General features: G+C 35.9%; 159 protein-coding genes, 6 tRNA genes and 1 pseudogene (1 of these 166 only partly in view). 88 read left to right on the top strand and 78 right to left on the bottom strand.

Going from position 1 to position 185,075, the window contains the following annotated elements:
* The 8 genes from BD809_RS10875 to BD809_RS10840 form a co-directional block, all read left to right on the top strand.
* Window positions 1-567 (top strand): PorP/SprF family type IX secretion system membrane protein (locus tag BD809_RS10875; RefSeq protein WP_148782994.1); only part of this gene is annotated, 567 nt, incomplete at its 5' end.
* 816 nt (window positions 568-1,383) lie between these two features.
* Window positions 1,384-2,619 carry a porin family protein gene (locus tag BD809_RS10870; protein ID WP_211356713.1) on the top strand — a complete coding sequence of 412 codons (1,236 nt, stop codon included), beginning with the start codon at window positions 1,384-1,386 and terminating at the stop codon, window positions 2,617-2,619.
* A 273-nt stretch (window positions 2,620-2,892) separates the two neighbouring features.
* The gene (idi, locus tag BD809_RS10865; RefSeq protein WP_148782993.1) at window positions 2,893-3,411 is read left to right on the top strand and encodes an isopentenyl-diphosphate Delta-isomerase; all 519 of its coding nucleotides are present in this window, start codon (window positions 2,893-2,895) and stop codon (window positions 3,409-3,411) included.
* Entirely contained in the window at window positions 3,408-3,818 is a 411-nt protein-coding gene (locus BD809_RS10860) for a 6-pyruvoyl trahydropterin synthase family protein (RefSeq protein ID WP_148782992.1), read from the top strand. The genes idi and BD809_RS10860 overlap by 4 nt, the downstream gene beginning before the upstream one ends.
* Window positions 3,818-4,279: a peroxiredoxin gene (locus BD809_RS10855; RefSeq protein WP_148782991.1), complete on the top strand. Its 462-nt coding sequence runs from the start codon at window positions 3,818-3,820 to the stop codon at window positions 4,277-4,279. The genes BD809_RS10860 and BD809_RS10855 overlap by 1 nt, the downstream gene beginning before the upstream one ends.
* Complete coding sequence (locus BD809_RS10850; RefSeq protein ID WP_148782990.1) at window positions 4,272-5,249, top strand: type I phosphomannose isomerase catalytic subunit; 978 nt, start codon at window positions 4,272-4,274, stop codon at window positions 5,247-5,249. The genes BD809_RS10855 and BD809_RS10850 overlap by 8 nt, the downstream gene beginning before the upstream one ends.
* A 34-nt stretch (window positions 5,250-5,283) precedes the next feature.
* Window positions 5,284-5,550, top strand: coding sequence for a hypothetical protein (locus BD809_RS10845; RefSeq protein ID WP_148782989.1), 267 nt, complete (start codon window positions 5,284-5,286; stop codon window positions 5,548-5,550).
* A gap of 57 nt (window positions 5,551-5,607) precedes the next feature.
* Window positions 5,608-5,681, top strand: a tRNA-Thr gene (locus BD809_RS10840).
* 56 nt (window positions 5,682-5,737) lie between these two features.
* On the opposite strand, the gene BD809_RS10835 is transcribed toward BD809_RS10840, so the two are convergent.
* The 5 genes from BD809_RS10835 to BD809_RS10815 are packed head-to-tail and all read right to left on the bottom strand — an operon-like array spanning window position 5,738 to window position 11,487.
* Window positions 5,738-6,466, bottom strand: coding sequence for a DUF4369 domain-containing protein (locus BD809_RS10835; protein WP_148782988.1), 729 nt, complete (start codon window positions 6,464-6,466; stop codon window positions 5,738-5,740).
* A 59-nt stretch (window positions 6,467-6,525) separates the two neighbouring features.
* Window positions 6,526-7,830, bottom strand: coding sequence for a DUF819 family protein (locus BD809_RS10830; RefSeq protein ID WP_148782987.1), 1,305 nt, complete (start codon window positions 7,828-7,830; stop codon window positions 6,526-6,528).
* 19 nt (window positions 7,831-7,849) lie between these two features.
* The gene (locus BD809_RS10825) at window positions 7,850-9,712 is read right to left on the bottom strand and encodes a M61 family metallopeptidase (RefSeq protein ID WP_170251863.1); all 1,863 of its coding nucleotides are present in this window, start codon (window positions 9,710-9,712) and stop codon (window positions 7,850-7,852) included.
* A gap of 4 nt (window positions 9,713-9,716) precedes the next feature.
* On the bottom strand, window positions 9,717-10,526 hold the full coding sequence (locus BD809_RS10820) for an HAD family hydrolase (protein WP_148782985.1): 810 nt from the start codon (window positions 10,524-10,526) through the stop codon (window positions 9,717-9,719).
* 22 nt (window positions 10,527-10,548) lie between these two features.
* Window positions 10,549-11,487 carry an alpha/beta hydrolase gene (locus BD809_RS10815; RefSeq protein WP_148782984.1) on the bottom strand — a complete coding sequence of 313 codons (939 nt, stop codon included), beginning with the start codon at window positions 11,485-11,487 and terminating at the stop codon, window positions 10,549-10,551.
* A 195-nt stretch (window positions 11,488-11,682) separates the two neighbouring features.
* Here BD809_RS10815 and BD809_RS10810 point away from each other — a divergent pair, with 195 nt between their 5' ends.
* On the top strand, window positions 11,683-12,465 hold the full coding sequence (locus BD809_RS10810) for a S1/P1 nuclease (RefSeq protein WP_148782983.1): 783 nt from the start codon (window positions 11,683-11,685) through the stop codon (window positions 12,463-12,465).
* A gap of 17 nt (window positions 12,466-12,482) precedes the next feature.
* On the opposite strand, the gene BD809_RS10805 is transcribed toward BD809_RS10810, so the two are convergent.
* Window positions 12,483-13,352: an AraC family transcriptional regulator gene (locus BD809_RS10805; RefSeq protein ID WP_148782982.1), complete on the bottom strand. Its 870-nt coding sequence runs from the start codon at window positions 13,350-13,352 to the stop codon at window positions 12,483-12,485.
* 205 nt (window positions 13,353-13,557) lie between these two features.
* Between BD809_RS10805 and BD809_RS10800 the strand changes: the two genes are divergently transcribed.
* Window positions 13,558-13,971 carry a DoxX family membrane protein gene (locus tag BD809_RS10800; RefSeq protein WP_148782981.1) on the top strand — a complete coding sequence of 138 codons (414 nt, stop codon included), beginning with the start codon at window positions 13,558-13,560 and terminating at the stop codon, window positions 13,969-13,971.
* Window positions 13,972-14,035: 64 nt separating this feature from the next.
* Here the strand turns inward: BD809_RS10800 and BD809_RS10795 are convergent, their stop codons facing one another.
* The 3 genes from BD809_RS10795 to BD809_RS10780 all read right to left on the bottom strand — a co-directional run bounded on the left by BD809_RS10795 (window position 14,036) and on the right by BD809_RS10780 (window position 16,414).
* Window positions 14,036-14,647, bottom strand: a complete 612-nt coding sequence (locus tag BD809_RS10795) for an alpha-ketoglutarate-dependent dioxygenase AlkB family protein (RefSeq protein ID WP_148782980.1) — start codon at window positions 14,645-14,647, stop codon at window positions 14,036-14,038.
* 354 nt (window positions 14,648-15,001) lie between these two features.
* The gene (locus BD809_RS10785) at window positions 15,002-15,472 is read right to left on the bottom strand and encodes a hypothetical protein (protein ID WP_211356712.1); all 471 of its coding nucleotides are present in this window, start codon (window positions 15,470-15,472) and stop codon (window positions 15,002-15,004) included.
* 96 nt (window positions 15,473-15,568) lie between these two features.
* The gene (locus BD809_RS10780) at window positions 15,569-16,414 is read right to left on the bottom strand and encodes a DUF6503 family protein (protein WP_246131506.1); all 846 of its coding nucleotides are present in this window, start codon (window positions 16,412-16,414) and stop codon (window positions 15,569-15,571) included.
* 265 nt (window positions 16,415-16,679) lie between these two features.
* Between BD809_RS10780 and BD809_RS10775 the strand changes: the two genes are divergently transcribed.
* Window positions 16,680-18,635, top strand: a complete 1,956-nt coding sequence (locus tag BD809_RS10775; protein WP_148782978.1) for a S9 family peptidase — start codon at window positions 16,680-16,682, stop codon at window positions 18,633-18,635.
* A 72-nt stretch (window positions 18,636-18,707) separates the two neighbouring features.
* Here the strand turns inward: BD809_RS10775 and htpG are convergent, their stop codons facing one another.
* Window positions 18,708-20,597 (bottom strand): molecular chaperone HtpG, encoded by a 1,890-nt coding sequence (gene htpG, locus BD809_RS10770; protein WP_148782977.1) that lies wholly within the window; start codon window positions 20,595-20,597, stop codon window positions 18,708-18,710.
* A gap of 255 nt (window positions 20,598-20,852) precedes the next feature.
* Here htpG and BD809_RS10765 point away from each other — a divergent pair, with 255 nt between their 5' ends.
* From BD809_RS10765 to BD809_RS10755, 3 genes are all read left to right on the top strand, one after another.
* A complete protein-coding gene (locus BD809_RS10765) occupies window positions 20,853-21,524 on the top strand; it encodes a TetR family transcriptional regulator C-terminal domain-containing protein (RefSeq protein WP_148782976.1) in 672 nt (223 codons plus the stop codon).
* Between the two features lie 32 nt (window positions 21,525-21,556).
* Window positions 21,557-22,864, top strand: coding sequence for an ABC1 kinase family protein (locus BD809_RS10760; RefSeq protein WP_148782975.1), 1,308 nt, complete (start codon window positions 21,557-21,559; stop codon window positions 22,862-22,864).
* Window positions 22,865-23,154: 290 nt separating this feature from the next.
* The gene (locus BD809_RS10755) at window positions 23,155-24,162 is read left to right on the top strand and encodes a 3-oxoacyl-ACP synthase III family protein (RefSeq protein WP_148782974.1); all 1,008 of its coding nucleotides are present in this window, start codon (window positions 23,155-23,157) and stop codon (window positions 24,160-24,162) included.
* Between the two features lie 176 nt (window positions 24,163-24,338).
* Here the strand turns inward: BD809_RS10755 and BD809_RS10750 are convergent, their stop codons facing one another.
* Window positions 24,339-26,708: an outer membrane beta-barrel family protein gene (locus tag BD809_RS10750; RefSeq protein ID WP_148782973.1), complete on the bottom strand. Its 2,370-nt coding sequence runs from the start codon at window positions 26,706-26,708 to the stop codon at window positions 24,339-24,341.
* A gap of 416 nt (window positions 26,709-27,124) precedes the next feature.
* On the opposite strand from BD809_RS10750, the gene BD809_RS10745 reads away from it, so the two are divergent.
* Complete coding sequence (locus tag BD809_RS10745) at window positions 27,125-27,484, top strand: CoA-binding protein (RefSeq protein WP_148782972.1); 360 nt, start codon at window positions 27,125-27,127, stop codon at window positions 27,482-27,484.
* Here the strand turns inward: BD809_RS10745 and BD809_RS10740 are convergent.
* Both BD809_RS10740 and BD809_RS10735 read right to left on the bottom strand, forming a co-directional pair.
* On the bottom strand, window positions 27,461-28,900 hold the full coding sequence (locus BD809_RS10740; protein ID WP_148782971.1) for a sodium:solute symporter: 1,440 nt from the start codon (window positions 28,898-28,900) through the stop codon (window positions 27,461-27,463). The two genes, BD809_RS10745 and BD809_RS10740, sit on opposite strands and share 24 nt — an antisense overlap.
* A 179-nt stretch (window positions 28,901-29,079) precedes the next feature.
* Window positions 29,080-29,769, bottom strand: a complete 690-nt coding sequence (locus BD809_RS10735) for an ABC transporter ATP-binding protein (protein ID WP_148782970.1) — start codon at window positions 29,767-29,769, stop codon at window positions 29,080-29,082.
* Between the two features lie 435 nt (window positions 29,770-30,204).
* On the opposite strand from BD809_RS10735, the gene BD809_RS10730 reads away from it, so the two are divergent.
* A complete protein-coding gene (locus BD809_RS10730; protein ID WP_246131505.1) occupies window positions 30,205-30,615 on the top strand; it encodes a hypothetical protein in 411 nt (136 codons plus the stop codon).
* 83 nt (window positions 30,616-30,698) lie between these two features.
* On the opposite strand, the gene BD809_RS10725 is transcribed toward BD809_RS10730, so the two are convergent.
* The 3 genes from BD809_RS10725 to lnt all read right to left on the bottom strand — a co-directional run bounded on the left by BD809_RS10725 (window position 30,699) and on the right by lnt (window position 34,969).
* Window positions 30,699-31,265 (bottom strand): hypothetical protein, encoded by a 567-nt coding sequence (locus tag BD809_RS10725; protein ID WP_148782969.1) that lies wholly within the window; start codon window positions 31,263-31,265, stop codon window positions 30,699-30,701.
* 42 nt (window positions 31,266-31,307) lie between these two features.
* A complete protein-coding gene (locus BD809_RS10720) occupies window positions 31,308-33,179 on the bottom strand; it encodes an ABC-F family ATP-binding cassette domain-containing protein (RefSeq protein ID WP_148782968.1) in 1,872 nt (623 codons plus the stop codon).
* 209 nt (window positions 33,180-33,388) lie between these two features.
* Window positions 33,389-34,969: an apolipoprotein N-acyltransferase gene (lnt, locus tag BD809_RS10715; RefSeq protein ID WP_148782967.1), complete on the bottom strand. Its 1,581-nt coding sequence runs from the start codon at window positions 34,967-34,969 to the stop codon at window positions 33,389-33,391.
* Between the two features lie 211 nt (window positions 34,970-35,180).
* Between lnt and BD809_RS10710 the strand changes: the two genes are divergently transcribed.
* On the top strand, window positions 35,181-35,954 hold the full coding sequence (locus BD809_RS10710; RefSeq protein ID WP_148782966.1) for a CDP-alcohol phosphatidyltransferase family protein: 774 nt from the start codon (window positions 35,181-35,183) through the stop codon (window positions 35,952-35,954).
* A gap of 169 nt (window positions 35,955-36,123) precedes the next feature.
* On the opposite strand, the gene lptB is transcribed toward BD809_RS10710, so the two are convergent.
* The 4 genes from lptB to BD809_RS10690 all read right to left on the bottom strand — a co-directional run bounded on the left by lptB (window position 36,124) and on the right by BD809_RS10690 (window position 39,088).
* The gene (gene lptB / locus BD809_RS10705) at window positions 36,124-36,864 is read right to left on the bottom strand and encodes an LPS export ABC transporter ATP-binding protein (RefSeq protein WP_148782965.1); all 741 of its coding nucleotides are present in this window, start codon (window positions 36,862-36,864) and stop codon (window positions 36,124-36,126) included.
* Between the two features lie 72 nt (window positions 36,865-36,936).
* Window positions 36,937-37,290 (bottom strand): carboxymuconolactone decarboxylase family protein, encoded by a 354-nt coding sequence (locus BD809_RS10700; protein ID WP_148782964.1) that lies wholly within the window; start codon window positions 37,288-37,290, stop codon window positions 36,937-36,939.
* Window positions 37,290-38,123, bottom strand: a complete 834-nt coding sequence (gene tatC, locus BD809_RS10695; RefSeq protein WP_148782963.1) for a twin-arginine translocase subunit TatC — start codon at window positions 38,121-38,123, stop codon at window positions 37,290-37,292. Before tatC ends, BD809_RS10700 begins: the two co-directional genes overlap by 1 nt.
* Entirely contained in the window at window positions 38,123-39,088 is a 966-nt protein-coding gene (locus tag BD809_RS10690; RefSeq protein ID WP_148782962.1) for a KpsF/GutQ family sugar-phosphate isomerase, read from the bottom strand. Before BD809_RS10690 ends, tatC begins: the two co-directional genes overlap by 1 nt.
* A 229-nt stretch (window positions 39,089-39,317) precedes the next feature.
* On the opposite strand from BD809_RS10690, the gene BD809_RS10685 reads away from it, so the two are divergent.
* From BD809_RS10685 to BD809_RS10675, 3 genes are all read left to right on the top strand, one after another.
* Window positions 39,318-41,525: an ATP-dependent DNA helicase RecQ gene (locus tag BD809_RS10685; protein ID WP_211356711.1), complete on the top strand. Its 2,208-nt coding sequence runs from the start codon at window positions 39,318-39,320 to the stop codon at window positions 41,523-41,525.
* A gap of 166 nt (window positions 41,526-41,691) precedes the next feature.
* Window positions 41,692-42,624, top strand: a complete 933-nt coding sequence (locus BD809_RS10680; RefSeq protein WP_148782961.1) for a peptidylprolyl isomerase — start codon at window positions 41,692-41,694, stop codon at window positions 42,622-42,624.
* Between the two features lie 277 nt (window positions 42,625-42,901).
* Window positions 42,902-43,687 carry a hypothetical protein gene (locus BD809_RS10675; RefSeq protein WP_148782960.1) on the top strand — a complete coding sequence of 262 codons (786 nt, stop codon included), beginning with the start codon at window positions 42,902-42,904 and terminating at the stop codon, window positions 43,685-43,687.
* 39 nt (window positions 43,688-43,726) lie between these two features.
* Here the strand turns inward: BD809_RS10675 and BD809_RS10670 are convergent, their stop codons facing one another.
* Window positions 43,727-44,281: a thioredoxin family protein gene (locus BD809_RS10670; protein ID WP_148782959.1), complete on the bottom strand. Its 555-nt coding sequence runs from the start codon at window positions 44,279-44,281 to the stop codon at window positions 43,727-43,729.
* Window positions 44,282-44,367: 86 nt separating this feature from the next.
* Between BD809_RS10670 and BD809_RS10665 the strand changes: the two genes are divergently transcribed.
* Window positions 44,368-44,832, top strand: a complete 465-nt coding sequence (locus tag BD809_RS10665; RefSeq protein WP_148782958.1) for an Mpo1 family 2-hydroxy fatty acid dioxygenase — start codon at window positions 44,368-44,370, stop codon at window positions 44,830-44,832.
* Window positions 44,833-44,864: 32 nt separating this feature from the next.
* Here BD809_RS10665 and BD809_RS10660 read toward each other — a convergent pair whose 3' ends face one another.
* From BD809_RS10660 to BD809_RS10650, 3 genes are all read right to left on the bottom strand, one after another.
* Window positions 44,865-47,381: a M14 family metallopeptidase gene (locus tag BD809_RS10660; RefSeq protein ID WP_148782957.1), complete on the bottom strand. Its 2,517-nt coding sequence runs from the start codon at window positions 47,379-47,381 to the stop codon at window positions 44,865-44,867.
* A gap of 106 nt (window positions 47,382-47,487) precedes the next feature.
* Window positions 47,488-47,886 carry a PUR family DNA/RNA-binding protein gene (locus tag BD809_RS10655; RefSeq protein ID WP_148782956.1) on the bottom strand — a complete coding sequence of 133 codons (399 nt, stop codon included), beginning with the start codon at window positions 47,884-47,886 and terminating at the stop codon, window positions 47,488-47,490.
* Between the two features lie 77 nt (window positions 47,887-47,963).
* Window positions 47,964-49,721: an ABC transporter ATP-binding protein gene (locus BD809_RS10650; RefSeq protein WP_148782955.1), complete on the bottom strand. Its 1,758-nt coding sequence runs from the start codon at window positions 49,719-49,721 to the stop codon at window positions 47,964-47,966.
* Window positions 49,722-49,861: 140 nt separating this feature from the next.
* Between BD809_RS10650 and BD809_RS10645 the strand changes: the two genes are divergently transcribed.
* The 4 genes from BD809_RS10645 (at window position 49,862) to yajC (ending at window position 52,831) form a co-directional block, all read left to right on the top strand.
* Window positions 49,862-50,965 (top strand): Glu/Leu/Phe/Val family dehydrogenase, encoded by a 1,104-nt coding sequence (locus BD809_RS10645; RefSeq protein ID WP_148782954.1) that lies wholly within the window; start codon window positions 49,862-49,864, stop codon window positions 50,963-50,965.
* Between the two features lie 116 nt (window positions 50,966-51,081).
* Entirely contained in the window at window positions 51,082-51,993 is a 912-nt protein-coding gene (gene nusB / locus BD809_RS10640; RefSeq protein WP_246131502.1) for a transcription antitermination factor NusB, read from the top strand.
* Window positions 51,994-52,042: 49 nt separating this feature from the next.
* Window positions 52,043-52,522, top strand: a complete 480-nt coding sequence (locus BD809_RS10635) for a DUF1573 domain-containing protein (RefSeq protein WP_148782952.1) — start codon at window positions 52,043-52,045, stop codon at window positions 52,520-52,522.
* Between the two features lie 9 nt (window positions 52,523-52,531).
* Window positions 52,532-52,831: a preprotein translocase subunit YajC gene (gene yajC, locus BD809_RS10630; RefSeq protein ID WP_148782951.1), complete on the top strand. Its 300-nt coding sequence runs from the start codon at window positions 52,532-52,534 to the stop codon at window positions 52,829-52,831.
* A gap of 78 nt (window positions 52,832-52,909) precedes the next feature.
* On the opposite strand, the gene pepT is transcribed toward yajC, so the two are convergent.
* Window positions 52,910-54,184 carry a peptidase T gene (gene pepT, locus BD809_RS10625; protein WP_148782950.1) on the bottom strand — a complete coding sequence of 425 codons (1,275 nt, stop codon included), beginning with the start codon at window positions 54,182-54,184 and terminating at the stop codon, window positions 52,910-52,912.
* 118 nt (window positions 54,185-54,302) lie between these two features.
* Between pepT and BD809_RS10620 the strand changes: the two genes are divergently transcribed.
* The 17 genes from BD809_RS10620 to guaB all read left to right on the top strand — a co-directional run bounded on the left by BD809_RS10620 (window position 54,303) and on the right by guaB (window position 77,626).
* Window positions 54,303-57,182: a TonB-dependent receptor gene (locus tag BD809_RS10620; RefSeq protein WP_148782949.1), complete on the top strand. Its 2,880-nt coding sequence runs from the start codon at window positions 54,303-54,305 to the stop codon at window positions 57,180-57,182.
* A gap of 116 nt (window positions 57,183-57,298) precedes the next feature.
* Window positions 57,299-58,330: a quinone-dependent dihydroorotate dehydrogenase gene (locus BD809_RS10615; RefSeq protein WP_148782948.1), complete on the top strand. Its 1,032-nt coding sequence runs from the start codon at window positions 57,299-57,301 to the stop codon at window positions 58,328-58,330.
* 23 nt (window positions 58,331-58,353) lie between these two features.
* Window positions 58,354-58,980, top strand: coding sequence for a LysE family translocator (locus BD809_RS10610; RefSeq protein WP_148782947.1), 627 nt, complete (start codon window positions 58,354-58,356; stop codon window positions 58,978-58,980).
* A gap of 48 nt (window positions 58,981-59,028) precedes the next feature.
* Window positions 59,029-59,895: a hydroxymethylglutaryl-CoA lyase gene (locus BD809_RS10605; RefSeq protein ID WP_148782946.1), complete on the top strand. Its 867-nt coding sequence runs from the start codon at window positions 59,029-59,031 to the stop codon at window positions 59,893-59,895.
* 14 nt (window positions 59,896-59,909) lie between these two features.
* Complete coding sequence (locus BD809_RS10600; protein WP_148782945.1) at window positions 59,910-60,371, top strand: heme-binding domain-containing protein; 462 nt, start codon at window positions 59,910-59,912, stop codon at window positions 60,369-60,371.
* 158 nt (window positions 60,372-60,529) lie between these two features.
* On the top strand, window positions 60,530-61,771 hold the full coding sequence (locus tag BD809_RS10595; protein ID WP_148782944.1) for a DUF4856 domain-containing protein: 1,242 nt from the start codon (window positions 60,530-60,532) through the stop codon (window positions 61,769-61,771).
* Between the two features lie 106 nt (window positions 61,772-61,877).
* Window positions 61,878-62,999, top strand: a complete 1,122-nt coding sequence (locus BD809_RS10590) for an imelysin family protein (protein WP_148782943.1) — start codon at window positions 61,878-61,880, stop codon at window positions 62,997-62,999.
* A gap of 15 nt (window positions 63,000-63,014) precedes the next feature.
* Window positions 63,015-64,376 carry an HTTM domain-containing protein gene (locus BD809_RS10585; protein ID WP_148782942.1) on the top strand — a complete coding sequence of 454 codons (1,362 nt, stop codon included), beginning with the start codon at window positions 63,015-63,017 and terminating at the stop codon, window positions 64,374-64,376.
* Window positions 64,357-66,825, top strand: a complete 2,469-nt coding sequence (locus BD809_RS10580) for a TonB-dependent receptor domain-containing protein (protein ID WP_148782941.1) — start codon at window positions 64,357-64,359, stop codon at window positions 66,823-66,825. The genes BD809_RS10585 and BD809_RS10580 overlap by 20 nt, the downstream gene beginning before the upstream one ends.
* 127 nt (window positions 66,826-66,952) lie before the next feature.
* On the top strand, window positions 66,953-67,465 hold the full coding sequence (locus BD809_RS10575; protein WP_148782940.1) for a PAS domain-containing protein: 513 nt from the start codon (window positions 66,953-66,955) through the stop codon (window positions 67,463-67,465).
* A gap of 28 nt (window positions 67,466-67,493) precedes the next feature.
* The gene (locus tag BD809_RS10570) at window positions 67,494-68,102 is read left to right on the top strand and encodes a GNAT family N-acetyltransferase (protein ID WP_148782939.1); all 609 of its coding nucleotides are present in this window, start codon (window positions 67,494-67,496) and stop codon (window positions 68,100-68,102) included.
* A 62-nt stretch (window positions 68,103-68,164) separates the two neighbouring features.
* On the top strand, window positions 68,165-68,608 hold the full coding sequence (locus BD809_RS10565; RefSeq protein ID WP_148782938.1) for a thioredoxin family protein: 444 nt from the start codon (window positions 68,165-68,167) through the stop codon (window positions 68,606-68,608).
* Window positions 68,593-69,591 (top strand): FAD:protein FMN transferase, encoded by a 999-nt coding sequence (locus BD809_RS10560; protein ID WP_148782937.1) that lies wholly within the window; start codon window positions 68,593-68,595, stop codon window positions 69,589-69,591. Before BD809_RS10565 ends, BD809_RS10560 begins: the two co-directional genes overlap by 16 nt.
* 2 nt (window positions 69,592-69,593) lie before the next feature.
* A complete protein-coding gene (locus BD809_RS10555; protein ID WP_148782936.1) occupies window positions 69,594-69,809 on the top strand; it encodes a DUF4266 domain-containing protein in 216 nt (71 codons plus the stop codon).
* Window positions 69,810-69,822: 13 nt separating this feature from the next.
* Window positions 69,823-71,112, top strand: a complete 1,290-nt coding sequence (locus BD809_RS10550) for a DUF3570 domain-containing protein (protein ID WP_246131501.1) — start codon at window positions 69,823-69,825, stop codon at window positions 71,110-71,112.
* A gap of 1,211 nt (window positions 71,113-72,323) precedes the next feature.
* Window positions 72,324-76,040 (top strand): ShlB/FhaC/HecB family hemolysin secretion/activation protein, encoded by a 3,717-nt coding sequence (locus BD809_RS10545; RefSeq protein WP_148782935.1) that lies wholly within the window; start codon window positions 72,324-72,326, stop codon window positions 76,038-76,040.
* 113 nt (window positions 76,041-76,153) lie between these two features.
* Window positions 76,154-77,626 (top strand): IMP dehydrogenase, encoded by a 1,473-nt coding sequence (guaB, locus tag BD809_RS10540; protein WP_148782934.1) that lies wholly within the window; start codon window positions 76,154-76,156, stop codon window positions 77,624-77,626.
* A gap of 83 nt (window positions 77,627-77,709) precedes the next feature.
* On the opposite strand, the gene BD809_RS10535 is transcribed toward guaB, so the two are convergent.
* Window positions 77,710-78,219 carry an OmpH family outer membrane protein gene (locus tag BD809_RS10535; protein WP_148782933.1) on the bottom strand — a complete coding sequence of 170 codons (510 nt, stop codon included), beginning with the start codon at window positions 78,217-78,219 and terminating at the stop codon, window positions 77,710-77,712.
* Between the two features lie 72 nt (window positions 78,220-78,291).
* The gene (locus BD809_RS10530; protein WP_148782932.1) at window positions 78,292-78,531 is read right to left on the bottom strand and encodes a hypothetical protein; all 240 of its coding nucleotides are present in this window, start codon (window positions 78,529-78,531) and stop codon (window positions 78,292-78,294) included.
* 249 nt (window positions 78,532-78,780) lie between these two features.
* Between BD809_RS10530 and BD809_RS10525 the strand changes: the two genes are divergently transcribed.
* From BD809_RS10525 to BD809_RS10480, 10 genes are all read left to right on the top strand, one after another.
* On the top strand, window positions 78,781-80,688 hold the full coding sequence (locus BD809_RS10525; RefSeq protein ID WP_170251861.1) for a peptidylprolyl isomerase: 1,908 nt from the start codon (window positions 78,781-78,783) through the stop codon (window positions 80,686-80,688).
* Complete coding sequence (locus BD809_RS10520; RefSeq protein WP_148782930.1) at window positions 80,688-81,536, top strand: peptidyl-prolyl cis-trans isomerase; 849 nt, start codon at window positions 80,688-80,690, stop codon at window positions 81,534-81,536. Before BD809_RS10525 ends, BD809_RS10520 begins: the two co-directional genes overlap by 1 nt.
* Window positions 81,499-82,974: a peptidylprolyl isomerase gene (locus BD809_RS10515; RefSeq protein ID WP_148782929.1), complete on the top strand. Its 1,476-nt coding sequence runs from the start codon at window positions 81,499-81,501 to the stop codon at window positions 82,972-82,974. The genes BD809_RS10520 and BD809_RS10515 overlap by 38 nt, the downstream gene beginning before the upstream one ends.
* 3 nt (window positions 82,975-82,977) lie before the next feature.
* Window positions 82,978-83,931 (top strand): AAA family ATPase, encoded by a 954-nt coding sequence (locus BD809_RS10510; RefSeq protein WP_148782928.1) that lies wholly within the window; start codon window positions 82,978-82,980, stop codon window positions 83,929-83,931.
* A 72-nt stretch (window positions 83,932-84,003) separates the two neighbouring features.
* On the top strand, window positions 84,004-84,435 hold the full coding sequence (locus BD809_RS10505; protein WP_148782927.1) for a hypothetical protein: 432 nt from the start codon (window positions 84,004-84,006) through the stop codon (window positions 84,433-84,435).
* A 299-nt stretch (window positions 84,436-84,734) separates the two neighbouring features.
* Window positions 84,735-87,005, top strand: coding sequence for an aconitate hydratase (locus BD809_RS10500; protein ID WP_148782926.1), 2,271 nt, complete (start codon window positions 84,735-84,737; stop codon window positions 87,003-87,005).
* Between the two features lie 124 nt (window positions 87,006-87,129).
* Complete coding sequence (locus BD809_RS10495) at window positions 87,130-87,807, top strand: Crp/Fnr family transcriptional regulator (protein ID WP_148782925.1); 678 nt, start codon at window positions 87,130-87,132, stop codon at window positions 87,805-87,807.
* Between the two features lie 61 nt (window positions 87,808-87,868).
* Complete coding sequence (locus BD809_RS10490) at window positions 87,869-88,840, top strand: hypothetical protein (RefSeq protein ID WP_148782924.1); 972 nt, start codon at window positions 87,869-87,871, stop codon at window positions 88,838-88,840.
* A gap of 336 nt (window positions 88,841-89,176) precedes the next feature.
* Complete coding sequence (locus BD809_RS10485; RefSeq protein WP_148782923.1) at window positions 89,177-89,737, top strand: TlpA family protein disulfide reductase; 561 nt, start codon at window positions 89,177-89,179, stop codon at window positions 89,735-89,737.
* On the top strand, window positions 89,738-90,430 hold the full coding sequence (locus BD809_RS10480) for a DUF3291 domain-containing protein (RefSeq protein WP_148782922.1): 693 nt from the start codon (window positions 89,738-89,740) through the stop codon (window positions 90,428-90,430). It begins immediately after the preceding gene.
* Window positions 90,431-90,444: 14 nt separating this feature from the next.
* Here the strand turns inward: BD809_RS10480 and BD809_RS10475 are convergent, their stop codons facing one another.
* The 7 genes from BD809_RS10475 to BD809_RS10445 form a co-directional block, all read right to left on the bottom strand.
* Entirely contained in the window at window positions 90,445-90,897 is a 453-nt protein-coding gene (locus BD809_RS10475; RefSeq protein ID WP_148782921.1) for a sterol desaturase family protein, read from the bottom strand.
* A gap of 8 nt (window positions 90,898-90,905) precedes the next feature.
* Window positions 90,906-91,745 (bottom strand): phytoene/squalene synthase family protein, encoded by an 840-nt coding sequence (locus BD809_RS10470; RefSeq protein WP_148782920.1) that lies wholly within the window; start codon window positions 91,743-91,745, stop codon window positions 90,906-90,908.
* 40 nt (window positions 91,746-91,785) lie between these two features.
* Window positions 91,786-93,276, bottom strand: coding sequence for a phytoene desaturase family protein (locus BD809_RS10465; protein WP_148782919.1), 1,491 nt, complete (start codon window positions 93,274-93,276; stop codon window positions 91,786-91,788).
* A gap of 9 nt (window positions 93,277-93,285) precedes the next feature.
* Window positions 93,286-94,182 carry a MerR family transcriptional regulator gene (locus tag BD809_RS10460; protein ID WP_148782918.1) on the bottom strand — a complete coding sequence of 299 codons (897 nt, stop codon included), beginning with the start codon at window positions 94,180-94,182 and terminating at the stop codon, window positions 93,286-93,288.
* 157 nt (window positions 94,183-94,339) lie between these two features.
* A tRNA-Leu gene (locus BD809_RS10455) sits at window positions 94,340-94,423 on the bottom strand.
* A gap of 105 nt (window positions 94,424-94,528) precedes the next feature.
* Window positions 94,529-94,601: transfer RNA gene (locus BD809_RS10450), tRNA-Lys, on the bottom strand.
* 60 nt (window positions 94,602-94,661) lie between these two features.
* A tRNA-Lys gene (locus BD809_RS10445) sits at window positions 94,662-94,734 on the bottom strand.
* 134 nt (window positions 94,735-94,868) lie between these two features.
* Between BD809_RS10445 and BD809_RS10440 the strand changes: the two genes are divergently transcribed.
* Window positions 94,869-95,390: a shikimate kinase gene (locus BD809_RS10440; protein WP_148782917.1), complete on the top strand. Its 522-nt coding sequence runs from the start codon at window positions 94,869-94,871 to the stop codon at window positions 95,388-95,390.
* Here the strand turns inward: BD809_RS10440 and BD809_RS10435 are convergent.
* From BD809_RS10435 to BD809_RS10425, 3 genes are read right to left on the bottom strand one after another with little or no spacing between them, the layout of a single operon-like run.
* Window positions 95,382-95,882, bottom strand: a complete 501-nt coding sequence (locus tag BD809_RS10435) for a phosphoribosyltransferase domain-containing protein (RefSeq protein WP_148782916.1) — start codon at window positions 95,880-95,882, stop codon at window positions 95,382-95,384. The genes BD809_RS10440 and BD809_RS10435 overlap by 9 nt on opposite strands.
* 40 nt (window positions 95,883-95,922) lie before the next feature.
* The gene (locus BD809_RS10430) at window positions 95,923-96,501 is read right to left on the bottom strand and encodes a methyltransferase (RefSeq protein ID WP_148782915.1); all 579 of its coding nucleotides are present in this window, start codon (window positions 96,499-96,501) and stop codon (window positions 95,923-95,925) included.
* Entirely contained in the window at window positions 96,498-96,899 is a 402-nt protein-coding gene (locus tag BD809_RS10425; RefSeq protein ID WP_148782914.1) for an RNA-binding S4 domain-containing protein, read from the bottom strand. The genes BD809_RS10430 and BD809_RS10425 overlap by 4 nt, the downstream gene beginning before the upstream one ends.
* A gap of 90 nt (window positions 96,900-96,989) precedes the next feature.
* Here BD809_RS10425 and BD809_RS10420 point away from each other — a divergent pair, with 90 nt between their 5' ends.
* On the top strand, window positions 96,990-97,979 hold the full coding sequence (locus tag BD809_RS10420; protein WP_148782913.1) for an FKBP-type peptidyl-prolyl cis-trans isomerase: 990 nt from the start codon (window positions 96,990-96,992) through the stop codon (window positions 97,977-97,979).
* Window positions 97,980-98,046: 67 nt separating this feature from the next.
* On the opposite strand, the gene BD809_RS10415 is transcribed toward BD809_RS10420, so the two are convergent.
* The 3 genes from BD809_RS10415 to BD809_RS10405 all read right to left on the bottom strand — a co-directional run bounded on the left by BD809_RS10415 (window position 98,047) and on the right by BD809_RS10405 (window position 100,665).
* The gene (locus BD809_RS10415) at window positions 98,047-98,664 is read right to left on the bottom strand and encodes a porin family protein (protein ID WP_148782912.1); all 618 of its coding nucleotides are present in this window, start codon (window positions 98,662-98,664) and stop codon (window positions 98,047-98,049) included.
* Window positions 98,665-98,814: 150 nt separating this feature from the next.
* Window positions 98,815-99,768 (bottom strand): transketolase family protein, encoded by a 954-nt coding sequence (locus BD809_RS10410; protein ID WP_148782911.1) that lies wholly within the window; start codon window positions 99,766-99,768, stop codon window positions 98,815-98,817.
* 51 nt (window positions 99,769-99,819) lie between these two features.
* A complete protein-coding gene (locus tag BD809_RS10405; protein WP_148782910.1) occupies window positions 99,820-100,665 on the bottom strand; it encodes a transketolase in 846 nt (281 codons plus the stop codon).
* 221 nt (window positions 100,666-100,886) lie between these two features.
* Between BD809_RS10405 and tgt the strand changes: the two genes are divergently transcribed.
* The 7 genes from tgt to BD809_RS10370 all read left to right on the top strand — a co-directional run bounded on the left by tgt (window position 100,887) and on the right by BD809_RS10370 (window position 109,392).
* A complete protein-coding gene (tgt, locus tag BD809_RS10400) occupies window positions 100,887-102,017 on the top strand; it encodes a tRNA guanosine(34) transglycosylase Tgt (protein WP_148783002.1) in 1,131 nt (376 codons plus the stop codon).
* Window positions 102,018-103,094 carry an LptF/LptG family permease gene (locus tag BD809_RS10395; RefSeq protein WP_148782909.1) on the top strand — a complete coding sequence of 359 codons (1,077 nt, stop codon included), beginning with the start codon at window positions 102,018-102,020 and terminating at the stop codon, window positions 103,092-103,094.
* Complete coding sequence (locus BD809_RS10390; RefSeq protein WP_148782908.1) at window positions 103,081-104,001, top strand: DMT family transporter; 921 nt, start codon at window positions 103,081-103,083, stop codon at window positions 103,999-104,001. The genes BD809_RS10395 and BD809_RS10390 overlap by 14 nt, the downstream gene beginning before the upstream one ends.
* Window positions 104,002-104,063: 62 nt before the next feature.
* Window positions 104,064-105,017 carry an acetyl-CoA carboxylase carboxyltransferase subunit alpha gene (locus BD809_RS10385; RefSeq protein ID WP_148782907.1) on the top strand — a complete coding sequence of 318 codons (954 nt, stop codon included), beginning with the start codon at window positions 104,064-104,066 and terminating at the stop codon, window positions 105,015-105,017.
* A 167-nt stretch (window positions 105,018-105,184) separates the two neighbouring features.
* Window positions 105,185-106,732: a replicative DNA helicase gene (gene dnaB / locus BD809_RS10380; RefSeq protein WP_148782906.1), complete on the top strand. Its 1,548-nt coding sequence runs from the start codon at window positions 105,185-105,187 to the stop codon at window positions 106,730-106,732.
* Window positions 106,707-108,038, top strand: coding sequence for an asparagine synthetase B (locus BD809_RS10375; protein WP_246131500.1), 1,332 nt, complete (start codon window positions 106,707-106,709; stop codon window positions 108,036-108,038). The genes dnaB and BD809_RS10375 overlap by 26 nt, the downstream gene beginning before the upstream one ends.
* 232 nt (window positions 108,039-108,270) lie before the next feature.
* Window positions 108,271-109,392 carry a pyridoxal-phosphate-dependent aminotransferase family protein gene (locus tag BD809_RS10370; RefSeq protein WP_148782905.1) on the top strand — a complete coding sequence of 374 codons (1,122 nt, stop codon included), beginning with the start codon at window positions 108,271-108,273 and terminating at the stop codon, window positions 109,390-109,392.
* Window positions 109,393-109,469: 77 nt separating this feature from the next.
* Here BD809_RS10370 and BD809_RS10365 read toward each other — a convergent pair whose 3' ends face one another.
* From BD809_RS10365 to BD809_RS10355, 3 genes are all read right to left on the bottom strand, one after another.
* A complete protein-coding gene (locus BD809_RS10365) occupies window positions 109,470-110,759 on the bottom strand; it encodes an amidohydrolase family protein (protein ID WP_148782904.1) in 1,290 nt (429 codons plus the stop codon).
* Window positions 110,760-110,900: 141 nt separating this feature from the next.
* Window positions 110,901-113,888 (bottom strand): amidohydrolase family protein, encoded by a 2,988-nt coding sequence (locus BD809_RS10360; RefSeq protein ID WP_148782903.1) that lies wholly within the window; start codon window positions 113,886-113,888, stop codon window positions 110,901-110,903.
* Window positions 113,889-114,009: 121 nt separating this feature from the next.
* On the bottom strand, window positions 114,010-115,065 hold the full coding sequence (locus BD809_RS10355; RefSeq protein ID WP_148782902.1) for a DUF3810 domain-containing protein: 1,056 nt from the start codon (window positions 115,063-115,065) through the stop codon (window positions 114,010-114,012).
* Window positions 115,066-115,147: 82 nt separating this feature from the next.
* On the opposite strand from BD809_RS10355, the gene BD809_RS10350 reads away from it, so the two are divergent.
* A complete protein-coding gene (locus BD809_RS10350) occupies window positions 115,148-116,608 on the top strand; it encodes an aminoacyl-histidine dipeptidase (protein WP_148782901.1) in 1,461 nt (486 codons plus the stop codon).
* Between the two features lie 74 nt (window positions 116,609-116,682).
* Here the strand turns inward: BD809_RS10350 and BD809_RS10345 are convergent, their stop codons facing one another.
* Genes BD809_RS10345 through BD809_RS10335 form a run of 3 tightly spaced genes read right to left on the bottom strand, consistent with a single transcriptional unit; the run spans window position 116,683 to window position 119,398 of the window.
* Complete coding sequence (locus tag BD809_RS10345) at window positions 116,683-117,813, bottom strand: peptidylprolyl isomerase (protein ID WP_148782900.1); 1,131 nt, start codon at window positions 117,811-117,813, stop codon at window positions 116,683-116,685.
* 14 nt (window positions 117,814-117,827) lie between these two features.
* Window positions 117,828-118,385, bottom strand: coding sequence for a gliding motility-associated peptidyl-prolyl isomerase GldI (gene gldI / locus BD809_RS10340; RefSeq protein WP_148782899.1), 558 nt, complete (start codon window positions 118,383-118,385; stop codon window positions 117,828-117,830).
* Window positions 118,382-119,398: a DHH family phosphoesterase gene (locus BD809_RS10335; protein ID WP_148782898.1), complete on the bottom strand. Its 1,017-nt coding sequence runs from the start codon at window positions 119,396-119,398 to the stop codon at window positions 118,382-118,384. The genes gldI and BD809_RS10335 overlap by 4 nt, the downstream gene beginning before the upstream one ends.
* 248 nt (window positions 119,399-119,646) lie before the next feature.
* On the opposite strand from BD809_RS10335, the gene BD809_RS10330 reads away from it, so the two are divergent.
* Window positions 119,647-120,066, top strand: coding sequence for a nucleoside-diphosphate kinase (locus BD809_RS10330; protein WP_148782897.1), 420 nt, complete (start codon window positions 119,647-119,649; stop codon window positions 120,064-120,066).
* 58 nt (window positions 120,067-120,124) lie between these two features.
* On the opposite strand, the gene BD809_RS10325 is transcribed toward BD809_RS10330, so the two are convergent.
* The 3 genes from BD809_RS10325 to BD809_RS10315 are packed head-to-tail and all read right to left on the bottom strand — an operon-like array spanning window position 120,125 to window position 124,166.
* Window positions 120,125-122,674: a FecR domain-containing protein gene (locus BD809_RS10325; protein WP_148782896.1), complete on the bottom strand. Its 2,550-nt coding sequence runs from the start codon at window positions 122,672-122,674 to the stop codon at window positions 120,125-120,127.
* A 4-nt stretch (window positions 122,675-122,678) separates the two neighbouring features.
* Window positions 122,679-123,593, bottom strand: a complete 915-nt coding sequence (locus BD809_RS10320) for a FecR family protein (protein ID WP_148782895.1) — start codon at window positions 123,591-123,593, stop codon at window positions 122,679-122,681.
* A 51-nt stretch (window positions 123,594-123,644) separates the two neighbouring features.
* A complete protein-coding gene (locus BD809_RS10315; RefSeq protein WP_148782894.1) occupies window positions 123,645-124,166 on the bottom strand; it encodes an RNA polymerase sigma factor in 522 nt (173 codons plus the stop codon).
* Between the two features lie 162 nt (window positions 124,167-124,328).
* Here BD809_RS10315 and BD809_RS10310 point away from each other — a divergent pair, with 162 nt between their 5' ends.
* Entirely contained in the window at window positions 124,329-124,946 is a 618-nt protein-coding gene (locus BD809_RS10310) for a hypothetical protein (protein WP_148782893.1), read from the top strand.
* Window positions 124,947-125,485: 539 nt separating this feature from the next.
* On the opposite strand, the gene BD809_RS10305 is transcribed toward BD809_RS10310, so the two are convergent.
* Together BD809_RS10305 and BD809_RS10300 are read right to left on the bottom strand one after the other, a co-directional pair.
* Entirely contained in the window at window positions 125,486-127,036 is a 1,551-nt protein-coding gene (locus BD809_RS10305) for a SusD/RagB family nutrient-binding outer membrane lipoprotein (RefSeq protein WP_148782892.1), read from the bottom strand.
* A gap of 11 nt (window positions 127,037-127,047) precedes the next feature.
* On the bottom strand, window positions 127,048-130,329 hold the full coding sequence (locus BD809_RS10300; RefSeq protein WP_148782891.1) for a SusC/RagA family TonB-linked outer membrane protein: 3,282 nt from the start codon (window positions 130,327-130,329) through the stop codon (window positions 127,048-127,050).
* A 274-nt stretch (window positions 130,330-130,603) separates the two neighbouring features.
* Here BD809_RS10300 and BD809_RS10295 point away from each other — a divergent pair, with 274 nt between their 5' ends.
* Window positions 130,604-132,340: a hypothetical protein gene (locus BD809_RS10295; protein WP_148782890.1), complete on the top strand. Its 1,737-nt coding sequence runs from the start codon at window positions 130,604-130,606 to the stop codon at window positions 132,338-132,340.
* Between the two features lie 160 nt (window positions 132,341-132,500).
* Window positions 132,501-132,902 carry an acyl-CoA thioesterase gene (locus BD809_RS10290; protein ID WP_148782889.1) on the top strand — a complete coding sequence of 134 codons (402 nt, stop codon included), beginning with the start codon at window positions 132,501-132,503 and terminating at the stop codon, window positions 132,900-132,902.
* Here BD809_RS10290 and BD809_RS10285 read toward each other — a convergent pair.
* The 3 genes from BD809_RS10285 to recF are packed head-to-tail and all read right to left on the bottom strand — an operon-like array spanning window position 132,888 to window position 134,693.
* A complete protein-coding gene (locus BD809_RS10285) occupies window positions 132,888-133,184 on the bottom strand; it encodes a DUF721 domain-containing protein (protein ID WP_148782888.1) in 297 nt (98 codons plus the stop codon). The two genes, BD809_RS10290 and BD809_RS10285, sit on opposite strands and share 15 nt — an antisense overlap.
* The gene (locus BD809_RS10280) at window positions 133,181-133,609 is read right to left on the bottom strand and encodes a lipocalin family protein (protein ID WP_148782887.1); all 429 of its coding nucleotides are present in this window, start codon (window positions 133,607-133,609) and stop codon (window positions 133,181-133,183) included. Before BD809_RS10280 ends, BD809_RS10285 begins: the two co-directional genes overlap by 4 nt.
* A 4-nt stretch (window positions 133,610-133,613) precedes the next feature.
* Window positions 133,614-134,693 (bottom strand): DNA replication/repair protein RecF, encoded by a 1,080-nt coding sequence (gene recF, locus BD809_RS10275; protein WP_148782886.1) that lies wholly within the window; start codon window positions 134,691-134,693, stop codon window positions 133,614-133,616.
* Between the two features lie 136 nt (window positions 134,694-134,829).
* Between recF and BD809_RS10270 the strand changes: the two genes are divergently transcribed.
* The 7 genes from BD809_RS10270 (at window position 134,830) to BD809_RS10240 (ending at window position 141,153) form a co-directional block, all read left to right on the top strand.
* Window positions 134,830-135,603, top strand: coding sequence for a tetratricopeptide repeat protein (locus BD809_RS10270; protein WP_148782885.1), 774 nt, complete (start codon window positions 134,830-134,832; stop codon window positions 135,601-135,603).
* Between the two features lie 76 nt (window positions 135,604-135,679).
* Window positions 135,680-136,177, top strand: coding sequence for a 6,7-dimethyl-8-ribityllumazine synthase (ribH, locus tag BD809_RS10265; protein ID WP_148782884.1), 498 nt, complete (start codon window positions 135,680-135,682; stop codon window positions 136,175-136,177).
* 133 nt (window positions 136,178-136,310) lie between these two features.
* The gene (locus BD809_RS10260; protein ID WP_211356710.1) at window positions 136,311-136,604 is read left to right on the top strand and encodes a hypothetical protein; all 294 of its coding nucleotides are present in this window, start codon (window positions 136,311-136,313) and stop codon (window positions 136,602-136,604) included.
* Complete coding sequence (gene mutL / locus BD809_RS10255; RefSeq protein ID WP_148782883.1) at window positions 136,605-138,485, top strand: DNA mismatch repair endonuclease MutL; 1,881 nt, start codon at window positions 136,605-136,607, stop codon at window positions 138,483-138,485. It begins immediately after the preceding gene.
* A gap of 7 nt (window positions 138,486-138,492) precedes the next feature.
* On the top strand, window positions 138,493-139,245 hold the full coding sequence (locus tag BD809_RS10250; RefSeq protein ID WP_148782882.1) for a rhomboid family intramembrane serine protease: 753 nt from the start codon (window positions 138,493-138,495) through the stop codon (window positions 139,243-139,245).
* Between the two features lies 1 nt (window position 139,246).
* Entirely contained in the window at window positions 139,247-140,131 is an 885-nt protein-coding gene (locus tag BD809_RS10245) for a rhomboid family protein (protein WP_148782881.1), read from the top strand.
* 164 nt (window positions 140,132-140,295) lie between these two features.
* Window positions 140,296-141,153 (top strand): endonuclease/exonuclease/phosphatase family protein, encoded by an 858-nt coding sequence (locus BD809_RS10240; protein ID WP_170251859.1) that lies wholly within the window; start codon window positions 140,296-140,298, stop codon window positions 141,151-141,153.
* On the opposite strand, the gene BD809_RS10235 is transcribed toward BD809_RS10240, so the two are convergent.
* The 17 genes from BD809_RS10235 to BD809_RS10155 all read right to left on the bottom strand — a co-directional run bounded on the left by BD809_RS10235 (window position 141,144) and on the right by BD809_RS10155 (window position 158,109).
* Window positions 141,144-141,464 (bottom strand): DUF6122 family protein, encoded by a 321-nt coding sequence (locus BD809_RS10235; protein WP_148782879.1) that lies wholly within the window; start codon window positions 141,462-141,464, stop codon window positions 141,144-141,146. The two genes, BD809_RS10240 and BD809_RS10235, sit on opposite strands and share 10 nt — an antisense overlap.
* A 35-nt stretch (window positions 141,465-141,499) precedes the next feature.
* A complete protein-coding gene (locus BD809_RS10230) occupies window positions 141,500-142,135 on the bottom strand; it encodes a WbqC family protein (protein ID WP_148782878.1) in 636 nt (211 codons plus the stop codon).
* A gap of 59 nt (window positions 142,136-142,194) precedes the next feature.
* On the bottom strand, window positions 142,195-143,766 hold the full coding sequence (lepB, locus tag BD809_RS10225) for a signal peptidase I (RefSeq protein ID WP_148782877.1): 1,572 nt from the start codon (window positions 143,764-143,766) through the stop codon (window positions 142,195-142,197).
* A 69-nt stretch (window positions 143,767-143,835) separates the two neighbouring features.
* Window positions 143,836-144,546, bottom strand: a complete 711-nt coding sequence (gene dapB / locus BD809_RS10220) for a 4-hydroxy-tetrahydrodipicolinate reductase (protein ID WP_148782876.1) — start codon at window positions 144,544-144,546, stop codon at window positions 143,836-143,838.
* 9 nt (window positions 144,547-144,555) lie between these two features.
* Window positions 144,556-145,098, bottom strand: coding sequence for a DUF5683 domain-containing protein (locus tag BD809_RS10215; RefSeq protein WP_246131499.1), 543 nt, complete (start codon window positions 145,096-145,098; stop codon window positions 144,556-144,558).
* 31 nt (window positions 145,099-145,129) lie between these two features.
* Window positions 145,130-146,035, bottom strand: coding sequence for a ParB/RepB/Spo0J family partition protein (locus BD809_RS10210; protein ID WP_148782875.1), 906 nt, complete (start codon window positions 146,033-146,035; stop codon window positions 145,130-145,132).
* A 6-nt stretch (window positions 146,036-146,041) separates the two neighbouring features.
* Window positions 146,042-146,806, bottom strand: coding sequence for a ParA family protein (locus BD809_RS10205; protein WP_148782874.1), 765 nt, complete (start codon window positions 146,804-146,806; stop codon window positions 146,042-146,044).
* Window positions 146,807-146,980: 174 nt separating this feature from the next.
* Entirely contained in the window at window positions 146,981-147,862 is an 882-nt protein-coding gene (locus tag BD809_RS10200) for an SDR family oxidoreductase (RefSeq protein ID WP_148782873.1), read from the bottom strand.
* 69 nt (window positions 147,863-147,931) lie between these two features.
* A complete protein-coding gene (gene scpA / locus BD809_RS10195) occupies window positions 147,932-150,064 on the bottom strand; it encodes a methylmalonyl-CoA mutase (protein ID WP_148782872.1) in 2,133 nt (710 codons plus the stop codon).
* 54 nt (window positions 150,065-150,118) lie between these two features.
* On the bottom strand, window positions 150,119-150,742 hold the full coding sequence (locus BD809_RS10190; RefSeq protein WP_148782871.1) for a hypothetical protein: 624 nt from the start codon (window positions 150,740-150,742) through the stop codon (window positions 150,119-150,121).
* A gap of 90 nt (window positions 150,743-150,832) precedes the next feature.
* Entirely contained in the window at window positions 150,833-152,200 is a 1,368-nt protein-coding gene (locus BD809_RS10185) for a methylmalonyl-CoA mutase subunit beta (RefSeq protein WP_148782870.1), read from the bottom strand.
* Window positions 152,193-152,552, bottom strand: coding sequence for an FtsB family cell division protein (locus BD809_RS10180; RefSeq protein ID WP_394348849.1), 360 nt, complete (start codon window positions 152,550-152,552; stop codon window positions 152,193-152,195). The genes BD809_RS10185 and BD809_RS10180 overlap by 8 nt, the downstream gene beginning before the upstream one ends.
* Window positions 152,553-152,591: 39 nt before the next feature.
* Window positions 152,592-153,200 (bottom strand): uridine kinase, encoded by a 609-nt coding sequence (gene udk / locus BD809_RS10175; protein ID WP_148782869.1) that lies wholly within the window; start codon window positions 153,198-153,200, stop codon window positions 152,592-152,594.
* Between the two features lie 54 nt (window positions 153,201-153,254).
* Complete coding sequence (locus tag BD809_RS10170) at window positions 153,255-154,337, bottom strand: anhydro-N-acetylmuramic acid kinase (RefSeq protein ID WP_317130867.1); 1,083 nt, start codon at window positions 154,335-154,337, stop codon at window positions 153,255-153,257.
* Between the two features lie 13 nt (window positions 154,338-154,350).
* A complete protein-coding gene (locus BD809_RS10165; protein ID WP_317130866.1) occupies window positions 154,351-154,812 on the bottom strand; it encodes a c-type cytochrome in 462 nt (153 codons plus the stop codon).
* A gap of 1 nt (window position 154,813) precedes the next feature.
* Window positions 154,814-155,932: a PQQ-dependent sugar dehydrogenase gene (locus BD809_RS10160; protein WP_148782868.1), complete on the bottom strand. Its 1,119-nt coding sequence runs from the start codon at window positions 155,930-155,932 to the stop codon at window positions 154,814-154,816.
* Window positions 155,933-155,976: 44 nt separating this feature from the next.
* Window positions 155,977-158,109: a TonB-dependent receptor family protein gene (locus BD809_RS10155; protein WP_148782867.1), complete on the bottom strand. Its 2,133-nt coding sequence runs from the start codon at window positions 158,107-158,109 to the stop codon at window positions 155,977-155,979.
* A gap of 155 nt (window positions 158,110-158,264) precedes the next feature.
* Here BD809_RS10155 and BD809_RS10150 point away from each other — a divergent pair.
* Window positions 158,265-158,339: transfer RNA gene (locus tag BD809_RS10150), tRNA-Pro, on the top strand.
* A gap of 80 nt (window positions 158,340-158,419) precedes the next feature.
* Here BD809_RS10150 and BD809_RS10145 read toward each other — a convergent pair.
* A complete protein-coding gene (locus BD809_RS10145) occupies window positions 158,420-158,887 on the bottom strand; it encodes a hypothetical protein (RefSeq protein ID WP_148782866.1) in 468 nt (155 codons plus the stop codon).
* A gap of 260 nt (window positions 158,888-159,147) precedes the next feature.
* Between BD809_RS10145 and BD809_RS10140 the strand changes: the two genes are divergently transcribed.
* Both BD809_RS10140 and BD809_RS16050 read left to right on the top strand, forming a co-directional pair.
* Window positions 159,148-159,222 (top strand) — tRNA-Pro (locus BD809_RS10140).
* 330 nt (window positions 159,223-159,552) lie between these two features.
* A pseudogene (locus tag BD809_RS16050) lies at window positions 159,553-159,714 on the top strand (site-specific integrase); the annotation flags it as partial.
* A 393-nt stretch (window positions 159,715-160,107) separates the two neighbouring features.
* Here the strand turns inward: BD809_RS16050 and BD809_RS16045 are convergent.
* Both BD809_RS16045 and BD809_RS10130 read right to left on the bottom strand, forming a co-directional pair.
* Complete coding sequence (locus BD809_RS16045) at window positions 160,108-160,356, bottom strand: transposase (protein ID WP_170251857.1); 249 nt, start codon at window positions 160,354-160,356, stop codon at window positions 160,108-160,110.
* 489 nt (window positions 160,357-160,845) lie between these two features.
* Window positions 160,846-161,685: a M57 family metalloprotease gene (locus BD809_RS10130; protein ID WP_148782865.1), complete on the bottom strand. Its 840-nt coding sequence runs from the start codon at window positions 161,683-161,685 to the stop codon at window positions 160,846-160,848.
* Window positions 161,686-162,702: 1,017 nt separating this feature from the next.
* Here BD809_RS10130 and BD809_RS10125 point away from each other — a divergent pair.
* A complete protein-coding gene (locus BD809_RS10125; protein WP_148782864.1) occupies window positions 162,703-163,104 on the top strand; it encodes a hypothetical protein in 402 nt (133 codons plus the stop codon).
* A gap of 217 nt (window positions 163,105-163,321) precedes the next feature.
* Here the strand turns inward: BD809_RS10125 and BD809_RS10120 are convergent, their stop codons facing one another.
* On the bottom strand, window positions 163,322-163,711 hold the full coding sequence (locus tag BD809_RS10120; RefSeq protein WP_148782863.1) for an RNA-binding protein: 390 nt from the start codon (window positions 163,709-163,711) through the stop codon (window positions 163,322-163,324).
* 152 nt (window positions 163,712-163,863) lie between these two features.
* Window positions 163,864-164,034, bottom strand: a complete 171-nt coding sequence (locus BD809_RS10115; protein WP_246131498.1) for a zinc-binding dehydrogenase — start codon at window positions 164,032-164,034, stop codon at window positions 163,864-163,866.
* Between the two features lie 236 nt (window positions 164,035-164,270).
* On the opposite strand from BD809_RS10115, the gene BD809_RS16005 reads away from it, so the two are divergent.
* The 10 genes from BD809_RS16005 to BD809_RS10065 all read left to right on the top strand — a co-directional run bounded on the left by BD809_RS16005 (window position 164,271) and on the right by BD809_RS10065 (window position 178,372).
* Window positions 164,271-166,343 (top strand): polysaccharide lyase family 7 protein, encoded by a 2,073-nt coding sequence (locus BD809_RS16005; RefSeq protein ID WP_148782861.1) that lies wholly within the window; start codon window positions 164,271-164,273, stop codon window positions 166,341-166,343.
* Between the two features lie 39 nt (window positions 166,344-166,382).
* Entirely contained in the window at window positions 166,383-166,730 is a 348-nt protein-coding gene (locus tag BD809_RS10105; protein WP_148782860.1) for a cupin domain-containing protein, read from the top strand.
* 280 nt (window positions 166,731-167,010) lie between these two features.
* Window positions 167,011-170,193, top strand: coding sequence for a SusC/RagA family TonB-linked outer membrane protein (locus BD809_RS10100; protein WP_148782859.1), 3,183 nt, complete (start codon window positions 167,011-167,013; stop codon window positions 170,191-170,193).
* 11 nt (window positions 170,194-170,204) lie between these two features.
* Complete coding sequence (locus tag BD809_RS10095) at window positions 170,205-171,524, top strand: RagB/SusD family nutrient uptake outer membrane protein (RefSeq protein WP_148782858.1); 1,320 nt, start codon at window positions 170,205-170,207, stop codon at window positions 171,522-171,524.
* A gap of 231 nt (window positions 171,525-171,755) precedes the next feature.
* On the top strand, window positions 171,756-172,463 hold the full coding sequence (locus BD809_RS10090) for a FadR/GntR family transcriptional regulator (RefSeq protein ID WP_148782857.1): 708 nt from the start codon (window positions 171,756-171,758) through the stop codon (window positions 172,461-172,463).
* A gap of 208 nt (window positions 172,464-172,671) precedes the next feature.
* Window positions 172,672-173,946, top strand: a complete 1,275-nt coding sequence (locus BD809_RS10085) for an MFS transporter (protein WP_148782856.1) — start codon at window positions 172,672-172,674, stop codon at window positions 173,944-173,946.
* Window positions 173,947-173,971: 25 nt separating this feature from the next.
* Window positions 173,972-174,736, top strand: coding sequence for an SDR family NAD(P)-dependent oxidoreductase (locus BD809_RS10080; protein ID WP_148782855.1), 765 nt, complete (start codon window positions 173,972-173,974; stop codon window positions 174,734-174,736).
* 129 nt (window positions 174,737-174,865) lie between these two features.
* A complete protein-coding gene (locus BD809_RS10075; protein ID WP_148782854.1) occupies window positions 174,866-175,888 on the top strand; it encodes a sugar kinase in 1,023 nt (340 codons plus the stop codon).
* Window positions 175,889-175,899: 11 nt separating this feature from the next.
* Window positions 175,900-176,568 (top strand): bifunctional 4-hydroxy-2-oxoglutarate aldolase/2-dehydro-3-deoxy-phosphogluconate aldolase, encoded by a 669-nt coding sequence (locus BD809_RS10070; protein WP_148782853.1) that lies wholly within the window; start codon window positions 175,900-175,902, stop codon window positions 176,566-176,568.
* Window positions 176,569-176,773: 205 nt separating this feature from the next.
* Entirely contained in the window at window positions 176,774-178,372 is a 1,599-nt protein-coding gene (locus tag BD809_RS10065; protein ID WP_148782852.1) for an NADP-dependent glyceraldehyde-3-phosphate dehydrogenase, read from the top strand.
* A gap of 117 nt (window positions 178,373-178,489) precedes the next feature.
* Here BD809_RS10065 and BD809_RS10060 read toward each other — a convergent pair whose 3' ends face one another.
* The gene (locus tag BD809_RS10060) at window positions 178,490-179,503 is read right to left on the bottom strand and encodes a zinc-binding alcohol dehydrogenase family protein (RefSeq protein WP_148782851.1); all 1,014 of its coding nucleotides are present in this window, start codon (window positions 179,501-179,503) and stop codon (window positions 178,490-178,492) included.
* 610 nt (window positions 179,504-180,113) lie between these two features.
* On the opposite strand from BD809_RS10060, the gene BD809_RS10055 reads away from it, so the two are divergent.
* Window positions 180,114-183,908, top strand: coding sequence for a M4 family metallopeptidase (locus BD809_RS10055; protein ID WP_148782850.1), 3,795 nt, complete (start codon window positions 180,114-180,116; stop codon window positions 183,906-183,908).
* A gap of 111 nt (window positions 183,909-184,019) precedes the next feature.
* Here BD809_RS10055 and BD809_RS10050 read toward each other — a convergent pair whose 3' ends face one another.
* Window positions 184,020-185,075 carry the 3' portion of an MBL fold metallo-hydrolase gene (locus tag BD809_RS10050; RefSeq protein ID WP_148782849.1) on the bottom strand. The gene runs 294 nt beyond the window's last position, so the window shows 1,056 of its 1,350 coding nt (coding positions 295-1,350); its start codon lies beyond the right edge, outside the window; its stop codon occupies window positions 184,020-184,022.

Raw genomic sequence — 185,075 nt, 5'->3', positions numbered from 1 at the left:
ATTAATTTACAGGAGCTTAATAAATATAATACGGGAGATCCATTATTTGGTACTGATATAGATAATAAGTTTAGTCCTAATGTTGGATTGGGAGTGTATTACCATACGGATCGCTTCTATTTAGGTGTAAGTACGCCAAATTTATTAGAGACCGAACATTTTGACGAGAGTAATATTTCCAGTGATAGCGAAGGCATAAGTTTTTTGGCTAAGGAACGTATTAATTATTATATCATTGCCGGTCATACGTTTGATTTAAGTGATGATCTTAAGTTTAAACCAGCGGTATTATCCAAAATAGTCTTTGGAGCACCCTTACAGGTTGATGTATCGGCTAGCTTTTTATTATATGAGCGTGTAACCTTGGGAGCTGCATATCGTTGGAGTGCTGCGGTAAGCGGACTGGTAGGCTTTCAGATCTCGGATGCAATGATGTTAGGTTTCGCCTATGATAAAGAGACTACCGAGTTGGGTAATACACAATTCAGTGATGGGAGTTATGAAGTGTTTTTACGCTTTGAACTCTTTAGAAAATATAACAGAATGTTAACCCCTCGTTTCTTTTAAGAGATATTAAATTCTAGATTTATAGTTTAACTAGTCTCTACTGGATCTGCATAATTGATTCTTTTTCTTCCTTCATACAACAATAAAAATTAATCGTTAGAAATTTTAAGTTCTAGGCTCACCGCTATTTTTATAAGGTTTTTGTTATTCATTTTTATTAAGTGAAGCGGTTTGCCAGATAGTAACACCATCTATCTTTTGAAAACTTTCTATATCATCCTTTCTTACTTAATGATTTTAATACGATCAACTAAACCAGTCATCAGTGCATGTTTAAGCTATAAAGGGAAATCGTTTGTGTGCAGAGTACAATCAAAAAAAAATGATATAGAAAGTTTTTAGAAGATTATGGTAATAGAATAACTATTGTAAAATTACAACCGCGAATTTGCAGTATTTCTTATCAAAATCTAAATGAATATGCAGCACGAATGTATCGTCAGGATTTGATTTGGTTATCAATGGTTTAAAAGTCCGAATACTAGCCAAAGTAACTATCTGAGAATCAAAGCAGAGTTAGCCTAACTGTATGATAATTTTTTGTTAGAATTTATTGATTAGCAAGCTGTCACAAAATGATATGCAGGAATTTTTATGTTCTCTTTTACTTATACAGTCTAGCTTTATTAGTTTGTCAATTTCGCTTTTTTTTTGGAAGTTTAAGTGAATTGTTTACATTTGACAGATGTTAAATAATTCTTAATAAATCTGTGTTGCTAATTAGAAATTTTTCCAGATTTTAATAAAACAATACATTCTCAGATTAAAACAACATTTATAATTTTTCTCAACCAATACAACAAATCTTATAACCTTATGAAAAATCACTTACTCTTTTTATTTGTGTCAATTTTAAGTATCAATTGTTATTCTCAAATCTCTTTTGAAAAAGGATATTATATCAACAATTCCGGACAAAAGTTTGATTGCCTTATTAAGAATTCTGATTGGAAAAATAATCCTGATACTTTTGACTACAAAATTTCCGAAGAAAGTAAAATAGAAACGGGACGTCTTGGATTAGTTAAAGAATTTGGAATTTACGGTGTCTCTAAGTATTCTAGAGAGGTGGTACAAATAGACAGATCAAGTGATAAACTTATTAATCTTAGTTATGATAAAAATCCAAGTTTCAATGAAGAGCAACTTTTTTTGAAAATACTGGTTGAAGGTAAAGCTAATTTGTATTTATATGAAAATGGAAGTTTTAGAAAGTATTTTTATAACATAGACAATAGTAAAGTTGAGCAATTGATTTATAAAAAGTATAAAGTTTCTCGTGATCAAGTAGGAAGTAACAATAGATTTAGACAGCAATTATGGAATAATTTAAAATGCTCGACAATTACAATTAACAAGGTTGAAAACTTAAAGTATAATAAAAAGGAATTAATTAAATTTTTTGTTCAGTATAATGAATGTATTAATCCGGATTTTAGAAATTATATAGAGAAACACAAGAAGAACCATTTTAACTTAACGCTTAGGCCTAGATTGAGCAATTCCTCGTTAACGATACAAAATTCTAGCACAAACTCTAGTGCTAGAAATACAGATACGGATTTTGGAAACAAATTGGGTTTCGGTTTTGGAATAGAAGCTGAATTTATCTTACCCTTTAACAAGAACAAATGGGCTATTTCCATTGAACCTACTTATCGAAGTTTTAAAGCCGAAAAAACGACCGATGTAAATAATCTATCCGGAGGAAAACTTATTTCAGAAGTTGATTATAAGTTTATTGAAATTCCTATAAGCTTACGACACTATTTTTTTATTAGTAACAATTCTAAAGTTTTTGTCAATGCCTCTTATATTTTTGATATAGATTCAAATTCGTCACTCGAATATAAAAGATCCGATGGGTCCAAATTGAATTCTTTAGATGTGAAAGGTCGTGACAACTTAGCTTTGGGAATTGGTTATAATCTTAATAACAAATATGTTTTAGAGATTAGGTATCAGACAAGCAGAGAGATTTTAGATAATTATGTTTTTTGGACCTCGGATTATAAAACTTTATCGATAATTTTTGGATATTCTATATTCTAAAAATAGGTCGAAACCAAACGTAAACTATTTTTTAACAGCTACATATTTTATGCGCTGAGTTTTAAGCTAACTATTATTTCTAAGACTACCGCCTCAAATCTTATGGGAGGATAAAATATGTTAAAAAGGTGAATTTAGAGTGAAGCTTCCTTCTTATTATGTATTCTATATTTATTATGATGTTTTTTGGTATGGGAATATTATAACAGGTCTTGTGGCTATTGGATTATGATTTGGTAATGCGATTTTGTAATTTTGACACAATACAATCGCATGGAAGAAGAAAAGGTTATTTTAGTTAATGAACAAGATGAGCAAATCGGTTTGATGCCAAAAATGGAGGCTCACCAAAAAGCAAAACTGCATCGTGCTTTTTCTGTATTTATTTTGAATAAAAAGAACGAACTGATGCTTCAGCAACGAGCTTTGCGTAAATATCATTCTCCCGGACTTTGGACCAACACCTGTTGTAGCCATCAGCGAGAAGGTGAAACAAATATAGCCGCGGGTAGACGTAGACTACAGGAAGAAATGGGATTTACTACAGATTTAAAAGAAACTATTTCTTTTATTTATAAAGCCCCTTTTGATAATGGATTGACAGAACATGAGTTTGATCATATTCTTGTAGGAACTTTTGAAGATCAACCTACCATTAATCCTGATGAAGTGGCTGCATGGAAATGGATGTCTATAGAGGATGTTCGTAATGATATCGAACAGCGCCCGGATCATTATACTGCTTGGTTTAAAATTATTTTTGACAAGTTTTATTCGCATATTGCCTTATGAAAATAACAGCATGTAGAACCGCACATTTTAATGCAGCGCACCGGCTGTACAGAAAAGACTGGAGTGACCAAAAAAATAAAGAAATTTTTGGCAAGTGCAGTAATCCGCATTATCATGGACATAACTATGAGCTAATTGTTGCGGTAAGTGGGGAAATTGATACAGAGACAGGGTATCTGATTGATCTGAAAATTTTGAAAGATTACATTCGTACAGAAGTGGAAGATCCTTTAGATCACAAAAATCTCAACGAAGAGGTACCAGAGTTTAAAGAATTAAACCCTACCGTAGAGAATATTGCAGTGGTTATTTGGAGAAAATTAAGAAATAAATTACCGGCAAAGTTTGACATTGAAATTACATTATATGAGACGCCACGTAATTTTGTTATTTACAAAGGAGAATAATGGGTTTGAATATTGGAGATAAGATTCCTGAGTTTACGGGAAAAGATGATAGCGAAAAAGCGTTAAATAGTAAGGACTTAATAGGTGTCAAGCCCTTTGTTATCTATTTTTATCCAAAGAATTTTACACCCGGTTGCACTAAGGAGGCTTGTGATTTTAGAGATAACTACGAGGAATTTGAGGAGTATGGAGTAGAAGTGATAGGGGTAAGTGGAGATTCAGTCAGTTCTCATCAAAGATTTAAAGCAAAATACAAATTACCTTTTCAGTTTATTTCTGATTCAAACGGTGAGCTACGTGAACTTTTTGGTGTTGAATCGCGTATGCTGGGTTTATTACCGGGTCGTGAAACCTTTGTCGTAAATCGAGATGGTATTCTTGTATTCAAATTTAATAGTATCAAAGCTACGCATCATTTTAAAATGGCGATTACCAAAGTAAAGGAACTGGTTAATGAATAAAACACCGTTATATATACTTCAATTTGAACCAATTTTAAAAGAAAAAATTTGGGGAGGTAGTAAGCTCAGAACAGTGCTAGGCAAAAAATCTATTTCAAATAGATTAGGAGAAAGTTGGGAGATCAGTGATGTAGAAGGAGAGAGTTCGATTATTAGTAACGGACCGCTAGCGGGGAAATCATTGTCTGAAGCTATACAATTCTTTGCATCAGACTTATTAGGCGAGAAGAACCTTGAGCGTTTTGGTGAGAAGTTTCCTTTGCTCATTAAGTTTATAGACGCTAAAGAAGATTTATCAGTACAATTGCATCCCGGGGATGAAGTGGCTAAGGTCAAGCATAACTCTTTAGGTAAGACAGAAATGTGGTACGTGGTTCAGGCTGATGAAGGATCTAACATCATAGTGGGCTTCAATCAGATAGTGGATAGTAATTCATATCAACGACATGTGAGTCAAAAAACTATCAAAGATATTTTACATTATGAATCGGCTAAGAAAGGGGATGTCTTTTTTGTATATGCAGGTCTTATCCATGCCATTGGTGCTGGAGTCTTACTAGCTGAAATTCAGCAAACCTCAGATATTACTTATCGTATATATGATTGGGATCGTGTGGATGATTCGGGTAACAGTCGGGAGCTACATCAGCAGGAGGCATTAGAGGCTATTGATTTTGCTGGCACCGACAAATTTAAAGTTGAGTATACTGCTCAACCAAATACAAATGTCCCATTAGTTCATTGCCCTCATTTCAAAACAGAATTGATTGAGGTTACAAACACAAAACAGCTTTCTCACTTAACTTTGGATTCATTTGTTATTTATATGTGTGTAGAAGGAGAAGTTAAAATTAAAGCAACAAGCAACACTATAAAACTAAAAGCCGGTCAAACAGCATTAGTTCCGGCAATGATAAAAGAATTAACGCTATCTGCGCAATTTTCGAAAGTTTTACAAGTGTACATTTAATTGAAAAGAGTAGTTTTGCATAAAATTTTATATAATGGCAAATAAAAGAGATCTTAAGAAAGATATTAATTACGTTTTGGGTGATATAATTGAGGCTGTATATTTATGGCAAGTGCATAACCCGGAAGCTGATAAGAAGGCATCAGAAGAAATAATTACTGATGCTATCAATACGTTTGATAATTTAATGGTTCGTGTGAACGAAAGAAAAGTTGAGAATTATTCAGCTCATTTCAAAGCAGTGCGCGAAGATTTAGAAAAGAATGCGATTGAATTGATCGAAAAAGTAAATTCTTTGTAATTTTTTTTAAAAAGTATTTGCAAATATAAAATCAAAAATTATATTTGCAGCCGCTTTGCCGATGTAGCTCAGCTGGCTAGAGCAGCTGATTTGTAATCAGCAGGTCGTGGGTTCGAGTCCCTCCATCGGCTCTAAAAGCAAAACTCCAGATGATTCATCTGGAGTTTTTTATTTAATTTTTTCTCACTTATTCCTTAATCTCACTATACGCTTCCTGGGCTTTGCGATCTTCGATATATTGAATAAGTTGCTTCCCATACATCGACTTTTTTACTCTCGGACTCATTGCTTTGGCAATAGTATCAAGGAAGTTTAAATTAGCGTCAAAAATTTCATTGAGGGTAACATAAGGAGATACTTCAAGCTTTCGGTTGGTCACAGCAAAATTGATGGTGTACAAGTATTTTTGTCTGAGTAGTTTCTTATAAGCAGCATCGTTTTCCATGAGCTTTTCCTGATCATTTTGTTTCCCCGCTTCAAAATTTTCCTTTATTAGCCTTAGGTTACGATCATTGAAACGTTGGTTCATTTTTTTGAATTCCTGAAGTTTCATTTCGTTCTTCCCACCCTTTATTTTAACATCTTTTTCAAACGCCATTAAAGTGGTGTTAATCGTTATTTCACCTGGTTCTGCAAAGAAATTCAACCGGTCATTATAAGGTACCCCATCCTCCTTGTCAAGAAAGAGATACATTACTTCTGGTTCTTTAATATCCGTAGACATAACAAAGGTTGGATCTCCCTCTACCACTACAGAGTCAACATTCACAAGAATAGTATCTTGAACTTTCTGTAAATAGACGGTTCCTTTTTTGAGTCCTTTAATAGTACCATTAATTATAACATTTCCTTTTTTAGGAGATGAACAGCTTATAAGTAAGCAACACATGGTAAGAATAGTAATATAGTATTTCATTGATGGTATTTGGTTTAATTTGAACTTGTGACAAAGATGCTATAATTTGAAATAGTATACTAACCGACTGCAGCAATTTCCATTAATATTGTGCATAAAATTGCGCCATAGGTTCCAACTACATAACCAAAAACTGCTAGTAGTACACCAACTGTTGCTAGTGAAGGATGAAATGCAGCCGCCACTACCGGTGCCGATGCTGCTCCGCCAACATTTGCCTGGCTTCCAACGGCCAGAAAGAAATAAGGGGCTTTTATTAACTTTGCAATTCCAATTAAGAGCCCAGCATGAATAGTCATCCAAACAAGCCCTATGGCTAAAAGACCAGGGTTTTCAAAAATCATCCCCAGATCCATTTTCATACCAATTGTTGCTACCAAAATATAGATAAAAATACTTCCTAACTTACTTGCTCCCGCACCTTCATATTGTTTTACTTTTGTATAAGATAATAGAATGCCAATCGCGGTAGCGATAGTAATCATCCAAAAGAATGTGGAAGTAAAAGAGGATAGAGCCGAACTCTTATCGTTAAATACTGAGAAGTTTTCTGATAAGAAGGAAGAAATTCCTCCTGCTCCCCAATGTGCAAGTCCCACTGCTACAAAGGCTATTGATAGCATAATAATGTAGTCTGTAAGACTAGGTGTTCTAGAAATACTTGCCGTATAATTAGCTACTTTATTTTTTAAAGCTTCAATGGCCGTGGTATCAGCTTTAAGCCACTTATCTATGGCCTTACTGCGATCAATGCCGATGAGTATAATTGCCATCCAAATATTCGCTATAACGATATCCACCAATACCATTCCTCCGTACTTATCGGGATTGTATTGGTAAATTTCAAGCATGGCAGCTTGGTTAGCTCCCCCACCAATCCAACTACCGGCCAGTGTTGAGAGCCCTCGCCATACTGCATCGAATCCAATGCCTCCCAATGTATCAGGAGATACGAGCGATATGAGTAAAATTGCGATAGGACCACCAATTATAATACCCACTGTCCCAGTAAAAAACATAATTAAGGCTTTCGGACCCAAATTGAAGACGCTTTTGAGGTCAATGCTCAAGGTCATCAGAACTAGGGAAGCAGGTAATAAATACCGGCTTGCAACATAATACACATTTGAGGATTTTTCTATCAGGTTTCCGTTATCGTCTAGCGCACTCCACTCTGGCGATATTAATCCAACGGAATTAAATATAGCTGGTAGAAGGTAGCATAGTAATAGTGCAGGGACATATCTATAAAATGATCTCCAAAAAGTACTGGTGAGTGACGTTGTATAAAATACCAGACCTAAACAAAGCATCAGGATTCCAAAAACTACAGTATCATTGGTAAAATAAGGTGTGTTCTCCATGAGTAAGCGTCTTAATTATTTATTCATTAATCCAATTCTTAAAAACAGTTTCTTGTTGTTCAGAAGAATTTTCCATTTCTTTGATTATAGAAACCGTTCTTGTAGGTGCACTGAGGGTTGCTCTAAGTATTAGGGTTTCTAATCCACGTTTAATTTTGAATTCTTTTATAGTTCCTACCTTCCATTGATTAGCGTCCGCAAATATTTCATAAAAATTAGCAGGGGTATATTTTTTAGTATCTATTGCCAAAAGTACATCTTGATTTTTTATACCCAAACTCTGTAGAAAAGAATTATTTATTATGTGATCGTTGAAACGTATTTCGTTTTTTACTTGATCGGATTCGAGTAGGGGTTGTGTCTCGTGAATAAAGTATGAGGTAGGAACCTGTTTTTTAGTTAATTCTAATCCAGCTTTATTAAGATATTCATTATACTCAATTGCTATATCATTATCGACATGATTTTCAAGAAACGTTACTACCGAAGGATATGATAATGTTCTGATCGTAGAAAAAAGTGCGTCATCCTTAAAGGGTGTAGTACTTCCATATGAGCTAATAAGACTTTTAAGCAGGTCTAGAATTCCATAGGCACCTTTGCTTTCTTCACGCATGATCAGATCTATACACATTGCAATTAAAGCACCTTTTTGATAAACATTAGGATAGTGACTCTTATAAGGTTCTTTCAGAATATTCTCACTTAATTTTGTAAATGCTATAGCATCGAATTGTGCTGCAGTATTTATTTTAGTAATAATTCTGTTATAAAATTCTTCTTTTGATAGCAAACCTTGATCAATTTGAAAAAGTATCGAAAAATATTCTGTCACACCTTCGTATAACCATAAATGCTGTGACATTGTAGGATTTTGATAGTTGTAGTTCTGTACCTCTTCTGAATGCAGATGAAGCGGAGTCAAAATATGAAAAAATTCATGAGAGATAATATCTGTCAATGAGGCCTCTAAATTATCAGCGGATAGAGATTCTGGTAACACAGCGAGCGTGGCGTTGTGGTGTTCTAAAGCTCCATATCCTCGAGCATCGTTGTTGGCTGAACTAGAAAGGTACAATAGAATTGAATATTGGGTAGGGCTTATAAAGTTTCCTAAAAAATTCTTCTGTGCCTTTAAAATTCTTTGCAAAGATGGTTGGATGGTTTTAGACCTATGCCTTTTTTTGGGGGAATAGGTGCTCAGATGAAAAGCCGTTTCATCTATTGTAAATTGTTCTGGTGCCGCAGTTTGATACATGATAGGACTATCAATTAAAGAAGCGTAATCTTTAAATAAAAGTTTATCTATTCCATATGGTAACGTGTTTTCTTGGTTGGCTTGTTCAGTCTGAGAACCATATAAATGAGAAGGGTATTTAATCAACACTGTATGCTCTTGCCATTGAGACGATTCAAAATAGCCTATTATACCATGGAGATTGAGCAGGAAAAGTTGATTTTCTTCATAACTTGATCCTGTTGGTGAAAATATACTATGTTGTTCTTCACTATCATACGTGTCGTGAACCCAATAGCTAATTTTATCTATTCTTGTAGCTTCATAGAGTATCCACTGATTTTGATTGATCTTTTCTGTCTTTAATTGTACGCCTTCTTTAGTGAATGCTGTAAATTCTTCTACGAATTGACCATAGTTTGCCAAAGTATAGGTTCCTGGTATAATTGCAGGAAAACTAAAGAGCAAGGTGTCTTGTGATACGTTATTTGGATGATAGATTACTTGAATTTTGTCATCTTTTACCGTAGTTAAATCAATGGATGCCAGAATCGGAGAAGCATACACATAAGGTGCTGGTTTGCTGGTTTTACATGCAATAGCTAAAAGTATTATACTCAGAAATAACCCTAATCTTCTCAACACAGTTTTATAGTAAGATATGATCTTTAATAAATTGGGCAACCCCATCCTCTTTTGCAGGGAGTGTGATATGTTGTGCCGCTTGTAATGTTTCTTTTTTTGCATTTGCAACCGCAACTCCCGTACCTACAGCTTCGATCATTTCTATATCATTATAATTATCACCAAAAGCTAGTGCATCACTGATATCTATTTTGTAGTGAGATGATAGTATATTTTGAATTGCTGTCTTTTTAGAAATTGATTTTGATGCTATCTCAATATAGGTGGTTTTAGAGCGATAGAGATGAAGTTTGTTTTCAAAATTTTGCTGTAAGTATTCAAACATTGTATCAACACTCTCCTCATCACCCATGCACATAATCTTATGTGCTCCTTTGTGCTCTCTTTTCCATGTATCAACAGTAGTTCTTAAATTTTGTACCACTGGAGTGACCTTTGTATTTGCGGCTTCTCGTTGTGCCCAAAAATCATTATTCGGGACATACCATTCATTAGCATGATACAAACTTAGATGCAAATTTATACTAGTTGCTTGTTGCGTTATTTTATGCACATCTTCAATCGGTATAGTGGTTGAATGCAGTATGTTATTGTTGTGGAGAACAAGTCCGCCGTTGTAACAAATTAAAGGTTGATTCTCAATTCCTAATTGTTTTTGTAAATGCAACATACCACTTGGCATTCTTGAGGAAATTAAAACGACAGGAATCTGCGATTTGATTCGAAGGATCTCACGAATAGTAAAATCGGATAATTCTCGATCAACATTTAAAAGGGTTCCGTCAATATCAGTAAATACAATGCGATACGGCATCTAGTAAAAATTTAAGTCGAATTTATTGAATACTAATGTCTTTGATAAAAGTAGCCAACGTACTAATAACCTCTGGCATAATCGGTCGCCATGATTCATTATAAGATTTTTGATTTTCCAAACGATTACCTTTAATTTCTCTTAGTATATGATTCATATTATCGATAGCTACAAATTGTGCATCAGGCGCAACCTCTTTTAATTTTTCTCCTTCGCTCGTGTTTACTTGAATATCTTTTTTACCATAAAGCAAAAGAATAGGTATTTCAAGTTGAGCTATTTCCTCTCTGGGATTATATTGCAGCCATGTACGCATAAAGGGTTGAAGATCATATCTAAATATAGACTCTAATGCGGGTTCATACACTGTGGCTCTGCCATTCTCTCTGAGTTGTTTAAAAGCTAATGCAGCACTTTTATCCAGTCCAGGGGCTTGTTCTGCAAGTTGATCGATGATGACATTGTCTATACTGCTAGCATTTCCTGCAATACCGATAAAAGCATTAGCTCTGTCTCTTGCAGCTATCATACCAACAAGACTACCTTGACCATGACCGGCAAGAATTATTTTAGAATAATCATTATTCTTTTCAAAATAATCAATGACCTCTATAGCGTCGTTAATAAAATTTTTGAAAGAAATTTCATTTTCCCTCACGCCCATGCGATCCATCGCAAAAATTCTTTTGTCATACCGAAAAGAAGCTATTCCATGTTTAGCAAGTTCTCTTGATAATTTTTTAAAGGTTTCATTTTTGGACATACGATCATTCCCATCCCGATTAATAGCACCTGCATCCATAATAAAAATCAACAATGGAACTTTATCATCGGCATAAGGGGTAACTAAATTGCCTTCGACATACGGGTTAATCTTTATAATTGCACTGTTGTACTCTTTTTCCTGAGCGAAACTAATGGTCACCAGTAGAAAAAATAACATGCTTACATAAATTCTCATAGTTTGGGGTAATTTATTCACTCAATTTCATTTTCTTTCATAGTAACTTGAAACAATGGTGACTATTCAAGTTAATATGCAATAATTTAATTAAACGTAATTTTATGGAAAAATATATACTTTTAGCTAAACGAAAACTTATATTTTAATAGTGCACTAACATACCCTTTTTTATCTTTGTCTCAAAATTTAAGAATGAAATATCACAGGATACTTTTGGTTGTTTTTGCAAGTTTGATGGTTAATCTATGTATGGCCGAGGAGGACTGGGGAAAAACCGGACATAGAACTACGGCTAAAATTGCTGAAAAATATTTGACCAAGCGTGCAACTCGTAAGATTCGCTTATTACTTGATGGTAATTCGATTGCAGAAGTTTCTACTTATGCAGATGATATTAAGAGCGATAAGGAGTTTAGGAAGTTCGGACCGTGGCATTATGTCAATTTCAAATTTGGAGAGCGGTATAGTAAGGAGACAGCTTATCAGGGTGGAGATATTATTCAAGGAATACAAACGTGTATTGACGTATTAAATGCCGAGACAAGCACGCAAGAGGATAAAGCTTTTTATCTGAAAATGCTTGTGCATTTTATTGGAGATTTGCATCAGCCTTTACACGTAGGTAGAGGCGAAGATAAAGGTGGTAATGATGTTCAGGTACAATGGTTTAAGAAGGGATCAAATTTACATCGTGTATGGGATAGTGAAATGATCAATCATTACGGAATGAGCTATACAGAGCTGGCTGATAACGCAACTCATTTTTCTAAGAAGGAATTCAAAGAAATTACTAAGGGATCAGTGATAGATTGGAGCTATGAGTCTCAAAACATGGCTAAAAAGGTGTATGCCTCTGCTCAAATTGGAGAGAATTTAGGGTATAGATATATGTACGATAACTTTGAGTTGGTACAAGAGCAGTTAGAAAAAGGAGGCGCAAGGTTAGCAGCGGTACTAAATAGAATTTTTAAGTAATCCAGTGCTGACAAGCCCTAATCATTTACCGACGATGTGCTCACTTCGTCGCGATATTGCTTGGGAGACATGTTAAAATATTTTTTAAATGTTTTGGTTAGGTGACTTTCATCGGTATAACCAAGCTGATAGGCAATTTCTGCAATAGTAAATTCGGTATGCTGTAGGCGATATTCTACTAATTTCATTCTGTATTTGGTAACATACTGATGAATAGATTCTCCTGTTTTTTTCCTGAAATAGGTGCTTATCGAACTTTGAGACATATTGAATTTATTGGATAAGAAGTTTATTTTAGTACGCTCGTTATCATATACATTTTGTCTAATATGGCTTAAAATCTGATCTATTTTAGAGGGAGAAGCCACCTTAGAATCACCTTCATAATTATGTTTTTCAGATATATTACGTACAATCAGGCTTAAAATTGTACTGATCGCATTTGAGATAATTTCTTGATAATAAATTTTTTCATTCTTAAATTCCTTCAATACCAAATCGTGTATATCCCAAACAATAGCACGGTCATCTTCTTTACATATTACATCACCCGGAATAATGTTAGGATGATGCAATAGTTGTTCAATACGTTGCAACCAATATTTGCGATCCGGTAAATTAACTTTGCTGGAAAAAAGTAATTCGGTAAACTTGAAATAGGTAAAAGTAGAGGGTTGGAGCACCTCAAAATGATGAGTGTCTTCGGGAGCTAGAAGAAAGATATTCTTGGGATGGTAAGGTGTTTTAATTCCATTAATTGTGTGGTATCCTCTTCCATTCTCGATAAAAATGATTTCAAAATAGTTGTGGTTATGAGGTTCTTTTTCCCAATTATCTGAAGAGTATTGGTCAACGACAAAAATTTCATGCAAAGAATAACGCGTCATAACTTTTGTTTCTTTTAAAGTTACAAAAAAATGATGAGATTACAATCGTTCAAATACACAAGTAAAATTTTACGCAAACGTTTGCGTATGTTTATAACATCATTTATCAATGAGATTATACAAGTTTTCTGGCGAATTGTACAAGCTGTAATATTTTAAGCGGGCGTTATATTTGTAAGTCCAAAATAAAACCTTGTTCTGTTCTATGAGATTTAGAGTTTTTTTCTACGCTTGTTCCCGCATCCTTTTTGGATCATACTTAGTAGTTCACGCAGCCTATAATGTTTTTGATTATTCTAGCTTTTTAGTACAGCTAGATATGTTTTTTAGCAATGCATCTTTTTTTAGTTTTGAGGTCTTAGAAGCTTTAGCGCCCTTAGTCCCCTTTGTCGAGTTTATCATTGGTTCATTTTTATTGTTAGGTTTTTTTACAAAACCTGTTTTGCTAACCGCTATGGTTTTGTTTTCTGGAACCGTACTATTTTTATTAGATGTCAAAGAAGAAAGCTTGGTTACAACCCATATCACCTTATTTATTGTGTCCTTAATTTTGTTTATCAAGGATGATTATAATCCCAAACCTATTGGTCAATCCAAAGATTGGTTGATGAGAACATAAGGCCATAATGAGGTCAGATCTCATTTATTTGACATCATAATATTTTAAATAACCACCTATTTTTTTAGAGAATCTTTCGGAAAGTGAGATTAATACGCGGCTCAGTGAATCTTTTAGATTTGGGTAGTTGATGTAGCCAATTTTTTTGAGAACCTTCTTTCATCAGCAGTAAGCTCCCGGAAGTGAGCTTCAATTTATATTTTAGTGATGGATTTGTTTTATGTTTTAAATGAAACCAGCGTGCTTCTCCCAAACTTAAGGAAGCTATGATTGGATCAGGCCCCAATTCTTTTTCATCATCAGCATGCCATCCATTACTATCTTGTCCGTCTCGATACAAATTTACTAAACAGGTCGTAAATTGTTCCTTACTAATCTTATTTACAGAATCAAGAACATCCATTAATATCGCAGGAAATTCATGTGGATACATACGTATGTTAGAATACTTGTATGGGTTTTTATTAATTGCATATAGTGCGGTTAATCTCGGTTGCATATATGTTTTGCCATATACCGTAATTTGATCTTGTTGCCAAGGAACAGTTTTATGCAAATAGGTAAAGAGATCATTAGCCTTATCAGTATTCAAGAAAGTCGGATGATATTCAACTATAGCATCCTGCATAGGTAATTGTATTGATTCTTGAGCATTATCAAAAAAGGAATATGCCATTTTGAGAATATTATAAATATTGATAGACCCAGTAAATCAGTATAAACTGAAGAAAAAAACGAAAAATCAACACAGATTTGGGTAGGTTCAAACCTGCTTTTTTATTGATTATCATATGCACATGAACGGGAAAAAACAGAATTAATAAAAGGATGATACACCATAAGACGTAAATCTTAAACTCCATAGTGATGAGAAGTATCCCAAGCGTTATTTCTAAAAGACCACTTAGATAAACCAAAGTTTTTCTATACGGTAGATAGAGTGGCATAATTCGCATAAATGCTTTTGGTTTTATTAAGTGAAAAATTCCTGCAATAATTAGGATAAAGGACAGTAGATATAAATGCCAACTCATGTAGTTTTTGGAGTTTTAGTGATAGAAGATTTTCTTTTATTTAAGAATTTTTGTTTCAGTCTCATATAGGGATTAGTATACGTTGCTTTTCGAAAACGTATACCTTCCCAGTCCTTATTGATCGCTAGCTTTTTAACAGCTATTAGATCATAGTCATCAAGAATGCCCCAACCATATGAGGAGGAAATATTTGAAATGAAACGTTTCGAATTCTGATTAGGGTGTGCAAACCAAAGTATTGCATCTCCTATGAGTTTTGGATACAAGGTCTCAATTCTGTTTTCAATTTCTTTGATGTCTGTTACAAATACAATGGCAAAGTCAACTTCTGAGACCTGTACCAAGGATTCCTTAATACTAATATTCTGCAATTTATCCAGCTCTGAAGCAAAGCCTTCCGGCTCATTTAAAATAAGAATTTCATCTAGGCTGGATGGTAATTTTAGCTTTTTAAATAAGGTGGTCATGACAGAATTAGTAAAGACATTGAATCATATACTTAAATATACAAAAAAATACCGCTGTGTGGCGGTATTTTTTTTGATATCTAAAGCTAGGGTTTGCTACATCGTAATTTTTTTAGCATTCTCTGGTGTAGCGAATAAATCACTTTCCTCCTCCATAAAAGTTACATCGCTTATTGTTGCTTCTCCCAGTTTTTCTGCCATTCCATTCGCTGCTGACCAGTTATTAAATTCCCATTGCATTGCTACAGGAATTCCATCCACCATTTGGTAATCTTTATATTGAATCGCATGGGGTTCCGGTTTTTTTTCTTCTCCCTCTTTATTTCCAAAGGTTACTATATATGCAGCAGCTTTCAATAAATTAGATTCATTATCCTTGTATAGCACATACCAGTCATCAGGAGCGTCACCTGTACCAGGCTCAAAAGTCATTTTTGCTGTACTATGAATTTTATCATCAAGACTCTTATCATCAGCCATCACGATATTAGCCCCTTCATCGCTTAACTTATAGGGTAAACCAAAAAAGTAAGTCCAGGTAAACATGTCAAATCTCGCTCCTTTATCATTTGCATCCATTGGACATAAATAAACATCAGAGCCATCAAAAATTAATTTGCTCCCATCTTTTTTGTCAATTCTTATTTTTGATGAATTGGTTAGCATAGTTACTTTAGCATCTAGTCGCTGCTGTCCTCCAAATAGAAGGTTAACATTAAAACTTACCATCTTGTTATCGATGAATTCATTTTTTTTATGTGCAATTTCTATAGCACTCACGTAGTTATCAGAGATGGATACAGCGCCATCACCGATACCTCCATCAGGCTCAACCGGCATAATTTCTTGAGTAGCAGATTCATCTTTAGTTTCCTCTTTTTTTGATGTATTACAGCTTGTGATGGCTACAGCTATAAGAATCAAGGTTATTTTTTTGATCATTTTCAGGTTGTTTTTGAATTAGAAACTTTAGTCCTTAAAAGTACAAAAAGCTTACACCACCTTTTGAATATTATGATAATTGTAACATATAATCAATTTCAGTAAGCCAATAGGATATCGTTGTAAATTTGAATGATTTGGTATCATAGTGTTTTAATCCAAGAGCTTGCTCCGATTTTAAAAATATATAACCATTATGTATTCTTAATTCATAGTGGTATTTTTGATTTAGTTTGAAGCAAAAAAATCAAAATTATCATAGTTTATGACGGATCAAGATACTAAGAGTGAAAAAAAAGTACCCGGAGATGTTTCTCTGGTAAGTTCTCCAGAAGATTTGTTGACATTGAGTTCTCAGGAACATGGAACTTACGCCTATACAATAGAAGATTATTTTGCTAAACCAAAAGCTAAAAGTTTTCAATTATCTCCCGATGGTAAATATCTCTCATATCAAGAGAAAGATGCGCTTAAGAAGAATCATGTGTACGTTAAGAATTTAGAAGATGGGAAGATCACGCAGGCGATTCAAGAGCAAGAGGAGTTAATACGTGGATATGGTTGGGCTAATGAAAATCGTTTGATTTTTGTAATGGATACCGGTGGAGATGAGAATTACCACATATTTGCTACCAATGTTGACGGATCAGATACAAAGGAACTTACCCCATTCGATGGCGTTCAGGTTCAAATCTTGCAAATGCTCAAAGAGGATAAAGAACATATTATTATTGGAATGAATAAGACCAATAAGGAAGTGTTTGAGCCCTATCGTATTAACGTTAATACAGGAGCACTGCAACAATTATACGTTAATGATGATATCGAACATCCTATTATGGATTATATTTTCGATAAAAATGGAGAGTTAAGAGGTTTTACCCGATTGCGCAATGGGGTGGACATAGATCTTTATTATGCTAAGGAAACAGATAACTATGAGTGTTTAAAAGAACTTAATTGGAAAGATACATTTTCGATTAAAAGCTTCTCATATAGGCCAGAAAAGAAACACGAAGCCTACGTGGTTTCTAATTTGACGAGTGATCGGTCAGAAATATACCTGTATGATCTTAAAGCAGATAAAATAATCAAAAAATTATTTTCTGATCCTCTTTATGATGTGTCGGGGTTGGGCTTGTCAAGAAAGCGTAATTTTGAACTTGATTATTTTTCATTTCAGGGAGAGAAAAAAGTAATCGTACCGATTAGTACTTACTATAAAAAATTACATACTGTCATTTCCAACCGCTTTCCAGATCAGCAGTATGCTATCGCTGATAAAACCGATAATGAAGATAGATACTTAATTTTTATACAAAGTGATGTATTATACGGAGTGTATTATGTGTATGATGTAGAAGAGGATTCATTTGAACTGCTCTACAACTTAATGCCACAATTACAGGAAGAAGATATGGCCACCATGCAACCGATCTCATTTAAAAGTCGTGATGGGATAACAATATATGGCTATCTAACCCTACCCAAAAATATAAAACCTTCACAAAAAGTTCCATTGATTGTGAATCCGCACGGTGGACCTCAAGGTATACGAGATACTTGGGGCTTTAATCCGGAGAATCAATTATTCGCCAGTAGAGGATATGCTACACTCCAAATAAATTTTAGAATCTCTGGAGGCTATGGAAGAAAATTTTTAGAATCCGGTTTTAAACAAATTGGTAGAAAAGCGATGGATGATGTCGAAGACGGTATCCAATATGTTATAAGCAAGGGTTGGATTGATGAGGAGAAAATAGCAATCTACGGGGGTAGCCATGGTGGTTATGCTGTTTTACGAGGATTGACCAAGACACCGGACTTGTATTGTTGCGGAGTGGACTATGTAGGGGTATCGAATTTATTTTCTTTTATGAAGACCATCCCTCCTTATTGGAAACCTTATCTGAAAATCATAAAAGAGATCTGGTATGATGAAGATGTCGCTGAGGAAAATAAAATAATGAAAGAAGTATCGCCCGTTTTTCAGATTGATAAAATTAAAAAACCACTTTTTGTAGTTCAAGGTGCAAATGACCCCAGAGTTAATATAGACGAATCCGATCAAATCGTACGCGCCTTACGTGCAAAAGGATTTGAAACTCCGTATATGGTCAAATATGATGAAGGCCATGGCTTTGCCAAAGAAGAAAATAGTATTGAGATGTACAAAGCCATGATGGGGTTTTTAGCAAAGCATCTTAAAAAAGATTTCTAGGTAAGAATCAAAATAAAACCCCGTCCGGATCTAGTCTGGACGGGGTTTCTCTTTGACACTAATAAGTGTTATTTACTTAATCATTTCAAAACTTCGTTTGATGAAATTGGTGAGTTCTTCACCTTTTAGTAAGTTCTGTGATAATCTAGCCAAGTCTAATGATTGTTTAATCAGACGCTCTTTTTTCTTATCCGTTTTGGCTTCGCGGATCTGACTGATTAATTCATGATTTGTATTGACAATCAGATTATACATTTCCGGGAGACCACCCATACCAAACATACCACCGCCGCCGCCGGTTTGCTGCATCTCTTTCATACGACGCATAAACTCGGGTTGTGTGATTATAAACGGTGAGGCATTACTGTCCATTGCTTCCAGCTGAACGGTATACTTTTCTTTAGGCACCACCTGCTCTAAATCTGTTTTTAACGCTTCTTTTTCCTCATCAGACAGCTTCGAGATTTTTTCTTCGTCTTTTTTGATCAAATTATCGATATGATCTGCATCAACCCGTACAAAAGAAATGTTTTCCTTACTGGTTTCTAATTTCTGAATTAAATGAGAAACGATAGGGGAGTCAAGTAAAAGAACTTCGTAGCCTTTATCCTTTGCCGCTCCAATGTAAGCATGTTGCTCATCTTTGTTTGATGCATAAAGAATAACTGTTTTACCATCTTTATCGGTTTGCGTATCCTTTATTTTCTCTTGTAACTCTTCAAAAGTAAGGTAGGTGTTGTCTACAGTCGGATACAGCGCAAATTTGTCAGCTTTTTCAAAGAATTTATCTTCAGAAAGCATTCCGTATTCGATAACAATTTTAATATCGTTCCACTTTTGTTCAAAATCTTCACGGTTATTTTTGAATAAAGAAGAAAGCTTATCCGCCACTTTACGCGTTATGTAACTCGATATTTTTTTAACAGCTCCGTCAGCTTGTAAATATGAACGTGATACGTTTAATGGGATATCAGGAGAATCGATAACACCACGTAACATGGTCAAAAATTCTGGAACAATTCCTTCAACATTATCAGTAACGAAAACTTGGTTTTGATACAGCTGGATACGATCTTTTTGCATGTTCATATCCTGTCCTAACTTAGGAAAGTATAAAATTCCGGTCAAGTTAAAAGGATAATCCACGTTTAGATGAATGTTAAAAAGTGGTTCTTCAAACTGCATAGGATACAGTTCTCTATAGAAACTTTTGTAATCGGGATCTTCTAGTTCTGTTGGTTGCTTTGTCCACGCCGGATTAGGATTATTAATTATATTATCTACTTCTTGGGTAGGCGCAGGATCTTCTTCCTTAGCATCTTCTGGCTTAGGCAAGGTCTCCGTTTTTGTTCCAAACTTAATTGGAACCGGCATAAACTTGTTGTACTTGGTTAGTAATTCTGATATTTTAGAATCTTCCAAAAATTCAGATTCATCTTCGCTAATATGAAGAATGATCTCGGTTCCACGATCTTGTTTGTCTGCGGATTCAATCGTGTAAGAGGGAGATCCGTCACATGTCCAATGCGCAGCAGGTTCGTCCTTAAATGATTTGGTAATAATTTCAACCTTATCAGCAACCATAAAGGCAGAATAGAAACCAAGTCCAAAATGCCCAATGATTCCAGAATCCTTGGCGCTGTCTTTATATTTTTCTAAAAACTCCTCTGCTCCGGAGAAAGCAACTTGATTAATGTATTTCTCGACCTCTTCTTTGGTCATCCCGATACCTTGATCAATAATATGTAATTGTCTTTTCTCTTTATCAACTTTAACTTCGATCATTGGATTACCATAGTCAACCTTAGCTTCTCCAATGTTAGAAAGGTGCTTTAGTTTTAACGTAGCATCTGTTGCATTTGAAATTAATTCTCGTAAAAAGATCTCGTGATCAGAATAAAGAAATTTTTTAATCAAAGGAAAGATATTCTCCACTGATACATTAATACTTCCTGTAGCCATATAGAATTATATTTTTTGTTATTCACTTATTTATTGTCAATAGAGTAGGTCAAAAAAAATACCAAGATCAACATGCTGACAAACTGACATTTTACAATGATTGTGTAAGCTCTTCGTAATTGTAACGACTTCATATATAGCTTATCAGTACTGAGATAGTTTCAAAATTTCTGAAAGAACTTTAACAAACAATTTGTTTAACTTTTTTATTTAAAAGATAAACAATCAGTAATTTTACATCAAACTTTAAAAATCATGGCAACCACAAAAAAGAAAACAACCGCAAAAAAAGCACCTTCAAAGTTTGATATTATTACAATGTATATGGAGTATGTGCTGGAACATGAGATGTATCCTAAATCAATCTATAAGTTTTGTAAAGCAAATAAAATTACGGAAACTGATTTTTACGCTCATTTTGGAAATATTGACGGTTTAAAAAAAGAAATTTGGATAATTCTTTTTGATAAAACGATGGAAGTTGCACATGCTAATGAAGCATATGATCAATTTACTAGCAGGGAGAAAATGTTGACTTTCTTTTACAGTTTTTTTGAGATGTTGACCTTAAACAGAAGTTATATTCTTTTCGCTTTAAGTGAGCATGACAGGGCATTAAAAAATATGGAACAACTCAAAGGATTGCGTAAGCAGATTAAGAGTTTTGCAAGTGAATTGATAGCAGAGGATAATGAAGATAAACAATTCAAAATTACTAAAAACCCTACAAGTCTATTTTCTGAGGGTGCATGGATTCAATTTTTATTCTTACTGAAGTTTTGGATGGATGATGCCTCAGCAGGTTTTGAAAAAACAGATGTTGCAATAGAAAAATCTGTAAATACGATTTTTGATGTTTTTGATAACACGCCCCTTACTAATATTTTAGATCTCGGCAAGTTTCTTTGGAAAGAAAGAACCATGTAAAACTTGAGACTTTTTTTACTAATAAATTACTTATGAAGACAATTGATAAAATACCTGTTTCTAAATTAGGAAGAACCACAGAACTTGTAAAAACAGGTGTGAAGGTTGGAGGTAATTATTTAAAATATTACGGTAAGAAAGCCATCAATCCAGACATGTCTCGAGATCAGTTGAACGAGAACAATGCTTCTGATATATATGATGGTTTAAAAAACTTAAAGGGGAGTGCACTTAAGGTTGCTCAAATGTTATCGATGGAGAAAAGCTTGTTGCCTAGTGCTTATGTAGAAAAATTTTCACTCTCACAGTTCAGTGTTCCTCCATTATCCGCTCCCTTGGTGAGAAAAACTTTTAGACGATATTTAGATAAATATCCTGAAGAATTATATGATACGTTTGCAACTCAATCGGTTAATGCTGCGAGTATCGGTCAGGTACATAAGGCAACCAAATTTGGGAAAGAACTTGCTGTGAAAATTCAATATCCTGGAGTTGCAGACAGTATCAGTAGTGATTTAGCAATGGTTAAACCTATTGCAATCAGAATGTTTAATTTAAAGGGTAACGATTCTGAGAAGTTTTTCAAAGAAGTAGAAGGCAAGTTGCTCGAGGAGACAGATTATATTTTAGAAGTTGAACAAAGCAAACAAATCTCCGAAGCATGTGAGGTTATTCCAAACTTAAAGTTTCCCAAGTACTATGAGGAACTCTCAAGTGAGCGAACGATTACCATGGATTGGATGGATGGAATGCATTTGAGTGAATTTGCCAAAGTTAATACGAATCAGGAAAAAGCCAATAAAGTTGGTCAGGCGTTATGGGATTTCTATATGTATCAAATGCATATTTTGAAAGCCGTGCACGCAGATCCACATCCAGGAAATTTCTTAGTGGATAGTGAAACAAATTTAATTGCTATTGATTTTGGATGTGTGAAACAAGTGCCTATGGAATTTTACACGCCATATTTTGAATTGGCAGAAAGAAAAAATATTGATAATCCTGAATTCTTTGCAGAGAAACTATATGAATTAGAAATTCTTCGGAAAGATGATTCCGAAAAAGAGACTGCTTATTTCTCTAAATTGTTCTATGAAATGTTAAGTCTTTTTACGACACCTTTTAACAAGGAAACGTTTGATTTTGCAGATGAAACATTTTGGAATGGTATTACTGAATTAAGTGAAAAATATTCTAATGATACGGAGTTGAGAAAAATGAATGGAAATAGAGGGAGTAAGCACTTTCTCTATATCAACAGAACATTTTTTGGACTTTACAACTTATTACATGATCTAAAAGCCACGGTTGAGGTTAAAAATTTTGAAAGGTACCTGTAGCTAGTCGCCCGACTAGCCTGGTTTGTTTATTTATTGGTTAGGTTGTTAGAAAGGCATGCTGTGGTTGGCGTGCCTTTCGCTTTTTGTAATAAGAAGTACAGGATTTTATAGTGGAGGAATAGTAAAAAAATTTCTCTATTAGTTATTGAAGATCAAAAATTTAGTATGCGTGCATACAATATTAGGCAAGATTCTTTTATCAAAACCATTAATATACATATCTTGCTCTGCAGTTTTTTAAATTTAAGATGTAATTATTGATAATTACGTACAATACACACTTAAAATATATGTATACTTCAAAAATATCAGGATTAGGGAGCTATGTTCCAGAGAATGTGGTTACTAATGATGACTTGTCTAAAGTGATGGAAACCAATGATACTTGGATCCAAGAACGTACGGGAATTAAAGAAAGACGCCATATCAAAAAGGGAGATGGTAATAGTACGGCCAAGATGGGTGTGAAAGCCGCTAAAATTGCCATCGAAAGAGCAAAGCTTACCAATGAGGATATTGATCTTATAATTTTTGCCACCTTAAGCCCCGATATGTATTTTCCTGGAGGAGGGGTACAGGTACAGGATTTGATGAATATGAGAACAATCCCGGCCTTGGATGTTCGTAATCAATGTAGCGGATTTATTTATGCTTTATCGGTTGGAGATCAATTTATCAAAACAGGAATGTATAAAAACGTGTTGGTAATCGGTAGTGAGAACCATAGTGGAGGATTGGACATGACCACACGCGGTCGTGGGGTGTCAGTGATATTTGGGGATGGTGCAGGAGCAGCAGTCCTTACACGTAGTGAGGACAAAAACCGTGGAATTCTCTCTACACATTTGCATAGTGAAGGTGCTCATGCAAAAGAGCTATCACTTATGGGGCCAAGTACAGAACATTGGGTGCCTGAAATAATAGAAGAGAACCCTCAGGAGGATATACCTTATTATCCATATATGAACGGACAATTTGTATTTAAAAATGCAGTAGTTCGTTTTTCAGAGGTGATTAATGAAGGGCTACAAGCTAATAGTTTTACAGCGGCAGATATAGATATGTTGATTCCGCATCAAGCTAATTTGAGAATTTCACAGTTTGTTCAAAAGCAATTTAAATTATCAGATGATCAGGTGTATAACAATATTCAAAAATACGGAAATACAACCGCCGCATCTATTCCTATTGCTTTGACAGAAGCTTGGGAAAATGGTAAGATAAAAGAAGGGGACCTCGTAGTATTAGCTGCATTTGGAAGTGGATTTACGTGGGGGAGCGCTATCATTAAGTGGTAATACTACCCGGCTAGAATACAAAAAAACGCGAGACCTTGAAGTCTCGCGTTTTTTCTGGTTAAATTTCTTAAAGGCTAATTCAAATAAATCATAACCATATTATCTTCTATACTAAAAACGATAGAATATTATAGGTGTTACAAAATGGATGCCATTTTATTGCATTTTAACATATATTATAAAATACCGCCTCCAGACTTTTCATTTTTATCTCTATTTTTTCTAGACACCTTTCTGTTTTTACCGCTCCCAAAACGATATGATAAACCTAAGAACACTGATTGTGTTTCTCCTTGAAACTGACCGAACTGCGTATAGGGTACATCGCTGTTAAATCTAAATTTTTGCGTATTAAAAATATCATTGAAGTTGATGCTAAAGGTTGCTTTGTCATCAAGAAAACTATAGCGTGCTCCAGTATTTACAAAATAGAATTCTTCAGTTTCAAATTGAATACCTTCTTGTGGACCTCTATAAAATCCAAAAAGTTGAAAACTTAAATTCTTAGTCGCTTTGAAGGTGTTGCTTAATCTAAAATTATATACAAACGCATCAACCTCTCTCGTAGTTGTTCCAACAACTCCTTTCTGTGTTTGTCCGTAGAGGTCAACACTAGCATTTAAACTCCACCATGTAGCTACTTTATAATTTGATGATAGTTCAAATCCGTAAGCTGTATTATTGTCAAAATTATCAAAAGTTAGAATTTGTCCGTCCTCGACGTCTGGATTCTCTAAAAGCGTTTGGTTAATCTCATCATTGATGAGTCTGTAAAATACACCCGCCGTAAGCGATCCTTTTTCTAGCTTACGAGTATAATTAAATTCAATCGAATTTGTGAATTGTGGATCCAAAGCTGGGTTACCGATCGATATAATTCTTGGCGTACTCCATTCTCGTATTGGGTTCACTTGGTTTAATCCTGGTCGATCGACACGACGACTATAACTTAATTGATAACTGTTTTTTTCTTCCGGAGTATAATTTATATATGCAGAAGGATATACGGTAACATAATCATCTTCAAAAATTCGTTCATTATCCAGCGTAGCAGTAACCTTATAGCTTTCTACACGGGCACCAATCTGGTAAGACCATTTTTTTAATGTTTTTCCATAGGTAACATATCCTGAATGGATGTCACGATCATACGCATAATCAGAATTTGCAAAAAGCGATGAAATGTATCCGTTTTCAGTTCTTCTTAATCGCGCTTCGTAACCAATCTCAAGTTTATCAGTTTCTGAAATTGGATTGATATAATCCAAGTTTATAGTCGTATTTTCTCTTTTGTTATCGATTAGGTCGGTGTAGTTTTGAAGAAAGGCTGTATTGCCGGTAAAGAGAAATTGATCGGTTTTATCCTCATCAAAGACATTGTAATCTACCTCAAGTTCGATGCTGTGCTCTTCTTCCTTGAACGTATGTTTGTAATCAAAGTTATAGGTCGAACCAATATTTTCTCCTTGATTGAATAAAAGTTGCGATAAATTATTTTGTGGATTTTCAACAAACCTAATATCGGTTGTACCCGTGGTACCCCCATCATAAATATTCTGATTCGTATAGAAAGAAAGGGTATTGTGATCATCTAGGTAGTAATCAATTCCTACCTTAAACAAATGAGAATTTGTATTATCGAGAAATGAGAAAAATTGTTGAGAGTCTTCATCCTCTCTAAACACGTAACCTGCACCTAAACTTTTACGAGAGCTGTTACCATAGTTACCATAAATGTTGAATTTACCACTGCGATAATTTAAGTCAATTGAACTATTAAATCGTGCATTTTTATCAAAGTTCAGCCCGAAATTGATATTTCCATTAAGTCCGATATTACTGTTTTTGTGGAGTACAATATTAATTATTCCGCTCATCCCTTCCGGATTATATTTTGCAGACGGATTTGTAATTAATTCGATGGTTTTAATTGATGTTGACGGAATTTGCTTTAATAGCTGTGCAGCGCTAATATTAGTGGGCTTACCATCTACAAGAATTCTTACGTTTTGATTGCCACGCAAGGTAATATTACCGTCCTGATCAACATTCACCGATGAGATGTTGTTCATAATCTCAGCTGCGCTACCTCCTGTAGTTGTAAGATCTTTACCAACGTTAATTACTTTACGATCTATTTTTTGTTCGATGGTCGTGCGCTCGGCAACAATGGTAACATCATCAAGTGACTCCGCCTCTTCCAGCAATTCTATGGTACCAATGTCAAAATTTCTATTTTTTCGGTTGATGGAAATAGGTGTAGCATAACTTGCATAGCCTATAAATTGGATTTTCAAGGTATAGTTCCCATTTGGAATGTCATTTACAAGGAACTCCCCCGATTCAGTAGTAATGCCACCACTAATAATCTCTTCTTTAAGATCCTGTATAACGATTGTTGCATAAGGGATTGGCTCTTTCCGAAGTTTGTCAATGACTCTCCCTTTAACAGAGCCTAGAAGATCAGGGTTTTGTGGTTGAGCAGATAGCAGACTGGTAAGTATCAGGGTGCAGATAGCTGTTAGATAAAGTGTTAGCTTTTTCATTTGTTCATTTTTTGATTGATTAATGTTTTGCATTGTACTTTGTTATACCAAGTACATATGCGTGTTGTTTATTTTGTTGCGGTGATTAAGCGCAATTATAGGTAAGACGATCATCATTAAAATTTGTTACAACCGTTAGAGTACTTTTTTAAAAAAATAAAAGCCGCCTCAAATTAAAGGGGCGGCTTTCTATAATAATCAAATAGTAACACTAACCATCAACTATGAATAAAATTTGATTATTAAGTAATTAACTAACTAAATTTATGAAAAATCATATCTTACTAATAAGACGAGTGGTAATTTGTAATGTTACAGCGCAACTCTTACTTTAACATATTCTAAATAGATTTTAACGTTTGCTTGCTGTAACGCAGCAAATAGTACTCTTACTTTGTACTCAAAATAAAAGATTTATGAAAAAAACATTAGTACTCGGGGCTTCCTTAAAACCGAATCGTTATTCTTTCTTAGCCATTAATCGCTTGCGCAATCACAATATAGATACCGTAGCATTAGGTCTTCGCAAAGGTGAAGTAGCAGGAATTACGATAGATACCCAAAAACTACCTTACACAGATATTGATACAATTACGTTATATCTCAACCCCAAACGACAAGAGGAGTTTTATGATTATATAGTTTCCCTTCATCCAAACCGGGTAATTTTTAATCCGGGAACAGAAAACCCTGAGTTGTACAAAATACTTAAAGATAACACTATAGAGATAGAAGTTGCATGTACTTTGGTATTATTGTCTTCGAATCAGTATTAGACCTAAAAACGTAAGAAGTCCGTTTAGTATGAGGATAAAAAATCCAAACTCAAAACCAAACCAGGCTTCACTATTTACACTAATAATATAAGATAGGATAGGAGAGAGTATCGCAACCATGGGTACGAAATTATCATAGACTTTCCACTTGGTAAATAATCCATAGGCGTATAATCCAAGTAGTGGTCCATACGTATAGCCTGCAAAAACGAATAGTTTTGCGATGACACTCTCGTCCTTAATAATATATTTGAACGCTACAATTACAAGTATTAAAACTACCGAAAAGAGAATATGAATTCGCTTGCGTATTGCAACTTGTTTATCAACATCATATTTTTTCTCAATATCCAGTATGTCTATACTAAAAGAAGTAGTCAAAGAAGTAAGCGCGCTATCAGCGCTGCTATACGCAGCGGCAATAAGACCTAAAATAAAGAAAAGTGCGATCCCAATACCCAAGGTACCTTGCGTAGCGATTTCGGGGAATAATTGATCTTTATCAGCATCAATTCCGTTTTGTGCTGCGTATTGTGTAAGTAATAGTCCTAAACCAAGAAATATAAAATTTACAACTGTCAGGACGATGGTAAACCAAAACATATTCTTCTGAGCATCTTTTAGACTACGACACGTTAGGTTCTTTTGCATCATATCTTGATCCAATCCGGTCATCACAATGGCAATAAATGCTCCGGAAATGAATTGTTTCCAAAAATAATTAGCGCTTTTGAAATCATCAAAGAAAAACGTCTTTGATAAATCGCTATCTAAGATGTAACCTAATAAATCTGTGCTTTTAACACCTAAGTCTGTTGATACATAATAAATGGCCACGCCCACTGCTATCAACATAAAAAGAGTCTGGAGCGTATCGGTCCAAACAATGGTTTTTATTCCTGATTTAAAGGTATACAACCAGATTAAGAGTATGGTTATGATAACCGTCATCCAAAAAGGAACACCCATGGCATCAAACAAAATGCTCTGTAAAACATTTGCTACCAAAAATAATCTGAAACTCGCACCGACAACTCTGGAAAGCAAAAAGAAACTAGCTCCTGATTTATATGCTTTCGGACCAAACCTACCTTCTAGATACGTATAGATCGAGGTGAGATTAAGTTTATAATATAAAGGTAATAAAACTGTTCCGATCACTGCATAACCCAAAATATAGCCCAGCACTACTTGCATATAGCTGAATTGAGAAGCCTCAACCCAACCTGGTACCGAGATAAACGTCACTCCACTTAACGAAGCTCCTATCATCCCAAATGCTACAATATACCAGGGAGATTGCCGATTCGCTTTAAAAAAAGCATCATTATTTGACTGTTTACCGGTAACGTATGAAATCAATATGAGTACGCCAAAGTATCCCCCAATTAAGAGTAGTATTTGTAGAGGTTGCATGCAACAAGATTTAAAATTTGTCGCAAAATACAAATAATCTCAATGCATGATACATAAGGAGTTTAGGCTACCAAGTATTTTAAAAGTATGGCGTTCGGGCGGGCTATTCGTTACAATCCTTGTCGCATTAGTACGACTTCGGGATTTACACTGCTATCCCTAACGCAAAATTACTGCTGTCATATCGAATTACGGGTATCACTTTCAATCATCCCATCTCGCAATCTAATGACACGGTGTGCATGTGCAGCCACTTCCTCTTCATGCGTCACCAGAATTACAGTATTTCCCGCTTTATGAATAGCATCAAATAACTGCATAATCTCCAAACTAGTTTTAGAATCTAAGTTCCCTGTAGGCTCATCTGCTAAAATGATTGATGGTTTATTGACTAATGCACGACCTACGGCCACCCTTTGGCGTTGTCCTCCGGATAACTGATTTGGTTTGTGATCCATACGATCTGCTAATCCAACATCGCTTAATACCTCTTCGGCACGCAGAGTACGCTCTTTTTTAGAAGCTCCGGCATAGACCATCGGTAAGGCTACATTTTCTAAGGCAGTCGTACGGGGCAAAAGATTAAAAGTCTGAAAAACGAATCCAATCTCACGGTTTCTTATTTCGGCCAGTTCATCATCTGTCATCTTACTTACATCATTACCGTTCAGAATATAGCTACCTGAGGTTGGCGTGTCCAGGCATCCCAGCAAATTCATTAAGGTTGACTTTCCTGAACCAGAAGGCCCCATAATTGCCATGTATTCTCCACGTTCGATATCGAGATCAATATTTTTTAAAACATGTACAGTTTCCTGTCCCAGTTGAAAGTTTCTAACAATTTCGCGAATTTCGATAACATTTCCCATAAAACTAATTTAGTGCGCCAGCAGTAAGTTGTAGGCTTCAAAATATAACAATTGATTGAAATATAAGATAGCTACTTCACATAATTGGATTACTAAGCTATTTATAGTTCTTAAAATAAGACGCAATCCTGATTGATTAGTTACATAACAGACCGACTAAAACCTTAAAATTCATATACACTGATAAATATCATATCTCGACAGAAAAGGTGCTCTTATCTTTGAGGCTGATAATTTTATATATACAACTATGGCAATAATTAGCAAACCCACGCCTGTTATGGAAGAAATTGTCTTGGATCCTAGCTAGACGATTATAAGTAAAACTAATCCAAATGGAACAATCGAATATGCAAATGACTATTTTATGGAGATCAGCGGTTATGCGAGCATGAGCTTATAGGTCAGCCGCATAATGCAATTCGCCATCCGGATATGCCCAAGGTTCTTTTTAAGTGGTTATGGGAACGCCTTCAAAAAAAAGAAAATATTCATGCGTTAGTTAAGAACTTGGCTAAAGACGGACGGTATTATTGGGTGATTACTGATTTTGAAGTTAAAACAGATGATAAAGAAGTTATTCATTCATTTTTCGCAAGAAGAAAATATCCGCCTCGTTCTGCAATTAAAACAATAAGTGATATGTATAATAAGCTTTTGGCGATCGAAAAGGCACAAGGTGTTGAGGTATCAGAAAAATATTTTATTGGATTTCTGGAAGAGCGTAATCAAACGTATGATGAATTTATCGAAGAGATTTGTCTTTTTGAAAAGCAACGTTCTTTGGATCTCAAAGATTTACAATATCACAAGCGTAAAGGTCTATTTGTCCGCATGTTTAAATAGATTGTATCAGATAAGTAATTTTTAGTTAGAGGAGATACCCTCAATTATATCGGTTTTGCGACGATATTTTTGAGGGTATTGTGTTACCACCGAATGGTAAATTGTTCTTGTAGCTGCTCTCTTCGTATAAATAAAAGTCCCACCCTATATAAATCAATAGAGGCAGTAACGCTTTCGTTTTTACATAATGTCTGCCATAAAGTTTCACTATCAGGATCTGAATGAATACCACGCAGTACTAGAATGCTATCATTATGCATTGCACTTAGAAGCATTGTGATAGCGTTGTTTGCTTCAGCTACCTCGTTGCTTTCAGCGATTATTAAATCATACGGTGCGCTTGATAAAGCGGTGTCAATAGTTAAATTACCGGTATATAATTCCATCACTTGCGCTAAGCTTCGTTGATCCTTACCCAGAACCAAAACGGTTTGTATGTCCAGATAGGAGATAAGTCTAAGTAACAGCCTTGATTCTTTGACGGAAAGATTTTTAGAATTTTTGCAGATTTTTTTTACTTGATGATCTGTTGCCTTTCTTTTTCGGACATACAAACAACGAGTAATGAGCAAATATACAAAAGGTGAATGTACGCCGTGCTGATTAGTCGATCGTAACAAAAATTTAGCATACGAAACTATTTTAAACATATCCGGATTCTGTTTTTTAGACCAAAAATCATTAGGGAAGGGTTACTCCATCTTTTCAGAAAGCTCTAACCAGCGAATCTCACCTTCTTCTATGTTTTTAATAACTTCCTGAAGTTCTAAAGAAGCCTCATTAATTTGTTCTTGAGATAGCGAAGTGTCGAGAAAAACTTTTTCTAATTCAGTTTTCTTCAGTTCCCATTTTTTTAAATCACGTTCAATGCGACTGAACTCTTTTTGTTCTTTATACGACAAACTAGGTGTCGCTTCTTTTTTCCAGTTGCTTTTTGTGTTACCGACTGTCGCTTCTTTTTGGACCACAGTAGCTTCGGGAATTTTGCTGCTTTCATAAATACGATAATCGGTGTAATTACCGGGGAAATCCTCAATGACACCATTACCTTTAAAGACAAACAAGTGATCTACGATTTTATCCATAAAGTACCGGTCGTGGGATACAACCAATAAACATCCGGGAAAATCAAGTAAGAAATTTTCAAGAACATTGAGGGTTACGATGTCAAGATCGTTTGTCGGTTCATCGAGAATAAGAAAATTTGGATTTTGAATTAAAACGGTGCATAGATACAATCGCTTACGTTCACCACCACTTAACTTCTCTACAAAGTCATATTGTTTTTTACGATCAAACAGGAAGCGCTCTAATAATTGTTGCGCAGAGATTTGTCTTCCTTTTTTTAAAGGTATATACTCTCCGAACTCTTTAATAACATCAATTACTTTTTGACCTTCTTTGATAGTTATTCCTTTTTGAGTGTAGTATCCAAATTTTATGGTTTCACCAAGAATAATCTTACCTTGATCCGGAACTATCGCACCTGTCAGCATATTTAAAAAGGTAGATTTACCGGTTCCATTTTTACCAATAATACCAATGCGTTCCCCTTTTTTGAAAACATACTCATATTTATCCAGAATAACCAGATCCTCAAAGCTATGAGAAACTTTATGCAATTCTAAGATTTTGCTTCCCATACGTTCCATATTGATCTCTAATTCGATCGCATGGTCGTTACGCCGCTTATGAGCTCGTTCTTTGATTTCATAAAAATCATCAATACGAGATTTGGATTTTGTAGTTCGAGCTTTGGGTTGCTTACGCATCCAGGCCAATTCATTTTTATAGAGCTGCTTAGCCTTATTGGTGTTGATTTGCTCATTTGTAACTCGAGCTTCTTTGTTATCAAGATAGTAGGCGTAATTACCTTTGTAGGTGTATAACTGACCATCTTCGAGCTCTACAATTTCATTACACACATTTTCCAAAAAGTACCGATCATGCGTTACCATGAACAACGTGAAATTCTCTTTTGCAAAATATTCTTCGAGCCACTCTATCATTTCAAGATCCAAGTGGTTGGTAGGCTCATCGAGATATAACAAATCTGGTTTGCTAAGAAGTATATTGGCGAGTGCAAGACGCTTCTTTTGGCCTCCAGAAAGCATCGCTACTTTTTGATCCAGATTTTCTAATTTTAATTTAAATAAGATTTGTTTGTACTGTGTTTCAAAATCCCAGGCATTTAAAACTTCCATACGCTCAAAGGCTTTCTGGTATGCATCTGCATCATCGGGATTTTTTAATGCTTTATCGTATGCACTGAGCGCTCTTAGAATTTCATTATCAGCGGCAAAAATTGTTTGTTCTATAGTAAGTGTCGGATCCAGATCCGGTTCTTGCGGCAAGAAAGCAACTTTTAGATCTTTACGATACACCACTTGTCCTTCATCGGGATGCTCACCACCGGCAACGATATTAAGTAACGACGTTTTACCGGTTCCGTTCTTAGCAACAAATCCAATTTTTTGTCCTTCATTTATTCCGAAAGAGATATTCTTAAAAAGTACTCGTTCCCCAAAAGATTTGGCTATATTTTCTATCGATACGTAATTCACAATGAACTTACTTTATATTATTGTTTATGAGTTCTTAAAAGACTAAAAAATGAGTAGTTATGATACAGTAATAATAATATAACACATTCATTTATCATGCCCTTCAAAAGTGATGCAAAATAACCACAAATTAAAGAATAACGTAGGGAATACCTGAAATACTTTTTAATTATACGGTATGTTGGTGTGGTCTGTATACTATAGAATTGTTATAGTTTCTTTTTTCTGATTGTAAAAGTTATCAGAAAAATAAATATTGCTATAAAAATGGCTATCCTAGCGATATAATCCCCTGCACGAACATAAAATGTGATTGCATCGTTTGTGAAAAGGTGTCCTTTTATCACGCCTTGGGTGTTATATGACAAGTGTTGGGTTATCGTACCTGTTTGATCGATAAGTGCAGATATTCCGGTATTAGCGCTACGCGCGATACTGCGACGAGTTTCTATTGCTCGTAATCGTGCATAGGCTAAATGTTGTTGATGTCCTTGTGTAGCTCCCCACCAGGCATCATTTGTAATTATGGCTAAAAAACCTGCTTTATTTCTTACATATCCGGTCACAAATTCTCCGTAGACACTTTCATAACAAATTATTGGGCCAACGCCAACACTATCTCTGGTAAAAAATACCTCTCTGTTTTCTTGCGTAGTTTTTTTTGCTACGGTACCCCCCAAATCAATCATAGCATCTCCCAAAATCGGTTTTAATACACTTTGATATGGAAAGTTCTCTACGCCGACAACCAATTTTGTTTTGTGATACAATTCAGAGGAACCGTCGGGTCTTACAAAAAATGCTGAATTGTAATCATCATAGAAATCATTGGGTCCAAATTGATTCGTTTGTTCATGAACTCTTTCGGGATCGGTAAATCTGTCATACATTGAGATTCCTGCAATAATGTGTGTGGTTGGGTAATTACTTATCAGACGACGCGAAGTACGTTTTGCTATCGAATATTCAAAATTAGAGAGTTTGTTATTATCTGCGTACACAGTTTCTGGCGCAATAATAAAATCAACCGATGACGACAATGTGTCCTGCACTAAGGTAGTAATAAGCTCGCCTATACGGGCATCTGTAGTATTATATTTTTCAGTATATGGATTGATATTAGGTTGTAGAATTAATACTTCTTGCTTTTTGCCGGTTTCAGTATAAGTGTTTAGGAGTATGAGGGAGATCAGAATAGGGATTATAATATAGGCGATATTGAAGATCGCAATACGTTTTAATACCTTAGTTTCCTGATAGCGTTTATATCGTAATATACCTTTGAAAAGGCTGATATTTACTATCCATACCCAAAGAGAACCACCAAACGTACCCGTGTATTCATACCATTGTATCCAGGAGGTATAGGTTGCAAATCCATTACCCAGGGTTAACCAAGGCCATGAAAATTCCCACTGTAAGTGCATGTATTCAAACCCTAGCCATAAACAGATTAAAAATAAGGAGGCATTGGTAAAAGTAGTTCGTTTGGCAACCATGTGGTATATGACAAAAACCAGTGACATGAGCAGTGTGTTCGCAATTTCTGCAAACCACATCCCAAAGGCGGTAGAATTATATATCCACCAAGTAGTAATCATATTCCAAATAAAAAATGCGAAAAAACTATAGGCAAAAACCATAAGACCACTACGTTTTTCCTCTCGGATGCTATGTTCTACAAGAAGTAGCGGACTAAAACCAAAGAATAGAAATAATGGGAATCCGTAAGTCGGCCAGCCAATGGCTAGCACGAGACCTGAGAGTATAGCAAAAAATAGGTTTTTCATAAAATGTAGCACTGATCAGCACGAAAATAAACCTATTTGTTTAGAAATTTTAAACTTCTTGAAACAAATATGGATTGTACTTAATATATAAATAACAAAATACGTAAAATACAAGTACTGAAAAGAAGCTGTATGTGTTGTTGAGAAGAATGTTTGACAGGTTTTGTGTGGTAGCTAAATAGTTTGCTATTTTTACGTAAATTTTAAATGTATGTGGATTAAGAAGCAAGTACCTAATATAATCACGCTGGCAAATTTATTTTGCGGTTGTATAGCAACATTATTTGCCGTACAAGGTAATTTGGAAATAGCTGCGTTATTTGTAATGTTAGGTATATTTTTTGATTTTTTTGATGGGCTAGCAGCAAGAGTTCTTGACGCACAAAGTGAACTTGGGCTCCAATTGGATTCTTTGGCAGACATGGTAACGAGCGGTGTCGTACCGGGAATTATTATGTTTCAACTCTTGACTCAGGTGGTGGGCAAACCATTTTATGTCACTCCGCCTGCATGGGCATCTGACCAAATATGGACTAGCTTGGATTATTCTTATATTTCGCTGTTAGGTCTGCTGGTAACACTAGCTTCAGCGTACCGTTTAGCCAAGTTTAATATTGATACCAGGCAAACAACCTCTTTCATTGGATTGCCAACTCCCGCCAATACGCTATTGATTTTGAGTTTACCTTTAATTTTAAAATTTCAGGCAGAAACCTGGATAGTCAAAATTATTTTAAATGAGTATTTCCTGATTGGATTAACTTTGATAAGTTGTTACCTTCTAAATGCAGAAATAAAACTGTTCGCCCTGAAATTTAAGACCTGGGGATTTGGAGAAAACAAGATTCGCTACGTGTTTTTAGTTGGAACAGTATTATTAATCATATTTTTTAAGTTTATCGCTATCCCATTAATCATTCTATTATTCATCATATTGTCTTTATTGTTTGGGAATCAAACTGAGGATGAAGGTGCCGAAATATAGAACTGATTGCGAGTGAACCGTTGTATAGTAACGGATCGAATAGTTGGTGGTCAAGTAAGTAAGGTGTTAGGTAATATTGAAACGCGCTGTATCAAAACAGTTTAATGCGCTGATGTGTTTTGCAGTTTTTAAGAACTTTTGAGTTCAAGCTGAGTGTTTTGATCAATTTTTAAAAATCAAGTTTCTTTTTTCTGAGCTCAAAATTTTGTCCGAGATATACTTTTCTCACCATTTCGTCTTCGGCTAGTTCTTCGGGTTTACCAGCTTTTAAAATACTTCCTTCAAACATCAAATAGGTGCGATCCGTGATGGCCAGTGTTTCCTGCACATTGTGATCGGTAATTAGGATACCAATATTTTTATTCTTTAATTGTGCTACGATACGTTGAATATCTTCTACTGCTACCGGGTCTACTCCGGCGAAGGGTTCGTCAAGAAGGATGAAATTTGGATCTGTAGCTAAAGCGCGGGCAATTTCTGTACGACGTCGCTCCCCACCACTCAATAAATCACCTCGGTTTTTGCGAATATGTCCTAACCCAAATTCTTCAATAAGAGACTCCATTTTATGTAGTTGTTCCTTTTTAGAGAGTTTGGTAAGCTGTAGCACACTCAAAATATTATCTTCGATACTCAGTTTTCTGAAAACAGAAGCTTCCTGCGCCAGATAACCAATCCCGTTTTGAGCTCGCTTATACATGGGGAATTTGGTAATGTCCATGCTATCTAATGATATTTTACCGCTGTTTGGTTTCACCAGACCTACAATCATATAAAAAGAGGTGGTTTTACCCGCCCCGTTAGGACCTAATAATCCAACGATTTCTCCTTGATTTACTTCCAAAGAAATTCCTTTTACAACCTTACGGCCCTTATATGATTTTATTAAATTATCTGCTTTTAATTTCATAATCGAATACCTGATGAATTATTAAAACTGATTAGGATACGTGAACGGTAGAAAAAACACTACGTAAAGCTTCTACGCGTTTGTTCTAGCCTCAAGAGCATCCCAAAATTCGTACGCGCGTCGTAAGTGCGGAATAACAATAGTACCTCCTACAAGAGTAGCGATACCTAATGCCTCAGCCACTTCATCTTTTGTAAGCCCTTCTTTATGGCACGTTTCTAAATGGTAGCGAACACAGTCATCACAACGCAATACTGCAGAAGCTACCAACCCTAAAAGTTCTTTAGTCTTCACGTTCAGCGCACCCCCCATAAAGGCATTTGTATCCAGATTGAAAATCCGTTTGATAATTTTGTTATTATCTTCAAGAATTCGCGAATTCATTTTTTCGCGATATGCGTTAAAATCATCAACAATATTGCTCATTACTTTTTTGTATTTAATTTTTCTTTTTCCTTTTTAATGACATATTTTGAGATAAAGATACTAATCTCATATAAGATTAAGATGGGGATTGCAACAATGATTTGACTGGCAATATCCGGCGGAGTAATAATGGCGGATAAAATTAGTACTATGACTAATGCAAATTTCCTGTATTTTCTAAGCGATTCTGGTGTTACTAATCCAATTTTAGTTAAGAAAAACATGATCACAGGCAACTCAAAGATAAGGCCACAGGCAATCACTGAAGCTCTAACTAGCGAGATATAACTATCAATATCAAATTCGTTTATGACTTCTTCACTCACTTGATAACCACCTAAGAAATTTATGGAAAGCGGAGTGATTATGTAATATCCAAATAACACACCCGCAAAAAATAGTAAAGAACAAACGATAATAAATCCTTTAGAGTGCTTTTTTTCTGTATCATACAAGGCCGGAGCTATAAATTTCCAGAATTGATAGAGCACATAGGGAAAAGCAATGATAAAACCTGCTGTAATTGAAGTCCATATATGAACAGAAAATTGTCCTGCTACTTTCCTGCTTTGTACACTAAAAGGCAGCTCCTTAAAACAAAGGCTCTGATCAAGGCCCAAAAATTGGGAAAGATCACATAGGCCCTTATAAGTGGGGAAATCAGCTTTTTTTGGTCCAAAAATAATCACATCGAATATTAATTCTTTTGAAAAAAAAGCGATAACTCCCGCAACTAGGACAGCAATGGTTGCTCTGATAAGGTGCCATCTTAACTCCTCCAGATGGTCTAAAAAGGACATGGCTTGTGGATTTTTATTATTATTTTTTGCCATTATAGAATCCCTTCTCTCATTAGGTCATGAATGTGAATTAAACCGGCATATTCTCCATTTTCTTCGGCTAGCAGTTGTGAGATACCATTTGATTCCAATATCTCCAGTGCATCGATAGCCATTGCATCATTATCAATTCTCTTTGGATTGGCAGACATAATATCTTTTGCCGTTAAGCCATCAAACGATTTTCCTGTGGATAACATTCTACGCAAATCTCCGTCTGTGATGATCCCTACAATTTTATTGTTAGAAGTAACAGCAGTTGTTCCAAGCCTTTTTTCGGTCATCTCAACAATGACCTCTGTGATACTTGCATTCTCGGTAACCTGTGGTTTTTCATTTTTTGAAGTTATACCACTTACTCTGAGATATAACTTTTTGCCCAACGCGCCTCCAGGGTGATATTTTGCGAAATCCTTGCTGGAAAATCCTTTAAGGTTAAGTAAACATACTGCAAGAGCATCACCGATAACTAATTGTGCCGTCGTACTGGTAGTAGGAGCCAAGTTGTTTGGACATACTTCCTTTTCAACAAATGCGTTTAACACATAGTCCGCTTCAGTTCCTAAGAAAGAATCTTTATTAGCTGTAATTCCGATTAGTGTATTTTTAAAGCTTTTGATTAAAGGAACTAATACTTTGATTTCAGGCGTATTTCCACTTTTAGAAATACATACCACCACATCATCAGTTAAAATATTACCTAAATCTCCGTGAATAGCATCTGCAGCATGCATAAAAACTGCTGGAGTGCCTGTTGAGTTCATTGTGGCTACAATTTTTGTAGCTATTATGGCACTTTTACCAATACCGGTAAAAATAACGCGACCGTTTGAATTGTGTATCGTTTGTACCGCTTCTGCAAAATCCTCATCTACAAGATTTTCCAGGTTTGCAATAGCCTTAGCTTGTTCTGCGATTGTATTTCTTGCGTGGGATATTATCGTATTTGATGTATTCAAAATTTACTAATTTTGCGTGTTATCATTAAAAGATTTTATTATCTTTAAATATGCAAAGGTATGTAATACCTTATAATATTTAAATACTCATCAAAAAAAGCTTAATAAATTAAGCTTTGTTTATATTTGGGGGTAGTATAGAAAAAGATAGGTACGCTATAACTGTGTTTGGGGAAACAGGCTGTAGTGATGGATTTAATTTAATTGGATATAAAAGGTACATAATTTAATGAGTTTGAACGAGAATGACTTACAGGATGCATTAAAGAAGCATTTTGGCTTTAGTCAATTTAGAGGATTGCAGGAAAAGGTTATACAGAGTCTTTTAAAAAAAGAAAATACTTTTGTGATTATGCCTACAGGTGGAGGGAAGTCCCTATGTTACCAACTACCTGCTTTAATGTGTGAAGGTACGGCTATCGTTGTTTCTCCTTTGATAGCATTAATGAAAAATCAAGTAGATGCGATACGCAGTATATCTTCAGAAGAGGGGATAGCGCACGTATTGAATTCTTCCCTTAATAAATCGGAAATCAAGAAGGTTAAGGATGATATTACTAGTGGAGTTACTAAACTTTTGTATGTAGCACCAGAATCACTAACTAAAGAAGAGTATGTTGATTTTCTAAAACAACAAACGATTTCTTTTTTAGCTATTGACGAAGCGCATTGTATCAGTGAATGGGGACATGATTTTAGACCCGAATATCGTAATTTGAGGAGTATTATAAAGCGAATTGGTGAAAATATTCCTATAATAGGATTAACAGCCACAGCAACTCCAAAGGTGCAAGAAGATATTTTGAAAAATTTAGGTATGACTGACGCTAATACTTTTAAAGCGTCGTTTAATAGACCTAATTTATTTTACGAAATACGTCCGAAAACGAAACATGTAGATTCGGATATTATCCGTTTTGTTAAACAGAATAGTGGTAAAAGTGGGATTATTTACTGTCTAAGCAGAAAACGAGTTGAAGAGCTAGCGCAAACACTCGAAGTAAACGGTGTCAAAGCGGTACCATACCATGCCGGGTTAGATGCTAAAACACGTGCCCGTCATCAAGATATGTTTCTGATGGAAGACGTAGATGTGGTAGTAGCTACAATTGCATTTGGTATGGGAATAGATAAACCAGACGTACGCTTTGTTATCCATCACGATATCCCTAAAAGTATAGAGAGCTATTATCAAGAAACCGGTAGAGCTGGTCGTGATGGGGGCGAAGGCCATTGTTTAGCCTACTACTCTTATAAAGATATTGAGAAACTTGAAAAATTCATGAGCGGTAAACCTGTGGCTGAGCAAGAGATTGGGCACGCTTTATTGCAAGAAGTAGTGGCATTTGCCGAAACCTCTATATCAAGAAGAAAATTTATTCTTCACTATTTTGGAGAGGAATTTGACGAGGTAACCGGAGAAGGTGCTGATATGGATGACAATGTACGTAATCCAAAGAAAAAGCATGAAGCACAGGATGACGTCAAGATGCTTCTTGAGGTTGTAAATAAAACGGGAGAGATCTATAAATCAAAAGATCTGGTTAACACACTTATAGGTAAAAGTAACGCATTGATTATTTCTCACAAAACGCATAATCAAGAGTTTTTTGGTGCTGGTAATCATCGAGATACCGGATACTGGATGGCATTGATTCGTCAGGTTTTGGTCGCTGGGTTTCTCAAAAAAGATATTGAGACTTATGGTGTAATCCGTATTACTAAACAAGGTAAAAACTTTTTAAAAGCTCCGGAAAGTTTTATGATGACTGAAGATCACACCTACGAGGAAACGGGTGATGATAATATAGTTGCTGCCAGTAAATCCAGTGCAAAATCAGGAAGCACCGATATAAAGCTGGTTACTATGTTAAAGGACCTTAGAAAGTCCGTTGGTAAAAAACTAGGAGTACCACCGTTTGTCGTTTTTCAAGATCCATCACTAGAGGATATGGCGCTTAAGTATCCAATCACAATAGAAGAATTAGCGAACGTTCATGGTGTTGGAGAAGGTAAAGCAAAGAAGTATGGAAAATCATTTGTAGATTTAATCTCAAAATACGTTGAGGATAATGAAATAATGCGACCGGATGATTTTGTAGTTAAAAGTACCGGTGCCAATAGTGGATTGAAGTTGTATATTATTCAAAATGTTGATCGCAAACTCCCATTAGATGATATAGCATCAGCCAAAGGGATGAGTATGAACGATTTTATTAAGGAAATGGAAGCTATTGTGTATAGCGGAACAAAACTTAATATAAGCTATTGGATAGATGATATTTTGGATGAAGATCAGCAAGAAGAAATACATGAGTATTTTATAGATGCTGATACCGATAAGATAAATGAGGCTCTCGAGGAGTTTGACGGAGATTATGATGATGAAGAGCTTAGATTGTATAGAATTAAGTTTATCAGCGAAGTAGCAAACTAATTTTTCTGAAAATAGTAGATTTAAAGGCTTTATACCATCTAGGTATAAAGCCTTTCTTTTCATAGATCAATATATCGTACTTATGTGAATGGCGGTATTGGGTGTTACACTACGTATTGTTATCTTTGCATTTCGATAAAAGTTTAAAAAGATAAAAAACGCTAGTATGCAAGACGGATTATACGCAAAATTTACTACTACTCAAGGAGAAATTCTTGTCAATTTAGAATACAAAAAAACTCCGGGAACGGTAGGGAATTTTGTTGGTTTAGCTGAAGGTAATATTGATAATGAAGCAATCCCTCAAGGAAAGCCTTATTATGATGGATTAAAATTTCATAGAGTTATAGAAGATTTTATGATACAAGGTGGAGATCCTCAAGGAACCGGAGCTGGTGGGCCAGGATACCAATTTGATGATGAGATTCATCCGGATCTTAAGCATGATGGTCCAGGAGTGCTTTCTATGGCAAATGCTGGAGCGGGCACTAACGGTAGTCAATTTTTTATTACTCATGTTGAGACAGCATGGCTTGATGGTAAGCATACTGTTTTTGGCAAGGTTGTAGAAGGTCAAGACGTTGTTAACAAAGTGAAGCAAGGTGATGAAATTAAGTCATTAGAAATTGTAAGAGTAGGTGAGGATGCAGAAAAATTCAATGCGGTAGAATCTTTTAGACAATTTAATGGTGCAAAGGCAGAGCGAGAAGCAGCAGCCAAAAAGAAGGCCGAAGGATTATTGGATGAGATCGCTGCCGGTTTTAATCAAACAGAGAGTGGTCTGCGTTATAACATTATTCAAAAAGGTGATGGAGCACAGGCAGAAAAAGGAAAAACGGTTTCTGTACATTACAAAGGAAGCTTAACTGACGGTACCGTATTTGATTCTTCTTACAAACGTAATGAACCTATTGATTTTCCACTCGGTATGGGGCATGTAATTTCAGGATGGGATGAAGGGATTGCTTTACTTCAAATAGGAGATAAAGCCAGATTTGTAATTCCACCACATTTAGGCTACGGAGCTCAAGGAGCCGGAGGTGTGATACCAGCGAATGCAACGCTTATTTTTGACGTTGAACTGGTAGCTGTCAAATAAATAAAATATAAAATACTATTGAAGCGTCTTAGACTATAAGTTTAAGACGCTTTTTTGTTATAGATAGAATATGATTTTATGAATAGCCTCTAAGTATTACTAGTAAAATCAAATAAAATCTTTATTTTTAACTATCGAATGGCTTATTTTAAGACTAAATATACTATTTTGTCGTTTAATTGTAGCTAGAGAACTGTTAATATGATACTCTTAATAGTAATCATCTTACTTCTTTTTTGTTAAATTTGTGTATAAATCAAAGTTGAACCCCTAAATTATGAGACAGTTTATAATAATGCTTTTAGTCTGCCTCTACGCCAGTACAGGTCTTGGGCAAACGAAAGAGCAACTTTTAAAAGATATAAAAAATCAAATTGAGATAATAAATAGTTATACTGAGTTTGATATTTTGAGCTTGGAACCTGAAGAATTTCTGACAGAAATGGTGGATCACGGACCCTCTTTTAATGGGTATTACGAGCATAATCGTTTAAAAAAAATGGTTAAGGTGATAGGAACACCTAATGCTGACATTGTTACGGATTTTTATTTCTGGAATGATCAACTGATTTTTACAAGCTACAAACAGCGTCCTTATATGAAAAGTGCCGCCGGCGGGCAAGCGTTGGATTACTCATCTGCTTATACCAAATATGAAGAACAGCATTTTTATAATGATGGTAAAGAGATTGAAAAAAAAACTATCGGGAATGCGTTGCCTGATTTGCCTAAACAATCCAACTATTTATCTTATACCAAAAAGATGAAGAAGTTATTGGACACCAAGTTTATTAACAAAAATGCATACGATGCCGTGCAAGGTAAATGGGTCTTTATTCAGGATCGGGCAAAAACGGTGGTATTTGACGGCGTTTTAAAAATTAATTATAAAGACGATAAATATGTAGATCGTTATAAAATGAAAATTGATGGCGATGTAATTACCTGCTGGACAACTTCAGCAAATAAGCATCAATTCAAAATTGAAGAAATAACAGATACTACCCTTACATTGGTTCAACTACCTTCGAACGAACTGTTGTTTTATGATCGTGTAGAATAAACATTATTTCACAGTTGTTCTTATGAGAATACGTTAGGTTTATTTCCACTTAATGTTACATCCAATACTTGGTTTCTGATTGGAGCTTACTTTTGTGTTTCTTAGAACTGCATCCATTGCTGACCTTAAATCCTTCCCGTTAACCGGGATTCCGTTACCCGGCCTGGAATCATCTAACTGTCCTCGATAGATTAGTTTTAGCTCTGTATCAAATAAATAGAAATCCGGTGTACAAGCTGCTTGGTAAGCTTTGGCTACTTCTTGAGTTTCATCGTATAAATAGGGGAAAGTATAATTGTTTTCTCGAGCTATCTTACGCATGAGTATTGGACTATCTTGTGGATAGTTCTCTACATCATTACTGCTAATGGCAATAAAAGAAAATCCCTGTGTTCTATAATCATTTGCGATTCGAACTATTTCTTCATTTATGTGTATGACAAAAGGACAATGATTGCATATAAACATGATAACAACACCTTTCTCTATCTTTTCTTTTTCTAAAGAAAAAAGAGAGCCGGTTACAGTGTCAATAAGTGTAAAATTTGGAGCTTTAGTTCCCAAAGGAAGCATTGTCGAAGGTGTTCTGGCCATAACGTTGTTTTGATTATACCTATAAAATAATGCATTATTATTAAAACAGCCAATTTTATATTACCTTAGTTTATAAATATATTTTTATGAAATCTTTGCATAGTTGGTTCGAGGAGTACGCCGTAAGTCATAAAAACGAAAAAAATATCTTGATACATTATATTTGTGTGCCTTTAATATTTTTTTCAATTGTTGGTTTACTAATGAGTATTCCTCCGGGACCTTTGGATAAAATACTGCCCGAATCTTTTTGGTTGTTAGAAAACTGGGCTGTAGTTGCACTTTTGGTAGCGTTAATCTTTTATATTCGATTATCTATCAAAATGGCAATAGCCATCGGGATATTTTCTTTTTTGTGTATTCTAGGTAATTATTTCCTATCCCAGATAGGAACGCTCTGGATCTTATCATTGGGTATTTTTGTGCTAGCTTGGATAGGGCAGTTTTACGGCCATAAAATTGAAGGTAAAAAACCATCATTCGCCAAGGATTTACAATTTTTACTAATTGGGCCTGCCTGGATACTCCAAAAGTGGTTTAAGATCGTTTAAAAGGGGTGAAGGCTAATTATAAACTATACTGATTACATAGCTTTATCAAAGAAAATAGCGTTCATCATCAGCTTATTTGTACCATACCAAAAGCCTCTGAAGTTTACATTATCGGTAAACAAAATTACACGACCATTATCAACCTTTTTATGCACGAAGGGAACAGTACCCGCAAGGCTATCAAGATTTTTTTTACTTATATAACCACTAAGCAATGGCTTTTCTGTATACTGAATTGGATTGTTAAAGCTTTCTCTATCAGGTTTGATAAATTTTGTTGTGTTACGAAATAGCGCTAGCTTTTTTGTATGATATCCAAAATTAATGGGATGCGAACGGTCTAATTGAGCTTCAAAAATAGCACCACCTATATTTTGGGCTCCAGAGAAATCATCTTTCTGTTCAAATGAAATGTTTTTTGCAATATTGTCAGGCTTAAGAAAGTTCAAATCTAAAAGTTTCCAATCATTGAAAACTTCAGCGGTGTTTCTAAAACCAATTAGAGTTCCTCCGCTTTTTAACCAATTTGTCAATTTTTCCTCTTGTGATTTAGTAAAGGACTCTGTTTTACTATTTGGGATTATAAGATGTGAATAGTTTGTAAGCGTGCTATTTTCTATACTTGAAAGTTCAATCTTATTTAAAGGTATATCGAAACGTTGATCTAACAGGTGCCATATCTCACCGGCATCATACGGAGTAATACCTTCGCCCACTAACATTGCAACAGTAGGTTTTTTGAGAGGTTTAAATTTAGAACTTCCCAGATCTATCCCTGTTGTTAGTCCGGTGGTAACAGGATCAATTTGTATATGATTTTTTGCTGATAATGTGTTTAGAAACTCAAAGAGCTCTGACTGTGTTAGCTTTTGATTTTGTACAGGAATGAATACTGTTCCGTAATCGTACGTTTTGTTTTTGATAGTAAAGGGTTTCATACCAACTTTTGCACGCAAGCCTTTATTCAAAATTTGGTAAAGTGCTTTTGGGGTGTAATATTCATGCCATTCCATAACGTAACCATAAGCGCTGGCTGAGGAAATTTTGGTAGTTTTATTTTCAACTGAATCTACTTTGGTTCCGCGCTTAATATCTTTGAATACTTCCGTATACTGCTGATTAAATGCCAGAGGCAGTGTCCATGCGGAAACATCGTAAAAAAGACTGTCCTTGAAACTAGTTCTTTTTTCAAAAATCGCCTCAATCAGTTTATGTTGTCTTTGATTTTTAGGCACTATATAGCTATTCCCTTTTTTAAAGGAGATGTCGTTATAAAATTCACTTTTTGTTAAGTTGTAAAACTCAATTTTATGGGCGTCTAATATATCAGCTAATGCATTGGTAGACGCAGCGTCCTTCTCATTACCAAAAACATAATATCCCCTGAGGTTATTTTTATTTAAACCGGTATAAAAATCATTTTGGTATTTCAGTAAGGATACCCGCATACTATTTGCTGCTTTTAGAGTTGATAGTGCAGCAGTCAGTTGATTTCTGATTGTAAAAGGAAAGGTGATAGTCCCATTATCACTATTCTGCGCATGTCCTCTCGAGCTTGCTTGCTCGAATAAAATACCGACACTTCCATGAATATCAGGAAAGGTTGAGCCTTTACCATAGTAAAAATCATCAAAATTCTCTTCGGTATAATATAGAGAGCCAATCTTATCCAAAGCAGCGGCGTGATAATTTCCAATTTCTCTGGTTAGTTCTTGATTTTTAGCAGGTGTAAGCGGATGTGTACGGGAAGGGATACCTGGTTGAAAGAAAAACGTGCTATTAGTACCCATCTCATGGTGATCGGTAAGTATATTGGGATACCAATTGTGAAAAGTTGTTATTCTGGCGCGGGATTCGGGTAGTTGTACGGGTAGCCAATCACGATTCATGTCAAACCAATAGTGGTTTGTACGACCCCCTGGCCAGGTTTCATTATATTCTCTGTCTTGAGAATCAGGGGTTATGTTTTTGTTTTTGTTAGCATTTACCCAGCTGGCAAAACGTTGCAGGCCATCCGGATTGAATGAGGGATCTAATAGAATTACTACGTTGGATAAGAGTTCGTTGATAGCCTTTCCTTCAGCTGCAGCCAGATGGTAAGCTAATAACAAAGCAGCATTTGATCCACTAGGTTCATTGCCGTGTATGGAGAAGCCCTGATAAACAACCACAGGCATATCGTCAATGATTGCATCCGTTAGTTTTTGGTGAACTCCCTCTACATGCTTTTGTTGAATTGATGAAAGATTACTATGATTTTGTTCAGAAGTGATAGTTAATAATAGCAACGGACGGTTTTCATACGTTGTCCCTCTGTTCTCTAGCGTGATTCGTGGAGAAACATTCGCCAGCACACGCATGTATTCGACTAGCTTATCATGTGTAACATGCCATTCTCCGGGGATATATCCCAATATGTCTTGTGGCTTAGGGATCTCAGGATTGTAACTAATGTCAGTATCAGATAAATAATAATCCAGAGACAATTGCTTTTGCGCAGTTAAAAGATTTGCAATAAAAAACACGAGAAGCAAACTGTTTCTTAACATGGGAGTAGTTTTATAAAGTTACGAGGGCAAGATACTTATTTTAGGTCCTAAAAAAAACCGTTTCTTTCAGGAAACGGTTTTTGAATTTTTTTAAGACAATCTGAGTTTATATATCGTCAAAACTCACATCGGTAAAGCTTTCAGCAGATGCTGCAGTGGCTATTTTACCATTTTCTTTTGAAGTATAGACTTCTTGGTCTTGTGATTTTTGATAATCTTTTTGATGTCTTTCACTAATTACTTCTTCGCCTTTTTCATTGATAACAAAGTCGGTCATTTCATTTAGAATCTCAGTGAAACCGGCAAAATCTTCTTTGTATAAATAGATCTTATGCTTTTTATAGTGAAAAGATCCATCGTCGTTGGTGAACTTTTTACTTTCTGTTATAGTTAGATAATAATCTCCTGCTTTTGTGGCTCTTACGTCAAAGAAATATGTTCTTCGTCCTGCTCTTAAGACTTTTGAGAAAATTTCTTCTTTCTCCATCATTTCATGGTCACTCATAATCCTATTTCTTAATTAATTAGTATAGTATGATGAATTCAAAAATCCAAAAAAAATGTTAATCGCGCAACAAAAACTCAAATTTCTTTTTCGCTTAATTGTTTTAAATACAATTTTTTATAGTAACCATCAGTGTTTAAAAGCTGGTTATGAGATCCTTGCTGTATTATTTTTCCTTCGTCCAAAACAATTATTTGATCTGCATTCTTAACAGTTGAGATACGATGACTTACAATAAATGTGGTTTTGTTTTTTGTTATTTTGTTGAGATTGGATAAAATCTGTTCTTCGGTTTCGGTATCTACCGCAGATAGACAATCATCAAATAACAAGATAGCCGGATCTTTTATGATCGCTCTGGCTATTGATACACGTTGTTTTTGACCGCCAGACAGTGTAATTCCTCGTTCACCAAGTACGGTTTCATATCCTTTACTAAAATTAGTAATATTTGAATGTACTACTGCTTTTCTTGCAGCGGCTTCAATTTCTTCTTGGCTGGCATCTTCTTTTCCAAAACTTATATTATTCTTAATCGAATCACTAAACAGAAAAGCATCCTGCGGTACATACCCTATATTTTCTCTTAGATCAGTAAGGTTTAACTGGTCGATTTTTTTATTATCAATACGTATCTCACCGGTGGAAACATCGTAGAGTCTACCTATTAAATCCAAGATAGTCGATTTTCCGGATCCTGTTTTACCAATAATTGCCAAAGTCTCACCGCGTTTGACGTTAAGATTAATTCCTTTTAGTGCAGTAATATTGGTGTCATCATATGTAAAAGTCACATTGTCGAAAACAATGTTTCCGTGTATGGGTGTAGTGTGCTTTACATGATTTACGATTTCTGGTTCCTGACTCAAAAATTCGTTGATACGTACTTGAGAAGCTTCAGCTTGTTGTACAATGGAGGTAACCCATCCTACGGTTGCTACAGGCCACGTGAGCATATTGACAAAAATAATGAATTCTACAATTACGCCAAGTTCAGTTATAGTCCCATCGATGTATTGTCTTCCGCCAATATATATTACGATCAAATTACTAAACCCAATTAATAATACCATCAATGGAAAAAATAGTGCTTGCACTTTAGCCAGGTCAATATTTTTATCCTTATTCTGATCTGATAATTCAGTAAAGTTATCTTGAGTTTGCGCTTCAATACCATACGCTTTGATGACAGTTATACCACTAAATGATTCCTGTGTAAAGGTGGTTAATTTGGATAGGTACTGTTGTACAATTGTACTTCGTTTATGGATAGCAACACTCAACTTATAAATGGAAAGTGATAATATTGGTAACGGGGCAACTGTATAGAGTGTAAGTTCTGGAGCGATACTGGCCATATAGCCGATAACCACTACAAACAGGGTAACGGTATTGACGCTGTACATTATTGCCGGTCCAACGTACATTCTAACTTTACCAACATCTTCACTAATACGATTCATTAAATCTCCGGTACGATTTTTTTTATAAAAATTTAAAGAAAGACGTTCATAGTGTCGATATACTTCGTTTTTCAGGTCATATTCGATATGTCTTGATACTACGATAAATGTTTGTCGCATTAAAAAAGTAAAAAACGCAGCGATGAGAACGGATCCAAGAATTAAAAGAATATTCATGATTAATTCGTCCTTCACCAGTTCTAAATTCTGTACTTCATTTTTTAGATACAAATCAACTACATCAACTGAATCTCCTATGAATTTAGGAACTGCTATAGCAAAGATTCTGGCTATTATTGTAATAATCAAGCCAATAATTAAGCGTGATTTATATTTGCGGAAATATTTATTTAAATGCCTTAATGCACGCATATAATGTAGGTGTTATTGAAAATATTTATTGACATATTCTTAAAATTGTGCTATGATAAAACATACATTCGTAAAAATAAGTTATTTTAGCAGCCTAATTTTGATTATAATTTAATTGTAACCATTTAAAATTTCCAAAAATGACGACTGAAGTGCTTACTGCAAATCAATTAAAAAAAGAAGCTCCTGTGTTTGGTCAGCTATCTTTTAATGATCACGAACAAATTGTTTTTTGTCAGGACAAAGATACAGGTTTAAAGGCAATAATTGGTGTGCATAACACAGTTTTAGGGCCTGCTTTGGGTGGGACTAGAATGTATGATTATCAAACTGAGTGGGATGCCCTAAATGATGTGCTACGATTATCGAGAGGGATGACCTATAAATCTGCGATTACCGGCTTAAATCTCGGAGGAGGAAAAGCAGTAATCATAGGAGACCCAAAATTAATTAAGACGCCTGAACTCATGAGACGTTTTGGGAAATTTGTAGATACTTTAGGAGGAAAATACTATACTGCCGAGGATATTGGGATGGAAACATCTGATATGGATACTGTACGTGAAGTAACACCGTATGTTACCGGTATTTCTGAATCCAAAGGAGGTGCGGGAAACCCTTCTCCTGTTACAGCTTATGGAGTATATATGGGGATGAAAGCTGCTACAAAATATGCCTACGGAAATGATGCCTTATCCGGAAAACGTATTTTGGTTCAAGGTATTGGTCATGTAGGCGAAGAATTGGTACGCTTAGCAAAAGAAGAAGGTGCTAATGTTATTATTACCGATATTAATGAAGAACGTTTACAAGAAGTAAGTAAAAAGTACGGAGCTGATATTTACAGAGGATCAGATTTGTATGCTGAAACAGCGGATATTTATGCACCTTGTGCTTTGGGAGCTACTATAAATGACGATACAATTAATAAGCTAAATGTTAAAGTTATCGCCGGGGCAGCAAATAATCAGTTAGCTGTAGAGGGTGTACATGGGGCCTTATTGCAAGAAAAGGGAATAGTGTATGCTCCGGATTTCTTGATTAATGCAGGAGGTATTATAAATGTATATGCTGAAATTGAAGGCTATGGTAGAGATCAGATTATGGCTAAAACAGAAAATATTTATAATACAACCTTAGAGATTCTTTCTAAAGCTCAAGAAGCCAACATTACAACAAATGCTGCTGCAATGCGAATTGCTGAGGAAAGAATAGAGAATAGAAAAAAAGAGAATTTAAGATAAGTAGATAAAAAATAATACTATTTTTGCAAGGCGAAAGCAACGACGCTTTCGCCTTATTAATGTTAAGTTCTTTGTAATTTTCTATGTTGACCAGAAGACATATTCGAGTTAAGGTAATGCAGTCACTCTATTCTATGGAGCAGACGCAAAGCGATGACCTAATTAAAGAAGAGAAATTTCTTCTTTTCAGTATTGATCAGATGTATGATCTATTCCTAATTAATCTTCAACTTCTGGTAGAGATCAGAAAACACGCCGAGGATTTTCTTTCTAAAAGTAAAAAGAAATATCTGGCTACCTCTGAAGATAAAAATCCAAATACCAAATTTGTAAATAATGAAGTTTTACTGCTTTTAAATAAAAATGAAGAGCTTAAAACTATCATGGAGAAAAAGAAGCTCAATTGTTGGGAGTTAGACAGTGAGTATGTTGTGATTCTTTGGGAAGCTATTAAGGAGAGTGACATTTACAAAGAATATATGCGTACTACGCTGAGTTCTTTTAAAGAAGATAAGGACTTTCTACTAGCAATTTTTAAAGAAGTCATAGCTCCAAATGAAAAGTTGTTTGATTATTACGAAGACAAACGACTAACCTGGGTGGACGACTTACCTCTGGTAAACACAGCTATTCTTAAAACATTGCGAAAAATAAAGCCTACGCACACCGAGAGTTTATCGCTGCCTGATTTATATAAAGATCACGATGACAGGAGGTTTGCGATAGATATTTTTAGAAAAACTTGTTTGAATGGTGGGGAATTTGGCAAAGAAATTGATGGTAGAACACCAAACTGGGATAAGGACAGAATTGCAGAGCTCGATAAGGCAATTATCAATATGGCTATCTGCGAGTTTGTGAAATTTCCTTCGATTCCGGTAAAGGTAACCATTAACGAATATCTTGAAATAGCCAAGGAGTATAGTACTCCAAAAAGTAGTATATTTATCAACGGTATTTTGGACAAAATTTCAAAAGAATACCAAGAGAACGGCAAGCTGCAGAAAGTTGGAAGAGGACTTATGTAGTTTAGTAAAAAATAGTATTTTTAACCCAAATTAATTAAAAACCCAAGTAATGAAAAAAGGAATCTTAATTTTAGCTGGTATTTTTGCTATGACGATAGTGTCTTGTAAAGATAATGCAACGAAAAAAGTTAACGAAGAAAATGTAGAGATCGCAGCAGAGCGTGATGCAAAAAACACAGAATTTCCAGTGATGACATTTGCAGAAATTGAGCATGATTTTGGAACTATAAATGAAGGTGATGTTGTTGAGCATACATTTTCTTTTACAAACACTGGTAAGACGCCATTAGTAATTGTAAACGCTAAAGGTAGTTGTGGATGTACTGTGCCAAGTTACCCAACAGAGCCTATCGCTCCTGGTGCAACTGGTGAAATGTTAGTTAAGTTCAACTCTAGTGGTAAACCAAACCAACAAAACAAAACAGTTACAATTACTGCAAATACTGAGACAGGTAAAGAAGTTATTAAGATTAAAGCTCTAGTTACACCTAAAGCTCAACCAGTAAGCGGAACTCCTGTAAGCGAGTAATTTAAATTTATGGAACAACTACAATCATTTGCTCCTTTTATATTGATTTTTGTAGTGATGTATTTCTTTATGATACGTCCGCAAATGCAAAAAGCAAAAAAGGAAAGAAAATTTTCTGAAAGTCTTAAAAAAGGCGATCGTATAGTAACCAAAAGTGGGTTGCACGGTAAAGTTTTTGATTTCAGTGAAAAAAATAATGCAGTTATTATAGAAACCGGATCAGGTAAATTAACATATGACAAATCAGCGATTTCGTTAGATATGAGTCAAAAGTTAAATGCTCCTCCAAAGGAAGAGAAAAAGAAATAATAACTTAGAGTAGGAATTAAAAAGCGGAATAGTAGCATTACTATTCCGCTTTTGTTTTTATGACTAGTCACTTGTTGCTTAGTTGTTACCTGCAGCAAGTTCGGCAATTCTAATAATAACTTCGGTCGCTTTTACCATGCTCTCTGCGGGTACATACTCATAACGACCGTGAAAATTATGCCCACCTGCAAATATATTTGGACAGGGAAGTCCCATATAACTTAATTGGGATCCGTCTGTTCCTCCTCGTATAGGTTTTATGATCGGAGTAACATCCAAAGATTTCATCGCTTCTTCTGCAAGGTCTACGATATGCATGACGGGAGCAACTTTTTCACGCATATTGTAGTACTGATCTTTTATAGTTACGGTTATGACTTCTTGTCCATGTTGTTCATTTAATGCACCAGCTAGCTTACTAAGCATTTCTTTTCTAGCTTCAAAATGTTCCTTATCGTGATCTCTTATAATGTACTGCAATGTCGTTTCTTCTACATCACCCTCCATTTGGTGCAGATGAAAAAATCCTTGTCTGTCTGAGGTATGTTCAGGAGTTTCTAGTCGTGGTAAAGAGTTGATAAAGTCTTGGGCAATATACATGCTATTAATCATCTTTCCCTTTGCATATCCCGGATGAACAATTTTACCCTTAATTTTAACTACAGCACCGGCTGCATTAAAGTTTTCATATTCTAACTCTCCGATTTGACTTCCATCCATAGTGTAGGCCCAATCAGCATTAAATTTTTTGACGTCAAACTTATGAGCACCTCTTCCTATTTCTTCATCTGGTGTAAAACCAATTCGAATATCACCATGCTTAATTTCCGGGTGATTAACCAAATATTCTATGGCAGAGATGATTTCTGTAATTCCTGCTTTGTCATCAGCACCTAACAGCGTAGTTCCATCTGTAGTAATTAGTGTTTGACCAATGTAAAGTTTTAAATCTTCAAAATAATCTGGAGAAAGGATGATTTGCTCTTTTTTATTTAAGATAATATCTTTTCCATCATATGCATCTATTCGTTGAGGTTTTACATTGGCTCCGGTAAAATCCGGTGTAGTATCAAAATGCGAAATAAAACCGATAGTAGGGACTTTATGATCAACATTGCTGGGCAGCGTAGCCATGATATAAGCATTTTTATCAATAGTTACATCAGTTAATCCAATGTGTTTTAATTCTTCAACCAACATATTAGCAAGATCCCATTGTTTTTTTGTACTGGGCGTGGTATCGCTATTAGGGTCACTCTCTGTATCGATCACTACATAGCGCATAAATCTGTTGATCAAATTCTCTTTATCTATGCGTATCGTTGTTAAATCTTCAATTTTATCCTGTTTCATAGCGAACTATTTAAAGTATTCTTATTTTTTTAGATAATTACAGCATTGATAATCAATATACTAAGTATTTTGTCTTATTTTTAGGTATCACAAATTATCAATAATCAAAATTAAAACTATGTTTAGAATTTACGCAATGTTCTTGCTGTTTTCTTTTGGGTTGTCTATTAATGGTAACGCACAGGAAATAACGGGAACGGTTTTGGATGATCAATCTCAGCCATTACCCGGAGTATCTGTTATCTTGAAGAATACCGAAACAGGAGTGATTACAGATTTTAACGGACAGTACACAATCGCGGCAGCACAAGGGCAAACTTTAGTTTTCTCATATGTAGGATTTGAAACACAAGAAAAACTTATCACAGGCACGGTTATAAATGTAACCATGCAATCGGGAGTTGCTTTGGATGAAATTGTTCTTGTAGGAACCAGAAACCCCAATCGTACCGTTGTGGAGACTGCAGTGCCGATCGATGTTTTAGATATTAAAGAACTCGCCAGTGCTACACCTCAAGTCAATTTAAATCAAATCTTAAATTATGTGGCACCGTCATTCTCTTCTAATACGCAAACCATATCAGATGGTACCGACCATATTGATCCGGCTTCTTTAAGAGGTCTTGGACCGGATCAGGTGCTGGTGTTGGTCAATGGGAAGCGGCGACATACCACTTCATTGGTCAATGTAAATGGTACTTTTGGTCGGGGTAATGTAGGGACCGATCTTAATGCAATTCCAGCTGTTGCGATCAAAAGAATTGAAGTTTTGCGTGATGGTGCAGCAGCGCAATACGGATCTGATGCTATTGCCGGGGTTATTAATATAGTACTTAGAAGCGATGTAAACGAACTTGATTTTACAGTAACCACAGGTGCAAACGTTTCTCGCAATGCCGAAAAGCAAACCGGAGGTGTCGATGGTGAATCTGTCAACGTAGCGGCAAGTTATGGATTGCCAATAGGGGAGAAAGGTGGGTTTATCAATTTTAGCGGCGATTTTGACTACCGCGAACCCTATAATAGAATGAAGGCTTGGGAGGGAAGTATTTTTAATGGCTATAATGCCATCGAGTACGAAGCGTCAAAGGATAATGCAAGTCTAAAAGAGTTGCAAACAGATTTAACTGAAATAAAGAGCTATGCAGAACGGGTAAATTATTTTTCTCCTCAGCTTCAATCGGATATACAATCCGCTGCTACATTAGAAGATTTACAACCAATTCTAGATATCGATGTTACAGAACAGGAATTACAAGCTCGTGGACAAGAACGTAGTGATTATAATATGCGTGTTGGACAGTCTGGACTTCGTGGTGGACGTTTTTTTGCAAATATATCCTTACCACTGGATGACAATGAGACAGAATTATATGCTTTTGCAGGCTTAAGTTCACGAAAAGGGAATTCTGCTGGTTTCTATAGGTTGCCTAATCAAAGTAGAACTTACACTCCTGTGTATATCAATGGCTTTTTGCCTGAAATTAATTCGAAAATTAGTGATCAGTCTATTTCTATCGGATTGAGAGGTAAAATTAATAATTGGGAAGTAGATTTTAGTAATACCTATGGTAAAAATAGTTTTCTATACACCATCACAAACACGTCTAATGCCTCGTTGCTCAATGCTACGCCAACTACTTTTGATGCTGGTGGATTTTCATTTTTGCAAAATACAACCAATCTGGATATCACTCAATTTTATGAAGATATCTTTGCGGGGCTCAATGTAGCTTTTGGCGCAGAGCATCGTCTGGAGGTTTATGAAATTACTGAAGGTGAAGAAGAGTCCTATGCTCAGTATGATAATAACGGCGATGTAATTACAAATTCATCGCAATCCCCACCAACAGATTTCTTTGGCCGTAACCGTCCGGGAGCTTCTCAGGTATTTCCGGGATTTTCACCAGCCAATGAGCTCTCCAGAGACAGAACAAGTATTGCGGGATATTTGGATATTGAAGCGGACTTTACCGAAAAATGGTTGCTCAGTTTTGCCACCCGCTATGAAAACTACAGTGATTTTGGATCGACTATAAATTTTAAAGTGGCAACACGTTATAAATTGACAGAAGATATTAATTTGAGGGCTGCTGCGAATACAGGGTTTAGAGCACCCTCCCTGCATCAGCTTAATTTTAATTCCACATCTACAATATTTGATAATTCGGGTAACCCTCAAGAAGTAGGAACGTTTACTAATGATAGCCGGGCTGCCGAACTGCTCGGAATTCCAGAATTGAAAGAAGAAACCTCCCAAAGTATAAGTATTGGTCTCACAGCTAAAATACCAAGCTTAAATTTATCAGTAACAGTAGATGGATATTTCGTAACTATCGACGATCGTATTGTGTATACCGGACAGTTTGAGGGTCCCGGGACGGATAGTGAATTGGACCGGCTATTGGCACAGGCAAATGCGACAGCTGCATCATTTTTTGCAAATGCGATTGATACAGAGTCCAAGGGATTAGATATCGTCTTAACACATAAAGCGAGTTTGGGAGCAACGATGGAGTTAAAATCTGATTTGGCTGCTACTTTATCGCAAACCAGACAAGTAGGAGATATTAATGCTTCAGATGTATTGCGAAGAGCAAATAAAGTGGAGACCTACTTCCCAGAAGATAGTCGTGTTTATCTGGAAGAAGCGGTGCCAAGAACTAAAATTAATCTATCTAATAGCCTGACTACAGATACATTTAATGTCTTTCTTAGGAATGTGTACTTTGGCGAAGTAACCGAAGCGTCTACATTTGTGGAGCGTCAACAGGATTTCGGAAGTAAAATAGTGACCGACCTTTCTTTGGGGTATAAAGCCTCTGAATCGCTCACGGTGACAATAGGTGCTAATAATTTATTTGACATTTATCCGGATAGAGCGGATCCGGCGTTTGATAATAGAAGCGGTGGTAGGTTTGATTGGTCCAGACGTGCGCAACAATTTGGTATTGGAGGAAGATTTGTATTTGCGCGATTAAACTTTATTTTAAAATAAAGCAAACAAAATACTACGGTATAAATGCCTGCTACCTATTTGGGTAGTGGGCTTTTTTAATGATAAGTTTCGGTTTTCGCACTAAAGCACTACTTTTGTTTGATCAAAATAACTTTATGTATAAAACTATTCTTCGTCCGATACTTTTCAACTACGATCCTGAAAAGGTACATCACTTTACCTTCAGAATGATCAAAAGTTTATTTCGAATACCTTTAGTTTCAAAAATAATTAAAAAGATATATAGAGTTAAAGATAAGCGGCTTCAAAAGGAAATTTTTGGACTGACGTTTGATAACCCGGTGGGCTTAGCAGCGGGTTTTGATAAAGATGCCAAATTATTTAATGAGTTATCAGATTTTGGTTTCGGCTTTGTTGAGATAGGTACATTAACTCCAAAACCACAAGGAGGGAATCCAAAAAAGAGATTGTTTCGTCTTAAAAAAGATCAGGCTATCATAAATCGTATGGGTTTCAACAATGGGGGTGTCCAAGATGCTGTAAAACGTCTTAGAAAAAATAAAGGAGTTCTGATTGGTGGGAATATTGGGAAAAATAAAATAACTCCCAATGAAGACGCCGTAAATGATTATGTAATTTGCTTTGAGGCTTTGTTTGATGTTGTTGACTATTTTGTGGTTAATGTAAGTTCACCAAACACACCTAATCTAAGAGCTTTACAAGATAAAGAGCCGTTGATGGAATTGCTCAATACGCTGCAGGCTAAAAATAATGCAAAATCCAAGCAAAAACCTATCCTACTAAAGATAGCACCGGATCTTACTGACGATCAGTTAATGGATATTATTGAGATTGTAACGACAACCAAGATTGCCGGAGTAATTGCAACCAATACTACAATTTCAAGAGATGGGTTGCATGCTGATAAAGCTTTGACAGAAGAGATGGGAGGGCTTAGTGGTAAACCTTTAAAAAATCGATCCACCGAGGTAATTCGCTTTTTGTCCACAAAGAGTGAAAAAGCATTTCCAATTATTGGTGTAGGAGGTATTCACTCAGCTCAGGATGCCTTAGAAAAATTGGATGCGGGTGCATGTTTAGTTCAGTTATATACAGGTTTTATTTATGAGGGCCCAAAGCTGATTAAAGATATAAATAAAAGTTTGTTAGCTCGAATTAAGGAATAGTAAGTAGCTCAAAGATAGCTGATATGAACTATGAACTTCTATACACCTTTGTGGTTGCAACATCAATACTTGCCATAACCCCGGGACCCGATAATATATTTGTATTGCTACAGAGTGTAGTTAATGGTAAAAAATATGGGTTGGCTACCGTAGCTGGTTTGATGACAGGCTGCATTGTGCATACTACCTTGGTGGCTTTTGGGATGTCAACTCTTATCAAGCAAAGCGATGCACTTTTTTTGATCATTAAAATTTTTGGGGCATGTTATTTGTTTTTCCTGGCATTTCAAGTTTATAAGGCAGATAGTAGCATCGAACTACAATCAAATACGGTTGCCAAAAAAAATCCGTTGCAACTATTTAGGCAAGGATTTATAATGAATGTATTGAATCCAAAGGTTTCTATATTTTTTCTTGCTTTTTTTCCAGCATTTTTATTCAGTGATCACTTAAATACTGTACTACAGTTTTATGTGTTGGGTGGAATTTTTGTTTGCGTTTCATTTGTAGTATTTGCGCTCATTGCTATTTTAGCAGATTATATTGCGGGCTATCTAAAACAGTCAAAAAAAATTGGATTAATACTCAAGTGGGTTCAAATTATTGTTTTTGTAGCTATTGGAATTTTTATTCTCCTATCAGAAAAATAACCTTACTTTTATAGTGCTTAATAAAAACTTAAACGACGTAGTGTTTATATGATCGAAAAAGTCAAAATTATTGAATGTCCCCGGGATGCAATGCAAGGAATCAGAGATTTCATACCCACCGATCTAAAGGTACAGTATATTCAATCCTTACTACGCTGCGGTTTTGATACTATAGATTTTGGTAGTTTTGTTTCGCCTAAGGCAATTCCGCAAATGGTGGATACGGCAGAAGTGCTTTCTAAGTTGGATTTATCGAAGACAGAAAGTAAGTTATTGGCCATTGTGGCAAATGTTAGAGGAGCAAAGGATGCGGCAGAGCATCCGGAGATTAAGTATTTAGGTTATCCTTTTTCAATTTCAGAAAATTTTCAAATGCGTAATACGCATAAAACAATAGCACAATCTATTGAAATATTACAAGAAATTCTCAACATAGCGGATCGAGCAAATAAAAAAGTGGTGGCGTATCTCTCTATGGGATTTGGAAATCCGTATGGGGATCCCTGGGATGTCGACATCGTAGGAGAATGGACAGAAAAATTAAGTAAGATGGGGGTTGAGATTCTTTCTTTATCAGATACTGTAGGGACCTCTTCACCCGAAATTATCGAATATTTGTTCTCTAATTTGATTCCGAGATACCCATCGATAGAGTTTGGCGCTCATTTGCATACTACACCGGATAAATGGTTTGAAAAAGTTAATGCAGCTTATCAATCAGGGTGTCGAAGATTTGATGGAGCAATTCAAGGATTTGGAGGCTGTCCGATGGCAAAGGATGATCTGACCGGTAATATGCCGACAGAGCGTATGTTGTCTTACTTTACCAGTGTAAAGGCTGATACAAATGTAAAAATGCTGAGTTTTGAATCAAGTCACAATGAGGCAACAAAAATTTTTAGTAAATACCATTAATTAGATATAATAAAATGAAGAAAATTTTAAAAAGTATAGGATTACTTCTTGTGGGGGTTCTGATTATTATGCAATTCATACGAGTCGATAAAAATGAATCTGGATATGAATCGGTTGCTTTTTTTGAAAAAGACACACAGCCTTCGAATAAAATAAAAACTATTCTCAAAAATAATTGTTACGATTGCCATAGTAATCAAACTACCTATCCATGGTATGCTGAGATTGCACCAATTTCTTACTGGTTAGCTGATCATGTAGAAGAAGGAAAAGAACACTTTAACGTTTCAGCATGGGAAAGCTATTCTATTAAAAAGAGAGATCACAAGTTAGATGAATTAATAGAAGAAGTAGAAGAGGGTGAGATGCCTTTAGACTCATATACTTGGCTACATGGAAATTTAAATGAAGAAGATAAAGAGCTGTTAATTGAATGGACTAAAAGTTTGAGAGCTAAGTACGCTGCAGAGCTTTAAGAGTTTACAATTCATCTTCTTTGAAAGTCTCCATACGTATGGAGACTTAGCATTAATTTTATTTAGATTTATTACAAATAAAGTTTGACAAATCCATTTTGATCAATATATTTGCAGCTGAGTAATTAGCTATTTAAATTAAGTCTAAATAAAAAACAATGAAAATCAACCGTATTTTTAATGTAATCTGTGTATCGGGAGTACTCGCTTTAAGCTCATGTTCAAACGATGATGACGCTACTCCAATGAATCAAATTGAAGAACCTGCCACCTACGTTTTTGAGCGCAACGGAGAAAGTACAGTAAGTTTTAGTGGACAAACTACTAGGATAGCAATGTCCGAAGAACTTGTAAGTGCTTTCAAGAATACTACGCTTACAGAAGAACAATTAGATGCAATGTTTGCTCATATAGAAGGGGCTAATGATTTTTCTGAAGCATCGCTAAATGCTTCTGATAAAAGTGTTCGTAGTAAAACCGCCGCATCTAGAGACTACTTTTCTGCAAATACGACCGAAGCGACTGCTATCAAAGCTGAGTTTGATGGATGGATAAAAGGTCAGGTAGCTGAGGTTTTTCCAAATTGGAATACTACTGCGACCGCTGGTGCTGCCGGTGTTTTGCAAGAAGCAGGAGGTGGGTCCAATCGTTACGTAAATGCTAAAGGATTAGAGTTGAATCAGATTTTTGCCAAAAGTTTGATCGGAGCGTTAATGACTGATCAAGCCCTAAATAATTATTTGGGTACTGCTGTTTTAGATGAGGCAGATAATATAACCAATAATAATGACGAAGTTGTAGTAGAAGGAAAGAGCTATACTACGATGGAACATAAGTGGGATGAAGCGTATGGTTATGTATATGGTGCTTCTGATACTCCAGCAACTCCAAATGCAAATATTATCGGAGAGGGAAAAGCTGGCGATGATAATTTTTTAAGCAAATATTTGAGCAGAGTTGAAAGTGATTCGGATTTTACCGGAATTGCTACCGAGATTTATAATGCATTCAAATTAGGAAGAGCGGCTATAGTTGCCAAGGAATATACCGTTAGAGATCAACAAGCTGATATTATCAGAGAAAAACTATCCGAAGTAATCGCGATAAGAGCAGTCTATTATTTACAACAAGGAAAAAACCTTCTTACGAATCCTACAGTAGATTATGCTGCGGTGTTTCATGATTTGTCAGAGGGATATGGTTTTATCTATAGCTTGCAGTTCACAAGAAACCCGGAGACTAACGCTCCATACTTTACCAGATCAGAAGTCCAAGGATTACTTACTCAAATGGCAGGAGGTACAGATGGGTTATGGACGGTAACTCCAGAGGTATTAGAAACTATTTCTGTAGCTATCGCTGCACGGTTTAATTTTACAGTGCAAGAAGCAGGTAGTTAAAAGATTAAACAAAGTATAAAATGTAAAAAAAGAGGTTTGAATTCATTATTATTTAAACCTCTTTTTTTACATTTGCACAGCTTTATTAAGAATAAATAAAAATAACATGAAGAAGTTTTTGCTTTCCATCCTTACAGCTGTTTTGTTTTTATCGGCTTGTTCCAGTGGAGATGATAATGAAGAGCAGGTAACAGGAAAGGATGCCTTTGATAGAAAGGGAATGCTAATAAATATAGCGGATAACATTGTTATGCCAGCTTATCACAATTTTGCATCTGATATGGCTGTGTTAAAGACTACTACAGCTGATTTTGTTGCAAGTGCTAATGTAAATACACTTCTTAACCTTAGATCGGCATGGTCAGAGGCCTATATAACTTGGCAAACAGTTAGTATGTACGAAATTGGTAAAGCAGAAGAACTTTCGTATAGAAATTTCATGAATGTTTATCCAACCAATACAACGGGTATCGAAGCAAACATCAGTGCGGGTTCTTATGATCTTACCACAGTCTCTCAACAAGATGAGCAAGGGTTTGCAGCGCTGGATTATCTTATTAATGGTTTATCTGACACAAACACTGGTACGATTGAGTTTTATGTAGACTCATCAGATGGTGCCAAATACAAAAAGTACCTTACCGACTTAGTAGAAAGAATGGATATACTTACAACTACTGTAGTTGCTGACTGGACTAATGGGTATCGTGATACTTTTGTAGCAAACAATGGGTCATCGGCAACTAGTTCTTTGGATAAATTAGTTAACGATTTTATTTTTCATTATGAGAAACATTTAAGAGCAGGTAAAATCGGTATTCCTGCAGGAGTGTTTACTACTGAAACTTTTGATAATAAAGTAGAGGCATTTTATAAAGGGGATCTTTCTAAGACTTTGTTCAATGCGAACTTGTCTGCTATGCAAGATCTTTTTAATGGTAAGCATTATGCAAGTACTACCACAGGGGCAAGTTTTAGTTCTTACCTTGATTTTCTCAATACAATTAAAAATGGAGAGGACTTAAGTCAAATAATAAATGATCAGTTTGATTTGTCCAGGTCCAAAGCTTCTAGCTTAAATGAAGATTTTTCTGATCAGGTAAAGACTAACAATACACCTATGCTCGAAACTTTTGATGAGCTACAAAAGAATGTAGTTTTTCTTAAGGTCGATATGTTACAAGCATTTTCTGTACGAGTTGATTTTGTAGATGCTGATGGGGATTAAGTTGTAATTTAGTTTATGAAACTTCATCTAAAGAAATATTTCAAAAATAACACAGAGGCTGCACCACTTGCAGTCTTTCGTGTTTTTTTTGGAATTATGATGTTTTTGAGTGTTGTACGTTTTTGGAGTTATGGGTGGATTGAAAAGCTGTATGTGCAACCTAAATTTTTCTTTTCCTATTATGGTTTTGAATTTGTTCAACCAATTGGCCATTTAACGTACGTAATTTTTGCGCTCTGCGGACTTTCAGCAATTTTTGTAGCATTAGGTTACAAATATAGATTAGCCATTCTTCTATTCTTTTTGAGCTTTACGTATATCGAATTGATGGATAAAACCACGTATTTGAATCATTACTACTTTATAAGTGTTTTGAGTTTTTTAATGATATTTCTACCGGCAAATGCGTACTATTCGTTTGATGCCAAAAGAAAAGGAATTTCCTTTCAGAAGATTCCTCAATGGACTATTGATAGTATAAAGCTATTACTCATCATTGTTTATCTATATGCCGGACTGGCAAAACTTAACTCTGATTGGTTAGTCAATGCAATGCCTCTTAAAATTTGGTTACCTTCAAAGTATGACATTCCTGTTTTAGGCTATCTAATGCATCAGGAATGGATTCATTACTTTTTCAGTTACTCAGGAGCTATTTATGATCTTTCCATTCCTTTTTTACTGATGTACAAAAGAACGAGGGTTTTTGCTTTTATGTTAGTTGTCATATTTCATATTCTTACCCGTGTGCTTTTTCCTATTGGGATGTTTCCTTATGTCATGATTGTCAGTACGCTTGTATTCTTTGATTCGAATTTTCATCATAGAGTATTGAAAGTCTTATCGCGAATTTTTAGAATAAGAAAGCACTTTTTTGATTCGGGAAAGACTTTAAAATTTAAGCCAAGACAAAAAGAAATTGTATTATCATTTTTGTCTTTGTTTTTTGTAATTCAGTTATTTTTGCCGTTTCGCTATTTGTTATACCCGGGAGAATTGTTTTGGACCGAAGAAGGCTATCGTTTTTCTTGGCGTGTGATGTTGATGGAAAAAGCAGGATATGCTAATTTCAAAATTGTAGATGGTAAAACGGGTAAAAGATTTTATGTGGACAATGATGATTTTTTAACATCATTTCAACAAAAACAAATGGCTACTCAGCCTGATTTTATTTTACAATATGCGCATTTTCTAAAAGAACATTTTGAGAATGACGGACATCAAAATGTAGAAGTGTATGTAGAAAGCTATGTAGCACTTAATGGAAGATTAAGTAGTCAATATATCGATCCGACCGTGGATTTAGGGAAACAAAAAGAATCATTTAAACACAAAAATTGGATTATTCCATTTAAAGATGAAATTAAGGGATTATAAAATAGTAGCACTTGTATTATTTATTACGGGTTCTATGACTGCACAGTTTAAGTTAGTTGGAACTGTATCTGATGAGAATAACCAACCGATTGACAAAGCAGAACTATACAATCAAACTACAGGTGAACAAGTTGTGACCCAAGCTGATGGTCGCTTCGAGTTTGTAAATATTGATACGGGGGACTACGTTATTACGGTTTTTAACTATGACTTTGATATTCTCGAAAAAAAAGTAAGTGTAAGTGGAGATACAACCGTAGATTTTGTATTAAGTCCCTTAGGCGAAGAACTTTCTGAAGTGCTAATTACACAAAGAAGAGAACGTATTTTTGGGCTTAAACAGTTAAAACCTGTGGAAGGTACTGCAATTTATGCCGGCAAAAAAAGCGAGGTAGTGTTGCTCGAAAATACCTTAGGGAATCTTGCCTCAAACAATCCACGACAAATCTATGCTCAGGTGGTAGGATTGAATATTTATGAGAACAGTATAGGAGGATTACAGCTTAATATTGGAGGGAGAGGTCTCGATCCAAACAGGACAGCCAACTTTAATACACGTCAGAACGGATATGATATAAGTGCAGATGTATTAGGTTATCCTGAAAGCTATTACACTCCGCCGGCAGAGGCATTAAGTGAAATACAAGTAGTTCGAGGAGCCGCCTCTCTACAGTATGGTACTCAGTTTGGAGGACTCATAAATTTCAAGATGAAACGGCCCCATACTAATAAAAAAATTGAATTAGTTTCTCGTCAGTCGTTGGGTTCATTTAATTTGTTTACTAGTTTCAATAGTTTGAGTGGAACGGTAGGTAAGTTTAGCTACTACACCTATTATAATTATAAGCAAGGAGATGGGTTTAGACCCAATTCTGAGTTTGAATCCAAAAATTTATATGCGCATTTAGGGTATCAGCTATCTCAAAAAACTAAACTCATCGGAGAATTTACATATCTCAATTATTTGGCCAAACAGCCGGGTGGGTTAACTGATACACAATTTGATAAGGATCCTGATTTTAGTAATCGAACAAGAAACTGGTTTCAAGTTGACTGGAAGTTATTTTCATTGAAACTTGAGCATCAGTTTTCAGAAAAAACGGATTTTAGTTTCAATTTATTTGGGTTAGATGCTTCCAGGAGTGCTTTAGGTTTCAGGGGAATTACAACCGATCTTAATTCAAATCCGATAACTGCACCCGATGAGACTGATGCTGCAGGTAATTTTGTAAATCCAAGGGATTTAATTGTTGGTGATTTTCAAAACTGGGGAGCAGAAGCGAGACTATTGAGTCGTTATAAATTCTTAGGAGAAGAATCTGTTTTCTTAATCGGTTCCAAATATTATCAGGCAAATAATGAAGCCAGACAAGGACCAGGTAGCTTGGAAACTGATGCCGATTTCGAATTTAAAACTGACAGATTCCCTGATTATGCAAATCAATCAAAATTTGAATTTCCAAATTTAAACATTGCGGTGTTTGGAGAGAACATATTCAATCTTTCAGATAAATTTTCAATTACTCCCGGTTTTCGTTACGAGTATATCAAGACAGGGTCTGATGGTATTTATAATAATGTGATCTTTGATAATGCGGGTAACCCATTGAACAATATATCCGAAAGAGATGATGAAACTCTGGAGCGCTCATTTTTATTGCTAGGTATTGGATCTAGTTATAAATTTAAGCCGGGACTAGAGTTGTACGCTAATATATCTCAGAATTATAGATCAGTAACTTTTAGTGATATTAGAATTGTAAACCCGTCGTTTAAAATTAGACCGGATATTAGGGACGAAAAAGGATATACGGCAGATATAGGGATGCGAGGGAGAATCAATAATAGTTTTACATTTGATGCGGGAGTCTTTGCTATCTATTATGATGATCGAATTGGTGAGGTCTTTAATGATAGAGCGCAACGAGTACGTGGAAATATCGGAGATGCTATGATTTACGGACTAGAAAGTTATGCGAATTGGAATATTGCTAACTCTTTATTTGCAGATGCTGACAATTACGTGCTAAACACTTTTGTTAATCTGGCTATCACTGATTCTGAGTATTTAAATTCAGAAGATATCATTGAGGGTAATAAAGTAGAGTTTATTCCCTTAATTAATCTGAAAGCGGGTGTCGGTTTTGGATATAAAAACTTTTTAGGAAATATTCAGTTTACCCATCTTTCAGAACAGTTCACGGAGGTAACAAATGCTGACAGAGGCCAGATAGGCTCCAAGGAAGAAGGAACTTTAGGTAAAATCCCAGCATATTCGATTGTAGACCTATCATTTTCTTATACCTACAAGCAATTCAAACTGGAAACAGGGATTAATAATCTTTTGGATAAAAACTACTTTACGCAACGTGCAACTGGTTATCCAGGACCAGGAATAATTCCCGCAGCTCCGATCTCTTGGTATACAACCCTTCAAATAAAGCTATAAGCTATTGTTCTTATTTGGGAATTAACTTTTGTTCAATCTGTTATATAACTATTATTCAATACATTTGAAACTATAGATAAATTTTATTGAGATTATAAAAAAAAATCTAAGCTTAATTTCAGAGGTAATGAATGATTTATTGACTTATGAGACGCACGTATCCACACAGTATAGCAACCTGACTAATGCTATATTACCCTTATCATGTTGGGAGTTTTATGGAGAGCATTTTGACGCCAAAGCTGAGTTTAAACAAGATATCGAGAATCTTAACCAATTGAGTGCGTCTTGGGAGTATCAGCTGGACTTTTATAAAGAATTGGTTGTTAATAAAAGCGTAATAGTAGTTACCAATTCTATACTTAAAATTGTATATGCTAGTCATAACCTCGAACGCATGAATGGTTATCAACCTGAAGAGGTTATAGGCAGAACACCAAAAATGTTTCAGGGAGCAGAAACGTGCGCTAAAACATCAAAAAAAATTCGAAGCGCCATACATTCCAGACAGATGTTTGAAGAATCTGTAATTAATTATCGCAAGGATCAGTCAACATACGTATGTGCTATAAAGGGATTCCCTATTCTCAACGCCAAAGGGGAACTAGTTAATTATGTGGCTTTTGAAAAAGCAGCATAATTAGGCATACTAATTTCCGAGGCCCTTAATGGAAAATAAAAATTCTCAAAATCTTATAGACAAAAAGTATATTCTCGAAAATGAGTATGTACAATTACGACCTCTAGCAATGGAGGATATTAAGTATATCAGACCCTTTGTAAAAAACGAACCTGAATTGTGGAAATATTCATTAGCGTCAATGCGAAGCGAGATGGATGCTGTTGCCTATATACAATCCGCTATCAATTTACGGACTAAAGGATCTTCCTATCCGTTCATGGTATATGATAAATTAAAGCATGAATACGCTGGAATGACTAGGTTTTATGAAATTAATCATATTCATAAAAGCTGCGCCATAGGATATACCTGGTATGGTAAAAATTTTCAGGGAACAGGCGTGAACAAAAGCTGTAAATTTTTAATGCTCTCCCATGCTTTTGATCAGATGAATATGGAGCGAGTCGAATTTACAGCTGATGTGAATAATGTGCATAGTATCGCTGCAATGAAGAGTAATGGCTGCGTAGAAGAAGGAATACTTCGCAATCACTTTACTACACCTACCGGTAGAAGAGATACTATTATTTTAAGTATACTGCAATCCGAATGGACGTCGGTCAGCACATATTTACAAAAGAGAATAGGTAAATAATTTATATTATAAACCTAGTTTTGACATCTATTGAGTATCTTGTTTTTTATAAAAACGTACTTATGAGGAATAAGGTTTTAGTTGTAGCCATTATTTTACTTGTATGCTCTTCACTTACTGCACAAGACTGGACAAACAAGTTTAAAGAAGCACAGCGAGTAGCTCAACAGGAGGATAAAAAAGTACTGCTACTTTTTGCCGGTTCTGACTGGTGTGCTCCTTGTATGAAATTAGAACGTTTTGTATTAGATACCGAGACGTTTGTTACGTATGCTTCAAAAAATTATGTCTTAGTCAAAGCAGATTTTCCGCGTAAAAAGAAAAATCAGCCACCTGCTTATATTAGTGAACAAAATGCTGCGTTGGCTGAGAAATATAATCCCAACGGCTATTTCCCTTTGCTGGTTATGCTTACTTCAGAAGGTGTAAAATTGGGAGAGATTGGTTATAAAAAAATAGCAACAGACGCATATATTAATATTTTGAAATCATGGGAAACGCGTTAAAACTATTTTTTTACACATTTCAATTTTTATTTCTTAGCATTTCTCCTGTTAAAGCACAAGTCGTTGTCAAAGAAACGTTTACTAAGATGGGGAGTGATTTTGAAGTCACCGTGGTAGCTGAAACAGAAAACGAAGGTACTTACTTTATAAATTTGGCTATAGAGGAGATTGAAAGGATTGAACAGCTTATTTCTTCGTGGAACGTCAATTCTCAAACTTCATTAATTAATAGAAATGCCGGAATTCAAGCTGTTGCTGTAAAAAAGGAATTATACGATTTAATTGAGCGCACAATTGGTATATCAAAGATTACAGATGGTGCATTTGATATTACCTATGCGTCGATGGATAGAATTTGGAGGTTTGATGGGAGCATGCATACCATGCCATCACATGAAGAGATAAAAGCTTCTGTGGCTAAAGTTGGCTATAAAAATGTGATCCTATATCCCCAAAATACTGCTGTATTTTTAACAATGACGGGAATGAAGGTAGGATTTGGAGCTATCGGTAAAGGCTATGCCGCTGATAAAGCTAAGCAGGTACTACAGAGCAAAGGAGTAAAAGCAGGCATAATCAATGCATCTGGAGATATGAATGCATGGGGTAAGCAGCCTAATGGGACCGATTGGAAAGTAGCGATAACAAATCCATTAAATAAATCCGAAGCGTATGCGTTATTACCATTGTACAATAAAGCAGTGGTGACTTCTGGCAATTATGAAAAGTTTGTTACCTTTAATAATAAAAGATATTCCCATATAATCGATCCCAGAAGCGGTTATCCGGCTTCAGGAATTTTAAGTGCTACTGTTTTCGCTCCCAGTGCAGAACTGGCAGATGCACTGGCAACTTCAATTTTTGTGATGGGTGTTTCTCAAGGAATTAACAGAGTCAATCAGTTACCTGATGTTGATTGTATTATTGTCGAAGATAATGGAGCAATTAGCACCTCAAAACATATTCAAATTAATAATGACTAACTATGCGCTTAAAAGGAATATCTTTCTTACTAGTATTTGTGACGATCATACAGTCTTGTGCTACAGTAAAAGAATATGAAAAAGTTGCAATCAATGACCCGGATATGGAACTGAATACAAAAAAAATAGATCGATTTCAAATAAATTTTCAAGCGTACAGAGAAGCTGCGGCAGGTGCCAACGGAGGTAAAACTGGAGGCGGTTGTGGCTGTAATTAAAAGAGTATTCCGCATGACCGATTCTGATAATGGTAAACTGGATACCTCGATGAATTTACGAGTTTTTACGTTTCTCGGGTGTTTATTGATATGTATAGGTAGTTTTGCTCAAACAGATTCTTTATCAACTAAGACGAGTTATAAAAAAAGAGTATTAGATGCTACAGAATTGGATTTTTTAATGAGTTATTATACGCAAGAGGGTGAGAATGCAGCAGTAACAGGCGGAATAGGAAACGAAGAGTTAACAGATGTCACACCCACTATAGTGGTGACCATTCCATTAAGCGACGACGAAGTGTTGTCGATAGATGCAGGGATCTCGGCATATACTTCAGCTTCGTCAAGTAATGTAAACCCGTTTGACGGAGATCAAGAGGCTGATCCATATGTTGCATCTTCGGGAGCTTCTAAGAGTGATATCTTGAGCACCTTACAATTAGCCTACAGCCATAGTAGTAATGATCGCAACACGATTTGGTCAATAAACACAGCTGTTGCTACAGAGTATGATTACTTTTCAATTGGATTTGGAGGAAGTTTTACAAGACTGTTTAATCAAAAAAATACTGAGTTCAGTGCTAATATAAATATATATTTAGATACTTGGAAAGCAATCTATCCTTCTGAATTAAGAGATCAACCTTCTTTTGTTCCTTTTGAGGACGAAGCGCGTAACTCCTATTCATTAGGGCTAGGTTTGTCTCAAATTCTATCTAAAAAACTTCAAGGATCCTTGTCCGTTGATGTGATTTATCAAGAAGGCTTATTGTCAACTCCTTTTCAACGTGTCCAGTTTTCTGATATACCTGATTTGATTATTCAAAATTTCACATATGCCGATGATGTAGAAAGATTGCCAGACTCACGATTCAAAATAGCCGGCGGTGGTCGCTTGCATTATTATCTAAATGAAAAAATCATTTTTCGCTCTTTCTATAGGTATTACGCCGATGATTGGAATATACAATCACATACGGCTTCTATAGAAATTCCGTATAAGATTACAGATAGTTTTACAGTCTATCCTAGTTATCGTTTCTATAATCAGCGTGCAGCAGATTATTTTGCACCATTCAACCAACATTTGTCTACCCAGGAGTTTTACACATCAGATTATGATCTCTCAAAATTCAATGCTAATCAGTTTGGCTTAGGTATTAGCTATACGGATATATTTACAAAGATTCATGTCTTTTCATTTGGTTTGAAAAAAGTTGACATTTCTGTACAATACTATGAGCGCGATAGCGGTCTCAATGCAATGATAGTTTCAGGCAGCGTTAGTTTTGTATTGGAATGATCGTTCATGTAAGTATATAAAACTTCAGTGTCCAACTTTTTTTAAAGTTGGACGCTGATCAAATATGCAACCCCAAATGCATGACTAAAATTGTGTTCGGCGTACTTTATCAATGTAAAGTATTCGCTATATAAATAAAACGCTTAATGATGATTCTACCCTACCTATAGCTAAAAAAAATGTTAGCTATAAAAGAAAAGACTCATCTTAAAATTAGATGAGTCTCTGTCAAGTATGCAACCCCAAATGCATGACTAAAATTGTGTTCGGCGTACTTTATCAATGTAAAGTTTTCGCTATATAAATAAAACGCTTAATGATGATTCCACCCTACCTGTAAGTGAAAAAAAATGACTTTAAAAGAAAAGACTCATCTTAAAAATTAGATGAGTCTCTGTCAAGTATGCAACCCCAAATGCATGACTAAAATTGTATTCGGCGTACTTTGTCAGTGTAAAGTATTCGCTATACAAATAAAACGCTTAATGATGCTTCCACCCTACCTGTAAGTAAAAAAAATGTTAGCTATAAAAGAAAAGACTCATCTTAAAAATTAGATGAGTCTCTGTCAAGTATGCAACCCCAAATGCATGACTAAAATTGTATTCGGCGTACTTTATCAATTTAAAGTATTCGCTATATAAGTAAAACGTTTGAAAGTGTCTGCACCCTACCGAGGATATAAAAAAAATAAACCTCAAGATGCGTATGTGATGATTTTTGAAAGCTTCCACTGTGCCGGTCATCCCCTACGTTTATTGAGTTGATGATCATTATTGCTCCGTCCGGCTGGCCCACTTTCAAAAGAAGAGCGTAGTTACGATATCTTGACGTTTATTTTTTTTTTAGATGATATAGCATATTTAAATAACTATATAGTCAAAGATACTATTAGTCGTTTATTTTTCTTCAGGTGAATCCCTCACTTTATAAAGGAAAAAGCCTGCATTTTTGGCAAAAAATTTATAGCAAAGAAAAAAGAAAAGCTGCGATAACTCTTAAAAATTTATTAACGGAACTGGCGTATAATGGTAAGAAAATGCTAAAACCACTCTTTTAATCATAAAGTTACCTAAATGCTCATTGCAGTCATGGTATCCGGTAATAATTTAGTCAATTATATCAGGCACCAGATTTACTAAGTTATACAGCGTTTCTTTCTTTTATACGTGAGACTTTTTAAAAGGTGTTTATAACCTAACATCAGACAAATGAAATATTATTCCGCCGTAAGTGCTAGAATAGCCCTATCAGTCTTTTCAATTTTTTGTATCATATCTTGTGCGACCTACGAGCCCCAATGGTTGTCAGAGCCTACTGCTAAGGTTACTGACAAGCGCCCGACTCACACTATTTACTTGGCAAGTGGATTGGGGAATGCTAAAAGCCCTGCCGATAGTAAAATAGTAGATAAACTGGCAAAAACGCTTCAGAAGGCAGATAAGAATAGTACGATGATTTTTTTAGGAGACAACGTTACTCCTAAACGAAAAAACAAAGACAAAGATTTCAAACTACTCGAACAGCAATTACAACTTGTTGCCAGTTATAAAGGAAGAACACTTTTTATACCCGGAAACAATGAGTGGAAATCCGGTGATATTGATGATCTTGAAGAGTATGAAGATTATATTAAAGAAAAAGAACAAAAGAAAGTAGAATATCAAGAAAAAAATGGTTGTCCGTTAGAATATATTGAAGTAAATGATCAACTAGCAATCATCGTAGTAAATTCTCCTTGGTTTATTGCAAATTGGGGTAAAGTAGAAGAGATCAACAAAAAATGTACAGATATTTTTACGAGGAGACGATTTGCTGAAGAGTTAGAAGGGTATATAAATGATGCTCAGGATAAAAACGTGATCATCGCAATGCATCATCCTATTTACAGTAATGGAGAATATGCGGGAAAAGACACCTTCTCGAGTCAATTACTTCCTTTGCCCTTAGTTGGAAATATCTACGATGGTTTTAAAGATATTGCTGGTTTTTCTCCAGAGCAACTCAATGCCAGACGATACCGTTATTTACGTATTCTGGTAAGTTCTATCGCCAAAAATTCTGACCGTGTTACTATTGTTTCGGGCCACGAAGAAAATTTACAATATTTAAAAGGTGGAGATCTTCATCAGATCATAAGCGGGTCATTAGGTTCAAAATCAGCAACCAAAAGATCTAAAGGAGTATTAACTACAGTGGGAGGCTCTTTGGATTTTGAAGGGATATTTACACACGGAAAAAAAGGTTTTGCTAAAGTTGATTACTACGAAGATGGATCTTCCCAAGTTACTTTTATAACTAATGATGAAAAAGAAAGCGGTTATAGCTTTGCTGTAATGCCACCTTTTAAAAAGGATCTAACTGTCGAATATCAGAGAAAACAATATGGTAAAACTGAGAAAGCCTCTGTTCTAACCGACGAAGATAAGCTAGAGAAATCAGGATTTTACAAGCTTTTATGGGGAGATCGTTACCGAGATTATTTTGGAACTCCGGTAACAGCAAAAGTCGCGTATCTGGATACTTTGCATGGTGGACTCACCGTGAAGAAAGAAGGAGGCGGACATCAGTCATTCTCTTTAAGACTTATTGATAAAGACGGTAAGCAATATGCTATGCGTTCCTTGCGTAAAAATGCTTTGAAATTTTTGAAGTTTAAGGTGAGAGGAATTGCTTATACGGCAGAAGATTATAAAAATACTATGGCAGAGGATCTGATTTCAGATTTCTTTACTACTACCCATCCTTTCATGCAGTTGGTCATTGATCCTCTCGCAAAATCGGTGGACGTGAACCATTCAAAGGCTGAACTTTATTATATACCTAAACAAGAACGATTAGGAGAATTCAATGTTGATTTTGGAGATGAACTATATTTTGTGGAAGAAAGACCTTCTGAAGAGCAGAAGAACTTTGAGGGTTATAATAGAGCCAATCCGAATGAGCCGGGAGAGATTTCTGATTTCGAGAGCACTACAGATATGCTTGAAAAAATAAAAGAAGATGAATCGTATACCATCGATCAAAGAGCCTATGTTCGGGCAAGAATATTTGACATGTTGATAGGAGACTGGGATCGTCATCAGGATCAATGGAGATGGATGGAATACAAGACTGGCGAGGATGATAAGATGTTTATACCAATTCCAAGAGATCGTGATAATACTTTTTCAAAATTTGATGGAATAGGAATTCCTGTAGTGCAAATGTTTATGCCCAATACTCGATTCTGGCAAACGTACGATTCCAAAATAGATAATGTAAAATGGTATAACGCACAAGCAAATGATCTTGATAGAGCGTTAATAACCAAATATGGCGCAGAGGTATGGAAAGAAGAAGCGCAAAAAATTCAAAAGCAGCTGAACGCAGAGACAATCGATGCGGCTTTTAAGAGGATTCCGGCTGAGGTTCAGGATAGCACCGCTTCTAAGATTAAGCAACACCTCAAAACGAGATTATCTAAATTAGACGAATATGCTCAGGCATACGGGGAGTATCTTGATAATACCGTGTCGATAAGAGGAACTCATAAAGATGATCATTTCTTGATAGAACGTCTTACAGAAGGTAAGACTAAGGTGACCATTAAACGAAAATTATCTGACGAAAAGAATAAGGAAATATTCAGTAGAACCTTTGATCGTGATCAAACAAAAGAATTATGGATTTATGGGTTAAATGATGACGATACTTTTGAAATTGTAGGGGAAGGTGACCATGAAATTTTTATTCGTATCATAGGAGGTTATGGTAAAGATAAGTACATAACTAAGAATAAAAAACGACTAAAGGTATACGACTGGAAATTTGAAGATTCAGATTTTGATGAAAAATCACCGGCAAAATATTTATCTAATCTATATGAAACCAATACTTTTCATTGGAGATATTTTCAAGAAAACCACAATGTATTATTGCCTACGCTAGGGTATAATCCTGATGATGGATTTTTTTTAGGTGCTGTAAATACGTACACAAATAATGGTTTTAATGGGAATCCGTTTAGATATCAACATAAAATAGGTGCAAATTATTACTTTCTATTGAAAGGAATAGAGTTGTCGTATAAAGGTGAGTTTGCAAATATTTTCCCGCAATGGAACTTTGAGGTTGAGGGTTATTTTACAAATGAACTATTTGCTAATAACTTCTTTGGTTTTGGTAATGAGTCTGTAAATACAGATGATGAAAATGGCTTATCGTATAACCGAGCAAGAATGCAACAGATCAAATTTTCTGCGGGGATCAGACACAGATCTATTTCAGTAAAAGCATTGTATGAATCATTTAATGTCAAAGAAGAGCAGGATCGCTTTTTTACTGAGCAAAATATTAATCCTTTGGCCTTCGAGCAACAACAGTATGTTGGAGGGGAAGCCGGGCTCTATTATTATAATCAGGATGCCAAAGATTTTCCAACCGAGGCCATCTATTTTGGAATCAAGGGAGGGTACAAAACTAATATTGCCGAAAGCAATAATCAATTTGGTTATGTGTCGTTAAAATTAGGCGCAAGTCATAAACTAATACGCTCAGGTCATTTGGTATTAGGGACCACCTTAGAAGGGAAAACAAATATCGGAGATGATTATTTATTTTATCACGCTCCGTCGATCGGTGGTAATAACGGATTGAGAGGATTTAGAAACGAGCGTTTTAGTGGAAAAGCATATTTCTATCAAAGCACAGATTTAAAACTTAGAGTCAAACGCTTTATCACGGCAGTGGCACCGATTACCTTTGGAGTATATGGTGGATTTGATTACGGACGCGTGTGGGTTGATAATGATGACTCCAACACCTTGCATACTTCTCAAGGAGGTGGTTTGTGGATTAGTGGACTCAACGCTTTGGCATTCAATATTGGGGTCTTCAATTCTGATGAAAGGAATATGGTTCAGGTAGGTTTTGGTTTTGGATTCTAAACGGAAAGTCTATAGAAATTAATTTTATGATATCCTCTTGTTTTTAACAAGGGGATATCGATTTTTAAGAAATAAAAAAACGTATATTTGCTCGCAATTAAATCTTAATTGCCATGACAGCACACGAATCCAAAATCGTTGGTGAAGGTCTCACCTATGATGACGTCCTTTTAGTTCCCGCCTTTTCAGAAGTATTGCCTAGGGATGTAAATATTCAATCTAAATTTACCCGTAACATTTCGATCAATGTACCAATTGTCTCTGCGGCGATGGACACTGTGACTGAAAGTAGTATGGCTATTGCTATGGCACAAGAAGGAGGTATTGGCGTGCTTCATAAAAACATGACGATCGAAGAGCAAGCGATAAAGGTTCGTAAAGTAAAGCGTGCAGAAAGTGGAATGATCATCGATCCTGTAACTTTACCGCTTAATGCGAAGGTGGTAGACGCTAAAAACAATATGCGAGAGCATAGTATCGGCGGAATTCCAATTGTAGATGACCAGAAAAAATTATTGGGTATCGTAACGAATAGAGATTTGCGTTTTGAAAAAAATGATCAACGACCTATCTCTGAGGTAATGACAAGCAATAACCTTGTGACCGTAGGAGAAGGAACTTCACTGCAAGAGGCTGAGGTTATTTTGCAAAAGAATAAGATAGAAAAACTACCTGTCGTTAGTAATCAAAATACTTTAATTGGTCTTATCACCTTTAGAGATATAACAAAACTTACTTTGAAGCCTAGCGCAAATAAGGACGCCTTAGGGAGACTTCGGGTGGCGGCAGCTATTGGTGTAACAGGGGATGCAGTTGATAGGGCAGAAGCACTGGTCAATGCAGGAGTAGATGCTGTAGTAATTGATACAGCGCATGGACATACAAAAGGTGTGGTTAGTGTGCTTAAAGAGATAAAACAAAAATTTCCTGAGCTTGATGTTATCGTAGGAAATATTGCAACGGCAGAGGCAGCAAAGTATTTGGTTGATGCGGGAGCCGATGCTGTAAAAGTAGGGATTGGACCTGGTTCTATCTGTACCACAAGAGTAGTGGCGGGAGTAGGATTTCCTCAATTCTCGGCAGTATTAGAAGTAGCAGCGGCAATTAAAGGATCAGGAGTTCCGGTTATTGCGGATGGAGGTATTCGCTATACAGGTGATATTCCAAAAGCTATAGCAGCTGGTGCTGACTGTGTAATGTTAGGATCGCTTTTGGCCGGAACAAAAGAATCCCCCGGAGAAACTATTATTTACGAAGGAAGAAAATATAAAACATATCGCGGAATGGGTTCTGTAGAGGCTATGAAAAAAGGCTCAAAAGATCGTTATTTCCAAGATGTAGAGGACGACATTAAAAAACTGGTGCCAGAAGGTATTGTAGGTCGTGTTGCTTATAAAGGAGATTTATACGAAAGTATCCATCAATTTGTAGGGGGCTTACGTGCAGGAATGGGGTACTGTGGTGCTGCAGATGTAGCTACCTTAAAGGATACAGGAAGATTCGTGAAGATTACAGCTAGTGGAATTAATGAGAGTCATCCACATGATGTGACAATCACCAAAGAGTCGCCAAATTACAGTAGGTAAGTCGTAAGTATAACAGGATACTAAAAAATGCATGATGGGTTCACCGATCATGCATTTTTTTATTTTGGAAAGAAGTAATGTAATTACTCTTCTGTTTTTATACCCAATTTTGTCATTACTGACTTGGTTAAATCAAATTTAGGATCAATGTAAGCAAGTCCGCTACTGGTGATGGTAAGTACTTGTGAATACCCTTCTGCCTTCGCGATATCTTCAAGTGTTTTACCTATTTTTTGATATAAGGGTTGTAGTAATTGATTCTGCTTAATCTGAAACAATTTAGAACCGTTTTGACGAAACTTGGCTATATCATTCTCAAGGGTAATGATCTCTTCTTGTTTCGTTTTCTTCATTGGATCACTAAAAGTTTCAGCTTGTGTTTTATAGGCTTCGATTTTTGCTTGATACTCGTCGACTTTTACTTTTAGATCCCCCTCTAGTTTTTTGTTATAAGCGTTTAAGTCTTCTTGAACCTTTGTAAGTTCAGGCATTTTGGATAAGATAAATTCACTGTCAATGGTTCCAACCTTACTTTGTGCGTTGATTTGAAAACCAGTTAAGAAGATCAAAACTAATAAAGTTATTTTTTTCATTATGGTATGTAAGTTAAAGTAATAAAGTGCAAATATAGAAGTACTTTGCTAAAGATTAGAGTTGTAACTCAATTATTCACTATAAAGTTGACCACGATGTGGTTTCAGGGCATCTCGTACCTTTTTCATATCTTGATTATTTACAACCATAAAAGCGATACTATGCATATCAGAGATATCAATTTGTCCGGTTAAAAAATAGGTGAGTTTCTCAATAGTAGCATATTCTTTCAAATGGATTTCATGATGTTTCGCTGTTAACTCAGCCGAAGGTCCTCTAAAATCCCAAATTAGTTTTATTTTCTTTTCCATTGCAATTTTTATACGAAAGAAGCAAAGTATTACAAAATATTTAAATATATAAACTGTTTTAGAAATATATTGAAAATAGGGGTAAAGAGAATTGTTTAATAAGATCAAAAGAAAATAAGGTAGATACGATTCTATTGAAGGATTCGTTAGTAAGGTAGTTGTAGAATATGGTAATATTGTTATTTTTGTCCGATCCCGGGAAATTTTCTGTACATTATGAACAAAAACATCTTTTTTATACTACTGACAATGTTAGTTGTTACAGTGCTTTCGGGACAAGATCAGCGCACTGTTTTGCTTACTATTGATGACGAACCTGTGTTTGTTGACGAGTTCAAAAAAGTATATTTCAAAAACAAGGATGTGACCATAACGTCAGATCCACTTGAATTTGATCAATATTTAGATTTATTTATACACTATAAGCTTAAAATTAAAGAAGCTAAGCGTTTAGGGCTGGATAAAAAAGAATCGTATTTGACTGAATTATCGGGATATCAGAATCAGTTAAAATCGAACTATGTTAGCGACACCACCGTTTCTAAGACTCTGTTGCAGGAAGCTTATGATCGCTATATGTATCGCGTACGTGCAAAACATATTATTCGCACGGTGGGTGACCACGCGCTGCCAAAAGATACATTACAAGCCTATCAAACTCTGGTAAAACTTAGAACTTCAATTTTAAATGGAGCATCATTTGAGGACGTAGCTCTTAAAAACAGTCAGGACCCTTCAGTCAGCAATAATAAGGGGGATTTAGGATGGTTTACAGTGTTTTCAATGGTGTATCCGTTTGAAACAGCGGCATATAAAACAGCTGTAGGACAACTCTCTATGCCTTTTCGTACACCATTCGGGTATCATATTGTAATGCCCATTGCTAAAGAAAAAGTTGCTGGATATGCGACTATTGCCAGCTTACTTATTAGAGAGAATACGGATCGCACAGGGATGCAGGCAAAAAAAAAGATTACGCTTCTTTATAATCAACTCCAACAAGGAGTCTCTTTTGAATCTCTTGTCGCGGCACATAGTGAGGATAAAGTGACAAAAAAAGTAAGTGGTAAGATGAAACCTTTTAAGAAAGGGGGAACTAATTCCGAAATATTAGAAAATACAGCCTTTGCACTTGATACTATAGGAGCTATATCAGAACCATTCAAAACTAAAAAAGGCTGGCAAATTATAAAACTAATAAATAAACAGCCCTTAGAATCTTTTAAGGAGATTGAAGATAAATTGAGAGATCAAATTAAAAGAGACGATCGATCTAAAGGAATTACAGATTCTTTCAGTACAAAATTAATAGAAAAATACAAGCTTTTCTTGAGTGAAGAGAGCAAGACATTTTTTAGAACACTTCTGTCAACTACTCCTGTATCAGAGGTAGCACTTAGTAAAGAAGATGAAAAAAAAGAGTTGTTTTCTATAGGTGCAAAAAGTATTAGTTATTTAGATTTTTTAACTTTTATAAAAGCATCTCCTTCAAAGATGGAATGGGATACAACCTCTATTGACAAACTTTTTTTTACCTTTCAAAGTAAAATTGCAAGAGATTATTATTTAAAAAATTTAGAATCAGAAAACTCAAATTATGCGGATGTTTTAAACGAATATCGTAATGGACTTTTACTTTTTGATTTAATGGAATCAAATGTTTGGAATAGAGCACAAACTGATTCTCTTGGATTGAAAGCGTTTTATCTTCAAAATATTGATCAGTATCAACAGGAAAAACGTTATAAAATAATAAAAGCCTCTTCAGTAAATAAGAAGACTTTAGAAAAGGTGAAAGCTTTACTTCAAAAAGGAATATCTTTGGAACAAATTAAAAGTACAGTTAATACAGGCGATCTGGTACTGGTAATTTTTGATGAAGTGATAGTACCGAACAGTGAATTAAATTTTAGAAAAGAGCAATCTTTAAAGGTTGGAGATCATATGCTACAAGACAATAAAGATTATTCAACGTTAATATGGATTAAAGAATTACTGCCGGCTGCAACTTTGACCTTAGAAGAGCATAGAGGGCTAGTGATAGGAGATTATCAAAATTTTATAGAGCAAGAATGGTTGCGAAGTCTCAAAAACAGGTATCAGATTTCAATTGATACTACTACAGTAAAGAATCTTAAAAAAGAACTGAAGAATTAATGCGTTATATATATTTTATACCTGTATTGGTAGCTTTGATCTCATGTGAGAATTTTAAAAAGCAATTACGTCAGAATGCGGTTGCCAGAGTTAATGAGTCTTACTTATATGAAGAGGATGTGGCAAATTTGGTTCCTGTTGGAGCGAGCAAAGAGGATAGTATAAGCATCATCAATAACTTCATCAATCAATGGGCAAAAAAACAACTATTTATTGATCAGGCGAAACTCAATTTGACTGAAGAGGAGCAAGCTTCATTTGAAGAATTGATAGAAGATTATCGTAGCTCATTATACATTAACGCTTATAAAAATGCAGTGGTGAATGAAGCTATAGATCTTGAAATTTCAGATTTTGAAGTAAAAGAGTATTATACTTCAAATATCGAGAATTTTAATCTCAATACTGACATAGTACAATTACGTTACTTACATTTACCATCGAACTATGATGAAATTGTTGCAACGCAGCGAAAAATTGAGCGTTATAATGATGAAGATAAGCAAGATCTTTTAGATAATAAAATGGAATATGTTACATATTCTTTCAATGACTCTGTTTGGGTGACAAAGGATAGAGTTTTGAATTTATTACCAATACTTAAAGAAAATAATAGGGAGAAGCTAATAAAAGATGGTAAATTTGTGCAGATTAGAGATTCTTCAGGAATTTATATGATTAAAATTTTAGAAGTTTTGGAAGCGGGTAAGCAAGCACCATTGAAGTATATGGTTCCCACGATAAAACAGCTAATCTTAAACCGTCGAAAACTTAATTTGACAAAAAATTTAGAAAAGGATATTACTAAAGATGCGATTAAAGACAAACAATTTGAAATATATAATTAAAACAGCGCTTTGCGGTGCATTATGCACCTTATTCAGCGGGATGACAATTACTGCACAAGAAATTATTGAGGATGAGGTAACGAATGAAGCTAAGCTTGATTCCTTAGCAGTAGTAGAAGCAACAGAGAACGATTCAATTAAGCCTTTTCAACGTGTTAAAATTGACGGAGTGGCAGCTGTAATTGGTCAACATGTTATTTTGGATAGTGATGTAAATATAGCCTATCAACAACTTATCAGTGAGGGTGTATCTGCAGCAAATGTAAGTCAATGTCAGTTGGCAGGAAGCCTTTTTGAAAGTAAATTATACGCACATCACGCGGTGCAGGACAGTATTTTGGTGCCAGAGGCTGAAGTAAACAGCATGGTAGATCAACAGTTGGATTATATGACCAGAGAATTAGGTTCTGTTGAAAAAGTGCTTAAATTTTACAAGAAAGATGATGTTGATGAGTTTAGAAAAGAGCTATTCGAAATCAACAGATCTAACAAACTGGCAGAAAAGATGCGAGCAAAAATTATTGCGGATATCGATGTAACGCCAGAGGAGGTAAGAGAGTTTTTTGATGAGATCCCTGAAGACGAACGACCTTTGTTTGGAACAGAAGTTGAATTGGCTCAAATCATCATAGAACCTAAAGTTCCGGAAACGGAAGAACAAAAAGTTATTGATCGTCTTAATCAGTTTAGAGAAGATATCGTGGAGAATGGAAGTAGTTTTGCAACCAAAGCGGTATTGTATTCTCAAGATCCGGGTTCTAAGTCTACAGGAGGAAAATATACATTAAACCGTCAAACACCATTTGCCAAAGAGTTTAAAGATGTTGCCTTTAGTGCGCAAGAAGGAGAAGTTAGCGAACCTTTTAAAACAGATTTTGGCTGGCATTTATTAAAGGTAGATAAAATTAGAGGTGAAGAGATTGATGTTCGTCATATTTTATTAATTCCTGATGTGACAAGAGAAACGGTAGAAACAGCTAAGAAACTTGTGGACTCGATCCGTCAGGAGTTGGTGGCAGGAACCATAAAATTTAAAGATGCTGCCCGACAGTTTAGCGATGAGAAAGAAACCCGTGAGGATGGAGGTCAGTTAATCAATCCAACGACAGGTGATACCCGTTTTGAATTAACAAAAGTAGATCCTATTTTATATGATCAGGTTTCAAAATTGAAGACCAACGAGATTTCGCTTGTAATACCGGATCAAGATCGTCAAGGAAGAAAAAAGTTTAAACTGATTACTGTTCTCAATCGATACGATGAACATATAGCAGACTACGCTAATGATTATCTTAAAATCCAAGAACTAGCCCTAAAGAAAAAGCAGATTGATGCGATTCGCGAGTGGCAGGATGAGAAAATCATGGACACGTACATCAAAGTAAATGGTGAATATAGAAATTGTGAGTATAGTGGTAATTGGTTAAAGAACGAATAATATATGTCAGATGTTGCTGCTGTAGAAAAATTGGTTATAAAGCATAAAGCGCTTAAACAAGAAATAAGCAAAGTTATCATTGGTCAAGATGCAGTTATCGACCAGATATTGATTGCTGTCTTTTCAGGCGGGCATGCCTTACTGGTAGGAGTACCGGGTTTGGCAAAAACTTTAATGGTAAATACCATAGCCAAAGCGTTAGGATTGGATTTTAAAAGAATTCAATTTACTCCCGATTTGATGCCAAGTGATATCTTGGGGAGTGAAATTCTGGATGAAACCAGACATTTCAAATTTCTTAAAGGTCCTATCTTTTCTAATATTATCCTGGCAGATGAAATAAACAGAACTCCACCTAAAACACAGGCAGCACTCTTAGAAGCGATGCAAGAGCGTGCGGTTACTGTAGCAGGACATCACTATCAGCTATCTTTGCCATACTTTGTGCTTGCAACCCAAAACCCTATAGAGCAAGAAGGAACATATCCTTTGCCAGAAGCTCAGCTGGATCGATTCATGTTTGCCATAGAACTGCAATATCCAACTTTTGAAGAAGAAGTGGAAGTTGTAAAAAGTACTACGGGAACTACGAATAATCATATCAATGCTTTATTTACTGCCGAGGAGATTGTGGAGTTTCAGGAATTAGTGAGACGTATTCCGGTAGCAGATAATGTAGTGGAGTATGCGGTTCGGATTGTAGGCGCTTCACGTCCTAAAAGTGAATTAGCATCCGATTTAGTAAAGCAGTATATCGATTGGGGAGCCGGACCCAGAGCTTCACAAAACTTAATCTTAGCAGCAAAGACCCATGCTGCTGTTCGAGGTAAATTTTCTCCTGATAACGAAGATGTTAAAGCAGTGGCTTTTGGAATATTGCGTCATCGTATGATTAAAAACTACAAAGCCGAGGCAGAAGGTGTATCTATTGAATCAATAATAAAAAGTCTCTTTTAGTATATTTCTCTTTACTAATAAACCTTTTCCATTTCAAACTGTCTAATTATTAAAATTTAAAATTTTAATGATATGAAGAAAGAAATGAAACAGTGGTTGTTGATAGGTGTACTAAGTATTTTTTCAATTGGAGGTGTTATGGCGCAACATACGCAACATCGTGAGCAGCGCAAAGAAAACAGGAAAGAATTTGTAGCCTCTCTTGATGAGAACCAGAAAGCAGCGTGGGAAGCGTTGCGCGAGTCAAGACAGACGCACAGATCAGCGCTAGAAAAAACTTTGAATGATGAACAACGAGCTATCTTAAAAGACGGTAGCGGTGTACGTAAACGTAAAAGAAAAGAATTGAAAAATCTTTACACCGAAGATCAAAAGGCAATGATAAAAACTCATAAAGAGCAACAGCGTCTAGAAAAAGAGGAGTTTAAAGAATCACTAAATGAACAGCAATTAGAGCTTTATGACAAGCTTCGTAGTAAGAATAGAAAGAAGAACAAGTCTTAGGTACTTAATTTTTGAGTTATAGAAAAAGGAGTAGTGTGATGCTTCTCCTTTTTTCAATTTTGAACCGTTTTAGGGTTTTTAACGATAACGTTTTCGTGAATAATTGATAAAAACGAATGCTCAACTTTGACTTTTTTTGGTAATTTACCAAATTTTTTATTTCAATTTTGTGGATATGAGTAATTCGTAAGCGATATTTTTTCAATTATGCAAAAAGAAAGGAATGTAGCTAATCATTTAATAAAATGCTTTAAAATTCGTATTTTCGCAAGACTTTTCAATACTAAAAATTGTAATATATGGCATTTGATATCGATATGATTAAAAAGGTGTATGACCAAGTGGCAGAGCGTGTGAATGCAGCTCGTGAGCTTACTGGTACACCCTTAACGTTAGCAGAGAAAATTTTATATTCTCATTTATGGGATGGTAATGCAACATCTGTATTTACCAGAGGTAAGGATTATGTAGACTTTGCTCCAGATCGTATTGCGTGTCAAGATGCTACAGCTCAAATGGCTCTGCTTCAGTTTATGCAAGCAGGTAAAGATAAAGTTGCAGTACCTACAACAGTGCATTGTGATCACTTGATACAGGCTAAAGTTGGAGCAGAGAAAGATTTAAAATCTGCGATGAGTAGCAGTAGTGAGGTATTTGATTTTCTTGAATCGGTATCTAATAAATATGGTATAGGATTCTGGAAACCTGGTGCAGGAATTATTCACCAAGTAGTTTTAGAAAATTATGCGTTTCCTGGAGGAATGATGATTGGTACAGATTCTCATACAGTTAATGCCGGAGGACTAGGAATGGTCGCTATCGGTGTTGGTGGTGCTGATGCAGTAGATGTAATGGCAGGAATGCCTTGGGAATTAAAATTCCCTAAACTTATTGGGGTTAAATTAACGGGTAAACTTAGCGGATGGACGGCGCCTAAGGACGTTATTCTAAAGGTAGCCGAAATTCTTACTGTAAAAGGAGGGACCGGTGCAATTGTAGAATATTTTGGTCCGGGAGCTACAGCAATGTCGTGTACAGGTAAAGGAACTATCTGTAACATGGGTGCAGAAATTGGAGCTACTACCTCTACATTTGGTTATGATGAATCTATGGAGCGTTATTTACGTGCAACAGACCGTGCTGACGTGGCTGATGCTGCTAATGCGGTAAAAGAACACCTTACGGGAGATGATGAAGTTTACGCCAATCCAGAGCAATATTTTGATCAGGTAATAGAAATTAATTTATCTGAATTAGGACCGTTATTAAACGGGCCGTTTACTCCGGATTTATCAACGACTGTTGGGAGTGCAATGACCGAAAAAGCAAAAGCAAATGATTGGCCTTTAAAAGTTGAATGGGGCTTGATTGGTTCTTGTACGAATTCATCTTATGAGGATTTGTCAAGAGCATCTTCGATTGCTCAGCAAGCGATTGACAAAGGGTTGAAAATGAAATCTGAGCTTGGTATTAATCCGGGATCAGAACAAGTGAGATATACAGCAGAAAGAGATGGTTTGCTTCAAATTTTTGAAAAATTAGATGCAAAAATCTTTACAAACGCTTGTGGTCCATGTATTGGTCAGTGGGCTAGATATAGTGACCCTAAAAATGCACCAAAAAACAGTATCGTCCATTCTTTTAATAGGAATTTTGCGAAGCGTGCAGATGGTAATCCTAATACACATGCCTTTGTTGCATCTCCAGAATTAACTGCTGCAATAGCAATTTCAGGACGTTTAGATTTTAATCCGTTGAAAGATGCGTTGATTAATGAAGATGGACAAGAAGTTATGTTTGATGAACCCACTGGATGGGAATTACCTCCAAAAGGTTTTGAGGTAGAAGATGCAGGATATTTGGCACCGTTGGCAGATGGTTCTGGAGTGGATATAAAAGTAGCTCCTGATTCTGAACGATTAGAGTTATTAACTCCTTTTGAGCCGTGGGATGGTAAAAATATAACAGGAGCCAAATTGCTTATCAAAGCTTTTGGTAAATGTACTACCGATCATATTTCTATGGCGGGTCCATGGTTGCGATACAGAGGTCACCTTGATAACATTTCTAACAACTGTCTTATTGGTGCAGTAAATGCTTATAATAAGAAGACAAACTTTGTTAAGAATCAATTGAACTCAGAATATGGAGGAGTACCGGATACGCAACGTGAGTACAAAGCTGCCGGAATACCCACAATTGTAGTTGGAGATCATAATTACGGTGAAGGGTCTTCTAGAGAACATGCTGCTATGGAACCTAGACATTTGGGTGTACGAGCTGTTATTGTGAAGTCATTTGCGCGTATTCATGAAACAAACTTGAAAAAACAAGGAATGCTAGGTCTTACCTTTGCTAATGAGGATGATTACGATTTAATACAGGAAGATGATACATTTAACTTCTTGGATCTGGATCAATTTGCTCCAGAAAAGCAATTGACATTAGAAATTGTTCATGCAGATGGTTCAAAACATGAAATAAAACTGAATCACACGTATAATGCTCCACAAATTGAGTGGTTCAAAGAGGGATCTGCGTTAAACTTGATTAAAAAGCAAAACGCTTAAGAATTTCAGTAGTTGGATATAAGTAAACTCTCAAGATTTCGGTCTTGGGAGTTTTTTTTGTTTTCAATGGAAGTGTAATCAGTAGGTTACGACTTAAGGGTTACGGTACATTATTTAACTAACCATGAAGGCAATTTGGTTTTTTGAGAATACTAATTTATTAAATCTTCTGTGCCCTCATAAATTTAAAAAACATAAAGAGAACCACCGTTTCCTAAACTTTCGCAAGTATGACTATATCTATTTTGAGTCTGACGCTGCCACCAAAATTTATTTGATAGTACATGGAAAGATTAAAATAGGAGCCTATACCCAAGACGGCAGCGAGATTATCAGTGCAATTCTTTCAAAAGGAGAAGTTTTTGGCGAAAAAGCAATTTTAGGAGAAGTGCAGAGGACAGACTTCGCACAGGCAATGGATAACACTACCTCAATTTGTCCTATTGGAGTAGACACAATGCATGAGATGATGAGGGCAAATAAATCATTCAGTCTTAAAATCTATAAATTTATTGGATTGCGTTTTCAACGCATGGAGCGCAGGTTACATCTTTTACTTTTTAAAGATACCAAAACGAGATTGCTAGAGTTTTTAAATGATCTCAAAGAGGATTATGGACATTATTGCCCTAAAACGGGTGATATGGTCATATCGCATCCTTATACACAAAAGGAGATAGCAAATCTTATAGGAACTTCAAGACCCACCTTAAACATACTTTTAAATGAACTAAAAAAATCTAAATATATAGATTTTTACAGATCAAAAATCAGGATAAAAATTACTAATAGTGTTAGCTAGCTAACGTTTTAAGAACATCGTTGTTCTTAACTTTATAGATACACTTATAAAACACACAGACATGATGAAAAAATTAATTTTTTGGGCTTTAGTAATCGTTTTTTTTGCAGTTTACTGTAGTAATGACGATGACAACACAGCAACTGTAAACGCAGGTACCATCGCAGGAGGACCTTTTGAATTTGATATTGACGGGAAAGCGGATTTTGTAACAGGAATTACGCTAGATGACACAAACGCTTCAGGGACGAATAGTTCGTGGGTAATTACTGATGAATCCGGTATCATTTTGGGGTTGCCGCCCACGTTAGAAGCGGTAGAAAGTGTTGACTTTGATGGAGCAGGACCGGGGACATGTTTGATTTGGTATTTGAGATTTGAAGATGGCTTACAAGGTGCCGAGGTTGGCTCAAATGCAAATGATCTTACAGGTAATTTTGATTTGTCAAATTCTATCAGTGTGCTACGTAATCAAGTTACCAATGCAGGTACCATCTCAGGAGGACCTTTTAACTTCACCATTGACGGACAAGCAGACTACGCTTTAGGGATCGTGTTGGATGATACGAATGTATTTGGAACCAATAGATCATGGGTAATTACCGATGATCAAGGAAATATTCTTGGATTACCGCCTACACTTAGCGATGTCGAAGGAGTGAATTTTGATGAGGCCGGAGCTGGTGTTTGCTTGATTTGGTATATAAGATTTGAGGATGATTTACAAGGCGCAGAAATAGGATTGAATGCCAACGATCTGGTAGGAACATATGATTTATCCAATGCGTTAGAAGTTGTTAGAACTTGCGGAGCAAGTGCCGGCACAATTTCAGGCGGACCTTTTAATTTTGAAGTGGATGGCAATGCTGATTTTGTGAGTAATATAGTTTTGGATACTTCTTCTGCATCAGGAACTAATAGTACATTGGTAATTACGGATACTTCTGGCACAATCTTAGGAGTACCTCCTACTTTGGCAGATGTAAAAATGATCAATTTTGATGATGCGGGTCCTGGAACCTGCCTTATTTAGTATCTTAGATTTGAAAATGGTTTGGAAGGTTGTTTAGTTGGAAGCAATGCTAATGATTTGGAAGGTTGCTAAGCGCTTTCGAATGCGATTGAAGTGATAAGGAACTGATCGTTAAATAGTATATAATCTAGTTCATTTTTTTTGGTTGAAAAATTCTGTTTTAAGGAAATAACTGGATTGATAATTGTAATCATTAATTTTAAAGCGCGATCTTTGGTTGCGCCTTTTTACGTTCTATCAAATATGGTCGTATTCATGCAATCTTGATGATTTCAGAATATATCGATTGATTCGCTACATTGTTCATAGTCGACTTTTTTTTCAGATCGAAATTATATGAGATTTAATAATAAAAATATATCGAATTTAATATTTGTTTTCATTCTTGTCTTATTTTTGATTCCTTATACCCGAGGTGTTATACAAGTGTACATAACAAGAATTCTTGCTTTTAGCCCTTCTGTGGTCGAGCAGAAGGATCGGCAATACATTGCTTCTTATGATTGGAAACTAGAAGGTGTCAATACTAGTGGAGTAGATCTCAAGAATCTCGAAGGAGAGGTGATCCTCATCAATTTCTGGGCTACGTGGTGCCCGCCTTGTATCGCAGAGATGCCATCTCTACAAGAATTACATACAGATTATAAGGATACAGTAGCTTTCCTCTTTGTGTCGAATGAAGAGAATGTAGTTTTAAATAAATTCATAAAATCTAAGGGCTATAATTTTCCAATATATAGAAGCCGTTCAGAGTTTCCTGAGCCGTTAGATGGATCCTCGTTGCCTACCACTTACGTGATCGATAAAGGAGGTGCTATTATTATGCAAAAGGTCGGAGCCGCAGATTGGAATAGTAAGAGTGTAAGACGTTTACTTGATTCATTAATAGTGAAATAAATGGAAAATCAGATTACAACACTCACATTTTTCAAGTACAAAGGGATTTATAATAAGGTATGGGCGTTTTGTATGATGTTGTATATGCATCTTCCTTTACGAAAGACCTCCGGTCAGTCTTTCTATAAACTTTTAGGTACGGGAAAAGAAAACTTCAATCCTATGCCTGATTGGAGTGAATATGCGGTGCTACAAGTGTGGGAGAACGAGCATTGTGCAGAAGCGTATTTTGAACAATCAAAAACTTTCAAGACGTACCAGCGTCATACTATATATCAATACACTGTTTTTTTAAAAAACGTCAAATCTAAAGGATTGTGGTCAGGGAAATCTCCGTTTGTTCCTGCATTAAATATTGATCCAACTATCGATGAATTAGCGGTAATAACGAGAGCGACTATAAAATTAAGTAAGCTATTTGTTTTTTGGAAATTTGTACCCAAATCTCAAAAGGGAATACAGAACAATACCTCGCTTTTATTTACTCGAGGTATAGGAGAAGTACCGGCTTTACAAATGTCAACTTTTAGTATCTGGAAAAGCGAAAAGGCTTTACATGAATTTGCGTATAAAAGCAGGGGGCATGTAAAGGCTATACAGAAGACCAAAGCCATCGATTGGTATAAAGAAGAGTTATTTGCTAGATTTCAACCCTATAAAACGATTGGAGACTGGCAAGACAAGCCACTTTAATTAAAGATATAGTTTTATTTAGTTTTAAAATATTTAAAAGGCACTACCAACATCCCAAAACATTCGCCTTTATTTTTTCCAATGTTTTTATGATGCGTTTTATGTGCACGTCTCACACCCTTAGCATACCAGTGATTTACATTTCTGAATATTTTAAATCGTTGATGAATAAAAATGTCATGAACCGTGAAATAAGCTATGCCATAGGCTAAAATACCGAAGCCAATTGGTTGTCCTACCCAGAAGGTAGTATCGTCGTGTAACATAATGAATGACATACTTACAACTGCATAAAAGACAAAAAACAGGTCGTTTCTTTCCCACCAACTTTTATGTTTCTTATGATGATGATCTTTATGTAATATCCATAGGAATCCATGCATCACGTACTTATGCGTAAACCACGCCATAAACTCCATAATCAAAAAGGTACCGATGAAAACAAGAAGCCAAAGTAAAACTTGCATAAAAAATATTAAATAATTCTTAATCTATAATCTAAATAAGACTTGGCTAATAAACCAATTTTTTGATAATTAGAAACCCGTATTCTTTTGTTTTTAAGTTCTAAGGACGGTGTTGTTTTTAATTTTTGTAATAACTTTTTGTAATATATAAATGCTGTGTATACTCCAAATTTAGCTTCGATGGGAAGTCTTAAAATACCTTTAAGGCCAAGCTTAAAATCGTTTTCGATGTCTTCTATTATCATAAGTTTGGAGTGTTCATCTAATTGATTTAAATCAGTGTGAGGAAAATAACTTCTGTTTAAACCTTCATAATCAGCTCTAAGATCTCTTAAAAAGTTTACCTTTTGAAAAGCTGAGCCTAGATGCATGGCACTCCCCTTCAATTCATCATATATCAATATATCGCCTTTAACAAACACTTTTAGACACATGAGACCTACTACGTCAGCTGAACCATAGATATATGCCTTGAACTCTTCTCTTGTCAAATAATCACTCTTGTGCAGATCCAATCGCATGCTCTTCATAAATGCTTCGTAAAGCTCGGCCGGAATCGAATATTTATGAACTGTCTCCTGAAATGCATTTAAAATAGGATTGAGACTTATTTTTTTATCAATTGCATCATACATCTGTCTTTCAAAATCATTAAAGAGCTCATTCTTATCATAAGCGTGGAAGGTGTCTACAATCTCATCAGCAAACCTCACAAAACCATAAATGTTATAAATATCTTGACGAATTGTATCCGAAAGCATTTTTGACGCTAGTGAAAAAGAGGTACTGTAGGAATTGGTAACTAATTTGCTACAGCCATGAGATACGTTGTCAAATATTGTTTTCATTTATCTTAATTAAAATCTTATACTCTTAATCTATATTGGCTTAAATCATTTCGGGTTCTTTTGTTTCTATAGGTAGAAACTTTTGTATGAGCCCCGAAACTAACTTGCCAGATATAAGCGCTGGCGGAACCCCTGGTCCGGGGACGGTTAGCTGTCCGGTAAAAAATAAACCCTCCACTTTTTTACTTTTCAACTTAGGTCTTAGGAATGCAGTTTGAAGCAAGGTGTTGGCCATACCATAAGCATTACCCTTATAGGAGTTATATTGCTGTTTAAAATCGTTAACACAAAAGCTTTCTTTAAATATAATATTATTTTTTACGACTTGGTTGGTGATCTTTTCAAATCGCTCGATTATTCGGTTAAAATAGTCTTCTCGTATAGTAGCGTTATCCTCAATTCCAGGAGCAATCGGAATCAAGAAAAATCCATTCTCACAATTCTTAGGTGCTGTTTCGGGATCGGTTACTGAAGTGAAATTGGCATAGAACAAAGGTTTGTCCGGCCATTTTGGATGATCATAAATTTCACGAGCATGGGTATCAAAATCTGTGTCAAAAAACAGGTTATGATGATCTATATTTTTTAGCTTTTTATCGAATCCAACATAAAATAGTAAAGAGGAAGGGGCGAAAGTTTTTTTCGCCCAGTAATGCTCAGAATATTGACGATATTTTTTATCTAAAAGTGTCTCAGTATGATGGTAGTCGGCACCGGATAACACAATATCTGAAGCAATGAATTCACCTTGAGATAGTAAGCCTTTACAAACTCCATTTTCTACAACTATCTTATCAACATCGGTATTTGTTCTAATTTTTACTCCCAGAGATTCGGCAAGTACAGACATTCCCTTTATAACAGAGAACATTCCGCCTTTGGGCTGCCAGGTTCCCAAACCAAAATCTGCATAATTCATGAAATTGTAAAAAGAGGGGGTGTCACTAGGTTTGGCTCCCAGAAAAAGCACTGGGAATTCTAAAATTTTTATTAAACGCTCATTCTTAAATTCTTTTTTTACATCCTTTGCGATTGTGCTAAAAAACTGTCCGATACGTATGATAGTTTCTGGGGTAATAAGTTCTAAAGGAGATACCCCTGGGCGGTACACTAAATTTTTTATTGCGATATTATAATTTTCTTTGGCAGATGCAATAAATTTCGTCAGTTTTTTTGAACTTCCGGGTTCTTCTTTTTCAAAGGCATTATATATTTTTTCTAAGGTGTCACCAATGGAGATGCTATTTTCTTTTCCGAAGTACACACGATAGGCGGGATCAAGTTTTGATACATGGTAAAAATCAGCAACCTGCTTATTGAAGTCGTTAAAAAAGCTCTCAAAAACATCCGGCATCCAATACCAGGAAGGCCCCATATCAAATGTAAAACCCTCTTTTTTGAATTGTCTAGCTCTCCCCCCAATACCGTTATTTTTTTCAAAAATCGTAACATCATACCCTGCTTTTGCAAGGTAACAAGCGGCAGATAAAGAAGAAAAGCCTGAACCTATGATATGAACTTTTTTGGACATAAATAGTTGTTATAATTGTTTTACGAGTGCTTCAATAGATTCAAAGTAGCGATGTGTTTTAGACTCACGATTAGTTATATGCTGTATCTGCTTTCCGAGCATCCAGAATTCTCGTTGTTTTTCAGAATTAATCATGGTATCAAATTGCTCTATATAACTCTGTACTGCATTCTTCTCTGGCTGAACAGTGAAATACGATAGAAATGTAACATCCGGATGTATGGTAATTAAGTGTTTTAAATCTTCCAAAGGGATACTAGCACCTAGATAGATAGTTTTGTATCCATGAGAAAGTAGCTCATAATTAACATACAGAATTCCCAAGTCATGAATTTCATTTTGTGGTAAGAATAAAACAAAGGTGCGCTTTTTTGTTGTAGCAACTGAGTGCTGTAATTGTTCAATAGATAAAGTTAACTTCTGTTTGATTAAATGGGTTATAAAATGTTCATGAGAAGGAGTTATAGTACCAGTTTGCCATAAAAATCCAATTTCGGTGAGAAATGGTATAAATACTTCGTTGAAAATAGATTTGAAAGTTCTTTTCTCTTTCAGTTCGTTAAAAGTGGTATGAAAAAGAGCTACATCAAAATTAAGCATGGCAATTTTAAAAGCATTTATGGCTTGACTTTTCGTGCTGTTTTCTGTAACGATACGTCTGGCATATTCATCAATCTCATTTTTTTGAAGTTTTGAGATACGGGATATTTTATAACCACTGTTAACAAGATATGAAACGTTTAGTAGTTTCTGTAAATTGGTTAAACTGTATGTTCGTATATTAGTTTCAGTTCGCTCCGGGGTAAGAAGATTGTATCTTTTTTCCCAAATTCTAATGGTGTGTGCTTTTACCCCGCAAAGATTCTCGAGATCTTTAATGCTGAAATTTTGTTTTATGTTGTTCACTTTTTTAGAATAATCGTTAAACAAACTTAAGTAAAAGAATGGAAGGTTTTACGCGGGAGTTGTTAAATAAAAAATAAAATTCGAGTTTTAAGTACTTTTTGAACTGTGAAACTACTGTAAAGGAAAGATATTCATCTAAGAAGAATAAATAATATAGTGCCCAGGATGGGAGTCGAACCCACACGCCCTAATGGACACATGGCCCTCAACCATGCCTGTCTACCAATTCCAGCACCTGGGCAAAATAGATGCTTCACAAAGCTACGTAAAAAAAAAGTATCGCAATTGCGATACTTAATTATACGGCTTGTATAAACCTAAAAAGTATCAATATACTTTTTAAAAGTGACCGGGCTGGGGCTCGAACCCAGGACCCTCTCCTTAAAAGGGAGATGCTCTACCAACTGAGCTACCAGGTCATTAAAATTATCATTCGATTCTTAAGAACATTTAAACAAATTTTACGTTGTTTAAAAAAGTGACCGAGCTGGGGCTCGAACCCAGGACCCTCTCCTTAAAAGGGAGATGCTCTACCAACTGAGCTACTCGGTCATACACTCTTAATCCTCGAATGCGGGTGCAAATATACTATCATTAATTTATTTTTCAAGAAGAAATTCATTTAAATTTGTAAATAATTAAAATTCCCTGTTTTTACAGGGAGTAAGCATACTTAAAAATACAATATGAACATAGTATTACTCGGTTATATGGGGAGCGGTAAGTCTCTGATAGGTAAAAAATTATCGCAACGAACAGAGCGTCCATTATTGGATTTGGATGTTTATATTGAAGAAAACGAAAAAAAATCAATTTCTTCTATTTTTTCTGAAAAAGGGGAGATTTATTTTAGAAAAAAGGAAACTTTCTATTTAAATGAACTTTTGAAAACGTCAAAAAATGCTATTATTTCTTTAGGCGGTGGTACGCCATGTTTTGGTGAAAACATGAAATATATTCAAGAAGATCTTACGAATAAAAGCTTCTACTTACAAACTTCTTTGGAAGTGTTAACCAATCGCCTTTTTAAAGCGCGAGAAAAAAGGCCGGTCATTGCTCATATAGAAGATAGAACGTTGTTACACGATTTTATAAGAAAGCATTTATTTGAGCGTTCCTTTTATTACAATCAGGCGGATTATAAAATCCATACCGATGAAAAAACAGCCGATGAAATCTCGTTAGAGATAGAAAGTTTACTATTCTAGAGTCACTACGTCCTGTGATCCAAATGTAACTGCTACGTGCTCATGCAGAGAGGTGGATAAAGAAATACCCTTAAAGTCTGCTTTAACCGGATACTTTTTATGATTTCTATTCACAAGAACGGCAGTTTTAAAACGCTTTAGGGGTACTTCAAGAAAATGCTTTATACCGTAAATCAAGGTTGTTCCCGAATTGAGTACGTCATCAACAAGCACCAGAGATTTATTTTGGTATGTCGATGCTGCTATGGAGGTTTGTATTGGTTGTTGCGGATCTTTTTTATCCACAACTACCTTGCAAAGTGTTATTTGTAGCGGCGAAATGGTTTTTAAGACGATTGCGAGGCGTTCTGCAAGTACATATCCATTATCTGCAATCCCTGCAATTATAATCTCTTTTTCATCCACATTCGATTCATAAATTTGATACGCAATGCGTTTAACTTTATGCTGAATTTGAGTATGGCTTAAAATAGTGTTGTTGACTGTGCTCATCAATGTTGAGATTTAATTTAAAATTATAAGTAAGCTGCTACTAGTTAGTAAAGATAAAGAACAGTTCGTTACCTGCTCTTTCTGGAATCGAATTATAGCAGGGCTCTAACGTTTTTATTTTCATTGTCTTTGCGAATATATTTTTATATTCCTCTAGGGTGCCTCCAAAGGGAGGGCCTGGTTTATCAAAAATTCTATTGAATAGAACTCCGGCAATTTTACCTCCCGGAGCAATTAGTTCCTTCATTTTTGAAACATACAAATCACGAAGGGATGGGTCTAAGGCGCAAAAAAATGTTTGTTCCAAAATTAAATCAAACTGATCGATAAGTTTAAAAAAGTCCAAGGTGAGAAGTTGATCCTCGGGAAACTTCGGAACTCTTTTTTTAAACTGGGCGATGGCTGCGGTTGAATAGTCCAAAACAAACACATTGGTAAAATCATTTTCTATCAAATATTCTGCTTCATAGGAATTACCACATCCCGGAATTAAGATTTTTATTTTCTTATCAACAAGTTGATCAATGTAAGAAACCAGAGGAGTTGATGGATACCCGATGTCCCATCCTGTTTGGCTCTTTTTGTAACGTTCATTCCAATATGCAGGCGTTAACTTCATTCTTCTTCCTTATTAGCGTCTATATCCTTATCAGGCTCCTCGAACCAGTCATCAATATCTCTTCTATCTTTTTTAGTGGGTCTACCACTTCCTTTTTTACGATAATAATCTTTTGTGTATTTTAAAAGATCCATTTTTTGCAACGTTTCTGCCGGAGTTATGTCTTTACGATACATATCAACAAGCTTAGCACCAAGTCGACTTTTTGGCGTGTCTAAAACTTGAAGTTCGTAGGTAATTTGATTTTTTCTAACAGTAATTTTGTCGTTAGGATAGACATCGCGAGAGGGTTTTATGGAATCTCCATTAACCTTAACCTTTCCGTCTTTACAAGCCTTGGTAGCAATACTTCTGGTTTTGAAATATCGAATACACCATAAATATTTGTCAACTCGCATAAAATTGAATTATAATGCGTTTTTAATATAAAAAATCTTTAAACAAAAGTACGAGAAAATTGTATCTTGCGCCATCAAAACAAAGAACATATGAGGATTACAAAATATACGATACTAGTGGGTACTTTATTGATCGCTCTACAGGCATGTAATAAAGATGATGATGGGGGACAAGAAATTGTTCCGCCAAGAGACCGAGCAGAGCAGCAAATTGCAGAAGCAGCTATACTGAAATCGTATTTGGAAACGCACTTCTTTGATACCATTCCAAATCCTGCGAATCCGGATTACAATATTGTAACTTTTGATACCATTGCCGGGGATAATAAAGATCGACAGCCCATCAGTAAATCAACTCTCTTACAAAGTAAAATCGTAAAATTCGAAGAGGTGGATTATACACTTTATTTTTTAAATTTTAAAAAAGGAGCAGAAAGTAAAAGGAACCCAACGTTCGCTGATTCTACTTTGATTACTTATAGAGGTGAATTATTGTATGATTTAACTCCGGATGACAATAACATAAATACAGGCAAGGTGTTTGATAATAAAGTAACTCCGGTTTGGTTAGATTTATTTAGTCCTACCGCCCCTGCTATAATTGGTTTTAGGGAATCTATGGTTGATTATAGTGGCGCTTCAAGTGCTGTTGAAAATTCTGATGGCACCGTTGATTTTTCTCAGGATTTTGGAAATTTCACTGTCTTTATGCCTTCTGGCGTAGGTTACTACGATCGTGGAAGTCTTAATATACCGCCATATTCTCCGCTGATATTTACAATACAGCTATACCAGATTAATGAAGCAGATCATGATGGAGACGGAATCCCCTCATATCTTGAAGATTTGGATAATGATAGGAATGTTTTGGATAATGATGATAATACAGATGGTGATTCTCTTGCTAATTATTCGGATAGGGATGATGATGGAGATGGAATATTGACTAAGGATGAAATTACAAGTATCGATGCCAATAATGATGGTTTTATCAGTAGCGACGAAATTACCTATTATGATGATGATGGTGACGGAATCCAAAACCATCTAGATAAGGATGATCGAAGCATAAAGAATTAAGTGCAAACAATAAACCCGATATTTTTAATTATATCGGGTTTTTTGTTTCTACTATTTACTAAGGATGTTAAAAGTCCAAACCAAGACTTAAAATGAATTGATTAGGTCTTGAGTCAACACGTATGGTAGCTCCTGTATTTTCTTGAATTCCTTCTGCTTGATTTTCATTTAAACCGCGCTCATAACGAATGTCAGCATTCAAGCGCCCTAACTGAATTCCAGTACCAAACTGCAAGCCCACTGTAAATTCGTTCTCTACATCTTCAAGCTCAATATCTTCCAGCTCTGTATCGATAATATATTGTAATGAAGGTCCCGCGAATACGTGTAGGGGACCAAGAACTCTAATTCCAGCTAGAATTGGTACATCAATTCTCTTTACTTTGTAGTTTGATTTACCAAACGATGTCTCGTAGGAGCTGTTGTTTTGTGTGTATAAGAATTCTGGTTTTAAATAGATGTTATCGGTAATGTTTGCTCTGATGTAGGCGCCTATATGATACCCAACTCGGTCATCGGCATCTTCTGTGGCTATGTTTTCCCCAGCATTTGTAACATCTGAGAATTCAATCTCGCCATTATCCCCATAGTTTAACCCGGCTTTAATACCTAAATTAATTTTCTTGTCCTGCGCAAATGCTATCGTTGTGAGCGATAGCATTGCTAAAATGATTGCTTTTTTCATAAGATAAAACGTTTTAGAATAAATAAGTAAAATGAAAATGTGTTCAAAATTATAAACGTCCAGCTAAGAATTTTATTCTAAAAAAAGATATTAAAAAAGCCTTCGGAAAAACTTTCCGAAGGCTCTGAATTTATAGGTGAACGCTAAAATTTACTTACGCTTAACTACTTTTTTGACAGCTGAAACAATAGCGGTAGCATTTAGTCCGTACTTTTCCATAAGTTGTTCCGGAGTACCGCTTTCACCAAATGTATCCTTGGTTGCTACAAATTCCTGCGGAGTAGGATGTTTTTCTGCCAATACACGAGCAACACTTTCTCCAAGTCCTCCTAAAACATTGTGTTCTTCTGCAGTTACCACACAACCGGTTTTTGCAACAGAATCGATAATTGCTTCGGCATCCAAAGGTTTGATTGTATGAATGTTTATAACCTCTGCACTTACTCCTTCTTGAGCAAGCGTTTCAGCTGCTAGTAAGGCTTCCCACACCAAATGTCCTGTGGCAACTATGGTCACATCACTTCCTTCCTGTAGGTGTATTGCTTTTCCTATTTCAAAGGTTTGGTCCTCTGGCGTGAAGTTAGCAACCTTTGGCCTTCCAAATCTTAAATACACAGGGCCATCATGGTCTGCAATAGCCAAGGTAGCAGCCTTGGTTTGATTATAGTCACAAGTATTAATTACCGTCATGCCCGGGAGCATTTTCATCAAACCGATATCCTCTAATATTTGATGGGTTGCTCCATCTTCACCTAAGGTAAGTCCGGCATGTGATGCACAAATCTTTACATTCTTGTTGCTGTAAGCAATCGATTGACGAATCTGATCATACACTCTACCTGTAGAGAAGTTCGCAAAAGTTCCGGTAAATGGGATTTTGCCACCTATGGTTAAGCCTGCAGCTATTCCCATCATGTTAGCTTCTGCAATTCCTATCTGAAAAAAACGATCAGGATTGTCTGCTATAAAAGCATCCATTTTGAGGGATCCAATCAAATCTGCACATAGTGCGACTACATTTTCATTAGTTTTTCCAAGTGCTTCTAAACCAGCACCAAAACCAGAACGTGTGTCTTTTTTGCCGGTATCTATATATTTTTTCATGTTGTGTCTATTCAAAATACCAACAGTTTATGTTGGTATATAAAATTTGTTTTAATAATCTCCTAAGGTTTCAGGGTTTTGTGCGAGACCTAAAGCTAACTGCTCGTCATTAGGTGCTTTACCGTGCCAAGCATGGGTGTGCATCATAAAGTCTACTCCATTCCCCATTACAGTATGTAGTAAAATACAAACGGGTTTCCCTTTACCGGTACGATTTTTAGCTTCTTTAAGGCCTTCGAGAACATCAGCAATAGAATTTCCTTTTTTAATTTTCATCACGTCCCATCCAAAAGCTTCAAACTTAGCTTTTAAATCACCCATGGGTAAAACATTGTCAGTAGCACCATCAATTTGCTGCCCGTTCAAATCAACTGTCGAAATTAGATTATCTACTTTGTTACCTGCAGCATACATGGCAGCTTCCCAAATTTGACCTTCTTGTAGTTCCCCATCGCCATGAAGGCTATACACAAGTTTATCGTCATCATTAAGTTTTTTAGCTAGCGCTGCGCCAATGGCAACAGACATTCCCTGGCCTAGGGATCCCGAAGCAATTCTAATACCTGGCAATCCTTCATGAGTAGTAGGATGTCCCTGCAGTCTGCTATTAATTAATCTAAAGGTGTTAAGTTCGTCTACAGGAAAATAACCGCTGCGTGCGAGCACGCTATAAAATACCGGTGAAATATGACCATTTGAAAGAAAAAATAAATCTTCTCCAATACCGTCCATGTCAAAACCGTCTTTACGATCAAGAATTTCCTGATAGAGTGCTACAAAAAATTCAGCGCAACCCAAGGATCCTCCCGGATGTCCTGAGTTTACCTTGTGAACTTGGCGCAAGATATCCCTGCGTACTTGAGTTACAAAATCTTCTAATTGTTGTGTTTTTGGCATTATGCTGCTTATTATCTTAATAATGAAAGGTCAAAAATAGTTGATTTGTAGAGGGTGGCAAAATGTCTAAGCAGCTTTTAATTAAGATATTCTTGTTAATAACAATCTGGGTGTAATGATGCTATCCAATACGTACTAAGTTTTGCTTTAGTCTTAAACTTGATATATTGTACAGGTATTTAATGGTAATACTTATCTTTGCCGACGACGAAAAAGAAATTATGCAATTTGAACTTTTATCAAAGGACGCTCAAAGTAGCGCCAGAGCAGGAAAAGTAACCACAGATCACGGAGTAATTGAGACTCCTATATTTATGCCTGTAGGAACTGTAGGAACAGTCAAAGGTGTACATCAAAGAGAATTAAAAAATGATATAAATCCGGATATAATCTTAGGGAACACCTATCATCTGTATTTGAGACCTCAAACCAAGATCCTTGAACAGGCGGGAGGGTTGCATAAGTTTATGAATTGGGACCGAAGTATCTTAACAGATAGCGGAGGGTATCAGGTATATTCGCTTTCAGCAAACAGAAAAATTAAAGAAGAAGGGGTTAAGTTTAAATCCCATATCGATGGCTCCTTTCATTTTTTTAGCCCGGAAAGCGTTATGGAAATACAGCGTACAATAGGTGCTGATATTATTATGGCATTTGATGAGTGTACTCCATATCCTTGCGATTATCGATATGCAAAGCGTAGCATGCATATGACACATCGATGGTTGGATCGTTGTATTAATCATTTAGAGAAAGTACCAACTAAGTATGGGTATGATCAAACACTATTTCCAATAGTGCAAGGAAGCACGTATAAAGATTTACGTATGCAATCTGCAGAATATATTGCAAATGCCGGCGCACAAGGGAATGCTATTGGCGGACTGTCCGTAGGGGAACCTGCAGAGGAAATGTATGCTATGACCGAAGTGGTTACTGATATTTTACCCGAGGATAAACCTCGTTATTTGATGGGAGTGGGAACACCTATTAATATTTTAGAAAATATTGCCTTGGGAGTGGATATGTTTGATTGCGTTATGCCTACAAGAAATGCACGTAACGGAATGCTGTTTACTGCTCATGGAACAATCAATATTAAAAATAAAAAATGGGAAGATGATTTCTCTCCTATTGATGAGATGGGAATCACCTTTGTGGATACAGAATATTCTAAAGCATATTTAAAGCATTTATTTACTGTTAACGAATTGCTAGGCAAACAGATTGCTACAATTCATAATTTAGGTTTTTATATGTGGTTGGTTCGTGAGGCAAGAAAACATATCTTAGCCGGAGACTTTAGAACATGGAAAGAGCAAATGGTTAAACAAATGGATAAAAGACTGTAAGTGAAAATACTGGATTGGTATATACTAAAACGCTATTTGGGGACCTTTTTCACAATGATCCTATTGTTTATTCCAATAGGTATTATTGTAGATTTATCCGAAAAGATTGATAATATGCTTGAACACAGTGTCCCGCTAGATGCTGTAATAGCTTATTACCTAGACTTTACTGTATATTTTGCGAATCTGTTATTTCCATTGTTTGTTTTTCTTTCAGTAATTTGGTTTACCTCCAAACTTGCTAATAAAACCGAAATTATCGCATTTTTAAGTTCAGGTGTTTCTTTTTGGCGATTTTTACGTCCTTATATGATTGGTGCGATTATAATTTGTATTGGAGCATTGGCGATGGGATTGTTTCTGGCGCCTAATGCAAGTCAAGGGTTTAATGAATTTAAGTACTCCTATTTAAAAAAGAATAAAAAGGTTCAGGAAACCAGTAATGTCTATCGACAAATAAATGATAGTGTGTTTTTATATGCTAATGATTTTAGACCCTTGGATAAATCCGCAACTAATTTTACGTTGGAATATTTTGATGGTAATAAGTTGAAAACTAAAATTTCTGCACGTAAGATTACATATAATGTAACTGATAGTATTTATGAGCTTCGTGATTATGTAAAAAGAGAAGTGAAAGAGAACCAGGATATTATAGAAAAATTGCCTGTCAAAGACACCATCTTACCTTTTAATATTGACGAGTTTACTCCCGTAACCTATGTCGCAGAAACACTGGATTATTTAGAACTAAGAAAATTTATAGAAAAAGAGAGCAAGCGAGGCTCTTCTGATATTAATCGCTATAAAGTGGTGGCTTATAAAAGATGGAGTATACCTATTTCAGCATTTATTCTCACAATTATAGGGGTAGCAGTTTCTTCAATGAAACGAAGAGGCGGGATGGGAGTCAATCTAGCAGTCGGAATTTCCTTAGCCTTCCTATTTATTTTTATTGATAAAGTATTGGGAACTATGGCAAATCAGTCCGATTTTCCTCCCTTGGTTGCAGTATGGTTCCCCAATGTTTCTTTTGGATTGTTAGCAATTTATCTTTTATATAATGCCAAACGTTAAGCTTCAAAATTATTTACACTTACATCTTATTGTATTTGTATGGGGGTTTACTGCTATTTTAGGAGAGTTGATTTCAATTGAGGCCCTGCCATTAGTTTGGTATAGAATGCTTTTGGCTTCCGGATTTATTCTGGTGTTTATTTATTTCAGAAAAATCAAATTAAAAGTTTCCAATCAATTACTCTTACTTTTGATAGCAGCCGGGGGTGTGATAGCACTGCATTGGATCACGTTTTTTGCAGCCATTAAGGTATCTAATGTTTCTATAACACTCGCGCTATTGTCTACCGGTGCTTTTTTTACTTCTGTATTAGAACCGGTTTTTTATAAAAGAAAGGTAATCTGGTATGAACTACTGTTTGGGATATTGGTGATTGTTGGATTATACATTATTTTTAATGTAGAAGGAGATTATTTTTTAGGAATAGTCTATGCATTATGTTCAGCATTTTTATCAGCCGTTTTTTCTTTAATTAATGGAAAGATTGCTCAAAAATACGATCCTTCTATGATTTCTTTTTATGAATTGTTGAGCGGAGTAGGAATTATTACTGTATATTTATTAGGTGTAACATTATATACTGGCGGTATGAACGGTTTTACAATTCAGTTTTTCAATTTATCCCTTTCAGACTGGATGTATATGTTGTTATTAGCATCTGTGTGTACTGCATATGCATTCATAGGTTCGGTTAAAGTAATGAAATATCTAAGTCCTTATACGGTGATGTTAACCATAAATATGGAACCTGTGTACGGAATTTTTTTGGCATTCTTAATTTTTGGAGAGTCAGAGCAAATGAGTCCATCGTTTTATTATGGAGCGTTAATAATTATTAGTACAGTAATTCTGAATGGTATTTTCAAAAATTTCAAAAAAAATAAAAAGACAAAGGTCATCGTATAACTTTCTCAAGTAAAGTTTTATATTTGTCGGCTAACCCTAGTAAATAAAAATATATTCTTATTATGGAATATTTAGATTTTGAGCTTCCTATTAAAGAGCTGGAAGAACAGTTTAACAAAGCTTGCGCGATAGGTCAGGAGAGTGAGGTTGATGTTACAGATACCTGTAAACAGATTGAAAAAAAACTCAACGAAACTAAAAAGGAGATATATAAAAATCTTACAGCTTGGCAACGAGTTCAGCTGTCAAGACACCCATCCAGACCCTATACATTAGATTATATTAAGGCGATATGTGGGGATTCTTTTTTAGAACTTCATGGCGATCGTAATGTAAAAGATGATAAAGCTATGATCGGTGGACTTGGTAAAGTAGGCGATCAAACCTTCATGTTTGTCGGTCAGCAAAAGGGCTATAATACAAAAACAAGACAGTACCGTAATTTTGGAATGGCCAACCCAGAAGGGTATCGTAAAGCGCTTCGTTTAATGAAAAGCGCAGAAAAATTTAATATCCCTGTAGTTTGTTTTGTAGATACTCCCGGGGCATACCCTGGATTAGAAGCAGAAGAGCGTGGTCAAGGAGAAGCGATTGCACGTAATATTCTTGAAATGACACGTCTGAAAGTGCCGATTTCTGTTATCATTATAGGAGAAGGTGCCAGTGGTGGAGCATTAGGTATTGGGGTAGGTGATAAAGTAATGATGTTGGAGAATACCTGGTATTCGGTAATTTCACCAGAATCCTGCTCTTCTATTCTTTGGCGCAGTTGGGAATACAAAGAACAGGCAGCCGAAGCTCTTAAGCTTACCGCTACTGATATGAAAAAGCAAAAACTGATCGACGAAATTATCAAAGAGCCTCTTGGAGGTGCGCATAGTAATCGTAAAAAAATGTTTGAAACGGTTCAAGAAAAAATATATAGCTCTTATATGGAGCTTAAAAACTTATCACCAGAAGATTTGGTAAAAAAGCGTATGGATAAATATGCTGATATGGGAGTCTTCAAAGGGTAAGTACTAAAAAACCACTTACTAACTAAATCTGAAGTTTGTAACTTCAGATTTTTTTATGCTTATTAACAATAAAAACAAGTTATTAACAGTTCAATTGTTTATGAACAGTTAACAATCCCAACTAGGGATTTTGCTTGTCTCTTTACAATTTGTTTACATTCGTAGCTATGGAAAAAGTACAACAATCTCAACAAAAAAATTACGGAAGGGGAAACGTAATTTCGCTTGAAAAAGGAAAAATACCTCCACAAGCAATTGATTTAGAGGAAGTTGTTTTGGGAGCGATGATGATTGATAAAAAAGGTGTTGATGAAATTATCGATATTCTCAATCCGGATGTTTTCTATCGGGAATCACATCAATATATTTTTGAAGCTATATTTAAACTCTTCGAAAACTCCGAGCCTATTGACTTATTAACGGTTTCGAGCCAATTAAAAAAGGATGGGAAATTGGAAATAGCCGGTGGAGACTACTATTTAGTTCAGTTAACCCAAAAAGTATCTTCTTCTGCCCATATCGAGTTTCATGCGCGTATTATTTTACAAAAATATATTCAGCGTAGTTTAATTAAAATTTCTAATGAGATTATTGAGGAATCGTATGACGAATCAACCGATGTCTTTGATCTGTTAGATATGGCCGAATCACGCTTATATGAAGTTACTCAAGGTAATATTAAACGTTCTACAGAAACTGCACAAAATCTTGTTATTCAGGCCAAGAAAAAAATTCAGGAAATTTCAAATAAGGAAGGACTTAGCGGGGTGCCCTCAGGGTTTGATAAACTTGACCGGTTAACTTCAGGATGGCAGCCCAGTGACTTAATTATTGTAGCAGCGCGTCCAGGTATGGGTAAAACAGCGTTGACCCTCTCTATGGCGCGTAATATGGCTGTAGGTCAAGGGATTCCTGTGGCCTTCTTTTCTTTGGAGATGTCATCAGTACAATTGATTACGCGATTGATCTCTTCTGAAACAGGACTCTCTTCAGAAAAGCTCAGAACTGGTAAATTAGAGAAACATGAATGGGAACAGCTCAATGTTAAAGTAAAGGATTTAGAAAAAGCACCTTTATTTATTGATGATACACCTTCGCTTTCAATTTTTGATCTACGAGCTAAAGCAAGACGTTTAAGCTCGCAGCATGGTATTCGTATGATCGTTATCGATTATTTGCAACTGATGACTGCAGGAGGAACTGGTAAAAACGGAAACCGTGAACAGGAAATCTCTACAATATCAAGAAACTTAAAAGCGCTGGCAAAAGAATTAAATGTACCGGTAATTGCGTTATCACAGTTATCGCGTGCTGTAGAAACTCGTGGAGGAAGTAAACGACCTCTCTTAAGTGACTTGAGGGAGTCCGGAGCAATTGAGCAGGATGCAGATATTGTATCGTTTATTTATCGTCCCGAATATTATAAAATTGATGAATGGGATGATGAAGAACGTTCTCCGACCCAAGGGCAGGGTGAATTTATCGTAGCTAAGCACCGTAACGGTGGTCTGGAAAACATAAGGTTAAAATTTATCGGGCATCTGGGTAAATTTGATAACTTAGATGACTTTGGCACTCCTTTTGAATTTCATTCTAAAATGAATGATGGTAAAGAAGAGGAAGATCCTTTTAGCACAGGGCATTTACCTAGTGCAGAGGAAGCTTTCGGGAGTAGCATAAATGAAGCTAATGATGACGACGATATTCCATTCTAGGATAAACAAATGTAATAAAGAGCCTGTGCTTTCCTTTCTTTCTAAAGGAAAGTATGGCTTTTTGTTTTTTATACTATTTTTTTGTTTTCAACTCTCCAATGCCTCCTATATTTTAATTCCGATGGATGCCGAAGGTCAGCAAAATCATCTAAAAGCTTATGGTATTACCTATTGGACATTGAGCAAGGATTTAAAGGTGAAGTGGTTACTTAATTACAGAGGGGGATCATTTTTGTTGCCCAACACTGAACTTATCAAAAAAGAATGTGTTATTCGAGGGATATCTTTTGAAATACTGGATGAGGGAGAAACAGCGTCAATTTTGGCTAGCATTAGCAGCCCCTCGCAAAACATGGAAGCCGTTATATTAGAAAAAGCACCCAAAATTGCAGTATATTCTCCAAAAGGAAATCAGCCTTGGGATGATGCTGTTACGATGGTGTTGACATACGCAGAGATACCTTATGAAACGATTTATGATAAGGAAGTTTTAGAGGATAACTTGATTCTGTATGATTGGTTGCATTTGCACCATGAAGATTTTACAGGGCAGTACGGAAAATTTTATGCCACATATCGAGCTACACCTTGGTATATAAAAGAGAAGAAACAGGCAGAAGCTCTGGCAAAATCCTTGGGTTATGATAAAGTTTCGGATGAAAAACTCGCTGTAGCGTTGAAAATAAGAGATTATGTTGTTGGAGGTGGATTTATGTTTGCCATGTGCAGTGCAACCGATAGTTTTGAGATTGCCTTATCTGCAGAGCATGTAGATATTTGTGAACCTATGTTTGACGGTGATCCAAGTGATCCAGGATATCAATCAAAAATAGACTATTCTAAAACGTTTGCTTTTAAGAATTTTACATTAGAGCGAAGTCCCAATATTTATGAATTTTCTTCAATTGATATGACGAGAAAGAGGCAAGTTTCTAAGACAACTGATTATTTTACACTCATGGATTTTTCTGCAAAATGGGATCCTATTCCTACGATGTTATGTCAAAATCATACAGCACTGGTCAAAGGATTTATGGGACAAACCACAGCGTATGATCCACAGGAGATTAAATCAAATGTTTTGATTCTAGGTGAGAATAAAGCAAATGGAGAGGCTAGGTATATCCACGGAATTAAAGGAAAAGGTTTTTTTACGTTTTATGGAGGCCACGATCCGGAAGATTATCAGCATAGAGTAGGAGATCCAAAGACGGAGCTAGAATTACATCCTAATTCTCCCGGGTATCGACTGATACTCAATAATGTATTATTCCCTGCTGCAAAGAAGAAAAAACAAAAAACTTAATTTTTAAACCACGAGTGCGTGTTGTGCCTATTATTTTTTTCATAAAAATGATAGGGAATTTTAGTGAATTGACAAATTTGATAAATTCCTTCACTCTATTTTTATCAAATTCTCAGAGGATTACGAAGAGTTTTGTTGAGACAGACATTTGTCTGTATGCTTCCAAATAATTATTTCATAATTTTAATGGCTTAACAAACAGGTATACTGTAGCTATAAAAATAAGTGTGAAATGATGTCCGAACTAAAGACAAGTAAGAGAATTTTAATGGGACCCGGCCCTTCAGATGTACACCCCAAAGTACTACAAGCTATGGCTACACCACTTATTGGTCATCTCGATCCTCAATTTGTGCAATTGATGGATGAGGTGAAACAGATGGTGCAACAGACTTTTATGACTAAAAACGAGTTGTCTTTTGTGGTATCAGCTCCTGGCTCAGCGGGAATGGAAACGTGTTTTGTCAACTTATTGGAACCGGGGGATGAGGTAATTATTTGTGTTAATGGGGTTTTTGGAGGTAGGATGGTTGCTATTGCTGAACGGTGTGGTGCAATAGTCCATAAAGTTGAATCTCCGTGGGGATCTATTATTACCCGGGATCAGGTTAAGTATGCCTTAGAAAAATGTAAGAAACCAAAACTGTTAGCAATCGTACATGCTGAAACCTCTACCGGAGTCTTACAACCGCTTCAAGAGATTAGTGAGTTGGTTCATAATGCAGGAGCTTTGATGGTGGTAGATGCTGTAACTTCGTATTGCGGAATGCCGCTTAAAGTGGATGAATGGAATATTGATGCAGTGTATACAGGTACCCAAAAATGTTTGAGTGCACCCCCCGGTCTATCTCCAATTAGTTTTTCTAAAGCAGCGGTAAACGTATTAGAAAACAGAAAAACTCCGGTGCAAAGTTGGTTTATGGATCTTAATCTTGTAAAGGACTATTGGAGCGGCTCTAAACGAGCATATCACCATACCGCTCCCGTTTCTTCAATATTTGCATTGCACCAAGCACTACGGCTTGTTTTGGAAGAAGGGTTAGAAAATCGCTATAAAAGGCATCAAATTGTTCATAAAGTATTAGTTTCAAAACTGGAAGGACTGGGGTTCAAATTTTTAGTTGATCCATCGTATAGATTGCCAAATTTGAATTCTGTTTTTTTACCGGAAGGAAATGATGAAGGTGTTATACGTAAAAAGTTGTTGGATACTTACAACATTGAAGTTGGTGGGGGGCTAGGCGCTTTTGCCGGAAAAATATGGAGAATTGGTATCATGGGAGAAAGTTGCACGCTTAATCATGTTAATATGTTGGTTGGTGCATTAGAAGATATGAAAGAGTTTAAACATTAAAATTATCATATAAATACTTAAAAAAAATGCTCTTACAAGAACGTAAGAGCATTTTTCAGTTATACTATAGTTCACAACTAGTGTCCATATTTGTTACTATAACGCTTATAAAGAGTCGTTTGATGAGTTTCCAAACTAATATCTCTTCCTTGAATGTAAGCCTTTTCTAGTTGATTGGTCCTCATATCCAGAGCATCCCCTTTACTGATGAACAGCGTAGCATCTTTTCCAACAGCGATGGTTCCCATAGTATCTTCAATTCCAAGAATTTTGGCATTATTTTCAGTAATTAATTGCAGTGCTTTTTCTTTATTCAATCCGTGTGCTGCTACAGTACCCGCCTGAAAAGGTAAGTTTCGCGCATTCGCACGCTCCATTTGTCCGCTATTTTGTAAACCGACTAATACGCCCATATCCACTAGGTTTTTGGCATTTTTATAAGGTAGATCATAGTCATCATCCTCATTTTTGGGAATTGAATGGGTCCTGGTAAGCAATACGGGAATATTGTTGTCTTTCAGTGTTGTTCCAACCTTGTAAGCATCATCACCCCCTACAATAACCATCGATTTGATATTATTTTTTTTAGCAAAAGCGATTGCTTCAAGAATAGCCTTTTCATGGTGTACGTGAATAAACATTGTTTGAGATCCTTCGAGAACACCTTGCATGGATTGATACGGTAGGTGCTTTGAAGGAGTTTTAGAAGTTGCCAGTGCTTTTGACTGATCAAAAAATGCTTGTAATTCGGTCATTTGTTCATCGTATTTCTTATTGGGTTTGTACCCAGGCTCCTCTCCAAGCCACCATCGTCCTCTTGAGTATAAATCCGGCCAGTTAATATGCATCCCATCATCTGCTTTTATGACAGCATCCTCCCAATTCCAGGCGTCAAGTTGAACGATGGATGACGTACCGGATATGCGTCCGCCGCGAGGGGTTACCTGAGCTACCAGCACACCGTTTGGTCGCATGCTTTCTACTATTTTACTTTCGGCATTATAGGCGATAAGACTACGAATATGAGGGTTGTACTCACCAATTTCACTGATATCGTTAGTCGCTCTTACCGCTCCAATCTCTACTAACCCCAAAGTTGTATTGGGAGCAATAAAGCCGGGATATACATGCTTATTGGAAGCGTCAATAGTTGTTCCTTTAATTTTATCAGAAACATTCTCACCAACATAAGTGATTTTTCCATTTTCAAAGACGATCAGACTATTTTCTATAATTTTTCCATTACCGAGGTGCGCGGTGGCTCCTTGAATAGATATTGACTCTGATTGCTTAGTTGCCGGAGTTTGTTGCGCCTTGACAGCACAACTCAGCAAGAAGCATACTATGTAAATTTTAATATTTTTCATTTGTTACTAGTTGTAGTTTTTTACTTGTCAGTTATGCTTGATTCTAATTATACCAATTTATGAGAATCGCTTATAATAACCCACTTTGCAAATTCTTATCCTAAATGTATAAAAAGGGTAAATAATATATAAGAATTAGTTCTAGTAGATTGTTTCAATCGTTTCACATTCCAGTCGCTGTTTTTCCTTTTTCTTGGCAACCTGGGTTTTTAATCCTTTGTTTTTTTCTGCGATCATGAGTGCAGCTAATCTGTTTTTTTCAGTGGCAATTGCCGCACGTTGCTTTTTATCTTGTTCCAGGTCGAAATAAACTGCGCCTTCGATGATAGTTTTTTCAGCTTTGGCATACACAGATAGGGGGTGGTCGGTCCAGAGGACAAGATCTGCATCTTTACCTACCTTTATGCTGCCCACGCGATTATCTATGTGCAATAACTTGGCAGGATTAAGGGTCACAAATTTCCATGCATCTTCTTCGCTAATACCGCCATACTTAACAGATTTTGCAGCTTCCTGATTTAATCTTCTTGACATTTCTGCATCATCACTATTGATAGCGACGGTAACTCCTTCATTGTGCATAATCGCTGCGTTGTAAGGAATTGCATCATTTACTTCAAATTTATATGCCCACCAGTCAGAGAACGTTGAACCTCCTACACCATGTTCGGCCATCTTGTTTGCAACTTTATAGCCCTCAAGAATATGAGTAAAAGTGTTGATCCTGAAATCAAATTTTTCAGCTACCTTCATTAGCATATTAATTTCGCTTTGTACGTAGGAATGGCAACTAATGAAACGTTCTCCATTAAGGATTTCTGCTAATGTTTCCATTTCTAAATCCTTACGATAGGGTAGGCCGGCTTTTTTCTTAGTGTCATAGTTTTTAGCTCTTGAAAAATAATCCATATATAATTGCTCAACCCCCATTCGCGATTGCGGAAAACGACTGCGACTTCCCCAATTACTTTGCTTTACATTTTCTCCTAGTGCAAATTTTATAAACTTTGGAGTGGCATCATAGATCATATTTTCAGCAGTTTCTCCCCATTTCAATTTAATGATCGCAGAACGTCCTCCAATAGGATTAGCAGATCCGTGTAAAATTTGAATAGAGGTTACACCCCCGGCTAAATTGCGATAGATGTCTATATCATCTGGTTGAACAACATCTTCTATGGTTACTTCTGCAGATGAGTTGTGCCCGGCTTCATTGATTGCGGCCGCTGCGATATGACTGTGTTCGTCTATAATGCCTGCGGTCAAATGTTTCCCTGTTCCATCTATAGAAACAGCATTATTCGCTCTAAGGTTTTTGCCTATGGCAGCAATTTTTCCATCTTTTACCAAGACATCTGTAGCCTCCAGGATTCGATCGGTTTCATTTGTCCATACCGTTGCATTTTTAATAAGAAGTGTTTGCTGTTGAGGAAGCCTTGTATTTCCAAACGCAATATTAGGATAGGTAATCGGTGAGGTAAAAGAACGCTCAATTGATTTTGATGCTTCTTCCTTTTTCTTAGACTCTTTAGTAGTTTCTTGATTTTTAACCAGACTGAATTTAGAAATAGAACCAGTAGGTTGAATGGCCTTTGTGTTTTCAAATACACCATCAGAGGATACTCTTGTTGTAAGTCTTGTAAAGTTAGTCGAAGTAGTATCGGTATCTGCCAACACAAGAGTCAACCAATTGTCTTTATAAGATACAGTATTTTTTATACTCAGTGTATCTAATTTGACAGTAGCTTTTGGTGCATTTGGTTTACCTTTGAGTGCTACATTGTATTTCGTAGTTCCGACTGTTAAGGTATAGTTCCCTGTAAGATCAACAATATTCATAGGATTGACCACATGTTTTTTACCTAAAACCCAATTCTCATAGATAACTGTTTTGTCAGAAAACAGTTCACCATCAGTTATCAAGAAATTGGCATAAGCATCTTTTTTAAGAGTACCCAATTCATTTTCTTTTCCTAGAAGTTTTGCCGGCACAGTGGTTAATGCAGCAAGCGCATCGGTCGGTTGTAAACCATTGCTGATAGCCTTTTTAATTTGATCTTTAAACGAAGCAATTTTCTTCAATTTGTACGTAGTGATCGAAAATGGCACCTTATTTTTTGCCAGAATACCGGGGTTAGATGGAGCTTGGTTCCAATAGCGCATATCTCCTAAACTTAACAAAGAAGTTAGATAGGGATCTGTGGCATCATAAGGTTCCGGAAAGTTGATCGGTATTATGTAAGTAGCATTTGTATTTTTCACCTCATTAATTCGTTCATATTCATCTCCTCCACCCAGCAGTGTGTATTGAATATTGAACTGATCTCCTATTTTATCTGCTCTCAAACTATTGATTCTGCTCCCGGCCTCAAAAATTTGTGGTAAGCTGTTGTTTTTTTGAAGCGCTTCTAGCGATAAATCTTTTGAATCAGCCATTCCCTTAGCATACCAGTCAGCATCCAGATACATTTGTCTAAGGAGCGCCATGGCTCCCATTAAGGAGGTAGGGTACGCTTGTTTGCTTAGCTTGCTTTTTTCGAAAGAAAAAAATTGCGCTGAGGTATCATCTAATAGACGTTCATTATTTTTTTTGGTAGCACTTAAGGCAATGAGCATCCCCGTACCTCTTGCAATACCATCTGCAAAGTGTGTTTGCAAGACCCCAAAACCTTGGTCAAGGTAAGTCTTGGCTTTGGTAGCATCATAATTAAACGAAGTTAAAACGTTAGTTTCTGGTCGTATATGATCGTTCCAGTAATATCCTTCTCGAGATGCATCGTACTGAGGTTCTTGATTTCTATTTCCATTATCTTTCGATTTTGGCAAGGTCACACCAAAATGAGTATATAGGTCGATAAAGGATGGATAGATGTGTTTTCCTTTCAAGTCTATAATAACGCTATTTTCTGGAAGTGCAAATTTTGATCCCACTTGTAGAATTTTATTGTTTTGAATGGCAATCATCCCATTCTTTACAATATTTTTAGCATCTGTATGAATTGTAGCATTAGTGAATACGGTGACGGTCGTATTTTTAGTTTTTACCCCGTCATTAACCGGAAAATAATCCTGACTATAACTATAAACAACCCATAGAAACAGGAGTAGTGTAGTTGTTAAATTTTTCATGAAATTTTATTAAAGAAATAAGATGACCTAAAGATAAAAGTTGATCAGGGAAGGGTTGCTTTATTAAGAAAATTTTAACGAAGACTACAAAAAGTGTTCTGATGAAAAGGTTGACGAAGACTTATTTCAGATAATTAACCAGGAGGGCAACCATATAATTATAAGATTCCATTCCGTTAGGTTGGTTATTAATTTTTAGATACCGGTCATAGGTGCTTTTAAAATAAGGTTCAATAGGATTTTGATACGATTCCCAAAAAGCATTGATTTCACGATAATTTTCACGTATTCCAGGTCGTAATTCATCTGCCAGGCACATCGCTATTTGTTCATCACGTTTATAGAGATCATTTAAGCAGAATTTAAGTGCAAAGGTAAGTCCGCTATACTTGAAATACGGGTTTTTATCGTGTATGGTAATAATTGCTGCAATAAAATTGGCTTCATTCTCTTTGGCGTAGCCTGCTTGATGTGCTTGTTCGTGACAACTTGTAGTAGGTGCTCTATAGTTTAAAATATAGCTATTGACCTGAGCCTCGTTGGTAACCGGGTTAAGATATCCGCTAAATCCCATATACGTCAAGGGTAAACTGATTAATGAATTTTTGATACTTTGAGGATATAATTTCAGACTGGGGAAATCTATACTTGCCTGTTCGTAGGTTTTTTTAGTAATATCAAAGATATCCTCTTTCGTATAAGGAGAGTTAATAGGCAATGAATCGTTCGGTTCTAATTGTTCATGAATAGCATTGGCTTTTTTAATAAGTGCTTCAGTCACTGAGATTAATTCTTGTTGCGTATACTGATCGTCAAGATGTAAGGTTTTATACAAGGGCACTCTGTAATAATTCATCCCCCAAAGAAGGTGAAAACAAGCATATAGTATTGAGCAGGTAGCACCCGTATCCCAAGCTATCGTTTTCCAAGCTGGTTTTCTTTTAATGATATTGAGATAGCTATAGCGCAGCAAAAATATGATCAAAATTATGTAAGCAATATCCCCAAAAGAAAAAGGCAACCATCCAAAAGTATAACGCAATCCACGAGAGATATATACATAGATACCATTACTGTAATATTCTTCAATGAACTCAGGAAACAAAGAAAGCAATTGAATGCCTATGATTTGTATGGGAAGTAAAATGGTAAGTAGTATTTTTGTTCTCGATTGCATGTGGTAAAGATAGGAGGTAAAATCAAAAAATCCTTACATTGCGTGCTAGGATTAATTTTAAAAATTGTTACAAAAGTTTACTATGAATTCAGAGATACGAAATCTAGAACCTAAGGCATTGTGGAATAAATTTGCAGATTTAAACGAAGTACCAAGACCTTCAAAAAAGGAAGAACGTGTTATAGAGTTTATGAAGCAGTTTGGAACATCCCTGGGGTTACAAACCGAAGTTGATGCTGTTGGAAATGTGCTTATTCGGAAAAAGGCAACCCCCGGATTTGAAAATAAAAAAACAGTAGTGATGCAGTCGCATTTGGATATGGTGCATCAAAAAAATGCAGATACGCAGTTTGATTTTGATGCTCAGGGCATAGAGATGGTTGTTGATGGAGACTGGGTCAAAGCAAAGGGCACGACCTTAGGTGCTGATAATGGACTAGGAGTTGCAACTATTATGGCGATTTTAGAATCCGATACGATTGAACATCCTGCTATTGAAGCGTTGTTCACTATTGATGAGGAAACCGGTATGACGGGTGCTAAGGGATTGCAAGGAGGCTGGCTGACAGGAGATATTTTATTAAATCTCGATACCGAAGAGGATGATGAAATCGGTGTAGGCTGCGCAGGCGGCGTAGATGTTACCGCCAGTTGTTCTTATACCGAAGAAACCATTCCTTCTAATAGTGTGGCCTATTCACTTACCGTTAACGGTCTCAATGGAGGTCATTCTGGGATGGATATAGATAAAGGATTAGGAAACGCTAACAAAATAATGAATCGCGTTTTATATGAAGCTTCTAAGGTAACAGCGCTTCAAATTGTATCAATTAAAGGAGGTAGTTTACGCAATGCTATCCCAAGAGAGAGTTTTGCTACAGTTGTAATTGCTGAAAAGGATCAGGCAACTTTTGAAAACAAAGTGAATGAAATTTTACAGTTAATTAAGGAGGAACTTAAGTTGGTAGAAGAAAATTTAGCGATCAAGGCTCAAACAATTGAAACACCAAAAATGACAATGTCTGTCGAATTAAGTACCCAATTGATGCAATCACTGTATGCGGCTCATAATGGAGTGTATACTATGAGTGCAGCGATTCCTGATTTGGTTGAGACTTCAAATAATATAGCCAAAGTCGAAGTAGGCGCAGGTACTATAATTATAAAATGTCTTACGCGAAGTAGTGTTGAATCATCAAAACAAGACTTGGTCAATAAATTAACGGCAACCTTTAATTTAATTGGATGTGATGTGACGACGGGAGGCGATTATCCGGGCTGGGCTCCTGATATGAGCTCTTCTATTTTAAAAGTGATGGACGCTTTGTATACTGAACTACATGGTGAAAAAGCAAATGTCGCAGCCTGCCATGCAGGTTTGGAATGTGGAATTTTAGGACAAAATTACCCCAAGATGGAAATGATTTCTTTTGGTCCGACGATCAAAGGAGCCCATTCACCTGATGAACGTGCGAGCATTTCTTCGGTACAAAAATATTGGAACTTTACATTGGAAACCTTAAAACGTATTCCAGGTAAATAGAAGGTTTCAGAAAGATAAAAAAAATCCCGCCAACTGATGTTAGCGGGATTTTTATATAATAAGAAAATTCTTTCTTATTTTTTGTCATTTTGAATATCCGTAATCTCTAATTCAAAGATTAAATCAGTGTTTGGAGGGATAGGACCTTGACCACGTTCGCCATAGGCTAAATGGGCCGGTAAAAATAAAACTGCTTTATCCCCAACTTTCATTTGTTGGATCCCTTCTTTAAATCCGGCAATCATTTGTGCATCGGGAGAGTAGGGTACCGGCATGGGAGCGTAGCCTCTCGGATCGGCTGCTCTGCGCTCATTAAATACACCTAGCTCCTTGGCTTTATCAGCAATGTTTGTATCAAAAGCAGTACCGTCAGCAAAATATCCTTCGTAATTTACTAAAACCACATCGCCAATTTTAGGTTGTTTACCTTCACCTTTGTTAATAAAAACAATTTCTAATCCGCTTTCTAGCTTTTCAGCTTTTGTTTTTAATTCACTGTAGCGTGCTGCGATTTTTTCACTTTTTTCTTTTTGAATACGCTCTTTTTCGGCAGTTTCTTCTTCTATTTGTTTAATTCTATCAGAAAAAACGGCTTCACTATCAAATGATTTAGCATCCTTACCTTTTCTAATGATGTTAACCTCAAGCATTTTTACATCAGTTTCAGGCTTGTCAGCAATTTTAGTTGTTACTGTTCCGATACTGTCTACAACTTCTTGACCTTCGACGATTTCACCAAAAACAGTATGCTTACCGTCTAACCATGGAGTTGCCTTCAGGGTAATAAAGAATTGGCTACCGTTGGTGTTTGGTCCAGAGTTGGCCATAGATAAAATTCCTTTATTATCATGTGTCAGGCTATCAACGATTTCGTCTGGAAACTTATATCCCGGATCTCCCGAGCCTGTTCCTAACGGATCTCCCGTTTGTATCATAAAATCCTTAATCACACGGTGAAATATAATACCGTTATAGAATTTTTTACCTTGGTAAGCACTGTCAACTTTAGTATTGTTACCTTCGGCTAATGATACAAAGTTGGCAACCGTCATTGGTGTTTCTTTATAAAATAATTCGGCAACCGCAGTACCTTTATTAGTAATTATTTCTGCGTACATACCATCCTTTAGATCTGGATATTTCTCTTCACAGCTACTTATAATTAGCGTTAATACGGCTAGGAATAAAAGATTGAGTTTTTTCATTTTTTAAGTAAATATTAATTTTTAAGTGTTGATTCTCGTTTAATTGTATGTAAGGTAACTTTCGCTTTAAGCGGAATGTTAGTTCCTATTTTATTATCATCTCCATAATATCCATAGCCCTGATATGATGGAAACAAGAAAGTGATAATTTCTCCCGGCTTCATGAGTTTAAGTCCTTCTCTCAAACCTAGAAATAATTCTTCTTTGTCAATAGTATAAGAAACGGTATCTAATTCCTTTTTAGTATAAATAACATTATCATTAAGGTCATTAAGTTGGTAACTGAAGGTAACATGATCTCCAAATTTAGGAAATTCGACCGTTGAGGTTGTGTCTCTTGTATGATAGTAATACCAAAAACCCCCATCGGATGCTTTATAGTCGTGGATTGTATCTTGTTCGATAATTTTGAGAATGCGGGATTCTTCCTTAGCAGATAATTTTTTATTTCTGGTAATAGATTCATCCAAAAATGAACCCGTCTTTATATTTACCGGTTTTCTAGCTTCGGGTGTCTTGCAACTTGTAACCATCAGGGTTAGAAAGCCAAAAATTAGACATATCGTTCTCATGAATTCAAGGCATTTTTATAGTCGGGTAAGATACTAATTAATTTAGCAACTGTTTCTTCAATCGAAAGATTACTTTTTCCTCCGGCTGCGTTATGGTGCCCGCCACCTTCAAAATGAGCTCTGGAAAATTCATTGACAGAAAAGTCACCTTTTGATCTAAGTGATATCTTAATGATCCCTTCACTTTTGTTTTCAATAAATATTAAAGCAAATACGATATTATGTAGCGACAAACCGAGATTTACAAACCCTTCGGTATCTCCTTTGCGAAAATTATGCTTATCCAATTCTTCTTGCGTAATGGTAATGTATGCAGTACGATATTCGGGTAGTACTTTCAAGTTTTTCAACGCAACACCTTGTAGTTGAAGTCGAGAGTAGGTATTTGTGTCATAAATTTTTTCATGAATTGCGGTATTGTCTGCACCATGATCTATTAATGAAGCGATCACCCTATGTGTGGTGCTTGTTGTGGATCTAAATCTGAATGATCCCGTATCTGTCATTATACCTACGTAAATGCATGTAGCAATTTCTGGCGTAATGTTATTTTGATCTCCCATCATTTCTATAAAATGATATACCATTTGGCAAGTAGAACTCATGGTGACATCGCTATACGTAAAAAAAGCATAGTCATCAGGTTGTTGATGATGATCAATCATTATAAAGGTAGCCGCTGCATTGCGTAATGGAGTCTCTAATGCGCCGCAGCGTCCGAGATGATTAAAATCTAAGGTAAAAATAAGATCTGCCGCTGCGATTAATTGTTCTCCTAGCTCATTATTAGTATCATAATTTATGATATTTTCTTGACCTGGAATCCATTTTAAAAAATCAGGATAATCATTAGGTGAAATAATAGTTACTTGATGATGTAATGAGGTTAAATAATGGGTAAGCGCTAATGTAGAGCCAATTGCATCACCGTCAGGATTCTTATGAGGCACGATAACAATTTTTTTTGATTCTTGTAAGAGTGCTTTTAAAGCTTCAATTTCTTGTGTTTTCATAGAGCAGCGAATATACAATAAATGTTATTAAATTGTTGTAGAGATGGGTCTAGGAAACAACTGATGGGCTAGGAGTGCAACGAGATTATTAAATTGGAAGGCAGAATTATATACGGTACTGATTGTTTCTAAGATTTTATATTGTATTTGAAGCTTTTATATATACTTTTGCAAAAAAAAAGGATATGCTAGGTGTGTCCAAATTAATTTAAAGCCTCGTTAAGAGGAAAATAATCAATACAATAATAATGGCAACAAACAGAACATTTACAATGCTTAAGCCGGATGCGGTAAGAAAAGGATATATCGGAGCAATCCTTGAGCAAATTGCAGCTTCAGGTTTTAGAATCGTAGCGATGAAATTAACTCAACTTACTACAGATGACGCCAAAGCGTTTTATGCTGTTCATAGCGAACGTCCTTTTTATGGAGAACTTGTTGAGTATATGACAAGTGGACCTATCGTGGCAGCAATTCTTGAAAAGGAGAATGCAGTTGAGGATTTCAGAACGTTAATCGGAGCTACAAATCCTGAAGACGCGGCAGAGGGAACAATCCGTAAAAAATTTGCAACTTCAATCAGTGAGAATGCAGTACACGGTAGTGATAGCGATGAGAACGCTGCTATCGAAGGTGCTTTTCATTTTTCGGGTAGAGAGCAATTCTAATATAGTAGAGAGTTATAAGAAAAGTCCATTTTGAAGCTTCAAAATGGACTTTTTTAGTTTACCATAAAACTCTTAAACTAACGTTAGGGGTAAAACGTATGCCATACTTGTCAGAAAAGATATACTCGTTTTCGAGGGTATTGGTGGATCGTACCTCTTTATTAATTAAAGTTTTATTGTCATAAATATTAAGAATTGAAAGGCCAAGTCTGTATTTTAATTTAGATTGTTGTTTTAATTGAAAATTATAAATCACTGAAAAATCCATTCGATGATAGGTTGGCAAAGAAGTACTGTTAATAGTTCCATATTGCAACGTTACCATGCCATTTTCATCCTCAACCTCTTTAACTTGCGTATAAGCTTTTCCAGAATGCCAAAACCATCCTAGAGAAAAACGGAAATTGTCTAAATCGTAAAAGCTGGTCCATCGAACGGAGTGTCTAATATTCCAATTACCAGGGAAATATTTATTATCATTAACACCAGAAAAAAAATTTTGAGTATTAATGTACGAATAACTCAACCAAGAGTTAAAGCGTTTAATTTTTTTCTTGACAAAAACGTCCATTCCATAGATTTCGCTTTTTCCTTCATGATATTGATTATCAATAGGGTTTATAAAGCCGGCAGTAAGTGTTGTAATTCCTTTTATGTGTTTGTGATAAAAATCAGTATCAAAATTCCATCCTCTTTTTTTAAAGCTTGCTCCCATTGAATACTGTGAGCTCGTAGCAATAGGGTAATTGATGGTGTCTGCAAGTTTCCATATCTCGTTCTCTAAGGCAAGATCACTTAATACAGATTCTCGGATGTTACTATCACTTTGTGAACGAAACTCTGCTGTTGCATTAATTTCAAAATTAGGAGTTAGATGTTTTTGAATGACTATTCTTGGTTCTATAAAAGTCTTTTGTAATCCTGCATAATGACTTAGTCGCACACCCGTGGAGAAAAACCAATTTTTTGCATCATCATACTGATAGCCAAAATGCCCTGCATGAGTTTCTAATTTTCGATCATCTTGATCCAAAATTAAGAAATATTCAGGGGTAGAAGTAGCAAAACCATGTTTAAAGCGTTTTTTGGAATATTGATATCCTGTAGAAATAGTATTTTTTTTGTCAAAAGCGTAGTTTAGACTAATTGCTCCACCAAGGTCACGTATGCTATTTTCCTTAGCGCGTACTTCAACAGTTTTGGTGATAGAATCAGTTTTGAAGGCATAATTCAATGCATATTTTGTATAGTAAAGTGAAATTTCTTGCTTTAGGTTTGAACCGTATCTATGATTCCATTTTACGTTATATCCTTCATTTTCGGTAAATAAATTATCGGTATAGAATTTTTGGTCAGTATTTTGATCAAATTGTAAGGTGTTTTTACTGTATAAGGTGTTTAGTTGAAGCGTATCATTTTTGGTTATTTTGTAATTTATACTGGCATTGTAATCTAAAAAGTAAAATGTATTGTCTCCTAATTCTGATTGTTGTGTATCTCTTAATTTAGTGTTTTGGTAAGCTCTATCCGCTAATTTTTTATAAGTAAATGTTTCCAGTTGATCGGTATAAGAGCGTCTTCCGGAGAGTTTAATTGACATCTGATCTTTTATAATCGGGATATCAACGATGGCATCAGCATTGATCATATTGATCCCAAAACTTCCCTTGAAGGTATCTGAAATTTCCGAGCTGGTTCGAATATCAATAATACTTGCTAAGCGGTCACCATAATGTTCCGGAGTACCACTTTTATAAAACAAAACTTCATCGACCGCATAGGGATTAAAGGCTGATAACATACCGTATAAATGTGAGTGATGGTATGTCTTGATTCCGTTCCATAATACTAGATTTTGATGGGGAGTGCTACCGCGTACATATAATCCGGAAGCAGTCTCATAGGGACTATTTACACCGGGGATTAATTGAATGCTGTAGAGAATATCAGGTTCTGTTAGCCCTGGTAGGGCTTGAAGATCTTTGATTTTAATCTGTATGGTTTTACGGTTTAATGAAATCCCCTTAGCTATAAAGTCCTTGATCAACACTTGATCCAACGATAGCGTAGCGCTAAATAACTGTAGATAGGTGCAAGTAGAATTAAAAATTTCTGAAGCTAAAACCTGTTTCTTAGCATAGCCTGGCAGATCGATTTCCAGAATAGAACCGTAAGGGATTTCTTCAATAATAAAATATCCTCTGTCATCTGTAACAACCACGCTGTTTTCTGGTAGCGTAGTGATTTGAGCATTTGAGATGGAGATTTGCTGTTCGTCTAGTAAAGTTGCGCAGAGTGTTATACGGTCTTGTGACTGATAAGGTCTCAAAGAATAAATAGTGGTTCCGATATTTTCAATTTTCAATAAAGCTTGTTGCTCGATCTGTGTTAAAACATCAGTCAGTTTCAATTCAGGCGTTAGACGTATAGAAATAGTTTTGTCAACTAGAATTTGATCGAGATAAGAAAACGTAATATTGTAATACTGCTCAATTTGAGGTAAAGCTTCTATTAAATAAGCATCTTTAAACATAACAATATTGGTTTTCTCTTGAGAGAAAACCAATACGTTACAAAGGAATAAAATTACGCAAATTTTTTTAGGCATGTGATTACTTTTCGATCATCACATCTTTTTTGTTTTCTGATAATCTGTAATTCATCCCTAAGGTACTAAAAACACTTCTAAGTGCCACATCTAAATTGTCGTTTGGGAACGTTCCTGTATATAATATGTCTAGTTTGAGATTACTATTGTTAATTTTAATGTTGTATTGATCTTCAAGTTCCTGAATAACAGTGTTTAAAGGTACGCTAGAAAAACTGCTTGTATTATCTATCCATGTAGGTTTTTCTTGAAGTTGTGAAGAGAAATCTTGCGGGGTATTCTTTATAGAACGAAATATTTGATTTTTTACAAGTATTTTTTCTTGAGTGGCGCTTTTAACTTTGACCTTCCCCTCATAACAGCTAACTTCAAAAAATGAATCTTCAACATTAACATTGAATTGTGTACCCAGTACCGTTATATCTCCATGTTTTGTGTGTACCGTAAAAGTATTGCCATTAGTAACTTTAAAGAATGCCTCTCCAATCAGATTAAGTGATCTTTGCGCGTTCCAATCTCTTTTGTTAAAAACAACTTGTGACATGGCATTAAGCATAACTTGTGAACCATCAGGTAGATCAACGGTTAGCATTTGCCCATGTCCGGTGCTAATTGTGGTGTCGGGATTGTAAAAAAACAAACCAAAGATAATTAGTATCGACGCAGCAATTGCGAGAACTGGAAACAGTCTAAACACTTTTTTAGAATCTTTTGTTTCTTTTCGTTCCTTGTTGTCGTGGATACGTTGTAAATGCGTATCTACATCATAGGCGAGTGAAGGCAGGTGTTCTGTTGACTGCTTTAATTTGACATAAAAATTGTAATCAGGATGTTTCTCAAACTCCTTTAAATCAATTTCTGTCAATTCGCCGTTTAACCAACGAGCAAGAAAAGTCTCATCTTTTTTTAAATCAATCATAATACTGTATATATAAGGTAAACGCGTAAAAATGAATACACCCTACCTTTTTTAAATATTTCCGATACTTTCTCTTAAAGATAGTAAAGCTTTGTGCATCAGCTTTTCAACTGCCTTTACAGAAACATCGGATAATTGCGCAATTTCTTTATATGTTTTTTTGTCAATTCGGCTAAGTAGGAAAACTTCACGTTGTCTGTCAGAAAGTTTAGCAAGGGCGTTATCGAGCTTAACTTTAAATTCATCTTCTAAAGCTAAAAACTCGGGAGACTGATTATCTACATCAGACTTCACATGTTTTACATAATCCTGATATTTAAATTTAACTTTTTGATGACGCGTAATGCTAATTCCTAAATTTGTAGCAACAGTATAGACGTAGCTTTTAGCTTTACCAGTAGATACCTTAGAGCAATTGTTCCATAACTTTATAAAGGATTCTTGAACTAAATCTTCTGCCTGATCTAGATCGCCAAATTTGTAGTAAAGATAGTTTCTTAAAAGCCTGGCATTGCTTTTAAAAAAATCATTAAAAATACGTTCATTACAGATCGTTCCTTCCTCATTTTGCATTATAGTTGGTTTTAGATGCAGTTTCTTTTTATAGATATTAAAAGATACAAAAAAAATATTTTTTAATAGTGAGGGTGGGGTGTCTCCTATTTAGTGCGTTTAATATCTGTAGGCAATGATAATACATTTGTTTTACATCCAACAACTTTTAACATTTTGACGATGCGCATACTCAGTAAGCTGTTTTTTTTGTCGCAATTGCTAACATTTGGATTATACTCTTGTGAAAAAAATGAGATTGATGAGAGTCCAGAGTTTAGTATAGGTTCTGAGAATAGTTCATTTAATTCTCTGTATACTTTTGCAGCAGCATATCAGTCGTCTGGAGAATACGATAGTATGTGGACTGTAAATGGAAGAAAAATAGCAAATGAAACTATAGACAAAACCTCAAAAGGCACTTTTATTTCTCAATTAGATGATGAATTAAATATCATTTGTTTTATCGCATCAAAAGATGGTCGTTTTATTGAAGAATGTGTTGAAGTTGATAATACGAAGAAAAGAACTGAATGTCCTAAGCTATTTTTTGAGGTACAAAAGGATAAGTCAAATGACAAAATATTTAATTTTCATTCCATGTTTAGAAACGTATCCAAAACTTCATACTGGTGGACGATAAACGGAGTGATAGTGGACAAAGAAATGGTAAACCATAGAATTGGGAAGGATGATTACCTAAAATACCAATTCATCGCAGGAACACATGAAGTGTGTATGGTTACAAGTTCTGAATCGTGCGAACAAATTATTTTCTGTACGGAAATATATATAAAGTAATTAAAGATTGGTTAGAGTGATTAGGTTATTCCCTCGGAGGCTGTAGTAGCTTTCGGGGGATTTTTTGTGGTGACACAGAAAGAATATATTGCTGTCAAAACTGATGTGACGAATATGGAATTAATCTAAAATATTTTTATGCTATTGAGCTTTAACTGGACAAGAGCTAGAGAAGTGAGGTTATACAGTTAAAAAACTGTGATAATTTTTCTTAGCAGATTGTATAAATCAATCGACTATTAGTTATAGAGGATGCTCTATAAAAAGATTTTTTTCATAATTTAAATGTATACCTGAAATATCTAAGACATCGAGATCATTTTTAGTCTTACGGTGCTATCTAGATACTCCATGTTGTTTGTGGTAGGTTAAAAGAATAATGCATCATCATGCTATATTTATTATTTTAAGATTGTCTATCCGCAGAAGCTGGGTTTTAGATTGTTGGGTAAAGTCACTTTACAAAAAAAGATGTGAGGTCTTTAAATTAAAAAGCCCTTCACAAGGAAGGGCTTGGATTAATTATTTTGTTGATGTCATTAATTAACGTCCCAAAAAACCTTTGTAGTTACAAGGTCACCACCAATTGCTGCCGAAGCTGCACCGTAGCTAGAACCGTTTAATGTTTGTTCTACTATCGGGTAAGTGTATCTAACAGGAGTATCGGAAACGGGATCTGCAGGAAGCTCTAAAACCGGATAGTCAAGAAGTTTCCATGAATTCCAAGCAGCATAACCTCTGTTGTAAAGAGCTATCCACTTCTGAGTTCCAATTTTTTCTTTCCAATCTCCAGAAGCGGTAGCATAAGCAACTTCAGTTCTAGCTAGGTGAGTTGCGGCCTCATCCATAGTACCACCCCAGTAAAGGATTGATGCTTCGATTGCATCGTTGTAATTAGTTTCAACAGTCCCAGGCACCACATAGCCTCTGGCTGCAGCTTCAGCTAAAAGAAACTTGACTTCAGCATAGTCCATGATCACCCCCTCTAAGGTAGGATCTTTTGAAATTTTCTCACTGATATGAGTAAAATCACTATAAGAATTACTTGCTCCGGGAGTTCCACCTAAATAAACTGTCTGAGCTATCGATTCATCAGCATCGACATTGTTATCAAAATAAAACTTTGCTCTTGGATCTGTATAAGTAACAGAACCTGGAACAACTGTTTCATTATCATTCTCATCTATAACTCCGTCTTCATTACTGTCTTCTAATATTTCATAAGTTCTAGGCTGCATTTGATCAACAATTGTACTTGTTGGAACAAAATCATCTCGTCCGCTTAGCGTAAGGTCTACATAAACAGGGTTGGTATTCGGTGTAGCACTCAAATACGTCAGCGCTGCATTGTCCTCATTGCTTTCAAAAACATTAGTAGCAGCATCTTCTATCGTGGCTTGCGCTAAGGCAGCTTCTGAGGATAAGTCTGATATGGTAATTCCCATCTTTAGTTTCAGTGAATTTCCAAATTTTAACCATTTAGAAACATCACCATTATACATATTATCTTGAATACCAAAACTAGCTGATGAAGTATTTAGCTGATCAATAGCGGTATTAATTCTAGCAATAAGATCTCTGTAGATAGCAGCGTCATCATCATATCTTGGTAGTAAATTATCTGAATCTAATGCTTCAGAATACGGGACATCGCCAAAAGTATCGACAAGCACAGAGTACGCATAGACATTTAGGATCTCTATAATCGCTAATTTATTAGCTTTTTGCGCAGGATCATCAGTAGCTAATAAAGGCGTTTCTTCAATAACTTTAGAAGCTTCATCCAGATCTTTTAACACATCCTTGTACAATGCATCCCATTGAGATTGAGGGATGTTTCTAGTCACTATATCGTAGTTACTTTCATCTGTATAGGTAGTTTCTGTCCATTGTTGCATCACTAATCTGAATATATTACGATTCACATTAGTACTAACCATTAGATCTACCAGGCTTTTTTGAGCACTTGTGAATAAGGCCTCTCCGGGAACCGATAAGGGATCCTTTTTGTTCTCATTTAAACTTTCCAAATTATCAGAACATGAAGCTATCCCAATAATGGCAATTAATAGATATATTATCTTTTTCATTATAGTATGTTTTAAAATTGAAGTTTTACATTGAATGCAAAATCACGTGTTGAAGGTAAAGAACCAGTTGAATATCCTTGTAAATTTCCAGCACCTAATCCAGATTCCGGATCTGCATGTGGAAGGTTTTTATCAATAATCCAAAGATTTGATCCGATAAAGCTAAAAGTGGCAGTATTTAAGAAGGTTTTATCAAGTAATTTCTTTGGAAAATTATAAGATAATACTACTTCTCTCAATTTTACATAGCTAGCATCATAAACAAATGCAGCGTTAGGAAGTCCTCTACGGTATCCAAAAGCTCCAAATCGATCAGCACGGATTCTGGTAGTATTTGTAGATCCATCAGGGTTCACACCAGGATTGATAAAACCTCCACCATCGGCTAGGCTATTACGAACAGGGTTTCCTAAATCATTTGTGAAAGCAGTTTCTTCGTATAATCCAGTAGCTCGACCATAGTATTGATCCAAAGAAAAGATATCTCCTCCTTTTTGTATATCAATTAAGAAGCTAAACCCAATGTTTTTATAACGGAATTTGTTGTTAATTCCTCCATTCCAATCAGGTGTTATGTTTCCAATAACATTATCAGAGGTTCCCGTTTTTATGTATTCGCCACTGCTTGCGTTAACAACTCGTTCTCCGTTGATATAAGTGTAATCCGTTCCTTGGATGGTACCGAATGGTTGACCAACTGTGGCATTCACTGATACTCCTCCTTGGAAACTTCCTAGTTGATAGTTAGTGATTTCATTTCCGTTTGCATCTGTAAATAAAGAAATGACTGCATTTTCATTTTTACTCCAGTTGGCATTTATTTCCCATCCAAAATCTGGGTTGTCTATAACTTTTCCAAATAAAGAAACTTCTACTCCTTTGTTCTCAATTTCTCCAGCATTAATTAGTCTGTAAGAATAACCAGTCGCGGTAGAGATACTTAAAGGAATGATCTGATCCTTCGTATTATTTTTGTAATAAGAGAAGTCAAAACCAACACGTCCGGTTAAAAATGACATTTCTAAACCAGCTTCTATACTAGTAGTCGTCTCAGGCTTCAAGTCCGGATTGTTTTTCGTGTTTTTTACACTCGCGCTAGCACCTCCAAAAGCCGTGTTGATAGCATATGTGTCTAGGACACGATCAAAGCCCGGGCTATTACCAACTTCTGCATAATTTAATCTAAACTTACCAAATGAAATGGCATCAACTTCCAATAATTTTGAAAATATAAAACTTCCTGAAACAGATGGGTAGTAAAAAGTACTGTTGTCAGCAGGTAGCGTTGAGGATTTATCTCTTCGAATGGTAGCATCTAAATAGTACGTGTCGTCGTAACCAATAGAAGCACTTGCGTAAATACCATCTACGCCAATTTTCTCATCTCTCTCAAAAGGATAGAGCAAAGGTGATTTTGTGTTCTGTAAAGCATAAATATTTGGTACTGCAAGTCCACCATTAGTAGAGGCAAACACAGATTTGTAGGAAGAACGTCGTACGTTAAGACCAACCAATCCGCTTAAGTTTAACTTTTCTGTGATGTCTTTATTGAAGTTTGCAATTAAGTCATAATTATATTCTGTTGTAACAATATCCTTTCTTGAATAACCGGACTCAGTTGCGATACGACCACCACTACGATCTGCTCCGCTTGTTCCCAAACCAAAAGCTGAAGGAACACTTCCGATAGCTCTACGTTCTTCCTGCAATTCATTATAGGTATCGACAGAAACTCTTCCTAAAACGTCAAACCAATCCGCTACCTTATAATTTAAAGATGCAATTCCGATAAAACGATTACGCTCATCACTCTGATAGTTCTCGTAACGTGTCCAATATGGGTTATCCCAATAAATCGGAGCAGGGTTAGTTGTGCTTTTTCTGTTCCAAGTAACATTTCTACCTGTTGCAAAGTAAGCATCTCTTTGTTGTTTTAAATCAACATTTGTTTGCCACCATTGACGGAACATTCCCATGATGTTGTCATTATAACCCGTTGAGTTTCTACCGACAGCATCTGTTTTGATATAATTGGCAAAACCTCTGGCAGTTAATTTTTCTGTCAATTTGTAATCGGCGTTAAGCGAAAAGTTATTCTTCCTTAATTCACTATTTGGCAATAAGCCTTTTTGATCAAAATTAGTATATCCTAATCTAAAGCTCCCTTTGTCAGTTGCTCTGTCAAGTGATACAGAATTAGTCAATGTAAAAGGAGTTTCAAAAAATTCGATCGGGCCATTTGCTGCATTCACATACGGAGTAGCCTTTAAATAATTCGGAGACTCCGGATAAAACGCATCCCATTGATATACCAAAAGATTTGGATCGAATCTACCTCCGTATGAGGCGTCTTCTGTAAAGGGCACAACAAGATCTAAATTCCCATCGTTATCGATATCTTCTGTATTAAAGAAACCATCACTGCTAGAATAGTAAGGGCCATAGCCAGCTCCATACTGATCCTGATACTTTACAAAAGTAGATTCATCTACCGTTCCGAAAGTTACACCAGAATTAACGGTTACTCCATAGCCATCACCCTTTGTACCTCTTTTGGTGGTAATAATAACAACACCGTTGGCTGCTCTAGATCCATATAGGGCCGAAGCAGCTGCTCCCTTTAATATGTTAACACTTTCGATATCATCCGGATTAATGTCTGATGCAGCATTACCATAGTCATATCCTGTTCCAGCTTGTTCTTGTGCTCTAGAGTTAGAGTTATTGTTGTTAATTGGTACACCGTCAATAACGAATAATGCTTGGTTGTTTCCGGTCAATGATGAATTTCCTCTAATTACAACATTAGTCGAACCACCCATATTGGTGTTTTTTCTAATCTGAACACCAGATGCTTTACCTGATAAAGAGTTTACGAAATTGGCTGTTTTTACCTGATTAACTTCTTCTCCACCAACTTCCTGAGTAGAATATCCCAATGATTTTTTTTCTCTTGAAATACCAAGAGCTGTAACAACCACTTCATCAAGTTGGGCTGCAGATTCTTCTAATACTACATTCACAGTATCATCACCACCAACAGTTATTTCCTTATTTGTAAAACCTAGATAGCTAAAAACTAAGGTGCTACCTGTAGATGCTTGAATAGTATAAAGCCCATCAAAATCAGTTTGTGTTCCCGAATTGGAGTCTTTGATAATAATATTAACTCCAGGAAGTGGCATGCCACCCCCATCAGTAACCTTACCGGAAATAGATTTTTCCTGCGCAAACGATAGTTGCACAACTAATGCAAAAAATAGCATTAGAATTTTTGTTGTTCTTGTTTTCATTATTGTTTAAATATTTGAATTAGATTCCTCAAAATTGAGTAAAAGAATTCGATTTATCAAGGATTGTTGTTAACAATTTGTTGATCTTATTAATGTTTATTTAATATTGAGTAAATTTTGTTACATAATGCATAAATCTATAATTTTTGCAAAGCATTTAACCAATCCAATTTTTCAACTACGTAAATTAATATTGAATTTGTATCTTTAAATTGAATATAACGAGGTAGGGTAGTAGGTAAGTAGTACGTTACATTAGTATAAAACACTAATTTTGAGATTTTTAAACTATTTTTTGAGAGGTTTTCTGATGCTAAGCTTGGGAGTCATTGTTAGTTGTGTCAATGATGATACTACTATAAGTACTACTAATGAGCCGGCGTTATATGATCAAAGTATCCACTTGGTATCAGTTTTAAACGATTTTTCCAAAAATATCGCGCAACAGCCAGAGACCGACCAATGTTTTAGTTTTAAGTATCCTATTAAACTTTCTTATAACACTGACGCTACAGTTGAGTTAAATTCGTATGCAGGTCTTCGTACAACAATTACGAATCAAAGCGATAATTTTAACATAGTAGGGCTCGTATTTCCGATAGAAATTTCATTTCCCGAAAATTTAGCAACGCTAAAAATTACTTCTGAAAATGAGTTTTTGGAGGTTCTTAATAACTGTCGTATTCGTTCATTTAGAACTGAATTTAATGAGTTTTATAATCGTTGTTTTGATTTAGATTTCCCTTTTTCTATACTTCAATCAAACAACCAGCCTACTGTAATCAATACATCGCAGGAGTTTAATATTTTTCTACAAAGCCAACAAACTGGTTTTCAGCCTGTTTTCGATTTTCCTATTACACTAATAGATAAAGAAACACAGGTAAAGAGAACCGTAGCTACCTATTATGAAATTTATCAGACGATAAATTCATGTCCTGATATTTTTGAGCTATGTCCTGCATATGACTTTTCTGTAGAATCAACTTCTTCACTGGAGCTTACCTCCACCTTTGTGCGAAGTAATCCTACTTCCATTGAGTTTTCACCCTATACGTGGTCGGTTGATGGTGTAGCTGTCAAATCAGACGGTGGTGCCTCAGGAAATAATTTGCTGGAGTATTCTTTTTCTCAACCCGGATTTTATACGGTTTGTATAGAGTCTCAAGAAGCGTGTCTAGATGCAACCCAATTTTGTAAAGAAATTGTGGTACCAGAATATTGTGCACCACTCTCATTTATATCGTCACAAGTGACTAATAGTTTAGAATTCAATTTTACAGCAGATTTTGCAGACCGTGATGCTTTACAGTATAGTTGGTTTATTGACGGGGTGTTGATTGAGGCGAATGACGGTGGTCTTCTAGGTGATAACGTATTTAACTTTACTTTTGCTCCAGGATCGCATACTGTCTGTATTGAAGCAGTATCAGCTTCTTGTCCTCAGGGAATGGAATATTGTGAAGAAATTATAGTTCCTGAATATTGCTCTTTGCTTTCTTTTGTAGCATCTCAAGTGCCTAATAGTTTGGACTATACATTTACAGCAGATTTTAAAGATAGAGATGTTCAAAAATATAATTGGTTAATTAATGGAGTATTGATAGAGGCAGACGATGGGGGTCCCACCGGTGATAATTTACTTAATTATACTTTTGCTCCAGGATCGTATACTGTCTGTATTGAAGCAGTATCAGCTTCTTGTCCTCAGGGAATGCAATATTGTATGCAGATAGAGGTCGCGCCAATCTGTCCACAATTAGAATTTACTTATGAAAAACTATTACTGCTGCCGCTTTACAGCTTTACTGCAGATTTCCCTGAAAAGAATGACGTGACCTATTCGTGGTATATTGATAATGTGTTTATAGAAGAAGATGGTGGAGGTGTAGGAGGTGATAATGTCATGCAATATAATTTACTTGTGGGGGTCTATGAAGTCTGCATACGGTATCAATCACCGGAATGTCCGGACGGAATTGAATTTTGTGAGACAGTAACAGTTTTGTGATTACTAAAACTGTAAAAAGGATCATTACATTTTATGGATCGTTCAAAAAAACTTCATGTTTTTTTAAAGCTGATAAATCTTATAAGATTCCCTTTCGCTCTTAACTTGTTTGGTTAGGTTTTTCGTAACTTTAAAATGTTAACCTAATGATACTTTTACTATGAGATACCATACAAGGAAAATGGTGAAACCCGAAGATTTAAACCCTAATGAGACTTTGTTTGGCGGTCGACTGCTGGAATGGATAGATGAAGAAGCTGCTTTATACGGCGTCATACAATTGGATAATAAACGGGTAGTCACCAAGTTTATTTCTGAAATTAATTTTATCAGCTCAGCAGTTCAAGGGGATATCGTAGAAATAGGAATGGATGTTGTTAAGTTTGGTTCAACCTCCTTAACCTTGCGCTGTGAAGTTCGTAATAAACTAAGTAGAAAAACGATTCTTAAAGTTGAGAATATCACCTTGGTAAATTTGAATGAAGACGGGATCCCTGTACCTCATAATAAGACCAAAATCGAATATGTGCGAGACCGACTGGAAGAACTATCTAAGGATTAGTTTTTTAATTAAATCTTTTTTTAAAGCTTCGTTGAGATTATTAATGATTTTTTCGCGGCCATAACTTAATTCTTCTCGCAAAACAGATGAGGTGAGTTCAATATACAATGTGTCTCTATCTAATTTTATGGATCGGGTATAATTTACAATGGCCGGACCCATAACATCAGCCCAAACATCTTGCACAGCTACCTTGTCCAGTCCTGTTTGCAGTTTGTTTGAGTCAACAAAATCTTTTAGAACATCTCCTATACTAAAAGAATCTTCGCCTCTTTTTTTCATTCTAAATTAAGTTTAGCGTATGGTCGGTAAAAGTACAAATTTCCATCCGGGTTGCGCAGAATTAACTCATCTTCTTTTGCAGAAATTAAAGTCTCTCTCCAGGAGTCATAAGGCGTACTATATTCTAAATACACACTGTCATTTTGAATCATAACCCTAAATTTTTCACTGTTTTTAAAGGTGATAAAGGTGCCATTCAATTGAGGTTGTAATTTCTTTCTCACACCTACAGAATCTCCTGCTAGTTCGATGAAATCTATGGACTGATTAAAATTATATACTTTTTCTTTACCTTCAGCGGTTTGAACCTTACTAATTTCCCAATAGCCGTTTAAGTTAGCTATCTGATCTTTAGGACTCACCTTATTACAAGAAAGAGTTCCGAATACTATAATGAGTATAATAATTCCTTTATAACATTTCATATGCTCACAATTTAAATATTTTATAAGACTGAGATATTTTTTTTACGACAGTTTCAGTTCGGTCAGCATGTGTGTCGCTTATGAACAATTGACCAAAATTTTGTTCATTTACCAGCTTAATAATGTGTTCGACTCTGGTTTCATCTAATTTATCAAAGATATCATCCAAAAGTAAAATTGGATTGACGTTACTTTTTTGTTTAATAAAATCAAATTGAGCTAATTTTAGAGCAATCAGAAAAGATTTTTGTTGCCCTTGACTTCCGAACTTTTTGATGGGATGTTGATCGATTTCAAAAGATAAATCATCCTTGTGTGTACCTACACTGGTATATTGTAACATCCGATCTTTAGAAAGGTTTTCTTCTAATAGGTTAATCAAAGGCAGCTCTGACAACCTGCTTTGGTAGGTAACAGAAACCACTTCATTTCCAGAGCTGATGGCTTTATATCGTTCGGTAAAAATAGGTGTAAATGTCTCTAAAAAATCTTCTCTTTTATTATAGATAACAGTACCCAGGTCATGTAATTGTTGGTTATAAACGTCCAAAGTAGTTTTGTCGAATGTAGCATTAGCCGAAAAGTATTTTAAAAGCGAATTACGTTGAGAAACAACTTTGGAATAATTAAGTAGTGTTTTCAAAAATTGAGCATCACTTTGCGCAATGACTCCATCTATAAATTTTCTACGAGTTTCGCTTCCTTCTGTAATTAGATCCCGATCGGCAGGAGAAATAATAACTAACGGCAAAAAACCAATGTGCTTACTAATTGTAGGATATACCTTATTATTTCGTTTTACTACTTTTTTCTGTCCTTTTTTCGCACTTACCAGTACATGTTCTGTTCGCGCTTCTTTTTCATAAATGCCTTCCACTACAAAAAAATCGCTCGAATGTCTTATATTTTGACTGGTAATAGGATTGAAATAACTCTTTGCAAACGACAGGTGATAGATAGCATCCAGAACATTCGTTTTACCAACCCCATTATTCCCGACTAAGCAATTAATATGGTTATCAAATTCAAAAGATATGGAGTCAAAATTCTTGTAATTTAAAAGAGAAAGCGATTTTAAAATCATAAACTACTGGTAGTCAAGGTGTACTATGGATTGTGTTATTCATAGAAAAGTACTGCAAATTATCGAAAAATAACAAATATTTTCGCTTTTAAATATGAATAAAAATTTTATTTTTGCCCTTCATTAAAGAAAATTTATGGCAACTTACAAGAAACGAGGATACAAACCTAAAAGTAAAGAAGAAGAAGTTGAGCAAGTAGAAGATCAATCAACTACTGCCGAAGTATTCAATACCTTAGATGAAGGTGCTTCAAAAACTGAAGAGTGGGTAGCGGCTAATCAAAAGTATATCTTTATTTTTATTGGCGTTGTAGCCTTTATAGTTTTAGGATATCTTGGGTATCAAAAATTGGTTCAGGAGCCAAAAGAGCAAGAGGCATCTAACGAAATGTTTAGAGCACAACAGTATTTTAACGATGCTGTGACCGGTAATGAAAAAATCAGTGATTCTTTATATGGCTTAGCGCTTAACGGGGGAGAAGGAAAATATGGTTTTATTGAAATCATTGAAAATTACGGTGGAACTAAAGCTGCAAATCTGGCTAACTATTATGCAGGATTCTCGTATCTTAATATGAGCAAGTACGAAGAGGCGATTGCCTACTTGGATGAGTTTAAAAGTGATGATCAAATGCTAGGTCCGTTAGCCTTAGGAGGTATCGGGGATGCATTTGCACAACTTGATCAGCCAGAACAAGCATTATCGTATTATGTGAAAGCGGCAGAAACGAAGACGAATTCTTTAACAACTCCGAAGTTTTTATTGAAAGCAGCTATAACTGCACTATCACTGGATAAAGCAGATGTTGCAATTACTTATTTGGAAAGAATTAAAGAAGAGTTTCCTTCAAGTGTTGAAGCTAATCAAGTTGAAGTACACTTAGGTAGAGCAAAAGCGGCAACTAATTAATCGCTTTCACTTGTTCCTTTGATCACGGTTATAAGTGCTGCTTAAATAGCATGAATGACTAACATATAATTTTATTATGGCTACAGAGAATAAAAATTTATCTCATTATAATAAAGCTACAATCCCAAACGCGAAAGATTTTCGGTTTGGGATTGTTGTTTCTGAGTGGAATGACACTATTACCGAAGGTCTTTTTCAAGGAGCATTCGATGCTTTAATAGACTGCGGAGCGTTAAAGGATAATATCGTACGATGGAACGTTCCCGGAAGCTTTGAGCTTATCTATGGATGCAAAAAAATGCAAAAAAGTTATGATATGCTTGATGCAGTTATTGCCATTGGATCTGTTATCAAAGGCGAAACGCAGCATTTTGACTTTGTATGTCAAGGGGTGACTCAAGGGATTAAAGATCTTAATGTAACAAGTGATATTCCCGTTATTTTTTGTGTGCTTACTGATAATACCATGCAACAATCGATTGATCGTTCTGGTGGCAAACATGGTAATAAAGGGACCGAAGCCGCAATCGCAGCCATAAAAATGGCACAACTTAAGAAAGAGGCGCATTTCTAACAGATGTAGCTTTATCAGGACGCCTCTGGAACGTTTCTTGCTATGAGTATTATTCTGGATTGTATGCGTAAAGACTTTACATTACAATCCATTTTGAGTATATTTGAAACTTATAAAAAGAGAGGAGCTGATCGTGAAAGTAAATATTTTAAAGAAGAAGGTTAGTAGAAGATTTAACTACACTCCCCGATATTACAAGGGTAAAAGTAGTGGTAATATCTATAGTTTTGAAAATAGAATTACTAAATATCGAGAGACTACTAACGACATAGATTTTGGAGCGCATTGGGCCGAAGTGCGAAAAGCAAGTCGAACGCGCGGAAATCGTGAGATTAACAAGCGAGTTATTTATATTGCGATGGTTTTAATCTTTATCTTTTTGTATATCATAGATTTTGATTTATCAATTTTTACTTCACGACAATAAATGTCTGATATTATTCAATTATTACCTGATCATGTAGCAAATCAAATTGCTGCAGGAGAGGTTGTTCAACGTCCCGCATCTGTAGTTAAAGAACTATTAGAGAATGCTATTGATGCACAAGCATCTCATATCAAGCTTTTGGTAAAAGAAGCAGGTAAAACTCGTATCCAAGTGATCGATGATGGGATCGGTATGAGTGTCACAGATGCCCGACTTAGTTTTGAACGGCATGCAACTTCAAAAATTAGAAAAGCCGAAGATTTATTTCAATTAGATACCAAAGGTTTTAGAGGAGAAGCATTGGCTTCTATTGCTGCCATTGCTCATGTAGAACTTAAAACAAAGCAAGCTGGTGATGAAGTAGGAACCGAAATCAAAATTGAGGGGAGCGAAGTGAGTTCGCAAGAGGTGTGCGTTACGCCTACAGGAACCTCTATCTGTGTGAAAAATCTTTTTTATAACATTCCTGCCCGCCGTAATTTCCTTAAGTCAAATACAGTCGAACTACGTCATATCATAGATGAATTTCATAGAGTAGCGATGGTACATCCGTCAATCAAGTTTGATATGTACCATAATGACAGTGAGGTATTTAGCTTGCCAGTAGCAAACCACAGACAACGAATAGTGCATATTCTCGGCGGTAAAACAAACGAAAAACTAGTTCCGATTCAGGAAGAAACGGATCTTGTTAAAATTAGTGGTTTTGTAGGCAAGCCTGAGTTTGCAAAACGTAGTAGGGGAGAGCAATTCTTTTTTGTGAATAATCGGTTTATAAAAAGTGCCTATCTCAATCATGCCGTAACTTCGGCATTTGAGGGTTTATGCAAAGAAAAAACGTTTCCTACGTATTTCGTGTATTTGGATGTTGATCCAAAATCTATCGATATTAATATACATCCTACCAAAACTGAGATTAAATTTGATGACGAGCATTCCCTTTATGCTATGTTGCGTTCTACAATTAAACATAGCCTGGGACAATTTAGTGTCGCGCCTGTATTAGACTTCAATAAGGATGCATCGATGGAGACACCGTACGACTTTAAGAATAAGGAAGCACGCGTACCCACTATAGAGGTAGATCGCAATTTTAACCCCTTTAAAGACGAAAAAACCAGACCCACTACTAATAGTAGTATGGGCAGAACTTGGCATAAAGAAAAGAAGTCTTCGGACTGGGAGAATCTGTACGTGGGGTTACAAGCGGATACCTCGGCTATTGATCAACACAAAAAATCAAATGATTTTTCTTCTGTACAGTTTGAAAGTACGGCAATTACGGGATCTCTATTTGATGAGAAAAAAGAGTCTGATCTTAGTCATAACCCTACCTATCAGCTAAAGCGAAAATATATCATTACCACTATTAAGAGCGGTATGGTTATTATCAACCAACATCGGGCACATCAGCGTATTTTATATGAAGAGTTACTGCGCAACATAACAATGGCTAATGCCGTAAGCCAACAACTTATTTTTCCGTTAAAAATTTCTTTAACAACGCAAGAAATTGAACTTTTGCAAATGGTTAGAGAACAATTAGAGCATACGGGATTTGTTTTTGATGCTATTGTTGAGGAGGAAGTAAGTATTAGTGGTATTCCTACAGCTATTACAGAGAGTGAAGTCAGTGTATTGCTAGAGCAGTTATTGGGGGATTTACAAAATGAAGTTCCGGATAGCGGATTTTCTCAAACAGATTTTTTGGCTAAATCTATGGCAAAAAGTATTGCGGTGCGCACAGGTATTGTTTTAGAGCAAGAACAGCAACAACATATTGTCAATAGTTTATTTGCCTGTACAGAACCGACGATAACACCAGATCATAAACCAACATTTACGACTATTACTGTAGATGAAATAGATAAAAAATTTTAAAAAAAATATGGGTAGAATTACTGACACGGTAAAAGCCATACTGATAATTAACGTGATTTTCTTTTTGGGAACATTGAGTCTTGGAGAACAAGCGTATAACTTTTTTGCGTTATGGTTTCCCAAAAATGATAATTTTCAGATTTGGCAAATAATCACGCATATGTTTATGCACGGTGATGCCGGGCATATATTTTTTAATATGTTTGCGCTCTATATGTTTGGTAGCCATTTAGAGAGCGCTATCGGTCAAAGGAAATTTCTTTTTATATATTTTTCCGCGGGATTGGGTGCTGTTGCCTTTCAGATTCTGTTTACGTATTTTCAGTTTCAACCAGGATATCAGGCGTACATTGAGGCAGGATTTACTCCGGATCAAATACAAATCTTTATTAATGATGTAATTTCTACGGGCCAGTATCGGGTATATGATACTATTCCTAAAGAAGTAACAGAGCGAATGATAAAAGCTTTTGTCACCCCTATGGTTGGTGCATCTGGTGCAATATTTGGAGTTTTGGCTGCGTTTGCTGTATTGTTTCCCAACCTGCCACTATATATTATTTTTATACCTATTCCTATCAAAGCTAAATACTTAATTGGAGGATACTTTTTGATGGATTTATACGGAGGGATTACCGGACAGGCTATTTTAGGACCATCAAACGTAGCTCACTGGGCACATATTGGTGGGGCGGTTATAGGGTTTATAACTATGTGGTATTGGAAGCGTAACTCGTTTAATCAAAATAGATGGTATTAGCATGACATCAAATTCATTAAAATATCAATATCAGACGGCTTCTATATTAATAAAGCTTATTGTCATTAATGTGTTGCTTTTTTTGCTGGCTACCTTAGTTTCTTGGGTGATAAAAAGTAACCCGGGAGCTTTGATGCAATGGTTTGTACTGCCTATTCAATTAGAGGAATTGGTGATACAACCTTGGAGTCTGTTAACCTATAGCTTTCTTCATTTTGACTTTTGGCATATTTTCTGGAATATGCTGGTATTGTATTGGTTTGGTAAGATTGTACTAAATCTGTTTGATGAGAAACGGTTTTTGACCATCTATTTGTTGGGAGCAATTAGTGGAGGAGTATTGTTTGTTGCTGCTTATAATCTGTTTCCTGTGCTTCAAGGCTCGATGGCGTACTTAATCGGAGCTTCTGCTGCAGTTCGTGCTATTATGATTTTTATCGCAGCATATACGCCAAACACCGAGGTTCGTATTATTTTTTTTAATGTTAAACTCTGGCATATAGGCGTATTTGTAGTATTATCTGATTTAATACAATTGCCCAATTCTGGCAATGCCGGCGGACTTATTGCACATATGGGTGGCGCCTTATTTGGATACATTTATGCACTTCAACTTCAAAAAGGTAATGATATTGGAGCAGGCTTCGAACGTTTTATGGATACGTTGACAACTTTTTTTAGCTTTAAAAAGAAAAGTCCGTTAAAGACGGTTTACAAGGCCAGTGCTAAAAAACAGCCTAAAAAACCAAGCTCCAATGCCAAAACAGTTCAAAAAAATAAGGATCAAGCTCAAATTGATGCTATTCTTGACAAAATAAGTAAGAGTGGTTATGAGAGCCTTACAAAAAAAGAAAAAGACTTTTTGTTTAAAGCCGGTAAGGAGTAAGCATGAGAAAGTTAGTTAATCGATTTGTTTTCTTATTGAATTCGATAGTTGCCTTTGCGTTATTATTATCTTATTTGCTACCCTATATTTCGCCTAAAACATTTCCTTTACTCTCAGTACTAAGTTTAACAGTGCCCATCTTGATTTTGATAAATGCCCTCTTTATGGTGTATTGGATCCTCTTGGTGAACAGACGGTTTTTGCTTTCGTTTATAGTATTGTTATTGGGAATCTCTCATGTATTTTCTTTATATAAATTTCGTGGCAAATCTGTTAAGGCTGATAAAGAGAATACCCTTTCTTTACTGAGTTATAATGTTCATAGTTTTAATCGATTCGAATGGATTGATAATGAACGTATTCCTCAAGAGATTTCAGCGTTGGTGAAGGAGCAAAATCCTGATATTTTTTGCGGACAGGAATTTTATAATAATCCCGATATTGATTTTTCTCAGTATCCGTATTCGTATCAGGATTTTAATAATGATAATGGAGAATTAGCACTAGTTATTCTTTCCAAATATCCAATTATTAACAAAGGATCTCTACAATTTGAAGGCACGGCAAACAATATTATTTTTTCTGATATTGTTGTCCAAATGGATACGCTACGCGTGTATAATGTACATTTACAATCGCATCGTATTACACCCAGTACAGATGCCATAGCCAAAGAAGGTTCTCAAAAATTGCTCTCCAGAATGCAAATGTCATTTATTAAGCAACAGCAACAGGTGGATCTGCTTACCGATCATATTAAGACATCGCCCTATAAGGTCATGGTCATGGGGGACTTTAATAACTCTGCATATTCCTATGTTTATAATACAGTGTTAGCCCAAGGGCTTAAAGATGCATTTAAGGAAGCGGGGAAGGGCTTTGGGAAAACCTATGAATTTAAGTTGTTTCCTGTGCGAATTGATTTTATTCTAGTGGAAGAAGAATTCGAGGTGCTGACGTTTAAAAGTTTTGACACCAAACTGTCAGATCATTATCCTGTTGTTACCAAAATTCAATTATAATAACTCATAAGCCGGCAATCAATAGCATCTGTGGTTATATGCCATAACAATGCGATTGCCATGATTCTACTTTTTTTTGGGAGTAGTAGTAAAATATATATTGCTATTGCGAGAGTGCTATGCAATGTATGATAGCCTACGCTACAGCGATCCGGATCAAAAATTGGCTGTGCCCAGAGATGGTCGATGTCAATTAACATTGCAAGTAAGAAGTAAATATATACCTGTTTCCATTCTTTTCGATACCAATAGAGACTTACTATCAGAGGTAGTATAAAATGAAAACCATAGTGGATAAAAGTCCTGGTCATATACAGATCGATTAATCGCTTAGCCTTAGCGCTTGTTACAAGGCGATACTTTGTTCTTCCAGATACGTTAATGCATTGGTTCCTTCATTAAAAATAAGGTCAAGTATGGACAAATTTTTAAGAGAGCCATGCTTATCCTGAAAAACCTGATTGTAGGAAGCAAGTTCATGCTTTTCGTTCTTGGCTATAATTAAAGATCGTAAATCTCTATGCTCAGTTACTTCCTTTTTATAACGATTAGTTTTTTGATAGGACAGATCCAGTTGTAAACAATCAGCGACAACTTCTAACGTTTCATAATTAAAATCCAGAAGAAATTCTTTTTTCTTCTCAAAAAGCGGAGCTAAGTCATCTTCATAAAATTCAAAAAAAGGAGAGGTGCGATAGGCGGTCTCCAAGGATCTCCAATGTAACTTCTGCCATTCAAAATCATTCTCTATTCGAATATCTCTGTACAATTGACGTCGATTATCTTGCGAATGCTTAATCGGAATGGTCAAAAGTAGTCTACCATTGGCTCCATAGATATAGGTGCGGTTGCGATAGGTTTGTTTTTGATAATTGTCCTGATCTTCAAAAAGTATTTGGTCAGCATTTGCAATTGCCACAAACTGCGCAATAGATCCAAAATATGCCGGGTGAAGTAATGTAGCCTTTTTAGTTGATGTCATTATACCAGTACTCAAAGTAACCTGATCAAACTCAGGTTTGTCAATTCAACGTTTCTTACTTAAGATTTTTTCTTACTTTTTTTATAGCGACTATAGCCCAACCATAAAATCAATGCAGCTAAAAAGTAATAGAAATAGGATACAGGTTCGCCATCACCGCCTACGGTTGTAAACAGGCGCTCCCATCTTATTTTATTAAATAACCCTTTTCCATACGTATCATAGCTGAAGAAAATAAACACTGGTTTACCCACAATGTGATTTTCAGGTACATATCCCCAGGCACGACTATCTTCACTGTTGTGACGATTATCACCCATCATCCAGTAATAATTTTGTTTAAAAGTGTAGCTGGTTATAGGCTGATTATTCAGTAATATTTGATTCCCTCTAGCTTCTAAGGTGTTATCAATGCCCATTTCGGATCCTTCGTATACCTCAATAACACGACGATACAACGAAAAGTTCTCTAAGTTCATTGGTATAGTCGCACCCGCTTTAGGAATATAAATCGGACCAAAATTATCAATGTTCCAGTCAACCTTCCCATTATTCGGAAAAATTCTGGGATCTTTTACCCCTTTAGGTAAAATGGCACGCTCTAAACTCGCAACATTTGGATGATTTGCAAATTTAGTAGCAGCCTCTTCAGTGAGTCCCTGAGCACCAAATTCTGTAGCTGAGGTTAAACCAAATTCGTTAGGCTTTATTTTATAACGATCGTATAGATTTTGACGGTTGAATCCGGATCCTTTTGTAGTGCCTCTGTATGAAAACTGTAGTTGGGCACGGTCCGGTAATTCTGTACGCTTACCATTGATATGAACATAACCATCTACGACAGACAAAGTATCTCCCGGTATCCCTACACTACGCTTTACGTAATTAGATTTTTTATCAATTGGTTTATAAAAGCTCATACCTGAGCGATCTCTAAAATAGCGCACCGTATCGATGGGCCAACTAAAAACAACAATATCATTTCTTTCTATATCTTGAAATCCCGGCAATCTAAAATACGGGTATTGTGGTTCAGATAAATAGGATTTTGTTTTAATTACAGGAATTGTATCATGAACCATAGGAAAAGAAACAGCAGTCATCGGCGTTCGGGCACCATAATGAAACTTACTTACAAACAGAAAGTCTCCAACGAGTAACGTACGTTCGAGCGATCCGGTTGGAATGGTAAACGGCTGAATGAAATAGGTGTGAACAATAGTCGCTGCAACGACTGCAAAAAGTATAGAGCTTGTCCATTCTCCTGCCGCAGTACGTGGCTTTAAACTACGATCGGCAATATGCTTTACATCCAAGGCATAATTCACATAATAAATATAAAAACCTAAGGTAAGTACAACCAAAATGGTGTCTTTGGTCTCGTGCTTACCAAAACTTCTGATAGTTTCTACCCAAATAACGGGTAACATGATCACATTGATCATAGGAACAAATAAGAGAATAACCCACCACCAAGGACGGTTTATAATTTTCATTAGAATCACAGCATTATAAACTGGTACTGCAGCCTCCCACGCTTTTTTGCCTGCTTTCTGATAGAGCTTCCATGTACCTGCAAAGTGAATCAGCTGTACTATTAGAAAAAATATAAACCATTCGTAAATTGTCATCTCAAAATATGTTTTAGTATACGTCGCTCAAGTCACGGCAACGTTACGTAGTTTGTATAATATATTATTTTATAATCCCAACACATCCTTCATCGTATAGACGCCGGTTTTGTTTTGAAGCCACTCTGCGGCGACTATTGCACCTAATGCAAAACCATTGCGATTATGGGCAGTATGTTTAATTTCGATGGTATCTACTTGTGATGTATACTGCACAGTATGCGTTCCCGGAACTTCGGGTTCGCGTTTTGCAGTAATTGGGATACCATTGGTGGCAATTGTATCAGTTGTATCTTTTAAGAACCAATTGGTAGTGTCACTATTAGCTATAATGTCCTCAGCCAAGGTAATTGCGGTACCGCTAGGAGCGTCAAGTTTCTGTAGATGATGAATTTCTTCGATAGCAACGGCATAGGTGTCCAGAGGCTTCAACATTTGCGCTAGTTTTTTGTTTAGTTCAAAATAAAGGTTTACACCCAAACTAAAATTTGAAGCATATATAAAAGCACCCTTTTTTTGATGACACAAGCTTACCATTTCCTCAAAATGATCAAGCCAACCAGTCGTTCCACAAATAATAGGAACAGAAGCTTCAAAACATCTAGTAATATTTTCAACCGCCGCGTCCGGAATGCTAAAATCTATGGCTACATCTGCGCTTGTTAAATCGTAGTTCTTATCATTTTTACCAACTTTAAGAATGATAGCGTGACCACGTTCTAACGCAATTTGTTCGATGGTTTTTCCCATCTTACCATAGCCTAATAATGCGATTTTCATAGTGATTAGTTAAAAGCTGTAGTTTAAAGACACGCCATAACTTGGCTTGGCATTAAAATCGTTCATATTTACTTTCGGTTTAAAAGACAGGTCATCAGAAATATTATATTGCTGTAAATGTGCCGTGACATTTGCATCAATAATGTTTAAAATATAAATTCCTACCGTTACAAGAAGCGATAGTTCTTGCTCTCGTCTAAAACGACGTTGTAGTTGAATCAACTGATCATCGCTAATGTTAGCGAACTCATCATCTGTAAAACCAGCTAATCTCCTTTTGTAAATATCTCGTACTGTATTGTACTTGTCTGTATTGTCAACGTAAAAATATATACCGGTACCTAAGGCAGCATATACAATCGGCATTTTCCAATATTTACCTGTGTATGCTTGTCCTAAACCCGGGAGTACTGCCGAATAAAAAGCGGCTTTGGCCGGTGCCAACGGTTCATAAGGTCGAATTTTTCTCTTTCTTTTTACCTTAACCTCCTGAATTTCTGTGTCTATTTTCAATGAATCTACGTCCTGTGCAAACAACATAGTGCTTGACAAGAGACAAAGAATTAAGAATATATAAGCATGTTTATTTTTCACTACTTATTAATTTCTTTATGCGGTTAAAATCTTCTTCAGAAGAGAAGGGTATGATTAATTTTCCGCGACCGCGACCCGAAACCTTGACATCAATTTTTGCTCCGAAAAAATCAGAAAACTCATTCATGCTATTTTCCACATATTTTGGAACCTTTGAAGAAGGTGCAGGTTTTGTAACGGCAGTTTCTTCTTGATCAATAGTTTTAACCAACTTTTCCGTTTCTCTTACTGAAAGGGTGTTGGCAATGATTTTTTCATAAATATCAAGTTGCTTTTGCTGATCGTCGATATTAATCATTGCGCGACCATGTCCCATAGAAATAAATCCATCTCGGATTCCCGTCTGTACAATTGGATCCAGTTTTAATAAACGCAGGTAGTTTGCAATGGTAGATCGTTTTTTACCTACACGGTCGCTTAATTGCTCCTGTGTCAAATCAATCTCATCAATCAAACGTTGATAGGAGAGTGCAATCTCGATAGGATCGAGATCCTGACGTTGAATATTTTCTACCAAGGCCATTGTCAGAGATTCCTGATCATTGGCTATACGAATATATGCTGGAATCGTTTCTAGACCTGCTAATTTTGAAGCTCTAAATCGACGTTCTCCACTTACCAGTTGGTACGTGTTAAAATCCAATTTACGAACGGTGATAGGTTGTATCACACCTACTTCTCTGATCGAAGTTGCGAGTTCTTGCAATGTCTCGTCGTTGAAACTGGTTCTTGGTTGAAAAGGGTTGACATCGATGCTTTCAAGTTCTAGTTCTATGATATTTCCAACTACCTTGTCAGCATTCTTATCCTCTGCGGATTTTATATCATTTTCGGGATCCTTAAGCAATGCCGATAATCCTCGGCCTAATGCTTGTTTTTTTGTTGCCTTCGCCATGTATCCTTAACTGTTTTTCTTGATAATTTCGTGCGCCAAACTTAAGTAATTACTTGCTCCTTTACTAGCAGCGTCATAATTAATTATGCTCTCTCCATAACTTGGGGCTTCACTTAATCGAATGTTTCTTTGGATGATGGTTTTAAACACCATCTCGTTAAAATGTTTTTGCACCTCTTCCACTACCTGATTAGATAAACGAAGCCTCGAATCATACATGGTAAGAAGTAATCCTTCTATATCCAGATTCTTATTATGAATTTTTTGTACACTTTTAATTGTGTTCAAAAGCTTACCTAATCCTTCTAGAGCGAAATATTCACACTGTATCGGTATAATCACAGAATCTGAGGCGGTTAATGCATTAAGCGTTAATAGCCCTAACGAAGGAGCGCAATCGATCAATACATAATCATATTGTTCTTTGAGGTGACCAATAGCTTTTTTAAGCATATACTCGCGTTGTTCTTTATCAACCAGCTCGATCTCAATAGCAACCAGATCAATATGAGCCGGTATAATATCAACATTTGGAGAATTGGTCGGAATAATTGCCTCTTCGGGAGTTATGGTATGCTCCAGAATTTGGTAGGTTCCCTTCTCAATGCTCTCAACATCCAATCCAAGCCCTGAGGTTGCATTGGCTTGAGGATCAGCATCTATAAGTAATACTTTTTTTTCAAGTACACCTAAAGAAGCAGCTAGGTTAACTGAGGTTGTAGTTTTACCTACACCTCCTTTTTGATTGGCAATAGCGATAATTTTACCCATAGGGGACGATTTGGATTTAAGAGGTAAAAATACAATTTATTATACATTATAAAAATGAAAAATATTAACAGTACTTTATAACTCTCTACAAAGAAGTTTTAAAATGAGACAAACAAGGAAAAGAGCCACTGAATAAGCGACTCTTTTGAAAAAAAAATAGTATGATAGCTTATTTTATTTATTCTTCTTTGATCGAATCATAGCCTCTAGCATGTCCCACATTTCTGAAGGAACTTCTTCTAAAAGATTAAATTGACCTGCACCTTTGAGCCATTCTCCTCCATCCAGCGTGACAACTTCTCCATTGACATATGCAGCAAAATCTGATACTAGATATGCGGCTAAATTAGCAAGTTCCTGATGATCCCCAACGCGTTTTAAAGGCACACGTTTGGCTAGATCAAATTTTTCTTTTAATTCACCGGGAAGTAAACGATCCCATGCTCCTTTAGTAGGAAAAGGTCCCGGAGCAATTGCATTAAAACGCATTCCGTATTTTGCCCATTCTACCGCGAGTGATCTGGTTAATGCCAAAACACCAGCCTTAGCCGTAGCGCTTGGTACTACATATGCAGAACCAGTCCATGCATAGGTGGTAACAATATTTAATACCACCGTATTTTCATATTTGGTGTCAATCCAATGCTTACCAAAAGCTAAGGTGCAGTTTTTTGTGCCTTTTAGTACAATGTCAATAATGGTATCAAAAGCATTAGCAGATAAACGTTCTGTAGGTGAAATGAAGTTTCCAGCAGCATTATTCAGCAAAATATCAACTGTACCAAATGCATCTAAAACCTGATCTCGCATCGCTTCGACCTGGTCATAATGACGCACATCACATTGCAATGGTAAACACACGCTGCCGGTTTCATCCTCTAATTCTTTTGCTGTGGTCTTTAATTTTTCAAAATTACGGGAAGTGATTGCCACTTTTGCCCCCAGTTCCAAGAAGTATTTGGTCATTGATTTTCCTAATCCACTTCCACCACCTGTAACTACGATGTTTTTTCCTTTGAGCGCTCCATCACGAAGCATTTTATTTGTATAATTCATGAGCGTATATGTATCATATTTGTGTGAAAGATACAATTAATACGTTAAAAACTATGCATGCATAGTAAATTAACTGCGAACATCAATCAAGATATCCAGTATAGTAATTGCAGCTTTGCTTATTTTGGTTCCAGGTCCAAAAATTGCTACAGCTCCGGCATCAAAAAGATAGTCATAATCATCTGGCGGAATAACGCCTCCAACGATAACCATAATATCCTCTCGGTTGTACTTTTTAAGTTCATCAATAATTTGTGGGACTAATGTTGTGTGTCCTCCTGCTAATGAGGATACACCTACAACATGCACATCATTTTCAACCGCTTGTTTGGCAGCTTCTTTTGGGGTTTGAAACAAGGGGCCTATATCCACATCAAATCCTACATCAGCATAGCTTGTAGCTACCACTTTTGCACCGCGATCATGTCCGTCTTGACCCATCTTGGCAATCATGATTCTTGGTCGTCGTCCATCAAGCTCAGCGAAACGATTCGCTAATTTTCTGGCTTCTTCAAAAGCGGCGTCATTCTTTATTTCTTTTGAGTACACTCCTGTAAATGATTTTATTTCTGCTTTATAGCGTCCAAATTTCTTTTCTAAAGCATCACTTATTTCTCCTAAGGTAGCTCTTTTTCTAGCAGCTTCAACCGCAAGTTCTAATAAGTTTTCCTGTTTACTTTCGGCTGCTTTTTCAAGAGCTGCTAAGGTAAGGGAAACTGCATGATTATCTCGGGTTGCTTTTACGCGATTAAGACCGTCAATTTGTTGTTTTCGTACTGCGTTGTTATCAACTTTTAAAGTGCTTATGGCATCTTCTTCTTCAAGTTGATATTTATTGACGCCAATTATTACATCTTGTTCACTATCGATCCGCGCCTGTTTTCTTGCAGCAGCTTCTTCGATTCTCATTTTGGGAATTCCTGCTTCAATGGCTTTTGTCATTCCGCCCAAAGCTTCAACTTCTTCAATCAATTGCCAAGCTTTGTCAGCAATCTCTTGCGTAAGTGATTCTACATAGTAACTCCCGGCCCATGGATCTACCGTACGAGTAATTTGTGTTTCATCCTGCAAAAAAATCTGGGTATTACGTGCTATTCTTGCTGAGAAATCAGTTGGTAAGGCTATGGCTTCATCCAACGCATTGGTGTGCAAACTTTGTGTGCCTCCAAAAGCTGCGGCACTAGCCTCTATACACGTTCTTGCGACATTGTTAAAGGGATCCTGTGCTGTAAGACTCCATCCACTAGTCTGACAATGTGTACGCAACATTAGCGATTTAGGATTTGTTGGATTAAATTGTTTAATAAGTTTTGCCCACAACATGCGGGCAGCTCTCATTTTTGCAATTTCCATAAAATGATTCATGCCGATGGCCCAGAAAAATGAAAGGCGAGGGGCAAAAGAATCCACATCCATACCGGCTTCAATACCTTTACGGATATATTCGAGTCCGTCAGCCAAGGTGTATGCTAATTCAATATCACAGGTAGCTCCTGCCTCTTGCATATGATAGCCCGAAATACTGATAGGATTAAACTTAGGCATATTTTGAGAACAATAGCTAAAAATATCACTGATAATTCGCATTGAAGGAGTAGGAGGATAGATATAGGTATTGCGTACCATGAATTCTTTAAGAATATCATTTTGAATGGTACCGGCGAGTAGCTTTTTGTCTACGCCTTGTTCCTCGGCTGCAACTATATAAAAAGCCATAATGGGTAGTACTGCGCCGTTCATTGTCATAGAAACGGACATTTTATCGAGTGGTATCTGATCAAACAGCACCTTCATGTCTTCTACGGTATCAATAGCAACACCAGCCATACCCACATCTCCATAGACGCGTTCATGGTCACTGTCGTAACCTCGGTGCGTTGCCAAATCAAAAGCTACCGATAATCCTTTTTGACCCGCAGCCAAATTACGTCGGTAAAAGGCATTACTTTCTTCTGCTGTAGAAAATCCTGCGTATTGTCTAACAGTCCACGGACGCCTGACATACATTGTAGAATATGGACCTCGTAAAAAAGGAGGAAGTCCTGCAGCAAAATTAAGATGTGTAAGGGAGTCAATATCCTGCTTCGTATAGCCAGATTTTACTTCGATACCTTCTGGCATCTTGTTGCTAACTATTTCTTTCTGAGGTGAATTTAATGAGTTCGACTCAAGAGTTATATGTTGAATGTCTTTTCGGGTCATGTACGATATATTGGTGTAACAATACGAATGACCAAATTTAATGTTTTATAGGGATTACCCAAAGGCTTTTTCGATAACCATTAGGATAGAATAGTAAATATCGAATGCAATGAATTTTTTTACTGAAATAGAGTTAAATTCTGAATCCGGAATGTAATAAATTCGTTGCGCAATAAGCGAGGTGCTAACATTGCCGTCTTCTTCAAGGATGTCTATGATTTCTCTTAAATTATCGCCTTTACTGGTATTTTTTAAGCATTGAATAAAACCACCTCTGTAGTTAAAAATCATGATCGCTTCTTCGTTTTTCTTTTTTGCTACTGTTGTTGCTGTCTTATTTTCAGCACGTTGGTTTTCATACTCGCTCAAAGGTATCCATATGGATCCTTTGTTTTTGACACCTTTTTTAAAAAGACGTGTATGAGTTATGGAATTTTTAGAAGGTAATTTCTTTAGATCTATAGATAAACTAGCTACCTCTGCCAAAAAGGTTCGGTATGTTTTTATAGAATCATTGCCAAAATTATAATGACTGAAAATGTCCTTCTCAAACGATTGAAAGGCTTTAGTAATTAAACCGGTATCGTCGATGCTTGAACAATCAAAAGATTCTTGCGCATAGATGGATTGAGTTGTCACAATGATGAACAACATCAAAAGTAATCTAGATCTAATCATAGGGGGGTGATTCAGATTTAGTAGCTTTAATAAAAGGGTTAAGTTAAATAGATGTTAAATGTAAGAATATATTCTGAAAAACATCTGAAATTATAAGTTTTTCTCGATTTTTTCAGCCAATCTTCGCATTATTACAGGTTCAATTAACGTTTTACGTGATTTTTTTTCTAAAAAGGGAGATTTCTCGAATTCCGGGAGCACTTCGTCATTATTTCTATAAGTATTTGCACCGGTTAATTTAATCTTCGCCTTATCAAATAAAATTTGCTCACGCGTGGCGCTTTCTTTAATTTTCTTCTGAATTTGTCCGGATTTTAATTGAGTTAAAAAACCACCGCCTTTTTCGATACTTTTAAAAATATCCAATGCTTCCTTTGCTAATTGATCAGTTAAGGTTTCTATATAATACGAGCCGGATGCCGGATTGCTAACCATATCAAAATTACTTTCATGTTTGAGCACGAGTAACTGATTGATGGCAATGCGATTTCCAAATTCATTTTCATTGTGATAAACCGCATCATAGGGCATATTGTAGACTGCATCAGCACCTCCTAATATGGCACTCATACCTTCCATTGTTGTTCGCAACATATTAACGTTATAATCTAATATCGTCTTATTACGCGTAGAAGGAAAGGCTACTATATGACAAGAAGAGGTAAAATTATTATATTCGGTACTTAAGCTTTTCCATAGCAATCGCAACGCTTTTAATTTTGCAATTTCAAAAAAATAATTTCCACCAACAGCAACCGTAAAAACGATTTCCTTTTTATTCAACCCTTCGGAACCAGATTGTTCAAACTGATTTAAATATTCATTAGCCTGAGCAAGACCGTATGCTAGTTGCTGTACCATGGTTGCTCCTGCATTTTGATATAAACTTATATCAACTGAAAGGGTGCTTTTTAAATGTGTTCCGGTTTTTGAAACTGTATCTACATTACTCTGATCCTTCTCTAATGTCTCATACCAGTTACCTGATTTTGCCAAATTACCTATGCTATCTGTAAGGAGATAAATGGCATACTTATTATGTGCTGCAAAAGTGTTTACTGTCTCACTAAAGGAAATAGATAAAAATTGTGGCGCAAGATATATGGGTGTCTCTTCAGGAATATTATTTAGGAGTATGCTTATGTCGACGGCGTCATTCTCAATGACAAAGTATAATGATTCAGCGCCCTTAGAAATACTATCCAGAGCTGCTTCATTGCCTTGACTACTATCTTTAACTTCAATTTTTTGAGTAACCTTCCAACGGGAGGGATGGTAATTTTGAATATGTAAACCTTCAAGATCTTCTTGATTATAGAAAGGTTTAATGTCAATTCCTTCAAGTGATTTGTATATCAATGCTTCATTATAATCCGCACCTTTCAAGTCCACCTGAATTTTTTGCTTCCACTGTTTTGCTGTAACTTCGTCAAAACCTTCAAATAAAGATTTAGTCATTGTCTTTAAAATTTAAAATGCTGTCCTGATACTCGATAATGTAAATTTCTTCATCATCCCGTTTCATAAAGTAGGTCTCTCTTGCAAATTTTTCAAGTTCACTACTGTCTTTCAGAACTTTTATATCTTTTTGATCTTTTATAATTTCTTTTATGTAATACTCTTTGTTATTTTTAAGTTCTTGTATTTCACCATCTAATTCTCGATGGATAAGCCAAGAGTTTGTATCCAAAAAAAGCATCCAAATTACAAATACGAGAATAATAAGAACGTATTTATTAAATAGAATAGCAAAGACAGGAATCAGTGCTGGCTTACTTTTTAAATCGTTAAGAAACTTTTTAAACTTCAATCAGTAATAGGATTTGTTGCTGTGTAAAGGTACAAAAAGTTAATCCAAGCGTTCCTTAATAATTGAACGAACTACATCAACGGCCACCGTATTATAATGATTATTGGGAATAATCAAATCGGCAAATTCTTTTGTGGGGTCTATAAATTGCTGATGCATGGGCTTTAACGTGGTTTGATAACGATCTAAAACTTCCTGCATGTCACGACCACGTTCTGCAATGTCCCTTTTCAAACGACGTATTAAACGTTCGTCACTATCAGCATGAACAAATATTTTAATATCGAACATTTCCCGAATTTGCGGATTCGTTAATATCAGAATACCTTCTACAATTATAACTTTACTAGGGCGTGTGGTGATAGTTTCGCCGGTGCGATTGTGTTCTACAAATGAGTAATTGGGTTGCTCAATAGTGTTACCTTTTCTTAATTCTCTCAAATGTTCTACCAGCAGTTCAAAATCGATGGATTTTGGGTGGTCAAAATTAATCTTTGTACGTTCTTCATAGCTTAGGTGGCTTGTGTCTTTATAATATGAATCTTGCGATATCACACACACCTCATTATCAGATAGTTCGTTGATAATTTGATTCACCACTGTGGTTTTTCCACAACCTGTACCTCCTGCGATCCCAATAATTAGCATTTCTTGATTTTTCGGCAAATTTAAGGAAAGCTATGTAATCTTTTTGATAAAGTTTTACGCTGGATTAAAAATTACTCCCGAAGAGCTGTCTTTTCTGGCACCGGTAACTGCGCTTAAGCAGTTTATCTCATTTCGTTCTTTGAGTACCCCCATGAATGCAAAAATAAGAGATTCTTTATGATCAATCAGTTCTTCTTCAGGACATACGATGGTAAATTGATCCCCTAATTTTTGTCGAAGTACTTCTATAAAATAGATGTTTTTTGCGCCACCTCCGGTCGCAAGTATTGTTGCATTTGAAAGTTTGTGTGAATGGATTGCTTTGGCAAGTTGTTGTGCGATATGATGAACAGAAGTGTGTAATAAATTTTCTGTAGTATCAGGATGACGATCCAGTACAGGTAGTATCTGTGATGCAAACCACTCATATCCTAATGATTTGGGTATGGATTGCGAATAATAGTCCAGAGAATTTAAGTGCTGGAGTAATGCAGTGTTTAGCTGTCCGCTTCTTCCTAGTTTACCTTCGTCATCATAGTCGAGGTTGACGCTATTACAGATATGATTTAGTAACATATTTACCGGAGCGATGTCATAGGCAATACGAACCTTATTTTGTTTGAGAGAAATATTGCTTATACCGCCAAGATTTAAACAATAATCGTATTCTGAAAATAATAACTCGTCACCAATAGGCACTAACGGAGCACCTTGTCCCCCGTAATAGACGTCATTTGTTCTAAAATCACAGATCACTTTTTGTCCTGAGCTATTTGCTAAATGTTGTCCTGATCCGATCTGATATGTAATTCCTATATCCGGCTGATGTAGTACAGTATGTCCGTGACTTGCTATAAAATCAACTACGAGTTCGTGCTTTTTAATAAAATCAGCAACCTGAGTTCCCATCCATGAGCCAAAAGTATTGTGTAACGCTATCATAGCATGACTTTGCAAGTAAATTGCTTTTTTTAACTGTGCTTTAAAATCGGGATTGTAGTTAATACTATCCGTTTCTAAAATTTGATAGGACCATCGACCATTTTCTAATTTAAAATTGCAGTAGGCGATATCCAAACCATCAAGAGAGGTACCCGACATTAAACCAATTACACGATATTCTTTAATAACTGTCATAGCTCTTAAAAATTTATTTTTTAATTGCTGCGACTTCTTCAATGGTTACCATAGTTTTTTGTGTGTTTCCCCAACTATTCATAATATAATTCATGACATCTGCAATTTCTTCATCTTCCAGTCCGAGGGGTGTCATAGCACTGTTGTAGATCACATCATTCACTCTAATTTCGCCATTCAGCCCATATTTGATAGCATGAATGCTTTCCTTTCGTTTGTTAGTGAGCCAATCAGAGCCTGCAAGGGGCGGAAACGCGTTGGGAACACCCTTGCCATCTGCCAGGTGACACTGCATGCAAAAATCAAGATATATTTCTTCACCGGCTACCATGCTTTCTTCAAGTGTTTTTACTTGAAACATGTTTTCTTTTATAGGCTGGTACTCTGATAACTCGTGTGATTTAGAATAATCATGCAGGTTCAAAAAGAGTATAGTACTCAATATGATACCGGGTAGTGTTACTAAATAACTCATATTAATTAGGAATAATTTTAATAATACCTTTTGACTCGACAGCTACATACAGATAGCCATCAGGTCCTTGACGTACATTACGTACTCTGCCAATATCGGCTAGCAACTTTTGTCTTTTGACTATCTTGTTTTCTTCAAGGATTAATAACTCCAAGTATTGAAATTTTAAAGAACCCGCAACAATTCCGTTTTTCCAGTCCGGATAGATTGGACTGGTAACAAAATCCATTCCGCTGGGAGCAATTGAGGGAACCCAATAATAGAGTGGTTGTTCCATACCTTCTTTTTGAGTCTGATCTGTTATAGAGGTGCCGCTATAATTAATGCCGTAAGTAATTACAGGCCATCCATAATTAACCCCTTTTTTAATAGGGTTTATCTCATCACCACCACGAGGACCATGTTCATGCACCCAAATCATTCCGGTCTCAGGATGTATAGCCATTCCTTGCGGATTGCGATGACCGTAAGAGAAAATTGCTTTTTTAGCATCTTTTTTATCTATAAATGGGTTGTCGGTAGGGATACGTCCATCATCATGTAATCTGTAAATTTTACCTCCGTCACGGGTGATGTCCTGTGGGTTTTGATCGCGATCTCCACGATCTCCAATACTAAAATATACATAGCCATCATTATCAAATTCAATTCTGGAACCAAAATGATGTCCTTTTGTGGTGTTTGGGCTTCCTTTATATAGCTTTTCAATATCAGTTAACGAATTATTTTGCAGTTTTGCTCTAATTAGCGCTGTGTGTCCTCCTTTCTGTTCCCCCTCTGTCGATGAATATGTGATATAGAGCCAACCATTCTCTTCATATTTGGGATGCACCTCTATATCTAACAAACCTCCTTGATTACGATTATATACCTCGGGAACATTAGTAACTAAAGTTTTCTTTCCATCTTTAAAATGGATTAGTTCGCCGCTTTTTTCCGTAATAAGCATACTTCCATCAGGCAGCCAGGTCATTCCCCACGGAATTTGTAATTCGGAAACGACAAGCTCTGTTGAATAATTTTTTGGATCTTCTTGAAGTTCAATATCATTAATTTTTTCTTGTGCACAAGCAAAAAATAGCGGAAGCAAGAATAAAATTCTAAAAAAATGCTGTCTCATAAATAGTGAGTTTTTAAAGATTGAAAAATACGAAGAATTATTTTTTAAAGGCTATATTTTATGTTAATGCCAGCAGAATAGTTGAATGGTATCCCCGGATAAAAATAGCGGGGAGCATTGTTTCCAAATCCAATGGCATTCACTTGAACCTGTGCGGCGTATTTAGAATCTGTTATATTATTGACGTTCAGGAAAAGATCATAGTGCAGTCGTTTCAGCATTTTGTTTTTATAGCCAAGCTGTGCATTGAGTAGTGTATAATTGTCAGTATACACAGTGTTTCCATCATTCACCGGAATATCCCCTACATATTGCATGCTTAACATGCCGTAAAATGAATTTCTTGTCACCAGATTGAGGCCTGCATTTAAAACTTCAGAAGGTACCCCGGTCAGCTCATTGCCCGAAAAATCTTGTTCCTTATCAATAAAGGTTCTGAATCGGTGGTTATTTAATGTAGCATTAGCATAGGCTGTAATACGAGTCTCTTTGTGAGTAAAAATCGGGTAAGATAGTTGGGCTTCAATACCGGAATGTCTTGTTTTACCTGCGTTAATAGCAAAAAAATTATCTTGCTGTGTACGTCTTGAAACCAATAAATCGTCAATACTCATAGTATACAGCGCTAAGCTGCCGTTCAATTTATTATTGAATGAGCTAAAACGTGTTCCAATCTCAAAATTCCAGCCAATCTCCGGCTGTAAATTCCTGTTACGTGTGCCATCGGGTAAAATGGTTTCGGCAGTGGTAGGCATGGAGAAGCCATGGGCAACAGTTCCGTAAATATTTAGATTCTTTGTAAAGGTATGTATGAGACCAAATTTTGGCGAAAGAATGAGATCAAAATTATAATCTCCCAGTTGATTTATGGTAGTACTGGTGAGTCGATTATCTAATGTATAAAAGGTGTAATTGGCATGAACCCCTGTATTAAATTTTAATTTCGAAGTCAAGTCCCAGGTAGTTTCTGCAAAAAGATTGATGTAACTTCGCCGCTCTTCAAGATCGGATAATTGCTCTCCGTAACTGCTGCCACTGCCTTTAGGAGTATCTCCGTAAGTATTTTCAAAGGTTTGCGCATTGTAGGAGTCAGTAAAACCTTCGACACCGACCATCCATTTTACGGCTAAGTTTAATAATTGATTATTTCCTTGTAGTTTAGTTCTTAAGCCGAGACCATGGGTTTGTTCCTCAAGAATATTAAAAGGACGCGGTTCTTTGTTGTCTTTTGCAGAAGTGAATATGCTAGTGCTTTGTAAGAGGTTGTCACTATAATCATGTGTCCAGGTCAAACCTAAAAGACCTTGATTAACATGTTCAAAAGCCTTGGAAGCTCCCCAGGTAAAAGCTGCTTTTTTCGGAGTAGCGTCAAAATCTTCTTGAGTTAACGAACTTGGAATTTGAGCATTAAGGTGTATGTAACTAGCCAATACAACAAATTCATCCTTGTTGCTAAGGTCAAACTTCATGACACCGGTAAAGGTGTTGCGATTATAGGCGTTGTTCTCACGATACCCATCACTGTGATTGGAACTGTAAATTAAGTTGATGGACTGTCCTTTTTTTGAAAAGCCAGCAGTACCGACAACTTTTTTGAAATTATAGCTACCTAATTGTTTAGTAAAAGTCACCTCGGGTGTTGCATTGTTATGGTACAGAGGTTGTAGAATCATAGTACCTCCTAAACCTACACCAAAATTACTGGCTGCCGGACCTTTGTAAATTTCGATCTGAGACACCGAGGCAAGTTCAAGATCTTCAATGACTGATTCTCCATTACCATCAGTTAGCGGAATTTCTCCAAAATATGCTCGAATATTAGCAGTACCAAAAAGACTGCGGGCACCGATACCACGAATCGTAATACGATTGGTATTAAGGGTACCGCTTTGCATAAATACTCCGGGAACTTGATTGATTAGTGGGGATAATGTAATAGGCCGTTCTAATGCTAGTTTGTTTTTACCAATTATGGAAACTGATTGTGAGATCTCAGTCAGCTTAGTAGTTAGGCTAAGTCCTGTAAGGGTTACTTCGTCCAACGGAATAACTTCTGATTCGATTACCTGAACAGAATCTGAAGCATTGCGATCTGTTGAAACTTTATTAGTTCTTTCTTGCGCAGAGAGATGAGCAGTAAAAGAGACTATAATTAAAGATAGTAAGAGTGCTTTCAATTTTTTTATTCAAATATCCGAAACTTATAAAATATGAATCGCAGAAAAAGTTTTTAATGCGATCTTATAAAAAATAATTAAATGTTTTTGCGATTTATTGGGTTTTAATAAAACAGTTTATTTATATTTGCACCCGCAAAAAGGGATAACCTTCTCGGGGTGTAGCGTAGCCCGGTTATCGCGCCGCGTTTGGGACGCGGAGGTCGCAGGTTCGAATCCTGCCACCCCGACAAAATAAAATGTGGAGTTTTTGTAGAAAGTTTACTTTCTTAAGAAAACGGAGGGATTTATTTAAAGTTAAAGCAACGCTTTAATTTGTCACAACCTCTAAAAGGATCAACGAAGTTAATCCTGCCACCCCGACTAAGAAAATCCAATCACTAAAGTGGTTGGATTTTTTATTTGGTATTGGAAGCAAAGAGAACAAAAAGGGAATGCCGATTATATATAACCAATAGGGTGATTTGATAATATGCACAATTGGTTTGGGAAGGCACCGAAACCAGGGGAGTGCTAATAGTCTAAACAAGCTGTTGAGTAAGATCAAAACACTCCCAAAACCTTCAACAAGAAAGTTACTCTGTATATTGCTTAGCGTAAAATATACTTCAGCAAGTATGGAAAATGACCAACATAAAATGGATAAGGCCAGCCATACCTGCCCAAATTCATTTTGTTTTTTACCTATGTGCCACCAAATTGCCAGTAATGCTATCAATGAAAACAAACAGGCTGCAAATTGGCACCATTCATAAAAGAGTATAGTCTCAACGTTCATCGCTACTATTCTGAAATACTTAGGTTAAGTATAGATAAAACTGTAGTCATTAGATGTATTATTAGTAATAATGGAGAATTCTAAGACGTTATGGAGCATTTCCTCCATGCTGTGAGGTACTAATTGTTTGCTAATGGTAATAAGGAATAATTCTTGCTTAGTTCTAGGGATATCTCATATTTATTATGATTAAAGATGGTAGAAAAATTTTAAAAAAGTTCTAAATTTATTCAGGATTATTATATTTGCACCTCACAAATCGGGATGTGGCGCAGTCCGGTTAGCGTACACGGCTGGGGGCCGTGTGGTCGCAGGTTCAAATCCTGTCATCCCGACATATTAAAGTATTAATCAATACTAAAAACCTGTTAATCTTATGAATTTCAGGTTTTTGTTGTTTTTAATAGTATCGAAATAAATTAATTGTTACCTATAAAGCCGTCAACAAATCGGTCACCAAATTTATAATTTGGAAAGTGTTGACCGATTTGTTAAAATGTTAATGTTTTTGCTAAATAAATGTATCTTTATAAGTGATTTGACTTTCGTCTGACAAACATATATAGTGTTAACTAAAAGACGAAATCATGAAAATAACTTCAACATTCAATATGTTGTTCTGTGCTTACTTTTCCAGAGTAAAGGAAAACTAAGCATCTCTTTACGGAAGAATCACAGTAAATGGTAAAAGAGCTACCATTAGACAGAAGCGTAAAGTTTTATTTACTGATTGGGGTGTCAACAAGAACAGAGCCAGGGGTACAAGTCAGAAGACAAGGATTCTAAACAGTTATTTGGATGAGACCTATAATCCATTATTTCAATGATACCGTGATTTAATGAAGATGAATAAATTGATTACTTCAAAAGCCATAAAGGTAGGATTCCTTGGATCAGATGAGGCAATCATTCAATAATGGATATTATCTCCTACCATGATATGGATATGGAAGGTAAATTGAAATTGGGAACACACAAGAATTATTTCACAACTCAAAGCTATATTCCTAAATTTTTATTGAATTCCTTTAAGACTAATTATGTGTAATTAAAGGAACTGAACTATAATTCCATGCTCAAATTTGAAAAATATTTAAGGAGTTAGATACCTGTCGATCATCAAAAACAAATGAGCAACCGTCGGTAAATAGACCACTGTAATAGTTACTCAAATAGATTATCGCCTTATTTCGTTCTTGAGAAATGGTTCTTGAACCTTGTTAAGCGTTGTAAGTGTTGGTTCTCAAATTATTGTAAAAGCGTTTTTTAAGTACGTCCTGTAGAATCTGTTTGTTCGAACTAAGGTCGGCCATCAGTTTCTTTAAATGCGAGTTCACCTCTTCGAGGTTCTTCAGTCTACGTGGCTCTGATACGCCTAGTACACCGTATTTCTTCTTCCAATTGTGAAAGGTGGTCTCGCTGTTTCCTACCTTTTGGCAGATCTCTTGAATACTTGTACCCGTTTTCACCTTTCTGATCGTAAATACAATCTACGACTCTGAATACTTCGATCGTTTGATAAGCAAATAGTTGTTTGAAGTTAACCTTTTATTCGCTTTGATTTTAAATGGCCCGGTTTATAGGGAGGGGGTGAAGTTTGAGGTAATAGAATACATCCTAATACTGAATCTTTCTTAGGTCTAAGGCGCTATAGTTTTGATCAAAATGTATAAAAGCACCTAGGATTTACAGCATACCATGAACAAATTTTAAGCGGAAAGTAATCAAAAAGAGCTCTATATTCTTTTACTCAAGAAATTTGGAAATGATGAATCAGAAGAAACAACATTACAACCTAGGGATATAGGGTTGTGGTGGAATAAAACAAAAGCGTATTTACTCGGTCGGTATAAAATTAAATCTGAGATAGAGTATTTTGAGGAGTATATATATAAGTATCGTGACTGTTCAAGTCACGATACTTTTAAAATTTTAAATGAAAAATTAAACAGTGCTAATTAATATAATACATCTAATGCGATCTTATCATTGTTATTGAAATTATTTGCAGGACCGCAAGATTGCATTAACGAAGTGGCATCAGAAACCGTGGGTGTCCCACTAATATGAATGGCTCCCACACGCGCACTTCCTTCGTTAACATTTTGACCACAACTTTCTCTAGTCATATAGTCAGTATGACGAAACCCAATGCAATGTCCAACTTCATGAGCCATAGTTCCTGTAACTTCGGCCAATGATGGGTTGAGAAGTTCAAACCAGCGACTATTAATTCCAAACCCTTTAGCTGGATCTCCTTTCCGTGTGGGGAACCCGGCAGCTCTCCCCAAAGTAATAAAGCCTCCAGATTCTAATTCATAAAATTCGGTTACTTCAATAGCTGCTTGATTTTTACCTTTTAGTCCAAATGCAACACGCTGAAATGTCAATTGTAAATTTTCAGAATTATACATGTTTATCATAGCATCTAAGGCGTTAGATCCTAAGGTTCCTAGAGATGGATCAACGCTTACTGTAATTAACCTTGGGAGACCAGTAACCAAATTGGTTGTACGATACTGCTTTTGATTAGGTCCAATCTCAATTTGAGATAATTCATCAATTTGCTCAAGGGTAAAAAACATATCCTCTACAGCGATCCCTGTTTCTCCCATAAACTCTATTTGACGTGCATTTTGTGTCTTAAAATGAGCTTTCTCTAATTTTGAAAGTGCTTCTTTAAAAATAACATGTTCAGACACCTCTTCGATGGCAGTAGATTCTTTTTCGCAGGAAATAAATATACTGGCTGCTAGTAAAATTACCCCGAAGAGGGACAATAGGCTCCTTTTTTTCATGAGTTGTGTGTTTAAGTTAAAAAATAATATAACAAATTTAGAGAAAAAGTTATATAATTAATATATTTGTATTTTTTTAACTAAAAAATTATTTAAAATTCATAAATAGTTATTTTATTAAAGGGAATCTCAAAAAAAATAAAAAATAGACTTGAATGGTAAATAGACGATATGGAAATTTCACGACATATCAGGTGTTAAAGAATTAGCCCATAAAAAAATCCTTTAAAAAATATTTCTTTTCACTTTGGTCAGTAGGGATTTATGAAATTGAGGATAGTATATTAGAGGCTGCAAATTTTTGAGATATAAGCTGCTTTCAGAAAATATATCCGAGCGGATATATTTTCTTAATTTTAGTAAAATACTTAACCAAACAACCAAACAACCAAACAACCAAACAACCAAACAACCAAACAACCAAACAATAATTCCTGATATTAAAAGGCTACGTACAGATTCCTTGCTAATAACTTTATTAGCAATTAATCGAATAAACCATTCTGTAATTACGATAGTTCTGTAAGCCTCTCTTTCTAATCTCTCTATTTATATCATACACTACCTAAGATCGTGAACTCACCCATAATCATACGATTTAAATTAACATAATAGAGTTATTAGGTGCTTCTAAACAATGTATATATATTAAGAAGTGTGTAAAAACAATTGAATATTAGTGTGTTAAAGTATTAAATATCTGTGATCACCGCTTAATTATAGAAAGTTTTTTCTTACATTTATTTTAAATACATGTTTAATAGTAAAACCCCTATAACGTTTTACCAAGCACTATATACTATGAAAGCATTATCTTCAATAACTATTACTTTAGATGTTGGTCTTTTAAAACGATTCAATAAAAGTAAAATAGAAAAAGAAACACAAATGTTTCGGCCTAGTATCTTGTAAGAGAATGCAACCATTTTCTAAACCTCAAAATCTTCCATTATCCAATTTTCTCTATAGTCACTGATTTATTACTTAATCTAATGCTGTAGACTAATCAAGTCTCTTATGGAACCAACTCACCACAAACAAAGTAATGGAGTGGCAACAGGATGTATTATGTTAATTGTATTATTCATCATAATCATTGTCACTTCCATTGTGACACAATCTAATTCAAAAGAAATTTTGGAAAATAATTATAAAAAAAATACTAAATCACATTCTAAAACAAAGGCGCTATTACATTCACAACCTTTAGTAATAAAAAAATTAAAAATACCGAGCAGCGCTATTTTTGGAGAAAGTATAGAACATGTAACAATAATTAATGATTCTACTTTTAGAGTTATAAATTATGTTGATTCCCAGACTTTAAAAGCTTTTACTACTCGTAATTATTACAGCTGTACTGTAATTTTTGCTAATGACGGGAAAATTTATTCTAAAGATTTAATATTTATAGAATAAATAGTTTGTATACTTTTTTTTTAAACTATTTTTATTGCAAACCCTGTAGAAATTATTCTAATGCTAATAAGTATTTCTGACAATTTCTGTTTCATTAAATTTTTTTAATTCTCTTCTTCAGCTATAGTAATTAGCACATTTGTTTTGTCAAGCTGTTCGAACGACGAAAAATTGTATTGCAAATAATGATAGATGCTTGACTTTTAGTCAGTCTATTTTATTTTCCTTTATTCAATGCTGCAGTAAAAATATCCTCTATCTCCATATCAAGTGTTTTTGCAATCTGATAAAAAAAGAAGGGTTTAAAATCTTCAAGTCGTAATAATTGATTCCAATTTTTTTTCACCTGATAAGATAGAATAACTAAATCTTCATCATTGAGAGTATCCCTGTTTGTTATAGATGAAGTTTGATCCGTATTTGTGCTTATACCTAAAAAGGATGCGATCTCATTCAAAGTGGCAATTCTTGGGTTTTCTGTAGCTCTATCCTTAATTTTCCGTATTCCCTTTGGAGTTAGGTTTGTATGCTGGCTGATTTTGTAAGCTGATAGGCCTCTTTTATCTATCTCCTCAAGAATTCTATTAAGTCCTTTTGATTTTACCATATTTAAAAGTTAAAGGTTTTTATGAGATTTTGTGTTCAACTTAGGTAATTAGATATCTATTATTTAGTGAGTTGTATATTGATATATTTGCATAACAAAAATCAAGAAAGATATGAATGCTTTAATTTAAGAATTTTAAAAAGGCCTGCAACTTAAAATTCAATCACGGTTTTACCTATCGCCTTACCGGATTCTTGTAAAGCATGTGCCTCTTTTAGATTTTCCACCGTTAGATCTTGCATTGTTTTGTTTAAAGTTGGTCGTAAAGTGCCACCATCTAATAAATCTGCTATTCTATTCAAAATCTCATGTTGCCGCTTCATAGTTAATCTGTATCTATATTGAAAGGAGCAGAAATGCTCCATTCTTGTTTTGTTTACATACTAGATTCGTTGAATTAAAAGATGGTCTAACATTAGCCCCTTCCCTTATTGAAATTTGGTTTACTGTTTAATTGTTGAAAGAGAAGTTGTTAAAAAATCACGATTTTATTGCAAGTTAAAAAATATAATCTATATTTGGTAAACCAATCTGGTAAACCAATTTTATATAATTAATTATGCGTTCAAGAAAATCTAGCTATGTTTCTACCTTCTATCTTTTTGCCACAATTGCTTTATTACTTTTTTCAGGCTGCGTGAAAAACAGGAAGCAGACTTCGGTGAACAGTTCAGAGGAAGCAGCAATACGTACCAATGCAAATGAGGTTATACCATTTTTTCAACATTGGAATTTAATCTTGGGTGATGGAACTAACGTAGGTCCTGCAACAAACTATGAGAACGAGAATTTCTTTTATACCACAAATGATGGTACCGAAGACTGGGTAGTATTTAAAAGTCCCAACGCAGGGAACACCCATGGGACTTCAAATAACACACGGACAGAACTGGCGCAACTAAGAAAATGGTTGCCCACAACCGATGCCAAAATGAGTGCTACTCTTAAGGTGATGAATGTGTCAAGCACAGGGGATGCCCGCGTGGCGGCAACGTACTCGGTGGTTGTTGGACAGATCCATAGTGCAGATGGTCATGAGAATGAGCCTCTTAAAATATTTTACAAAAAATTTCCCGGTCATACTAAAGGTTCAGTCTTTTGGAATTATGAAATCAATACTGAGGGAGAAGATAATTCCAAAAGGTGGGATTATTCCTATCCCGTTTGGGGCTATGATTTTTCAGTAGTCGGTAGTGAAGAGAGTACATATCCGCCAGAACCAAAAAATGGAATTGCCATAGGAGAAGAATTTAGCTATGAAGTAGAAATTAAAGACGGTATCATGCATCTAGCCTTTACTAGTGAAGGTCATGAAACTAAAATTTTTACTAAAAATCTCGTTTCTTCTGAATATGTTCAACGCAAAAATATTCCAGAACAAGTCAAACAATTATTTGTACCAATAGACCAAGATGGGGTGGAGCGAGCAAGTGCTTATGCTAAAGAAGGTCTCTTTTTTAAAATGGGCTGTTACAACCAAACTAATGGTAAAGACCCTAAAATAAACAAAGTTTGGTGTTCTGGTGCCGAAATCCACCGTGGTGATCTTAAAGAACAATATGCAGATGGTAATTATGCCGAAGTTTGGTTTAAATCAGCAAGTATCGAGATCAGTAATGAAGCCATATCCAATTCAGGATATTTTGAGGCAAATGATGGATTGGCCCAAAAAACGGTTTATCCCAATGAGGTAATTCCACATATGGATAAATTTAAAATATTGATGGGGAATGGAACAACGGTAGAAGATCTTACTGAGTTTGAGCACAAGGACTATTTCTACAGCGTAATCGATGGCACCCGGCGTTGGGTGGTATATAAAACGCCAAATTCCGGTGTCACTTCACCCAACTCCAGTAATACGAGAACAGAGTTACAAGAAAAAAGAAACTGGACACCAGAAGAGGGAGGTAAGTTAACTGGCACCTGCAAGGTTATGCAAGTTTCCATCTCTGGCGATGCCAGAGTTGCTGCCTCTTACGCCGTTGTGGTTGGGCAGATCCATAGTGGCGAAGGTCACGAAAACGAACCTCTAAAAATCTTTTACAAGAAATTCCCGGGACACGATAAAGGCTCTGTCTTTTGGAATTATGAAATCAATACAGCAGGCGATGATAATTCCCGTAGGTGGGATTATTCAACTGCGGTATGGGGGCATGATATGTCTGTCATTGGAAAAAGCAAAAATGACTATCCTGCAGAACCCAAGGATGGGATTGCATTAGGTGAAGAGTTTAGTTATGAAGTAAATGTATATAATGGTATTATGTACCTCACATTTAAAAGTGAAAACCATAAAACAAAAACGTTTACTAAAAATCTGATTACATCCCAATATGTAAAGCAATCCGACATTCCAAATCAAGTCAAGAAATTATTTGTGCCAATAGGACAAGATGGAAGCGAACGTCCCACGGCATACAGCGGGGAGTTAAATTACTTCAAACAAGGAGCCTATAATCAGACTAATGGAAAGGCCCCGGAAACAAATATGGTCTGGTGTGCAGGCGCCGAAACTTATGGAGGTGATATTGCCAAGCAATATGAAAATGGCTGTTATACTGAAGTATGGTTTAGAGAGGCTACCATCGGTCCCGGGGTACCACACAATAAACTTAGGAAAAGCAAGTAAGAATATACTTTATAACTAATCTCAAAAACAGAATATATTATGAAATCATTTGGACCAAGTAAGGAATTTATATTTGGAGACGAAATTGAATGGGAGATAGTGGGAGAAGGACTGAAACGTAAGATTATGGGTTACGACGATAAAATTATGCTGGTTAAGGTCGACTTTCAAGTAGGTGCAATTGGAGTTATGCATGAACACCATCATTCTCAAGTTACTTATGTGGAAAGTGGCGAATATAAGTTAACTATTGGCGATGTGACAAAAATCGTTAAAGGTGGAGATTCATTCTACATTCCACCCCATGTAATGCATGGTGCTATATGTATCAAAGCAGGCGTACTTATTGACGTTTTTAGTCCGATTAGAGAAGATTTTATGGAATAAAATAAATTTAACTCGTTAAGTTCTTGCTAGTTATCAGAAATTTAATATATTTGGTAAACCAAATTGGTTTACCAGTTTGGTTTACCAAATAGAACCCCATAAAAAAAGGACAGGTGCACGCCCATCCTTTTAACAACTACTTCTTTGGAGGGAAGTAATAATTCACGTAGTAGCTAACTAAAACATGAGTCGCAAAAATACTAATTAGTTTATTATTTTTCGACAAACAGTCTTTTTAAGTTCCTATCGATTACAAATCAAAAAACTTAAAAACTCAATTATGAATTTAAAAACGAAGCTAACTTTAATCATAATGCTTTTTAGTTGCATTGTAATTATAGCACAAGACAACTATACCCTAACAGGTACTGTGGTTTCCGCCACCGACCAACTTGGGATCCCTGGCGCTAACGTTCTTATTCAAGGTACCTCTAAAGGTACATCCACAGATTTTAATGGAAATTTTCAACTCGAGGTAAAACGTGGCGATATACTACAATTTTCTTATCTAGGATTTGTTACTCAAAATATAACCATTACAAATCAAAATAATCTCACGATTGCATTAGCCGAAGATGCTAATACTTTAGATGAGGTGATGGTGGTTGGTTATGGTACACAGAAGAAAAGTCACGTAACAGGTGCGATTGCTAAAGTAGGAGGAGATGATGTGGCAGCAATTCAAACGACTCGTGTGGATGAAGCGTTAGCAGGTAAATTAGCGGGGGTACTGATTCAGAATCAGAATGGGTCACCGGGAGCAGATCCTAAAATCCAAATCAGAGCTGCTTCTTCTATTAATGGCAATTCAAATCCACTAATTGTTGTTGATGGATATCCAATTTCAGGAAGTTTAGCAACGGTTAACCCAAATGATATCCAAAGCGTGGAGGTATTAAAAGATGCTGCTTCAGCTGCTATTTATGGTTCCAGAGGAGCTAACGGAGTTATTTTAATTACAACCAAAAAAGGAAAAGAAGGCAAACCAAGTTTTAGTTACAATGCTTACGCTAGTATATCAAATAAATATAAGGGTGATAGAATAAATATGACAGCCGGAGAATGGGCAAACACATTAGAAACTGGCATAACCAGTGGCAAGTATGATGTTTCTGAATTGGATCCGGATTTTTTAAATTACAAAATAAATGCCTACAAAAACTCACCCGATGTACAGGCTGTAGAAGATTGGCTTTATGTAAGCGGTTATACTACTAATCATGACTTCAGCTATAGCGGTGGTACTGAAAATTCAAATTATTTTGCTTCAATTGGTTATCAAAATACCGATGGTATTGTAAGAACTGAAGGTTACGAAAGACTTAATGCGCGTATAAATGTCGATGCAAAATTGGGAGACAAGTTTAAAACAGGATTGAGTTTCAATGGATTTGCAGCCGATAGAGATATTGTAGGTCATGATCAGAGAGATCTTTTAAGAGCGTATAATATCAGCCCTATTTATCATACAGAAGCCTCTATTGCGTTCGTACAACAATTAGATCAACAAGCACAGATTTTGGGACTTGATCCATTTGATAATGGCTATCGAGCAGGTCCTGATGCCCCATTTAATCAGAGTATCTATACATTACAGCCTGGTGATACGGCCCAAGATTGGCATTATGGAAGAAGTGGTAATGGTATCGGAGGATCTGGAGATGCAGGCCCTGCAACGAAGCTTGACAACACAGACCGATATCAAAAAACGTACTTTGCAAACGTATCTACTTTTTTACAATATAACCTTATGGAAGGGTTAAAATTAAAAGCTGTTCTAGGAGCAGATATCAGAGATACCAAAGACTATTTCTGGAGAGGACTTGAGTTTGATTCCAGGGCACGCTCTAATCAAACTGCCTTGGATGAAACTAATGTAAAACAAACCTCAACGCTAAGTGAAACTACTTTGAATTATGCGAAAGAAATAGGAAGTCATGACATATCTGCAGTAGCTGGAATTGAATTTCAAAAGATCTATTTTAGAGGTACTTCTACAACGGGTTCAAACGTGCCCTTTAGTGATATTGTAAATTATAATCTCCTAGAACCTGAGGATATTATAGTAAGAGAAAGAGACGAAACTATTTCAAGATGGAGCATTTTTGGAAGAGTTAACTATGCCTTTGACGATCGTTATTTGATATCGGCATCAATAAGAAGAGATGGTGATTCTCGTTTCGGGGCTAACGAAAGATACGCAACATTCCCGGCGATTTCCTTAGGATGGAATGTGCATAACGAATCTTTTTACAACTTTGAATTCTTGAGTTTATTGAAACCAAGGTTTAGTACCGGCTCTTTAGGGTCTACTTCAGATCTGGGGGCTTACAATTCATTAAGTCTTTTAAACTCTCAACCAACAGTATTAGGGACTGGATTTTTAATTCCTGATGATATAGCCAATTCGAATCTAACCTGGCAAACTAATACGGAGACTAACTACGGAATTGATTTAGGTTTTATAAATAACAGATTAAGATTAAGTGCAGATTATTACACATCTGATATTGAAGATATATTAATTAATCTAAGTGTATCTGAAGTTTTCGGTACCCCTTCGATAAGAGTCAATGCTGGTGATGTGAGAAGTTCTGGTTTGGAGATTGAACTAACAGCAGGCATTATTCGAAAAGAAGATTTCAATTGGGATTTTGGAGGTAACCTATCAACGGTGAAAACAGAAATTACAGATCTAGGGGGGCTGGAAGAACTACCTCAATCAATTTATGGTCAAAGTGGTAGAGGTCCCGTATTTAGAAATCATGTAGGTGGAGAAATTGGTGAAATGTGGGGATTAGAAACCATTGGACAAGTTGAAGATAGATTTATAGAAGATCCCACGCGAGCTATCGACGTTAATAGTTCAGCGTTTTATGTGGTAGATCAAAATGGTGATGGTGTAATTGATAAGACAAAAACAGTTGAAGAGGGTGGAGATTTAGTCAAAATAGGACAAAATACCCCGGATTTTTATTATGGTTTCAATAGCTCAATTAGCTATAAAGCTTTTGATATGTCTTTCCAAATTCAAGGAGCCCAGGGAGGGGATGTTTGGAATGTCGACCCGATTTACTATAATTCAGAATTTGGAGGAAGAGTACGGGGTAGTTTTGATGCTAATAATGATGGTATTGCCGATCATAATGGAGAATACTATTTAGATTCAAATAATCAACTAGATGCGCAAATACAAGACGCTTCTTATTTAGCGTTGAGAAATTTGACTTTCGGGTATACCCTTAAGCCAGAATTGATAAGTAAAATTGGTATAAGTTCGGCAAGAGTATATGTGGCATCGACAAATTTGTTGTATGTGTGGGGGGATGATTATACTTCGTTTAATCCGGAGGGTGTGAATACTACACAAAATAATTACTTAGGGCCAACTACTTATGGCGTTCAAATAGGTGCCAGTCCAATTGTCAGAAGCTTTACGTTCGGTTTTAATGTTAATTTTTAATGAAAGAAATAATGAAAAAAGTATATATATTATTTTTAGGAGCAGTATTATTAACAATCTCATGTAGTACTGATTTGGATGAATTTCCACCAAATATTGCTAGTTCAGATTCTTTGACCGATTTTGAGGGAGTTTTGAATGCGGCATATTATTATCAGCTTGGTGCTGTTACTCCAATAGCAGTGATGGGCGACTTTAGAGCAGACAATGCTTTTATGTTCGAATCTCCATATACCGAATTTGATGTCTACGGTCCTGGTTTAACAGCAATGGAAGATCAATTTTTTGGACCTTTGTACACAGCTTTATACAAATCAATATTAAGCTCGAACAATGTAATTGAAAATTCAGAAGATACTGCTCAAATAGGGGAGGCTAAATTTTTAAGAGCTTTGTCCTATTTTAAACTAGTGCAAGCTTTTGGTGATGTAACTGTAATTCTAACATCACCAGATATAGGCGATATCCCTACTTTCGATTTAACAAGACAACCGGTTGATAATGTTTACAACAGCGTGATCATTCCGGATTTACAAGCTGCAATAAGTGTTTTGAATAACACGAATGCAAATGGTAAAGCTTCAAAACTCGCTGCGCAAGCCTTATTAGGTAAAACATATGTACATATGGGTAATTTTACTAGTGCAGAAGCACAATTCAAAGCTTTTTTTAATGCAGCCACCGTAGCTGGGATTAGTTTAGAAACAAATTATGCTGACATTTTTAAGGTAGAAAACATTGAAAATTCAGAAGTAATATTCGCAACTCAAATATCTAGTTCTGTGATAGATGAATATGGTTTTTCAGAGTTTTGGGAATGGTATTTAGGTCAAGACACAAAATCGCCTACTCCGTTAGATACAGATTTAATTGCTGCTTTTGATGCAAGTCCTGGAGATTTAAGAAGAGCGGTAAATATAGATGAGATAGCTTTAAGATCGCCAAAGTATACTCAATCGGGAGGGCCAGATCATGACTGGATAGAAATAAGATTAGCAGATGTTATTATGTTATATGCAGAAACATTAAATGAGAATGGTTCTTCTCCAGAAGATGTACTTAATCTTTTGGATCCTATTCGAACCAGAGCTGGATTAGCTCCTCTGGATCATACGGTACTTAATACGGAGGCGTTGGTTAGACAAGCCATTCAAGATGAAAGAAGATTAGAGTTTGCCTTTGAAGGACAAAGATGGTTTGATTTGGTTAGAACAGGAACCGTTGACGCTGAAATGGGCCAAACGATTGACCCTAATTATTATGTGTTCCCAATTCCAATTTCAGAAGTTCTTGTGAGTGAAGGAGTTATCACTCAAAATCCTGGCTACTAATTTATTCAAGAGCAGTTGGATTTAATTAAAGAACAATAATTGAAAGGGGTCTCATTAAAGGATATTGGATTAGCTATATCAAATTCATTAAAATTTTTATTAGTCATAGTTGAGAGCCGATAAAACTTATCTGAATAATAAAAAATGAATAGTTAATCGTGGTGTTAAAAGAGATTTATATAACTTTAAGAAAAAATATTTTGGTTAACCAATTTATGAAAATAAAAATGTATGAAGGTTGAAATTCTTAATTTAATGGAAAACTATTCCGTTCAGGAAAAGGTGATTGATAAGATTAGAAAACTGATCAATCATAAAAATTTGGAGCCGGGAGATAAACTACCTTCCGAACGAATGCTTTCTGAGAAATTTGAAGTTCCTAGAAGCACCATTCGTGAAGCTATTCAGAAATTGGAGTTTTATGGATTACTTAAGTCAATCCCACAAAGCGGCACTTTTGTAGCAAATATTGGGGTGGTTGCAATGAATGGTATGATAGATGACATCTTAAGTCTTGAAGATCCTGATTTTAAATCCCTTGTTGAAACAAGAATTCTTTTAGAGCTGAAAACTTCAAGATTAGCAGCGCTAAGAAGAACAGAAGAAGATCTTGTGATTATGAAAGATTGCTTGGAAGCCTATGCTGCTAAAGTTGAAAACGGGGAAGACGCGGTGCAAGAAGATCTCCTCTTCCATTTAGCCATTGCAAGAGCAAGCCGTAATAGTACAATGAATACGTTTATGTTAATAATAACTCCCGAGATAATCACGAATTTTGGAAAGTATCATGTTTGTGATAAGGCCTCGGCTTATTCGGGAATCGAAGAACACCGACTTATTTATGAGGCTATTAAGGATCAAGATCCTCAATTAGCTAAAAAAAGAATGAAAAAACATTTTAATGAACTTTATAAATATTGTTACAATGTAGAATTGTAATGTTAGATGCATTGTTGCACGCTTGTATTTAACAAAGATTAAAATTATTGGAGGGAGGTAGTATTTACGTTTAAGAATTATTTATTCTACACGAGATTCAAATTACCTGCGTATTTAGGATTGTAAGTTATTCAACTACATAAGTAGAATGAAATAATAATTAGCTGCCATATTTTAAAAATATGACAGATTATTGAACAATAAAAACATGAAGATAAAAGGACTTAGGTGGTGGATTATAACATTAATTTGTTTAGCTACTGTTATAAATTACGTCGATAGAACAGCTTTTGGAGTTATGTGGCCAGAGATGGGGAAAGACCTACGGATGGACGAATCGGACTATGCGATTATGTTGAATGTTTTTATGATTACCTATGCTTTAGGAAAATTTTTATCAGGAAAATTATATGATATTATTGGAACGAGAATGGGCTTTACGGTATCTATTATTGTTTGGTCTGTTGCATCTATATTTCATGCATTTGCTCGAGGATTATTCTCTCTAACGCTATTTAGAGCGCTCTTAGGTTTGGGAGAAGCTGGAAACTGGCCTGGAGCAGTTAAAAGTAATGGAGAGTGGTTTCCAGTCAAACAACGCGCCATAGCGCAAGGAATTTTCAATGCTGGCGCTTCACTCGGTAGTGTTATTGCACCCATCCTAATTGCATATCTATATGGACATTTTGGTTGGAGAACAACTTTTATAATTATTGGAGCTGTTGGTTTACTTTGGGTAATTCCTTGGTTATTTATAAACAAGACGACGCCAGAAACACATCCTTGGATTACAGAAAAAGAGAGAAATGTTATTTTGAACAGTCGAATTGAAAAAGAGGCTTGTGATTCAAAAAAAGAAAAAGGATTAACTATAGGGAAAATTTTAAGTTATAAAGAGTCATGGGGAGTACTAGCCTCTAGATTTTTTATTGAACCTATCTGGTGGCTATTTGTTGGATGGATGCCTCTTTATTTGAACTCAAAATTTGGATTTAGTATCGAAGAAATTGGTTCTACTATATGGATATCATATTTAGGAGGTATGGCAGGGAGTATAATAGGGGGCTGGTATTCAGGAAAGTTAATGGAGAAAAAATCAGTCGATGCAGCCAGAAAGATTACAATTGCCATTGGTTGTTCATTGATATTTTTAGGATTACTAGGTATTATTTTCCTGATAACAGAAAATAATCCGATGACATTTATATATATAGTCGCTGTCGTTCTTTTCGGGTTTCAATTCGCAATAGGAAATATACAAACCATCTCGAGTGATTTATTAAAAGGACCATCGGTTGGTACCTTAGCGGGATTGGCAGGAAGTGTTGCTGCAGTTTCGGTAATCATAATGAACTCGCTAATACCAACTATTGCCTCTGTATCCTATACGCCTGCGTTTATAGTAATTGCCATTTTAGCCCCAATGGCCCTAATATCAATATTTATACTGATTAAAAAGATAGAACCAGTTGAAAACAAGTAAAACAAAAAAAATAAATTTAAGAAATATGAGTAATGTAAAAGAAAAAGTTGCTGTAATAACCGGAGCAACAGGAGGAATAGGTTTTGCAGTAGCAAAAAGATTAGGCAATGATGGTTATACGGTACTAATAAACGGGATCAATAATGAAGCTGGAGCTAAAAGAGTGAAAGAACTTGCTGCTGAAGGAATCACTGCTGAATATTACGGGTTCGACGTTACGAACGAAGAAGCTGTAACATCTAACATAACCGCAATTGGGCAAAAGTATAGTAAAATTGATCTTCTTGTTAATAACGCAGGAGGGTTAGGAGGAAGATCTAGATTTGAAGAAATGACCACTGAATTTTACAGAAATGTAATGGCTCTTAACCTCGATTCTGTATTTTTTGCTTCAAGAGCAGCAATACCATTCCTTAAAAAAGGAGAACATCCTTCTATTATTAATTATACATCAAATGCTGGATGGACCGCGGGAGGTCCCGGAGCAGGAATATATGGAACCTCTAAAGCGGGCGTTCATGCAATAACTAGAGCATTAGCAAAAGATCTTGCTGAATATGGTATTAGAGTAAATGCAGTATCTCCGGGTACAATAGATACCCCGTTTCACGCCCAAATTAAAGCCACAAAGCCAGAAGTTTTTGCATCTTGGGCAAATAATATTATGTTGGGTCGTCTAGGGAAACCAGAAGATGTAGCTTCTGTAGTTGCATTCTTAGCCAGTAAGGATGCAGCTTTCATAACTGCTGAAACTATTCAAGTGGGCGGGGGACAAGCTCTAGGAATTTAAGACAGTAATAAACTGTAAAGCAATTGTATTTTAAATTATGATTTTCTAAACTTAAGTTAAGTGAGGAAGAGACATTAAATAATAATTCCTTTTAGTTTTCAAAAATACAATAGTACAGAAGAATAAACTATGAATAAAGTTGTCACATTTGGAGAAATCATGTTAAGACTCTCCACAGAGCGTCATTTAAGATTTTCTCAAGCAAAAACATTTGCAGCTTCTTATGGTGGCGGAGAATTTAATGTGGCTGTATCTTTGGCAAATTATGGAGTGCCTGTCGAGTTTATTACTAGATTACCTAATAATGAAATCGGAGCCTGTGCACTAAAGGAGATGCGTAAGTTAAATGTAGAGTCCAAAAACGTTGTATATGGCGGAGATAGACTAGGTATTTATTATCTGGAAACAGGTGCCGGTACTCGTGGTAGCAATGTTGTATATGATAGAGCAAATAGCTCTATGGCAACAATCTTAAAAGGCTCAATAAAATGGGAGTCTATTTTAAAAGATGCAACATGGTTTCATTGGAGTGGTATTACTCCTGCCATTTCAAAATCTGCTGCCGAAGTATGTCTAGAAGCAGTAAAGGTTGCACATAAATTAGGGGTTACAATTTCTTCAGATTTAAATTATAGATCTAAGTTATGGCAATACGGTAAAGAACCAAGCCAAGTGATGCCTGAACTTTTAAAATATACTAACCTTATTTTAGGAGATATTGACACTGCATTATTTATGTTAGGGAAAGATAAAGTAAACCCTAACTATCAAAACGAAAAATCATTACCAGGTTTATATGATCAATTATTTAAATTATGTCCTAATTTACAAACTGTGGCCACAACATTAAGATATTCTGTTAGTGCTTCTCATCAACGAATTGGAGGTATTTTATATGATGGCAAAACTATATATAACGCAGATATAAAGGAAGTAACTCCTGTAGTTGATAGAGTGGGTAGTGGTGACGCATTTATGGGCGGATTAATTTACGGATTATTAAATGATAACAACAACAAACAAAGGGCTTTAAATATCGCCGTTGCTGCCTGTTGTTTAAAACATACTATATCTGGTGATTACAATTTAATTACACTCGCTGAAATTGAAAAATTATTAAATGGAGATTCATCTGGTAAAGTCTCAAGATAAATTACACTACAATGGCACAATACTTAAGAATTGAAGTTGCAAATATCATGAATAAAACAGGTTTAGTACCATTGTTTTATGATAGCGACATTTCAACATGCAAAAAAATATTGGATGCTCTATATAGTGGTGGAGCAAGATTAACAGAGTTCACTGCAAGAGGCGATTTTGCCGAAGACGTTTTTAGTGAACTAAATAAATATGCACTATCAAAATTACCTGGAATGGTTTTAGGAGTTGGCTCTGTAACCGATGGAGCATCTGCATCAAGATACATGGGATTAGGAGCCAATTTTATTGTGACTCCAGTTTTAAGAGAAGATGTTGCCGTTGTATGTAATCGTAGGAAAGTGCTTTGGTCACCCGGGTGTGGTTCTTTAACTGAAATTGTGAAAGCCGAGGAGTTAGGTTGCGAAATCGTAAAGCTTTTCCCCGGTGGGATCTATGGCCCGGACTTCGTTAAAGCTATAAAGGGACCTTCCCAATGGACTAGTATTATGCCAACCGGAGGAGTTTCTCCTACGAAGGAAAATTTGGAAAGTTGGTTTAAAGCAGGAGTTACTTGTGTTGGTATGGGTTCAAAACTCGTGGTAAAAGATTCAAAAGGTATGTACGATTTCACTCGTATTGAGGAACTAACCAAAACATCGTTACAGATCATTTCAGATCTTAAAAAATGAGTTCTATAATACCTTGATCTAAAAGAATTGTCATTTTTCGTAGGATTTTCTGTTTAAACAGTAGCACTATATCCAATAGTTCCCCAAACATTCAAGCAATTTATGATGATGAATTCAAGGAATTATAATTTACATTCAAGAGAAAGCTTATCCAAAAGCTATTGTATAGCTTCAAACTAATATATCGAATATAAAAACTTTTAAAATGTCAAATATTCAGCAGATAATTCCAGATGGTATTAAAATAGATCCAATTTTTAATACATCATATCTTATTGATGGAGAAATTAAAGAATGGAAAGGATCAACTACAAAAGTATTTTCGAGCATACAGAGTCCAAATAAAGAAAATGTAATGAAGCCAACACTGCTAGGATCCGTTCCAGATATGGGAGAAGAGACAGCTTTAGAAGCTTCATACGCCGCAGAAAAAGCTTTTAACCGCGGACAGGGACTATGGCCCACTTTACCCGTCAAGGAGCGTATAAAATGTCTTGAAAATTTTGTGGAAAAAATGAGATTAGAACGAGAATTGGTTTCTAAACTTTTGATGTGGGAAATCGGAAAAACACGTATAGATTCTTACAAAGAGTTCGATAAAACTATCACTTACATTACAGATACTATTGAAGCATATAAAAAGTTAGATAGAAAAAGTGCGCGTTTTGAAAAAGAGTCCGGAATTCACGCCCATATAAGAAGAAGCCCTCTTGGTGTAGTTTTATGCCTAGGCCCCTACAATTATCCTTTAAACGAAACATTTTGTTTATTAATTCCCGCTATTTTAATGGGTAACACGACTGTTTTTAAACCGGCAAAACTAGGTGTCTTGCTAATTACCCCACTACTTAAGGCCTTTCAAGAAAGTTTTCCGCCAGGAGTGGTTAACATAGTCTTTGGACGAGGAAGAACGATTGCATCTCCAATTATGCGAACGGGAAAAATAGATGTATTGGCACTCATTGGCCATAGCAGTTCTGCTGTAGCCCTTCAAGACCAGCACCCCAATAAAAATAAATTAAGATTGGCGCTGGGCTTGGAAGCAAAAAACCCGGCTATAATATTGCCGGATGCCGATTTAGACATTGCTGTAAAAGAATGTATTAGCGGATCTTTATCTTATAATGGACAACGATGTACGGCACTTAAAATTTTGTATGTACACGATGGTATTGTAGACGAATTTAACAAACGCTTTGCAAAAGCTGTTGATGAGTTAAAGTACGGTATGCCTTGGGAAGAAAATGTATTTTTAACTCCCCTTCCAGAACCTAATAAACCTGAATATATTAGAGACTTAGTTGATGATGCTTTGCAAAATGGTGCGAAAATTCTTAATGCCAGAGGAGGAGAAATGACATCAAATTATTGTTACCCAGCAGTATTATTCCCGGTAAGCAAATTGATGAAAGTGTTTCATGAAGAACAATTCGGCCCCGTAGTTCCTATTGTTTCTTTTTCTAATATTAATGAACCTTTAAATGATATTGCCGAATCCAATTATGGACAGCAAGTAAGTATTTTTGGAAAAGATACCAAATCAATAGGTCCGTTAGTAGATATTTTAGCAAACTTGGTTTGCAGGATAAATTTGAATAGCGCTTGTCAACGTGGACCAGATGTTTATCCGTTTACTGGAAGAAAAAATTCAGCCGTTGCTACATTAAGTGTATTTGATGCGCTAAGAACATTTTCCATAAGAACATTTGTGGCTTCTAAAGATAATGAGATAAACACGTCAATTTTAAAAAAGTTAGTTGAGTCCGAGGATTCTAATTTTATGTCCACTGAATATCTATTCTAAAAAATTGCAAAAAACTCATCATCAAATAATTTATAATAAAATTTGATGAAGTGCAGTATCATGATTAAAATAATCCTGTCATCCCGACTAAATTAACTGTATAAAAAAACCTTTAACTTAAAATTCAATTACGGTTTTACCTATTGCTTTACCGGATTCTTGTAAAGCATGTGCCTCTTTTAGATTTTCCACCGTTAGACCTTGCATTGTTTTGTTTAAAGTTGTTAGTAAAGTGTTATCATCTAATAAATCTGCTATTCTATTCAAAATCTCATGTTGCCGCTCCATATCATCGGTAGTGAACATCGATCGAGTATACATAAATTCAAAAGAAAAGGTAACGCTTTTATTTTTAAGAAGTGAGAGGTCCACAGGATCGCTACTCCCCGTAATGGATACGATGTGACCTTGCGGTTTGATAGTATCGATCATAGTTTCCCAATACGCATTCATATCCACAAAATCCAAAATATAATCTACTTCTCTATGACCAATTTTGTTTAGTTCATCTTTTAGATGATAATGATTTACCACAAAATCAGCTCCCAATTTTTTACACCAATCTTGGGTTTCGCTCCTTGATGCGGTTGCTATCACGGTAAGTCCTGCAATCTTTTTTGCTATTTGTATGGCAATAGAACCTACGCCACCCGCTCCGGCAAGAATTAATACAGATTTTCCACGGTCAGTGTCGGGGTTTACTTTGATTCGGTCAAAAAGGGATTCCCATGCCGTAAGTCCGGTGAGCGGGATGGCTGCCGATTCAGCATTCGACAATTTTTGTGGTTTTTTACCTACGATACGTTCATCAACCAATTGATATTCGGCATTACTTCCGCTACGTGTAAGATCTCCTGCATAATACACCTGATCCCCGACTTTGAATCTGGAAGTTTTATCACCTACGGCTTCTACTGTTCCTACGGCATCCCAGCCAATTATTTTAGGAGTATCCAATGCAGTGTCCTTTGCAGCATTTTGTCGGATTTTAAAATCCACCGGATTCACAGAAACAGCTGCAATTTTAATCAGGAGATCATAGCCTGAAGCTGATGGTTTATCAGTTTCAAAAGCGATAAAACTTTCTTTTTCAGTAATCGGGAGGGAGGTTTTAAATCCTATAGCTTTCATAGGGGTGGTCTTTATTTTGATTATTTTATCTTTACAAATTAATCTACCTTTTTATCTGAAATAAAAGGCTAGTAACATCATATTTAGCTATTTTTTAACTTTATCTAGCGCTTAGTCTTTCCATATTATTATCATCGTAATGCTTTTACCAGTAAAAGATTATTATTTTTAAGCATGGGATTCTATAGACCTCTTCTTAGGTAACCAATATCAGAAGTTTACTAAATGCTTAGACTTTAATGACACACTTTTAGAAAACAGCTACCTTAATTTGGTAGACTTTTATCATTATCACAAAACAATTGCATACCCGACGGAGTATAAATCGAAGTCGTGTTTAAATAGGTACGCAAACATTTAAGAGTAGTAGTCTAGATCAATATATCAGTTGATATGGTGGGCATTTTTCTTATTTTTTTCCTGACTCTTTTTACAAAATATCTACTTTTTTCCTTAAAAAGTTGCTAATTTAACTAAGGATAGTGGTAGGGTAAAAGACATTTCACATGTTTAAGTTACGTAGCATCCCCATTTTGCAGCAGAATTCCATGTGAATTCTATAAGGTTTTATTTATACCCTAGTATTAATTTTTTAAAATCAAAACGCAAAATGATTACATCATTACCAAAGAGAATAATTTTTGGAGTCACGCTATGCTTTCAAGGATTATTTTTATCAAACGCTCAGATCTCTCAGGATATCTCGGCGAATTTATCAAAAGACGTGAGAGTCTCAGACTTTATTATGGAACCCAATCGGGGAACACCATCACTTATCAAAATGAAAAACTCTGGTACTACTTTGTCATTACCTGAGGTTCCAGAGTTTTTTAGATCTGCTTTAGGTGTAGGACAGGAAACACAATTCGTAAACGAAGCAACTACTGTCGTCAATGGTATACAAATCGATAAATTTCAACAATATACTAACGGAATCAAGGTTGAACACGGTGTTTTTAAAGCAATGTCCAAAAATAGTACAGTGTTAGGTTTTAGCGCAGAATACTATGCATTACCTTCGACACTTACCTCTACACCGGCCTTGAATGAAAGCGTAGCATTACAAAAGGCATTGGATCATGTTGGCGCTACCACCTATGCATGGGATTATCTTAAAACTCTTGGAAATTCTGAAGAAATAACTGCTGCTTATAATGAGCTGTATCCACAAGGAGAACTGGTTTTTGTGGACAACTATTTGACCAGTGTGGTAGATCTAACATTAGCATATAAATTTAATATCTATGCTGCTGAACCATTATCCCGAGCCGATATCTATGTGGATGCTGCATCAGGGCAGGTTTTATTATTGGATGCCATTATTAAACATGTAGATGCAAACCATACTAAAGAAGATATCGCAAAAGAAATAAAGACCACAGCTGCGGTTGTTTATGGACCGCAACCATATGCTGCTGCCACTGGTGATACCAGATATGCAGGAAGAAGAAATTTTGATACCTCTCAAGATGAAAATGGAAACTGGGTTTTAAAAGGTATGACACCTTCTGGTGTTGAGAACGAAACCCTTTCTTACGAAGGGTTTGGTGGTCTTCCTATTAACGCTCCAATTTCGGGTTTCGCAGTTCCAGTTGTAGATGGTGACGGGGATGTCCTGAATCCTGAAATGTCAGATAATAACTGGACCGCATCGGAACATAGAAAAGATGATTTTTCGTTGGTATATGGTCCGGCTATTCCAGTAAATGGTGTGCCGTCGATTGGTCATAATGAAGCACATAATGATGATGTTGCTTTAGATGCACATTGGGGTGCCGAAGTAGTATTGGATTATTGGAAAAATGTCCATGACAGATCCAGTTATGATAATTTGGGGTCTAAGATTACGAACTATGTGCATTATGGAGATGCCTATGACAATGCTTTCTGGAATGGTACTGCTATGACGTATGGTGATGGAAGCTATCAAGGAGGACAATATCCAAATGGATCGTTTGCGCCTTTAACTTCTATGGATGTTTGTGCTCATGAAATCGGTCATGGAGTTTGTGAATTTACAGCTGACCTTGTGTATCAAAGAGAGTCTGGAGCCATGAACGAAGGGTTCTCTGATATCTGGGGTGCATCAGTAGAAGCGTATGTGTTAGCACAAATTGATAATTCTTTGGAATATGATCCTTGGGGAATCGGGGAGCAAATAGACGAACGTGACGGGGGGATAGGACCTGGTACAGAGAATTCGAGAGCGTTGCGATGGATGGATGATCCAAAAGCTTCAGGAGATCCGGACGCCTACGGAGGCGATAACTGGATCGATCCGGAATGTGGTACGCCAACATTGGCAAATGACCAGTGTGGAGTACATACTAATAGTGGTGTACTTAATAAATGGTATTATTTACTAGTATCAGGTAGCGGAAATTCTTTTTCCCCAGGATTTAATAAACAGACATCAGACGATGCAGTTACGGATAAAGGAAACAGTTATATGGTGAATGGCATAGGCTTTTTAAAGGCTGCGAAAATTGCCTATATGGGAGAAACTATGTTATCGCCTAATGCAAAATTTATTGAGATGCGTGAAGCATCTATATTAGCTGCGCAATTATTGTATGGACCGGGGTCCAATGAAGAAGTACAAACCACGAATGCATGGTATGCTGTTGATATAGGAGAATCTTATTCTACTGGAGATCCAAATACTATCAATTTTAACACGAGTAATGTTACTATTTTATCAGAAAACAACCTTATAAATGGGTGTGATGATATTAATACATACGCTGTTTATTTTAATGGGGTAGAAGTAGATCCATCGGCTACTATTACGATAAGTACTGCTGGAAGTACCGCAACCAAGGGTATTGATTTTGACCTTTCAACTGCCTCAATGACATTTGCAGGAACATCCGTAGAATCCTTAAACCTTATTGTCTATGATGATGCTCAGGTAGAGGATACAGAAACCATCGTGCTTTCTTTTAATTACAATGGTGAGTTTTTCTCTCAAGAGTTTTTTATATCTGATGATGATTTTACTCCGAGAACTGGAAATACGGCTTTCAGTTTGTTAGAAGAAAATTTCTCAAATGGCTATATTCCTGTTGGATGGTCTGTGATATCTTTGTCTGATGGAAACAATGTTTGGAGGGTAGACGGTATGGCTTCAGCTGAAGGAAGAGCATATATTAGTGATGGAATTTCTGAATTACCGGTTTATGATACCAATTCAACTTCAAATATTGTTTTAAAATCAACAATGATTAATGCTGGAGCAGCAGCAGATGTTACAGTGTCATTTGATTGGGAAGCGGGAGGAGAGACTGATGCGATTGAAGGAACAATTTTTGACTATGGAGAATTCATGTATTCTCTTGATGGCTCTAACTTTATTACAATGCAACAATTTTATGGATCCGGACCAGTAGGGGTTATCACTGAACAAGGACAGTACGCTGCAGTCATCAATGAATTGGACGGTAAGTCCTTTATGTTGGCTTGGAGATGGTTTAATGATACGAATGCTGGAACTGCATTCAGCTTTGCAATAGATAATGTAAAAATTACTGCGATACCAGCCGGAATCGAGACAGAGAAAAATGAGACTGCAACTACCAAAGTGCATGTTGGGACTACTACATATTTTTTAAGTAATTCTGATAAGGCTCTTATCGGTAAGATAGAAAATGCATCAGAAGATTTAGGTTGTGTTACACTTTCTGTTATTGATCAGGGTACAAGCTTCGAGATATTTTCAAATATCAATACTGCTAGACCATCAAAAGCATATAGTATTTCGACTGAAAATCAAAACGCATCCTACGACCTTACGTTGTATTTTACAACAGAAGAAATGAAGGCTTTTGATCAAAATACGGTGATGATTCCGATGAAAGTGAATTCAAATGTCATTGATGATGCAATTGAAGATCCAAATAATATGCAATATAACGGAGCATTAACAGCTGTAAATAATGAAGATGGTTTTAAAGCTTATACAGGTAGCTTCACAGGTTCTGGAGCGTTAAGTATTGTTAGAGAATTTGATTATGCCCCTGTTGAAGCCGCAGATCCGACACCTCCAACGGATCCAACAAGTCCTACAGAGGAAGAAGAGGAAGAGTGTCGTTGTGACAAACATAATAAAAAACACAAGTGCGATGACAAATATGAAGACAGATATGTGAAAGGCAATAAGGGTGGATATCATCATTTCACAATGTATCCTAACCCAGCTATTACTGTGGTTAATTTAACCACCGATGCTCAGGTAAAGAAAATTGCGGTGTATAATCTATACGGTGTACTAGTCAGTACAGCAATTTATGCGACTCCGACAAACTATTTGGAGTTGAATACAAATGGTTTTGATACTGGTTTATACGTAGTGAAAATAACCACTAACGAAGGCGAGGTTTTTGACACCAGATTTGTTAAAATTTAAATACTTAGGTTTATTTTTTGTGATGAAAGAGGGTGGGATTAATTCCACCCTTTTTTTTATCGTTAAATCTTCAAGTCATTGTCCTAAGTATATAAAGACAGAGTCTGTTTATTAAAATTCTTTGATATGATCACTCAAATCATACACTTTTACAGCATTCTTTAAATCATCGATTATACTACTACCTGCTGCACTACGATAGCCACCGGCACAATGAACTACTACAGGTTTGTCATCAGGAATCGTGTCTATAGAATCTCTCAACGTATTTAAGGGTATGGCGTAGGCATGCTCAAAAATCTTACCGTCACTAACTTCACTTCTGTTACGGACATCTACAATTGTATAATCTTTTGGATTTCGTTTGAAAGTTTCCAAGTCTAAGGGCTCGGTACTATGCAAAGATACTTGTGGTTCCAGCGTAAGTAAAGCTTTCATCTGATTTTCGTATCCGATTTTTGCTACACGACTTAGTATGTAATTGCTATCGGAGATAGAATTCAATACTATATGAAACTTTTCTTCAGGTTCTACAATAGCACCTAACCAGGTTTCAAAGCTATCATCATCATTTCTTGCCATAATATTAAAACTTCCCGGCAAATGATTCTTCTTAAATACTTCTTCATCCCGGGTGTCAATGATGATCATGTCAGTGTCTAGGGTAGACACCCCAATTTTTGTAGCCACATTGTGAATGGACTTGGCATAGTGTTCAACTCCTGTTTTATTGAGATCTACATTAAAACCAAAATAGGATGGAATAAACGGTTGATCACTGAGGATATGATTTACAAACTGTTCTTCTGTTTGTTTTTTGAAAGCCCAGTTTTCTTCTCTCTCTCTTCCTAAAGTACTTGATGAATCTGAGCTCATATTTTTACCGCAAAGGGATCCTGCTCCGTGTGCAGGATAAACAAGGGTCTCGTTGGGTAGATCGTTATATTTGTTTTGCATGGTGTGATACATTTGTTTGGCCAGCTCTTCTCTTTTGGCTTGCATTTTACCTGATTTCTCTCGTAAATCAGGTCTCCCAACATCACCAATAAATAACGTATCGCCGGTAAATAGGGCTGGAGCTTCATCGGAATCCTCTGTAGAGCTGGCTACAATCGAAATACTGTCCGGAGAATGACCCGGGGTATTGATTCCTTTAAATAGAACCGA

The organism is Aquimarina intermedia (genome assembly GCF_008124785.1).
GTDB lineage: Bacteria > Bacteroidota > Bacteroidia > Flavobacteriales > Flavobacteriaceae > Aquimarina > Aquimarina intermedia.
The sequence above is the reverse complement of the archived record's forward strand: the minus strand, read 5'-3'. Positions and strand labels throughout refer to the sequence as shown.

What these genes read in the sequence shown, in the direction of transcription:
- BD809_RS10870 (WP_211356713.1), top strand. Translation starts at nt 1,384, where the DNA reads ATGAAAAATCACTTACTCTTTTTATTTGTGTCAATTTTAAGTATCAAT.
- idi (WP_148782993.1), top strand. Translation starts at nt 2,893, where the DNA reads ATGGAAGAAGAAAAGGTTATTTTAGTTAATGAACAAGATGAGCAAATC.
- BD809_RS10860 (WP_148782992.1), top strand. Translation starts at nt 3,408, where the DNA reads ATGAAAATAACAGCATGTAGAACCGCACATTTTAATGCAGCGCACCGG.
- BD809_RS10855 (WP_148782991.1), top strand. Translation starts at nt 3,818, where the DNA reads ATGGGTTTGAATATTGGAGATAAGATTCCTGAGTTTACGGGAAAAGAT.
- BD809_RS10850 (WP_148782990.1), top strand. Translation starts at nt 4,272, where the DNA reads ATGAATAAAACACCGTTATATATACTTCAATTTGAACCAATTTTAAAA.
- BD809_RS10845 (WP_148782989.1), top strand. Translation starts at nt 5,284, where the DNA reads ATGGCAAATAAAAGAGATCTTAAGAAAGATATTAATTACGTTTTGGGT.
- BD809_RS10835 (WP_148782988.1), bottom strand. Translation starts at nt 6,466, where the DNA reads ATGAAATACTATATTACTATTCTTACCATGTGTTGCTTACTTATAAGC.
- BD809_RS10830 (WP_148782987.1), bottom strand. Translation starts at nt 7,830, where the DNA reads ATGGAGAACACACCTTATTTTACCAATGATACTGTAGTTTTTGGAATC.
- BD809_RS10820 (WP_148782985.1), bottom strand. Translation starts at nt 10,526, where the DNA reads ATGCCGTATCGCATTGTATTTACTGATATTGACGGAACCCTTTTAAAT.
- BD809_RS10815 (WP_148782984.1), bottom strand. Translation starts at nt 11,487, where the DNA reads ATGAGAATTTATGTAAGCATGTTATTTTTTCTACTGGTGACCATTAGT.
- BD809_RS10810 (WP_148782983.1), top strand. Translation starts at nt 11,683, where the DNA reads ATGAAATATCACAGGATACTTTTGGTTGTTTTTGCAAGTTTGATGGTT.
- BD809_RS10805 (WP_148782982.1), bottom strand. Translation starts at nt 13,352, where the DNA reads ATGACGCGTTATTCTTTGCATGAAATTTTTGTCGTTGACCAATACTCT.
- BD809_RS10800 (WP_148782981.1), top strand. Translation starts at nt 13,558, where the DNA reads ATGAGATTTAGAGTTTTTTTCTACGCTTGTTCCCGCATCCTTTTTGGA.
- BD809_RS10795 (WP_148782980.1), bottom strand. Translation starts at nt 14,647, where the DNA reads ATGGCATATTCCTTTTTTGATAATGCTCAAGAATCAATACAATTACCT.
- BD809_RS10785 (WP_211356712.1), bottom strand. Translation starts at nt 15,472, where the DNA reads ATGACCACCTTATTTAAAAAGCTAAAATTACCATCCAGCCTAGATGAA.
- BD809_RS10780 (WP_246131506.1), bottom strand. Translation starts at nt 16,414, where the DNA reads ATGATCAAAAAAATAACCTTGATTCTTATAGCTGTAGCCATCACAAGC.
- BD809_RS10775 (WP_148782978.1), top strand. Translation starts at nt 16,680, where the DNA reads ATGACGGATCAAGATACTAAGAGTGAAAAAAAAGTACCCGGAGATGTT.
- htpG (WP_148782977.1), bottom strand. Translation starts at nt 20,597, where the DNA reads ATGGCTACAGGAAGTATTAATGTATCAGTGGAGAATATCTTTCCTTTG.
- BD809_RS10765 (WP_148782976.1), top strand. Translation starts at nt 20,853, where the DNA reads ATGGCAACCACAAAAAAGAAAACAACCGCAAAAAAAGCACCTTCAAAG.
- BD809_RS10760 (WP_148782975.1), top strand. Translation starts at nt 21,557, where the DNA reads ATGAAGACAATTGATAAAATACCTGTTTCTAAATTAGGAAGAACCACA.
- BD809_RS10755 (WP_148782974.1), top strand. Translation starts at nt 23,155, where the DNA reads ATGTATACTTCAAAAATATCAGGATTAGGGAGCTATGTTCCAGAGAAT.
- BD809_RS10750 (WP_148782973.1), bottom strand. Translation starts at nt 26,708, where the DNA reads ATGAAAAAGCTAACACTTTATCTAACAGCTATCTGCACCCTGATACTT.
- BD809_RS10745 (WP_148782972.1), top strand. Translation starts at nt 27,125, where the DNA reads ATGAAAAAAACATTAGTACTCGGGGCTTCCTTAAAACCGAATCGTTAT.
- BD809_RS10740 (WP_148782971.1), bottom strand. Translation starts at nt 28,900, where the DNA reads ATGCAACCTCTACAAATACTACTCTTAATTGGGGGATACTTTGGCGTA.
- BD809_RS10735 (WP_148782970.1), bottom strand. Translation starts at nt 29,769, where the DNA reads ATGGGAAATGTTATCGAAATTCGCGAAATTGTTAGAAACTTTCAACTG.
- BD809_RS10730 (WP_246131505.1), top strand. Translation starts at nt 30,205, where the DNA reads ATGCCCAAGGTTCTTTTTAAGTGGTTATGGGAACGCCTTCAAAAAAAA.
- BD809_RS10725 (WP_148782969.1), bottom strand. Translation starts at nt 31,265, where the DNA reads ATGTTTAAAATAGTTTCGTATGCTAAATTTTTGTTACGATCGACTAAT.
- lnt (WP_148782967.1), bottom strand. Translation starts at nt 34,969, where the DNA reads ATGAAAAACCTATTTTTTGCTATACTCTCAGGTCTCGTGCTAGCCATT.
- BD809_RS10710 (WP_148782966.1), top strand. Translation starts at nt 35,181, where the DNA reads ATGTGGATTAAGAAGCAAGTACCTAATATAATCACGCTGGCAAATTTA.
- lptB (WP_148782965.1), bottom strand. Translation starts at nt 36,864, where the DNA reads ATGAAATTAAAAGCAGATAATTTAATAAAATCATATAAGGGCCGTAAG.
- BD809_RS10700 (WP_148782964.1), bottom strand. Translation starts at nt 37,290, where the DNA reads ATGAGCAATATTGTTGATGATTTTAACGCATATCGCGAAAAAATGAAT.
- tatC (WP_148782963.1), bottom strand. Translation starts at nt 38,123, where the DNA reads ATGGCAAAAAATAATAATAAAAATCCACAAGCCATGTCCTTTTTAGAC.
- BD809_RS10685 (WP_211356711.1), top strand. Translation starts at nt 39,318, where the DNA reads ATGAGTTTGAACGAGAATGACTTACAGGATGCATTAAAGAAGCATTTT.
- BD809_RS10680 (WP_148782961.1), top strand. Translation starts at nt 41,692, where the DNA reads ATGCAAGACGGATTATACGCAAAATTTACTACTACTCAAGGAGAAATT.
- BD809_RS10675 (WP_148782960.1), top strand. Translation starts at nt 42,902, where the DNA reads ATGAGACAGTTTATAATAATGCTTTTAGTCTGCCTCTACGCCAGTACA.
- BD809_RS10670 (WP_148782959.1), bottom strand. Translation starts at nt 44,281, where the DNA reads ATGGCCAGAACACCTTCGACAATGCTTCCTTTGGGAACTAAAGCTCCA.
- BD809_RS10665 (WP_148782958.1), top strand. Translation starts at nt 44,368, where the DNA reads ATGAAATCTTTGCATAGTTGGTTCGAGGAGTACGCCGTAAGTCATAAA.
- BD809_RS10660 (WP_148782957.1), bottom strand. Translation starts at nt 47,381, where the DNA reads ATGTTAAGAAACAGTTTGCTTCTCGTGTTTTTTATTGCAAATCTTTTA.
- BD809_RS10655 (WP_148782956.1), bottom strand. Translation starts at nt 47,886, where the DNA reads ATGAGTGACCATGAAATGATGGAGAAAGAAGAAATTTTCTCAAAAGTC.
- BD809_RS10650 (WP_148782955.1), bottom strand. Translation starts at nt 49,721, where the DNA reads ATGCGTGCATTAAGGCATTTAAATAAATATTTCCGCAAATATAAATCA.
- BD809_RS10645 (WP_148782954.1), top strand. Translation starts at nt 49,862, where the DNA reads ATGACGACTGAAGTGCTTACTGCAAATCAATTAAAAAAAGAAGCTCCT.
- nusB (WP_246131502.1), top strand. Translation starts at nt 51,082, where the DNA reads ATGCAGTCACTCTATTCTATGGAGCAGACGCAAAGCGATGACCTAATT.
- BD809_RS10635 (WP_148782952.1), top strand. Translation starts at nt 52,043, where the DNA reads ATGAAAAAAGGAATCTTAATTTTAGCTGGTATTTTTGCTATGACGATA.
- yajC (WP_148782951.1), top strand. Translation starts at nt 52,532, where the DNA reads ATGGAACAACTACAATCATTTGCTCCTTTTATATTGATTTTTGTAGTG.
- pepT (WP_148782950.1), bottom strand. Translation starts at nt 54,184, where the DNA reads ATGAAACAGGATAAAATTGAAGATTTAACAACGATACGCATAGATAAA.
- BD809_RS10620 (WP_148782949.1), top strand. Translation starts at nt 54,303, where the DNA reads ATGTTTAGAATTTACGCAATGTTCTTGCTGTTTTCTTTTGGGTTGTCT.
- BD809_RS10615 (WP_148782948.1), top strand. Translation starts at nt 57,299, where the DNA reads ATGTATAAAACTATTCTTCGTCCGATACTTTTCAACTACGATCCTGAA.
- BD809_RS10610 (WP_148782947.1), top strand. Translation starts at nt 58,354, where the DNA reads ATGAACTATGAACTTCTATACACCTTTGTGGTTGCAACATCAATACTT.
- BD809_RS10605 (WP_148782946.1), top strand. Translation starts at nt 59,029, where the DNA reads ATGATCGAAAAAGTCAAAATTATTGAATGTCCCCGGGATGCAATGCAA.
- BD809_RS10600 (WP_148782945.1), top strand. Translation starts at nt 59,910, where the DNA reads ATGAAGAAAATTTTAAAAAGTATAGGATTACTTCTTGTGGGGGTTCTG.
- BD809_RS10595 (WP_148782944.1), top strand. Translation starts at nt 60,530, where the DNA reads ATGAAAATCAACCGTATTTTTAATGTAATCTGTGTATCGGGAGTACTC.
- BD809_RS10590 (WP_148782943.1), top strand. Translation starts at nt 61,878, where the DNA reads ATGAAGAAGTTTTTGCTTTCCATCCTTACAGCTGTTTTGTTTTTATCG.
- BD809_RS10585 (WP_148782942.1), top strand. Translation starts at nt 63,015, where the DNA reads ATGAAACTTCATCTAAAGAAATATTTCAAAAATAACACAGAGGCTGCA.
- BD809_RS10580 (WP_148782941.1), top strand. Translation starts at nt 64,357, where the DNA reads ATGAAATTAAGGGATTATAAAATAGTAGCACTTGTATTATTTATTACG.
- BD809_RS10575 (WP_148782940.1), top strand. Translation starts at nt 66,953, where the DNA reads ATGAATGATTTATTGACTTATGAGACGCACGTATCCACACAGTATAGC.
- BD809_RS10570 (WP_148782939.1), top strand. Translation starts at nt 67,494, where the DNA reads ATGGAAAATAAAAATTCTCAAAATCTTATAGACAAAAAGTATATTCTC.
- BD809_RS10565 (WP_148782938.1), top strand. Translation starts at nt 68,165, where the DNA reads ATGAGGAATAAGGTTTTAGTTGTAGCCATTATTTTACTTGTATGCTCT.
- BD809_RS10560 (WP_148782937.1), top strand. Translation starts at nt 68,593, where the DNA reads ATGGGAAACGCGTTAAAACTATTTTTTTACACATTTCAATTTTTATTT.
- BD809_RS10555 (WP_148782936.1), top strand. Translation starts at nt 69,594, where the DNA reads ATGCGCTTAAAAGGAATATCTTTCTTACTAGTATTTGTGACGATCATA.
- BD809_RS10550 (WP_246131501.1), top strand. Translation starts at nt 69,823, where the DNA reads ATGACCGATTCTGATAATGGTAAACTGGATACCTCGATGAATTTACGA.
- BD809_RS10545 (WP_148782935.1), top strand. Translation starts at nt 72,324, where the DNA reads ATGAAATATTATTCCGCCGTAAGTGCTAGAATAGCCCTATCAGTCTTT.
- guaB (WP_148782934.1), top strand. Translation starts at nt 76,154, where the DNA reads ATGACAGCACACGAATCCAAAATCGTTGGTGAAGGTCTCACCTATGAT.
- BD809_RS10535 (WP_148782933.1), bottom strand. Translation starts at nt 78,219, where the DNA reads ATGAAAAAAATAACTTTATTAGTTTTGATCTTCTTAACTGGTTTTCAA.
- BD809_RS10530 (WP_148782932.1), bottom strand. Translation starts at nt 78,531, where the DNA reads ATGGAAAAGAAAATAAAACTAATTTGGGATTTTAGAGGACCTTCGGCT.
- BD809_RS10525 (WP_170251861.1), top strand. Translation starts at nt 78,781, where the DNA reads ATGTTAGTTGTTACAGTGCTTTCGGGACAAGATCAGCGCACTGTTTTG.
- BD809_RS10520 (WP_148782930.1), top strand. Translation starts at nt 80,688, where the DNA reads ATGCGTTATATATATTTTATACCTGTATTGGTAGCTTTGATCTCATGT.
- BD809_RS10515 (WP_148782929.1), top strand. Translation starts at nt 81,499, where the DNA reads ATGCGATTAAAGACAAACAATTTGAAATATATAATTAAAACAGCGCTT.
- BD809_RS10510 (WP_148782928.1), top strand. Translation starts at nt 82,978, where the DNA reads ATGTCAGATGTTGCTGCTGTAGAAAAATTGGTTATAAAGCATAAAGCG.
- BD809_RS10505 (WP_148782927.1), top strand. Translation starts at nt 84,004, where the DNA reads ATGAAGAAAGAAATGAAACAGTGGTTGTTGATAGGTGTACTAAGTATT.
- BD809_RS10500 (WP_148782926.1), top strand. Translation starts at nt 84,735, where the DNA reads ATGGCATTTGATATCGATATGATTAAAAAGGTGTATGACCAAGTGGCA.
- BD809_RS10495 (WP_148782925.1), top strand. Translation starts at nt 87,130, where the DNA reads ATGAAGGCAATTTGGTTTTTTGAGAATACTAATTTATTAAATCTTCTG.
- BD809_RS10490 (WP_148782924.1), top strand. Translation starts at nt 87,869, where the DNA reads ATGATGAAAAAATTAATTTTTTGGGCTTTAGTAATCGTTTTTTTTGCA.
- BD809_RS10485 (WP_148782923.1), top strand. Translation starts at nt 89,177, where the DNA reads ATGAGATTTAATAATAAAAATATATCGAATTTAATATTTGTTTTCATT.
- BD809_RS10480 (WP_148782922.1), top strand. Translation starts at nt 89,738, where the DNA reads ATGGAAAATCAGATTACAACACTCACATTTTTCAAGTACAAAGGGATT.
- BD809_RS10475 (WP_148782921.1), bottom strand. Translation starts at nt 90,897, where the DNA reads ATGCAAGTTTTACTTTGGCTTCTTGTTTTCATCGGTACCTTTTTGATT.
- BD809_RS10470 (WP_148782920.1), bottom strand. Translation starts at nt 91,745, where the DNA reads ATGAAAACAATATTTGACAACGTATCTCATGGCTGTAGCAAATTAGTT.
- BD809_RS10465 (WP_148782919.1), bottom strand. Translation starts at nt 93,276, where the DNA reads ATGTCCAAAAAAGTTCATATCATAGGTTCAGGCTTTTCTTCTTTATCT.
- BD809_RS10440 (WP_148782917.1), top strand. Translation starts at nt 94,869, where the DNA reads ATGAACATAGTATTACTCGGTTATATGGGGAGCGGTAAGTCTCTGATA.
- BD809_RS10435 (WP_148782916.1), bottom strand. Translation starts at nt 95,882, where the DNA reads ATGAGCACAGTCAACAACACTATTTTAAGCCATACTCAAATTCAGCAT.
- BD809_RS10430 (WP_148782915.1), bottom strand. Translation starts at nt 96,501, where the DNA reads ATGAAGTTAACGCCTGCATATTGGAATGAACGTTACAAAAAGAGCCAA.
- BD809_RS10425 (WP_148782914.1), bottom strand. Translation starts at nt 96,899, where the DNA reads ATGCGAGTTGACAAATATTTATGGTGTATTCGATATTTCAAAACCAGA.
- BD809_RS10420 (WP_148782913.1), top strand. Translation starts at nt 96,990, where the DNA reads ATGAGGATTACAAAATATACGATACTAGTGGGTACTTTATTGATCGCT.
- BD809_RS10415 (WP_148782912.1), bottom strand. Translation starts at nt 98,664, where the DNA reads ATGAAAAAAGCAATCATTTTAGCAATGCTATCGCTCACAACGATAGCA.
- BD809_RS10410 (WP_148782911.1), bottom strand. Translation starts at nt 99,768, where the DNA reads ATGAAAAAATATATAGATACCGGCAAAAAAGACACACGTTCTGGTTTT.
- BD809_RS10405 (WP_148782910.1), bottom strand. Translation starts at nt 100,665, where the DNA reads ATGCCAAAAACACAACAATTAGAAGATTTTGTAACTCAAGTACGCAGG.
- tgt (WP_148783002.1), top strand. Translation starts at nt 100,887, where the DNA reads ATGCAATTTGAACTTTTATCAAAGGACGCTCAAAGTAGCGCCAGAGCA.
- BD809_RS10390 (WP_148782908.1), top strand. Translation starts at nt 103,081, where the DNA reads ATGCCAAACGTTAAGCTTCAAAATTATTTACACTTACATCTTATTGTA.
- BD809_RS10385 (WP_148782907.1), top strand. Translation starts at nt 104,064, where the DNA reads ATGGAATATTTAGATTTTGAGCTTCCTATTAAAGAGCTGGAAGAACAG.
- dnaB (WP_148782906.1), top strand. Translation starts at nt 105,185, where the DNA reads ATGGAAAAAGTACAACAATCTCAACAAAAAAATTACGGAAGGGGAAAC.
- BD809_RS10375 (WP_246131500.1), top strand. Translation starts at nt 106,707, where the DNA reads ATGATGACGACGATATTCCATTCTAGGATAAACAAATGTAATAAAGAG.
- BD809_RS10370 (WP_148782905.1), top strand. Translation starts at nt 108,271, where the DNA reads ATGATGTCCGAACTAAAGACAAGTAAGAGAATTTTAATGGGACCCGGC.
- BD809_RS10365 (WP_148782904.1), bottom strand. Translation starts at nt 110,759, where the DNA reads ATGAAAAATATTAAAATTTACATAGTATGCTTCTTGCTGAGTTGTGCT.
- BD809_RS10360 (WP_148782903.1), bottom strand. Translation starts at nt 113,888, where the DNA reads ATGAAAAATTTAACAACTACACTACTCCTGTTTCTATGGGTTGTTTAT.
- BD809_RS10355 (WP_148782902.1), bottom strand. Translation starts at nt 115,065, where the DNA reads ATGCAATCGAGAACAAAAATACTACTTACCATTTTACTTCCCATACAA.
- BD809_RS10350 (WP_148782901.1), top strand. Translation starts at nt 115,148, where the DNA reads ATGAATTCAGAGATACGAAATCTAGAACCTAAGGCATTGTGGAATAAA.
- BD809_RS10345 (WP_148782900.1), bottom strand. Translation starts at nt 117,813, where the DNA reads ATGAAAAAACTCAATCTTTTATTCCTAGCCGTATTAACGCTAATTATA.
- gldI (WP_148782899.1), bottom strand. Translation starts at nt 118,385, where the DNA reads ATGAGAACGATATGTCTAATTTTTGGCTTTCTAACCCTGATGGTTACA.
- BD809_RS10335 (WP_148782898.1), bottom strand. Translation starts at nt 119,398, where the DNA reads ATGAAAACACAAGAAATTGAAGCTTTAAAAGCACTCTTACAAGAATCA.
- BD809_RS10330 (WP_148782897.1), top strand. Translation starts at nt 119,647, where the DNA reads ATGGCAACAAACAGAACATTTACAATGCTTAAGCCGGATGCGGTAAGA.
- BD809_RS10325 (WP_148782896.1), bottom strand. Translation starts at nt 122,674, where the DNA reads ATGCCTAAAAAAATTTGCGTAATTTTATTCCTTTGTAACGTATTGGTT.
- BD809_RS10320 (WP_148782895.1), bottom strand. Translation starts at nt 123,593, where the DNA reads ATGATTGATTTAAAAAAAGATGAGACTTTTCTTGCTCGTTGGTTAAAC.
- BD809_RS10315 (WP_148782894.1), bottom strand. Translation starts at nt 124,166, where the DNA reads ATGCAAAATGAGGAAGGAACGATCTGTAATGAACGTATTTTTAATGAT.
- BD809_RS10310 (WP_148782893.1), top strand. Translation starts at nt 124,329, where the DNA reads ATGCGCATACTCAGTAAGCTGTTTTTTTTGTCGCAATTGCTAACATTT.
- BD809_RS10305 (WP_148782892.1), bottom strand. Translation starts at nt 127,036, where the DNA reads ATGAAAAAGATAATATATCTATTAATTGCCATTATTGGGATAGCTTCA.
- BD809_RS10300 (WP_148782891.1), bottom strand. Translation starts at nt 130,329, where the DNA reads ATGAAAACAAGAACAACAAAAATTCTAATGCTATTTTTTGCATTAGTT.
- BD809_RS10290 (WP_148782889.1), top strand. Translation starts at nt 132,501, where the DNA reads ATGAGATACCATACAAGGAAAATGGTGAAACCCGAAGATTTAAACCCT.
- BD809_RS10285 (WP_148782888.1), bottom strand. Translation starts at nt 133,184, where the DNA reads ATGAAAAAAAGAGGCGAAGATTCTTTTAGTATAGGAGATGTTCTAAAA.
- BD809_RS10280 (WP_148782887.1), bottom strand. Translation starts at nt 133,609, where the DNA reads ATGAAATGTTATAAAGGAATTATTATACTCATTATAGTATTCGGAACT.
- recF (WP_148782886.1), bottom strand. Translation starts at nt 134,693, where the DNA reads ATGATTTTAAAATCGCTTTCTCTTTTAAATTACAAGAATTTTGACTCC.
- BD809_RS10270 (WP_148782885.1), top strand. Translation starts at nt 134,830, where the DNA reads ATGGCAACTTACAAGAAACGAGGATACAAACCTAAAAGTAAAGAAGAA.
- ribH (WP_148782884.1), top strand. Translation starts at nt 135,680, where the DNA reads ATGGCTACAGAGAATAAAAATTTATCTCATTATAATAAAGCTACAATC.
- mutL (WP_148782883.1), top strand. Translation starts at nt 136,605, where the DNA reads ATGTCTGATATTATTCAATTATTACCTGATCATGTAGCAAATCAAATT.
- BD809_RS10250 (WP_148782882.1), top strand. Translation starts at nt 138,493, where the DNA reads ATGGGTAGAATTACTGACACGGTAAAAGCCATACTGATAATTAACGTG.
- BD809_RS10245 (WP_148782881.1), top strand. Translation starts at nt 139,247, where the DNA reads ATGACATCAAATTCATTAAAATATCAATATCAGACGGCTTCTATATTA.
- BD809_RS10240 (WP_170251859.1), top strand. Translation starts at nt 140,296, where the DNA reads ATGGTGTATTGGATCCTCTTGGTGAACAGACGGTTTTTGCTTTCGTTT.
- BD809_RS10235 (WP_148782879.1), bottom strand. Translation starts at nt 141,464, where the DNA reads ATGACCAGGACTTTTATCCACTATGGTTTTCATTTTATACTACCTCTG.
- BD809_RS10230 (WP_148782878.1), bottom strand. Translation starts at nt 142,135, where the DNA reads ATGACATCAACTAAAAAGGCTACATTACTTCACCCGGCATATTTTGGA.
- lepB (WP_148782877.1), bottom strand. Translation starts at nt 143,766, where the DNA reads ATGACAATTTACGAATGGTTTATATTTTTTCTAATAGTACAGCTGATT.
- dapB (WP_148782876.1), bottom strand. Translation starts at nt 144,546, where the DNA reads ATGAAAATCGCATTATTAGGCTATGGTAAGATGGGAAAAACCATCGAA.
- BD809_RS10210 (WP_148782875.1), bottom strand. Translation starts at nt 146,035, where the DNA reads ATGGCGAAGGCAACAAAAAAACAAGCATTAGGCCGAGGATTATCGGCA.
- BD809_RS10205 (WP_148782874.1), bottom strand. Translation starts at nt 146,806, where the DNA reads ATGGGTAAAATTATCGCTATTGCCAATCAAAAAGGAGGTGTAGGTAAA.
- BD809_RS10200 (WP_148782873.1), bottom strand. Translation starts at nt 147,862, where the DNA reads ATGAATTATACAAATAAAATGCTTCGTGATGGAGCGCTCAAAGGAAAA.
- scpA (WP_148782872.1), bottom strand. Translation starts at nt 150,064, where the DNA reads ATGACCCGAAAAGACATTCAACATATAACTCTTGAGTCGAACTCATTA.
- BD809_RS10190 (WP_148782871.1), bottom strand. Translation starts at nt 150,742, where the DNA reads ATGATTAGATCTAGATTACTTTTGATGTTGTTCATCATTGTGACAACT.
- BD809_RS10185 (WP_148782870.1), bottom strand. Translation starts at nt 152,200, where the DNA reads ATGACTAAATCTTTATTTGAAGGTTTTGACGAAGTTACAGCAAAACAG.
- udk (WP_148782869.1), bottom strand. Translation starts at nt 153,200, where the DNA reads ATGCTAATTATTGGGATCGCAGGAGGTACAGGTTGTGGAAAAACCACA.
- BD809_RS10170 (WP_317130867.1), bottom strand. Translation starts at nt 154,337, where the DNA reads ATGACAGTTATTAAAGAATATCGTGTAATTGGTTTAATGTCGGGTACC.
- BD809_RS10165 (WP_317130866.1), bottom strand. Translation starts at nt 154,812, where the DNA reads ATGAGTTATTTAGTAACACTACCCGGTATCATATTGAGTACTATACTC.
- BD809_RS10160 (WP_148782868.1), bottom strand. Translation starts at nt 155,932, where the DNA reads ATGAGACAGCATTTTTTTAGAATTTTATTCTTGCTTCCGCTATTTTTT.
- BD809_RS10145 (WP_148782866.1), bottom strand. Translation starts at nt 158,887, where the DNA reads ATGAACGTTGAGACTATACTCTTTTATGAATGGTGCCAATTTGCAGCC.
- BD809_RS10130 (WP_148782865.1), bottom strand. Translation starts at nt 161,685, where the DNA reads ATGAAAAAAAGGAGCCTATTGTCCCTCTTCGGGGTAATTTTACTAGCA.
- BD809_RS10125 (WP_148782864.1), top strand. Translation starts at nt 162,703, where the DNA reads ATGGAACCAACTCACCACAAACAAAGTAATGGAGTGGCAACAGGATGT.
- BD809_RS10120 (WP_148782863.1), bottom strand. Translation starts at nt 163,711, where the DNA reads ATGGTAAAATCAAAAGGACTTAATAGAATTCTTGAGGAGATAGATAAA.
- BD809_RS10115 (WP_246131498.1), bottom strand. Translation starts at nt 164,034, where the DNA reads ATGAAGCGGCAACATGAGATTTTGAATAGAATAGCAGATTTATTAGAT.
- BD809_RS16005 (WP_148782861.1), top strand. Translation starts at nt 164,271, where the DNA reads ATGCGTTCAAGAAAATCTAGCTATGTTTCTACCTTCTATCTTTTTGCC.
- BD809_RS10105 (WP_148782860.1), top strand. Translation starts at nt 166,383, where the DNA reads ATGAAATCATTTGGACCAAGTAAGGAATTTATATTTGGAGACGAAATT.
- BD809_RS10100 (WP_148782859.1), top strand. Translation starts at nt 167,011, where the DNA reads ATGAATTTAAAAACGAAGCTAACTTTAATCATAATGCTTTTTAGTTGC.
- BD809_RS10095 (WP_148782858.1), top strand. Translation starts at nt 170,205, where the DNA reads ATGAAAAAAGTATATATATTATTTTTAGGAGCAGTATTATTAACAATC.
- BD809_RS10090 (WP_148782857.1), top strand. Translation starts at nt 171,756, where the DNA reads ATGAAGGTTGAAATTCTTAATTTAATGGAAAACTATTCCGTTCAGGAA.
- BD809_RS10085 (WP_148782856.1), top strand. Translation starts at nt 172,672, where the DNA reads ATGAAGATAAAAGGACTTAGGTGGTGGATTATAACATTAATTTGTTTA.
- BD809_RS10080 (WP_148782855.1), top strand. Translation starts at nt 173,972, where the DNA reads ATGAGTAATGTAAAAGAAAAAGTTGCTGTAATAACCGGAGCAACAGGA.
- BD809_RS10075 (WP_148782854.1), top strand. Translation starts at nt 174,866, where the DNA reads ATGAATAAAGTTGTCACATTTGGAGAAATCATGTTAAGACTCTCCACA.
- BD809_RS10070 (WP_148782853.1), top strand. Translation starts at nt 175,900, where the DNA reads ATGGCACAATACTTAAGAATTGAAGTTGCAAATATCATGAATAAAACA.
- BD809_RS10065 (WP_148782852.1), top strand. Translation starts at nt 176,774, where the DNA reads ATGTCAAATATTCAGCAGATAATTCCAGATGGTATTAAAATAGATCCA.
- BD809_RS10060 (WP_148782851.1), bottom strand. Translation starts at nt 179,503, where the DNA reads ATGAAAGCTATAGGATTTAAAACCTCCCTCCCGATTACTGAAAAAGAA.
- BD809_RS10055 (WP_148782850.1), top strand. Translation starts at nt 180,114, where the DNA reads ATGATTACATCATTACCAAAGAGAATAATTTTTGGAGTCACGCTATGC.